The following is a 230686-nucleotide window of genomic DNA, read 5'->3' as shown; positions in this document are numbered from 1 at the left end:
TACAGGGTCTTCATTAATGCCCACCCACGGCCAGAAACAACGTGAGTTGAAGTCAAACTCTGGATCCTCTGAGGGGGAAGTCACTGCCAAGCCTTTTAAGAAGGGAGCATCATGCACCAGGGTTCTGTAATCGGGTTTTATTCCCAGCAAAGTTTTCTGGTTCTTAACCTGCACAATGAGCATGGCCAAAGGGTCTGCATAGAAAGTGCCTACGCAATCTTCTTCTGTGATTCCCAGAGCGGCATACACTTCTGGGATAGGCTCTTTGGCCACCGGCGCATACATTGGAAAGTGCATTAATATTCGGCCATCGTGCTCCTGGCTTACCTCAAGGCGTAAGTTATGCCCCGTCACAAAAGTGACATTGTTATAGTTTAGTTTCTCTAACACCAGCTTCGCCGAGGCCAGGGTGGCATGTCCACAAAATGCAATCTCTGTGGTAGGCGTAAAGTACCTGATTTTAAACTCGCCTTCCATCTCAGTAGAAGGCAACAGAAAGGCCGTCTCAGAGTGGTTCATCTCGGCGGCAATGGCCTGCATTTGCGCGGGTACCAATTCAGATTCCAATAGACAGACGCCTGCGGGATTTCCTTTAAAGGCCTCCTGCGTGAATGCGTCTATGATGTAGGTCTTGATGTTCATGCTGGGAAATTAGGGGTTTTCTATCAGAAATTCTGGAAAGGGATTGTTGGAGCTTCAATTACCTGAAAAAATAAAATGAAGGTTGTTGCCAAGTTAGCATTAGAGAAGAAATTTTCAGGATGAATAAAACCCGATTATTGTTATCCAAAATAGCCCAACCTCGTATTAAAGTACATCCTATCTGCATAAGCCTCAGGGCTCTACCTGTTTTATCCTACGCATCATTGTTCAGGAAGAAGTGAATCCATTTCTTTCTGAACTCCTATTTTGCCTCACCGTACAGTGATCCTTTCTAAGCTGTGTTTCTCTGCTTACCCCCAGGTAGTATTACAAATTTTATCAAAATTTTTATGGTTAAAACTTTAAATCTATGGCCGGCCAGATTGCTTTCTGGTAAACAAAAATTTATTGCACTTATGGGAGTGATGGGTTCGCTCATATTAGTGCTAAGCTCCACCTTGGCATTTGGCCAAATGAAAGAATGGGATAAGACGTACGGGGGTACAGAAGATGACCAACTGGAAATTGTTAGGCATACCAGTGACGGTGGCTATATCTTGGGCGGAAGCTCCTTTTCTGGCATAAGCGGGGATAAAACCAAGCCCAGCCGCGGCAGCTTAGACTTTTGGGTGGTAAAAGTAGATGCCAGCGGTGCCGTGGAATGGAACCGTGTTTTTGGAGGTGATGGCTATGACCAGCTTTCTGCCTTAGAACAAACCAGTGATGGTGGTTATATTTTGGGCGGTACCTCAGATTCTGGAAAGAATGGAAACAAATCTGACCCAGTTATGGGAAGCAGTGATTACTGGGTGGTTAAGATAAATGCCAACGGCAAAGTGCAATGGGACCAAACAGTAGGAGGAGATGCGGGCGAGAACTTACGAGACGTCATTCAAACCAGTGACGGCGGCTACCTGTTAGGTGGTAGTTCTTCCTCCATGAAAAGTGGTGACAAGTCTCAAGACTCAAGAGGAATGTCCGACTTTTGGATTGTAAAGCTCTCATCTAAAGGGAAACAGAAATGGGATAGAACCTATGGCGGTAATTCTTATGATGGCTTAAACTCTTTGTTACAAACCAATGATGGCGGCTATCTATTAGGGGGTAGTTCTGTGTCTATCGTCAGTGGGGACAAAACAGATCCACAAAAAAGATATTGTGAAGAAGAGTGCGAAAATGACTTCTGGCTGGTAAAAGTAGACGCTGAGGGCATGAAGGAATGGGATAGGACAATAGGTGGAGTAGGCGGAGAGAGCGGAGAAGGTATTCTAGACATGGTACCCACCCAAGACGGCGGCTTTTTGCTAGGTGGGTCTTCTGATTCTGGAGCCGGTGCAGATAAGACAGAACCTAACAAAAGCTTCTACTCAGATGGCAGAGATTTATGGGTGGTGAAAATTAACGCTTTAGGGGTGATCCAATGGGACAGAACCATAGGCGCTGACGGAGATGAACGCTTTGGCGGCTTGTTGGCTACCAGTGACGGTGGCTTTCTTTTGGGCAGCAGGTCTAATTCTGATATCAGTGATGATAAAACAGAACCGCGTAGAGAAGAAGCTATCAACTCTGGTGACTACTGGGTGGTGAAACTAGATGGCATGGGCGTAAAACTATGGGATAAGACTTTTGGCGGAACTGGTGATGATGTGATGGAGTCAATAGATCAAACCATGGATGGAGGATTTATCTTAGGAGGCTATTCTGATTCACCTATGAGTGCTGACAAATCTGATGGAAATGTAGGCGGGTATGACTACTGGATAGTAAAGATGACAGGCGAGACCTGCGTGACGCCGACCCCGGCCATTGCCTTAACCCGTATGGCCAACACCTACACCGGAGACGTTCCCTCTACGCTATACCTGGGCTATGGACCCGAGTCCATCAAGATGACCGCAAGCGGGGGAATGACGTACACTTGGAGCCCAGCCATGGGTTTGAGTAGTACTAACACCGCAGAAACCGTCTTTGCGCCAACTGAGGCCGGCGTCTACACCTTTACGGTAACGGCTAGGAACGGAGAATGCGCTGCTACTGCCTCCGTGACTATTACGGTGATGGATGTGCGCTGCGGCTCTAAACTCACCAAGGTCATGATGTGCCATAAAGGCAAGATGATCTGCCTAGCAGATGACGCCGTCAAAGCGCACTTGAAAAACCATCCTGAAGACCGTCTGGGCCAGTGCTCTGGAGATGAATTACTAGCCTCCAAAGCAGAAAACGCCAGCGTGCAGGTATATCCCAATCCGTTTACCAGTTCTACCGCTATTGCAGTTACCTTATCTAAGGCCCAGTCATATACCGTGGAAGTGTATGACGGCAAGGGCAAGCTGATGGAACGTTGGACCGGTTCTACCGTCCAGGCTAATGAACAAGTCAAATTGGACTGGGCTCCTAAACGCGGAGAGCGCGGGCTCTACGTGGTAAAGGTCATTACCATGGACGGCGTGCAGAACCGACAGATTCTGAGGCAGTAAACGGATTTAGTATGGTTCATAGAAAAGCCGCCAGGGTTATACTTGGCGGCTTTTCTTAAGTCTTTCAACGGCAGGAATAGAAAGAAGATTATTGGTCAAATCCGTTTTTGGCTTATTTTCTGGAAAACAGGCCAAAAACGTTACTTCTTCATTTTCTCGTTGGTGATATCCTTCAGAACCTTGGTCAACGTTTCCATTACCTGCTCATTAAAACCGTGCGCGGTATTGCCTAGCAGGTAATACAACTTGTTGGGCGCTTCTATCTTATTGAAGTATTCTTTGGTAGACTCTTTAGACGTGATGATGTCTTCTTCGCCTTGGATAAAGTAGACGGGCATTTTAAATGTAAGCGCCTCCTTTAGGTAGTTCACCGAAGCCGCCATCGGCTCAATTCCCATTGCTTTGTCGCCCGCAAAATGGAGGAAAGAATAATCATCCCCGTCCTCGCGGTGCTGGCCGTCTAATTCTGAGGCATAGGCAGGGGACACCTGAAACCAGTGCTCAGGCGCTGGTTTAGAGTTTTCACGCTCATATTTTTTAATCACTCGCATAAACTGGCCTGTTTTTCGGGCCGCGGCATACGGTGGTTCTCCCAAGGTTTGTAAAGTTTTGAGGGAGGTGGTATCTTTCGCCTTTTGAGCCAGTGATAAAACCCGTTGGTAGGCCTTCTTGTCATTACCCGCAAAGTCTACAATTTGCGAGTGCCCAATGTACGCTTTGTACAAATCTGGCCGTGTGGTGGCTATTTTCACGCCCAACATAGAACCCCAGGAGGTCCCGAAGAGGATTGCCTTATTTTGGCCAACCCGCCACAAAGCATACTCGGTCACTGCAATGCCATCTGAGGCTAGTTGATTTATGGTGAGTGGATTGGCTTTGTAATAGTCCAGGCCTGCGCCTTCGGGGGCGTTTTTACCATAGGTTTTGCCCGCGCCGCGCTGGTCCCAGTGCACCATTACGTAGTCTTTTTCCCAGCCTTTGAACAGTGCATCACTATAGGGGCTGAACGTGCTTCCGGGGCCGCCGTGCAAGAAAAGAACAACTGGTTTGCTTCTGTCTCCCTTGATGGTGACCCATTGATCAATGCCGTTGATGGTGACAAAGCCTTTCTCGTCAATTAAGTTGCTGACAACCGTGTCTGTACTAACAGGAGCGGCAGCCAAATGGAAAGAAGATTCTGCCTGTGAGATAGGAGATAGCAAGCAGAAACTCAGGGCACTGGCGGCAACTTTCAATGAAAGCGGGAGGGAGAAGTTCATACAAGGGCTTTAGGGTTAGCGGATTAACCATGAAAACAGATGTGTTTTCTTTAGTCAGAATGTAGCCTTAAACCTACGCTATTCTTTTAAAGAAAACATTTTTCCTTGTTTAAATTTCATTCCCAGACAAAAGCTTTTTCCTTATTTTATAAAGAGACGCTCGTCAAAAGGGAAGGGCTCCAGGTCAAGAATCTTCACTTGCCTAAACTCTGGGTGTCTAGGATTCAATAGGAAGTTATGGTCACCATACACCACCGCCGAAGGCACTTTCATGGCCAGAAATTGGCCTTCGCGCGCAAAGGTATCTCCTAAAAGTTGGGTAGCGTTGGGGTGCGGAAAGGCTTTCCAATCACTGGGCAATTGGTCTGGCGGCAAGGTAAAGAAGGGAAGATGGTCTGGTACCTCAATGGTAATGAGCCAGTAATCAAAGGGCAGGATGCCCAGCGGCGTGTGTACGGCAATCTCTGTGGTGCACAAGGCCCTTGACTCACAGGTGTAAACCATGGCCACACCTTTGCTGTTCCAGCGACCGCCTACCAATTCGGCGCCGCGTCCAGACAAATCTTGCTTGTATAGGCCTTTGCTTAACCTGAATACTATCATGCCAGCACGCCGTGTTCAATGCGCGTCAACTCATCCTTCAAAAGACTTATCCCAAAGGTAGTGTCTAGCAGGCTTTTAGGCGTGATGCCGCCCAAGGTTACGTTCTTGGCCTCTAACCAGGCATTGAAATTCTCTGGGCTGCCAAACACCTCACTACCACGCTTGTACAACAGGGTCACTTCCAGAATCTTCTCAGAATGGATGGGGTCAAAGGTCTTCTTCTCCTTTTTGTACCGCTGAATGGTGCGCTCAGACAAATGCAGAAACACCGACCACTCACTCAGGTTGAACGGACTCTGGCTGGCTATCTTCACAAAAAGGGGATACTTAATGCCCGCCCGTACGGTCTGCACCAACAACAGAATGTCTCTGTCGTCCACAGTACTGTTGGAGAGGGTAGCGTCTAAGGTGAGTGCTTTGGCCATGGTTTCTATTCTTGATATTAAAGATATGAAAACTGTCTTAAAATAAACGACACTTGTCGTGAATAAGTTTTTCACCGCTGCTCCACAGTCACTAAATTTGTACAATTAGTTTACATAAAAAATAGAAGCAGGACAATTAAGCATCCCAATCGTTTTTGCCCTATTTTCTAGGAAAGAGACTGAAAATAGAATTGCACTGATACGAATAGTGATGTACAAAAGAAGAGACTTGTAGGAGAGATTTGCCACTATGGAGCAAACTGTGTAATCTTAGTCTGGCAAAGTAATGCCTGTTTGACAATGCTCTCCAAGAAGCCCCTTTACCAAAGCTTATATGTACAAGTCATCACCGCCATTTTGCTGGGTATTGCGCTGGGGCATTTTGTGCCAGACGTGGCTATACAGCTAAAACCGCTAGGCGATGCCTTCATCCGGTTAGTAAAAATGATGATCGGGCCGGTGGTCTTCTGCACCATTGTCACGGGCATTGCCGGCATGCAAGACATGAAGCAGGTGGGCAGGGTAGGAGTGAAAGCCATCCTGTATTTTGAGGTACTTACCACGGTGGCCTTGCTCTTGGGATTGCTGGTGGTAAACCTGGTCCAGCCGGGCGTTGGCATGCACATTGATCCCGCTACTCTGGATGCCTCGGCGTTGGACACGTTCACCCAGAAAAAGCAAGAGCAGGAGGGCGTCATTGGCTTCTTGCTCCACATCATCCCCGAGAACATCATTGACGCGCTGGCCAAAGGTGAACTGCTACAGATTCTGTTTTTCTCCGTCTTGTTCGGCTTTGGGCTTTCCAAAATCGGGCCCAAGGCTACTCCCATCTTGTCCGTCATCCAGTCGTTTGCCAACGGCTTGTTCGCCGTGATCCACATTATCATGAAACTGGCTCCCTTGGGCGCGCTGGGGGCCATGGGCTACACCATTGGCAAATACGGGTTGGAGTCTCTGGGGGCGTTGGGCCAGTTGATGGGCGCCTTCTACCTGACCTGCATCTTGTTTGTGGTGCTGGTCTTGGGCGGCATCATGAAGGTGATGGGCTTTTCCATCTTCGCCTTACTCAAATATCTACGCGAAGAACTCCTAATCGTGCTGGGAACTTCTTCCTCTGAGGCGGCCTTGCCTAGCCTCGTGGAGAAACTAGAGCAAGTGGGATGTGCCAAGCCCGTGGTGGGGCTGGTGGTACCCACCGGTTATTCCTTCAATTTGGACGGGACATCTATTTACCTGACCATGGCCGCGGTTTTTGTGGCCCAGGCCACAGACACGCCCATGGGACTGCAACAGCAGATAACCTTGATCTTGGTGCTCATGCTCACCTCAAAAGGCGCGGCCTGCGTGACCGGAAGCGGTTTTATCACTCTAGCGGCCACCTTGCCCGCGGTAGGCGGAATTCCGGTAGCGGGCCTAGCCTTAATCCTGGGCATTGACCGGTTTATGAGCGAAGCCCGCGCCCTTACCAATTTGGTGGGCAATGCCGTAGCCACCATCTTTGTAGCCAAATGGGAAAAGGAACTAGACGTTCTGCAAGCCAGAAAATTCCTGAAATAAAAAATCCGTTTTCGGCCTGAATTCTGAAAAACAGGCCAAAAACGGATTATATATAAGATGAGAGGCTTAAGCTTCTTCTGGATGGTAAATGATCTTGTCACGGTGCTTTAGGCCCCAATCACGCAGCTCTCTGATGACGGGTGCCAGGCTGTGGCCATACTCCGTGATGGAATATTCAACGGTGACCGGAGAGGTTTCATGTACCGTGCGCTTCACCAGCTTGTTCACTTCCAACTCCTTCAATTCCTTAGACAGCATCTTGGCCGTGATGCCCGTCACGTCGCGGTGCAGCTCTTTGAACCGGCGCTTGTGCACGCACAGGGCCACAATGATAGGAATCTTCCATTTGCCGCTCAAGATGTCCAATGCATCTCTGATAGGAAGAATGTGGGTAATGCACATACCCGTGTCTGGTACTGTGATGGTTTCCATGGCTATCTGACTTTCATGTAGGATACCGGTATACTTGAGTATATAGGTATCTATTTGAAACCAAAGTTACGTAAATTTGTTTATACAACAGTCGTAGATACACACAAAAATTTCGAAATGAAACTGATTGAAGACTTGAACTGGCGCTACGCCACCAAACGCATGACCGGAGAAGCCATTCCGGAAGAGAAACTGAACAACATCCTGGAGGCCATTCGTTTATCGGCTTCGTCTATGGGGTTTCAGCCGTATAGCGTGCTGGTGGTACAAGACCCAGCAGTAAGAAAGAAAATACAAGCCGTGGCCTATAACCAGCCGCAGATAGTAGAAGCCTCGCATTTATTGATCTTCGCGGCTTGGGCTAATTTGACAGATGCGCAGGTAGATGCATACATGAATCAGATTGCGCTGGAGCGAGGCATTGATGTCTCTTCTCTAGACGGTTTTGCCGGCAGCTTGAAAGGCACTATCAACAGCCGTACGGCAGAGCAGAACTTCCAATGGGCCGCTAAGCAAAGCTATATAGCCTTGGGCACGGGCTTGGTAGCAGCAGCTGCCGAGCGCGTAGACGCCACGCCTATGGAGGGTTTTGACCCAGCCGCTTTGGATGAAATCCTTGGTTTATCAGAGAAAGGCCTGCGTAGCGTGACCATTATGGCCTTAGGATACCGTGATGCTGAGAAAGATGTGCTGGCGGCTGCTAAAAAGGTACGCCGGAGTAAGAAAGACCTTTTCCTGGAGTTAGCGTAAACTCCTTAGAACGGATATTGAGTGAAACACCCGCCCCATACCCGAGGCGGGTGTTTCTGTTTTTGCGTGTATAGCCAACAGTACAGGATATGATTATGAAAAAGAAATCCTTAGGTAATTCAGGAATTGAGGTGGGGCCGCTGGCCTTCGGCGGAAACGTGTTTGGGTGGACCGTAGATGAGAAAACCTCCTTCCAGTTGCTGGATGCGTTCACGGAGGCAGGCCTGAACCTCATTGACACCGCAGACTCTTACTCTAGCTGGGTGCCCGGCAACCAGGGCGGCGAGTCTGAAACCATCATTGGCAACTGGGTAAAATCTAGAGGCAACCGGGACAAAGTAATTATTGCCACTAAAGTAGGCTGGGAAATCACGCCAGAGCGCAAAGGCCTCAGAAAAGAATACATCCTCAAATCAGTGGAAGGGTCTTTGAAGCGGCTCCAAACCGACTACATTGACCTGTACCAGTCCCATGTGGACGACGCCAGCACCCCGTTCCAGGAAACCCTGGAAGCCTACCAGTTACTGTTGGAACAAGGAAAGATACGCGCTATAGGGGCCTCCAACATCAAGGCCAACCGCTTAAAAGAAGCCTTAGCCATTAGCAAGGACCACGGCTTGCCCAGTTACCAGACCCTGCAACCAGAATACAACCTCTACAACCGCGAAGGCTTTGAGCACGAGCTGGAGCAGGTGGTAAAGGAGCACAACATAGGAGTAATATCTTATTATGCTTTAGCCAGTGGCTTTTTGACGGGAAAGTACCGCAGCCCCGCAGATTTCAAAAAAAGCCCCCGCGGTGGTGGCATGCAGAAGTTTTTTACTGATCGCGGCGTCAGGATTCTGGCGGCCTTGGACTTGATCTCGGCGCACCATCAGGCTACACCGGCGCAGGTGTCTCTGGCCTGGCTCATAGCTAGACCCTCTATCACCGCGCCCATTGCCAGTGCCACCAGTTTGGAACAGGTACAGGACTTAATCAAAGCCACGCAGCTTATCTTAACTGAGCACGATATAATGCGGCTAGATACCGCTAGTTCATATTCCTATGATATAGCGGCTTCGCTTCAATAGTTAAAAGTGCTTGCCATCTATTCCCATCAACTAAAAATCCGTTTTTAGCCTGATTTCACCAAAATAGACTAAAAACGGATTTTCTTCTTTTTAGAAATCTACGGAGTAGACTTTCTCCAACTGCCGGTTATTGATGGCATTAGGCATATTGCGCAGCGCGAAGTTCCTGGCCTTTATAAAAAGTGGGTTGGTGGATTGGGCTACGTTTCCAAGCAGTCTAGATTGGTTGGTGATCCAGTGCGTACGGGCCAGGCGACGTTTCTCAAAGCACTTGGCCACCACATTAAGATCACGTTCCCGAGTCAGTTCATCTGCTAGTACCGCAGCATCTTCCACGGCCTGGCATGCGCCTTGTCCCATGTTGGGCGTGGTGGCGTGGGCCGCATCTCCTAAAAGCAACAGGTTCTTGAACGCATATGACTGCAATGGCGCCAAATCATACAAGTCATGCCACAACAGTTGCTCAGCGTGCGTGGCGGCAAAAAGCTCGGGAATGGGAGTGTGGTAATTTTTGAAATGTGCCCGTAGTCCCTCAATAGTCATGGCCTTCATGGCGGGGTCATTCTGAGTGGCATTGATGCAGGCAAACCAGTAGATCTTATTGTCCTGCAAAGGCGTCCATCCTACACGACCGGCCGGTCCCCAAGTTTCTGAGGCGTAGTGCGCCGACAAACCCGGGTTCTCACTCACGGCACGCCAGCAAGTGTATCCGGCGTATCTGGGGGTAGAGGCAGGAAGCAGTTGCTGTCTTACAGCTGAGTTAATTCCATCGGCTACCATCACAAAATCTAGCTGCCGGGTGGCGCCATCCTGAAATGTAAGTAAAACGCCCTCGCCTGAAGTATCTGCTTTGACAACTCGTTTGTTTACATGCAAAGGAACATTGTTCAAATGGCCCAACAAGGCCTCATGTAAACTGGCTCTATGGATGACAAAGTTGTCCAAGCCGTATTTGGCGCTCATGGCCCGGCTGTCGGTGCGGTTGATGAGGGTACCCTTTTCGTCAAAAATGTGAAAGCCGTCCAAACACTGTCCTTTGGCAATGATGTCTTCGGCAATGCCCAGCTTCTGGAATCCTTTGATGGCATTGGCGGCCAAGGCTAAACCAGCACCTACCGGCGCAAAGGCGGGCGCTGCCTCAAATACCTCTACATTATAGTTAAGCTGGTGCAGGGCAATGGCCGTGGTCAAGCCACCTATGCCGCCCCCAATTATCCCGATGGTCATGGTTCACTGTGGTAAGGTTTCTGCCAATCTCAACAGAAAAGCAGCGTACTACATTGTCTTGGAATAGAAAAACTTGTTAGGGAGCTTCTATTGCAAGCAAGTATTTTCAGAAGAAGTATGGCTAAGGCATTTGATAAACCACCGCGTTGGCGTTCATGCCCGCGCCCACCGAGGCGAAAACCACCGGTTTACCCGCTTCAAAATGGTGAGAATCCAATTCCTTTCTATTCACCAAATCAAATAAGATGGGTAAGGTGGCCACCGAATTATTCCCCAGCGTGTTCACCGTCATCGGCATGATGCCCTCCGGAATCTCAGAATGCCCATACAATTTGAACAAACGCTCTAGCATGGCCTCGTCCATTTTCTCATTGGCCTGGTGGATGAGTACTTTCTGGATGTCCAATAACTCTACACCAGCTTTCTGCAAGCACTTTTGTATCACCTGCGGTACCGCCGTTAAGGCATATTCATAAATCTTGCGACCGTCCATTTTAATGTAGAGCTGGTCTTTGGGGACGCTTGGGTTATAGGAGTGCGTATTGCGTAGCCAATGGGCTTGCGAGTAAGTGTCTGAAACGGTTAAATGTCCCAGAATACCCACCTTAGACTCAGTTTCCTTTGCTTCCAGGATGACCGCCCCGGCGCCGTCAGAGTAAATCATGCTGTCCCGGTCATGCGGGTCAGAGACTCTGGAAAGGGTTTCGGCGCCAATGACCAGAATGCGCTTGGCGTCCCCAGACTGCAAGAAATAATGCGCCTGAATAATAGCCTGCAACCAACCCGGGCACCCAAAAGGCAGGTCATAGGCCACGGTATAGGGATTCTTAATCTGTAATAAATGTTTCACCCTTGCCGCCAAGGTAGGCACCATGTCCACGCAGCCACAACCGGCTTTCACGTCTCCGTAATTATGCGCGACAATGATATAATCCAAAGTCTCTGGGTCAATTTGGGCGTGCGCAATGGCTTCTTGAGCCGCTCTAAACCCCAAGTCAGAAGAAACCATACCCTCCTCTGCGAAGCGCCTTTCCCTAATGCCCGTAATCTGCTGAAACTTGCGGATGATGGTTTCATTGGAGCCTTCCAAAGAATGACCTTGGGCATCAAAGAAAGAGCTGTTCAGGAAATGGGAGTTGTCAATGACGTTGCCAGGAATATACCGGCCAGAGCCTGTTATGACAGAAGAAAGAAAACGGGAAGCCATAGGGTACGCGGAAGCTAAAAGGGTTTGAACGCTAAGTTTGGCTAAGTCCAGCGCCGCATTGGAGGAAACTGCGGTAGTGGGTGAATCAATCCTTCATCATAATCTAATAGGATGAATGAATTTGGAAGAGATGATTCTGGCAGAAAAGGTAGGAAGTAAAATGGAAATCTCTAACTGATTCTCAGTATTTATACTATTAACCAGCTGATGCGTAGATAGGGGACCTCCACTGGGAAAGCAAAAGAAGCAGAAATATAGGAGCGTGCCTGTTGAGTGGAGCTTACTAGGATGTAATAGATGGCAGGTTGTTAGTCAAAGATAAGCTTGGCGCCACCCAAAAAGATAAAGATCCAAATGAGGCCTTTGATAAAGAAAAACAGAAAGCCAGCTATGCCCATGCGCTTGAGGGCTTTTTTCCAGTCTGCCATAGTAGGGGTAATTAAGGTGCTATAAATTTAGTTGGGGGAACGGCTAAAACCAAAATCGTTTTTAGCCTACTTTTTAGAAAACAACCCAAAAACGGCTTTTAGTTTCACATCAAGTTTTGCGTCATACTCACTAAAAAGAGAATCCGGCGCTCTGTAGGCAGAACACCGGATTCATTTTTCAATTAAAGCTTGTAGGCAATTGTAGTTACAAACTGTCTTGGAGCGATTGGATTGATGCTGTTGTCATCATGGGCGTTATAGCTCAGTTTGTTCAGGAGGTTGGTCATTTTTAGGCGAAGGGACACCCGCTGATAAGCATAGCCTACGTGGGCATCAAACATCATGTAATTAGGCAGGGCTATCAGTTTGTACGTGGGGTTGGCATCTGTTCGGTTTCGGCCGGCCAACCGGTCACCTACATAAAAGGCCGTTGCACCTAAGTTCAAACCACTTAACTCAGCCTTCTGGAAGGCATAGAACACGCTGGCGTTGGCCGTATGAGATGGGTTGTAGCGCAGGCGCTCGTTTTTGGCGTAGGTGTTGCTTTTGGTGTAGCGGGTGTCATTGTAGCTGTAGCCTCCAATTAATGACCAACCTTGTATTGGTTTGCTCATTAGATCCAACTCAATGCCTTGACTAGTTACCTCGCCGGCCAATTCTTTGATGTTGTTGTTGGTATTGGCGGTTACACCATCTGCTAAGAACAAGGCTCGTTGCGCAAAGTTGCTGTTCTTGATTTGGTAGGCCGTTAGGTTGGCAGAAAGTAAACCGTTCAGCAATTCGTTCTTCAACCCAACTTCATACTGGTCTGTGATGGAAGGGTCAAGGGGCTTTAGGTTAACGTCTGTCCCGGTGTTAGGCGTAAACGAGTTGGCATAGCTGACAAACAAAGACATATTCTGCGTAGGCTGAAAAACCACTCCCGCTCTTGGGCTGAAGGCGTAGTCATTGCTGTTGCTGGTGCCCAGCACTTCTTTCTTGGTAGATGGGTCGGTGACCGTAGATTCTCCTTCGGTGTCAATGGCGCTGTAACGTAAGCCCGCCAACACTTTCAGCTTCTCAGATACACTGATCAAATCCTGCGCATACAACCCGAAGCGGTTAGAAACGGTTTTTGTGTTGTAGGGCTTGGTGGTAAAGTCTGGTATGTCTTTGCGCTGGTTGTCTGCGTTCAGGTTGTAGATGTTGATGACATCATAGGCGGCTATGGCGTTAAACACGGGAGCCTCTGTGTCATACTTATCAGCGTCGCCACCAACCAATAAGGTGTGTTTTACAGAACCGGTCGTTAATTTGCCGATAAAGTCCAGTTGGGTTAGGTAGTATTTTTCATCTGAGGCAGAGCGTTGCAAACCTCTTTTCAGGTCGCCGTTTGACCTTCCTTCGGCGTCAATCACAAAATTGGTAGGGCGGGAAGTGGTCAGCAAAGCCACATTGTAATTCTGGAAAGAGTTGGTGCTTCGTATCTCAAAGTTGTCGTTTAGGCGGTGCGTAATGGTAGCCATGGCACTGCGCTGTTCTACCTCGTTTTTGGCGAAGGAAACGCCCAAATACGTGCTGCGCGGCAAGTTGGTGATGGCATAGTTGATGGCACCCACCCCGTAGTCTGGCGTGCGCGTGTCATGCATATAATCGCCTTCCAGCAAGATTTCTGTTTTAGCGCTGGCCTTGAATAAGACCGAAGGGTTGATGTAGAAGCGTTCTGCTTTTACTTGGTCTCTAAAACTACCAGCGTTTAAATACGTGGTGTTAAGGCGATAAGCGAACTGGTCGCTGTTATTGATGGAGCCATACACGTCCACAGTTGGCTTATAGTAGTCGTAGCTTCCGGCCCGCATGGATATTTCACCGCCGTGCTCAAACTTCGGTTTTTTGGTCACCAGGTTCAAGACACCGCCGGCGGCCACGTTGCCGAACAAGATGGCATTGCTTCCTTTCAAGACTTCTACGCGCTCCAGGCTGGACATCTCGGGCATGATGCCGTTGTTGAACCGCGATCCGTTTTTGAAGGTGTTGCTGCTCCCAAACGCGAAGCCGCGGCCGGCAATCTCTTCCTGGGTGCCTCCGGTATTGCCCATCTGGTAGACACCATTCACCTGTTGTAAGACTTCACCCAGGGTCTGAACCTGCTGTTTTTCCAATACTTCGGCTCCAATGATGGTGGTACTTTGCGGCAGATCAAGAGGATTGATGGCAATTTTACCAATGGCAACCGGCTTCTCGTTAATAGACTGTCTGCCGGTTACCGTCACCTCTTGCAATTGGGTTGAGGTTTTGTTTACAAGAAAATCTTGTATGGTGGTTTGACCCGCGTTCACATTCACCAGCTTTTCTTGGGCCTCATAGCCAATGCAAGTGGCAATAAGGGTATAGGTGCCCGCAGGAATATTCTTGAAAGTGAAAGCCCCTTCTTCATTGGTGATAGCTGACTTGTTCGCTTCTTTTAATAACACCGACACATAGGCGGCAGGCTCACCATCTGCTGAGGTAACCCGCCCACGCAATGCATTGTTCTGCGCAATCAAGGAGAGGGAACATAGGAAAAAGAGGATGGTAACAAAGAAGGCTTTTGGGGAGATAGGGGAGGTATAGTTTGGGCTCATGTTCTAATATTTATTTAGATTAGTTCTAAACTGACACAAACTAACAGCCTATTTAGACACAGTCCAAATAATATTTAGATTATTTTTAAATAAGGATAAAATTATAGCAGGATAACTCTAAAACGAGAAAGGTACACTAATCTCAACCGAGCACGAGGGTACCATACTTTCAAATATTAACTTATTGAAAGACAATTAAATAGGAGAGTAGTAATTCCTTTGGTTGATAAGGAAATAGACAATACGAGAAATCCCTCACCGTACTTTTGACGATGTGAGCAGGTAGAAAAGGAAAGTTGGAAGCTTAAGAGTAGACCTTAAGGAAGGACTACCTTGTAGAGGTGGTTGGTCTATAAAAGGCCCGCGTCTTTCAAAGCCTTCTTAGGGAGCTTAGACTTTATCATTTCATAAGAGTCTTTAATCCGTCGCTCCACTTCGGCTTGGGAGAGGGTGTTTCCGTCAGAGGCTAAAATCCAGTGGTAACGTGCCAGGTACGGGGCAGGGGTAAGACCCGGCAGAACCGACAATTCATGGAAGTCTTCTGGGTTCACCTTAAACGAAAAGGAAAGCGGAGACTCCAAGCTGGCCACGCAGAACATCTTGCCACCAATGGAAAAGCATAGGTCATGCTCCCATTTGACATCTTCGGTGACGGCGGGCAAGGAAAGGCAGAAGGCACGAAGCGTTTCAAGATGCATAAGAGTAATCGTTTTTGACCTGTTTCCATAAAAGTAAGCCAAAAACGACTGCCATAAAAAAGCTACTCCCGTTTTTGGCCTGTTTTCTAAAAATCAGGCTAAAAACGGGAGTAGCTAAAAAAAATGACTAGCGCAGATTAATGCATGCCTCCGTCGCCGCGGCGCTGGAAGTTACCTGGCATTTGCTGCTGGTTTGGCTTGGCATTGTTCATTCCAAACATGCGTAGGTTGTAAACAAAGCTCACCATGAAGTACCGCTGCAACACGTTGGTTTGAACTTCTTCTACGTAAGAGCTGCTTAGGTTTTGTTGTATGCTCGTGTTTTCACCTAAAATATCAAATGCTGAAAGTCTAATCTCTGCCTGCCGGTCTTTCATGAACTTGTAGCCCACACTCCCATTCCATAACAAAAAGGTTGGATCTATTTCGTCGGCTAGTCCACCATTATATTGATGATTTAGTTCAGTAGTCAAATTCAAGCCTTTCCAAACCAGCCAATTGAGTCTAAATTGACTGCTCTGGTTGTAGTAGCTATTGTTTTGGTCTTTGTTCAATGAATAAGTACCTTCATTGTAAGTTGCATTGGTAGAAAACAGAAAGTCCAGGTTCTCACTGATGTTAGAGCTTAAAGTAAGTCCACCACCTACATTAGATGTCGCTAAGTTGTTTTCAAGGCCATCTTCTAAACCAGGATTTTTAGTGTAAGAAGCGTTGGCATTCACGTTAACGTTAGATTTAATAAAAGGCACCGGAAGTCCATATACCAAGAAGGTTCTCATGGTGTATTGACCACCCAGATTCACTGGTCTTATTAATCTTAGGTTAGGGCTTTCTTCCCAAGTTTTGTCAGTTGGGTCTGGGTTAGGATTGTTTTCTGCATTAAGCGTTTCTCTACCAATGTAGTCTTGCGCTGTAGAACCCCCTACCACAATAAAGAAGGATGAAGATTTCCCTGGATTGGCTGCTGAATAGCGAACGTTAAAATTGTGATTGAAGCTTTGTTGTAATGCCGGGTTTCCTTGCGTCCAAATCAATGAGTTAGATTTGTCAATGGCGCTTTGCAACTGATCTACAGAAGGCGTCTGTGGACGACCATTGTAGAAGATCCGCACGTTGCGGTCTGAATTGAAATTATAGCGCAACATACCAAACGGCAACACATTATGGTACTTGTAAGATGGATTCATTACAGACGGTAGAATCTGGTCTGTCTCCAAAGTTAGGTACTGGTAACGGGCGTTCAGCATCACCTGGAAATCTTTGTTGTTATACCTCCAACCAGTTCCAAACTCTTGTGTCTTAGTAGTGCTTTCCAATAAACTAGACTGGCTTTCCACTAGAGTCGTGTATTCTTCACTATTCTCAGCCCGTTCATAGGTTCGGTAGTCTCCGTCAGATTTATTATAGTTTGTAGCATAAGTAAGCTGCAATTGGGTTTTATCTGTAAGAGGTTCAGTATAGTTTACATTAGCTCCTAAAACTAAACCACTATTATCCAAGATGGATATTTGGTCTTGCAGGTTGGTACGGTCACCATTGATTGTGTTAGAGAATATATCTTTATCTGCGTCATTGCTGTTGTAGCCGGTAGATACATCAAAACTGATGGTTCTACCTCTCTTGGCAAAGCTGTGGCGGTACAAAATGTTGTTATTTACATTAAGTCCAGAAAGGTTAGAATCTATGAGACGGGTTAAGGAAGTAATGGGCGAACCACTTATGGTGGATCCACTTACATTTTCATTGCCTTCGTTCTGCTGGAAACTAATTCTGGGTCTTACAATAATAGAATTAGCTGAATCAATAGCATACGTCAACCTAAAGTTTAAACGGTGATTTTGGTTAACAGCCCCTGTTATTCCGTTTTCATTATAAATACTGTAAGAAATACCCTGACGTAAGTTGTCTCTATAAAGTGAATAGTTAGAGTTGGTGTTGGAGTGGTTGAAGAAGTAACTGCCTTGCACATCTACTTTCTTGCCCCATTTGTCCAGGTAATTGATACCCACAGCATTGGTGCGCGCAATACCGTTGTTGGTGTTCACTAGGAAGTCGCCGGTGTTGTTGCCGCCGCCGCCAAAACCTCCGCCACCTGGGCCGCGCTGTCCGCCGCCGCCACGGTTTCCGCCGCCGCCACGGCTAGAGGCACTGGCAACGCCCACTAAATCCTCTGAGGAGAAGTTCTGCTCGTTGACGTTGTTGCTCAGGCCCACAATAGAAATGCGTCTGTCGCCTTCAAACTGGTTGATGTTGCCACTCACTCTGTATCGGTCATCGGTGCCTGCGCCTACGCTCACCCGGCCAAAACGACCGGTTCTAAACTCTGGCTTGGTGATGATGTTGATGGTCTTTTGCTCATTACCGTCGCTGAAACCAGTAAACTGCGACTGGTCACTTTGGCGGTCAAACACTTGTATTTTGGAGATCACCTCGGCGGGCAGGTTCTTTAAAACCGCGCTGGGGTCTTCCCCGAAGAACTCTTTCCCGTCCACCAAAACACGCTGCACACGCTCGCCTTGGGCCTGTACCTGTCCGTTTTGGATGGTCACGCCGGGCATTTTCTGGATGAGGTTTTCGGCGTTGGCGTCTTTATTTACTTTGTAAGCGGCAGCGTTCATCTCGGCGGTGTCTGCCTTGGTGATGACCGTGGCCGCTCTGCCTACCACTTCCACTTCGCGCAAACGCTGACTAGCCGAAGACAAGGTAAGGGTGCCCAAAGCCACTGATGAACCGCTTACTGTGACACCTCTATAGAAATCTGTGAAACCCAGGTAAGAAGCTTTGACAATGTAGCGCCCGGCTGGTACGCTGGCAATCTGGAAACCCCCGTCCACGTCTGTGGCTGCGCCTCTAAATACAGAGGAGTCAGCTTTCAGTAAGGCCACTGTGGCGCCAATGAGAGGAGAGCCGCCGCCTACCACGGTTCCGCTCACGGACGTGGACTGGCTGAAGGCTGTAAAGGAGAGCGTGAAAAGGAGAAGGAGGAGTAAACTTTGTTTTTTCATTACAAAATGGTTTGGACTTTGACCAGCCCCAAACCCAAAGGTTTAATGTACCTACAAAAAATAAATCCGTTTTCGGCCTGATTTCTAAGAAACAGGCAAAAAACGGATTTTAAAAATTAGTGAGGAAAATACCGGTTTACTTCGTTTTTAAAAATTGAAGCAAGGGCGTGATAAACTTGCTGTAGGCTTCTATGTGCGGCAGGTGCCCTACGTTGGCCAGTTCCACCAATTTACTATTGGGTATTTTCTTGGCGGTTTCTTTGCCTAGTGCAGGGTAGTTGCCCAGCTTGGCGCGTGCCTCAGGGCTGGCATTGGCTTTGCCCAAGGCAGTTTTATCGCGCTGGCCAATAATGAGGAGCGTCGGCATTTTGAGCTGGTTGAATTCATACAACACGGGCTGGGTGTAGACCATGTCATAGGTGAGCGCGGCATTCCAGGCTATCTTTGGGTAGTCTGGGTGCATGGTCCAGCCGGCCAACACGTTCACCCACTCGTCATAGGCAGGATCCCATTTGCCACCGTAGTAGTTGTCTAGCTGGTACTTCTTGATGCCTTCATAATTCTGCTTGAGTTCACTGGCATACCATTGGTCAATGGATTGGTAGGGCACCCAGCGTTTCCAGTCTTCCAAGCCAATGGGATTTTCAAGAATGAGTTTATGCGCAGTTTCTGGGTACATCAAGGCAAAGCGCGTGGCCAGCATGCCGCCCATGGAATGGCCCAGGACTGATACCTTTTTTATACCCAAGCTATCTAGCAAGCTTTTGGTGTTCTGGGCTAAAAGCTGGAAGCTGTACTGGATGTTCTGTGGTTTGCTGGATTTCCCGAACCCAATCTGATCTGGGATAATAACTCTATAACCGTTCTTGCTTAAATCTTTAGCCGTTTGCGCCCAATAGGCGCCGTTAAAGTTCTTGCCATGCAGGAGCAGCACCGTCTGTCCATTGGCTTGCTGGGGTTTCACGTCCATGAACGCCATTTTCATGGGTTGTTTTTGCACCGTCAGGTGATGAAAATGAACCGGAAACGGGTACTCATAATAGGTAAGTTCTGGGTCCAAAGGCTTGGGTTGGGCCAAAGCCACCTGAAACGTGAAGAGTATCAGAAAGAAGGGGAGAAGGTGTTTAGGCCACATGTTGTTTAAAAAGAATTGTGCTTCCTTTTTAACGCAGTCCAATCATCCCTGTTGCCTACCTTCCCTAAATGTAAGTACAAGTAAGTGAATCTTCGTTTTTAGCTTGATTTCCAGAAATCAAGCTAAAAACGAATAAGTGCAAGAAATCCTTAGTCCGTCCCAGTAAAGGAATCTTTACTCAGATGGAGTTATTCTCCCAATCAGCTTTGACCATTTCAAATTTCACTTCGCCGTCTGGAGTCATGCCGGTTTTACGCCAACCGGTTCTGGTATAGAACTCCTCTGCTCTGGTGCCAGGGCTGGTGGAAAGCCAGAGATGATCAATCTTTAGAAAAGCGTAGGTAAGCATCTGTTGTTGCAAAGCTTTGCCAATGCCCTGTTTGTCATACCCAGGAGCTACAAACAGCGCCCAGATGTTCTGGGTTAGGATATCTGCAAAGGCAAAACCCACTATGCGTCCTTCCGCTTCGGCTACCCAACCTTTGTTGGGAGCTTGCAGCATAGGCTCATAGTCCTGGTCTTTTATTCTGTCTGGGTGGCTAAGCTTGTTTTCTTGCACGGCCCGGCGTACTACCTGCATGGCGGGTATGTCTATTAGGGAAGCCTCACGGATTTGCATGGCGGCAAGTTAGGTAATTTTCGTTTTTGGCCTGTTATCTGGAAACAAAGCCAAAAACGAACGCTGCTTCAGGTTTTGTTATTGGACCGATGATAAAAACAGCATCATGGAGACGGCGCTAAAGGTAACCACTCCTATTCCTGCCCCCATAGCCACCTTGCCCAACTTCCGCTTATGGGCTTGCTTTTTGTATGCTGCCTTGTAGTAGGGGTCTGAGAGGTATTTAAAATCTGAGACCTCCCGCGCATTGATTTTAGGCGGAACCGCTGCTACCACCACCAAGGCCGGGAAAAATGCCCAGGTGGCCAAGGCGCTTCCCCAGAGAGCCCCGTTCCCTTTGTAATAGATTTTGGCGTCTTTCTTACCTAACAATGCCATTTGGGTAGGAGTGAGCTGAGTAGGTTCACTTTGGAGCGTTTCCTGGTTTAGAACTTCCTTTGTGCCATTGGCAAACGTGACCATGAATACTTCCTTGCGGTCCAGTACATGCAGGCTGTCCTGGGTTTTCTCTGGCAGTTTGAAGACAACGTGCGCTAAGGTGATTTCAATTACTTTGGCTTTGATCTCGTCACCGGTCACTTTCAAGATAGTGTCTTGCGCTTGCGTGGTAATAGATAGACAAAGCAAAAAGAAGAGCGTAAACAGTAAATGTTTTTTCATGACGTGATAGGCTTAGTCTTTCCTAGAATTGAATCCAAACAACAAGCTGGCTCTAAGTCCGTCCTTGCTAGGCACCACCGCCAAGTTCACTGGGAAATTGATGCCCTCAGACTGGAAATTGGTACCCACGGCAATGACCAAGCCCGTCCCAGCCACCGACACATTGGGGCCTACGCCCAATTCAAATCCTTTGGGGCCGCGCAATCCTACCAGCGCGCTCAAGCTGGGGATAAACGTGCCCTGCTCCAATCCACCTACCAATGGAATGAATTCGGCAAGGCCGGTCAAGCCTTTGGAGGTAGTGAAGATGCGGGTTTCAAACTGCCACCCAAACTGCGTAAGAAAGGGGTAGATGTCATGGTCTTCTTTGAGCTTATCTGCCAGGCCACCCGCTACTACCGTAAAGCCCAGCCTGGGTCCGCCTAATTTGATGCTTTGCTGCACAGCAGGATCTTCTTGCAAGGTTGGCGGAGTACTCGTTTGCGCCGATGGCGCAGCCGTGATGACTTCTTTGGTACCATTGGCATACCTGATCATGAACACGTCTCTCTTCAAGATAGAGATAATGGGCCCGTCTTGGTAGTCAAAGCGCTTGTATTTGATGACGTCTGGGGCAATTTCCAAGATTTTAGCACTTATCTCATCACCGTTTCTTTTTACAAGGATGTCTTGGGCAATAGCTCCGGCAGTAGTCAAAAAGCAGAGCAAAGAAAGTAAGAGTGTTTTCATACAATAGGGTTAGAAGTAGGTTTGCTGTAATTGAATGATGAAAGGTATCTCTCCTTAAAAATATTAAACAGGTATGTTTCTAAAAGTTAGACTTTAATAAAATTTGTAGAAAGGGGTAAAAAACTGAATATCAGTATCTTAAAAGCTTGAAAACTTACTTTTAAAATAGCTATAATTGCATAGTAATTAACCTATATACAACCGATTGCCGCATGGACGATTTGAAAATCACGATAGATACCTTCTCACCAGATGACGTGCGGGACTTCGGGTATTTTATACAGCGGCAGAAAAAGAAAAAGGGAAGAAAAGACTACGAGCTATTTAAGTTGCTCTTGCTTAAGAAACCCCTCAAAAGTCAGGAGCTTGTAGAAAGGCTCTACCCAGAAGACAGCAACACGGTGGCTTATTATGCCTTGCGCAAGCGCCTGATGCAGCAGCTCACAGATTTCATTGTCTTAAAGCAAATGGCAGAGGACCCAACGGCAGGCTCCACGGTAATGGGATTGCTTTCGCTGGCCAGGTACTTGTTTGACAGCCAAGCCGAGCGGTTGGCCTGGAACATCCTGCGCAAAGCCGAGAAGATAGCCAGCCAGAATGAGCAGTTTGGGTTGCTGAATACCGTCTATAACCTGCAGATTGAAAAAGCAGACAGCCTGCACGCAGACGAGCTGGAGGACATCATCCAGAAGCGCAATGCCAACAAGCTCATCTCTGAGGAGGACGAACGCGCCAACATTGCCAGCAGCCTCATTGCCAAACGCTTAGGACACGCCCGGCACCAAGGCAGGTACCTTAAGTTTGAAGACACCATTCAAGAGGTTCTGGACACCTACGGACTTACCCAGGCGGTAAGCCAACGGCCTTCTTTGCTCTACAAGTTGATGCAGATTGCCCGGAGCGCCGTCCTTATCCGGAAGGACTTTTACACGTTTGAGCCCTACATCATTCACCAGTACCAGACGGCCATGCACACGCATGGTTTCTCCAAAGCCCATCAGTATTATAGAATGAGTCTGCTGTACATGATTGCCCACGTGCTATACCGTAACCGCAAGTTTACGCAGTCTAACCAGTATTTAGCAGAATTGAATGAGGCATTACAGAAAGAAGCGGCTACCCAGTTTACTACTTTTTTTCCTAAATATGTCTTGTTGAAAGCCGCCAATGATGCCTTCCTGCGGCAGCTACCCGAAGCCGTGCAGGCCATGGAACATCTGTTATCTCACAAAAAAATCACACTGCAACCCAAAGACTATCTGGCCGCAAAATTGGGGCTGAGTTTCCTGTATTTCGCGCAGGGTGCCTTCCAAAAAGCCAACCACGTGCTGCTTTACCTGGACAAGACCGACAAGTGGTGCGAAAAGATTATGGGGCTGGAGTGGGTGCTCAAGAAGAAAATGGGGGAAGTGATTATTCAATATGAGTTCGGGAATCTGGATTTGGCCCTGGACCAGATTCAAGCCTTTGAACGGAAGTTTAAAGAGGTGTTGAGCCAACCCATTTACCAGAATGCCACAGCCTTTCTGCAGTTGCTGCAACACTTCTTCTTACAACCAGATATAGCCTCCAGAAAAGCATTTTTACAACAGGTAGAATCCAGTTTGGCGTTTGGCCCGTCAGAGCAGGAGGACTTACCATCTATGAGCTATTACGCTTGGCTCAAATCCAAAATGCAAAACCGAAATTACTATGATGTGCTGGTGGAGTTGGCAGCGGGGTAGATGCGGTGGTAAAAATGGTGTTTTATTAGGCTCTCAAATGTTTGTAATTGCTGAAATTTTAGTACTAAACTATATGCAGAGAGTTGAGCTTATCTCTTGTAAAATTGTGTCTGCGCAGAGCGATCTCTGTTACCCTAGACTCCATGACATTCGTTCGCTATTCTTGTGTTAGAGGTCAAAAGTTATTGTCAATGGAGTATGGTCGCTGTGAGTTATCCAATTCTCATATGTCCCAATTTCTAAATGTTTTACTTTTTCAAAAATTTCGGCCGATGTAAAACAATAATCAATGTGGTAAGGTTTGTTCTTGTTGCGTTGTAGGTAAAAAGTTGGATGAATTTCTTTGCCTTGTTCTTGATTTAAATGTCTGTGATAAACACTATAAATATTTTTTTCTGCTAACCGTTCAACAACAGCCGAATGATTTGCAGCTCTATGTTGTTTGTCCCAAATTTTGTTACTGTTGAAGTCGCCAGTTAAGATTGTCAGTCCATTGTTAAGGAGTTGGTCATAATGATTAACTGCTTTCCAAACCTGCTCAATATATTGTCCGTCTGGGTCATTGCGATTGTTTGCCCAAATAGCAAAAAGTGTAAAGTCAATTTGTCCGCCAGTAACTGCAACAGGCGAAATGATTTTAATGTCTGCGTTGTATTCATCTAGCAATTCAAACTTGTAGTCGCTGTATGAAAAAATACCAAGTCCTTTGTGATGGTTGTCGCCAAACCACAGAAAGTTGGTAGGACGTTGAGTTGTCGAATTGAAAACTAATTTGTCAGGGTGCTCACATTCTTGAACTACCAATATATCTGGTTGTAGCAATAAAATTGTGTCTACTTTTTTTCTAAAAGCTCCTTGGCAATTCCAGGTTATTAATTTCATTATTTCATTTAACCAGATTGGTAAAAATTTGGCAAGGTTGACGCACAACTAATGGATAAGCGTTATACTATTTGCTTATCTGCCTTAATTGGGCAAGTAAGACATCAATTAAAACTTCAATCTAGAAAAAGTTGGTTAGTTGAAAAGCTGGAATCAGCTAGAAAGGAAAATTAAAAAATCAGCAGACCTGTAAGCCGGGTTTTGTCCTTCGCCCTACGGGCAAATGGCTTATCATTTATCTAGGCCAGTCCTCACGGAAAGGCTCCATCAACCTACCCACTGACATCGGACGAGCCGCCCTTAGTCCCACCCTAGGGTGAGACGCTGCCAGCCTATTTGGTCTTTCAACTCCTGAGGTTTACCCAGCCGGACTAGTCACCTAGCCGCTGGTGCGCTCTTACCGCACCTTTTCGCCCTTACCGGCCGAAGCCGGCGGTTATTTTCTGTGGCACTGGCTGTCACCTGGCCGTCTCCCGCCAAGTGCCTTCCCGTTAGGAAGCAGGATGCTCTGCGTTGCCCGGACTTTCCTCTCCGTCTAGTAAAAGACGCAGCGATAAGCCGGCCTGCCGATTTTTTACAAAGGTAGCGCTTTCTGCCCAAACAAGCGGCAGCAGATAAGAATCGTTTTTGAGCTGTTTTCCGGGAATTAGGTCAAAAACGGCCTGACTTACAATTGAGGTGAATTATAGGTAAGAATACTTAATTGCTTAAAAATGAATGTATTTCTCTAGGCATTTCACATCCTGGGTACGTACTAGGGAGAATGACAGATACGAGCGCAAGTACCAGTATGGAGAAAAAAGTAATAGACACTAAAAATGGGCAGCAGCGCAGAAGTAAAGGAAAAACCGTTGGCAAAGAGATTGAGTGGAACGGGGTTTCTTTGGAGACCATCCAGCAGGTTTTAGCCCAAATTGAAATGCTGCTGCAAGAAGGAGAGGCTATTGAAGAGGCCCATGGCGCGCATATCCAAAAAGTACATCCGGCGTTTAAATCCAGCGGTAAAAACCTGCTTCACTACCTGGCCTTCCGGAAACATGACAACCGCACGTTGCAGAGCCAATTGGCCAGGTTGGGGCTTTCCTCATTAGGCCGCGCCGAAGGGCATGTAGAAACCACCTTGCTGGCTGTTAAAAACCAATTGAACCTGTTGCTAGGGCACCTTACGCACAAAACACCTAGCCTGTCTACGCCTAATCCGTTTACGGCCTCATTACAGCCCAACATCTCAGCGCTGTTAGGGGAACCGGCACCAGGTAGGGAAGGCCGCATCATGATCACCTTTTCTACAGATTTGGCTGATGATTACAAGAGTGTGAAGGCGCTCATGAAAAGCGGCATGAACTGCGCGCGCATCAATTGCGCGCATGATGACAGTACCGTTTGGCAGAAAATGGTGGATAACATCAAACTCGCCGAAAAAGAGTTGGGCCAGTCCTGCAAAATTCTGTTTGACTTGATGGGACCCAAATTAAGGACCGGTCCCATGAAAGAAGGCCCCAAAGTGGTGGCCATTCACCCCAAGATCAACGAGGTAGGCGAAATCCTATCAGTAGCCAAAGTCTGGTTAGGACCAAAAGGAGTTCCGGCCCCAGAACCTGTAGACGCTTCTTTGCGCGTTTCTAAAAAATGGGCCAAAAATGCCCAGATTGGGGACACCATTTCGTTTAGAGACACACGCAAAAGAAAGAGAATCTTCACCGTTTCTCAGAAAGTAGACGGAGGCCTGTTGGTAGTCTCCTCAAAATCTGCGTACGTGACGGTGGGCACGCAACTCCATTTGTCAGGCAAGAAGGAAGATCCTTTCACCTATACTTTAGGTGAACTACCCGCCATGGTCATTCCGCTACAGTTAAAGACCGGGCAGGAGGTGGTACTGCATAGAAAGCGTATTCTAGGTGAACCCGCCCGCTATGACATTGACGGAAATCAGGTTGCACCTGCCCATATTTCCTGCACCCTGCCAGAGGTCTTCACCCGCGTAAAAGTAGGCGAGTCCATCTGGTTTGACGATGGCGAAATTGAAGGAGTGATTGAAGAGGTAGACAAAGACTTTCTGCGGGTCAAAATTACCTCTGCAGATGAGGTGGGCAGCAAACTACGGCCAGACAAAGGCATTAACCTGCCAGACAGTGACCTGCACCTTCATAAACTAACCGCCAAAGACCGCGAAGACCTGGCCTCCATTATTCCTTTCGCCGATATCATCAACCTATCCTTTGTGAGCCATCCCGAAATGGTGGAGGAACTGCAACAGGTCCTACATGAAAACCTAGCTACGCATGTGGCTATTATGCTTAAGATTGAAACCAAGGCCGCCTTTGACAATCTTCCGCATTTGTTGCTCACCCTCATGCGCCAACATCCGGCCGGCATCATGATTGCCCGCGGCGATTTAGCGGTAGAACTTGGCTGGCAGCGATTGGCCGAGGTGCAGGAAGAAATCCTCTGGATAGCCGAGGCTGCGCATTTGCCCGTGGTGTGGGCTACGCAAGTGTTGGAGAAACTCACCAAGAAAGGCCGTCCGTCGCGCGCCGAAATCACAGATGCCGCCATGGCCCAGCGCGCCGACTGCGTCATGCTCAACAAGGGGCCTTACATTTTAAAATCCATTGCCATGCTGGATGACATCATGAAACGAATGCAAGAGCACCAGTACAAGAAAACCTCGCTCTTGCGCATGCTCCACGTCTCAGCTATGAATGGCGTTTAGTGAGTCAAGAGTGAAGAGCCACGAGTCGCGAGTCAGGTATTAAAAAGGGAGGGTTTAGTAAAATTGGAAGTCAAAAGACATTCTTGAACAACTAAACTTCCCACTTGAATCATTTTGAAAAGACTGTGTGGATGAACTAATAAAGCTTTAGTTTGAATTGGTTGATCTATATATCAATTCCAGACTTTCTTAAAACAAAAGGATCCGTTTTTGGTCTGATTTCTAGAAATCAGGCCAAAAACGGATCCTTTATGAATGGTAAAGCTTATTTTAAAGATACTCTGGTAGCTCCGTAGCCAAATTTTTCTTTACGGGCTTCCTCGTAGAATTTAATGTGCGGGTTGCGGCTCAAGAGTTTTTGGATTTCCTTTTTCAGGACGCCGTTGCCGGTACCGTGTATGAAAATGATTTCGTGCATGTTGGTAGCCACCGCGCGTTCCAGAGCATCCTCAAAGGCGGCCAATTGTTGACGCAGAATCTCTGAATTGCTCATAGTCTTAGGATCAGAGTCAGGCAACAGCTTTTCAATATGCAAGTCTACCTCATGGCTGGGCGCGGCCACTTTTGCCACCTCGCCCAACGTATTAGATTCAATCATTTGTAACAGTATCTCGTCTGGATTGACAGCCACCGGCTTGGAGTCCAGTTGGAACAGGTATCCTTCTTTCTGTAAGACCGGCACCATTTTCTTGGCTTTGTAAAACGAAGAGGCTTTAAACTTCAGGCGTCTGGTTACTGGTTCAATTAAGTTGGTTGCGTTGAGTTTATGCTGTAGATACTGCACCACTAGATCAGGCCACTTGTCAAAGTCGTTCATGTGCAAATGCGCCACCGGTTTGGTCTTTTTGGAGGGTAGTTTGTCATTGCTGAGGGCGCGGTAACCTTTAGCAGATTCTTCGCCGTAGGTGAACAGCAAATCATACTCAGAATTGTTGACAATGTGTACCGCCAATAGTTCTGCCGTGGTATGAACCAAGCCAATATAGACGCCGGCCGCCGAGGCCACCTGCGCAGGCGCCAGATTGGCAATGCTGGGCCGTTGGGACACCACCGGTTCTGGCGTAGGGTTGTTCCCGAAGTGCTTCTCCTCCTCGGCGGCAATGACTACTACCTCACGGCGCATGACCGGTATGGTGAAGTCGTTGTCAATAGCAACCTCCACTAAGTTATTATCTAAAAAGCGGGTGATGACACCTTGCTCTTTGCCGTGCATCAGGCGCACGCGGTCTCCTATGTTCATGTCGTTTTTGGGCTAATTCTGGGAAAAGAGGCGAAAAATAGACAACCTCCTTTCCTCAAAGATACGCAAAAGGAAATGGCAGGGCCGAAGGAAGATAATACACTTGGCTTACATTTTAACCAAAGAAAAGGCAATTAGTATTCTAGAGGGTAAAGTGCCTAAAAGTAAAGGCCGTGCATCTTCCAACCCTGGCGGCGGTTGTACTCCAGCGCCGGGGCCGGAAACTTAAAAACAGACAATACTGCAAAAGTGCCTTTCAAAAACCGGCTTTTGGTAGGAATGGCCTGCCAGTTTAAATCTACGCTTAAGTAATATTGCCGGTAAGAGGAGAGGTTAGCCAGGCGGTTGGCGTCTGGGTCATGGTAGACAATCTCTTCGGCGCCGTAGCCAAGGACTAAGTTTAACCATTTAGGATACGCAGAGGCCTTAGGCAGGAATTTGGCCACATCCACGCTTAGCCAGTAGGTCTGTCCGTTGTAATCCTTCAAGAGTTGCTCCTGCCAGTTTTTGCCTAGTATATTGGGCCTAATAGCGGCGTAGCGGGTAGAATGAAAAGAGAACTTAGGCATGATTCTGGTCTCCTGCCAAGCCAGCTGTTGTCCAATCACTGCAAATGATCCGGCAGCGTTAGCCACCAAATCAGTAGCGGAGGCCCCGTAGTCAGGAGATCTACCATCCAAGTATTCAATGGGGCTTTGCAGGACTATGCCTAACAAACCGCCGTACCAAATGGCTTTCTTTTCAGGCAAACCTGCTTTTTTAAGCGCTTCAATGCCTAGTCTGCTTTCGTGGAAGGCACCCCAGAAGTGACCGGCCTTGTCCACCTGCTTCCATTCACGGGCGTCATTGAACCAATGAAATGAGGAGCGGGGCTGATCTTGATACCAGGTTTCGCCTAAAGCAATCAAACTACCGGTATACGCAGCCGCACCGCTTACCAACCACCAAGGGGAGAGTGGTTTGGTATGCAATAATGTGTCTGTAGATGTTAAAGGCGGGGTGAGTTGCGCGTAAGATGCACTAGAAGCTAGGCACGACAGAAGCAGGAACCAGAAAGGAACCCATGTTTTGCTGTATAAAGAGAGCTTATGTGCCACCTACCAAAAGTACACAAAGCTGGGCAAAACCCAGAAAAACTTACTTATCTAAAAAGAAGTGAAATAAAACTTGCACGGGAAATCTCAACCCTTACATTTGCAACATGAACCCTCAATTAGTACACGGCGCTTGGTGGCACATCCTTCATATTTGATGGGTGAACCGTTTGCTTTGTAATATTTGATTACGCCAAAGGCTCGGATTCACTCCGGGCCTTTGGCGTTTAATAGACTTTTTGAATTGCATTTAATACATAACAACATGGTACTAGGGGCTAACATGAAACAGCATTATTGGTGGCACCAATCTCAGGATTTGTGAACAGCACTTTAATGCCCATGCATTACCCATCCTTTTACCTAAAAGGCTTGCTGTTCTAAACAAACGGCAAGCCTTTTTTATTTAACACCCATGAGCACCTTCAAACTAAAAACGCAATACCGCCAACTGTTGGCAGACACAGTCACCCCGGTGGGCATCTACCTACAGCTGCGCGACAAGTACCGCAACTGTCTGCTGCTGGAAAGCTCTGACTACCACGGCCAGGAAAACTCCTTCAGCTACATCTGTTGTGAGCCCATTGGTGAGTTTGTGCTAAAGAACAACGTGCTGCGCCAGAGTTATCCAGACGGTACGTTTGAAGAGCAAGTGCTGGAAGACAAACGCGACGCGGTTCAACTGCTGCAGGCCTACACTCAGAAATTCAAGGCGCCTGACAATGAGTTCGGGTTTATCCAGAATGGGTTGTTTGGCTACATTTCGTTTGAGGCGGTGCAGTATTTTGAGAATGTTCGCTTCCAGGAAAAAGACACGGCGCATGCCGCCTTGCCTGAGATTCTGTACCATGCCTTCCGGTTTGTGATTGCCATCAACCACTTCAAAAACGAGCTTTATATTTTTGAGCACTTTCTGGGAAAAGAGCCTAAAAATGACGGTCTGGATGTGTTGGAATCGCAGATTAGGAACACCAACATCCCTTCTTTCAATTTTCAAGCTGATGGGCAGGAAATCTCCAACATGACGGATGAGGAATTCTTGAAAGTCTTGGAGCAAGGGCAGAAGCACTGTCACTTAGGCAACGTGTTTCAGATTGTCTTGTCCCGTCAGTTCAAGCAGGCATTTAGGGGCGATGAGTTCAATGTGTACCGGGCGCTTAGGTCCATCAACCCGTCGCCTTACCTGTTTTACTTTGACTATGGCACCTTCAAGATTTTCGGGTCCTCGCCAGAGGCACAGTTGCAGATAAAAGGCGACCAGGCCAGCATCTTTCCCATTGCCGGTACCTTCCAACGCACGGGTAACGACCAGTCAGACGCTGAGCTTACGCAGAAGCTGTATGATGACCCCAAAGAAAACGCAGAGCACGTGATGCTGGTAGATCTTGCCCGAAACGATTTAAGCCGCCACGGAAACAATGTGAAGGTTGAGGTCTTTAAAGAGGTGCAGTACTATTCCCATGTCATTCACCTGGTTTCTAAGGTGACGGCCACCTTGCCAGAAGCCCATGGGTCGGTGCAGATTGTGGCAGACACGTTTCCGGCAGGTACCTTGTCTGGGGCGCCCAAACACCGCGCTTTGACCATCATAGATGAACTAGAGCCTACCACCCGGGGTTATTACGGGGGCTGTCTGGGCTACCTAGGCTTTAACGGCGACTTTAACCATGCCATTATGATTAGGTCCTTTTTGAGCGTGAAAAACCAGTTGTACTACCAGGCGGGAGCAGGCGTGGTGGCCAAGTCAGACATCAACAGTGAGTTGCAGGAGGTGCACCACAAGCTGGCCGCCCTTCGCAAAGCACTGGAGAAAGCCACCAGCATTTAAAAATATTTAATCCACCGTTTTTGGCCTGATTTCTGGAAAACAAGCTAAAAACGAAACTAAACCCAATCCATCTAGCAGAACCCTTTTTACGCTTACCATGAAAATTTTAGTGTTAGATAACTATGACTCCTTTACCTATAACCTGGTGCAGATGCTTCGGGAGCTGGGGTATGGAGAAGAGTTGCAGGTACACCGCAACGACCAGATAGATTTAGACGCCATAGAGGCCTTTGACGTGATTGTGCTTTCGCCGGGTCCGGGCATTCCAGAAGATGCGGGCATCATGCCAGCCCTTATTCAGCGGTACGCGCCCACCAAGCGCATCTTGGGTGTCTGCCTGGGGCACCAAGCCATTGCCGAGGCTTTTGGCGGCACACTTTCTAACATGGAGGAAGTCTACCACGGCGTGTCGTCTACCGTGCGCGTTGTCAACCAATACGAAGTCCTTTTCAGAAATCTGCCACAAACGTTCCAGGTGGGCCGTTACCATTCCTGGACGGTGGTGCCAGATACCATACCCTCCGTTTTACAAGTGACGGCGGTAGACAACAACGGTGAGATCCTGGCGCTGCGTCATAAGCAGTATGACGTGTGCGGCGTGCAGTTTCATCCAGAGTCCATCCTCACAGATTACGGCAAAGACATGCTAGAGAACTGGTTGCGCAACCCGTCTCAGCGTGTGACCAAATGGACTTCTTTTGCCGCCTCAATATCTTTATGAAAAACATACTCCAACAGCTCACCGAGCATAAGACGCTTACCAAAGAAACCGCTCGCGAAGTCTTGATAGGCATAGGCAAAGGCGAAGCCAACGCCAGCCAGTTGGCCGCTTTCATGACCGTGTTTCTCATGCGCAACATCACCGTGCAGGAATTAGACGGCTTTAGAGAAGCCATGCTGGAGCTTTGCCTTTTACCTGACCTGGGCACCGATAAGGTGATTGACCTATGCGGCACTGGCGGCGATGGCAAAGATACCTTTAACATCTCTACGCTGGCTTCTTTTGTAGTGGCGGGAGCAGGGTACAAGGTAGCCAAGCACGGAAACTTTGGAGTTTCTTCTATCTGCGGGTCTTCTAACGTGATGGCGCACCTAGGCTACACGTTCACCAACGACAGCACTGAATTAAAAGCCAAACTGGAGCGCGCTAACATCTGCTTTATGCACGCGCCCTCATTCCATCCGGCCATGCGTGAGGTGGCGCCTATTCGGAAAGACCTAGGCGTGAAAACCTTTTTCAACATGCTGGGTCCCATGATAAATCCGGCCAAGCCGCATTATCAGTTGGTGGGCGTCTTCAGCCTGGAGTTGTTGCGCCTTTACACGTATCTCTACCAGCAGACCGGAAAACGTTTTGCCTTGGTGCATTCGTTGGACGGTTATGATGAAGTTTCTTTAACTGGAGCCTTTAAACTGGTTATGCCTAAAGGCGAGGAGATTTTACAACCTTCAGACTTAGGATTGCCTACCTATACCCCTGAACAATTGGAAGGCGGAACTACCGTGGCAGATTCAGCGGCCATCTTTATGGATGTCTTGAACGGCAATGCTACCCAAGCCCAGCAAGATGCGGTCGTTGCCAACGCTGGATTGGGCATCTACTGCGCAGATGGCGTTTTGACTTTACAGGAATCCATTGCCAAGGCCAGTCAATCCCTACAAACCAAACAAGCGCTTCATTCTTTCAATCAGCTTTTAGCCAACTAGCCATATGTCTAACATCTTAGATCAGATTGTCCAGCACAAACGCCAGGAAGTAGCAGACCGCAAAAGCCTGGTACCTGTGAAGTTGCTGGAGAACAGCATTTACTTTCCTTCCCAGCCTATCTCTTTGCGCAAGTACCTGCAACGCCCTGACCTGAGCGGCATCATTGCCGAATACAAACGCAAGTCGCCTTCTTTGGGTACCATCAATGCCTATGCGCCGGTAGAAAGAACGTCAATTGGGTACATGCAGGCAGGAGCCAGCGCGCTTTCTGTCTTGACGGACCAGCAGTTCTTTGGAGGCAAAAATGAGGACTTGACCACCGCGCGCAAATTCAACCTGTGCCCCATTTTGCGGAAGGACTTTGTAATAGACGAATACCAGATTCTGGAGGCCAAATCCATTGGTGCCGATGCTATCTTATTGATTGCCGCTATTCTCACTAAGGAAGAAATAGCACGCCTGGGCCAGTTTGCGCATTCCTTGGGCTTAGAGGTACTCCTGGAAGTGCATGACCGCCAGGAACTGGAAAACAGTTTGACGCCGCATGTGGATTTGATTGGCGTCAACAACCGCAACCTGAAAGACTTCTCCGTGTCCATTGAGACCTCTAAAGAACTAGCGGCGCTTATCCCGAATGATTTTGTGAAGGTGACAGAAAGCGGTCTCTCTAAGGCTGAGAATCTGGTGGAATTGCGGCAATACGGCTATGAAGGCTTTCTAATAGGAGAGGCGTTCATGCGCACCAGTCGGCCTGAGAAAGCATGCTTGGCCTTGGTAGAGGAAGTTAAAAAACTAAGTGCTCAGCAATTGGTTTCAGCCTAAGACAAAGGCTTTGAGATTCAGACAGACTTGACAGACAGACAACAAAACAATGCCTTACAGAAAACTTAAAATCAAAGTCTGCGGCATGAAGTACACCGAAAACATTGACGAGTTGTTGGTGCTTCAGCCAGATTACGTGGGCTTCATCTTCTATGATAAATCGCCGCGCTTTTTGACTACCCCTTGGGCCGTTTTCTCTTCTACTTTTCTAAAAGGCACGCGCAAAGTGGGTGTCTTTGTAGATGAGCAGGTGGTGAACATCCTTCAAAAATCCACCGACTTGGGCTTGGAAGTGGTGCAGTTGCACGGCCACGAAAGCCCTCAGATGTGCCGCGAGTTACGGGATACAGGCCTAGAGGTAATGAAGGCCTTTAGAGTAGGCAGCGATTTTGATTTTGAGCAATTACGCGACTATACCGTGGGCTGTGATTATTTCTTGTTTGACGCCAGCGGTCCAAATCCGGGAGGCAACGGGGTGCGGTTTGACTGGCAGATACTCCAGAAGTACAGCTTTGACATACCTTTTTTCTTGAGCGGCGGCATTGACATTGACCACGTGGAGGAAATCAAGGCAATTCGGCACCCTCAGTTTTTTGGAGTAGACCTTAACAGTAAGTTTGAAACCCAACCCGGCCTAAAAGACGTGGCCCGCGTGAGGCAGTTTGTAGAAGCTTTGCGCGCAGAGCCCATCCACCCATCTTATAAATAAAACTATGTACGGAGTAAACGAGCGTGGCTATTACGGACAGTTTGGGGGAGCTTTCATCCCCGAAATGCTGTACCCTAATGTAGAAGAGCTTAGACAGAAATACCTGCAAATCATCCAGGAGCCTGCTTTTAAGGCTGAGATGGATGATTTGTTACGAGACTACGTGGGTCGTCCAACGCCTTTGTACCATGCCAAGCGCCTGTCTGAGCGCTACAACACCAAAATCTACCTGAAGCGCGAAGACTTAAACCACACCGGCGCGCATAAGATCAACAACACCGTCGGGCAGATTCTATTGGCTAAACGCTTGGGTAAAACCCGTATCATTGCCGAGACAGGCGCCGGTCAGCATGGTGTTGCCACGGCTACAGTCTGTGCTTTAGCGGGACTAGAGTGCATTGTCTACATGGGCAAGATTGACACCGAACGCCAACGGCCTAACGTGGAGAAAATGCGCCTGATGGGAGCTACCGTGGTACCGGTTACGTCTGGCAGTCAGACCCTGAAAGACGCCACCAATGAAGCCATCCGGGACTGGATAAACAACCCTGTAGACACGCATTACATCATCGGGTCAGTAGTAGGCCCGCATCCGTATCCTGACATGGTGGCCCGATTTCAGTCGGTCATCAGCGAGGAAATTCGCAAACAACTATTGGAGAAGGAAGGCTGCGAGTTGCCGGATTATGTGGTGGCCTGCGTAGGTGGCGGAAGTAATGCCGCGGGTGCCTTTTACCATTTCCTAGATGAACCCAGCGTGCAATTGGTGGCGGTGGAAGCCGCAGGCTTGGGGGTAGACTCAGGGCATTCGGCAGCCACGTCTGTGCTGGGTAAAACCGGCATCATCCATGGCAGTAAAACCCTGCTCATGCAAACTGAAGACGGACAAATCACCGAGCCGTATTCCATTTCTGCAGGACTGGACTACCCGGGCGTTGGTCCACAGCACGCGCATTTGGCAGACACTGGCCGGGCTCGTTTCATTGCCATCACCGATGATGAGGCCATGGAAGCCCTTCGCGAACTGAGCCGTCTGGAAGGCATCATCCCCGCCATTGAAACCTCTCACGCCTTGGCGGCCTTGGGGCAATTAGGCGCCGGTCCTGAAGACATTGTGGTGCTGAACCTGTCTGGCCGCGGCGATAAAGACTTGAATACCATTCTCACCTATTTTGAAGCCCACGATGTCCAAAAATAGACTCACCCGCCTGTTCCATGAGAACCATGGCAACCTGCTCAATGTATACTTCACAGCCGGTTTCCCTAATTTGAATGACACCGTCACCATCTTAGAAGAACTACAAGCCGCCGGCGCCGACTTGGTGGAGATAGGCATGCCCTTCTCAGACCCCCTCGCCGATGGCCCTACCATCCAGGCCAGCAACCAAGTGGCTTTGGAGAACGGCATGAGCGTGAAGACCCTGTTCCAGCAGCTGGACGGTATTCGGGAGAAAGTAACGCTGCCCATCATCCTGATGGGCTATCTGAATCCGGTGCTGCAGTTCGGGTTTGAGGCCTTCTGTGAAGCCGCCGCCAGGGTAGGAGTGGACGGATTCATTTTGCCCGACATGCCTTTGGTGGAATACGAAGAAGAGTACAAGTCCATTCTGGATAAATACGGCTTAAGCCTCATCTTCCTGATTACCCCACAGACCACCGAGGACCGCATCCGGAAAATTGACACCCTCACGGACGCCTTCATTTACATGGTGTCCAGTGCCAGCACCACCGGCAGCCAGGTACAGACCAACGAGGCCCAGCAAGCCTATTTCTCCAGAGTGAAAGCCTTAGGATTGCATAGTCCCTTGTTAATAGGCTTCGGGATTTCGGATAAGGTATCTTTTGAGATGGCCTGCCAGACTGCGCACGGTGCCATTATTGGCAGCGCCTTTATCAAAGCCTTGCAACAGCCGTCAGAGGTGAAAGAGAATGTGCGCACTTTCTTAAAAAGCATTAAACAGACACAAGACGCAGAACTCAAGACATAAGACTTTTAGCCGTCATTGTTTTTGGTCTCTTTTCCTGAAAACAAGCCAAAAATGACTATAAAGTTAAATTATTGATATATCTGATTTGAGCCAAACCATTTTCAAATCTGCACATTTTCAAATTTCCAAATCACCATCATGTTAATACAACTCCAAGCAGATATAAACCCAGCGCAGAAAGAGGCTATCATCCAAAAGGCCAATGAGCTGAAATACAAAATCACCGAGGTCATTACCCAGCAGGGGCATTACCTGGTGGGTACCGGCAAAGCCGATTTTGACGTGCGCGCCGTGGGAAACCTGCCCGGCATCAAAGACCTGCACATTGTGTCAGATGACTACAAGCTGGTCTCCCGGAAATGGAAAGTGAATCCAACGGTCATTGACTTCGGGGATGGGTTGCGTGTGAAGGAAGGGGAGTTCACCATCATGGCCGGACCTTGCTCCGTTGAGAACGAGGCGCAGGTGGAGAAAACCATCAACCATCTGGTGGAACAAGGCGTGCGCTTCATGCGCGGCGGTGTGTTCAAGCCGCGTAGCTCCCCGTATTCTTTCAGAGGACTGGGGCTGGAAGGCCTGAAAATGTTCTATGACATGTGCCGCGCCAAAGGAATAAAGGTAGTCACTGAGGTGATGCAGGTGTCCCAGATTGCGCCCATGGAACCGTACACCGATGTTTTTCAGGTGGGAGCCCGCAATACGCAAAACTTCAACCTGCTAGACGAACTGGGCAAGGTAGACAAACCGGTTCTCTTGAAACGAGGCATCTCAGGTACTATTGACGAACTGCTGTACTCCGCGGAATACATCTTCTCCGGCGGAAACGAGAAACTGATGCTCTGCGAGCGCGGTATCCGGACCTATGAGACTGCCAGTCGCAATACATTGGACTTGAACGCCATTCCCATCTTGAAGGAGAAGACGCACCTGCCTGTAATTGTGGACCCGTCACACGGCATTGGCATACGCGAGTACGTGGAGCCCATGGCCCTGGCCGCCATCATGGCCGGCGCCGACGGCATCATCTACGAGACCCATGAGAAGCCCGAAGAAGCCGCCTCTGACGGCGCCCAGACCCTTAGCTTCTCCGAGTCCGAGCGCATGATTAAGAAAATGCAAAAGACCTTCGCGCTTAGAAAAGAGCTGGGAAATTAAATCCGTTTTTGGCTTATTTCCTGAAAAACAGGCTAAAAACGGAAGAACCTTCAAAGAATTCTGCCGTTTAATTTGGAGATGCAATTCACGGCCTCTACTTTTAGACCCATGCAAGCACAACACTTGAACATTTGCAATTATTATTACTACCGCCCTGAGTCCCTCGGTCGGAAGGAAATTGCGTGCGTTCAAGGATAACAAAGAAGATATATCCTACACCATACAAAGCCTGGTTCCGACAACGGAGCCAGGCTTTTTTTTATGTCCTTTTATTCGCTCAGAACTTAAACCATCTACTATGTCAACCATCATCTTAACCCAGGATTACGCCGCCTACACGCCAGAACACCAACAGGTATGGAACCTGCTATATAACCGCCAACTGAACATACTGCCGGCGGCCGCCACCAAGGCATTTTTGCTGGGGCTAGAGGACGTAGGGTTTGAGCCCAACCGCATTCCAGATTTTAACGAGGTGAACGAGCGGTTGCTGGCCAAAACGGGCTGGCAATTAGTGGGCGTGCCGGGCATTGTAGACAACCGCACATTTTTTGAGTTGCTTTCCCAGCGCAAGTTTCCGGCCACTACCTGGTTGCGCACCATGAGCCAGCTGGATTACCTGGAAGAGCCAGACATGTTCCATGACGTGTTCGCGCACGTGCCGCTTCTGGCCAACCAGGAGTTCGTGAATTTCCTGGAGGCCATGAGCCAGGTAGCCTTGAATTTCTTGGACAATGAGTGGGCCGTAGAACTTATCTCCAGGCTGTACTGGTACACCGTAGAGTTTGGCTTGATTGAAGAGGAGGGCGAGCTGCGCATCTATGGGGCCGGTATTCTGTCCTCGGCGGGGGAGACGGCCTACTCTCTTTCTGAGGAGCCCAAGCGGCATGCCTTCAACGTGCGCCAGATTCTGCAGACGCCGTACATCAAGGAGAAATTCCAGGAAGAATACTTTGTGTTGGAGGACTACAGTCAGCTGATGGATTCACTAACTGCCTTTGAAGATGAGTTACAACTTGCTCTAGCTCAGGAAGAAATAAAATAATATGCCGTTTTTGGGCTGTTTTTTAGGAATCAGCGTAAAAACGATTTGAAGTGTCACAAAAAGTTTATACATTAGTCTTGAAATGAAACTATTTGCCCTCTATTTTACGATTGTCAAGTGTAATCCGATGCAGCTATCGCTCGGAACCGAGACACCGTATGGGCAAAGTTGAGTCAACCGACTATCAATTTTTCACCTATAAAAGGCCTGGTTCCGAGTTTGGAGCCAGGCCTTTTTTTATGCTTACCGCTATGTATCAACAACCGTATCACCAGTACACCATTCAGCACCAACAGATTTGGAACATCCTGTTTACCAAACGGGTAGAGGCCTTGTCGCATGTGGTAGCTGTCAATTTCTGGCAGGGCGTGAAAGCCCTAGACCTGAAGGCGTATTTCATTCCTGAGTTTCAGGAGTTGAATTTCTGGCTGCAAAAAAATACGGGTTGGCAGGTAGTGGCCGTGGAGCAGGCTCCGCGTCCGGCGCAGGTGCTGGCCAAATGGAGCAAACGCAAATTCCCAGCCCAAACCCAGCTACGTCTGCACCCAGACGCCGACTTGCGCTTACAGGGAAACTCTGATTTGTTCCTGGACATCTTCAGCCAGTTGCCTTGGCTGGCGCAGCCAGAGGTGCGCGACTTCTTGTTCCGCTTGGGTACCTTGGCGCAGAAAAGCCAGGACCCGGCCACGGTAGAAGCGCTGTGGCAGATTTCCCAGCACGTGCTGGGCAACGGCCTGCTGCGGGACCACAAAGGCCAGATGACCTTGTTCGGGTCACGCTTGATTTCCAACGCCCCAGAAGGGGAGGCGGCCCTGCGCCACGAGACCAAATGGCAGCCCTTGGCTTTAGAGGAGTTGGTGGCCACGCCGTTTGAAGAAGGCAAGCAACCGCAGGCCTACTTCGTGCTGGAAAGCCTTTCTGATTTGACCACGCTGATGGAGCGCTTAGAAATAGAAGGCATCCCTGCCAAAGAGGAACCCGCCGTCTTGCAAATGGTGGCTGGGTAAGTCTGTCGTTTTTGGCCTGTTTTCTAGGAAACAGGCCAAAAACGGAAAGGCGGTTGCTAAGGAAATGCATCCTTGGCAACCGCCTTTTTTTAGGGCAGACTTTCTCTACCCTTACTTAATCAGTTTATTCTCTTTTTCCAAGTAGTCCTGCAAACCGGTGCCAATGATGAAGTTCCAGCCGGCCTCAAAGTTTTTGCGGGCTAGGTCTGGGTTTTCTTTGGGGAAGGTCTCTGTGCCGGCGTGGATGAGCTTGACGCGGGTGCCTTTGTTTTCTGGCGTCAGTTCAAAGGTGACCAGGGTGTCGCCGGGCTGGCCTTCATAGCGCCAGGTGTGCGCTAGTTTCTGCTGGGGAATGGCAACCTGAACTTCGCAGAGGTGTAGGAAGGTACGGCCCTCGTTCTCGCCAATAAACTGAAACTTGTGGCCCACCTTCGGCTCAAAACCCGGAATGTCAAAGTACCACTTCTTCATTTCTTCTGGGTTGGTAAGCGCCTGCCAAATGGTTTCTGGACTTGCTTCAAAGGTGCGCTCTACAATGATGGGTTCTATGGCCATATTGGTTGTGGTTGGGACGTGGATGGAAGCCAAGTTAGCCAATTCCCATTCTGCAATGCAAGCCTCAAAACGAAATCTTGTAGAATGAACCCTACTGGGCAGATTGGTTGTTGGTGCGGTCAGGCCGGCATTTTCTTTTCAATCCAAATTTCAGGCTCTTGTAAATGCCGTTTTGGGTCAGGAAAAAAGGCGATTAAAATAGTATCTTTGCGCTCTCATTATAAGACATCATGATTTCAGTTGACGCGGTTGCGGTAGAATTCAACGGTTCAGCGCTTTTCAGCAATGTAACCTTTAACATCAATGAAAATGACAGGATTGCCCTCATGGGGAAAAACGGGGCCGGTAAATCTACTTTATTGAAGATTATTGCCGGGGCAAACAAGCCTACCAAAGGCAAGGTGTCGGCGCCCAAAGATGCGGTGATTGCCTACTTGCCACAGCACCTGCTCACCAAAGACGAGAGCACCGTTTTTGAGGAAGCGTCCAAGGCGTTCGGCTCCATTCTGGAAATGAAAAACCAGATGGACTACCTTAACTCCCAGCTGGAAACCCGCACCGACTATGAGTCTGACGCCTACATGAAACTCATTGAGGACGTCTCTGAACTGAGTGAGAAATATTACTCCATTGAAGAGGTCAACTTTGACGCCGAGGTAGAAAAGACCTTGCTGGGTCTGGGCTTTTTGCGTTCAGATTTCAACCGTAATACGAGCGAGTTCTCAGGGGGCTGGCGCATGCGCATTGAGCTGGCCAAAATCCTGTTGCAGAAACCTGACTTGATTCTGCTGGATGAGCCTACCAACCACATGGACATTGAATCGATCCAGTGGCTGGAGGACTTCCTGATTAACAATGCCAAGGCCGTGATTGTGATTTCCCACGACAAGGCCTTTGTAGACAACATCACCAACCGCACCATTGAGGTGACTATGGGTCGTATCTACGACTACAAGGTGCCATATTCACAATATTTGCAGTTGCGCAAAGAGCGCCGCGAACAGCAACAGCGTCAGTTTGAAGACCAGCAGAAAGAGATTGCCGATATTCAAGGCTTTATAGACCGCTTTAAAGGCACCTACTCCAAGACCTTGCAGGTGCAGTCCCGTGTGAAGATGCTGGAGAAGATAGAGATTATTGAGGTGGATGAAGTAGATACATCGGCACTGAGCTTGAAATTCCCGCCGGCCCCGCGTTCTGGCAACTACCCGGTGATTGTAGACCATTTGACCAAGAAGTACGGTGACCATACCGTCTTCCAGGATGCGTCCATGACCATTGAGCGCGGTCAGAAAGTGGCGTTTGTGGGAAAGAACGGTGAGGGTAAATCTACGCTCATCAAAGCCATTATGGGGGAGATTGACTATGACGGCTCCTTGACGCTGGGGCATAACTCCATGATTGGCTATTTCGCGCAGAACCAGGCGTCTTTGATGGACGAGGATTTGACCATCTTCCAAACCATTGACCAGATTGCCGTGGGTGAGGTGCGCACCAAAATTAAAGACATTTTGGGCGCCTTCATGTTCAGTGGAGATGCGGTGGAGAAGAAAGTGAAGATGTTGTCTGGCGGCGAGAAAACCCGTCTGGCCATGATTAAGCTTTTGCTACAGCCGGTGAATTTGTTGATTCTGGATGAGCCTACCAACCACCTGGACATCAAGACCAAAGACATCTTGAAAGACGCGTTGCGCGCTTTTGATGGTACTTTGATTTTGGTTTCGCACGACCGTGATTTCCTGGATGGCTTAGCGACTAAAGTGTTCGAGTTTGGCAACAAGCGCATTCGCGAGCACTTTGAGGACATCAACGGATTCCTTCGTAACAAGAAGATGGAAAACCTGCGCGACATCGAGCGCAAAGTAGCCGTTTCTTAATCTCGCAAAAGGATATAAGGAAGCCCTTCGTTTTTGGCCTGTTTTGATAGAAACAGGCCAAAAACGAAGGGCTTTTGCTTTTAACTTAATTGGTCTTCTTAAGCGGATGTTGTCAACGTAGAAGGCGCGGATGATACTACCGTGCTTTTTCCTGAGAAGCAAAATTTCACTAGCCAGTAGGAAAGCAATGGCACCAATAAAATGGGCATAAGGAAGTCCACTAATGAGAGCCATCCGTCAATTTGGGTACCTCCTTGGGCCTTTAGCCAAACATCTCCCAGCGGGCCTTTAGACAGCAGGTTGTAGACGAAATTCCAGCCTAAATGTAAGCCAATTGCCAACGCCATAGACGCTGTCTTATAGAAAGAGTAAGCCCACACCCAACCCATAAGCCCTGTGCTTACAAAGACTATGAGCATAGCAAAGGGATTCCCGAAGAGCCCATAAGAAAACCAATGATACACGCCAAAAGCAATGGCAGATAAGGCCAAGGCCTTGCGAGAGCCAATTGTTTGCAACAACACATACAACAGAGCACCCCTGAATATTAGCTCCTCTGTCAGGACCGACCTGAAAGCCCAATAAAAAGAGTAAAGTATTGATTTGAGAGTGGAGGTGGGCACCACAATCCAATGGGCTTTTTCCCAAGCCTCATGGCATACTTGTATAAGCAGGCAGAGTGCTCCCGAAAACAAGAAACCAATCAGGAATTGTAAGAGCCTTTTAGCTATAGGAGTATAACCCAATACGGCCAATCCACTGCGCCGGAAGAAGTAAAGCAATAGCCAGGATAGGGCCAAAAGAACAAAGATTCCTGCCATAGTGAAGGATTAGGTAGTTTGAATCTACTAAAAACTTCCTTTTTATGCAGGTATTCTGCTTCTGAATTTTACTTCACCAGTTGGGTAAATAGTTTCTCTAGAGTTTCCTGTGGGTCAAGGCATAAGCCCGGATGAATCGGAGAAGACTGCACTACGGTACTTCTAGTAGACGCCAGCCACCTGAACCTTGAGGCTACCGCCATCTGTCCTATGGTGCCGCCTTCTTTACGGCCCGCGCAAATTCGTTGGAAAGCGTGTAGGCGTTCTTGCAGTTCTTCCAAGTCCAGCTCTGGGGCCAAGGCCTTGAGGCGGCACTCGTTCAACTCATAGACCGCCTGCAAAAATCCTTTGGAGGCGCAATACAGAATCACGCCCACGTTCACAAATTCTTCGCGCTCCACGCAAGGCACTACCCGGAGCACGGCGTACTCAAATAAGTGCTTTTCTAGCATGGTTGGCTTCGGTAACAAAGATGTGGGAATGTTGTAAGCGTGTTTCTAGGAACTGTATGTAAGCGTCTCTATGGGCCTGAGCAGTCTCAAAAGGAGAGTCCACGGCTAAAAGCCAATCCTCTGGAATCAGTTCCACAATAGTTCTGATGATATTTGGCGTGAGCAAGGCTTTGAAAGCGGCATCTACCGCCTCCAGTTCTGAGGCAAGTGGCAGAAGCACGTGGTCTTTTATTTGCACAAACGGGCGTTTGGCTTGTTCCTCTATGTTGGGCCAGTTATGGTGGAAGTAGAAGGCAGCGCCGTGGTCAATAAGCCAGAGTTCCTTGTGCCACATGAGCATGTTGGTGTTGCGGGCAGTGCGGTCCACGTTGGTGATGAGGCAGTCCAGCCACACAATCTGCGAGGCCAGCAAAGGCTCCACGGTATTCACCAGCGCATCAAAGGTGATGGCGCCTTTCAGGTAATGCAGGCCCAAGTTCCAACCTTCTGAAAAGCGTAACAAGTCCTGGATTTCCTCATCTGGTTCTGTGCGCCCGAAGGCCTCGTCTAAGTGCGCGAAAACCAATTCAGGCATGCGAAGGCCCAGCACGCGGGCCAACTCGCCGGCAATTAGCTCAGCCATGAGCGCTTTGATGCCTTGGCCGGCGCCTCTGAATTTTAAGACATATAGAAACTCATCATCGGCCTCCACAATGGCGGGCAAAGAACCGCCTTCGCGCAAAGGGGTGACATACCGCGTCACGTCTACCTTTCTGAGTTCTGGGGAGTAGTGCTTCATACAGGTTGTAAATTGCGTACCTCTGCTGCCATACGCAAATTGGGCAGGTACATCCTGAGTAAAGCTACTCCTTTTCTGAAAGTAGGCCAAACGGACTACTAATAACAGGATTATGTCATCCTCCTTTTTTTGCTTCTTTTCCGTGAAATAGGCCAAAAATGGAAGTTGCAGTCATTTCACTTGGCTTTCTATTACCATGTAGGAATTAACTTACAGGTAGATACCAGCAAAACAATAGTAGCCTTGAAAGAAGCTTACTTTTTAGCAAGAGTATGGGTAGGTTCTGGCGGGGAAGGTTTGAGCATGAAGGCGCGGGCAAATTTACCCAGTATGGTAAACTCATGCTCGGGTACTTTATTCTCCACGGGCTTCAAGGAACGAAGGTACGAGATAACTGCGGTCAGGTCTTGGTCGCTCATGTTTTGTCCCTGCATGAAGGGCAGCACGGCCTCTCCATTTGGTTTTACACTATACCTGAGTACCCTGGCTATCTCACCGTCAGTCATACTTCCAATTCCGGACTTGGCAGGGGTAAGGTTGGTGGTGAAGATCGTCCCGAAGGGCGTCTCCACCTTTTTGCCGCCAGCTAATGAAGGAGTTTGGCCTTGTTTGAGGAGTCTGACTGGGTCAGGCGCAGGGCTGTGGCACTGGACGCAATTGTTAGAGACCAGCACAATGTGTTTCCCACGTTCTATCACTGCCGGGTTTTTGGATGCTGTGATGTTGGGATAGGGTGCCTCATAAGTAAGGTGCTGACGGGCCATGGTGACCACGGCTACTCCGGCAAGTAGCAAAAAAAGGACTACCGCCGTCCTTTTCAGGATTTTTTTGAACATAGGAAAAGAATGGATTTTGGCTAAAAACTAGGTTTTAATTGGAAAGGTGCTAGGACCGGGCAGTCTTATAATTCTTCAATAAAATAATTCCCAGCGTCAGGAAGAAGATAACCGCTAATCCAATAGGGGCTTCCTGCTGGGCGTACCATATATTGCTGTCCTGCAAAAACGGGTCTACCACCAAGGGCGTGACTACCTTAGCAAACAAAAGGAACAGACCAAATGCTAATAATGGCGAAAGGAGCATGGACAGTACCCGTACCCACACCGGTCGGTGCTCGCTCAACCGGAAACCGATGCCTGTGGAGCCTAATGCCAGCAAGAGGATGCCCAGTTTCATTAACAAGGCGGCTGCTCCGGTGTCAATGATTCGCCCATTGGTAGAGATAATGACTGCCAATTTAATAGTCCAGGCAAGGGCGCCCGCCATTAGCAATACCGCCGCCACTTTGGTCCATTGTGTAGAAAGTGATTTCAACTGCATAGCATGAATTGGTTTAATGGTTCAAATATTATGATTGTTTAGAGCAAACAGGAGTGACAAAAGCGTATGGACTGCTGAAAGGTATATAAAACCAAAAAATGGTAAATACAGATTACTCCAAATGCAAGGAGATACATCCGGGTGGCGGAAGGCGTGAAAGGTTAAGCGGCAGTAGGTAATCTCTTGGTGGGCTGGTTTGGGTAATATAAAGCTATAGTACTCTACAATTTGGCTTGGATTGGCGGGGAGATAGTCAAACAAACCTTGTGTTCTTCTCTACGGTCAAATATTCTGTAGGTTTAAGTACTAAAAACTGGTAGGATTTGGATGGACAAGGGGGATTAAGGTTGCTACAAAAAAGCTTTTATAAACAAGGGCAACACCACCGAATAAAGACCCTCTGACAAATCCAGGACAGGGCAATTATTTCCTTATGCTGTCTAAAGATCTTAAAGGCTTGGACAGTCCTTTTAATAAGGTTGCGCCTGCTATTTTTTGAAAATAAATAGGCAGTGTGTAATTGCTTCCAATAATAAGGCTGGGTTGTAGTAGCTTTGTTTTTATATTCAGTTAATTAGATTCTTAAACTATAGGACTGGGTGTTAATTCCTATTTAACAAAGGATCACAGTCTGTTTTATTGAGAAGTTCTGGCTACCTCATCTTCTACATGATATTTCCCTCTGCTTTAACAACATTAAATAAGTGAAAAGACTTTTTAACCCTTTGCTGTCAGTTGTCCTTTTATTGCTCCTGCCTTGTACTTCTGCTTCTTCCCAAGACTTATCCCTATCTTGGGAATGGGCCAAACAAGTTAACGGCAACTCTGGTAGCAATGACCTGGTGGTTGACCATGCTGGGAACAGCTATGTCACTGGTTATTTTAAAGGGACGGCAGATTTTGGCGGAAATGCCTTGACGGCCAACACTGCCTGGGAGGGTTTTGTGGCCAAATACAACAAGGAAGGGCAGGAGCAGTGGGCTGTAAATATTGGAGGACAAGGAAAAAAGATCGCGGTAGATGCTTTTGGTAACACCTATATAACTGGGAGTTTCAAAGGTCAAAGCTCTTTTGGTGAATTTCAGCTAGAGAGTACAGGTTCCTTTGGATTCTTTATCGTGAAGGTAGATCCGCTGGGTAAAATTGCATGGGCCAAAGGTGCTTCTACCATGACCTATGATTATAGTTCAGATGTAGGGGTGGATGGGCAAGGCAATAGCTATGTTACGGGGCAATTTGAGGGCACTGTGGATTTTGGGGGCTTCTCCTTGACAAGTCAGTACATAGATATCTTCTTAATAAAGTATGACCCCCAGGGAAACGTGGTCTGGGCGAGAAAGGCAGGTGGAGCCGAATTTGAAAGGGCCGGCAACCTGGCAGTAGAGGCAAATGGCAACGTATATGTTACCGGCAACTTTTCGGGCACGGCTCATTTCGGGTCGTTTTCTTTTTACAATCTGATTGGAGGAATAAGCCTTTTCTTGGCTAAGTTTGACCCAGATGGAAACGTGATCTGGGCAAAGGCCGCAGAAGGTTCAGCCAGTAGCCGTGCTGTGGTTCTTGATAAAATGGGCAATGTCATTATAGCGGGATCCAAAGGGACAACCCACATGTTTGACCAGTATGCCCTGGAAGCCGGTTTTGATGATATCTTTTTTGTCAAGTATACTTCTGCTGGTAGTGTGCAATGGGCCAAAGCCGTGGGAGGGGCAAGTGATTACACCGTTGAAGCATGGGACCTGGCCGTTGATTACAAAAACAATATTTACATGGTGGGTGAGTTCGGGGTGTATAGTACCAGAGACTATAGCGTCTCTGTCCGCTTTGACCATTTAACTATGGCAAACTATTCGGGCAGTTCTTCTTACGTCACTAAATTCACCTCAGAAGGGAGCGCCATTTGGGTCAAGCAGATTGGCGGAAAAGGATATGCTTCTAAGAAGGGCGTAGGCACGGATGGACAGGGCAATTGTTACCTTACAGGCATATTCAATTACTCTCCTAATTTTGGAACCACACAGCTTAATTTTACCAACTGGGGGATAGATGCCACAGACACTTTCGTTGCCAAGTTGGGTGCCAGTGCAGATGTTGTCCTGCTTCCCATCAGTTTGTCCAATTATATGCTGTGTGCAGGCGCCTCCCTGCCGGTAGCCTTTACAGCCTATGGATCTATTGCGGCAGATGCTACCTACTCTATCCAGTTATCTGACGAAAACGGAAGTTTTAACAACCCTGTAACCATTGGTGAAAGCAAAAACAGCCCTGTTGCTTCCATTATTCCCAGTGGTTCTAAGCCTGGGGACAAATACAAAATCAGGGTGGTGTTGAATGCCCCAACTCCTGTCATAAGGGAGGTTAGCAGCCACCTTCAGATTAATGCCTTGCCAGGCATCCCTCAGGTTACCCCTAGTGCCGTCTGTGGGGCTGGTACCGTAACCTTACAGGCAACCGGCGCTAGCGGGGACCAATCATATGCTTGGTACAATGTCCCTGATGGAGGGGCTCCGTTGCTAGTGTCAAAATCCTCTTCATTTACCACGCCGGCACTTACCTCCACAACCAAATTCTTTGTTGCGCTCAGGTCTGGCGCTGGATGTGAAAATGCCAGAGTTGCTGCCGCCGCAGTCATTGATTCCGGGATTTCCGCCAATTCAGGACCCTATCAAGAGGTTTGTATTTCAGCTGGAAGTATAATGTTGCAAGATTTTAGCCCAGTCGGTGGACGGTGGTTTGGGCGAGGCGTGAGTATTGAGGGCATCTTCAATCCTGAGAAGGCAGGAGTGGGGGAGCATGTTCTCACCTACGCGCTTGAAACCAGCCCTTGTTATAGTACAAGCAGTAAAAAAATTAAGGTAAATCCTTCTCCAGTTCTTGATGCTGGTTTTGAACCATCTTTGTGTGGTTCCGCTACACAGCCTGTCGGGTATGCTCCTTTTACCATCCAGTTTAAAAACCTGACAAAGGAAGGTACTACCTATCTATGGGATTTTGGTGACGGTACGTTTTCTAAAGAGGCTGTTCCTCTTCACACGTATACAGCCAAAGGTACCTATGCTGTTTACCTGACAGTATCTTCAAGTGGTGGGTGTACGGTAAAAGAGAAGGTAGCTACTGCTCAGGTTAATGAGCAAAAGCAAATCAGCAACATTTTCACTCCTAATGAGGACGGGATCAATGATTACTTTGTGCTTGATTTTTCTTGCTTACCCGTTGCCCTGAAAGTCTTTAATAGATGGGGAAAGATGGTCTTTGAAGAAAAAAGTTACCAGAACAATTGGCGTGCACACGGCTTAGCTGAAGGCGTCTACTTTTACAACGTAGAGGCCACCGACGGCCAGAAGTGGAAAGGATGGGTGGAGATAGTGCGCTAAAAAGAAGTAATTGAAAAATCTAATAATGGTCTTTCCTTTGAAAGTTAATAGCATTCCTTAATCTAATGTTGTTTAAGATAGTTGGACGATAGGGGGCTGCTCCCATATACACTGAGTGGCAGGGAGGAAATTTTCACAGCTCTTTCACCATCCAGATGTTACAAGCAAAATGACCCGAGTTTCCCATGACCTGCGCGATGGAAACAAACCCTGCTTTTTCATACATGCTCACTGCCTTGGCCAGTTCTGGAAAGGACTCTAGGTAAAGGTGCGTGTAGCCAAGACTTTTGGCCAATTCAATGTTCTGCTGCAAAAGTTCATAGCCAATGCCTTTTCCTCTGGCAGGGGCGGCAAGGTAAAACTTCACCAGCTCAGCGTAGCCTGGGGGCAAACCCGCTGTGGGGTAGACGCCACAACCCCCTAGTAAGGCGCCTTCTTCCTCAGCCACCAGATACGCGCTTCCTGGTATTTGGAACAAGCCATATAGGTTATCGGTGGTGGGGTCTGTGTAGACGGTGCCGGGTCGGTCAATCTTAAACTCCCTGAACACCTGGCGGATGAGATGGGCGAGGGGCTGATTGTCTTTTTCTTCAAGGTTTCTGAACTGGATGGCCATACACAAGGAGCTGTCTTACAACAGGAAAGGTGGGTGTTATTGGGTGGTGAGAGTATCTGAGAAGATAGTATTCGTAGAATCTGCGGCAGAATTTAGGGAATCCAAACTTCCATCGGCGCCCTCTACTATGTCCTCGGTGGTAGTGTTTCCGGTTTTCTCAATGCTTCCTTTCTGCTCACAAGCTGTAGCAGTGAGGGTGGCAGCCAGTAAAAGACTCATAAGAATGTGAGTGTTTCTTTTCATGCTAGTCTGTATAGGTGTGTGAATTAGAGTACTATTGGACTGCTATTTTTAAGACAATCTTTCTGACTAATTCGGTGGTGGCCATGGGCGCGTGTGCGTCTGTGGGGAAGAAAATGGTGAAGGAACCCGCAGGAACATCTAGCCAGGTGTTGGTCTTGTCCGGATAAAAGGCAATGTCTTTTTCGGCTACATACGGTTCTGAGGCTGCGCTGCATTCTGTCAGGTATTTCCAACCCATGCGGTCAGCGCCTTTTACCACGTACTGGATGTCAATGTATTTTAGGTGCGCCTCTAATCTAGCTTGATTTTGAGGAACGCCAATGTCCTCAGAGATAAGGGCAAACAACTCCTGGCCTTTTAGCTCCAGATTTCCGGTAGGAAGATTCAACACATCTGCCTCTCGCAAGAACTGAAAAGCTTGCTCAAACAAAGGGTGAAGGGCAGTATACCGGTCAGCATTGTGGAGGTGATCTAAAACCATAGGAATATCAAAGTTAAGGAGCAGAGATAAGAGAAAAAGCCTGTAATCTTGCGCAGAGAAACCAAAACTGGGTAAACAAAATGAGAAAGTAAGTTGCAGGTAATTTTGCGAAGCTCAAAACCAAGAAGCGTTTTTGGTCTGTATTTCTGGAAACAGGCCAAAAACGCTTTCATATTGCCTTTAAAGTCAATGGTCCTAGTTGGTTTTATTGTCATACCCGGCAAAGCCGATTTAGGCATCTATTTTAAACTACCATTCCCACAAGTTTTCATGAAATATTATATAGCTTGAAAGGATTCAATTCCTACAACATTCCTTTCAACTCTTGCCAGACGTTTTCTGCCAGAATCTTTTGCCCAGCGGCGGTTGGATGGATACCGTCTCCTTGGTTTAATGACCTTATACCCGCAACGCCTTCTAATAGAAAAGGCACCAAGGTCATGTTGTTTTTAGTGGCCACCTCTCTAAAAATGACCCTGAATTGACTGGCGTAGGCATCGCCCATGTTAGGTGGTACCTCCATGCCCAGCATCATGAGTTTGGCCTCTGGGTATTTGGTTTTCACCTTGTCCACAATGGCTTGCAGGTTCTTGGAGCTTTCTTCTGGATGGATTCCACGCAAGCCGTCGTTGGCGCCCAATTCCAATACGAAAATGTCCACCTGCTGGCGCAGTAACCAGTCTATGCGGCTCTTGCCCCCGGCCGTAGTTTCGCCGCTGAGCCCCGCGTTGATGGCTTTGTAGGGTAAGCCCAGGGAATCAATTTTCTGCTGAATGAGTGCCGGGAAGGCCTCTGCTGGAGAAAGCCCATACCCCGCCGTTAAACTGTTCCCAAAGAAAAGGATGTTTTTGGTTCTGGTGGGCGCGGGGGTAGTCTCTTTCATGGCAGTGTTTTTTTGGGTGGCTTGTTCTTCATTTTTCTGTGAGCAACCCGTCAAGGCCAGGAGGAGCATGCCCAGAAAGAACACGTTTTTATGTAACATAGCGTTTAATTAGAATCTCTGCCCTAAGGTAACAGAAAACATACCGCTTGGGTTTGAGGTTTTAGTACTTAGGATTGGAACATTAAGTTTGCCTGCCAGACCTAATTTCAGATCCCGACTGTTTCCCATCCTGTTAATCCATTACCAGTGAAGACCATACTAAAAATTGAAAACCTAAGCAAGACCTACCAAAGCGCCGGCAAGACCCTCACGGTGCTGGACGACGTCAACTTTCAGGTAGAGGGCGGCTCCACGGTGGCCATTGTAGGCCCATCGGGGAGCGGGAAGACCACCTTGCTGGGCCTCTGCGCCGGTTTGGACCGGTCCAGCACCGGGTTAGTGGAGCTCAACGGCATCGCCTTGGACGGCCTTTCTGAGGACCAGCGCGCACAGGTAAGAAACCAGAACGTGGGGTTCATCTTCCAGAACTTTCAATTGCTGCCCACGCTCACGGCCTTGGAGAATGTGATGGTGCCGCTGGAATTGCGCGGCGAAAAAAACATAAAGGCCCGGGCGCTGGACTTACTGGAGAAAGTGGGCCTCAGCGACCGGCACCACCATTACCCCGCCCAACTGTCTGGGGGAGAGCAGCAGCGGGTGTCATTGGCGAGGGCCTTTTCCAACCAGCCCAAGATCTTGTTCGCCGATGAGCCCACCGGCAACCTGGACGCCGAGACCAGCGAGAAAGTTGTCAAGCTCATCTTTGACCTGAACCGCGAGGCCGGCACCACGCTCATCTTAGTCACCCATGATCTTGACCTAGCTGCCAAAACCCAGCGCATCATCAAAGTGAAAGGCGGCCATCTGGTCTCTGATGAGATGGTGGGCCAATTTGGCGGCTGAGCCCCTATTGCTGCAAAAGTAATTAAAAACGATAAACCCGTTTTTAGTCTGGATTCTGGAAAACAAGCCAAAAACGATCAACCGAAAACCTGCACAATGACTGTTTTCAGCCTTGTGCTTCTGTTTAACAAAAGCCTCTAATGTCTGGCATCCAAAAATCGAAACTCAACCTACCTTGGCTTATGAAGATGGCTTGGAGAGACAGCCGTCGGAACCGGTCTAGGCTCTTCCTGTTCATCTCTTCCATCATATTGGGCATTGCGGCGCTGGTGGCCATCTTCTCCTTCGGGGATAACCTCAAGTATGACATTGACCAGCAGGCCAAGGAACTCATCGGAGCTGATCTAGTCATCTCCAGCAACCGCGCCGTGAGCCCCAAGATTCAACCATTGCTGGATTCCTTGGGCGAGGAGCAGGCCCGGGAGCAGAATTTTGTCTCCATGGTGCTGTTCCAGAAAAGCCAGGGGACCAGGCTGGTGCAGATTAGGGCGCTGGAAGGTGATTTTCCTTATTATGGCAAAATAGAAACCACGCCTGCGGCGGCCGGTAGAACCTTTAAGGAGGGAAAACAAGCACTGGTAGACAAAACTTTGATGCTGCAGTTCAACGCCCGGGTAGGAGATTCCATCAAGGTGGGCGAAGTGACTTTTGCCATCGCCGGAATTTTGGAGAAGGCGCCGGGGCAGACGGGCATCTCGGCATCGGTTGCGCCGGTGGTCTACATTCCCTTGCGTTACCTGGAGCAGACCAAATTAGCCAAGCGTGGCAGCCGAATCAATTATGAGTTCTATTACAAATACGGCCCCACCACCGACATGGCCAAACTGTTCAAACAGTTGGAACCGCGCCTGGAAGAGGAGGGACTGGAGGTGGAGACCATTGACACCCAGCGCGAGGAGACTGGCCGCTCCTTTGAAGACCTCACCGATTTTCTGGCCCTAGTTGGGTTCATTGCCTTGCTACTGGGCAGCATTGGGGTGGCCAGCGCCATTCATGTGTACATCCGGGAGAAGCTCTCCACCATTGCCGTGCTGCGTTGCCTGGGGGTGAGTTCTGCGCAGGCGTTCCTCATTTATGTGTTCCAGATATTGGGCATCGGGTTGTTGGGTTCTGTGATTGGCGCGGCCTTGGGGACGCTGGTGCAACAAACCTTGCCCGCCGTGCTGCAGGACTTTCTGCCCATTGATATTTCGGTGCGCATTTCCTGGTTAGCCATTGGGCAGGGCGTGCTACTTGGCTTGCTCATTTCGTTGTTGTTCGCCTTGCTGCCTCTGGTGTCGGTGAGGAACATTTCGCCGCTAAACACTTTACGCTTGTCTTATGAGGAAACCAGCCTGTTCAAAGACCCGCTCAAGTGGGCTGTGTACGGTCTGATTATGTTGTTCATCTTCGGGTTTGCCTATCTGCAAATGAACACGCTATTGGAGACGGTTTACTTTACAGGCGGTGTGTTGTTGGCGTTTTTGATTTTGACGGGCATGGCTTGGGTCCTCATGTGGCTGGTGCGCCGGTTCTTCCCCAGTTCCTGGAGCTACCTCTGGCGCCAGGGCCTGGCCAATTTGTACAGGCCCAACAACCAGACCCTCATCCTCATTGTCTCCATCGGCTTGGGTACTGCGTTTATCTGCACGCTTTATTTTGTGCAGAGCATCTTGCTCAACAGAATCACCTTGTCGGCGAGCGAGAACCAGCCCAACATGGTGCTCTTTGACATCCAGACCAACCAGCGTGAGGCAGTGAACCAAATGGCCAGACAACACCAACTGCCCCTCCTACAGCAAGTGCCCATCGTGACCATGCGCATAGAGGAAATTAATGGACAGACGGCGGCAGACGTGCAGAAGGACTCCACGCTGGGGATTTCGCCGAGGGCTTTCCAGCGCGAGTTGCGAGCCACGTTCAGGGATTCGCTCACCTCCTCAGAAAAGCTGATGCTAGGCGCTTGGAAAGGCACCGTGGCCGCGGCCAATGACTCGGTGTTTGTGTCTTTGGAGGAAGGCTACGCAGAGCGCATCAAAGTTAATGTAGGCGATAAAATGGTGTTCAACGTGCAAGGCGCCTTGATACCGGCGTGGGTGGGCAGTCTGCGCAAGGTGGACTGGAACCGGGTGCAGACCAACTTCAGGGTAGTGTTCCCCGCGGGGGTGCTGGAGGCCGCGCCGCAGTTTCATGTCCTCATGACAAGGGTGCCTAACAACCAGGCCTCGGCCATGTTCCAGCGCGAGGTGGTGCAGCAGTTTCCTAACTTGTCCATCATTGACCTGGGCTTGATACTGAGCGTGATGGACGAGCTGTTTGACAAGATCGGGTTTGTGATCAGGTTCATGGGAGCGTTCAGTATCATTACAGGGCTGGTGGTGTTGATTGCCTCGGTGCTCATTAGTAAGTACCAACGCATGCAAGAGAGCGTCCTGTTGCGTACGCTGGGCGCCAGCCGGAAACAGATCCTGCTCATCACGGCCTTAGAGTATTTCTTCTTAGGGGCTTTGGCGGCAGGCACGGGCGTGGTACTGTCCCTGCTGGGAAGCTGGGCCCTGGCCAAATTCCAATTTGAGACGGTGTTCACACCGCCGGTGCTTCCCATCCTGGTCATCTTCGGGTCCATCTCTTTGCTCACGGTGCTCATTGGCTTGTTCAACAGCAAAGCCGTGGTAAGCAAGCCGCCGCTGGAAGTGCTGAGGTCAGACGTTTAGTAGTAAGTTCGTTTTTGGCCCGTTTTCCAGAAATCAGGCTAAAAACGGTAAAAGAGAAAGGCCCCATTACTGCGGCCTTTCTCTTTTATGACAAAATAAGGTGAGAAAATCAGGAACGAGAAATTAGAACTTAATGCCCAGTTTCTGATAGATAAAACTCAAAAGCCACACCGGGCCAATTAATAAGAACTGGAGGTCTTTTAAGAAGGAGGGCTTCTTGCCTTCAATCTTGTGGCCTATGAACTGGCCTATCCAGGCAAGCACAAATATCGCCAAACTAATGCCCCACAATGGCAAGGAACTTTGTTTCTCTAATTGATAAACCACCCACAGAAAGAAGAAGCTCACCAGCACCATTCCCAAGGCCAGACTGGGTGAGAGTGCTATATAATACATCATGGCGGCCAGCACAAAAAGCACTCCCCAGTTCATGGGAAAAGGCAATTCATAAAACACCGTGGGCACCGGAATAGACCAGAGCAAACCTATTAAACTAATCATGATGGCCGGCACGCAGATCCAATGAATGGTTTTGTTGGTGTGGTGGCGGTGGCTTTCGGCGTACTCGTCTAAAAGATGGTGGATGGAGTCCATGGGTTAGGATGGTGGTTTGCCTTCTAAGGTACTCATTCAGGAGCTAAAAAGTCAAGCAGACAATCCCGGTTTGGTTTTTGATGCTGTAGTGTGAATTAAGTATCTTTAACCAACCATTCATATCATACTCTATGAAAAAGAATACCTCCCATGTGTCAGCGTTCTTGATGGCATCCTTGCTGTTAGGAAGCTGCGCGAAAAATACAAGCACTTCTCCTGCCGCCGCCAATGTAGCCACCGCAGAGAGCAGCCCGCAGAAGGAAGTGGTGTCTGTGACGCAAACGTCGCCGCCGCAGGTGCTGGAAGACGATTTCCAGTACGTGATGGACCAGTTCGCCGATTTGCGCATTCTGCGCTACCGCGTTCCTGGTTTTGAGCAGTTGAGCACGCAGCAAAAAGAGCTACTGTATTACCTATATGAAGCAGCGCTGTCGGGACGTGACATCATTTATGATCAGAATTTCAAGCACAACCTGCGCATCCGTCGCACGCTTGACGCCATAGTAGAAAACAAGCGCGACAAGTCTACTTCGCCAGACTGGGAGAAGTTCATGGAATACACCAAGCGCGTGTGGTTCTCTAACGGTATCCATCACCATTACTCTACCAACAAATTCTTGCCGGAGTTCAGCAAGGCTTACTTAGCCGAATCCATCAAGAAATTACCAGCCAGCGAACTTCCTTTGCAAAAAGGGGAGTCGGTAGATGCGTTCATTGCCTGGATCACGCCAGTGATGTTTGACCCTACCATTGCCGCGAAGCGGGTAAACCAAGTGGCAGGGCAGGACTTGGTGAAGACCTCGGCGGGTAATTATTATGAAGGCGTTACTACCAAAGAGGTGGAAGACTACTACGCCAAGATTACAGACAAGAAAGATCCTCGTCCCATTTCCTACGGCCTTAACTCCAAACTCATGAAAGAGAATGGCAAGGTAGTGGAGAAAGTCTGGAAAGTGGGCGGCATGTATGACGGCGCCATCAAGCGGATTGTATTCTGGTTAGAGAAAGCCATTCCAGTGGCCGAAAACGACCAGCAACGGCTGGCTCTTCAAAAATTGGTGGAGTATTACAAGACGGGTGACTTACGCATTTTTGATGAGTACAACATTGCCTGGGTGAAAGACGTGAACTCCAACACTGACGTGGTGAACGGTTTTATTGAGGTGTACGGTGACCCATTGGGCATTAAAGCCGCCTATGAGTCTGTAGTGTCTTTCAAGGACCTGGAGGCTACTAAGCGCATCAAGGCCATCGGTGACCAGGCTCAGTGGTTTGAGGACAACTCGCCATTGCTGCCACAGCATAAGAAGAAAAACGTAGTAGGTATTACCGCTAAAGTAATTACTACGGTAGTTGAAGGCGGAGATGCCGCGCCAGCCACGCCTATCGGGATCAACCTGCCCAATGCCAACTGGATCAGAAAAGAACACGGCTCAAAATCTGTGAACCTAGGCAACATTGTGAAGGCCTACAACGAGGCCGCCAACACCGGCGGAAGCGTTTTGACGGAGTTCGCCTACAGCCCTGAGGAAATTGAGCGCTCTAAAAAGTACTCGTCCCTGGCCAGTGACTTGCACACCGACATGCACGAAGTGATTGGGCACGCCTCTGGGCAGATCAACGCCGGGGTGGGCACACCAAAAGAGACTTTGAAAAGCTACGCTAGCACCCTTGAAGAAGGCCGCGCCGACTTAGTGGCTTTGTATTACGTGATGGACCCTAAGCTGGTGGAGATAGGCGTAATGCCTTCCCTGGAAGTGGGCAAGGCCGAATACGATGGCTACATTAGAAGCGGTTTGATGACGCAGCTGTCCCGTTTGGCTTTAGGTGAGACTGTGGAAGAGGCGCACATGCGCAATCGCCAGATGGTGGCTGCCTGGGCATATGAGAAAGGCAAGAAAGACAACGTGATTGAGCGTGTGACCAAAGACGGGAAAACGTATTTCAAGATCAACGACTACCAGAAGCTGAGAGGCTTGTTTGGTCAGTTGTTGAGAGAGACGCAGCGCATCACCTCTGAGGGAGACTTCAACGCCGCTAAGAACCTCATAGAAACCTACGGCGTGAAAGTGGACCAGACTCTGCACAAGGAAGTGTTGCAACGCTACGCCAAGCTGAACATTGCACCGTATGCTGGTTTCATCCAGCCTAAGCTGACGCCTGTGGTGAAGGACGGTAAGATTGTAGACGTGATCCTTACCTACCCAACCAACTTTACGCAGCAGATGCTGGAATATGGCAATACCTACAATCTGTTGCCGCATTACAACTAAGCCGTTTTTGGCCTGATTTTCAGGAAACAGCTTAAAAACAGGAAAGCGCTTGAGAGATTTCTCAAGCGCTTTTTCTTTTCCTACAAATTCGTTTTTGGGCTATTTTCCAAGAATTAGGCTAAAAACGGATACTGCTTAATCTACGGAATTAGCGCTAGAGACGCTCTTCAAGATTCTGGCCGTGACGAGCAATTGACCAACATGGCGCATGGTATGTTCTGCCGCGTGTACATATAAGCCAATGACGGTGGTGGGAATTTGGGCGCGCCCAATTCCACGAGCTTCTAAGAGGGTAGCTTCCTCCGTAGCCTTCAATTGAGCGATCGACTTTTCTACCTGTTTGTGAAAGGTCTCTATCAGTATTGTTACGGTTATGTCAGGATTCTCTTTTCCTTCCAGGCTCAAGTTATGTAATTGCGCCTCAGATAAGGGATGTGCTTGGGCATAGGTGAAGAGCCTGTCCAAGACGCCCGTGAGGTGCTGTAAATGAAAACCAACAGAGGCCACCCCACCCAGCCGTTCCCACAGTAGGTTCTCCGGGAAGGTTCTCATCTCTTTGTTGATCTCCTCCTCGGCTTGCAGCAGGGCATGGGCTACCGGTTGCAGGAGCGAGGGTACGCCGGGCAGGGCGCCGCGCTGCCAAACTTCTCTTTCGGGTGGTGCTGTCATGGGAACATATGGTAAAAAGGTAGCCCTTAAAATGGAGCAACCTATTTCCTTAAACGCAAAAAAGCCCCACCAATGGCGGGGCTTTTCTGTTTTTTATGATGGATTCAGTTATTGAATAAACAATCTGAATTCAGCACGTCTGTTTTGTGATCTTCCAGAGCTGGTAGTGTTAGGAGCAATTGGACGCTCTTCACCAAAACCTTCTGTCAAGATACGGTCAGAGCTGATGCCTTTCTTGTCAATCAAGTAAGACTTGGCAGCGTCTGCTCTTCTTAGTGACAACTCTTGGTTGTACTCGTTAGAACCAACGTGGTCAGCGTGGCCAGAGATACGCAAGTTGTAGTGCGGATACTTACCTAGCATAGTCGCCATTCTGTCAAGCGTGTTGAAAGATACTGGTTTCAATACGGCTCTGTTGAATTCAAACTGGATCTTAGGAGTAGTAGCCATGTACGTGCTGTCAGCAGCGTCTAAGCCTGGGCAACCCAAGTTAGCGGCAGTACCAGCTACATCTGGACACTTGTCTACGTCATCGTTAACACCGTCACCGTCACGGTCAACTACTACTGGGCAACCAGAAGCATCAACTCTTGTACCAGCTGGAGTGCCTGGGCACTTGTCATCTTTGTCAGCTACGCCGTCAGCGTCAGAATCTGGACAACCACGAGTGGCAGCAGGACCAGCCTGATCTGGACACTCATCTTCTGAGTCACGAACACCGTCATTGTCGCGGTCTGGGCAACCTTCTAGGGCAGCAGTACCCGCTTCAGTAGGACACTTGTCTAGGTAGTCAGCTACGCCATCACCGTCACCATCCAAAGGACAGCCTTTTTTGTCAACCTGAACACCAGCTGGGGTGTCTGGGCATTCGTCTCTTCTATCAGAAACACCGTCACCGTCTGTGTCTTTGGCTTTACCTAAACCGAAAGATAGACCGAACTGGTGCTGCAAATAGCGGTCATTCAACTCATCAGACTGCTCGTTAGAGATACCGTCTAATAGGTCAGTAGTTGGGTAGTTTAAAGTTGTTTGGGCAAATAAGCTGATACCGTCAGTGATTCTGAAACCAAGACCGGCACCACCCATGTAGTTCATGCGTAGAAGGCCTTCATCCCATTTCTCCTGACGAGTACCTCCAGGGATACCAACTGGCAGATACGCCTCAACGCTGGCGTACTGTAGACCAACACCGGCTACCAGGTACGGCTTCAAGAAAGACTCTTCTTTCAAGATTTTACCGTTGTTCATTTTTAATTTGAACGCAAGGTTGGCAGTACCAATCTCATCTTCAAATCTACCTGGTCCTAAACCAGTGGTTCTCCAAGTTACAGAAGGAGAGTCCTGCTCTAAGTTGAAATAGTTTAGTTGCAAGGCCACGTCAAACGACGGAGACAAGTAACGGTTAATGGCCAAACCACCTCCCCAAGAGGAGTTACTCATGTCCCAGATATCATTACGCATGTTGGTTCTAGCCTGATTGGCGCTTGCATAAAGCGATAGTCCCCAAGGCCGGTCGGCAGACTGTGCTATTGAATTGTTGGTAGCACCCATGGACAGCAAAAGCGCGCCTGCCAATGTTGCTTTAAGTAAGGTTCTTTTCATAGTTTTAAAAGTTGGAATATAGTAATATGAGCATGTTTACCCCAAAAGAAAGAAAATGTTTCCATTTCTTTGAAATAATAAATATTCCTAGTACGTAAGTAGCAGAGGGGCAGGTTATTAATTTCACTATTTATGTTCGTTGTCCAACTCAATCTATCACCGTCTTTCACTAGAAAAAGCCGAAAATAAAAACGGAGAGCCTTTTTGGCTCTCCGTTTTTGAATGGTCATCTTCAAATATGAATACTTAGACGTTGAATCTAAAATGCATGATATCACCGTCTTGTACCACGTATTCTTTGCCTTCTACAGACATTTTGCCGGCTTCTTTTATTTTTGCCTCAGACTTATACTCCACGTAATCTGGTAATTTGATCACTTCTGCTCTAATAAAACCCTTCTCAAAGTCTGTATGGATGACACCGGCAGCCTGTGGTGCTTTCCAGCCTCTTTGTATGGTCCAGGCTCGCACTTCCTTCACGCCAGCGGTAAAGTAGGTGATCAAATTCAACAAGGAGTAAGAGGCCCTGATGAGGCGGTTCAAGCCAGACTCAGTCAAGCCGTACTCGCCTAAGAACATTTCTTTTTCCTCGGCGTCTGTAAAGTCAGCAATCTGTTCTTCAATGGCTGCAGAAATCACCACCACCTCAGCATTCTCATCGGCTACGTGCTCTTTTAATGCGTCCAGAAATTTGTTGCCAGTCAAAATAGAAGCCTCGTCAACGTTGGCTACATAGATCACAGGCTTAATGGTCAAAAGCTTCAAGTCTTCTACAGCATCCAAGTCCTCTTCTGATACATCCAGGGAGCGGGCATTCTTGCCGCTTTCTAAATGTTGCTTGAACCGTTGCAACGACGCAAACTCCTTTTTGGCGGCAGCGTCACCAGACTTGGCGGTGCGCTCTACCTTGGCAATCTTCTTGTCAATAGACTCCAAGTCTTTCAACTGAAGTTCTGTGTCAATCACGTCTTTGTCAAACACGGGGTCTACGCCACCGGCTACGTGCACAATGTTGGGGTCATCAAAGCAGCGCACCACGTGAATGACCGCGTCTACCTCTCTAATGTTGGCTAAGAATTTGTTACCCAAGCCTTCGCCTTTGCTGGCACCTTTCACCAGACCGGCAATGTCCACAAACTCCATCACGGTTGGCAACACGCGCTCTGGGTGAACCAAACCCTCAAGAATCTGAAGGCGCTCATCTGGGACGGTAATCACGCCCACGTTGGGCTCAATGGTACAGAAAGGGTAATTGGCAGATTCTGCTTTGGCGTTTGACAAGGCATTGAACAGCGTAGATTTGCCTACGTTTGGTAAACCCACTATTCCGCAACGAAGTCCCATATTATAAGTGTTGGTAGATTATCTAAAGATTGAAAATTTGATCAGGCCCTGTTACCTTATTAGAAGGAGCAGGAATTCGCCTAAACGGCCGCAAATATACGGATTCTAGCGGTAATCTTTCTGGCGATAATAGGAGAGGGCGTTTTTGGCTTATTTTCTGGAAAACAGCTCAAATATGGAAACTGACGGGCATAAAAAAAGCTCACGCGAGGCATGAGCTTGAGGAGAAAGAAGGAGAGGTTATTCCCACTTCAGTTCTTCGTCTACGGTGGCGGTCTCTGGGGCCTCTTGTTCCAGGCGTTCCATGTCCGCTAATGCCTCTTCAGACAACAACTCACCTTTCACGTGGTCAATGGTGTCTTGTAGCGCCTCTACAAATTTGGCAAAGTCTTCTTTGTACAAGAAAATCTTATGCTTCTCATAAGAGTAGTTCTCATCTTTGAACTTACGCTTGCTCTCCGTGATAGTAAGGTAATAATCATTGGAGCGGGTTGACTTCACATCAAAGAAATAGGTGCGCTTTCCTGCTCTTACTCGTTGTGAGTAGATTTCCGCTTTGTCGTTGTTCTCTTCCACCATAACTTGAAGGGTTCCTTGTTAGTATTTGTTGGAGCCAATTTAAAGGAAGAGTTCCATTTTAAAAAATTTTAAAGATTAATTTTAATAGTTAAATTCGAATGTACTAATGTTCCAGTGGGACAGACAGACATGCTTAGAAAACTACTCTTTTTTTTGTTGGTCTTGACGCCATTTTTGGGCCTAGGCTACCAGCCGTACAAGCAATTGGGCAAGGCTACGTATTATGCCAGCCACTATGAAGGACGCAAAACCAGCAGTGGGGAGCGCTACAACCCAGACCTTCCTACCGCCGCCCATGCCTATCTGCCGCTTAACACTTATGTGAAAGTGGAGCACTTGAGCACCGGCCAGGTGGTGGTGGTTAAAATCAATGACCGCATGAGCCGCAAGTCTCCTTTTGCCATAGATCTCTCCAAATCTGCCGCCAAAGAGCTGGGAATCCTGGGGCCCGGTAGCATGCAGGTACGCATCACGGGCATAAGCAAAGAGGCCGCACTGGCGTACTGGGAAGGGGAGAAAGCCAAACATGAGCAGGATAGAAGTTGACCTGGAGGCCGTACGGCAAGTGCAGAACCTAGAGTTTTTGGCCAAGAAAATGGTGGAGGGCTTTATTACGGGACTGCACAAATCTCCGTACCACGGCTTTTCGGTTGAGTTTTCTGAGCACCGGCTATATAATCCCGGCGAAAGTACCCGTCACATAGACTGGAAGGTGTTTGCCCGCACCGAAAAACTGTTTGTGAAGCGGTACGAGGAGGAGACCAACCTGCGGTGCCAACTGCTGCTAGACGTGTCTGGCTCCATGTTCTATCCCATAGAAAACTACGGCAAGTTGTCTTACGCCGTCATGGCCGCGGCGGCTTTGGCCACGCTCTTACAAAAGCAACGCGATGCCGTGGGCCTCACTACCTTCTCAGACCATATTGAGTATCAATCGGCAATTAAGTCAACGGGCGCGCACCTGCACACGCTAATGCTCACATTGCAGCAGCAACTTAAAAAGGAGGCACCGCCGCAGAAACAAACAAGGGTAGCCGGTATGCTGCATCAGATTGCCCAAACCCTGCCTAAACGGTCTCTGGTAATTCTGTTCACGGACATGATGAGCCAGTTTGAGCAGCTGGACGAAATTTTCACGGCCCTGCAGCACCTTCGGCACCAGCAGCATGAGATTCTCATCTTTCACATCACCCACGCAGAAACCGAAGAAGAATTTCTTTTCCCAGACCGTCCCTTCACCTTTGAAGGACTAGAGGGAGGAGATAAAATAAAAGTGCAGCCCGCTGAGATCAGGGAAGCTTATGTGAAAGCCATGCAGCATTTCAAAAACGAGCTGAAACTGCGTTGTGGCCAGCACCGGATAGATTTGGTATCCGTGGACCTGCGGGAGCCTTTGGACAAAGTCCTTTACGCGTATTTAGTAAAACGTCAGAAAGTCAGGTAAGTCGTTTTTGGCCTAATTTTCAGAAATCAGCCCCAAAACGGTATTGCGTTCAATTAATAGTAGCTGCCAACTTCTTCCTAGTATTTTAAGGCTAAGAAACCGTGGGTTTGTCTGGGGTGTTGTTCAAGGATTGCCACAAGTACTGGCAGGCTAAGGTTCTATTAGGTTGCCAGTTTTGAGAAAGCGCTAGCATCTTCTTTTTGGCTTCTTTATGGGATTCCTTAAACTGGTACAGGCGTTTCATGGCATTATAAATACCCAGGTCGTCTACCGGCATCACGTCTGGGCGCTGCAAGGCAAACATCAGAATCATCTCTGCTGACCATTTTCCAATCCCTTTGATGGCGACCAGTCGTTCAATCAGTTCCTCGTCAGGTAGGTGCGCAATGTCTGCGTCTTCCAGAAGGCCATCCAGCTTGTGCTGCGCCACGCTTTTCACGTAGCCAACTTTCTGACCCGAAAGACCCACCGCGCGCAAGTCTTCTGTGGAGGCAGCTAAGACCAATTCTGGTTTTGGGTTGTTTTCTGGAAACAAGGCCAAAAACCGACTTTTGATGGTAGCTGCCGCTTTTACAGACAATTGCTGAGAGATAATTGAACTCAGCAGCGAATCATAGATGGGTTTGCGGTCCTTGGATAAGGTAATCTCCTCGCTTTTGTTCACAAGCTCCTGCAGCACAGGGTCTTTGCTGAAAAGTTGATTGGACGCCATGATTAAGTTAGATTAAACCTCTTTTCTTATCTCTTCTATAGGCCAAGGCAGTTCCCACTAATCCACCCAGTAAAGCGCCAATGATTAGAAACGGCCATTTCTTGGGACCATGCGGTTTAGCCTGGGGCGTGAACGGAACAACCACCTGCACATGGTGTAAATCTTCTAACTGTCGCTGCAGGGCTTCCTTTTTTCTGTACAAGCCCAAGCCTTCGCTAAACAAACCCTCGGGCTGGATGGCGTCTGTGGATCTTCCTGAACGGATGACCGCCAATTTAACACTGTCCAATTGCGCAATATCCCTGTCTATTCTAGAAATAAAGGAGGTGATGCGTTGCTCATGGGATTGCTTATACTGCTTAAAAAACTGGTTCTCTTCTACGTAACGCACAAGAGCCGTCTGCACGGTGTCAAAGTAAATCGGGTTGCGCACCGTCACGCTAAAGACAATGGGTTGCGCCCTTATGCCCAGTGAGTCATAATAATTGGTGAGATTTGTTGGTGGCAGTTCTATGGCCCCGATGCTAGAAATTTGTCCGGCAGCGGAAGGGGAGATGTGCAGTTTTCGGGCTAGGAATTCGGGACTTTGGTCCTCAATATCAGCTGAAAGTCGTTCCAAGAGCACAGATGAAATCATAGGATCCAGCGCGCCTGTGGTGACCACCATCTCAGAGATATAATAAGGAGTTCTGGATTTGTACTCATAAAAGGCAATTCCCACGGCAACAATCAAACAGGCCAGCACCAGCAGGATATTCCGGAAGACTACCTGAATTAAAACCCCAATGAACCGGAAGAAGCTTCTTAATAAGGAGAAGATATCAATGTATTCCCCAGATTCTGAAGGTGTAGGAGGCATAGAAGTTGGGTGGGTGCTCATGTGGGCATTGAATTAAGACCGGCTAAAATAGTCATTTTATATTATTCCCGCTTAAAGGCCTTTTAGTAGTTTTGTGTTTCGGTTAAAACAGTCTCCACCTCTTTTCCAGTCCTTTTGAAGCGTTTTCTGCCAGTACGTGTGCAAGGGTTGCTGATGAACCAGACCAGAAATCGTCTTTTTCAGAACTTTCTGTCCTTGTCAGTTTTGCAAGGGCTTAACTACCTATTGCCACTAGTGGTTATGCCGGTGCTCATGCAAGCGCTGGGCGTAGCTACGTTTGGGTTGCTCAGCTTCGCGCAGGCGTTCATTCAATACTTTATCATTGTTATTGACTACGGATTTGATTTGTCAGGCACGCAGCAAATTGCCCGTCACCATGACGACCCGCAAAAGCTGAGGGAAATCGTCACGCATATTCTGTCACTCAAGCTGCTTTTTTTTATTGTCTGCTTTCTGGTCTTGCTGGCCTTGGTGACCTGGGTTCCTATATTCCAGGAGAACAGATTGCTTTTTTTGGTGGCGTATGGCGTGGCTTTAGGCCAGTTGCTCATGCCCATTTGGTTTTTCCAGGGCATGGAGCGCATGAAATATGTGACCATTGTGCATTTGGTCGCAAAAGTTATTTATGCCACCGCCATTATGGTGGTAGTGCGCCAGCCCGAAGACATTTTGTGGGTGCCCCTTTTCCAGTCTTTAGGGATTATAGTAGCTGGTGGCGTGAGCTTGACCTTGATTTGGAAAGAATTTCACCTCAGACCCACGGCTGTCACTTTTTCGGGAATAAAGCACCAATTGGAGCAGGGGTGGTTTGTATTTATCTCCAATGTGTCTATCAGCGCCTATACCATTTCCAACACGTTCTTCTTGGGCCTATTGGCAGGTCCGGAGGCAGCAGGCTATTACTCGGGCGCCGAAAAAATTGTTAGGGCCGTTCAAGGTCTGTTCATTCCTGTGTCGCAGACATTGTTTCCTTACTTAAGCAAATTGATGCATGAATCTCAGGAAAGAATGGTAGCCTTGTTACGGAAGCTGGCTAGGTGGACCTTTGTGGGATCTGCGTTGGTGTCTGTTCTGATTGCCATTGCGGCGCCATGGCTGGTGAAGATCATCATGGGAGAGGAGTTCCTGCCTGTGGTGCCCGTACTTCGGATTTTAGCTGGTTTGCCATTGCTGGTCTGCCTGAGCAATGTGTTTGGCATTCAAGCCATGTTAAACCTGGGCTACCGAAGACAATTCTTTTACATCTTGTTTACTGGGAGCCTTTTAAATATTTGTGCAGCGCCATTTGTTGCCGAGCGCTTTGAATACACCGGAGTAGCCATTCTTTTAATGATTACCGAAGGCTTGGTGACAGCACTTATGTTTCTTTTCTTGTATAAAAAGAGGATTAAATTGTTGTAATTTATTATATTGGTAGTATGATCCTCCTTGGCCCTCATTAGGAGAGTAGCTCTAAAGTTTCTATAGTATCTAATTTTTGGCTTAATTTCCCCAAAACAGGTCAAAAACGGCCGTACAATATTTTTGTCGTTATCACGCGTTAATAAAGGCATTAAGAACTACCTGAATAGTTTGAGTTAGAAAGGCTGCTGTACTTATACAGATTGACCATGCAAGTCTATCAAAATCAGCGCAATTATTGTGGAGCCAGGATCCTAGGAGAGGAAGAAAAGCAGAGAACTTGTAGTGTTTATAGGTTTTAATAACCAATTTTGCCGCCTTATTATAGTAGTGTGGTAAATACTGTAGGCTGTTTTTTAGAGCTCAAAAAGTAGATCAGCCTAATTTTTTGATTTGAGGGAGAGCAGGTTAGCGTTTAAATAATTCATTACTCCAACTTAATTAACAGAGCCAAGTATATCGCCTTAAAATTTCTGGATGAAGACCATTGCCATAGTTGTCACTTATAACCGTCTTGAGCTGCTCAAGCAATGCGTCCGGTCTTTGCAAGACCAGACAAAGGCCGTGGACGCTATTCTGGTGGTAAACAACGGGTCTACAGATGGCACGGCAGAATGGCTGAAGTCGCAAAGTGATTTACTGGTACATACTCAGGAAAACCTTGGTGGGGCCGGCGGTTTTTATCACGGCATGCAGAAAAGCCTTGAGTTAGGGTATGACTGGAGCTGGTGCATGGACGATGACTGCGTCGTGGCTTCTACGGCCTTTGAAGAGCTGGACAAACACTTGCACCAGACCGGAAACATCTATGGCAGTGTTGCCATCAGTGAGACAGACAATCAAAAGTTAGCCTGGTATACCAAAGTGAAACTCAGAGGACAGTGGGTGACTACTAATGAAGCCAGCTGTCTGCAAGAAGAGGTAGTGGAGACCACGAGCATTCCCTTCTTAGGCTTCTGTATTCATAAATCCACCCTCCAAAAGATTGGCCTTCCCTTAAAAGAGATATTCATCTGGGGTGATGACGCCGAAATGTGCCTGAGAGCCCGTGTTAAGTATAATCTGCACTTGTTTTATGTAACCGGTAGCAGAATTTACCACCCGCAGACCCATTATGTGTCCATTAAGGTAATGGGGCAATGTGTAAAAGCGGTGCAGGCTTCTCCCGTGAAAAGGCTGTATGAGTACCGTAATAATGTGTTTCTGCTGAAGAAGCATTCTTCTATAAGTGAATTCTATTTTAAGTCTCTGCCAAAGATCTTGTTTAGACTGGTGCTGCAAAACGTCTTAATTGACAAAGACACTAGCTGGGCAGGCTGGAAAAAGCAAATAGGGGCCATACGCCAGGGCCTTGGCGCCAAGCTGGGTCAGATTAAAATGGAATAGCCCATGGAGCAAACCTTTAAAATGGGCTTTTATCTTTCCCAGCGGTTGGTTTTGCAAATTACTTTAGGAATCTTCTTCCTGTTACTCAACCTGCAAATGCTAAGCATTACCGGTTGGATGACCTTGGAGGACGAGTTTCAGCAGAAATCCATTGATACTATAAAAGGGTACCACGTAGGCTCTCTGCTATTTGTATTGTTCTTTCTTGCCAGAAGCGGAATCTGGCTACCCAAACTTCCTAGGTACGTGTACCATTTCTGCATCTGGGTGATACTCTCCTCATTAGCCTTATATGTGGTGTATGGCTTTAACAGCATGATTATTAATTACCTGTTTGCTTTCTATTGCCTAATCATTGGAGGTTTAATAGGTAGCCAGTTGACTAAAGAGGAAGTTGTCTCAGTTTTCAGGAAAGTGTCTTTATTGGTGTTTGCCATCATTGCGGTAAAGCTGTTTTATTACCAGGAAGAGGTAGTCCGGTTTTTAAAGGCACCTATTGGCCATCCTAACATTGAAACCCTGTTTGGCGGAGGTGTGAACCTGGAGGCCACTTGGGTGGCCTTTCACCTGGGATTCTTTGTGAAAAACCGCAAACTCCTTTTTTACTTACTGGTTCTATTCTCTTTAGGCCTAAGCATCTTGTATGCCTCTAGGGTTGGGGTGATTCTGAGTTTGCTGGTCTTTTTACTACGTTTTATGTCTGCAATTCCTAGCAAGGTGGAGCGGAGATACCTGGTGACTGGCATTGGCATTCTATTCTTGTTGGTGCTGGTGAGTGTAGATTTGGGGAAGGTTTCTCAGCAAATTTATGGCCTGAAGCGGTTCGCAGATTTTGGCTCCTCGCAAGACGCGGGCATGTCAGGTAGAAAGGCCATGTGGGAACATTTTCCGGCTGCCATGGCCCAAAGCCATTACCTGGGTTATGGCGCAGGTAATGCCATGCTGGGATTAGAAAACGTGAGCGGCATTGATTTCTCAGAGCAGAATGTCCATAATTATTACTTACAAGTACTTTTAGAGTTTGGACTGCTAGGGTTGCCGTTGTATCTGGTGATCGTGTTTCAATTGCTTAGACGAATACACTGGGCTAAACTAGCCGACCCGTTGGCCATCATCCTGCTTTGTTATTTTATTAGTTCGCTCATTCAGTTTAGAGGCGCTGAAAGTATGATTTGGCTGTACATGGGAATTTTCTTTATGCAATACCACTACAAGCCAGATACTTTTTCAGTTAATTCTTCAGTTTCCATAGCATGAAAGTAGAGATTGCGGTTGTCATCCCGTGCTATGACAATCTGGAAGGTCTGCAGAAATCTGTTGGTAGTGTCCAATCGCAGCGTCCAACGGCCGTGGTGGTGATAGATGACGGAAGCCAGCCGCCCATCCAAGCGTCCCAGTTATCGCCTTATCTTAAAGAACAGGTGGCGTTGCATGTTTTGACGAACACCGCAAATGCAGGGATTGAGGTATCATTAAACAAGGGTTTACAATTTGCCAAGGATGAACTTGGTTGCCAATTCATAGCTAGACTGGATGCGGGAGATACCTGTCATCCAGATAGGTTAGATCTTCAGGCAAAATTCTTGAAGGAAAAAGAAGAGGTTTATTTGGTTGGTTCCTGGGTAGACATGGTAGATCCTCAGCAAAAGCATCTATTCACGTTTACGGCACCTACGCGGCATGAGAAAATCGCTTCTCAAATGTACATAGCCAATTGCTTTTTGCATCCTTCGGTAATGTTCAAGGCGGCCGCCATTGATACACTTGGGTATTATTCTTTAGAGTATAAAGCCGCCGAGGATTATGAATACTTCTTTCGGTTTGTAAAAAAGTTTAAGGTAGCCATGATGGACCAGGTGCTCCTAACCTGTGAGCACCATCCCAACGGTATTTCCATGACCAAGCGCAACATCCAGATTAAAAGCCGGAACAAGGTAATTCTCCATTATTTCAACTTCAGCCTACCCGCGTTTATAGGGCTTGTGAAAAATTGCGTATTTTTAATGCTGCCTTATAGTTGGATCTCCTGGGCGAAGAAAAAGTTATACTAAATGCGCATTGTACACATTGCTGAGACGCTGGGAAGCGGTTTACTAGAGTACGTCATTCAAATTACCCGGCATTTACCACAAGATGAGCATATAGTTGTTTTTGGCAACACCTTAGACGGGAGGCCAGCAGATGCCGTTGTGCTTCAAGATTTCAAGGATAAATTTCCTCTACCAAATGTGCAGCTGTTTCAATGGAAAGAGGTGCAACGCGAGGTAAAGCCTTTCCAAGACTTAAAAAGCATTCTTAGCCTACGCCGACTTTTAAAAGACATAAGACCATTTGATGTCGTGCACCTACACTCCTCAAAAGCAGGATTTATAGGGCGGCTGTTGTTTTTTCTGGACAGAAGAAAAGAGAAGCTCTACTATACACCCAATGGCGCCCCATTTCTGCGCCTGGATGTGACCTTGGGTAAACGGAAATTCTTTGCGCAATTAGAGCGTTTTGCCCATTCCATGTCAGGGCAGATTCTCTGCTGCTCCAAATCAGAATTTGATGCCTATGTGGAGCAGGGCATGAAACCGTTGGGGTTCCTGAACAACGGTACAGAAATCACCAATCATGAGCCTAAGCTAAATGATGTGGCCCATCCTAAAATCACGGTCTGTACCACCGGTCGCTTGTCCAACCAAAAGAACCCGGCATTATTCAACCAGATTGCACATGCTTTTGTAGGGAATCCCAAAGTAGAGTTTGTCTGGATTGGCGAAGGAGAATTAAGGTCAGATATTACAAGTTCTAACATTAGAGTGACTGGATGGTTAACCAAAGAACAGGTGCGCGAAGAGCTTGTAAAAAGCCAGGTTTACCTTTCTTCGGCGCTATGGGAAGGATTGCCATTTGCGGTTTTGGAAGCCATGAGTTGTGGCAAGGCCTTGCTTTTAAATCGGGCTGTGGGCAACGTTGATTTAGTGCAGGATGGTAAGAACGGCCACTTATATGACAATGCCACCCAAGCCATCAGTTTCTTAAAGGAATGGCTAGATAATCCTGAAAAAATTACCCAAATGGGAGAGGCCTCTTTGCACCTGTGTGCCAGTCAGTTTAATGCGCAAGCTAACTTCTCCAAGATGAGAGCCCTTTACCAAGGTAACTTGGAGGTTGTTGAAAGGTAAAAGAGTAAAAAGACGAAGGTTAAATCCTCTTTAGGGTATTACATAAATAGATTGAGTACACAGAGCATGTTGGTTCAGGAAGGGGCGGAGAAAATGGCGCGGGTGAGAGGTCTCCTCTTAATAGGCTATACCAGCACTTTGTTGCTTCCATTAGCCTCCATTAATCACCTTTTTGCAATACTACTACTAATCCCCTGGATGGCCAGTTCTGCTAATGCGACCATCCATGTCAAGGAGTTTTTGTTTGGCGCCAGGTATAGGGTGTATCAAGGATTCTTTCTGTTATTCCTATTAAGTGCCCTCAGTTATTTCTATTCTTCTAACAAAGTAGACGCAGCGTCTGCCTTAGCCGTGCGGCTGCCGTTTCTATTGTTCCCGTTGGTGTTTTCCAATTTTAAGGTTTCAGAGAAACAACTCCACCATTTGTTAAAACTGTTTGTCTACCTCTGTGCGGCGGTCAGTATGGCTTGTTTGTTCTACCGTGTGTACACCTTCCTTTACATAAACCATGACGCGAACTATTTTTACAACGAAGGCTTAATCAGCATCACCAAAAAACGAGTTGTCTTCTTTGGGAGCTATGTCAGTTTCTCCATCTTCATCTGTGGCTATTTTATTTTAAGTAATGCCGTTAAGAAAACAGAGAAATGGGTTTTAGGGGCTGTGGCGGTGTTCCTTTTTCTAATTTTATTCTTGTTGGCCGTCCGGATGGTGCTGTTAATCACATTGGCCGTGGGCATGGCAACCCTGTTTGTAAAATTGATGCAACAGCGGAAATATGTGATGGCCGGGGCAGGCGTCTTCTTGATTTTGGCTGGTTTTGTTGGCTTGTTACAATTGTTTCCGCAGACAAAATCAAGGTTTGAAAGCATCGGCAACGTAGAATACTCTTTCTCTAACCAAAACAAACTGGACCATTTTAACGCCGCCAACCAAGCCCAGAACTGGAACGGGTTAACCCTACGGCTGGCTAAATGGCGATGCGCTTTAGATGTGATTGAGCAAAATCCTTTGCTGGGAGTGGGTGTTGGGGATGTGAAAGATGAGATTGTACAAGCCTACCAAGCCAGAGGGTTTATCTACGCCGTCCAGAATAGGTTTGACCCGCACAATCAGTTTCTGGAAATTACCATGGCCATTGGGTTTATAGGACTCATGGTGTTTCTGTGGTTGCTGGTAAAATCTCTGCAGCTATTCTGGCAGACCCAGAACTGGATGGCAATGGTGTTTATGGTGTTGCTGCTTTTCAGTTCCATGACAGAGTCACTGCTTAGAACCCAAGAGGGGGTGGCTTTTTATATTTTTTTCTGGTGTTTATTTGTGGCATATTCCCTCTCTACACCAATGCCGCCCGTCAAAGAAAAGATTGTATGAAAATAATAGAATGCCCTAGAGATGCCATGCAAGGTCTACACGACTTTGTACCTACGCCCTTAAAGGCCCAATACCTGCAAGCTTTACTGGATGTTGGTTTTGACACCCTTGACTTTGGCTCCTTTGTGTCTCCCAAAGCTATTCCGCAGATGCGGGATACCGAGGAAGTTTTGGGCATGTTGGACCTTTCTACTACCAAAACCAAACTGCTGGCCATTATTGCCAACGTGCGGGGCGCACAGCAAGCGGTGCAGCACAAACAAATCCAATACCTAGGCTTTCCTTTGTCTTTGTCAGAGGAGTTTCAGCAACGCAATACCAATAAAAGCATTGCAGAGGCTTTGGAGGAAGTGGAACAGCTACAGAATCTGTGTGTGCAGCATGGAAAGGAATTGGTGACGTATTTGTCAATGGGCTTCGGGAATCCTTACGGAGAGCCTTGGGGACCAGAGCAGGTGAGCACCATGACCGAAACGCTGGATAAACTGGGCGTAAAGATCATTTCTTTGTCAGATACCATTGGGGTGTCTTCGCCTGAAAACATCCAATACTTGTTTAGCTCTTTGATTCCGGCATTTCCGCATATTGAATTTGGAGCCCACCTTCACACTAATCCCACCACTTGGCGCGAAAAAATTGAAGCAGCCTATACTAGCGGTTGCCGCCGGATTGATGGCGCTTTATTAGGGTATGGTGGTTGTCCCATGGCCAAGGATGAGCTGGTAGGCAACATGCCCACAGAAAAGGTGCTGTCTTATTTACAAGAGAAAGAGGTACCTTTGGGTTTAAACCAGCAGGCGCTGCAAAGAGCGCTCACGCTGGCTACTTCTGTTTTTCAAGTACATTAAGGTAAGATGGCAAAGCCTGTTGTAGATATATTCATTCCCTGCTTCATAGACCAATTGTTTCCAGAAACTGCCTGGAACATGGTGAAACTATTAGAAGCACTGGGCTGTATGGTCAAGTACAATACCAACCAGACCTGCTGTGGCCAACCGGCGTTCAACGCGGGTTTTCAGAAGGAATGCCGCCAGGTGGCTGACAAGTTCCTGGAAGATTTCTCTAGCGAGCAAAGTGATTACATCGTGGCACCCTCGGCGTCTTGCGTAGGCATGATCCGGAACGCCTACGCCGACATCTTTGTGACTTCCTCAAACTTTGTGAAATACCGCACCATGGAACGCAAAGTGTTTGAACTCACCGAGTTCCTCACTGACATCCTGCAAGTCACTCATATTCCTGGCGCAAAACTTCCGGCCAAGGTAACCTACCACGATGCCTGTAGCGCACTGAGGGAATGCGGCATTAAAGAAGGTCCTCGCCAACTGTTAGGAATGGTAGAAGGATTGACGTTAGCAGAGATGCGCGAAACCGAGACTTGTTGCGGGTTTGGAGGCACTTTTGCCGTGAAATTTGATGCCATCTCCGTAGCCATGGCCGAACAGAAGGTAGAAAATGCCTTAGCCACCGGAGCAGAATACATAGTTTCTACAGACACCAGTTGCCTCATGCACCTGGAAGCTTACATCAAGCACAACAACAAGCCTATCAAAGTCATGCACATTGCAGATGTCTTGACGCAAGGCTGGTAATTTCCTTACATAAATGAGAGCGCCGTTTTTTGCCTGTTTCACTGGAAGCAAGCAAAAAACGGCGCTTTTAATTTACTTATTGTCTGTCAGTTGATTATTAGTGTCACATCAGCATTCTAAGTAAAATTGGCCTGTTGAAATAAGACCTTAATCTTGCTTGAAATGAAAAAGCCTCTGGTTCTGTTTTTAGCCTAATTCCTAGAAAAGAGGCTAAAAACAGAACCAGAGGCTTTTGATTTAATCCTCTCTTACCGAATTACTTATCCAAACCCACAGAGCTTGCTTTGATGCGCTGCTTAAGACTGTCTGACGCGGGTGCCAAAGGCAAGCGAACATGGGCACTGCAAATGCCTACTTGCTCTAAGGCAAACTTCACCCCAACCGGGTTTCCTTCTTCATACATCAAAGGGTTCACTGCCAGGAAAGAACGCTGCAAAGCGCCGGCCTCTTGGTAATTACCTTCCAACGCCAGTTTGGTCATCCGGCTGAATCTTGCCGGGAAGGCATTGGCCAGCACCGAGATAATGCCGTCCATGCCAATAGAAATCATAGGTACGGTTAACATGTCTTCGCCACTGATGACCAGAAAACCTTCGGGCTTGTCTTCTACAATGGCCATGCACTGCTCCATGTTGCCAGAGGCCTCTTTAATACCTATGATGTTGGGATGTTGGGCCAAGCGCAGAGTGGTAGCCGCTGTGACATTGCTCCCGGTTCTGCCAGGCACGTTGTACAAGATCACAGGTACAGGACTAGCATCCGCCACGGCAGTGTAGTGCAAGTAAATCCCTTCCTGGGACGGTTTGTTGTAATATGGGCTCACCGACAGTAAGGCGTCTACTCCAGACAGATCAGCGTTCTTGATAAGTTCTACAACGGCTTGGGTATTGTTCCCTCCAATGCCATATACCAAAGGCACGCGGCCAGCAATCTGCTTCTTGGCGAAAGCTAACAACTGCTTTTTCTCCTCAGGCGTGGTGGTGACAGATTCGCCTGTGGTGCCGTTCACTACCAAGTAATCTACGCCGTTGCTTAGGTTGTATTCTATTAATCGCGCGAAGGCGTCTAAATCTATGGAATGGTCAGCTTGAAAGGGAGTGACCAAAGCCACACCTGTTCCTCTTAAAGATTGCATGCGTTTGTGACGTTAAGTAATGATTGTGCTGCCCAAAGGTACAAATTTGACTTCAGAGAAAGTGACAAAGCCTTTCCATATTTCACTTGGGGCAGAGGGGCTTACAGGTTCTTGCTTTCCACCCAACGCATAAACTCCTCCCGGTAACTGTCCCCAATCGGGATTTCCTGGTCTTTGATCTTGATGCGGCTTTTCTCAATGGATTCAATATGAGGCAAAGAGACAATATAGGAACGGTGCACGCGGGCAAAGGTATGCTCTGGCAGTTTCTCCATGATTTTGCCCATGGACAGCAGTGTGATGATCTTCTTGGCGGGCGTATGGATAATCACGTAATCTTTGAGGCCTTCTATCAATAGGATGTCTTTAAAGTTTATCCGCAGGGTTTTGTAATCTGCCTTTACAAAAATGAAATCCTCGCTTTCTTTACCGTTAGCACCGTGCTGTCCTGGTTGTAAAGTAACCTGAGGTGCAAGTAGCTGTGCCCAGTCATGTACCTTGTTCACGGCTTTTAGAAAACGCTCAAAGGGGATAGGTTTGAGAAGGTAGTCTACGGCATCAAGCGTAAAACCATCTAGCGCATATTGCGGGTAGGCCGTCGTGAAAATCACGGCGGGTTTCTGTGGTCCCATGGCCTGCAATAGCTGGATGCCGGTCAAATCTGGCATTTCAATGTCAAGAAACAACACATCAACCTGTTGATTCCGCAAAACGCTCATGGCCTCTAAGGCGCTGGAGCAGGTTTGGAGCAAGCGCAGATAGGGTACCTTGCTGATGTAGGATCGCATCAGGTCCAGGGCCAGGGGTTCATCATCTACGGCAAGGCAAGTCAGTTCCATACAGAAAGATAAAGATTCTTACGTAAGGTTGGAAAGGGTAAGCGTAGCCGTAAATTCTTGGCCTACGGTCTTAGTCTCAAACGTGTGTGCATGCGGGTACAAAAGAGCTAACCTTCTGCGTAGATTGCCTAAACCTAAGCCGCCATAAACTTCTGAAGGCGAGTTAGCTTTGAGCGAGTTACTTGTGGTAAAAGTTAACGTATTTCCATTTACCTCCAGCCACAAATGCATAGGTGCTGAGGCCAGTCCATGCTTGAACATATTCTCCACCAACGGCATCAACAACATAGGTGGAATGGAGAAGGAAGTACAGATGTCTCCTTTGATTTCCAAAGACAACAAGGATGGATCTGTGAGCCGAAGCCGATGCAAGTCCAGGAGATTCTGCAAGTGTTCTATTTCTTTTTCAAGGGGCACCAATGTGGTGTTGGTCTCATAGAGTTGGTAGCGCAGCAGCAAGGATAGCTTCATGATGGCGTCTGGGGTGTTGGGGGCCTGCTGGTACGCCAAAGAATAGATGTTGTTGAGCGTATTGAACAGAAAATGCGGGTTTACCTGGGCCTTTAGCAATTCCAGTTCAGTAGCCATGTGCTGATGCTCCAATTCTTTGCGTAGTCGCTCATTCTTTAAATAATCTCCCGTCACCTTTAAAGCCGAACTCAAGAATATATTCATCAGTCCCATAATGCTTAATTGCAGCATTATCCTGAAAAACGTGAACCTGTCCGGGAATTTGGCCAGTTGCTTGGCTAACTCTGCATCAAAGGCAGCGAGTTGCTTGAATTCAAATAGTTCTAAAGGCGCCCTAACAGCCCCAAAAACGGCCAAAGAAACGAGCACCGCTACCGCATATAAAACCACCTTGTCTTTGGCCAGAATCTTAGGCACCAACAGAAACCAGTTGAAGTAGAAAAGGCCAATGTGGAAGAGAAACGTCTGCGCTTTGTCAAAGGCCCACCATTGCCACGGCATTTCTGAGTATTGCAGGTTGGAATAAACGATATTGAAAACAATGAGTCCAAGCCATAACAAGACGTGGAGCATAAGAGGCAGACGATTCTTCATTGTTTTTTGGGAATTAGGCAAAAACTACGCAAACATAAGAACTCGTGCGTGATTACTATCCTAATCTAGACCAAAGCCCCAAACACCTAGACAAACCCGAATCTGCCAGTAAAGGAGGTGTTCGTCTAGAGGAAATGGCTGTTGGTATAACTTAGTTGCAGAAGCTTATTGAAGGCATTTCATTTATATCCAGTTAAAGGCCGATGAAAGATTCGCCTTTATGAAAGCAGATATAACGCAAAGGCTATGAAAATTTTATTTGTGGTGGTGATAGGAATCTTTCTTGGTTGGTTGAATGCCAAATGGGATGTGCAAGGGCAAAAGATCTTAGCCCTGCATCAAGAAAGAATAAACCCAGCCGTTGTCCAGAAGGGTAATCAAGTCTTTTGCCAAATAGGAAAGGCATGGTTTTCCTCCCCGTTGATTTGGCCGTTTTAAAAGGTAAAAATTTATTAGTGAGCTCAATAAACTTTTCAGTTAGACGTTGGTTGTATATAGTGACAGTAAATAAGGTTTAGTTTTTGTTTAGTAGCGGAAGAGCGAGGGATGGATCCCTCGCTCTTCCGTTTTTAGCCTGTTTTGCCGAAACCAGCCTAAAAACGGAAGGCTTGGAGATGTTTTGATATGGAATAGATTAGGCAATCATCAGGTTAAATTCTTCCTCCGTAATAATTTTCACGCCAAAGGATGTGGCTTTTTCCAATTTGCTAGGGCCCATCTTGTCGCCAGCTACTAAGAAGGATAGTTTTTTAGAAATGCTGGAGACGATTTTTCCACCGTGGGCGATGATGGTGTCCTGCAGTTCATCTCTGGAATAGCCGGTAAACACCCCTGACACGACAAAGGTCTGTCCTGCCAACTTATCTGAGGCGGGCTCCACTACGGCCAGTTCCCCTAAATCCAGTTGCAGGCCGTGGTGTTTCAGGCGCTCAATCACATGCAGGTGTGCCACATCCTGGAAATATTCCCGCACCGAGGCCGCAATTCGCCAGCCAATCTCTGGGACGGCAATCAGTTCTTCTTCTGTAGCGGCGTGCAAAGCGTCAATGTTCCTGAAGTGCTGAGCCAACTTCTGGGCCACCGTGTTGCCCACAAACCGGATGCCCAGAGCAAAAAGCACGCGGTCAAATGGAGCCTCTTTGGACTTCTCCAACGCTTTTAAGATGTTGTCTACCGTTGTCTTCTGGAAAGTGACTACGCGGCTCTTGCCGGTTTCTTCATTGACAAAGGTCTTCTTAAGCCCGAAGAGTGTGTCATACGTGAGGTCATACAGATGGTCGGGGCTGGTCACCAGGCCTTGTTCCACCAACAATTCAATCTTGCCCTCGCCCAGGCTCATGATGTTCATGGCCTTTCGACTAATGAAATGCTCCAGCTTGCCCTTTACCTGCGGCGGGCAGCCTTTCTCATTGGGACAATAATGGTTGGCTTCGCCTTCTGAGCGCACCAGGGGGGTGTTACAAGCCGGGCAGACCGTAGGGTAAACGATGGGCGTGGCAATTTCCGGTCGAAGTTCGATTTTCACGGCCGTCACCTTCGGGATGATTTCGCCGCCTTTCTCTACCATCACGTGGTCATGCAGCATCAATCCCAGGCGCTCAATCTCATTGGCGTTGTGCAAAGAGGCGCGCTTGACGGTAGTGCCTGCTAGCAATACTGGTTTCATCAAGGCCACGGGCGTCACTGCCCCGGTACGTCCCACGTTGTATTCTATGCCCAGTAGCTCCGTGACGGCTTCCATGGCTTTGTATTTATATGCCATGGCCCACCGCGGACTTTTAGCGGTGTACCCCAATTCCTCTTGCTGGGCATAAGAGTTTACTTTGACCACGATCCCGTCTGTGGCAATAGGCAGTTCAAAGCGCTTGGTTTCCCATTCTTGTATGAAGGCCATTACTTCTTCAATGGTGCTGCATTTCTTCCAGGTAGGGGACACGTTCAATCCCCAGCGCTGCAGGGCCTCCAGGCTTTCAGAATGGCTCTCAAACAAAGTAGGCGTACTCAACAAACCATAAGCGAACATGCTCAGGCGCCGGCGGGCTACTTCTTTAGAGTCCTGTAATTTTAAAGTGCCAGAGGTAGCGTTTCTAGGGTTGGCCATCAGGGCCTCGCCAATTTCCTCGCGCTCCTTGTTCAGTTCCTCAAACACATGAAAGGGCATAAACACCTCGCCACGTATTTCAACTTCTGGGGGTACATCCTGGCCCTGAAGGTGCAAAGGCACAGTCCGGATGGTGCGCACGTTGGGCGTGATGTCATCGCCACGGGTGCCATCGCCGCGGGTGACGCCAGCCGTTAAGGCACCGTTGGCATAGGTGAGGCTCATGGCCACGCCATCAAACTTGAGTTCGCAGACATATTCTACCGTGCCGCCAATGACTTTTTGCACCCGAGCGTCAAACTCCCGCACCTCTTCCTCAGAGTAGGTGTTGCTCAAGGACAACATAGGGTATTTGTGCTTGACCGTAGGGAAATTCTTGGTGATGGTCCCACCCACACGCTGGGTAGGAGAATTGTCTGATTTATATTCTGGATGCGCCTCCTCTAACTGCTGCAGTTCGGCGAGCATCTGGTCAAACTCATAGTCAGAGACTTCAGAGACGCTGTTCTGGTAGTACTGGTAGTTGAGGTAGTTCAGGCGGCTGGTCAACTCTAGAATGCGGGCTTGTATGTTCTGCTCAGGCATGGCGCGGTGGTGGTTTTATCTGGGGTAAAGATATGGAAAACGGCCAAGTGGTAGGATAATTTGCCCTGTACATTTAACCCAATTCTCAAAACCCAGCTTATGGCAGATTAACCGTACCTTTGTAGGTATACAAGCATCTCATATATGTCATTTGCCAACCTGGGCCTATCGCCTGCCTTACAGAAAGCCGCCGCAGCGCAGAACTATTCACAAGCCACTCCGGTGCAGGAACAGGCCATTCCGGCGGTGTTAAAAGGAAAGGATTTGCTGGGCATTGCCAAGACGGGCTCGGGTAAGACGGCGGCCTACGCCTTGCCCATGCTGGACCTGCTGCAAACCAACCGCGCTTTCAAAAATAGGTTTGTCAAAGGACTGGTCTTAGTGCCTACGCGTGAACTGGCCCTGCAGGTAGGAGAGGTGTTTCTGGGATTCAGTGCGCACATTGCCATAAAAGTGAAGACCCTGGCGGTTTTCGGGGGCGTGTCCATCAACCCGCAGATGATGAAGCTGCAAGGCACTGACATTCTGGTGGCCACGCCGGGCCGACTGTTGGATTTGGTAGAGTCTGGCGCGGTGCATTTAAGTGACGTTGAAATGCTGGTCTTGGACGAGGCAGACAAAATGCTAAACCAGGGCTTTGAGGAAGAGATGCGTCAAATCCTGAAACTGCTGCCCAAAAAGCGCCAGAACCTATTGTTCTCTGCTACGCTGGACAACAAAGTGAACGCCATCCAGGAGACCCTACTGGTGAACCCGGTGGTGGTGGAAGTAAAGGAAGAAGAGAAGCCCGAAGAAGAGTTGCAGATCAAAGAGTTAGCGTATATGATTGCTTCAGAAAAGAAAGGGCCGTTTTTGCGTTACTTAATCAAGCAGCAGAATATGCAGCAAGTGCTGGTCTTTGTGTCTGCCACCCAGCGCGCCGACCATCTGGTGACCAAACTTGCCAACAACGGCGTTAAAGCGGTAGCTTTGCACAGCGGGAAAAGCCAGGGCGCCAGGACCGAGGCGCTGGCCTTGTTCAAGAAAGGCAAGGTACCGGTTCTGGTAGCCACAGACTTGGCCGCCCGTGGGATAGATGTTCCTGTTCTACCGCACGTGATCAATTATGATTTACCGCGCTCCTCCAAAGATTACATCCATCGCATTGGCCGTACGGGCAGGGCAGGTGAGACCGGCGAAGCCATCACTTTGGTCACGCCCGAAGACGCGCACCATTTCAAAATCATCCAGAAGCAGACTAAGCGCGTAATCCCCACCCAGGAGACCGAAGGAATTAACTTAAAAGGTTTTTAACCCAGACATATTATTTTAAAGTAAGAAGCCCGTTTTTGGCCTGTTTTGATGAAAACAGGCCAAAAACGGGCTTCTTACTTTAATTATGAAATGGCTTATGGATTAGTAGACCAAATACCCGCATCCTTGATGAACACCCTGCGGTTCAGTTTCAGTTGGCATACCAAAAACTCCGCGAAGTCCTCGGGCTGCATTACTTTCTCTGGGTTACCATCCGTGAGTTTAAGTTCTACGGCCAGGTCGGTGGCCACGGTGCTGGGGGTGAGGCTGGTCACCCGAATGTTGTGCTTGCGCACTTCCTGCATCAAGGACTCCGTTAAGCCAATCAACCCGAACTTAGAGGCGCTATAAGCACTGGTCATGGCGGCGCCGCGCTGCCCGGCAGTTGAGGAGATGTTCACAATGTCACCGGTCTTCTTGGAGATCATGGCCGGCAAAACTGCTCGGGTCACGTAATAAGGCCCCATCAAGTTCACCTTGATGATGTTTTCCCATTGGTCGGGTTCCAGGTCCAGGAACTTCCCGAAGGTGGCTGTACCCGCGTTGTTGATGAGAATATCTATAAACCCCAGGTCCTGCGTCACCTGCTCCACGGCCTCATTCACGCTGTTGATGTTGGTGACGTCTGCTGTAACCACGGTAGTGTCTACACCCAAGTCTTCAATCTCTTGCGCCACTTTCATGAGGTCACTTTTGGTACGCGCCAGCAGGGCCACGTGCACGCCTTCTTGTGCCAAGGCTATGGCGACGGCTCTTCCTATTCCTTTTCCGGCACCCGTGACCAGGGCCGTCTTTCCTTTCAATGATTCCATAGTAGTAAGCGTTACTTGTCTTGTCTGTTGGCAATCCTTCTGCCTAATAGGTGACAGCAGATTGCTCTAAGATTAACGGGCATTTTTGGGTGAGGTTGGAGCTCCAACCTGCGGAGGGGCAAGACCTAGTCAAGATAAAAGAGAAAAAAAGGGTGATAGATTGTTTTCAAAGGAGGAGCTTGTGTCTGTTTTTAAGCTGATTTCTTAAAAACAGCCTGAAAATGAATTTGGGTTTTATTCCCCAGATAGAAATGCAGAACCTGAACTGGAATGAGGCGTAGATGGAGGCAAAGTATTTCTCAGGCAAATAGGGTAACGCATTGCTTAACTGTTTTCAGGAAAAAGGAGAGAGAAGTCAATGCCTAATTGGTTAAAATTTAAATGCGTACCTTACGTCAGGCAGGGGAAACCTGTCTTTCAGTTTTTGTAAGTTAAATCCCCCACTTCATGAATGCTCTCCTAAGAAACAACGTCACCGTAAAAGGCAATGGCCAGCAGGCAATTTTGTTTGCCCACGGGTACGGCTGTGACCAAAATATGTGGCGCTATATCACGCCGGCCTTTGAGCAAGAATACAAAGTCGTCTTGTTTGACCATGTAGGTTTCGGGTCAGCGGACACAAGCAAATATACCGTTGACCGGTATTCCTCCTTGCAGTCTTACGCCGTAGACGTGCTGGAAATCTGCGAAGAGCTAGAGCTCACCAAGGTCATCTTTGTAGGCCATTCGGTGAGTGCCATGATTGGGGTATTGGCTTCCATTCTAGACCCTGAACGATTTTCCAAACTGGTGTTGATCGGCCCATCGCCTAGGTATATCAATGACGAGGATTATGTGGGCGGCTTTTCACAAGAAGACATCAATGGCTTGCTTGACACATTAGAAAGCGATTATCTGAGCTGGTCGCAGGCATTGGCACCCGTGATTATGGGCAACGCAGACCGTCCAGAACTTGGCCAGGAGTTGACGGCGTCTTTCTGCAAAAGCAATGAAACCGTGGCCAAGGATTTTGCGCGCATCACGTTCCTTTCAGATAACAGAGACGATTTAAAGAATCTGGCGGTAGAGGCGTTGATTCTTCAGTGCTCTGAAGATGTGATTGCTCCCTTGCCGGTGGGTACTTATATGCACCAGCAAATGCCTAAGAGCCAGTTAAAGATCTTAAAAGCTACCGGCCACTGCCCCAACCTGAGCGCCCCAGAAGAAACCATTGAGGCTATCAAGGAATTTATTTAGGTTGTAAGTACCAGACCCAAATAAGGTAAGCAGCAGCAAGGAGTATACACACATTTTAATGCAGAAGAAGGAATTGAAGAAGGCCAACGGGGACGTTTATTTTGAAGCCGAGAGGTTGCCAGATAATTCTTACATCTTAATTAATTGGATTGGTACCCAAACCCTGGAAAGCGTGGTGATGGGCGGAAACCATGTGCTGGCCATGCTGCGCGAAAAACCTTGTATAGCCGTCATCAACAGTAACCAAGAATTGGTAGGCCCCTGGGATGTGGCGGTGAATTACCTGGCCAACAAATGGGCGCCGGCCGCCCATGCGCTAGGGCTTAAATATTTCGCGCATATCATATCACCGGGTATTTTTGGCCAGCGGTCTTTTGAGCAGTTTGAGAAATCTGTCTTAGTCCCCCTGACCGTTAAACAATTTGAAGGCAAACCAGAGGCCGAAAGGTGGCTCTCAGAGCAAGAATCTATAAATACCCTTTAAAAATAAAAAAGCCGTTTTTGGCCTGATTTCTAGGAATCAGGCCAAAAACGGCTTTTTTTTGTAAGACCAATTAGTAATGTTTAACTGGTTCTTTCTCTTTTAGAGATGAGCTCTAAGCCTTTCGCTTTTTTGCCTTTCTTGGTGTAAAACTGAATCTTTACCAAGCCGTGCTCTGGAGAGAAATATTCCTCTACCGTGAACACATCCTTCAGCGGTAATCCCAGCGCATCAAACGTTACTGAATATTGGTAGGTGATCTTGTAACAGTCAAAGCTGCCCGCCGGCGTTTTGATGGCCTCCTTGGCAATGACCTGTCGGTTGCTGGCAATCATGACAATGCGCGTGATGTTTACCTGTGATGATTTTACCCGCACATCCAAACCTGCGTTTGGCAGGCTTTGGCCCACGGCAAGATTTAAGGGGTAGGCTATGTCTTTCATGATGAAATCAAACTCTTTGCCGTCAAAAGTCCTCAGGGCTTGTTCGCGTAACAGGAGCTTCGCATCCAAATAGACGGAGTCTCCGGTGCATTTAATCCTAAACTCCTCCGCGGTGGCGGGTCGTTTTTTGTGATTGATGCGCGCACTTTTAAAATCTATTTGGGTTACACCGGCCTCTGGTGATGTCTGCTGCATGACCATGTTATGCAAAGTGCCTTTGGCTCTGCCTTTGTCTGTTACCTGGTATACAAATTCAGAATTTTTAGAATATCCGAAGGGCTGGCTGCAGTTCACGGTCTGGGCGGTGGCAGCAGGAGAAATAGCATAAACGGCCAGGCTGAAGCAGTAAATAGCTATGCGTTTAAAGAGTCGTGTCATGGTAGTCTGGTCACCAAGGCGTACTTGGTTTGATTTGTGGCTAATACGTAGGTTAGACGGTCTAGGATATGGACGCACCTATATAGAACCCTTCTTTTGTAACCGCGTGTCTTACAGGCCGTATTTTTAAGACCATTTCAACTTACTTGTATGCCTGATTCTACCCAATCCATTCAAAAGTTCTCTGAGCTAGCCGCTGTCATTCTGGACAAACTAACAGCTGCAGACATGGAAGCCTCTTTTCAGTTTGAAGACATCTCTGTCCAAGGCCCCGGTGCCCAGGGAACCCCAAGCACGTGGCGTCTCAACGGCCGCCTAACCATTAAGACCAGCTCTTCGCGCGCCGAGCACTCATGAAGGTAGGAGAAAGAACCGTTGAATTGTCGGCTCAGCTGTTAGTAGGCATAGGGGCTGATAATGTGATGGTAGTAGCTGAGGAGAACTTTGTCCTGATCAACTTCATGGATCATGCCGCCCTGGAGCGCGTAGCCGACAGCTTCAAGTCTGGTCCCTCTAAAAGCCCTTCTGGGGGATTGAACGCACTATTTGACAAAGCCCGCGAAATAAACCAAGTCATCTTGGAGTTAGGTTTAGTAGTGGATGTGCGCGTCAATAACAAGACGTATGTGGCGTTTGGCGAAGGCCCGGCTCCCCGGTACGCGGTAGGCAATGCGCTGTTTGGCAAGCTGGGTTCCTTCTTTAAATAGGGGAAGTACTGCTAGCGTTAATGGCACGCTAATAGAAGTTTTGCCTATTTAGGACAGGCCATGCAACCCACCAGAAAGAATTTGCATCTATTTAGCGTAAACCGTTAAACATTTGCCTCATCCTCAGGGTATTAAAGAGTACACAGTCCCTAGTACGGGAGGGGATGGGTGTGACCCAGTAGATAAGACCAGATGAGATCTGAGAACCAAAATAAGATAGGAGCAGGCAAGTCTTCCAGGTTTGAGAAGATTGAACGAATACCGCCACTCAAGATGCTTTTGTACATGAGCATGGCCGGCATGGGCATTCTGTTCCTAGTGGTCATCTTCCTGTTTTTGCACAGAGTCTGGTCCATGCCTTTCTCCTATAGCTACCACCTCCCCAAACTCTTCTCGCTTAGCACTGTCTTACTCCTTTGTAGTGGCTTTTTCATCCATTACGTGCCCATGTTTTACAAGCAGGACAACCTGCATCAGTTAAAACGCAACATGCGCTGGGGATTAGTGCTGGGAATTCTGTTTACCCTGTCACAGGTGGTGGCTTGGTACGAGATGACCAAAAGCGGTATTTATTTCTCTGGTCAGGCAATTGGCACCTACTTGTACCTGTTATCTGCCATGCACTTGCTGCATTTGGGCGGTGGTTTGACCTTTCTCTCAGTACTATACCTAAAAGTGAACAGAGCCGCCATAGACCCCATCCGGCATTTGGTGTTCATCCGGGACCCTTTCCGGCGCATGCAACTAGAGATTTTGCGCACTTACTGGCATTTTCTGGATCTGCTATGGCTAGTGTTATACTTTGTGTTCGTTTTTGCCCTATAATCCAGAAAACAGGTCAAAAACGGAGGCTTTGATTTAAATTGTTCCCTGCGTCACAGGAGCCAGTAGCCTGAAACCGTTGCCGTGCACATTCACAATTTCTACTGAGGCGTCTCCTTTAAAGTATTTTCTGAGTTTGGTAATGAACACGTCCATGCTGCGGGCAGTGAAGTAATTATCCTCTCCCCATATTTTGCTCAACGCCACCTCACGAGGCAACACGTCATTCATGTGCTGGCACAGCAATAGCAAGAGTTCTGCCTCTTTGGGGGATAATTTCTGGGTTTGCGCACCATCTATGATGAGCCTGGTTTTGGCGTTGAACTGGTAGCGGCCAATTTGGTACTCAGTAAGGGTTTGCTTGCCAGAATTGGTGCCAGAGGCCTGCTTGCGCTGCAAAATGGCTTTTATCTTGCACAGCAGGATTTCTGAGTCAAAGGGTTTGGTGATGTAATCATCTGCGCCAATCTTAAAGCCTTCTAGCATGTCTGCCTTCATGGCTTTGGCCGTTAAAAAGATGACAGGCATCTGGGCGTTTTCTTTTTTAATGTCGGTGGCCAGAGAGAAGCCGTCTTTTACCGGCATCATTACATCCAGAATACAGGCATCAAAAGATTCTTTTTGGAACGCATGGTACCCTTGCAAGCCATCTGTGCACAAGGTCACGTCATAGTCATGCAATTCTAGATAGTCTTTTAAAACCATCCCGAAATTGGGATCATCTTCTACCAATAAAAGGCGGGTGGCAACCGATGGATTCATAAGCAATTAATTAGAAGATGTTGACTCTGTTTGGCTGGGAATGGACACGTCTGGGTAGCCATAGGGTAAACTTACTCCCCGCGCCAAGCTCGCTGCGCACATGGATGTTACCGGCGTGGGCCTCTACCATGGTTTTTACATAGCTTAAGCCCAAACCAAACCCTTTCATATTGTGCACGTTTCCGGTAGGCACGCGGTAAAACTTATCAAAAACCCGCTGTTGGGCCTCCCGAGACATGCCTAATCCCTTGTCCTCTATCATGATATGGACGCCATTGGCCACAGAGGCCGTCTGGATTACAATCTTTGGAGCCTCAGGAGAATACTTATTGGCATTGTCCAGCAGATTAGCAATCATGTTGCATAAATGCTCTGGGTCAGCCTGAATAATGGGCTGATCTGCCTCCAGCTTTAAATCCAGTTGGCCTTGGCGCTGGGCTATGTGCAACTGGAACGGCTCAATGGCTTTTTGGATAAGGGCATGCACATCGGTTTCCTCTAAGGCCAATTGTAGGTCATTGCGCTCCATTTGCGCGGTCTGTAGTACTTTCTCTACCTGGTGGTGCATGCGTTTGTTCTCATCTTTGATGATGCGCGCATAGTAATCAATCTTGGATTCGTCTTTGCGCACTTTAGGGTTCACCAGCGCGTCCAAGGCCAAGGAGATGGTGGCAATGGGGGTCTTGAACTCATGAGTCATGTTGTTGATGAAGTCGTTCTTGATTTCTGAGAGTTTCTTCTGCCTCAGGATTGTATACAGCGTGAAGGCAAACGTGAGCACCATGACCAACGTGAACAGCACCGAGATGGAGGTAGGCAACAACATGCTTTGCCACACATAGGCGTATCTGTTGGGGAACTCAAGAGTAAGAAAGCTGGGCGCAGATAAAACATCGTTCGGGAAAAGGCGCACTTTGTACTGTTGACCCTCTGCCAATCTAGTGTTTGCCGGTAGGGTGGATGAGGTTAACAATACACCGGGCACCGAGGTGTTGTTGTCGGTTTGTATCAGTTTAAGATGGTAAGGCGTTAAAATATGACGGGCCTTTAGTTCACTGGCTAACAGCTCTTTCAGCTGTAACTGTTGCAAGCGTTCTTGTAAGGGCTTCTCTTTGCGCACATACTCTACCGCCATCTGCTGTATCACTTTTTCTAGTCCCTTTTCTGCTTTGACAGTGGCAGCCTGCTGTTTGGCCTTTTGGGTTAATTGAGCAGTGACTATTCGTTGTTGCTCCTGCTTTGGCGCAGCCTGGCTTTCATCTTTCCACTTAATATAAACTGGAGTTGGAGGCGCACTTTCATATACATTTGTCCTATAAGCCTTCTTCTTGACAGAATCATAGGGCATACCAAATGCTATTTTGGTGCCTTGCGGCAAAATACGGAGGGTGTCTGTGTATATGTTTATGACTTTGTCTTTTACATGGACCGCCCTGATGTCTTTGGTCGGGATACCGCGGTAAATGTCAAAGTCCCTCCGCCGGATAGTAGAGTCATTGGCCAATCTCAGCAGCGCGACTGAATCTGTCCTTAATTTAAAGAAAGACCGATTATGGCTTTTGGCTAAAAGTGAGTCGGCTTTTCTGGCTTGGGCGCCTAAGACTTTCCAGACAATGACAGAATCTGCCTTGGTGTTGCCAAAGATATGGGCAAAATTCAGGTTAGCGCTGTCTATCTTGCTGGGCCTTAAAATCAAATGGTTTCTTCCTCCACCTCGGGGACCCGTGTGGGTAAAATTCTGAGCTGTTGATTTGCCATTAGTGGCTGAGGCCCTTACTATTGGATGGTCTATGGACGTGATGTAGGTGCCGGCAGAAACGTTTACAGACTGAGTAAAAGGGACAGGGGTTTGAATACTATTATTGACTTCACTGACCACGTAAGTAGTCGCGTTCTGGGAAAAAGGGGAAGTGGAAATTGGTTTAGGTACCTGATGTTTCTGGGAAGTCCTTTTTTCAGTTGTAGGGACTAGGGGTTTCTCTGTTTGGCTAGGCTCTAAAACTGCTTTTCTAATCTGAGGCGCCTCTTCCTTTAAGAACTGGATCTTTTCCTGGGTCTCTAGTTTATTGGCCACCTGTAACAAGGCATCCTGTACGTTTCGGTCAAAAACCTCAGCCTCCAGGCGCAGGCCATGGTGGATCCAATACACTTGAAACGCAATCAAACCCAGCAGGGAGACGCTCATCAAGGCAATGACCAAAACCAGTGTTTTCTTTCTCATCTCTACAAAGATACGAGCTATCTCAGGCTCAAATAAGACTTTAACTTTTCCTTAACAGACATTAACAGAGCCTTAACCCATTTCTAAGAACAGAGGCAGTAATATTGTGCAGGTCAATCCATTATACACCTCTAATATACCTAGATATGAAACTGAAACCAACCTTCACCTCTGTCTTCCTGGGCCTACTGGCCTTAGGAGGGCTTTCAAGCTCCTTGGCCATGGCTCAAAAGAAAAAGAAGGCCACAGCCCAGGAAAAAACCAGTGTGCACATGTTCAAAGAGCATAATGGCAAATTGGTAGAAGTAGACACGCTGGAAACCTTAACCCCAGAACAACTGGCCAAGCACAAACGCTTTTCTGAGGTATATACCAAGAATCCAGAAGCCTTTAAGCACATGATGATAAGGCCGTCAACACTAGAAGCCGGAAAGGCATTGCGGGGACAAATGTGGCTTTCAGAAGACTCAACCAAGGAGCGAACCGTTAAGCTTAAGATCGTCAAGAAGGAAGGGGAGCAGTACTTTGCCTTGGACACTACCTTGGTAATTCCGGCAGGAGTCTCTCAAAGAACAGCAGTGAAGAATTTGAACCTAGACAGCCGGTCCATGAAATCCTTGGGGGCTAAACCGATTGCATCTACAGGCATGGAAGGAGCAGGAATATTTGATAAAGTACGAGTGCTTCCGCTGCATGGGAATGACTCCTTGCGCACGCTTCTATTTAAATCAATTTCCTCAGATTCTGTCTTAAAATTAGCAGATGGGCAGGTGCTAGTAAGAGGTAAATCTATTGAAAAATGGGTGACCAGTCTAGATGAAAAGGGAGTTCCTCAAAAAGGACACACTTTTTATTTAAGAAAGTCGCTATCCGGCGATTCTTTACTACATGGTAGAATAATGCTGCACGCCGATAGCCTTCTTCAGATGCATGGAGACTCCGCTTTTAGGCTTAGGGACTTCTCCGTTTTTAAGGATTCAACTGGTGGTGTCAGGGTTTTCAGGATAAAAACCAATGGCGCAGAAAAGGAGGGAGCCAGATTCCAAGGATTTAGTCCTGGGGATGGGGAAAGGCATCAAATCATTATCCTGAGGTCCACCAAGGAAGAAGGCAGCAAAAAAAGATTGAAAGCAAAAAGCTCTAAAGAGTCAAAGACTGGGAATGACCTCAAAGTTACCTTGTATCCCAACCCCTCTAGTGGCCGGTTCACCGTTTCCTTTCAAATAGACAAGAAATCTGAGACCAAACTACGCGTGGTGGACAGCACTGGTAGAACAGTTTTGGAAGAAGATGCAGGCATGCAAAAAGGAATGTTTACCCGAGAGCTGGATCTGAGTAGGTTTGGCAGAGGCGTCTACATTCTTCAGATTCTAAGCGGCAAGAACGTTCGCTCAGAAAGAGTAGTGGTACAATAGTTTAATTAGTCTTTAAACAAACAAAGCCTGGCATTAGCTGGGCTTTGTTTGTTTAAATATGATCCAAGATTGCTAACTTGGTGTACCACTTTTCACCTACCAGCTGTTCTGCTATGCATCCTTCTTTTAAAACCATTGAGTTGGTCCTTTTCATGTTTTGTTGGACTAGTGCCCAGGTCATTGGCCAGACAAAGCCATTGGAAGAACATTCTTGTGCCGCAGCTCGCATTAAAACAACCACTGTGCTGTTGGCAGATGGTATTACGTCTGCAAACCACAATTTTTTGATGAGCCAATATGACGTGCACTGGTATAAACTGGATTTGGGATTGGAGCGCAATGCCCTAGATGTAAGCGGGCAGGTAACCATCACTGCTACGGCCTTGGTGCCGCTGTCTAAGTTTGCGTTTGAGTTGCATCCAAATTTATTGGTTTCAAGTCTAAAAGTGAATGGAGTAGAAACATCTGTGCAACGGCAAGCAGGCGAGGCCGTGGCCGAACTGGGAACCGCCTTGCCGAAAGACGCAAAATTCACCGTCCTAATCACATACGGTGGGAGAGCCCCCTCAGGAGCCAGCGCCGCCATTGGCAACGGTTTGAACACTGGCATAGCCCAACCTTGGGGAAGTCAGGTGACCTGGTCCTTGAGTGAGCCTTTTGCCGCATATGAGTGGTTCCCGGTAAAGCAGCTTTTGGCAGACAAAGCAGATTCTGTGACTGTTTGGGTGACCACAGACGTGACTAACAAAGTAGGTTCAAACGGTTTATTGCAAAAGGTATCGCCAATGCCCAATCAAAAACACCGCTATGAGTGGAAATCTAACTACCCAATTGCCTACTACTTGATTTCGGTGGCGGTGTCTGACTATCAGGAGTATTCATTCTCTGTCAATTTGCCTGGGGTGCCTCAACCACTCTTGGTACAAAATTACCTATACAACCCACCTACTGTTTTAAACAGTTTTAAATTCCAGATTGACCAGACAGGGCCATTGTTACAGACGTTTTCTGACCTGTTTGGCACCTATCCATTTGCCAAAGAAAAGTATGGACACAGCATGGCGCCCATTGGCGGTGGTATGGAGCATCAAACCATGACCACGCAGTCCACTTTCACTTTCACCTTGACGGCTCATGAATTGGCGCACCAATGGTGGGGAGATGAGGTGACATGTCAAGACTGGAGCCACATCTGGCTCAACGAAGGCTTTGCCTCTTACTCTGAATACTTAGCCTTACAGAAACTAATCCCCTCAGATGCGAAAGGATGGCTCAACAATGCCCACCAAAGTGCTGTGAATGCACCACAAGGGTCTGTGTTTGTGAAAGACAGTACCAACGTGAATCGTATTTTCAACTCGGCGCTGTCTTACAAAAAAGGCGCCTTTGTCTTGCACATGCTACGGAAGGCAGTCAAGCAAGACGCCGTATTTTTTCAAATACTAAAAGAATACAGACAAGAATATAAATATAAAGTAGCTGACACCAGAGACTTCCAGCGGGTAGCGGAAAGGGTAAGCGGGCAGAATCTGCAAACCTTTTTTGACCAATGGGTATACGGCGAAGGGGTTCCCATTTTTGATATCTCTTGGGCGCAGGAAGGCAAAGACGTGGTATATAAAGTAGCGCAATCTGGTTCCAGCCCCGCCACAGCCTTCTTTAAAACAGATGTAGAGTATCTGATTTCTACAGATGTCACAGATACCTTGGTTACTTTTTCCCAAAATAAGCCAACGGAGATTTTTAAATTCAAAGTGCGGGGAGCCATTCAAACTATCCAGGTAGATCCAAATCAGTGGCTGTTGGACGTGTTTCGATCCAATCAAAAGGACGTAAACCTGTTGTCTGAATTGGCTTCTAACTTAGTGGTATACCCAAATCCTACCACTGGAAGGCTTTTCTTAACAGAGGCAGATGGTAGTTGGGAGGAGGCGGTTATTATAGATGTGCTGGGAAGGAATTTGCGGAAAGTAGAAATTAGTCAAGGAGTTATTGAGGTGGCAGGACTGCGCGCAGGCTCCTATTTACTTAGGTTAAAAAAGGGAGATTCGTATAGCTTTGTCAGGTTCGTAAAAATTTAGGGCCAAATTAATCCAATGAATTTTCAAGAATTATTCAACAAAATTCAATATTTTCAGTTTAAAGCTTTGCAATGATTCTCTAATAAGCTAGGACGTTTTTGGGTTATCTTCCAGAAAACAGGCCAAAAGCGACACTTTCACTGGTTCATTGCATCTGTTATTACCTTCTTTCTCTGGGTGTTAAGTCTGGAGTTTCCCTTAACTTTTAAAAATTGAAGTATGACTACTGAAACTGCTTTTGAATTAGAGATAAAACACCGCTTGGTGGACGAGTGCATACGCTTGCAAACTGATTTTGTGGACAACGCTCGGTACGCCATGCAAGAGGCCCAGGAAAGCGCCAATGACAGTCAGGGTGCCATTGAAGATAAGTTTGAATCCTTTAGAGAAGCCTGCCACATTCAGCGGGACATGTTTGCGAAGCAGTTAGACGAAGCCATTGGGAAGTTGAGCATTCTCAAGCGCATTGTGCGCAATAAAGTCAATGATGACATCTCACTGGGATCTGTGGTGCATACAGACTCTCAGAACTATTTCATTTCTGTAAGCTTAGGTGAAGTGAACATTGACGGAGAGAAGTTCTTTGCAATTTCTCCGGCTTCTCCGGTATTCCAGGCCATGGCCGGCAAGGTAAAAGGAGACACCTTTACGTTTAGAGACAAGCAGATTAAAATTATTGATCTTTACTAGGAGCGTCTACATACCCCTATAACAGAAAAGGCTCCCAAATTGGGAGCCTTTTCTGTTATAGGGTAAGGACTTTTTATTGAACGCGGGTCCAGGTTTGGGATCTGCCAATCAAAGAGATGCCAATATAGCCTTTCACTTCTAGCTTGTCTTTGCCAAGAATCTTCATGTAAGAAGAATAGGTTTTCCCTGACTTAGGATCATAGATGGTGCCATCATCCCATTTGCCGTCTTCATCATACTCAAAGCCTTTCAAGAACACAAGACCCATCACGGGGCGCTTCTGCAATTTAGGATCTGGGTTGAACTGGTCCACCTTTGGCTTGCCATCTCTGTTAGGTTCTTTCAACCAAATAATTTTACCGCAAAGTCTGTCTCCGCATTGGTAGATTTCAAAGCGAGCCTCTTTCTCTTCATTGGTCCAAATGCCAATTGGCGAATTTTTCTGGCCGGTGCTTTTTTGTGACCATCCTAGCGTTGCAAGACAAAGGAAGAGCCCAAGTAAAAAGAACTTTTTCATATTGGTTTGTTTAGTTTGTTGTTTTATAGGGGAATATATGCAATAAATGGTCCAATTCCATATGTGATGCTAGCATACTTTATATTTTGTATAAAAATAACCGCTTCTTGCCCAAAAATAATTGGCTGAAAGTAATGGAAATGGCGTAACGCTCCTACTACAATCGAATAGGTTTTAATCAGAACTTATACTACTTAAATCTTTACTGCAGCCGCTTTATCTTTTGTTGCTACAAAAGTTGAAGAATCACAGGCAGTAAAATTGTCTGAGTTTTCGTGGTCACGCACCGTAGGAAAATTACCTTTTTGTAGAGGGATTAATTTTTTTATTCTCAGTTATAGGCACTTAGAAAGTTGATCGATTTTTTAGCATTTCTTTTGAACTATCACGCCTTCTTTTAACTTTATACAACGGAAGCGAGTGCTCCGGGCCCAGATGGAAACCATAAGTTATTTGGATGTACAGACGGGTTTATGTTGTACTTAAAGAAAGGAGGTAAAAGTGTCTAATCCCAGTAAGAATGTATCAAGCCTAGCTCATGTATCAACCGTTAATCGTGTTGAAGCTTGCTAAAGACTTTGGTCTAACTGGCGAATCCGACATGAGGTAGCCAAGCACTTGCGGGAGGCAGTTCCTTCCTGTGTCGCTTGATACCATTTCAAAGGATTCCGTACCCGGCTACTGCAGTGGCCGGGTATTTTTTTGCCTAAACTTTTGAGACGCTAGCAGTAAGAAAGATTTCTATTAGGTTAAATCCTGGCTGCCACTAAATAGCAAGTACCTCGTTTTTGGCCTGTTTTCTGGAAAAAAGGCCAAAAACGGGGCTCGATTATTCATTAGAACCCGAGGTCTTCTATTAAGGATTGGTTTAATTATAACAGCCTCCTCACGTCTAAGAAGCGTTTCTCATAAAGTGTACCTTTTACCTCGCTTACCTTCACGCCGCCGTTAGAAGAGGAGTGGACAAACTGAATCTTTTTTTCGGGGCCAGACATAACTATGCCCACATGGCCTGGCGTCCGGTCTTCTACGTTGGTACCGGTAAAAATAAGCAAGTCTCCTTTGCGGGCCTGGTCTAAAGGTACTGAGACGCCTTCTTTGGCTTGCAAACTAGATCCATGCGGAATGTCTACCCCAAATTTCTTGTATACATAGGTGGTGAATCCAGAGCAGTCAAATCCTTCCTCCGTGGCACCGCCATAATTGTATTCTACCCCATAGCGCTGCAGGGCAAAGGCTACAATGCTGTCGGCTTTGTTAGCGTAGTTTCCCTCCAACACGTCCAATGACGCCCGGCTGTCTGAGGGTGCATGCGCCGCCGAGTCCTTATGAAATGCCTTGTCTCGTCCATCTTTGCTGGTACGCGTAATGAGTGCGGTTTTATCTCCAGATTCGCCGGTAAATACTTTCACTAGAAGTATTACTAAGAGGGCTATTCCAAACCCAATCCATATTTTTTTCATGACAATGTCTTTGGCCTGCATACGTTGATGGAGAGGGGTAGTTGGCGCAGGTCACGTTTACCTTGGAAAACCCCACTTTTAGCCGTATTATTCGGTTTCAACCCAAACTAAAACCTTCCTTTTACATGATAAGAAAATCATTGAGCTGGTGTTTCTGCCTACTAGTACTGGTAGCGTTGGCGTTCACCTCTTCCCAGGCTTTTGCCGCACCCACTATCTCGTACCAGGTCTCAATGCCAGAGCCCCACACGCACTACTTTGAAGTAGAAATGCGCCTCTCTGGCTTTAAGAACAAAAACCTGGATTTAAAAATGCCCACTTGGGCACCGGGTTCTTACCTCATCAGGGAATTCTCTAAGAACGTAGAGGCATTTGAGGCTCTTTCTGGAGGCTCAAAAATACCTGCCACCAAGATCAACAAGAACACCTGGCGCATTGCCAATAAAGGCAAGGACCTAACCGTGCGCTACAAAGTGTACGCCTTTGAGGTAAGCGTGCGCACCAGTTTTGTGGATGCCAGCCATGGTTACATCAATGGTACCAGTGTCTTTATGTACCCAGAAGGCCATAAAGATCTGGGCTCAACCGTGACCATTGTCCCCTTCAAGGGGTGGACCAAAGTGTCTACCGGTTTATCCTCAGTGGCAGGGAAGGAGTTTACCTATCAGGCCCCAGATTATGACGTGCTGGCTGACTCCCCGTTTGAGATTGGCAACCATGAAATTTTTACGTTTGAGACCAACGGCGTGCCGCATGAAGTAGCCATGTACGGGGACGCCAACTATGACCCCAAGCGCCTGATGGCTGACATGAAAAAGGTCACAGAGGAAGCGGTGAAAGTCTTCGGGGAATTGCCCGTGAAGCGCTACGTCTTCATCGTCCAGAATTTGCACAATGGCGGCGGTGGATTGGAGCACTTGAACTCCACCACCTTGCAGGCAACCCGCACCACATACGGCACCGAGCGGGGATACAAAGGTTTCCTGAACCTAGTTGCGCATGAGTATTTCCACTTATGGAATGTGAAGCGTTTGCGCCCAATTGCTTTGGGGCCGTTTAACTATGACGCTGAAAACTATACCAACATGCTGTGGGTATCTGAAGGGTTTACCAGCTATTACGCTGACCTTTTGGTGAAGCGCAGCGGTTTTACAGCAGATGAAGAGTTTTTGGATGACATGGCCTCTGGTATCACCAGCGCAGAGAACTCCCCAGGCAACAAAGCCATGTCGGCAGCAGAGTCCAGCTTTAACGCCTGGATTAAGCAATACCGCCCAGATGAGAACTCTTACAACACCTTCTTGTCTTACTACAGCAAAGGAGCCATTTTAGGCATGCTGTTGGACCTTGAAATAAGAAAGGCTACCAATGGGTCCAAAGGATTGGATGAGGCCATGGACGCCTTGTATGATGAGTATTACAAGAAAAAGAAGAGAGGCTACACAGACAAAGAATTCCAGGAAGGCATGGAAAAATTTGCCGGCCATTCCCTAGACAGCTTCTTCCAGAAATACGCCTACGGGGTGGAGACTCCTGACTACAATGCCTACTTTGCAACGGTTGGGGTAGAACTGGTGGACGTGAACAAGGGAACCAATAACCCGTTGTTAGGCGCCGGCATCTCAATGGCCAGTGGCAAACCGGTGGTGACCAGTGTTACCCGTAACGGAAGCGCCTGGCAAGGGGGCTTGAACGTTCAAGATGAGATCATAGGGATGAACGGCTACCGCGTGACAGATGACCTCAACAAATCCATTCCGGCATATGAGGTAGGTGACGTGATTGAGTTGGTGATCAGCCGCTCAGGTCAGTTAATGATTCTCCCTATTAAACTCCTGAAAAACGAGACGGTGAAATACGAAGCCAAAATTCTTCCTTACGCCACTGATTCTCAGAAAAAACAGCTGAGAGCCTGGTTGGACGCCAAGAAATAAGGCTAACCTTCTCACATTTAGGATTAGTATAAAAAAGAGAGCGGCTCCCTGGATTAGGGAGCCGCTCTCTTTTTTAGTTTTTGGCCTATTTTACAGGAAATAGCCTAAAAATAGACATTAATTAACGCGGTGTAGTTCTACCTCGCGGGCTGGGTTGATGATCAATGGCACCTTCTCCACCTTTACAGAGCTGGTATCCAAACCAAACCATTTTCCTTCTGAGGTGGTGAACTGCTTGACGTTAAAGTAAGATTGCATGATGGTGTTTTCCCAGAAAGGAAGGTCGTTCTCATAGCTCAGGAATTTCTCCAGCACTACAAACCTAAAGTCACCAATCATGTTCTGCTCTCTCAACGAGCTGTAACGGCTGGTAATGTCTACCTCTCCGTTCTTCACCAAGTCTTGCACCACTTTCCTGAAGAACAAATTGATGCGCTGCTCCACCCTAAACCCCAGCCTGAAATCAATGCGAACCACATCCTGCGCCGCCAGAACATTCACCTTGTATTCCATGGTGTAGGGCTCATCCATGGTTTCTACGTGTATAAACCAATAGATATCCGCGCGCTTGGGCCTCTTCTGGAAGATAGAGTAGATGATCTTTGACTCAATTTCTGAGGTACGCTCGGCACTGGTCATAAACACCAAATGCGTTGTGTATTTAGGGATGGATTCGTCCTCGCTCAGTTCGCGCAGCATAGGCACGTAGTCTTTCAGCTTCACGTATTCTGTCAGCCTGCGCTTAATGTAAAACGCCTTCAGCCAGATATACATGATGGTGATGAGCAGTAAGCCTATGGCCAAGGACACCCAGCCACCATGTGGGAATTTGATAAGGTTGGCCACCAAGAAGGAACCTTCAATGCACAAATACACCACCAAGAATAGAAACACCCACAGTCTGGCTACCCGCTTGGTTAAAAGGTAGTAGCAAAGCAGGGTTGTGGTCATTAACATGGTCATGGTGATGGCAAGCCCGTAGGCCGCCTCCATGTTTTCTGATTTCTTGAAGTACAACACCACCGCCACGCAGCCCAACAATAGAAGCCAGTTAATGCTTGGCACATACAATTGGCCTTTCACGTTGGTAGGATAAATGAGGCGCACCTTTGGCCACATGTTCAACCGGATAGCTTCGCCGATCAAGGTAAAGGAGCCAGTGATAAGGGCTTGACTGGCAATTACGGCGGCAATGGTAGCAATGGCAATCCCTATGATCAGAAACCAGTCTGGCATGATGCCATAGAACGGATTAATGGTAGAAAGCTGCGTGAGTTTTTTGCCCTCATACTGCATTAACCAGGCGCCCTGGCCCAAATAGTTTAAGAGCAGACAGGTTTTTACAAACACCCAGCTAATCCTGATGTTTCCTTTTCCGCAGTGACCTAAGTCTGAATACAAAGCCTCAGCCCCCGTGGTGCATAAGAATACCGCTCCAAGAAGCCAGAATCCGCCGGGGTAGTTAACTAATAGGTCATAAGCGTAATACGGATTGAATGCTTTTAATACCTCTGGGTGCGCAATAACAGAGCCAATGCCTAAGATGGCCAACATGCTAAACCAAAGGAACATGACAGGCCCAAATGCCTTTCCTACTATTTGCGTTCCAAAACTCTGCATCAAGAAGAGTACTGCCAATATGCAGATGACAATAGGAACGGTTGGGATATGAGGGTAAAGGATTTCCAAGCCTTCCACCGCCGAGGAAACAGAAATGGGAGGCGTAATAATCCCATCGGCCAAGAGGGCACTACCACCTATAATGGCCGGAACAACCAGCCATTTAGCATGCCGGTGCACCAACGCATATAAAGAGAAGATGCCGCCCTCGCCTTTGTTATCAGCTTGTAGGGTAATGGTGACATACTTGATGGTGGTTTGGAGTGTCAAGGTCCAGATAACACAAGAAATGCCTCCATAGACCAACGTGGCATTGATAGGGGTGGAACCTATAATAGCCTTCATTACATAGAGGGGAGAGGTTCCAATATCGCCGTAGATGATACCCAAAGCGATCAATAAACCTCCGCCGGTTATGCGGTTGGCAGAATGGCTGTTACTACTCATAAGTTTCTTTCTAGTGAACCGCTTCTATAAGCACCTTAACCAAATTGATTGAAGCTATGATATGCCAATTGGCCAGCAGCTAAAAATACGGTTTGAGGCTCTTCTGAACGCGGCGCCAAAATTAGCAGGACATGGCCAATATCAACTAGATTGCTCCATATATTTTTAAGACTTTCATCTAGTTAGGTTTAATTAAGATGCAAGGAATGTTGTTTAACCAATTTTAAACTTTACTTAAGTAGGATATTTGTATGATGGATAGTTTTATAGAAAGACAAACTTGCAAAATAGGATTGTAAATCAGTACATTAGAATACAGATGTGTCTAGTCCCCGTAAGGCACAATGGTATAATTTAAAGTATATTCTATAGAGAAAATTTTATTCAACAATGTTAAAGTTTGAAACGGACTTCTATCAGGTTGCCCTGGATGAGTCTCAGCAAGTGGCCCTTCTTCATTGGAAGAGAGAGGTGGCGTTGCCTGAGTTTCAGGAAGGAAGCCTAGCCTTGCGGGAGGTGATTCGGGAACATCAATTATCGCGCTGGCTCATTAATTCTACTTACAAAAGTTTCTTAAGTCCAGAAGCCGAAGAATGGTTAAACGCGACCATGTTTACTGCCAATGAGGCAAAGTTGCAGCAGCACCAGATAGCGTTTGTCATGACCGAGGAGAAATACCAGGACATGGTGCATGATTACTCCTTGCTGCGGGCCAGCCATAAGAACCTGCCTATTGAAATAAATTACTTCACTAGCATTGAGGAAGCCCTGCACTGGTTGGTACACGAACAGCCCATGTTGTCTTAGCGTAAAGGATTTTATCTTATAAAAGAAGAGGCCACCTAATCATGGGTGGCCTCTTCTTTTATAAGATAATTGTAGTGCTTAGTGCACCTGCAACAACTCTACATCAAAAATCAAGGTGGTGTTAGGTCCAATGTCTCCACCGGCGCCTCTTGGCCCATACGCCAAATCACCAGGAATGTACAGTCTCCACTTGTCACCTTCTTTCATTAACTGTAAGGCTTCTGTCCAACCAGAAATCACTCCGTTCACTGGGAAGGTAGCAGGCTCGCCGCGCTCATAAGATGAGTCAAACACAGTGCCGTTGATCAAGGTACCATGGTAGTGCGTGGTCACATTAGAACTCTTGGTTGGCGTCTTGCCAGATCCGCTTTTTATCACTTCGTACTGCAAGCCGCTGGGCAAGGTGGTCACGCCAGACTTGCTCTTGTTTTCCTGCAAGAAGGCCTCGCCTTCCTTTTTGTTCTGCTCTCCGGAGGCGCCAGCCGTTGATTGCTGCTTTTCTTGCATCTGCATTTGTAACTGCATCATGCAAGACTGGATTTCTTCTTGTGACAACTGTGAAGGCGTGCCTTTCAAGGCCTCTTGCAAACCTAAGGACAAAGCGTCTGCCTCAATGGTGATGCCTTGTTTGGTGAAATTGGCGGCCATATCGCGGCCAATGATGTAACTGATTTTTTGGTTAAGGTCTTTTAATTCCATAGTATATCTTTTGTACGGGTAAAGGTACGGTTTCTGTGTAATTATGATTAGGCAAAACAGAAAACCCCGCTTTGGCGGGGCTCACTATTTTTTAGGATATACTTACAAATAAAGATGATAGTCTTCATCTGATAGGTCTAGAATGATGTTGTCCGTTGAAAGCCATGACGTAGCCAATACTCCTATAACACCAAGTACTAGAATGGAAGAGATTGTAGAGAATGTTTTCATGGCTCGTGTCATTTTGTAGTTATATGTTTAACGCAAATTTCTACAACCAAGTTCACCCCTCCATTACCCCTAAGTTACCTTTCTATTAAGCTCTTACCTGCAAAAGTTTATTGGCTAACCATACCAGAAACTACTAGTCATTTTTGGCCTGTTTTCTATAGAATACCTTAAAAACGACGAACGTTTCTTACTGTATACACCATCCTTACGTCACAAAAAAAGGAGCCAGTAGACACTGGCTCCTTTTTTAAATTATCCCATGAGTCACAGAAAATGCGACTCAGGATTATGGTTTACATGTTGCGTCTGTACTGGCCACCTACCTCAAACAAGGCATTGGTGATCTGCCCCAGAGAGCAGTATTTAGAGACTTCCATGAGTGCTTCAAAAATGTTGCCGTTCTGCACCGCTACTTCTTGCAATTGCTTCAACAAGGCTGGCGCTTTTTCTGCGTGGCGTGCTTGTAACTCCTGCAACATGGTAATCTGGTACTGCTTCTCCTCCTCAGTGGCTCTGATGACCTCAGAAGGAATCACCGTGGGAGAGCCGGTGCTGCTCAGGAAGGTGTTCACACCAATAATTGGATACTCACCGGTGTGCTTGAGCGTCTCATAGTACAAGCTCTCTTCCTGAATCTTGCCGCGTTGGTACATGGTCTCCATGGCACCCAACACACCACCACGCTCCGTGATGCGGTCAAACTCCAGAAGTACAGCTTCCTCTACCAAATCCGTCAACTCTTCAATGATGAAAGAGCCTTGCAACGGGTTCTCATTCTTGGCCAAGCCCAACTCACGGTTGATGATCAACTGAATAGCCATGGCGCGACGCACGCTTGCTTCTGTAGGCGTTGTGATGGCCTCGTCATAGGCGTTTGTGTGGAGCGAGTTACAGTTATCATAAATGGCATACAGCGCCTGCAGCGTGGTTCTGATATCATTGAAGTCGATCTCCTGCGCGTGAAGAGAACGGCCTGAGGTCTGGATGTGGTACTTCAACATCTGTGAGCGGGCGTTTGCGCCGTACTTCAGCTTCATGGCCTTCGCCCAGATTCTTCTGGCCACGCGACCAATCACCGCATATTCTGGGTCAATGCCGTTGGAGAAGAAGAAGCTCAAGTTAGGCGCGAAGTCGTTGATGTTCATGCCACGGCTCACGTAGTATTCTACAAACGTAAAGCCGTTGGCCAGCGTGAAGGCCAGCTGTGAGATAGGGTTGGCGCCTGCCTCTGCAATATGATACCCAGAAATAGACACCGAGTAGAAGTTGCGGACGTTGTGGTCAATGAAATATTGCTGCACGTCACCCATCAAGCGCAAGGCAAACTCCGTGGAGAAGATACACGTGTTCTGTGCCTGGTCTTCTTTTAAGATATCTGCCTGTACTGTGCCGCGTACTGAGGCTAGCGTGCGCTCTTTGATTTGGGCATACACTTCGATTGGCAAAACCTGGTCACCGGTAACGCCTAAAAGCATCAAGCCTAAGCCGTCGTTGCCATCTGGAAGCGGTCCCTGGTAGGTGGGGCGTTTTTGGCCTGTTTTCTGGAAAATAGCCTCAATCCGTTGGTTTATCTCAGACTCCAGTCCGTTCTCTTTGATATAAAGTTCGCATTGCTGGTCTATGGCGGCGTTCATAAAGAAGCCCGTTAACATAGCGGCCGGACCATTGATGGTCATGGACACCGACGTCATGGCATGGGCCAGGTTGAATCCTGAATACAGCTTCTTGGCATCATCCAGACAGGCAATACTTACCCCCGAGTTACCAATTTTCCCATAGATATCAGGACGCAAATCTGGGTCCTCGCCATATAAAGTAACAGAGTCAAAGGCGGTAGATAAACGCTTAGCAGGCAGTCCTTTACTTACGTAGTGGAAACGACGATTGGTGCGCTCAGGTCCGCCTTCACCGGCGAACATACGAGTAGGGTCTTCGCCTTCGCGTTTGAACGGGAACACGCCTGCCGTGTAAGGGAATTCACCTGGCACGTTCTCCTGAAGGTTCCACTTGAGCAAATCGCCCCAGGCCTCATACCGCGGCGTGGCAATCTTAGGAATCTGTAGCTGCGAGAGGCTGGTGGTATGGGTTGCGATTTTTAACACCTTGTCCCGCACCTTGAACTCATAGAACTCATTTTTATAGGCTTGGCGCTTCTCTGGCCATTGCTCCAACAGCTTCTTGTTCTGGCCGTCTAGCTTTAAAGCGGTTTCTTCAAAGGCGTATTCTAAGCCCTTAATCAGGCGGTCTTTATCTTCCACCTCAATGGCCTGAATAGCCTCAATGGACTGCCGGATGCCGTACAGTTTCTGAGCTACAGAGGCTTGTTCCTGCACCCACTTGTCATAGGCGCGGTTGTTCTCAGAAATCTCAGACAGGTAGCGCGTGCGGGCAGGAGGGATGATGTAGACTTTCTCTGACATCTCACCAGTCGCCTTCAAATTAGAGGCGAAGGCTACGCCGGTTTTCTCCGTGATTTTAGCAATGACCGCTTTGTATAGACGGTTCATGCCCGGGTCGTTGAACTGCGAGGCGATGGTCCCGAATACTGGAATGTCGTCATCGTTCACGTCCCAGAGCTGGTGGTTGCGCTTGTACTGTTTCTTTACGTCGCGGATGGCGTCCAGAGCTCCGCGCTTGTCAAACTTGTTCAAGGCAATGATGTCCGCGAAGTCAAGCATGTCAATCTTCTCCAGCTGGGTGGCCGCGCCGTACTCCGGCGTCATCACGTACAAGCTGGCGTCAGAATGCTCAATAATCTCAGTATCTGACTGTCCAATACCTGAGGTCTCCAAGATAATCAGGTCAAACTGGGCGGCTTTCACCACATCCACGGCGTCTTGCACGTACCGGCTCAAGGCCAGGTTGCTCTGGCGCGTAGCCAGGGAGCGCATGTACACGCGGCTGTTGCTGATGGCGTTCATGCGTATTCTATCACCTAGCAAGGCGCCGCCAGTTTTCCGTTTAGAAGGGTCTACGGAGATGATGGCAATGTTTTTCTCCGGGAAATCTGCCAAGAACCGGCGCACCAGCTCGTCTACCAGGGATGATTTACCGGCACCGCCGGTACCAGTAATTCCCAGCACAGGAGTGGCTAATTCTTTATTGGCGGTTAGTTGCTCTACACCGGCCAGCAATTGCTCCTTCACCTTGGCAAATTCCTCTGGGTAGTTCTCAGCGGCAGAAATTAATCTGGCAATGGATTTAGCGTCTTTGTCTTTGAGGTGTTTTACTTCGCCGTTCAGGTTTTGGCCCGTCGGGAAGTCACACTTCTCTAGCATGTCATTGATCATGCCTTGTAAGCCCATGGCGCGTCCGTCGTCTGGGGAATAGATGCGGGCAATGCCGTAGCCATGCAGTTCCTCAATCTCAGTAGGCAAGATTACTCCGCCGCCGCCGCCGAAGATGCGTATATGGCCGCTGCCGCGCTCGTTGAGCAGGTCATACATGTACTTGAAGTACTCCAGGTGACCGCCTTGGTAAGACGTGATGGCAATGGCCTGGGCGTCTTCCTGAATGGCGCAGTCCACAATCTCCTGCACGGAGCGGTTGTGACCCAGGTGAATCACCTCGGCGCCCGAAGACTGGATGATGCGGCGCATGATGTTGATGGCGGCGTCATGGCCGTCAAAAAGGGCCGCAGCGGTGACAATTCTAATATGGTTGACCGGTTTATACGGCTGAACAGCAGAAACTGACATTTGTTAGGTTGCTAGTGTACGTTACGGCGAAAGTACGAATTTTCAGATAGATTGCAGGGGAGGGCGCAAACTCTCTATAGCCGTTTTTGGCTTCGTTTCTGGAAAACAGGCCAAAAACGGCTTTCGTTCAGGGGATGAGTGTTTCCTTTTACGCGGTTTTGCGTAGTTTACCTACAAATCATGTTGCCCATGCCTCAGCTGCCCATTACAGATCTTCCTATCTCAGAAATACCGGTTTCGGCCCTCATTCCGGCCATTGACATTCTGGGCACCTTTGTGTTTGCCATCAGTGGCACGCTCACGGCGGCCTCCAAGAAACTGGATCCGTTTGGCGCCTCAGTGATAGCCTTTGTGACCGCTTTGGGCGGCGGTACCCTGCGGGATCTGCTGTTGGATGTGCGCCCGGTTTGGGTGCAGGACGAGAAATTGCTTATCACGGTTTTTGTCTCTGTGATGGTGACCTTGCTGTTTAGGAAGCAGGTGGAGAAATACCGAAAGACCATGTTCATCTTTGACACCATCGGCATTGCCATGTTTACCATTCTGGGCATGGACAAAGCACTGCGCATGGGCGTGTCACCGGTGATTGCCTTAGTGATGGGGGTGGTATCTGCGGTGTTCGGCGGCGTGGTGCGCGACATTCTCTGCAATGACATTCCGCTCATCTTCAGAAGAGAAATCTACGCGACGGCCTGTCTAGCCGGTGGGGTGGCGTATCTGGTAATGCGCAAAGCACCTTTGTCTGGTGATATCCCCATTTTAGTAGCCGTAGCCATCATTATTTTAATCCGTGTGCTGGCAGTAAAACTCAAGTGGGCCTTCCCAAATTTGAGCTAGTCTCCGGTTTTGGCTTGTTTTCTGGAAATTAGGCCAAAAACCAAATTTTAAGTCTCATAAGATTTTTTGAGTCAATAGGGCGAACACGCCAAAAGCTCACCCGAGAACTAAAATTTGATTCTTTAAGTGTAAGCAAATAGAAAAAAGCCCATCGTGTTAATAGTAGACGATGGGCCTTTTTGATTGTTGCTTAATATGGCAAAGGGTAAAATTAACTAATTGCTTTCCTATTTCTTCGCCATGTTCACATGGAAGTTGAAGAACGGTGTCTGCAGTTTACCATACAAACGTACCCAAAGGGGCAGAATCATTTCGGTGCCGCGGGCGGTGGTGATGTCGCCTAAGTCAATGATGTTTCGGTCTTCCCACCCGAATAATTTTAGCAAATTAGTTACTTGAGCCTTGGCGTCCTGGTCATTGCCGCTTACAAAAACGGTATGGTCGCCTTCTAATATAGTTGGGTTGACCATAATGGGGTTGCTCATAGTATTTAAGCTTTTCACCACTTTCAAGGCAGGGTACTTGGCCTGAATCTGCTCCCCAAGGCTTTCAGTGTTTGAGACAAACAAGGAAGGAGGGAATCCTTGAGAGAAGTCAAGCGGATTGGAGATGTCTAGCATTGTTTTACCTGCCAGCGTATCCTCACCAATGGACTCCAGGCATGGCAGGGCGGCTTGCCCGTTCATGGCAAACACCAACAGGTCGGTTCCTTTTTCTACTGCTTCTTTAAAGGGCAACAATTCTACGGATGGGTTTTGCTGGATCCAGGTACCTATGGCCGGGTTGCCCCAATTGTCGGGTTGAGTTTTGTTGAGGCTGTCTTCTACGTTACGTGTTCCCATAAACACAGAGTGTCCCAAACCTACTAATCTACTGGCAAGCGCCTGACCTACAGAGCCTGTGCCTATTACTGAAATATTCATTTTAAGCTATTTGGTTAAACTATATAATTTACAGTTGCAAACCTATGTATAGTGAAGTAGCTTTGCAATAACTGTCAATTTTGACAGCTCAAACTTTTTTTAGCCATGATTATTGATAATTCTGAAATGGTGTTTCAGATTGAGGAGCAGCAGTTCCATTGCGCCATGGATGTGACCATGCACTTTATTGGCGGCAAATGGAAGACGGTGGTTCTGTGGTATTTACGAAACGACAAGAAGAGGTTTAGTGAGTTAAAAGCGCACATGCCGCAGATCACAGAGAAAATGCTGAGCATCCAGTTAAAGCAACTGGAGGAAGACGGCTTGGTGAATAGAGTCGTGTACACTTCAAAACCACCTTTACGGGTAGAATACTCCTTAACGGAGTTCGGGAAAACGCTGCTTCCTCTTTTAAATGAAATTGCTGGTTGGGGGCGCAAAACCGGCACTGAGAAGGGGAAGATTATTAAAGCAAGAGAATAAATAGTTTACCTAAACTAATGGAATTAACAAGCTAGCAGCGTCACCTCGTTTTTGACTTCTTTTCCAGAAAACAGGCCAAAAACGGAATCTTCCTCTAAAAACTGGCATTGCTACTAATATACCCATTCCGGCGGCGCGCATTATTTTGTATCTTTGCCTCTTGTATTACCGATTTCTATGAAGAACATCCGCAATTTTTGCATCATTGCCCACATTGACCACGGCAAAAGTACCTTGGCAGACCGTCTGTTGGAGTTTACTTCTTCTGTGACGGAGCGCGAAATGCAAAACCAGCTATTAGATAACATGGACCTGGAGCGCGAGCGCGGCATCACCATCAAGAGCCACGCCATCCAGATGAACTATGTCTACAAAGGCGAACCGTTTGTGTTGAACCTGATTGACACCCCGGGCCACGTAGACTTTAGCTATGAGGTTTCTAGATCCATTGCCGCCTGTGAAGGGGCTTTGCTGATTGTAGACGCCTCGCAAGGCATTGAAGCACAGACCATCTCTAACTTGTACCTGGCCATTGGCAATGACCTGGAAATTATTCCGGTCTTGAACAAGATTGACTTGCCACATGCCATGCCAGATGAGGTAAGCGACCAAATCATAGATTTGATTGGCTGCGAAAAAGAAGACATCATCCATGCCTCTGGTAAAGCAGGTATTGGGATTGAGAACATTCTGGCCGCCATCTGTGATCGCATTCCAGCGCCCAAAGGCGACGTGCACGCACCGTTGCAGGCCTTGATTTTTGACTCGGTGTTCAACTCGTACCGCGGTATTGAGGTGTACTTCCGGATTATGAATGGTACCCTGCGCAAAGGCGACAAGGTAAAGTTCATTGCCACCGGTAAGCAATATGAAGCTGATGAGATTGGGGTGTTGAAACTGAACCAGGAACCGCGCCAGATTATGGCCGCTGGGGATGTGGGGTATCTTATCTCAGGTATTAAAAATGCGAAAGAAGTTAAAGTAGGGGATACCATCACCCATGCTTCTAACCCAGACACCATCCAGATCCAGGGATTTGAAGAAGTGAAGCCCATGGTATTTGCCGGTATCTATCCGGTAGAAACCACTGAGTACGAAGAACTGCGCTCCTCTATGGAGAAACTGCAGTTGAATGATGCCTCCCTGGTGTGGGAACCTGAGACCTCTGCCGCTCTTGGCTTTGGTTTCCGTTGTGGGTTCTTGGGCATGCTCCACATGGAGATTGTGCAGGAACGTTTGGAGCGCGAGTTTGACATGACCGTGATTACCACGGTGCCAAGTGTGCAATTTAAGGCCTTCACCACCAAAGACGGCGAGATTAAAGTGAACGCCCCGTCAGAGATGCCGGAGCCAAACTACATTGACCATATTGAAGAACCGTTCATCAAAGCACAGATCATCTCCAAAGCTGAGTTCATTGGCCCCATTATCACGCTCTGCATGGACAAGCGTGGTATTCTATTAGCTCAGAACTTCCTGACCTCTGATCGGGTGGAGCTGGTGTTTGAGATGCCGCTCGCTGAGATTGTATTTGACTTCTTTGACAAACTGAAGACCATTAGCCGCGGCTACGCTTCTCTGGATTATGAACTGATTGGGTTCAGAGAATCTCATATGGTGAAGCTGGACATCATGCTTAACGGCGAGAAGGTAGATGCTCTTTCTGCCATCGTGCACCGTGACAAGGCTTATGACTGGGGCAAGCGCCTCTGCGAGAAACTACGTGAGTTGCTCCCACGTCAGATGTTTGAAATTGCTATTCAGGCCGCTATTGGGCAGAAGATTATTGCCCGTGAGACTGTGAAGGCGCTTAGAAAGAACGTATTAGCCAAATGCTACGGTGGTGATATTTCGCGTAAGCGTAAGCTCCTTGAAAAGCAGAAGAAAGGTAAGAAACGCATGCGCCAAGTAGGCAACGTAGAGATTCCGCAGGAAGCTTTCTTAGCCGTATTGAAATTGGATTGATATAGCCTTATGACAGTACAAGCAAAAAGCCCCGACAGAAATGCCGGGGCTTTTTGTTGTAATTGCCTTTCCGTTTTTGCCCTGGTTTCCAGGAAATAGCCCAAAAACGGAAAACCAGAATAATTACTGCCTGACTGGTTGATCTGGAAATGCGGTTCTTAGCTTTTGGTCAAATCATAGATGTCTTTGATTTCTTCAAGAATAGCTTTGAAATCAATATTCAGGTCAATGATTTTACCAGAATGGATGTCGAAGACCCAGCCGTGCACCACGGGATAGCCGGTGTTCTGGTAGCTGAGTTGTAGGGCGGCGGTTTTGATGATGTTGGTGCACTGCTCTACCACGTTTAATTCCACCAATCGGTCATAGCGCTGGCCTTGGTCTGAGATGGCGTCTAGTTCTGCCTTGTGGTGGCGGTAGACATCTCTAATATTTCTAAGCCAAGGGTTTAAGATACCCATGTCTTTTGGCATCATGGCGGCTTTCACACCTCCGCAGTTGTAATGCCCGCAGACAATGATGTGCTTCACGTTCAAGTGCTTGATGGCGTAGTTCAAAACAGACATCACGTTCAGGTCAACGTTGTTTACTAAGTTGGCTACGTTGCGGTGAACAAACACTTCGCCGGGACCCAAGCCCATCACTTCTTCTGCGGTCACGCGGCTGTCACTGCACCCAATATAGAGATAGTCTGGGTTGTGATCGGCGGCTAGTTCTTTAAAGAAGTCTTTGTTGTTGCTGGTTTTTTGGGCTATCCAAGCCTGGTTGTTTTGGAAGATTTCTTCGTAGGTGGTCATAGGTTGGTCATTATGCTGGCAAAACAAGTGTTCAAATGTACGCAACCAATGTCATGCGTCAAACGGTTTTCAAGGGGAGGCTAAAGCCAAAGTGATTTAGCGCCATGGTAAATAAATAAGATTAAAGAAGGCATTTTACAAGAAGGGGTGTACTTTTGGTCTTCGTTTCACCTCTTCCTTTTCTTATCTCCATGATTCTCTTAGACGGAAAGAAAACCTCAGAAGCCATTCAAAGTGAAATTGCCGCTGAAGTGGCGGAAATCAAAAAACACGGCGGCAAAGCTCCCCATCTGGCGGCCATTCTAGTAGGGCATGACGGTGGCTCCATGACCTACGTCAACAACAAGGTGCTGGCCTGCGAGCGCGTGGGATTTGACTCTACGTTGCTGCACTATGAAGACACCATCACAGAGGAAGAGCTGCTAACCAAAATCAAAGAAATCAACCAGGACCCCAACATTGACGGGCTTATTGTTCAGTTGCCGCTGCCCAAGCACATCAGCAGCAACAAGGTATTGGAGGTAATGGACTACAAGAAGGACGTAGACGGTTTCCATCCCGTGAACGTGGGCCGCATGGTGACAGGGCTGCCTTCTTACTTGCCCGCCACGCCCTACGGCATCATGCAACTACTGGAGCGCTATAACATTGACACCAAAGGAAAGCACTGCGTGGTCATTGGCCGCAGCAACATTGTGGGCACGCCCATCAGCATTCTCATGAGCAAGTGCACCATCCCCGGCGAGAGTACCGTGACCATTTGCCACCGCAACACGGTAGACCTACCTATGCACACCCGCATGGCGGATATCTTGATCGTGGCCGTGGGTAAACCGGGCATGGTGACGGCAGACATGGTTAAAGAAGGCGCTGTGGTCATTGACGTGGGCACCACCCGCGTGACAGACGCTTCCAGAGAAAGAGGTTGGCGACTGCGCGGCGATGTGGACTTTGAAAACGTAGCCCCCAAGTGCAGCTACATCACCCCGGTGCCGGGCGGCGTGGGTCCTTTGACCATTTCCATGCTCCTGAAAAACACCCTGAAAGCCGCCAAGAAAGAAGTTTATGGCTAGAAGCTTGGGGTAAAATAGCCCAAACCGGAATTATTCTATTTTGTACCTTTGCAGCAGCCTTTTCTCTTTAAGAGAAGGCTGCTGTTTGTTTTATTGAATTTACCATAACAGGTTGGGCAACTAACTATCCGTTCAATTTGTTATCCATTTACAACCGATTCCGTTTTTGGCCCGTTTTCTAGAAATAAGGCTAAAATTGAAATCTATTTGAATACCGCTTTGGAAGAGATCTTAGAAATAAAAACCGCCTCTGTACATACCGTTCCTAAAGATGGCACCAAACTGCCGCTCATGGAGCACTTCTACACTATTCAGGGCGAAGGCTACCATACAGGCAAGGCTGCCTACTTTATCAGATTGGGCGGCTGCGACATTGGGTGCCACTGGTGCGACGTAAAGGAGTCTTGGGACGCCAACCTGCACCCGCTCACCGATACGGACTGGATAGTGCAACAAGCCATCCAGTACCCGGGCAAAGCCGTGGTGGTGACCGGTGGCGAGCCCTTGCTGTATAATTTGGACTACCTGACCAATGAATTACAGAAGCGCGGCGTACAAACCTTTATTGAGACGTCTGGGGCCTACCCATTGAGCGGTACCTGGGACTGGATCTGTCTTTCTCCTAAGAAATTTAAAGGACCGCACCCCAACGTTTTGCCGCACGCCGGTGAGTTGAAGGTGATTGTGTTCAACAAAACAGACTTTGCTTGGGCAGAAGAGCATGCGGCGTATGTGGGCCCAGAGACCCGTCTCTATTTACAACCCGAGTGGAGCAAGGCAGAACAAATTATGCCTTTGATAGTTGAGTACGTGAAGGAAAACCCCAAATGGCAGGTGTCTTTGCAGACTCATAAATTTTTGAATATTCCGTAAGTACATGCGTAACCTAAAGCTTCTTATTCTTCTTGTAGGTGTATTAATTGGGAATGGTAGTGGGGCCTGGGCGCAGAAAGCGCAAGGCGGTTCCACTAATTCAAAAGCCCAGAAGTCCTACCAGGAGGGAATGAAGTTGATTGGGGACCGGGAGTTTGAGAAAGCCATTGCCGCTTTTGACGAAGCCATTGAACGCGACTCCCTCTTCGGGGAGGCGTACCTACGGGCGGCAGGCTTGACGCGCATTATGCAAAAGCCCGATGCCGCCTATGCCTATTATAAAAGAGGACTGCCCAAATTGCCGCCTTCCCCAGGCTTAGCCCCAGAATACCTCACCTTCGCAGACCTTTCCTTTGACCGGGGGTTGTATAGCCAATCAGCGGAGTACTACCAAAAGTTCCTAGACCTATACAAAGGTAAGCCGTCTAAGCAGAGCCTGCACGCCGGGCAGCAACTCAAAAACGTGGACTTCGCCTTGAAGGCTATTGCCAATCCGGTGGCGTATTCGCCTGTTTCCTTAAGCCAGGTGGTGAACGCCATGGGCATGCAGTATTCGCCGGTGCTCACCGCCGATCAACAATCCTTGCTGTTTACCGCCCGCACCGGCAAAGGCGGCCTAAACGATGAGAACCTTTATCTATCTTTAAAACAAGACGGGGAGTGGCAAGCACCGGTTTCCGTATCAGATAAAATCAACACAGAGCTTAATGAAGGCGCGGCCACCTTCTCCGCTGACGGTCGGGTGCTGGTGTTTACCTCTTGTAACCGCAAGGACTCCTTCGGCAGCTGTGACCTGTATATCTCTTACAAGGAGGGTTCCAATTGGTCCAAGCCGGTGAACATGGGATCCAAGGTCAACACTGCCGCTTGGGATTCTCAGCCAAGTTTATCTGCGGATGGTAGAACCATTTATTTTGCCTCTAACCGGCAAGGGGGATTGGGCAGCGAAGACATTTGGATTACCCACCAGCAGGAAGATGGTTCCTGGGTTGTCCCGGTGAATGCCGGTAAAGCCATTAATTCGCCGGGGCGCGAGGCGGCTCCTTTCTTGCACGCCAGCAGTGCCACGCTATATTTTGCCACAGACGGCAGGCAGGGCATGGGCAAGCTGGATTTGTTCAAAGCCACCAAGTCAGAGAAGGGATGGAATGAGCCTGAGAACATGGGCTATCCGTTGAACACGCACCGTGACGAGACCTCCATCTTTATCACCGCTGACAACCATCTAGGTTACTATTCTGGGCAACCCAGCAAAACCGGCAATGTATTGATAGGGCTGTCACAGTTTGAGGTCCCGGAGGTATGGAAAGGCAAAGTAAAGAGTAGTTACGCGCAAGGGAAAGTGTATGATGCTGTCACCAAAAAGCCGATGGCCGCGCAGGTCCAAGTCTATTATTTAGATTCTGCCAGCGTCTTGACCCAACAGGTTCCCTCAGACAAAACCTCGGGCGCGTACACCATTGTGCTGAACCAAGGGGAAGAGTACGCCTTGTATGTTACTGCGCCGGGGTACGTTCTGGAAAGCCGCCATATTTCAGAGAAGTCCACTACCCAACCGCTGGCTTTGGACTTCTATTTGCAGCCCATCAGCAAAGGGTCCAAAGCCGTTTTGAGCAACCTGTTCTTTGACACCGGCAAAGCCACCTTAAGAGCAGAGTCCCGCACCGAGTTGGACAAGTTGTACCAGTTCATGAAAAGCAACCCCAGCGTGAAGGTGGAGATTGCCGGGCACACCGACAATGTGGGCCAGCCGACTAACAACCTAAAGCTGTCCCAAGCCAGAGCACAGGCCGTGGTCAAATACTTGGTGTCCAAAGGTATTCCAATAGAAGTTTTCATGGCCAAAGGCTATGGTGAAACGCAACCCAAAGCAAACAATAACACAGAGGAAAACCGCCAACTCAATAGAAGGATAGAATTAAGAATCCTTTAATGTTTGATGTCCTTAGTATGAAATATTCGTTTTTGGCCTGATTTCCAGAAAATAGCCTAAAAACAAAAAGGCCCTGAAAACTCAGGGCCTTTTCTATGATGTTCTGCTAAATTCTTAGCGTTTGTTAATATCAGTATAGTTGCGCTCAGTAGCACCTGTGTACACCTGACGTGGACGACCAATTGGCTCTTTGGCCTCACGCATCTCTTTCCATTGGGCAATCCAACCTGGTAGACGGCCTAAGGCGAACATCACAGTGAACATCTCCGTTGGGATGCCCATGGCGCGGTAGATGATACCAGAGTAGAAGTCTACGTTCGGGTACAGCTTGCGCTCTACAAAGTAAGGATCGTTCAAGGCAGCTTCTTCCAATTCTTTGGCAATGTTCAAGATTGGGTCGTTCACGCCAAGAGCGGTCAATACGTCATCTGCGGCCTTTTTGATAATAGTCGCGCGTGGGTCAAAGTTCTTGTACACGCGGTGCCCGAAGCCCATCAAACGGAAAGGATCATCCTTGTCCTTGGCTTTGGCAATGAATTTCTTAGAATCTCCGCCATCGGCTTTGATAGCCTCCAACATCTCAATAACGGCTTGGTTGGCACCACCGTGCAACGGTCCCCAAAGGGCCGAGATGCCAGCAGACACAGAAGAGTAAAGCGAAGCATTGGCAGAACCTACCAGACGCACCGTAGAGGTAGAGCAGTTCTGCTCATGGTCTGCGTGCAAAATCAATAGTTTGTTCAAGGCACTCACTACCACAGGATTCAGTTCATACTCCTCAGTTGGGTACGCGAACATCATGTGCAAGAAGTTAGAGCAATAGTCCAGCTTGTTTTTAGGATAGTTTACTGGGTGCCCAACAGAGTTTTTATAAGACCAGGCGGCAATGGTAGACAATTTGGCCATTAAACGGATAATGTCCAGGTCACGGGCCTCTTTGGTTTGGTTAGGGTTTAACGACTCTGGGTAGAATGCTGTCAAGGAGCTTACCAAGGCAGACAGGATACCCATAGGGTGCGCCGTAGACGGGAAGCCGTCCAAGATTTTGCGCATGTCCTCGTTTACCAGTGTGTGTACTTTAATCTGATTGCTGAAATCCTCAAGCTCTGTCTGGGTAGGAAGCGTGCCGTAAATCAATAGGTAGGCTACTTCAATGAAGCTAGACTTTTCTGCCAATTGCTCAATTGGATAACCGCGGTAGCGTAGAATGCCTTCTTCACCGTCCAGAAAGGTGATGGCGCTTTCTGTGGCACCGGTGTTCTTGTAACCAGAATCTAGGGTGATATAACCTGTTTGCGCGCGCAGAGCATTGATATCAATGGCCTTTTCATTCTCGGTTCCCTCTACAACCGGGAACTTGTATGACTTGCCATCTAAGATAAGTTCAGCAAATTCTGACATATTACTTTTTTGAGTTTAAGAGTTTGTGTTGCCTTCGCCGGCGAAGTTAGCCAAAAGCGCCTAAAAATGAAAAATGTTATGCATTACTCCCTTTTTAAAGGCAAAATTTTATTCTAGCTATTGGCCTATACGCCTTTTTTATGGATTTGATTAAAACCTTTCCTCTTGGTGCTTTACCAAAGGATACTAGTAAAGAGCGTTAAATATTGTAATGACAATGCCTTGACCTCTCATTGGATGACAAGTTCCTTCTCCTGAAGCACCCTTCACGGCGTTTATGCGTAGAGCCTTGGAATTAATTGCATTTGCAGTAGCTATTCCCTGACTGACACTACCTATGAGCATTATACATTATCCAGGCCAGCCCTTCCCGTTGGGTGCCACCTGGGACGGCGAAGGAGTTAATTTTGCCCTATTCGCCCACTATGCCACGGGCGTAGAACTTTGCCTTTATGACTCGCCAGAATCTACTACAGAATCAGAAAGGATTAAAATTAGTGAGCGTTCACACCAAGTATGGCATATCTACATCCCTGAATTAAAACCAGGTCAGTTGTATGGCTTTCGGGTACAAGGGCATTATGAGCCTGAGAATGGGCATCGGTTTAACTCCAATAAAGTTTTAATAGATCCTTATGCCAAAGCCATAGCCGGCACCATCAATTGGCATGAATCCTTGTTTGGCTACCAGTTTGGGAGTGAGCAGGAAGATTTGAGCTTCAGTGAGTTGGACAGTGCGCCGTACATCCCTAAATCAGTAGTGGTAGATTCCGCTTTTGACTGGGGCAATGACAAGCCACCCAAGATTCCCTATTACAAATCCATCATCTATGAGGCGCACGTCAAAGGCTTCACCCAGTTGCATCCAGAGATTCCGGAGAATATTAGGGGCAGCTATGCCGCCATTGGCCACCCCGTAACTATCAATTACCTCAAAGAATTGGGTATTACCGCCATAGAGCTATTGCCGGTACACCACTTTGTCACAGACTGGTACCTGCAGGAGAAAGGCCTCACCAATTACTGGGGATACAACACAATAGGGTTCTTTGCGCCAGACGTGCGGTACTCTAGCAGCGGCGTTTTGGGCGAACAGGTGGTGGAGTTTAAGACCATGGTTAAAAACCTTCACCAGGCAGGCATTGAGGTCATTCTGGACGTAGTTTACAACCACACCGGTGAAGGCAATGAGAAAGGTCCCACCTTGTCGTTCAAAGGCGTAGACAATGCTTCTTATTATAGACTCACGGAGGAGGACAAGCGCTACTACATGGATTATACGGGTACGGGCAACACGCTAAATGCCAACCTTCCCAGCGTCCTACGCCTAATCATGGACAGCCTACGTTACTGGATTCTGGAGATGCACGTAGACGGCTTCCGGTTTGATTTGGCGGCGGCATTGGCTAGGGAGTTGCATGACGTGGACCGCCTTTCAGCCTTCTTTGATATCATTCACCAAGACCCTATCATTTCCCAGGTTAAACTCATCGCGGAGCCCTGGGACATTGGAGAGGGCGGTTACCAGGTAGGTAACTTTCCGCCGGGCTGGACCGAATGGAATGGCAAGTACCGCGATTGTATGCGGGATTTCTGGCGAGGGGAGGAGAGCATGCTGGCTGAGTTTGCCAACCGGTTCACGGGTTCTTCAGACTTGTACTCAGATGACTTTAGGAGGCCCACCGCCAGCATTAACTTCATCACGGCCCATGACGGCTTTACGCTTCATGATTTGGTGTCTTACAATGAAAAGCACAACGAGGCCAACGGCGAGGACAGCAAAGATGGGGAAGACCATAACCGCTCTTGGAACTGCGGCGCCGAAGGCCCTACCGAAGACCAATGGATCATTGACCTGCGCAACCGCCAGAAACGCAATTTCCTGACTACGCTCTTCCTTTCGCAAGGCGTACCTATGCTGGTGGCCGGCGACGAGTTGAGCCGCACTCAACAAGGAAACAACAATGCTTATTGCCAGGACAATGAAATCTCCTGGATTAATTGGGACAAGGCAGACAAAGACTTGTTGGACTTTTCTAAAAACCTGATTAAGCTTCGGAGGCAGCACCCAGTCTTTAGGAGAAGGCGTTGGTTTCAGGGCAGGCCCATTAAAGGTTTGGGAGTAGAGGACATTGCCTGGTTTTTGCCAGACGCCTCAGAAATGAGCGATGAGCACTGGGACCAGGACCATGCTAAATCACTGGCCGTGTATTTAAACGGAAGAGGCGTGCATACCCGTGGCCCTAAGGGCGAGGTGGTGATTGATGATTCCTTCTATGTCATTTTCAACGCTTACCATGACTCCCTGGTGTTTCATTTGCCACCAGAAAAATATGGCAGCCTGTGGGCGGTGGCCGTAGACACCTTTAGAGGATTGGTTGAACCAGCGCAGCCAGAAATCTACAGCGCCGGAGACTCCTTCCATGTAGAGGGACGATCCGTGTTGGTCTTGAAAAACCATGTCCATGAGGTAGAGCCAGAACAAAATGTATAAACCGCTTATTCAAAAAAGATCATTGGGAGTGAGTTTTTCTCCTACCGGCCAGGCCCAGGTGCTCGTATGGGCCCCTGAGGCTGAGCAAGTAGAGCTGATCCTGAACGAAGGCAACACCAGCGTGCCCTTAAAAAAGGAGGAGTTTGGGTACTGGTCCGTGACCACAGATTTGGTTTCGCCAGGAGACGCCTACAAGTTCAGGCTTAATGATGACCAGGAATTCCCAGACCCGGTTTCATTGTTCCAGCCAAACGGCGTGCACGGCGCTTCGCAAGCCTATGATGAAACTTCATTTAATTGGGAAGATGACAACTGGCAGTGCCCGCTTTTGGAGGACTTTGTCCTGTATGAACTCCATACCGGTACGTTTACGCCAGAGGGCACCTTTGCAGGCATAGAGCAAAAGCTAGACCATCTGCTGGAACTGGGAGTGACCGCTATTGAGATCATGCCCGTGGCGCAATTCCCCGGTGACAGAAACTGGGGCTATGATGGCGTCTTTCCGTTTGCCGTGCAAGATTCCTATGGCGGGCCAGAAGGCTTGCAGCGCATGGTGAGTGCCTGTCACCAGAAAGGAATGGCGGTGGTTCTGGACATAGTGTACAACCACCTAGGGCCCGAAGGTAATTACCTGGGGGCCTATGGGCCTTATTTCACCAACAAGTACAACACTCCCTGGGGACCGGCCATCAATTTTGACGATGCCTGGTGTGACGGGGTGCGCCGCTATTTCAGTGAAAACCTACTCATGTGGTTTAGGGACTTCCATGTAGACGCCGTGCGTCTGGATGCGGTCCATGCCATCAAGGATTTCAGCCCTGTGCACATCCTCAGGGAGATGAAGCAGCAAGTGAACCAACTCATGGAAACCACCGGCCGCACGCATTACATGATAGTTGAGCTGGATTTGAATGATACGTGTTTCATCAATCCCCTGGAGGAGCAAGGATACGGCATGGACGCGCAATGGGTTGATGAATTCCATCATGCCCTTAGGGTAACCATGACCGGCGATCAGACCGGGTATTATTCTGATTTCACAGGGATTAGTGACCTAGGCAAAGCCTACAAAGACGCCTATGTCTATGACGGCCAATTCTCGCCGCACCGTCAAAAATCATTTGGGGTCAAGGCCGAGGGAAATCCAGGAAAGCAGTTCATTGTTTTCACCCAGAATCATGACCAGGTAGGTAACCGCATGCTGGGGGAACGCCTCACTGAGCTAGTCAGTTATGAGATGCAAAAGCTGGCGGCGGGCGCCGTGATCTTAAGCCCGTTCCTGCCCATGCTGTGGATGGGCGAAGAATACGCAGAGCCAAACCGGTTTCAGTACTTCGTCAGCCACACAGACCCAGAATTGGCCGAAGCCGTCCGCCAAGGGCGCAAAGCAGAGTTTGGCATGTTCCATGCCCAAGGCGAAGCACCAGACCCCATGGCCGAGGAAACGTTCCTTCAATCCAAACTACAATGGGACCTGCTACCTCTGGAGCCCCACCAAACCCTCTTCCGGTATTACCAAACTCTACTAAAGCTTAGAAAGGAGCTGCCCGCCTTGAAACACTTGGACCGCCAAAACCTGGAAGTGGTAGAGAACGATGCGCACAAAACCCTGCAGTTGCGCAGGTGGCATGACGAGGAACAGGTACTCTGTCTGATGAATTTCTCCAATGCCCCGCAGACGGTAGCCCTGCCACTGAATGCTAAAACCTGGAACCTGGTGCTAGACTCCGCTGCTCCGGAATGGAAAGGGCCTCAACCATCGGCACCCACCGCCAACGCTGGAACCGAAGTACTGATGCAACCAGAAAGCCTTCTGGTGTTTCGGGGTCAGTCTTAAGGGCAATTTAAACCTATGGCTTATTCCGTTTTTGGCCTTATTCCCAAGAATCAGGCCAAAAACGGAAATATTTACCAACCACCGCTTTACCATTATTTAAGAGTCTGCTTTAGGGCCTTAAATTTCAAACCATTACAAGTACCATGCACAATCCCGTTGCCACCTACAGACTGCAGTTCCACAAAGAGTTTACCTTCCAGGATTTTGAGCGAACCTTATCGTACCTGCAAAAATTAGGCGTGAGCACCATCTACGCCTCGCCGATCTTTGAGGCCACGCCTGGCAGCACGCACGGCTATGACGGGGTGAATCCGCACCACATCAACCCAGAGATTGGCACGGAGGAAGAGTTGAGGACCCTGGCCAACGGCTTAAAAGAGCAAGGCATCAGTTGGTTGCAGGACATAGTGCCCAACCACATGGCCTTCCATCCCAACAACCCTTGGCTTATGGATGTGCTGGAGAAAGGACCTATGAGCCAATACCATGCATTCTTTGACATCAACTGGTCCTGCCCCTTATACAATGGCCGCGTGATGGTACCTTTTCTGGGCGCTCCTTTGGCAGAGGCAATACAAAACGGTGAATTAAAAGTGGGGTATGACGAGGCCCAGAAGCGTTTGGTCTTTAACTACTATGGCAGCGCCTACCCTTTGAACATTCGGTCATACGATGCCTTGCTAAAGGACCAGGGGGCATCCAACCAAGCCGTGAAACAATTGCTAGACCGGCTGCAAGAAATACATCAAGAGGAGGATGCCAAAGCGCTGTTTCTCAAATGGGAAGAGTTTAAGCAGCAGCTAGCCGCCTTGATGAAGAACCCGGAGACCAGCCCGGCAATTGTCAGCCAGTTGGAAGCGATCAATACCAATCAGGAGTGGATTCAAGAACTGACCAGCCAGCAAGTGTACCAGTTGTGCCACTGGCAGGAAACCGACGCACATATCAATTTCAGAAGGTTCTTCACGGTGAACGGATTGATCTGCCTGAACGTCCAAGATCCGCACGTCTTTGACACTTACCACCAGTACATCAAGGAACTGCTTGACCAGGGCATTTTCCAAGGACTCAGGATTGACCACGTGGACGGCCTCTATGATCCTACCGGCTATCTGAATCAACTACGAGAGTTGGCTGGCCCCGAGACCTATATTTCCGTGGAGAAAATCCTGGAGCCCGGCGAAACCATGCCTGACCAGTGGCCCATTCAAGGGAACACCGGGTATGACTTCCTTTCTTATGTAAACAACCTTTTCACTTATAGCCCAGGCCAGGAAACCTTTAACAAATTGTACCAGGAACTGGTAGGAGAGGAAGCCCGCGTGCATGATCAGATCCATGAGAAAAAAGCCTTCATCTTGCAAGAGCACATGGGCGGAGAATTGGAGAACTTGTTCCAATTGTTTCTTTCCCAACGGCTGGTGCAGGAAGACGTGCTCAGCACGGTTAGCCCCGAGGAGCTGAAGGCCGCCATCGGGGAGTTTTTGGTGCAGTGCCCAGTGTACCGGTATTACGGTAACCAGATGCCCTTAGAAAAGGACGAGGCGGAGGCGGTGCAAGTCATTTTCAATGGCATCCGGAACAGCAAGCCAGACCTTTCTGGGGCTGTGGAAATTCTGGAAAGAGCTCTTTTAGGGGCGTCGCCTGAAGGCGAAGATGACACCTACTTAGAGCGGTCGCAGCGGTTTTACCAGCGCCTGATGCAGTTCACTGGTCCGCTCATGGCCAAAGGCGTGGAGGACACCATCATGTATACCTACAACCGCTTCATTGGCCACAACGAGGTGGGGGACGCGCCGGAGTCCTTCGGGATGAGCTCGAAGCAGTTCCACCAACTCATGGACAACCGGCAAAAACACTGGCCCCTGTCCCTCAATGGCACCTCCACCCATGACACCAAGCGCGGCGAAGACGTACGCGCCCGACTGAACGTCCTCACGGAGCTGTCCGAAGAATGGGCTTCGGCGGTGCAAGAGTGGCGCAAATTGAACGCTGATCTTAAGCAGAATAACGCCCCAGACGCCAATGATGAATACCTGATTTACCAGACCTTGTACAGTGCCTACCCCATGGCCGGAGAGGAGGAGAACGGATTCGCTGAACGTCTGCAGGAGTATCTGCAGAAAGCCCTGCGCGAAGCCAAAACCCATTCCAACTGGACCACGCCCTACGAAGCTTATGAGGCAGCCACCAAAGAGTTCGCGGTTAAGCTCCTGGACCAGGGCCGGCCGTTTTGGAACCATTTTCAGGATTTCAGGCTAAAAACGATGGACTACGGCATTGCCAATTCCCTGAGCCAGGTTTTGCTCAAGTTCACCGCGCCGGGCATCCCAGACGTGTACCAGGGCACCGAACTCTGGGACTTTAGCCTGGTGGACCCCGACAACCGCCGGCCCGTAGACTATAAAAAGCGGCAGGCCTGGCTGGAGGAACTGGACAGTTATGACCTCAACAAGCAGGAGGCGCTCTGGGAGGACCTGTGGACCAACAGAACGGACGCCCACATCAAGCTATGGCTCACCAGATCACTTTTCACTGAACGTAAAAACAACGCAGACCTATTTGCCAAAGGCGTTTACCTGCCCCTGGAAGTAGAAGGCGAGCATAAGGATCACGTCCTGGCGTTTGCTCGGAAGCACCTGCGTACCTGGTACGTGGTAGCGGTGCCTTTGCATTTGGCGGCGCTGGCAAAAAAGCAGGGCGTAGAAACGCTACAGGAGATTGACTGGCAAGACACCAAAGTCCTGCTGCCCAAAGATGCGCCCAAAGATTGGCAGGACCCCTTGTTGCGGGGCAGCGGCCAGTATGCGCATGAGCTAAAGGTGAGCGACCTTTTTAGGATCTTTCCTTTGGCTTTGCTGAAACTAGAAACCAAGAATGAGCGCGGCGCGGGCATTCTACTGCACATCACAACGCTGGCTTCCTCTTTCGGGATTGGGGATCTGGGGCCAGAGGCCCGCAGGTTCGCGGATTTTCTACAGGCTAGCAACCAGAAATACTGGCAGTTACTCCCGCTTAACCCGGTAGAGGCGGGCCAGGGCTATTCGCCGTACAGTTCCATTTCTAGCCGCGCCGGCAATCCTTTGCTTATCTCTCCGGAACTATTGGCCAAAGAATGTTTGCTCCAGGAAGATGAGTTATCAGCTTACCATTTGCCCCAAACCGGCAGCGTAGATTATGAGCTGGCCAAGCGTGTGAAAGAGGAATTGCTGGAAAAGGCCTGGCAACAGTTTAACGCAGGTGATTATGCCCCAATGCAACAGCAGTTCACGGAATACTGCCTCTCTGAGGCCGGTTGGCTACATGACTTCTCATTGTATGTGCTGCTAAAGGAGCAGAACAAGGGGCAGGCCTGGTTCCAGTGGGAGGAGCCCTTTCGTCAGAGAGACGCCTCCGCCTTAGAGGCGGTAAGCCAGCAGCATGTAGAGGCTCTGACTAAAATCAAATGGGTGCAGTTTTTATTTGACCAGCAATGGAAGCGCCTGCGCACCTACTGCAACAACCGCGGCATCCAGATGTTCGGGGACATGCCGTTTTACATCAGTTATGACAGCGTGGACGTGTGGAGCAACCGAGACATCTTTGCCGTGGATGACGCGGGGCAGATGACGGGAGTGGCGGGCGTACCTCCAGATTCCTTCTCAGAAGATGGCCAGTTGTGGGGCATGCCGGTCTTTAAATGGGATGTGCTCAAGGCACAGAACTACGACTGGTGGATAGGGCGCCTGCGCAAAAACATGGAGCTGTATGACTTGGTGCGACTGGACCATTTCAGGGCCTTTGCAGATTACTGGGAAGTGCCCGCCGGCGAGCAGACCGCCAAAAACGGGGTATGGCAACCAGGACCGGGCGCTGACTTCTTCACGGTGGTAGAGAAGGAATTGGGTAGCCTGCCGTTCATCGCAGAAGACTTGGGCGAAATCAATGACTCGGTCTTAAAATTGCGGGATGATTTTAACCTGCCGGGTATGAAGATCCTACAGTTTGCCTGGGGAGAAGACATGCCCCAGAATGACTACATGCCGCACAACTACGCCCGCAATTTTATAGCCTATACCGGAACCCATGACAACAACACCACGCTGGGCTGGTACCGGCAGGAGGGCAGCGAATTCCACCAGCAGATAGAGCACTACGTGGGGCGTGAGCTGAGCGAGGAGGATATTTACTGGGTCATGGCCCGCCTAGCCTACGCCTCGGTGGCCAAAACTGCCATCCTCCCCATGCAAGACGTGTTAGGCATTGACGAGCAGGGGCGTATGAACACGCCTGGTCAAGCCCATGGCAACTGGGGGTGGCGGTTAATGCCCGGCCAAATAAACAAACAAACCCAAAATCAGTTGAAAGAGTGGACGTGGTTGTATAATAGAGGGTAACCTATACTAAGTAGCCAAGTAAATAAGTTATCTTAGTATCCTTCCATTCTACATTGAAAAATTAATCATCCACTCATTAACTTTCGTCACTATGAAAACATTGAAATCATCCTTTTTGCTGTTAACAGCCTTGTTCTTTTTAACCACATCGGCTTCTGTATTCGCGCAGGATGCAGTTAAACCAAAAGCTAGCCCAGCGGCGGCGGTAACAGGTAAAGTGGGCAATGCCACCATTACCATCAACTACAGCAGCCCTTCGGTGAAGGGCCGTACCATCTGGGGCGAACTGGTGCCCTACAACAAAGCCTGGAGAGCTGGCGCTAACGAGGCCACTACGTTCACCACTGACAAGGACATTGTAATAGAGGGCAAAACCTTGAAAGCAGGCAAGTACAGCCTTTTTGCCATCCCTAGTGAAAAAGACTGGCAGATCATCTTTAACTCGCAGACCGGCCAGTGGGGCACCACCCGCCAAGGTGCCAACTTTGACCCGGCCAATACCGTGCTGACGGTGACCGTTACGCCAAAAAAATCAGCTAAGATGAATGAGAGCCTGCAGTATGTGGTGAATGCCAAAGGAGTCTCTTTGCTTTGGGAGAACCTTGAAGTGCCAATTGCTATTAAGTAATCGTTTTAAAGAAACGCTTTGTAGAGGACTCCGTTTTTGGCTTGTTTTCAAGAAAACAAGCCAAAAACGGAGTCCTCTTTTTTATCTAAAATTTATATAGCAAAAACAGTTGGTGACTTAAAGGTTGGATTAGCAAGCTAAAGTAAGTGAATATAGAACCTGGAAAACATAGGTGGTTGGTTTTAGCGTATAGCAAGGGCTCTACCATTTGAAGTCAAACGTATACCATGGACTTTTCTTTTTGGCATTCTACCGAAGTGAACCTTGCCACTACGGCCTTTCGGTTGGTTCTCAGCTTGGTTTTAGGCGGTATGCTGGGTTACGAACGCGAAACCCGAAAACAGCATGTGGGCTTCAGGACGCTAATGGTCATTTCGGTTGGGTCCTGCTTGTTGATGCTTATCTCCATTTACGTACCCCAGACCTTCACCCAATACAGAAACGTGGACCCCGGCCGAATAGCCGCGCAAGTAGTATCTGGCATCGGGTTCTTGGGGGCCGGCGCCATATTTAGGTTGGGCGCCAACACGCACGGACTCACCACGGCTGCCGCCATTTGGGCAGTGGCCGCAGTGGGCTTGGCCGTGGGCATTGGAATGTATGACGCCGCTATCATTGGCACGTTACTGTTGCTCTTTGTATTGTCTGTGTTGGACAAGGTGAGCAAAAAAATCTTTATGGGAGGTTCCCTTAAGAACTTGCGCATCAGTTTTCAGTCGGCTAAAATAGAAACCACCAAGGTGTTTGTGGTGTTGGAGAAATTTAAGATCACCGTGAAGAATGTGAACGTGGAGCAGTCCAGCCAAGATCAAAAATCCCAGATCCAGCTGTACGTCTTCGTGCCCGATGACTTACATCTTAAAGAGTTCTACAAGGAATTAAATGAGCTCAAAAACGTAGGCCAAATCTCCCTGAGTCAAGATTTTTAACAGTCCTTTTTAGAGTAGTAGTAAACTGAAGGAAGCCCATGGAAGACACCCTCCGCCTTTTTGTTGCCGTTCCCTTGCCCCAAACGCTGAAGGACTATTTAGTGCAGGCACGAGGTGTGTACGATGTCCCGGGCGTACGTGCAGTGCCTGAGGAAAACCTGCACCTGACGCTATTTTTTATTGGAAACGTGCCTGCCTCTCAGCAAACTTTTATTCTAGAGGAATTAAAGAGGATCTCAGAAGTCAATGATCCTTTTACCTTGATATTAGAGCAGTTGGAGCCCGGCCCTAAACCCAAATCCCCGAGGCTGGTTTGGGTTCGGTTTCAAGAAAATGAGGCGTTCACAAATATTAGCAGGGCTTTGACCCAAGCTTTGGCAGCAACTCCGCCTAAGCAAGAGAAATTCATTCCGCATATTACTGTGTGTAGGTTAAAAAAAGACGCCCGGCCCGCCAAAAACCTACCCATTTATAAACCTGAGAGAGAAATAGCGTTTCCGGTTCAGTCCTTTGCCCTTTGGAAGTCTACCTTAGGCTCGCCGCATCCGATATACACGGTAGTACAAGAATTCGCGCTGCGCAAGAAATAATCACTGTTACTTCTTTGCGTCCTGGCTTCCGTTTTTGCCTTGTTTTCCGGAAATTAGCACAAAAACACCCTTTCCCTTTGTCTGAGTTTCAGCTGTCGCACCGCCATTTCATTTTACACAAGCCCTTCGGGTACCTGAGCCAGTTCATAGGTAACCCTAAGAACAAGAAACTGTTAGGCCATCTGTATGAGTTTCCCGGGGGCACCATGGCCATTGGGCGGCTGGACCAGGACAGTGAAGGCTTGCTCTTGCTCACCACCGACGGCAAGACGAGCGAGCATGTACGGGGCCGGAAGGTAGAAAAGGAATACTACGCCCAGGTAGACGGGCTTATCACGCCAGAAGCCATTGCCCAACTGCAGGCCGGCGGCATTGAAATTGCCCATGAAAAACAACCCTACTTCACCTTGCCCTGCCAAGCCCGTCATCTAAACCCGGCGCCAGAATTCCCAGAGCGGAGCCGCCGGGTGCGGGATGACCGGCACGGACCTACAAGCTGGGTGTCCATTATCCTCACCGAAGGCAAGAACCGCCAGGTACGCAAGATGACGGCGGCCGTAGGTTTTCCTACGCTAAGATTGATCCGTATAAGGATAGGGGAGATTACCTTAGGAACCATGGCTTCCGGCGAGGTTCTTGAAGTCCCTTCCTTTTTTTAGAAAGAAATAATTTTGCAGCAGGGACCATGGTCCAGGAAACAGGAACTTAAACCTACCACGCGCACTTCTACTAAAACAGGCAACTGCCACTTTGAAAATTTTCTGATGAGATTCTCTAGCAGAGAAGTTTTATTTCAAGTATCTTGAAGATACCTGCAAATACGCGTTTTTAATGGAGGATGCTTAGCGTCAAAAGGTAAAACAGGCATAGCGTTTGCAATGCTTGTAACAAGCTTATCTTAATACTTTAATTCTTTTAAACTGTATGTGGCACGTTCCTAAAAGCCGGTTGTTTCAAATAGGTTTCCTTTTGTGCTTGACGGGCATTGGCTTTGCGGGTGCGTCAAAGGAAGAAAGCCCTATGAAAAAGAACTTGGCTTTTTGGCAGCAACAGAAAGAAGCCAGCCTTACCACCGTCCTATTAAACAATGGCAGCAAAGCCGTTCCTATCCAGAACCTAGAGCAGAACATTGCCAGCCTATCATTGGGAGTAACCCACGCTAATGTGTTTGACAGCCTACTCAACAAATACACCGTCGTTACTTCTTTAAAGGGTGAGTCTTTGGCCACAGACACCTTGGCCCAAGGGTTTGCCCAGTACATAGCGCCTTACCAAACGGTGATTGTCCAAATTCCTGCGGAAGAGTTGCAATATGTGCCTACGCTCACCTTGTTAAAGCGCCTACAAGCCAATAAGAAGTTGTTGCTGGCTGTCTATGGCAAAAAGGAATTGTTAACGTTAGCGGACGGCCTTTCGGCGCCAATGGTGTGGGCAGATGAAGAGACACCCGCCACGGCACATTATGTAGCCCAACTGCTATTTGGCGGGGTGGCTGCTACGGCCAAACTACCTGAGACATTTTCTGACAAATACCAGCAAGGCCAGGGCTTTACCACCCAAACCAGCCGATTAAAATACGGCGTACCAGAAGAAATAGGCATTAACAGTGCAGATTTGCAACATCCCATAGACGCTATTGTGGCTGAAGCCATCAGCCAGAAAGCAACGCCTGGCGCAGTGGTCATGGTGGTGAAGAACGGCACCGTCATCTTTAACAAGGCCTATGGATCACATACGTATGACAACACACGGCCTACGCAGATAGATGACATCTATGATCTGGCCTCGCTTACCAAGACTTCTGCCTCTACGGTAGCCTTGATGCAGTTGTATGACCAGAAACGGGTAGATCTTAGCGCGCCGTTGGGAACATACATCCCATCGGTTAGGGAAACCAACAAGGCCCCTTTGCGGATGAAGCAGGTTCTATTGCACGAATCTGGTTTACCGGCCGGTGTGCCCTTGCCTGTGCCAGCCAAAGATATGCAGAAGCGCCCTTCTGACCAATTCACCGTGCAGGCAGCAGACAGCCTCTTCTTGAGCAAAGACTATTATAATGAAGTGCTGTGGCCGCGTATGGTCTTCTCTAAGTTGAACGCCCCGGGCAAATATGTGTACTCAGATTTGACCATGTATTTCATGAAGGAAATCATTGAGCGGCAGGCCCAGACGCCCATCCAGGAGTTTGTGCAAAGCCAGTTTTACGCTCCCTTGGGCATGCAAACCGCTGGGTACTTGCCATTGCAGCGCTTTGACAAAAGCCGCATAGTCCCCACAGAGAGAGACGTTTACTTTAGAAAGGCCTTATTGCAGGGCTATGTGCATGATGGCGGCGCAGCCAAAGTAGGCGGAATTGCCGGCCATGCGGGCTTGTTTTCTACGGCCAATGACATGGCCATCCTGCACCAGATGCTGTTGAACAAAGGCGCGTACGGCGGTCACCAATACGTGAAGCCAGAAACGGTGGAGTTGTTTACCTCCCGCCAGTCAAAAGTTAGTAGGAGAGGATTGGGCTTTGACCGCTGGGATCCAGACACCAGCAAACATTATCCGTCGCAGCTGGCCTCATCGGCAACTTATGGGCATACTGGCTATACAGGAACCTGTGTTTGGGTAGACCCTAAACATGATTTGGTGTATATCTTTCTATCCAACCGGGTGCATCCATCTGCTTCTAACAAACTGAATACCCTCAAGATCAGACCTAGGATCCAGGATGCCATCTACAAGGCCATTGAAAAGTCTGAGGTTGCTTCGGTGAAGTCATAGCTTTCAATTCTTATAGTATATGTTTAAGGCCGGCCAAGGGGATTATTCCTGAAAGCTGGCCTTAAGGTTTTGATGGCTATTGTCTTAGGAAAAGGTTACAGAGATTCCCCACAACTTCCCCACTTCCGTTGATAACTAGGTTTAAGGTGCAGCCTTGAGTTTATAGCCTTGACTCCAAGTTTCTTTCTGCTGCTGGTGTTGGTTTTTCTCCGCTGGCTTGGGCCTGCAAGGTTATTTCTTGTTCGCTTTGCTTTTGCTCCTGTTTCATCTCTAAGGTTAAAAAGTAGTTGAGGGCCGTCCTGATAATGGCAATGGCTCCCAGTTTCCCAATCTGGTCCCAAGTAGGGGCTATGGCGGTAGAAAGGATGTCAGCGCCTAGTTGGAATTCCAGGGCTAGTGCCAGGTACCGGGCCAGCACCAACCGGATTTTGTTGTAGCTATGAACCCTGGGCGGAATAAAGGATTTGACAAAGTAGAACAAGGCAATCAACACCCCTATGCCAATGATCAGTGCGCCCACGGTTTCAATGAGGAGTTTCAAGATTTGAACGCCCTGAATGATTTTGTCTTCTACGGAGCCTAAGCCAGTGCCTTCAGCGGTTTTAGAAACTGTTTCTTGTAAAAGGAAAAGCATAGGCCAAGGAGTATGAAGTTTACATTAGCGTTAAACGCAAATTCCCATAATTCGCTACCTGTCCGCTACCATGCACAGACTCGTTTTTTGGCTCTTTTCCAGAAATTAGCCCAAAAGCAGATTTTTATAGACCAAGTGTCTCACTTCTTGAAAGGAGCTTTTTAATATTGGAGTAGATGTATTATTAGAAGAAATCCTTGGCAGTAGTGAAGTTCTTGTGAATGAAGAACTCAGGAGGTAACAAAACCGCGTATTTTGGGTTTAAACTACAGCAGAAATCCTATTAATACTTTATGGAAAATTTATCTCCTCAGTCAGAGGCTACTATAGAAAAAGCCACGTTTGCGGGTGGTTGTTTTTGGTGCATGGTCAAGCCGTTTCACAAATATGAAGGTGTGCTGGAGGTAGTCTCTGGCTATACCGGCGGGCATGTGCCTAACCCCACCTATGAACAAGTCTGCTCAGAAACCACCGGGCATTATGAAGCCGTGCAAGTAACCTTTGACTCTGCCATCATCTCGTATCCAGAAATCCTTGACATTTTCTGGCAATCCGTTGACCCTACTGACGCTGGCGGGCAGTTTGGCGACCGCGGTTCTTCTTACAAAACCGCCATCTTCTACCATTCTGAAAAACAGAAAGAACAGGCGCAGCAATCCAAAGAGAAGACTCAGAATTCTGGGCCGTTTCAATTGCCAATAGTGACGCCTATCTTGCCGGCCCAAGAATTTTATCCCGCCGAGGACTACCACCAAGACTATTACAAAAAGAACCCCAGCCACTACGGCCGCTACTTTGTAGGCTCGGGCCGCGCCGGATTCTTAGAAAGACACTGGAAGAAAGAAGCTGAGTAATAAGAGCCATAGAACCGTTTTTGGCCTGGTTTCTAGAAAACAAGCCAGAAACGATTCTCTTGCTTTTCTTTTGCAGGCAAAGGACGCAATTGGTATAAAAATGGAACAGCGGCAGGCTATTTTTACCTTCTATGGAAACTTGAAGGATTTTCTGCCAAGCGCTAAAAAAGGGAAGCCATGGCCGTATAACTTTACCGGTAAGCCTTCTGTGAAAGATGCCATTGAGGCAATTGGTATTCCGCATTCGGAGGTAGGACAGATAAAGGTGAATGGCACCCCTATATCCTTCCAAGAGCCATTAACTCATGGAGCGTTGGTAGAGGTTTTTGCGGCAGCAGATTTTCCTTTAAAGGGCTATCCTTTGGCATTGCATCCTCCGTTGCCAGTTCCAATTGGGTTTGTGGTAGATATGCATTTGGGCAAGCTGGCCAGGTGGCTAAGGTTGTTGGGTTTTGATACATTGTATAACACGCATTTCACTGACAAGCAAATTGCCCAGCTCAGCCTATCAGAACAGCGGGTGGTATTGACAAGGGATGTGGGTTTACTCAAACACAAAACCATTCAATGGGGGTATTGGCTAAGGTTACAAATTCCAGTGAAACAACTGCAGGAAGTATGGCAGCGCTATCAGTTGGCCACTCATGAGCAACCGTTTACCAGGTGCATGGCGTGCAACCATTTTCTGATGGCAGTCTCTAAAGAATCTGTCATGGACCACCTTCCGCCTAAGACCAAACTATATTTTGAGGAATTCTACCAATGCACTGGCTGCCAAAAAGTGTATTGGAAAGGTTCTCATTATGAGAAAATGCTAGCCTTTGTTCAGAAGATTTGCTTGCCTTAAAATTATCTATACCTTTTCTTGAACCAGCTTCGTTTTTGGCGTATTTCCTTTAAAAGAGGCCAAAAACGGTGTAGCAAGGGGAATGTAGCTTTCCTTTCATCAGAATTTTAACTTGCTGCATAACTAAGAACATCGTTTGAGGGTTATCTGACTATGCTAGAAAATCCTGCCCACTTAGATACTGGTTTGTCGCACTTTCTCATGATTGGGAGTGGCGTTTTCTGGACTATTACCTATCTGCTTATTCTGCGGCGCGGTTATCTGGACAAAACCTATGGCATGCCCATGGCCGCGTTGTGTGCTAACTTGGCTTGGGAGTTTATCTTCGCGTTTGTTCACCCGCACCCTTTGCCGCAGTTGTACATAGACTATTTGTGGTTTCTGTTTGACGTAGGTATTCTGGTGCAGTACCTGCGGTATGGCAGCAAGGAGTTTCCAGCGCATTTGCCCAAAGGCTTGTTCTATCCTACCTTCAGCTTTTCATTGGTGTTTGCCGCGCTCCTAATTGCCGCCATTTCCCATGAATTTGACGAGTACATTGGCATCTATGCAGCGTTTGGGCAGAACCTGATGATGTCAGTGCTGTTTGTGCGCATGTACTTAAAGCGGTATAGTGTGCAGGGTCAGTCTATCTATATTGCGCTGGCCAAGCTGGTGGGCACGGTATTCCCGTCGGTGCTGTTTTACTTGTATTTCCCTGACTCCTATTTGCTCATTTTACTTTACCTAGGCATCTTGATTTTTGACGCGGTGTACGTTGGGCTGTTGTACCGGCACCAAGTCAAAGAAGGGATTTCGCCATGGCGAAGGCTTTAAATGGTTGAAGTTTGAAGGCACGGAATGGAGAGCTGCCTACAGACGGGATGGGTATAAAAAGTAAAAAGGAGACCACCCCCGAGGTCCCCTTTTTAACAGACAAAACAAAAAACCGTGGTAGAACCTTTCAAAATCTACCAGGCATTGCAAATAACAAAGTTTCCCCTGACTTATGGAATACCTATTATTAGGTATTTAGCTTAAAATAACAAGCTGACAAATAGTAAGCTATTGGTATTGAATAGCTTATAAATAGAAGTTCATCCGGTAGATAGTTTAATGTCCTTCATGACAGGATATTGTCAGAATTCAAGCAAAGACTTAGTGGTAAAAATTCAAGGGAATAAGGGCTGAACAAAGGGAATGTGCCGTACAAAACAGTTTGTAGTGGTAACTTGCTTCCCGTTTTTGAATTATAGGACAAATGTACACAAGAGAACAGGCCTCGCAACTTAGACAAGCTTTCTGGACCACGTTTGGGCAATACATAGCGCCACACTTGTCGGCGGAAGGGTTGCGCACCAACTGGGTGAACTATAAGACGGGGTTGCCGGGCGTGGCCTTTAAAATGGACGCCGATAAAAAATCAGCCTCCATCGCCATTGAGATGTCACAGGCAGACCCAGAGATACAAGAGCTTTACTTTGAGCAGTTTTTGGCCCTTAAAACCCTTTTGCATGAAACCCTTGAGGAAGAATGGGAGTGGGCCTTGCACACTGAAGACGAGTATGGCCGAACGGTAAGCCGCATCTACAAAGAAATCAAGCCCGTTAGCGTCTTCAATAAGGACGACTGGCCTGCGCTCATCTCGTTTTTCAAACCCCGCATCATTGCTTTAGACGCCTTTTGGTCAGATGCCCAATACAGCTTTGACGCGCTCAGGTGAGTAATGATCAGTGACCAATGATAAATGATTAATAATTTGATGTGAAGAATTTAGAAGCATTGGATGGTATCTAAATCTATTCATTTCTCATTAATCATCAATTACTACCACGTTTCTGGGTTCTCCGTGAGGTCCGCAAATGGATTGCCCATTCGGTGGTGGGGGTTAAAGGGTTCACCTTTCCCTTCCAGATGGTTCATGATGTCTTGGTTGAGCTTGAGTTGGTCTAGTTGCAGGAAGCGCTGCCAGCGGTTCTGGTCTTCAACGTGCATACAAACCACCAAGTCAGAGAGCTGCAGTTTATTTTCTTGTTTAAGCCGAAGCAAATCTGGGTGCTCTTCTAATAGTTCGCGTATTCTGCTCCTAAAATACAGGTTCAGTTCTTTGTAGACAGCCTCGTCAAAGGGTTGGCCTTGCTCTTCCATGGCGTGCAATGATAGGTGTTTCTATTTCTACGAGAAAGCACGTGCCAGGGGATGAACCATGATTAAAACAACTAGGTTTAAACTGTTCAAACTCGATTTTCACTTATTTTATTAGAAACAGGTCAAAAACGGACTTTGAGAAAAGGGCAAAAAAAAAGCCCTCCGGTAAGGGAAGGCTTTTTTGAGAATGTATAGGGCTAGACTACGCTAGTTTTACATTGGTAGCGTTAAGTCCTTTTCTTCCTTCTTGAAGATCATAAACTACTTCGTCGTTCTCTCTGATCTCGTCAACAAGACCTGATACGTGAACGAAATACTCTTGATTGTCACTGTTGTCTTTAATAAAACCGAAACCTTTTTCGTCATTAAAGAATTTTACTGTTCCTTGATTCATCGTGTTGTTATTTTTTATACCCCTAATACGCTGGCTAGCCAGGAATCGTTCCTTATATTTTTAGATATCTATATTTGAATCTAGAGAGATGACGGTTTAGTATCATTCGCTATGACAGGAAATAGATGTTTAAAAGAATTAAACCCCTAAACGTAATTAAGACGAATGGTAATAGTGCAATAAAAAATATTTTAAATTATTTCTGATTTGCCCGGAAAAGGAGACAAATAGGTAACAGATAACTATAAAATGACGCTAATTGATAAACTGGCTTGGATTGAGGTAAGGGATGGAAAGGTTCTGAGTACGCGCAGCCGCGGCCGAACCAAGTATTACCTGCCAGGCGGCAAGCGGGAGACAGGGGAGACTGATGCTCAAGCCTTGCTCAGAGAAATACAGGAAGAGTTAAGTGTTGGGTTATTGCCAGACTCCTTGGTTTACCTGGGCACGTTTCAGGCACAGGCAGACAGTCATGCCGCGGGCATACAGGTGCAGATGACGTGTTACGCGGGCCACTATGCAGGAATCTTACAGGCAGCGCAGGAGATTGAGGAGATAGTATGGCTCACCTATAAAGACAGGGACAAGGTCTCAGCGGTGGACCAGATTATCTTTGACTGGTTGTTGGCGCAAGGACTACTGTCTTAAAAGGTGATAACTTGTCAACATATACGTATCTTGCTTAAACCTTGCTTTTCCTTTATAGGTTGAAATGAGGCAAGCCGAGACAACCCTAAAACGCTTGTATGATTAGAGGCCATTTGCAAGAAAGCCCAGAGCAACAATTGATAAGCGCCTTAAAGCAAGGTGACCAATCGGCGCTGGGGCAGCTTTATACAACCCATGCTCCTGTATTGTTGGGCGTTATCACTAAGATTGTCCAGCATGCCTCCATCGCCGAAGTGGTTTTGCAAGAAACGTTTGTGGCTATTTGGTCCAGGATATCTTTGTATGACGCCAGCAAAACCAGATTTTTAACCTGGGGTTTGGCCATTGCAAGGGGCATTGCCATTGAAGCCCTCAACACTGGTAAACACGGGCACCTTGTGCAACCTGCAGAAAGCACTACTTTTGTACTGAACAAGCAAAACAAGAAGTTGCAGGAGGCTTTCTGCCTGCTAGAACCACAGGAAAAAGCGGCACTGGAGTTGATTTACTTAAAAGGGTATTCCTGCCAACAAGCCGCCGACGCGTTGGGAATAGCACAGGAGGCGCTTACGTCTTGTCTTAAAATGGCCTTTAAACACATAGGAGCGCAAAAAGCAGCATGAACCAACCAACTGAACTGATACAGTCTGGCCTTCTGGAGCTGTATGTCATGGGCGCCGCCTCTCCTCAAGAAATAACCTTGGTAGAGCAAATGGCCGAGCAACACCCAGCGGTGCGCGAAGAATTAGATGCCATCAGCCTGACTATGGAAGCCTATGCGGAGACCCATGCCGTGGAGCCTTGCCCCAACGTAAAACCATTGCTGTTGGCTACCATTGCCTACATGGAACGCCTGAAAGAAGGTGAAGCTCCCATAGAAGCCCCTATGCTCAGCCCGTCCTCCACCGTAGAAGACTACCGTCAGTGGCTAAACCGGCCGGACCTTGCCCTGTCCGGAGAGTTGGAGGATATTCATGCGCATCTCATTTCTGCCACGCCAGAAGTCATCACCGCTATTGCCTGGTTAAAGGAAAAATCCAGTGAAGAGGTGCACCATGATCAACTGGAGCGTTTCTTAATTGTAGAAGGTTCCTGCATTATCACCGCCGGTGGGCAGCAATTTTCGTTGACCGTAGGTGATTATTATCAGGTTCCTTTGCACGTGCCGCACGTCATTCAAGTGACTTCAGACATTCCTTGCAAAGTGATCATCCAGCGGGTGGCCGCTTAACAAATTCAGTTTCGTTTTCGGCCTGTTTTCTCAGAAACAGGCCGAAAACGAAAAACCTTTCTCTTCTTTATTGTCTAGGTCTCACAACTCTTAATTACATGCTTCTCCTTTAACTGGCACTAAGATTCCTTGCCGGTTCGTTTAACTGTTGAGGCCTTAATTTTCGTAATAAGGATTTAGGAACGCCTTTTGTTAGGTATTCAGGAAAAGGAGGAAATCATGAATCAGCAAATCTGGAGAACACTGGCCCTAATTTTTGTCATCTCCATCACCCTGCATTTGTGCAGCCAGCAATCATTGATAAAAGACGAGGAAAGCGGATCCTTTAGAGAAGGCAAAATCTTTAAAGCGCCTACTTTGCCAACCGCCATGACCTTTGCCGGCGAACCCGTGCCGCTGGAGGTGCCGGACGTAGCTGAGCGCTTGGACCGCGAACTGCTGGTGAATTCCTATTTACACGCCACTTCCTTGCTGGGCCTGAAACGCATGCAACGTTACCTGCCAGAGATTGAGCGCATCCTCCAAGAAAATGACATTCCACAGGACTTTGTTTATCTGGCCCTCGCCGAGAGTCTTTTCAGCCCGGTGACCTCCCCAGCGGGCGCCTCTGGGTTCTGGCAGTTGATGCCCGACACGGCGCGCGGGTATGGCCTGTTGGTGAACACCGAAGTAGACGAACGCTTCCATGTGCAGAAAGCCACCGTGGCCGCCACGCGTTATTTGAAAACGGCCTATAAGAAATTCGGGTCCTGGACCAATGCCGCCGCTTCTTACAACAGAGGAATGAGTGGCATTGATGCGGCCCTCAAGCGCCAAGGCGTGAGCTCTTACTATGACCTGTACCTCAACGACGAGACCTCACGGTATATGTTCAGAATTCTGGCCTTGAAAGAGGTGTTGGGCAATCCTTCCAAATACGGCTTTGAACTTCCTAAGGAGCAAGGCTATAAGCCTCTGCCTACCAAAACCTATACCGTAAGAAACACTATCACAGATTTACCAGCCTTTGCCTTGGAGCAAGGCACCAACTATAAAACGCTTCGCATGTACAACCCTTGGATCAAGGGCTATAAACTAACTGTAGCCCCAGACAAAGAGTTTGTACTGGCCATGCCTGAGTAATTCTTATTGTATGAATGAGAGATTGAGTGAATGAGAGGATGAAAAAAAGCAAACAGCAGTTTTAACAAGACTGTTTATTTAAGGCTGTTTTTCGGCTCTTTTTATCAAAACAGGCTATAAACGAATTCGTTCAAAAATTAATGCATCATCCAATCCCTCATTCATTCAATCACTCAATTTTTCATTCTATCACTAAAAACAAGGCATAAAAAAAGCCTCTCCGTAGGGGAGAGGCTTTTCAGCATTATGTCTTTATAGCGAAAGACTAAGCAAGTTTAACGTTAACCGCGTTTAGTCCTTTTCTTCCTTCTTGAAGATCATAAACTACTTCGTCGTTTTCTCTGATTTCATCAACCAAACCAGATACGTGTACGAAGTACTCTTGATTGGTGTTGTTGTCTTTAATAAAGCCGAAACCTTTTTCGCCATTAAAGAATTTTACTGTTCCTTGATTCATATTATTGTTCATTATACACTACAGACAGCAATGTGCTGCCTTAGGTTCAATATTATACAAAATAAATCTAAATTCTTACAAAAGGCTTTAATATATTTTCGAAACCGCCTTTATCAAGCTGTTAAACCAGTGTTTACCAGATTAAGCACCAACCTGATAGGCTATTTAAGGCTCTGTAACTGACGGGTAAGGTCGTCAATCACTTCCTCGGTCCATTGTACGGCCAAGTCTTCCAGCTCTTGGTTAGACCATTGATAGTAGTAGGGTTTTTCTAGCCAGGTAATAGTTCTGTCTGGCCCAACAGTGTAGGAAGAATACTCTAGTTTAAAGACCAGGTCCTTGTACAAGTCAAACGCGTTTGCGCCCGGCCTTTGAAAGCCCAGCAGTTGCAGTTGAAGTCCAATCTGCGAGACGTTGCCATTCTCCAGGCTAATCTCATTCTCTGAAGCGGCGTTTTTATCTTTGGTCCAGGTGTCTACTACTTTCTCTAGCCTGAAGTCATCAAACAAAGCCACCACGTCTGTAAGGTGCTTGTAGGCGCGCTCTGCCAAACTAGGCAGGACTTTGTTGTAGAGCTGTTGGATTGCTTCTTTGTCTTTGGTCTCAGCCATGAGGTAAATTATGGGAATCTGTCACTGAAGGCAGCTAGTGAAATTAGCGTCTAACAAAGATACTATGAAATGGCGATTGGGTTGTGGACTATAAGGATTTCCTTTTTTAGCCTGTTTACAGGAAAACACCCCAAAAACGACAGCAAAAAAAGAGCCCTGCCCATAAGGGACAAGGCTTTTTTACATTTACACGATAATATTCTTATCTAGCCAACACCATTTTGTGACTGGTAGACTTAGCTCCAGTGGACACTTTATATAGGTAGGTTCCGGTTGGCAAGTTGCTTCCGTTGAAGGGTACGGCGTAGGTACCTTTTTCTTTGGCTTCAGAAACCAGCGTGCTCACCTTTTTACCTCTCAGGTCAAACACTTCTATGGTTACAAATCCGGCGTCCTCCACGGCGTAAGAAATAGTGGTGTTTCCGCTGAAGGGGTTAGGGTAGGAGTAGTTGGGTTTCTGGCTCGGGTTCAAAGCTAAACGCTCCGTGCTGTTAGACGCAGAGGCAACCGGTTGAGTGGCGGCACTCCAGCTGGCATGCGTGCGGGTAACTATTACGGCAAACTCGGCTCGGGTCACTTCTTGCGCTGGTTTAAACGTGGCATGGATGGTGGGGAATAAATCCAAAGGTCCTTGCGTCACAGTGTAGAAGGCATTGATTAGGTTCAGCTCCAGTGCTATACTCACATAGCCTTCCAATCCAGCTGGAATAGAAGAAGCATCCTCAATGGTGTAGGTTTTACCGTCTACAGATACCGTCACTGCCTTGCTGTTGCGTTGCACTGCAAACTCTTGTAAGCCCAAAGCCTGTACCAGAGAATACGCTAACTGGGCGCGGGTCACTGAGCCGCTAGGGTTGAATTTACCTGTGGCGGCAGGCACCATCACACCTTTGAATGCATGCGTGCGATCTCTCAAAGCAGCTCCTTTAGAAAGGACAGATTCAGCCAACAGAGACTGGAATCCGGTCACATCTGTCACCGTCAAAGAACCATTGGTAGGCATGAATTGACGGATGGCCTGGCCCATTACTAAGTAATCTGCCAGCTGAATGCGCTTTAACAACTCATTCGGTTTGAAGCCGGTGGTGAGTCCGTCCATTAAACGAGCGCCTACGGCCATCTTGATAGAAGCCTCTGCTGGGTGCCCGACAATGTCTGCTAGCCCGGTGGTGCCTGTGATGGTGGATTTGCTCAAGGTGCCTTGAATGGTTTCAGGAAGGGCAAGTCCATTCAATCCTTCGGCTTTTAGCGTCCAGGTTCCTGGTTCAGGAGCAGCCACGGCCATGCCTCTGTCTGGGGTAATGGCAAACGCCACCGGAATCCCAGATCTGTACTCTTGCCCTGACGGCGATAGCAGAATGAGGTTCACCGGGTTTCCAGTTTGGCCTAACAAACCAGTGGTGGAGAATTTGGCCTCTAAGCTGTTGGTACCAGCCGCCACATTGAACGTGATCTGATTGCCAGTTGTCACCACTGGATTGAAATCCAACGCAAACGCGCTGGTTTCAGTGGCCGTGTTCACGCTGCTGTTGAATCTTCTAGTGTAGTTCAAGGTGGCTCCAAAAGCGGTGTTGCGGTAGATGTGGTCAATGGCAGCATACGCATTAACGTAACCAGCACCTACTTCCCAAGATTCATGGCTGGGCATGTTGGTAGCCGTTTTCTGGAGAATTTCCTTTACCTGTCCAGGCGTTAAGGTTGGTTTGGCTTCTAACATCAACGCCACCACGCCAGCTACATGCGGAGTAGCCATAGAAGTACCGCTCATGTGCGTGTAGAAAGGAACGTGCGCAGGATCTAGTTGTTCTACATCCATCTGGGCTGAAAGGGAGGCCACCGGACCTATTACTCTGGTGGAGATCACATCTACGCCTGGCGCCACCACAGAAGGACGATTCTCATAGGTCCAGGTCTCGCCGTCTACCGTGATTGTGCCGCCTTCGTTCTTAACGCCTCTAGAGGAAAAGTCAGCGAGCTTGCCATATTTGTCACCAGCACCCACAGAGATCACCCACGGCGCAATGGCATAAGGGTTATGCGTATCTGAGCTTGGTCCTTCATTTCCGGCCGCAAAGACGGAGACAATGCCGTGGTCATAGGCTTTCTTAGAGGCAATGTTCACTGGGTCTGCCGGGTCAAAATCTCCGCTGGTACCCCAGGAGTTGCTGATGACTCTTATGCCGTACTGGAACTGATGCGTAAGTGCGTAATCATACCCGCCAATGGCATCCAAGACCAACAAAGCTGCGCCAGAACCATACCCCACCAAGGTGGCGCCGGGGGCTGCGCCCGCATAGAGTCCATTGGATTTTGAGCCGTTTCCGCCAACGGTTCCCGCGCAGTGCGTGCCATGGCCAGAGTTGGTGTCTGTATTAGGGATGTTCTCTAAATACGTCACCGGCAGTAAGGACGAAAGAGAGCTAAGATTGGTAGAGCCCAAGACGTTCTGCACCAGGTGAGAGCCTAGTTTGATGTCCTCATGTGTACCGTCCACGCCGCTGTCATTGATCATTACCGTTACGCCCTTGCCAGAAACGGGCATGCCGTTGTTGCGGGCAATAATGTCTTTGTCCGTGCGCATGCGTTGCACACCCGTGATGTGCGTTTCATTGTTGTTGAAGTAGCTTAGGCGCTTGTTTAAAAAGACGGAACGGACATACGGGCTTTTAGACAAGGCTTCTACCTGCGTCGCAGTGGCCAGGACACCTGCCATAGGAAGGTTCTTGAGGGTTATTCCCTGAGTGAGGCCTAAAGACTGGAGCAGTTGCAGGTGCGTGCTGTTGGGAGCACCATCGCCATGAAAGGTCACCACCACTTGCACCGGGGCAGTGGCTGTTTGTAGTACTTGTTGTAGCGTGCGGTCCAGGGTGGCCTGTGCGTTGGCAACTTTTCCGGAGAGCAACAATAGCACGAAGAGGCCGAACAGCTTCTTCTTTTGCGTTTGGTAAACTTTTAACATAGAGTGTTGTTTGGTGAAAGATGGATTAGGTAAAACTTTGGGCAGTGGGGGCTACCCAAAGTCTTCTCCCGTTACCGCCAAACAAATTCCAAGGTTATGGAAACAATAGGCCAGAAATAACTTGCATTAATTCTAAGATTCTTTTCAATTTTTAATTCCTTCCCCTGGGTTTACCACGGTCCACTACTATGCCTTTTTGGGATAGTTCCGGGTAGAAAAGTGGGAAAATGAATACTTACTAGTAGGTAGTAATGTCTAGGTAAAAGCAGAAATAGTAGGGAAGAAGTGGCTGCCAGGGTAACATTGAACCACCCCAGACGCAGGGCGAAGATTACTGCTCAAGTGATTATAGCTGTCGTTTTTGGCCTGTTTTCCAGATAATAAGCCAAAAACGGAAAACAATAGACACAAAAAAAGCCTCTCCGTAAGGGAGAGGCTTTTCAGCATTATGTCTTTATAGCGAAAGACTAAGCGCGCTTAACGTTGATGGCGTTTAGTCCTTTTCTTCCTTCTTGAAGATCATACACTACTTCGTCATTCTCTCTGATTTCGTCAACAAGACCAGATACGTGTACAAAGTACTCCTGATTGTCACTGTTGTCTTTGATAAAACCGAACCCTTTAGAGTCGTTGAAAAATTTTACTGTACCTTGATTCATCTGATAGTTGTTATAATTACTGTGAGTAAAGGTAGACAAACGGTTTAAGTTTCCTAGAAATATTTAAAATAAAAGGTACACTTGCCAGCAGTGAAAGCCAAAAGCAATTTTAGGAAGATATAAGTCATTGAAAATTAATTCTTAGCCTGATGAAAGGTAGTGGAGCAAGCCCGTGGTTAAATTGTATTTAAGCTAGCCAGAATTTAGAATATTAATGTTTGCCCATATAGGGATTTGCTAGGGTATCTCAATATAAATGCGTATTTTTGTAGCGGAAAGCAATCGTTATCTCCTCTCTTATTTCCCCTTCTGGCAGAAGCTGGAGTAAGTTTTGATAATCCTTGGAAAGCCTTTATTGGCGGCGCGGTTTAATTAATCTTCTTCTCTCTTTATCTGGTTCCGGTTTCTTGGGGGCTTTTAGAGAAACAACCTGATTTGTAACAGCTAAACTACCCACGTAGCGGACTCCCTGCTTTCCCAGACTATTTTTTCATAACCGGTAGGTTTACCTCATTTGTGGCTTTTCTTAACAAATACCCTGTTTTTGAGTATAAGAAAGCATACACACAGGAATTAGCCGCCTGTTTCACCTTACAATGACCATATGGCAAGATCACAGAACAGTTTCATGAAGAAACAACTGGAGCAAAAAAAATTAAAGAAGAAGAAAGAGAAAGAAGAGCGCAAGCAAGAGCGTCAGGAAAACTCTTCTGGTGGTTCATTAGAAGCCATGATGGTGTACGTAGACGAGAATGGTAACTTCTCTTCCACACCGCCAGAGAAAAAGAAAGAAGACCCTGCAGACGCCAAGAAACAGCGCCCAAGTCAATAGTACAACTTTTTATCTGTCACTTCTTCTCCGTTTGGGTAAAGCCCGCCGCCTTACCCCAGGAAAAAGAATGCCAGACCAACCCATATAAATTGAGGTGCCCAGAAGCGATTTTCTCTTCTACACCTCAATTTCTGTTTTTAGGCTACTTTCCGCAAAACAGGCCAAAAAAGAAGAGGCAGAAACCCAACCTGTGGTTTACTGCCTCTTCTCCGTTAAAGCCCAGGCTTACTACCTAAGACGCTTTTTCAATCTTCACTTTTTTGCCCTTCAGTTTTTCCTGCTTTAGTAATTGTACCGTTTTATCCAGCTTGTTTCTGTTGACGGCGGCAAAAGCAGCAGATTCCTGTATTTCAATAAAACCCAGGTCCTCCTTCTCCAAGCCTCCTTTTTGCAGGAGCAATCCTACCACGTCACCTTTGCTTACCTTGTCTTTCTTGCCAGCGCTTATGTACAGCGTATCCCAGAAAGACGGGGCAGGTACCGTTGGTTTGGCTGGTAAAGTTTCAAACGGCGGCAGTTTAGGCAAGAAAGCAGGTTTCTCTCCGGGATGAAGTAATAGATAAGCCGTTCCCTTGGCTTGCATTCTGGCTGTGCGGCCGTTGCGGTGCAAAAAGGTTTCGGCGTCTGACAATTGAAAATGGATCACGTTCTCTATCTCTGGAATGTCCAGGCCGCGTGCGGCCAGATCTGTGCTTATGAGGAGGGGATACGTCCCGTTCCTGAACTTAAGCAAGACGCGTTCTCTATCTGGTTGCTCCAGGCCGCCATGAAAAATGCCGTGGGCAATCCCTTTCTTGTTTAAATAGGCGCTTACGTTCTCCACCGCGTCCCGCTGGTTACAAAAGACCAAGGCTGGTTTGTTGCCCAATTTGCATAACAGAGAGAATAAGGTGAGTAGCTTGTCGTCTTTTATTACCTCTACGGCCCGTACGTCAATGTCTGGAGCAGAAGCAGTGTCTTTTAAGAAATTGACTGTGGTGGGGTTATTGAGTCCGGTGAAGGCGGGAATCTCCTGCATGTTGGTGGCAGAGGTGAGCAAGCGTTTGTTGATGTTGGGCAGCAGGTCAATGATAAACTTCATTTCCTCTTGAAAACCCATCTCCAGGGACTTGTCAAATTCATCCAGCACCAAGGTCTTAATGGTAGACCCATCCACGTTCTGCGACCGAAGGTGATGGCCCACTCGCCCGGGCGTTCCCACCCACACCGCCGGCGGATTAGCCAGACTGCGTTTTTCTGTATTGGTAGAGTTGCCGCCGTAGCTGCAGACAATCTTAAAACCAGCGCCCATCTGCCTGAACACCTGCTCAATTTGCAAGGCCAATTCTCTGGTGGGTACTAATATCAACGCCTGAACCCCGTTATAATTTGGTTGCAGTTGCTCTAGCAAAGGCAGCAAAAATCCCAGCGTCTTGCCTGAACCCGTAGGGGATAAGAGCACCATGTCATTGGCGCGCGCCGCGGTTAGGGCAGCCTCCTGCATTTCATTAAGGGCGGCAATTTTTAGGCTGTTCAGGATTTTCGGCAACATAAGGCAAGAAGTAATAGGGGTTGGAAGGGGAAAGAAACGGCAAGTACCAAAATTTTAACTACAATGAAGCTTTTTATCTATTGTCATCATAAGAAACAAGCAGACCCGCTAAGCCATTTGCATGAAAAGTCGTTTAACTTAGAAGCGGTTAATACTAACATTATTTAGCAAATTCATTTTAAGTATACGCGTATGTGCGGACGATATTCCTTCTCAAGAAAGAAAGTGCCTTTGGCTCACCGGTATGCCGCCAAGCTGGAAGGACTTTCCTTTGAACCCAATTTTGACGCGAGGCCCTCTCAGCAACTACCGGTCATTACTTCCACGGCAGAGAAAGCAGTAATGGCGGTTTGGGCAGATCCTACCAAACAAGAGGATGGCAAGCCCATCTTGCCCTTCAACGTACGGGAAGAAAATCTGCTCTTCATTCAAAGGTTCAGGGAGCTGTTGCCTAAGAACCGATGCATCATTCCCATTGACGGTTTTTTTGAGTGGAAGGAATTGGAAGAGGAGTTTGAAGAAGAGACCAAAGCCGAAGAACCCGGAACCTTGGGAGTGGACTTGTTCGGGAACCCGATCAGGAGCGAAGCTGATAAGAAGCGCATGAAAAAAGCGAAGCCCTTAAAACAGAAGTATCGCTTTACTTTGCAACAAGAAGAGCCCTTCGGGTTGGCTGGCCTTTGGCTCGAAAGCCTGCACCAAGACACCGGTGAGCTTTACCCGCACTTTACCATCATCACCACCAAAGCCAATGCCGCAGTAGAGCCTTATCATGACCGCATGCCCGTCATTCTCACCCCGCACAGCGAGGAGATTTGGCTAGACAACCGGTTGCAGGAAAGAGATTGGCTAAAAGTATTGCAGCCTTATGATGCCCGGCAAATGACCGTAATGGCTATTGACGACTATGAGAGTATGCTAGGCAATTACGTGCCGCCTAAGTTGAACTCTAAATAACAAACCAACACTTGGCTAAGACGAAGCAAAAGCCCTAAAAACGATGAAGCCCTCCCAGATTTCTCTGAGAGGGCTTCTTGCGGTCCGGACGGGACTCGAACCCGCGACCTCCGCCGTGACAGGGCGGCATTCTAACCAACTGAACTACCGGACCAACATCCTCACAAGGACCAGACGTCCCCGTTTTGATGATGCAAATGTATATAGTTGTTTATTGATATCCAAGCACGCAATAGAAAGAAGTGCAAAATAATTTACTACAAACGACTCACTAGGCCCTTCTTGAAAACAATCCCATCCATTTTTCCTGCTAAAGCGCTGGGCTGGCGGATCTTCCTATTGTAAAGATTCACCACCTTCCTTGTCTATATTCTTGGTCTTTATGAGGGACAACACAATGCTAATCGTTATGATGAACCCAATCACAATCAATGAAATGAACGTTGGGACCTTAAAGATGTCTACCGTCACCATTTTCAGACCTACAAAAATCAAGATGAAAGCCAGCCCGGTAGATAGGAACACAAAGCGATGAATCACGTGAGCCAGCGCGAAATAAAGCGACCGAAGCCCCAGAATGGCAAAAACGTTGGACGTGTAGACAATAAACTGGTCCTGGGTGATGGCCAAAATGGCTGGGATGCTGTCTACCGCAAAAATCAAATCAGAGATTTCAATCAGAAGAAGCACCAGAAATAGGGGAGTGGCGAAAACTTTACCGGATTGTTTTACAAAAAACTTATCGCCTTCCAACTGATTGGTGACAGGCATTAGCTTCCGGAAGAATTTAATGACGGGGTTTTTCTCGGGCTGCATCTCCTTGTCTTTCTCCGTAAACATCTTGTAACCGGTGTAGATAAGGAAAGCGCCAAACAAATAAATGGACCAATGGAATTTCTCTATTAAGGCCACTCCGGCAAAAATAAAGATGACGCGCATTAGCAAGGCCCCCAGAATGCCCCAGAATAAAATCTTGTGCTGGTAAATGGAAGGGATTTGGAAATACTTGAAGATCAGGACAAAGACAAAGATATTATCAATGCTCAAGGTCTTCTCCAGAACATACCCCGTCAAAAATTCAATTGCCTTATGCTCCCCAAACCAATAGTAGACAAGGGAGTTGAATACCAAGGCCAGTGAAATCCAGACGCCAGACCATATGAGTGCCTCTTTCACAGACACAACGTGCGCCTTGCGGTTAAACACCCCCAAATCCAAAGCCAACATAATGAGGACGAAGGCATTGAAACCAATCCAAAAAGTACTATTCACTTCCATTCGTTTTCTGTTAGGTTGCCATTGAGGATATAACGTAAAACAATCAAAGAAATGATGAGAAATCCCTTAGATAACAGTAGGAAAAGGGGGTAAACATCTCTGCTTTTGAATTGAGATACCAGCTAGAAAAGAAGGGGCTTCAAAAGGAAAATGTTTTGGAATGGCCTAAAAACGAAGAAGCCCTCCCAGATTTCTCTGAGAGGGCTTCTTGCGGTCCGGACGGGACTCGAACCCGCGACCTCCGCCGTGACAGGGCGGCATTCTAACCAACTGAACTACCGGACCAACATCCTCACAAGGACCATACGTCCCCGTTTTGATGATGCAAATGTAGGGGGAGAGATTAAGATACACAAGCCTGCGCCCTAAAAAACCTGTAAAAAGGAAGCAGGAAAGAGGTAACCGGCTCAGATTCAAAAGGAAAAAATTCGTTTAAAACTGTCAAAAACAGATATTACTAAACTTCGCATATTCAATTACCTTTGCATGTATACATAAGTATAAGATATAGACCTATTGATTATGCTGTTAGATTTTGAACAACCCATAGCCGCACTAGAAGGCAAACTTTCTGAAATGAAGAAACTGGCCTCTGAGAGCCAGGTAGACGTGACAGATGCCGTGCTGGCGCTTGAGGAGAAAATCAAGTCCTTGAAAAAGGAGACCTATGCCAACCTTACGCGCTGGCAGCGGGTTCAATTATCGCGTCATACAGAAAGACCTTACACCCTTGATTATATAAAAGGGCTGTCGCCCACGTTTGTGGAGTTGCACGGTGACCGCAACGTGAAAGATGACAAAGCCATGGTAGGTGGTTTTGGCGAATTGGATGGTGAAACGGTCATGTTCATTGGTCAGCAGAAAGGCCGCAACACCAAGGAGCGTCAGTTCCGCAACTTCGGGATGGCCAACCCAGAAGGATACCGCAAGGCCTTGCGCTTGATGAAGCTGGCTGAGAAATTCAACAAGCCCATCATTACCTTAATAGATACTCCAGGTGCCTTTCCGGGCCTTGAAGCAGAGGAGCGTGGCCAGGGTGAAGCCATTGCGCGTAACCTCAAAGAAATGTTCATGCTCAAAGTACCGGTAATCTGCGTGATTATTGGCGAAGGAGCTTCTGGCGGTGCCTTAGGCATTGGCATTGGCGATAGAGTCTTCATGCTGGAGAACTCTTGGTACTCGGTTATCTCACCAGAAAACTGCTCAACTATTCTATGGCGCAGCTGGGATTACAAAGAACAGTCTGCTGAAGCTTTGAAACTGACCGCCAAAGACATGCTAGGCAATAAACTGGTGGACGGCATCATCAAGGAGCCTCTGGGTGGCGCGCACGTAGATCCAGAGAAAATGATGAAGACGCTCAAGAAAAAGCTTCAGGAAACCCTGGAAGAATTGAACGCGCTAAGCAGCGAGGAGCGCATCATGCAGCGTATTGAGAAGTTCAGCGCCATGGGCGTGGTAGAGGAATAGAAACCGTTTTTAGGCTCTTTTCCAGAAAACAGGCAAAAAACGCATTTTCTCTCTATGAAACTATACCCTATTCCTACCGGAAATTTTAAGCTGGACGGTGGCGCTATGTTTGGCGTGGTACCCAAAACGCTTTGGCAGAAGACCAACCCAGCAGATGAGAACAATCTCTGCAGTTGGGCCATGCGCTGCCTGCTGGTAGAATCAGGAGACAGGCTTGTTTTAATTGACAACGGCATAGGAGACAAGCAGGACGCCAAGTTCTTCAGCCACTATTACCTGTACGGAGACGATTCACTGGAAAAGTCCTTGCACAAAGCCGGGTTTGATTTCTCAGATATCACTGATGTCTTTTTGACGCACCTGCACTTTGACCACTGTGGTGGCTCTGTGAAATACAGCAGCAATGGCACTAGCTTCGAGATGGTCTTCCCGAAGGCGCAGTACTGGAGCAACCAGGACCATTGGACTTGGGCCACGGTGCCTAACCCCAGAGAGAAAGCCTCTTTCCTGAAGGAGAACATAATGCCTTTAAAGGATAGCGGGCACCTGTCATTTCTAGAAGTAGGGCAGCAACAGTTCCTACCTGGTTTTGACGTTACCTATGTGGACGGCCACACCGATAAGATGATGGTGCCGCGTATTCAATACAAAGGCCGCACCGTTTGTTTTATGGCTGATCTGTTACCCTCTGTTGGGCATTTACCTTTGCCTTACGTGATGGGCTATGACACCAGGCCATTACTCACCCTGCAAGAGAAGGAAGCATTCTTGAACCAGGCCGCTGCCGAAAATTGGGTTCTTTTCTTAGAGCATGACTCAGTGAATGAGTGCTGCACCGTAAAGCAAACGGAAAAAGGCGTCCGGGTAGACCAAGTCTTCCCGCTGTCAGCGCTTTAAATCATGGTGCGCATAGGAGTCTGCTTGTCTGGCGGCGCAGCCCGCGGCATTGCGCATTTGGGCGTCATTAAGGCGCTGAATGAGTTGCAGATTCCCATCGATGTAATATCAGGGACCAGTTCAGGTGCGATTGCAGGGGCGTTTATTGCTGCAGGTTTTGCCCCAGAGGAGGTTCTTGAACTGGTGCGTGATGTTTCTGTGACGCAATTTTTGCGGCCAGCCCTCAACAAGGGGATTCTCCATTCCAACGCGCTGCTTAAAATATTTGAACAGCACTTGGAGGGCATCACCTTCGCGGACCTTCCCACCCAGTTGATTATTTCGGCTACAGATCTAAACCAGGGCAGCACCGTCTACCTGACGGAAGGGTTGGTGGCCAACGCCCTTAGGGCCTCTTCTGCCTTGCCCATCATGTTTCAGCCGGTGGCCCACCAAGAAATGCTGCTGGTGGACGGGGGGCTGCTCAACAACCTACCCGTGGAGTGCCTGACCGGCACCTGTGATAAAATCATTGGCGTGCACGTTAACCCCGTCAACCACCAGGCAGATATCAAAAGCATTAGGCAGGTGACCGAACGCGTTTTCCATCTGGCCATCAATGCCAATGTGCAGCAGCGCATTGCCATATGTTCTATCTTCCTGGAGCCGCCTGCCCTAAAAAACTATCACATCTATGCCATCAACAAAGCCCAGGAGATTTTTGAGGTAGGCTATCAGTATGCTAAGTCCTTAGAGAAGGAACTGATGAAACTGTTGGTGGAGTAGCAGTTCATTTTCTTGGCTAGGTGCTATCATCATATTCAAATAACCAAGACTGCAGCTTGTTTGGGAGCGTATAAGGCTCATCACCAGATTAGTATGCATGAAGATATTGGTTTACACTTTATTGCTCTTATTGGGAGTTTCAAGGGCACACGCACAAGAAAATAGGGGAAATCTTCTAGCCGCTAAGGTTATTCAGCGCTCCATTATGGTGGGCGGTGGCATCAATGGTGCCTATCGATCTATTGAAAATCACACTAGTAGCAACTCAACCCAGTCAGGCTCCAAGAAGCAGATAGACGTGCAGGGAAGGTTCGGGTATTTTGTAATCAATGATTTGGCCGTAGGCGTTTTGGGTACGGTATCGCATACCAGCGTCAAAATGGACGGGGCGGACAATGATCCGTCCACTCATATTTTGGCGGGGCCTTTTGCCAGGTACTTTTTGAACAACGGGATCTTCGGCGAGGCCAGCTATGGATTTGGGATCTATAACCTATCCAATAGCCTGAAACGGGACATCTCTGAGATAAGGGGCGGCGTGGGGTATTCGCTTTTCATTAACCCGAAGATAGCCGTAGAGCCTGCCATCATGTTTACCTACTACAAAGAGAAGAACCCTGCCAACCAGGACAATTACTACACAGAGGTGGGACCGTCCATCAATGTTGGCTTGCAAGTTTACTTGTTCAGAGAACGGAGTATGAAGAGATAAACCATTTCACATCGTTTAAATACCAGCTTAAAAGGCTGGTATTTTTTGTATCATTGTAGTCTCAATCCTCAAAACGCCTCTTTATGTTTGGAAATTTACTCGCGAAATCCATTTTTAAACTTTCCGGTTGGACGCTGAAAGGCGGTATGCCTCCCGGGGTGAAGAAGGCGATTATGGTGGCGGCACCGCATACCAGCAACTGGGACTTTATCTATGCGCGCGCGGCCTTTTACTTGATGGGCGTACCCGTTAAAATCACCATCAAGAAGGAGGCGTTTTTCTTCCCGATGGGCCCCATCCTAAAAGCTTTAGGTGCCATACCGGTGGACCGCAAGAAGAACAACAACCTAGTGGCCGCCATGGTAGACTTGTTTAAGCAGCGCGACGAATTGGTTATGTTGGTAACGCCAGAAGGAACCCGTAAGTACCAACCCCGCTGGAAGAAAGGATTTTACTACACGGCCTTGGGCGCGGGCGTTCCCATTGTGATGGGCTACCTGGACTACGCCAAAAAGGAGGCCGGCATTGGGCCCATGATTCAGCCTACCGGCGACTTTGACGCGGACATGGAAAAGATCCTTAATTTCTACAGAACCGTTACAGCCAAATACCCTAGCCAGGGCGTTCGGTAGTTCTTACCATACTGAAATGCAAATCGGTCCGTTTTTGGCCTCTTTCCCGGGAAAGAGGCCAAAAACGGACCGATTCATTTATGCTGTTTTGAGATTAGGCTGTCAGAGCGGCCGCTTCTTCAGGTTCTGGAGCCAATTCCCTTAAGTCTACAGGTATCACCCTGGACACGCCGGCCTCCAGCATGGTGATGCCGTAGATCACGTCTGTGGAGATCATGGTGCGCTTGTTGTGCGTCACCACAATGAACTGCGAGTCTCCTGAGAACTTCTTCACAATGTTGTTGAACTTGTCAATGTTAGCATCATCCAAAGGAGCGTCCACTTCGTCAAAGATACAGAACGGGGCAGGCTTCAAGAGGTATATGGCAAACAGCAGAGAGATGGCCGTTAATGTCTTCTCACCACCAGACAGCTGGTTGATGGTCAACGGACGCTTGCCTTTAGGCCGGGCCATGATCTCAATCTTAGACTCCAGCGGATTGCTTGGGTCCTGGATGTACAGATCACAAGTATCCTCCTCAGAGAATAAGGACCGAAACACGCGCATGAAGTTGTCCTTGATCTGGTCAAAGGCCTCTAAGTACTTTTCTTTGGCCACGGTGTCAATCTCCGAGATGGTATCTAAAAGTTGCTGCTTGGCGCCTACCAAGTCATTCTTCTGCGTCTGGATGAACTGGTGACGGGTTTCAATCTCCTGGTAGGCCTCGGCGGCCATGGGATTCACCGGTCCTACGTTCTCCAGTTTGTGCTTGATAGTGTTTACCTGCTGGCTTAGTTCCTCATTAGAGATGTCCAGCTTCTCGGTAGGGGCCTCCGCCAAATCTTCCTGGCTCATGTTGAACTCCGCTGACAGACGCTCTAACACGGCCACCAATTTAATGCGGGTGTCGGTGATGGCCTGCTGCATGGATTGGAACACTTCATCGGTGTTCTCTTTTTTACGTTGCAACTCCCGGATGGCTTTCTCCTTCTCGTCCACTTCGCCGCGAAGATGGAAGTAGGCTTTCTCCACCTCGTCCAGTTGCTGGGCAAGGTCTTTTTTCTGCACCAGGCCTTCCTCCAATTGATAGGACTGGTCTTCTACAAACTGCTCCAAGGTGGCGGTCTCATCCTCGGCGCGGGCCAGCTCATCCTGCAACTGCACCAGGCGCTCCTGGTGGTTCATCACGGTCTTCTGCTTGTAGGCCAGTTCCTGCTGAATGCTTTGCAGGCGGTTCTTGAGCTGATGGAATTTGATGTTCTCCTGGTTAAAGATACCGCTTACCTCGGCGATGATTTCGTTCTGTTTGTCAAGGACTTGTGCTAAGCCCGCCAGCTCCTGCTCATAGCTTTTGAGGGCCAGATTTTTGCTTTCGGAATCGGGGAGGAGGTCGGCTAAGGTTTCGCCTAGTTCCTGGATTTTCTCAAACAGCTCATCCTTCTTGCTGGCCTGGTTTTGTAGGTTCAACTGGAACTGCTCATAGCGCACCTTATGGCTGATGAGCTCTTGTTGCAGGGTATTAATGGAACGTTCCTGCAGTCTGATGGCCTCGGCCTGGGTGCCGTTCTTCTGGTTTTGAAGAACGTGCTGGAGCGTGCTGATTTTGTTTTTCATCAGCTCAGACTGCTCTTTCAAGGCTTCCAGTTCCTCTGCCAGTTTCTCAAGGTTTTGTTTGCGACCCAAACGGTTGCCGTCAAATAACCCAACAGACCCTCCTGAAACGCTCAATGGCTTTTTAATGACGGAGCCGTCTTTTAAGATGTAGGTGCGGCCGTCACTCAGGTACAACTCCGTGTCTGACGTGGCACTGATGTACACCTCATTGAGCATGTAGCGCAACAAAGGATGGTATTTCTCCTCAGAGGCGACGGTCTCCAGAGCCGCCTTGTACTTAGGGGTGCTGATGGTGGCGGTCACGTCCAAATCTTCCACCTCAGAAAGGATGATGAAGTTGGCGCGGCCTTTGTTTTGGTTGTTAAGGAGATGAATGGCTTCTACGGCGTCCTCGGCGGTTTCTACCACGAAGAAGTTCATGTACGGCTCCAGGTAGCTTTCAATCAGGGCCTTGTACTCCTGGTCACAGGAGATGATGTCTGACAGGAGCGGGGCCGGCTTCTGCCAGGTCTTGGACTTGTATAGAAACTTGATGGCATCTGGGAAGCCTTCCAAATTGTCCACCAAGGACTTGGTCAAGGTGTACTGGTTTTTCTTGGAGTCCAGCTGGCGGTTGATGTCTATTAATTGCTGGCGGTATTCATGCAAGGTGGCCTCCGTATTGGTCATTTCTTCTTGCAAGAGACGCTCCGCCTCCTGTAACGCTACCAGTTGGGCCTGGGCTTCCTCCAGTTGTTGCTGGGTTTCAGCGAGCGCATCTTCATACTGCATCTGGAGGCTGTTCTCTGAGCCTTCCATCTGCTGCATCCGCTCCAGTTCGGCGCGGTGCGTCTGAATCTGCATCTGGGTGATTTCAATGCTCTTGTTGAGCGTGAACACCTCATTCTGCACCTGGCGCTGGGCCAGGGTTTTCTCCTGCACCTCTCTCTGTAAATCAGACTTCTGCTGATTTACATGCTCCATTTCTTTTTTGGTAAGACCCAGTTGCTCCTCAGACACGAGTAGCTCTTCCTGAATCTCCTCTAGGTCATTCTGCAACTGTCCCAGGCTGGCCTCGGTCTGCCCAATGTTGGTAGTATCCTGGCTTATTTGGCTCTGAAGAGTCTTGGCGCGTTCCTGCAAATAGAACTTGCGCTCGCTTTTCAACTTAATCTCGTTTTCCAGTTGGCGCAATTGGCTGGTATGCTCGTGCACCTCTTTCTGGGTGTTCTGCAACTGCAGCTGGGTACGGTCAACCAGGGTCTTCTGCTCCTGCAACGCATCTTCCAGCGCTACCAACTCCTCAGAATAACCACCTTTGCGTTCAGTTTCCTTCTTAAGGTCGCTTTCCAGACGCTCCAAAGCCTCTTGGTGGTGGCCAATGTTGCGGCGGGCGTATTCCAGGCTTAGCTTCTTATATTCGTCTTTAAGGGAGTAATACTTTTCAGTGGTTTTGGCCTGGCGCTCTAGGCTCTTCAAGTTCTTGCCTATTTCAAACAAGACGTCCTCTACACGCTCCAAATCGGCGTCAGTTTCTTCCAACTTGCGCATGGTCTGTTTCTTGCGCACCTTGAACTTGGAGATGCCGGCCGCTTCCTCAAACAGGGTACGGCGCGAGTTGTCTTTGTCGTTGAGGATGTCATCCACCATCTTCAACTCAATGATGGCATAGGAGTCTGAGCCAATCCCGGTGTCCAGGAATAGGTCGTTGATGTCCTTGAGGCGGCAAGTAACGTTGTTGAGCAGGTATTCGCTCTCGCCGGTACGGTAGTACTTGCGCGTAATGGTGACCTGCGAGTATTCGGTAGGCAGAATGCCCTTGTTGTTGTTGAAGGTAAGAGAGACCTCGGCCAGTTGCTGGGGCTTTCGGTTCTTGGTACCGTTAAAAATCACGCTCTCCATTTTGTCTGAGCGCAGGTTACGGGTTTTCTGCTCGCCCAATACCCACCTAATGGCGTCCACGATGTTGGACTTGCCGCAACCGTTGGGTCCTACAATACCAGTAATGCCGCTATCAAAGTTAATGGTGACCTTATCCCCGAAACTCTTAAAGCCCTTAATCTCTAATCTTGCTAATTCCATGCGCTTCTTCCAGTTACTCTGGCTACAATCTCAAAAATACGAAAAAGTGTTCTGAGTACCGCAAGGATGTAGGCTTGGAAGAGACTTAAAAGAGAATCCGTTTTTGGCCTGTTTCTATGGAATTATGCCAAAAGCGGATTCTTTCAATGTTTTGATAAAGTACTTAAAAGTTGGTCAAGGCGTAGGAAACCAAATTGGCACCCATGCGCAAAGCGGCCAAATGCTTCTCAATGGGGTCATTGTGCACGGACTGGTCCTCCCAACCATTGCCTAGATCGCTTTCATAGGAGAAGTAGCAGACCAACCGGCCTTGGTAAATTAAGCCAAAACCCTGGGGAGGCTTGTTGTCGTGCTCATGAATCTTGGGCAGGCCACGTGGAAAGTCAAACTTTTGATGGTAGACCGGGTGGTTGAACGGAATCTCTACAAACTGAAGCTCAGGAAACACTTTCTTCATCTCGCGCCGCGCGAATTTCTCCAGGCCGTAGTTGTCATCAATGTGCAAGAAGCCGCCACCCACCAAATATTTGCGTAGGTTCTGAGCCTCGCCCTCAGTGAAGACCACGTTGCCGTGGCCCGTCATGTGCACGAAAGGGTAGTCCATGATCTCGGGGCTGCCGGGCTCCACGGTCTCTTCCTGCGGGGCGATGTTGGCCTTCAATTCCCGGTTACAGAAGTTGATGAGGTTAGGCAAGGACGTTTTATTAGCGTACCAGTCGCCGCCGCCGCCGTATTTCAAGCGCGCAATCCTGAAGCTGGGCCGCTGGCCGCTCACCATGCTAACGCACTGGATAAATAGAAGGAATAAAAGGAAAATTCGTTTTTGCATTGTTTTCCAGAAAAGAGGCCAAAAACGTTAAACGTCTAATAGCACGTGGAAGGTATGACAAGCCGCTAGGGCCGCGGTCTCGGTGCGAAGCCTGCTGGAACCTAGGGTCACCGGCCTGATTCCTTTGGCCAAGGCCAGCTGTACTTCCTCAGGTGAGAAATCGCCTTCTGGGCCTATCAGGACGGTATAATGATTATTCCCTGAGATGCTCTTAACCAGAGAGTGCCGTTCGCTGCCTTCCACCAAATGCGCAATGAAGGTGTTCTCCACGGGGACGGTCTTGAGGAAGTCTGTGTACTTGGTCAACGGGTGCAGACGAGGAAGATGCGTCTTAAGGGACTGCTTCATAGCACTCACGGCAATCTTCTCGAGTCGTTCCAAGTTGAGGGCCTTCCGTTCGGAGCGGGCGCACTGCAGAAACGTGATCTCGTCTATGCCTACTTCCACGGCCTTCTCCACGAACCATTCCATGCGGTCCAGGTTTTTAGTAGGCGCTACCGCGATATGGACTTTAAAGGCCCATTGGTCTTCTGAAGAATGATATTCCAGAATCTGGAGGGTGGTTTTTTTAGGAGTGGCCTCGGCAATCTGCCCCAGGAATTGTCCTCCCTTGCCGTCTATCAGCTGCACTAAATCTCCCACGCCCAATCGCAAAACCCGCGCGCAATGCTTGGATTCTTCTTCAGACAGGACATAGGTTGTGGAAGAAGAGAAGATGTCTGGGGTGAAGAAAACATGCATAAGGTTATGGATTTTGGCCTGTTTTCTCAAAAATAAGCTAAAAACGATTGAACTGCCAGAAAAAGAAAAGCCTTCCGTTTGAGGGAAGGCTTTTACTCATTTCAAGAAAATTAATTGCTAAAGGATTAAGCTTCTACCGCCACTTCTGGGGCACCGGCCAGTATTTCCTCGTTGGCGTAGTCAGCGTATTTAGTAAAGTTCTTAACGAACGCCTTGGCCAGTTCGCTCGCTTTTTGGTCATAAGCGTCTTTGTCGGTCCAAGTATTGCGTGGGTTCAAGATTTCTGCCGGTACGTTAGGGCAGGCATCTGGCATCTCCACCCCGAAGATTGGGTGCTTGGTAAAGGAAACGTCGTTCAGCTCTCCATTCAAGGCGGCCGTAATCATGGCGCGGGTGAAAGGCAGCTTCATGCGTGATCCAGTTCCATAAGAACCACCAGTCCAGCCAGTGTTGATCAGCCAAACGTTCACGTTGTTCTCGGTCATTTTCTTACCCAGCATCTCAGCGTACTTGGTGGGGTGCAAAGGCAAGAAAGCCGCGCCAAAGCAAGCAGAAAAAGTGGTCTGCGGCTCCGTTACGCCTACTTCAGTACCAGCCACTTTAGCGGTGTATCCAGAGATGAAGTGGTACATGGCCTGGCTCTTGTTCAGCTTAGAGATTGGAGGCAATACTCCAAATGCATCTGCCGTCAAGAAAAAGATGTTCTGCGGAATAGAAGCCACAGAAGGCTCAATGGCGTTGTCAATGTGGTTGATTGGGTAAGCGGTACGCGTGTTCTCTGTTACAGAGTTGTTTGTGTAGTCTACGGTGCGGGAGCCCTCAATGAAGCGGGTATTTTCTACGATGGCGCCAAACTTGATGGCATCCCAGATTTGTGGTTCTTTCTCTTTAGAAAGGTCAATTACTTTGGCGTAGCAGCCCCCTTCAAAGTTGAAGACGCTGTCTTTAGTCCAGCCGTGCTCATCATCACCAATCAACCCTCGGTTAGGATCTGCAGACAAAGTAGTCTTACCAGTACCGGACAATCCAAAGAAGATGGCTGTATCACCGTCTTTGCCCACGTTGGCAGAGCAGTGCATAGACAAAGTCTCGCGCTCATGTGGCAAAATGTAGTTCAAGACAGAGAAGATGCCTTTCTTCATTTCGCCGGCATAGCCCGTACCACCAATCAAAATCATTTTCTTAGAAAAGTTGATGATGGCAAAGTTAGGCTGACGCGTGCCGTCTACCGCTGGGTCTGCCTCAAATCCTGGGGCGCAGATGATAGTGAAGTCTGGCGTATGGTTTTCAAGCTCTTCTTCGTTCAGGCGCAAGAACATGTTGTTGCAGAAGAGGTTATGCCACGCCATGGTATTGACAATGCGGAGGTTTAAACGGTATTCTGGATCAGCACCAGCATACGCATCCCGTACGTACAAATTCTTATCGGCTAGATAGGCAATCATCTTTTGGTGAAGGGCCTCAAACTTGGCAGGCTCAAAGGCAATGTTCACATCACCCCACCAAACAGAGTTCTCTGTCTTCTCATCTCTCACCACAAATCTGTCTTTGGGAGAGCGGCCGGTGAATTTGCCTGTGTCACACATCAAGGCGCCGGTATCAGTCAAGAAACCTTCCCCGTTTTTCAGTGCCTCTTCTACTAACTCTGCGGGAGTCATGTTATAGTACACGTCTTTTGCCTGTGAAATACCTAAGCTGGTCAATTCCATTGCTGATGATTTCTTGCCAAATTCTTTCATAAGGAGGTTTGAAAATTGATTTTTGATAATAGGGAAAGGCGTCAATTGCCTTGGTTTAACAAAATTACAAAAAAGGGTGGAGATAATAGCAAACCCTAACGGATGTTTGTTTTATAAGTTGGCTTGAAAGTGGCTGTAGTTATTAATAAAGAGGCATATTTGAATAAATGCGTCTAAGGTGATACATTTACTTTTATGAATTTCTCAAAAAACACTCACAAACTAACAATTACTTACTAAAAACTCTCCAGGACACATGCAAGAAACAACCGTTAAGAAAGGGCACCCACCAGGGTTATACCTATTGTTTTTCACCGAGATGTGGGAGCGATTTAGCTACTACGGAATGCGGGGACTTCTTATCCTGTATCTCACGAAAGCTGCTGTAGCAGGCGGCCTTGGCATAGCAGAATCTACCGGTAACCTCATCTACGGCTACTTTACTGGCTTTGTTTATTTTACTCCCATCATTGGGGGGTGGTTAGCCGAAAAATATATTGGACAGCGCCGCTCTATCTTAATTGGTGGTGTTTTGATGGCTTTGGGCCAGTTCTCATTGTTTGCCACGCCAGGCATTGAAAACCAGGGTAACATCATGGGCATTCCAATGATGACCGCGGTGGGCTTGCTGTTGATCATCATCGGTAATGGTTTCTTTAAACCCAATATCTCTGCCATTGTAGGAAAACTGTATGAGCAAGGCGATCACCGCCGTGACGCTGCTTTTACCATCTTCTACATGGGTATCAACGTGGGAGCCTTTGCTGCGCCTCTGGTGTGCGGTATCTTAGCTGAGGACATCTTTGCTACTAAAACAGTAGTTGATGGAGTGACCACGGTAAGCGAATATGGTTTCCGTTATGGATTCCTGGCCGCCGGTATTGGTATGGTGATTGGTCAATTGGCCTTCAACCTGTTAGCGCCTAAGTATCTGGGTAACGTGGGTGTTGCCCCAGATGGGAAGGTAGACAAGAACAACCCAGTGGTAAAAGCCCCATTGACCAAGGAAGAAACGGATAGAATGGCCGTGATTTTCATCATTACGCTGTTTGTAGTATTCTTCTGGGCAGGGTTTGAGCAGGCTGGTTCTTCACTTTCTTTGTACACTGACAAATACATTGACCGTGAGGTATTCGGCTTCTTAATCCCTACAGCTTGGTTCCAGTCTGTGAACCCCTTGTTCATTGTAGCCTTCGCGCCATTGACCGCTAACTTGTGGTTATCTTTGAGCCAGCGTGGCAAGGACTTGAGCATTCCTGTGAAGATGGGCTTGGGTATGATTCTGTTAGGTGTTGGTTTCTTGTTCATGGTAGGTGCTGTGATGCAAAGAGGCGGCAACGTAGAAGATGAGACCATAAAAGCCAGCATTTTCTGGCTGATTGCCACTTACTTCTTCCATACCATTGGCGAGCTTTGTCTGTCACCAATCGGTTTGTCTATGGTGTCACGCCTTTCGCCGCTTGCTTATACGTCAATGCTGATGGGTGTTTGGTTCCTGGCGCCGTTTGTGGCCCAGATTGCAGGTGGGTATATCGCTTCGTATGTAGAAATCCTGGGTCCGTTGCAAGTGTTCGGATTAATCTCGGGCTTTGTGATTGCCGCTGGTTTGCTGCTGGTAGCCATTGCTAAAAAATTATTGCACATGATGCACGGAAGAGGCGCTTAGTCTTTTCACTTTCATATTTGGGAAGCCCCGCTGAGAGAATCAGTGGGGCTTTCTTTTTTGGTGCAGTCGCTACTTCGTATCTTTGAGGCACTCCAACCTATATGGCCACCAAACGACCTTACAAGCGCCCTTCTAAGAATGCCCCATCCTCAAAGGATTCTAATTCCTTGTGGAAGCCGTTGCTATTGGGCATAGGAGCCTTTCTTGTGTTGCGCCTGGGGATGGAGTATTACAAGGAGGGTGGAAGGTTAGAGTTCCTTAAACACAAAGTTGAGGAAGCCACCCATTCCAATACGCTCACCACCTTCCGCCCGAACGACTATGAAGTCTTAGGCCTGGATATTTCGCATCACCAGCGTAAAGTGGATTGGAAGCAGGTGAAGAAAGAGAAGATAGTGTTCACCTTTATTAAAGCTACTGAAGGCATTTCTCACCAGGACAAGTATTTCTCCAGACACTGGCGGGAATCTAAGAAGCATGGTGTATTAAGGGGAGCCTACCATTTCTTTTTGCCATCACGCAACGCGACCGACCAAGCCAAGAATTTTTTGGATAGGGTGCATCTGGAGGCAGGGGATTTGCCCCCGGTTATTGATGTAGAAGTAACCAACCACCAATCAGACGAAGAAATTATAGCAGGAGTGCAGGAATGGTTAGACGCCGTAGAAGATGAGTATGACATCAAACCCATTATCTACACCAATTATGCTTTTTATGAAAAGCACTTGGTTGGGCATTTTGATGGCTACCCGTTATGGCTGGCGCATTATACACCAGAGAATGGTCACAAAATCAATGATCATAAATGGTCTTTTTGGCAACACACAGATACAGGTAGGTTAAAGGGCATTAAAGGAAACGCAGACCTAAATGTTTTTAATGGCACTTTAGAAGATTTGTACAATATGTGCTATGAGCCAAATAATTGATCGGTGTTACGAAGCCTAAAAAAAATATAATTATACAATAACAACAACTTGCTATTAACCTTCTAAGGAAAAGGAAGTTGCTGTAGGTCATATGCAAAGTTGGGATTAATTTTATACCATATTAATTATGCGTATGAAAATAACTCTACTCACAAGACCTTTCATTCTTCTTTCTATCATCTTCCTTTCTTCCTGTTCTGTGGAAGAGCTACTCACTCCTGAGGTAACAAATCTGCCTCAAACGGAAGAAGGAATCAATTATGTGATTTCCGCTGGAAAGCATGAGACCACCAACCCGTTGAAGACCTTTACAAAGAGCAAAATCAAGTTTGAGGTGAAGTTTGACTCCACGGCCATTTACACCACCAAAGATCCTAACAATCAAGCGGACATCAACAAGCTGTATGGCATGTCTGATTGTGGCGCGTTTCATCACGTGTCTAGCGCACGTTTTGGCTGGAGATGGTACAAAGGCAAATTAGAGTTACATGCCTATTCCTATAAAAACGGCAAGAACACCTCAACTTATATCACAGACATTGACCTGAACAAAAGCTATGTCTGCGAACTGACCCTAACCGATGGCAAATACACTTATCAGGTTAGAAACAAAAAGGTAGAGCATGAGCGGAGCTGTTCCGGAGAAGGGCAGGGCTATCAATTGTATCCGTACTTCGGCGGCGATGAAAAGGCCCCGCACACCATCAATATCAAGATCAAAGAAATCCAGTAATCACTGTTTTTGCCCTGTTTTCTTAGAAATAGGCCAAAAATGAAATGCCCTTAAAAATGAAGAAGCCCCGACCATTTGGCCGGGGCTTCTTTTATATGCAACGTGTGCTGCTGGGGAGATGATTACATCATGCCACCCATGCCGCCCATACCGCCTGGCATTCCACCACCGGCAGCTGCGCCACCTTCTTCAGGCTCATCAGCAATCACACATTCAGTGGTCAGCAACAAGGCCGCCACAGAAGCAGCGTTCTCAAGAGCAAGACGCGTTACTTTGGTTGGGTCAATGATACCAGCGGCAAACATGTTCTCAAACTTGTCGTCGCGGGCGTTGTAACCGTAGTCAGCCTGACCGGCACGTACTTCGTTTACAATCACAGAACCTTCACCACCAGCATTGGCTACGATCGTTCTCAATGGAGACTCAAGCGCCGTGCGAATGATCTGCACACCAGTCTTCTCATCTTCGTTGCGGGTGTCTACGTCGTTCAAGGCCTCAATGGCTCTGATCAAGGCAACACCACCACCAGCTACAATACCTTCTTCTACGGCAGCTCTGGTAGCGTGTAAGGCATCATCCACACGGTCTTTCTTCTCTTTCATCTCTACTTCAGTAGAAGCACCAATGTAAAGGATAGCCACACCACCAGACAATTTAGCCAGACGCTCTTGCAACTTCTCTCTGTCATAGTCAGAGGTAGTCTTCTCAATCTGCGACTTGATCTCGTTCACACGACCAGAGATAGCATCTTTCTCGCCACGACCATTCACGATGGTAGTGTTGTCTTTGTCAATGATGATACGCTCCGCCTGACCAAGGTAGTCCAAAGTGGCGTTGTCCAGTTTGTAACCACGCTCCTCAGAGATAACAGTACCACCCGTCAAGATTGCGATGTCCTCTAACATGGCTTTTCTGCGGTCACCAAAGCCTGGCGCCTTCACAGCAGCAATTTTCAAAGAACCACGCAGTTTGTTTACTACCAATGTAGCAAGGGCTTCGCCGTCTACGTCTTCAGAGATGATTACTAAAGCTTTACCAGTCTGAACCACTTGCTCCAATACTGGAAGCAATTCTTTCATGGTAGAAACCTTCTTGTCATAAATCAAAATGTAAGCGTTCTCAAACTCGGCTTCCATTTTCTCTGGGTTGGTCACGAAGTAAGGAGACAGGTAACCGCGGTCAAACTGCATACCTTCTACAGTCTTCACCTCGGTCTCAGTACCTTTGGCTTCCTCAACCGTGATCACACCGTCTTTACCCACTTTGTCCATGGCATCGGCAATCATCTGCCCGATTTCCACGTCATTATTGGCAGAGATAGTACCTACTTGGGCAATTTCAGAAGAGTTTTCAATCTTCTTAGACTGCTCCTTCAGGTTAGCTACCACTTTGGTAACGGCCTTGTCAATACCGCGCTTCAGGTCCATTGGGTTGGCACCGGCCGCCACGTTCTTAGAACCGGCCGTGTAGATAGCCTGGGCCAAAACAGTGGCAGTAGTAGTACCATCACCAGCCATGTCGGCGGTTTTAGAGGCTACTTCTTTCACCAATTGAGCACCCATGTTCTCAACGGCGTCTTTCAATTCAATCTCTTTGGCAACCGTCACACCGTCTTTGGTGATGCTAGGCGCGCCAAATTTCTTGTCAATGATCACGTTGCGGCCTTTAGGGCCCAAGGTTACTTTCACAGCGTTGGCTAAAGTGTCAACGCCTTTTTTGATTTTGTTACGGGCTTCGATGTCGAAGGTAATGTTCTTAGATGCCATACTATTCTTTCAATGGTTATGGTTGATGATTTAGATACAATAGGGGTGATTAAAGAACCGCCAGGATGTCAGACTCTTTCATGATTAGGTAATCTGATCCGTCCAAAGAAATCTCAGTGCCGGCGTACTTACCATACAAAACCTGGTCACCAGTTTTTACAGATGGCTTTTTGCCTTCGCCATCTTCTTCTGAAATAGCTACTACCGTTCCTTTCTGTGGTTTTTCTTTGGCAGTGTCTGGGATGTAAAGCCCTGAAGCAGTTTTCTCTTCTGCCGGAGCTGGCTCTACAATCACTCTGTTCGCGGTTCCAGCAATTGGTTTGATGTTTAATGCCATAGTTTTCTTATGATATAAGGTTAAGTTAATTCTATGTCCGCCAACGGAGTGGCCAGGACGCATTGCCTTATTGCCATTCCTGTGCCAAACGTCCTTTCCTGACATTCTTGCCCGATTTGTCAGGGTTTGTCTGCCAAGTTTTCAAGTTTTGCCTGCCACCGCATTTCTCTTACGGATCACTTTGGCAGTTAAGGCACGAGGCTCACCGTTTTTGGCCTGTTTTCCTAAAAGTAAGCCAAAAACGGTAAAGACAAAAAAAGGCCCCGAACGGTGAAGTCCGGGGCCTTATAAAGGGCTGTATTAGTATCGGTTTTAAAATTATTCAGCCGAGTCTGTGCCTGCTCCTGGTGTTGCCACCGCTGGGGCAGGGGCTGTGTTCTGTTGTGGAAGGGCTGGTGCGGCAGCTGGGGCGGCCTGGCCGGCACGTTGCTCGTTCACGCTGCGGCTTTCCACTTCATTAGAACCATTCAAGATAAAGTGTGAGCTTAGGCTCAACACAATGATTCCAATGGCGAAGCCCCAAGTCAATTTCTCTAAAAGGTCTCCCGTGCGTTTCACACCCATTAACTGGCTGGTGCCGCCGCCACCAAACTGGCTAGAAAGTCCGCCTCCTTTGGAGTTTTGGGATAAAACCACCAAGATTAACAATACGCAAAGGAAAAGGATGACGCTGATCAGAGCAATATACATGTTACAATTCGTTTCTTAATTTTTCAATCTGTTCGGCAAAGTAACTCTTTTTTTCGGGGAATTTCATAATAAGCTGCTCATAAATTTTGAGCGCTTTTTTGAATTTGCCTTGTTTAATGAAGATGAGGGCCAGATTCTCTGATGCCAGGTTCTTCTTAATCTTAGAGCTTTTAGCTGAAAGGTCCTCCTGAGGCTCATTCTTCTGCTGGGAATGCGCCATGCTTTTCAGCTTGGGGTTGGACTTCAGGAACTGGTCTATGATGCTGAGTTGAACATCTAACTTGGCCACCGGTTTCACTACTTGTTCCATGGCCCCGTTGCCTTTCACGTGCTCCAGGATCAAGTCTGGCTGGAAGTAGTAGGGCTTGGAGGTGGTCAGGTCATCCCGTAACTGAATGGTCTCGCCCATGCGGCTGGAATCCATCCTATACGCCAGGCTATTATGGTAGAAAATGCTCAGGTAGGGGTCTTTCTCCGTTTCCACCTCTGACGTTGCAGCAGCCACTGGCGCCATCTGCAACATAGGGTAGGAAGTTTGTTCTCCTTCTAAAGCATGATTGTCAACTACTGGCCGGCCTTGCAATTCCGCTACAAACTCTGCCAACTCTGTGTTCACCACCAAAGGGGCCTCTTCAATGATAGCAGCTGTTACTGCCTCTTCTTGAAGGACAGCTTCTTCTGGCATGAACTCAATAGGCTCTGGGCGGGAGGTAAGCTCAGAGATGATTTCGGCGTGCGAAAGGTTTACGCTAGGAATAGGAGCCGAAAGCGTGGCTAAACCATCAATCTGCATCAAGCTGAACAGCTCATCCTCTTCTGAGCTAGGCAATGCATCTACTTCAGGCTCTTCTTTAGATACGTCAATTGCCTGAGTGTCAGCATTAATAAGGCCTTCTATTTCAACTTCATTAGGAAGTAGCTCCAAAGAGTCCTCTGCAATGGTTTCCTGCTCAGATACTGGCTCGCTTAGCAGCTCGGCAGCAATAATGGATTCAAGTGCTGGCTCCTCTGTTAAAAGGATTTCCTCAACAGGTTGTTCATTCGCTGTCTTGTGGGAGGTTAATCCTTGGACGGCGTTGGTAATAAAATCAGCCTCTATTTCTGCATCTACAGGTTGGTCTTCAATAGATGATAGAGAAGTTAAATGAGTTGGCTCTTCTTCATCCAAGCTAATGGCAGCGAGTTCAGCCTCTTCAGTTGTATCTTCAGCAAAATCTAAAGAAGGTGCTTCATTATCCTCTTCAAAAGTGGAATAGTTTAGCTCGTCATTCAAGGAAGACTCACCTTCTATCGTTGCATCTTCTACATCTAAGGCCTCTGTTGCGAATTTCTCTATATCTATAGGAACAGACACAGATTCCTCTTCCTTGAGTTCGGGCTGGATTTCTTCTGATTCTTCTTCTGATGCTTGATCTTCTTCTAAAATGAAATTCTCTATAAAAGCAGAATCCTGCTCATCAAGCAGATCATATGAAGCTTCCTGCTCTAATTCAGATTCAGCAATAAATTCTTCCTCAGGTGCAGAATCCTCTAATGGATTCTCTACCACTTGAAGTTGAGGCTCTGAAATGGTTTCTCCCAGGATTTGAGTAGCATCAACTGGTTGGGAAGGCTCTTCAATCTCCGCTTCATCCTCAGTTGCAGGCTCTTCAATAGGCTGCTCTTCAATGGATTCTTCTTCTGGTTCCTCTATCTCATCTGGGACATCGGTTTCAACGTCCAGCAGGTCCTCTTCTGAAATATTTTCTAAGGCCTGTAAGATGCTTTCTTCGGGGGCAACTTCTGGGAAGGCGTTTTTGGCCTCGTTTCCAGGAATTGGGGCAAAAACAGCCGGTGCCTCTTCTTCTAAGACCTCTTGATCCACCGCATTGTGCAGGATAGGAGGCGCGTAGACAATGCGTTTGAGGAGTTGGCGGTTAGAGGCGTGGGCGGCGGCCCTGCGCATTTTCTGCGTAGAGAGCATACTGCCCCGGTCATACGCGGCCTTAGCCAGCAGAATGTGAGCGGTCTGGCAATACGGGAACGACGCCACCAACTCTTCCAGGTCTTCAACCTCCTGGTCCTGGATGGGCGCTACTTGCCGTATAATGTTTAAAAAGGCCGCTTTATTCATGCGTATGGGTTGGTTCTGGTGTGCGAAGTTACCAGTTAGCGACGGTTTTTGTAAACACATTATAGATTAATCTATCCATGATCTGATTGATCTGACCTCTGTTAATCTGATTAATGTCTTGGTTAGCTGGGAAATCAAAGAAGCTGTTAAAGCTTTGGTCAAAGCTGTTAGCCGGGTTCTTTGTATCTGTGTACCTAACTTGCACGGTAATGGTCAATCTGTTGGCACCCGCCTGGTCCAGTCCACCTCTATTGGCAGGGGAGTCTGTGCGCTGAATGGCAGCCGGACTAAATGAATAGCCCATGATCTGACCCTCAATCTGTAAGTCGCCGCCTTGCGGAAGAACGCGCAGGTTGGTATTTCGCTGGAAGTAGTCTCTAAAGTCTTCGGTCACCCACTGCTGCAAACTAGCCGGACCCTGACCAGATGCATTGTTAAAGTTAGTAATAGAAATGGTTTTTACCTCCGGCGAAATATTGGTCCCCGAAAAAGAATAGCATCCTCCCAGGAACACGGTCAGGCAAAGCACCAATGCCCACGCCGAGGCCAGCTTACATATCTTCAATATCATACTGTTTCAGTTTTCTGTATAAGGTCCTTTCAGAGATACCCAAATCACGGGCGGCGTACTTGCGCTTGTTGTTGTGTTTTTTGAGCGCCTTCAAGATCATCTCCTTTTCTTTATGCTCTAAAGAAAGGCTTTCCTCTTCGGTTTCATGCGAGATGTCCTCTACTTTTTCTTCGTAGTCGTCTTCCTCCTCGTTCATGGCAATCACAAAACCGTCACGGCGCTCTTGGGTGCCACGGTAGACAGGCGCATGGCTTGGTCTGTCTACAGCTTTCACTTCTTCAAACAGGTGACTGTTGGCCTTTAGCAGCTCGGCATCCTCTTGTTGATGCGAAAGAATGTCAAACACCAATTGCTTGAGGTCGTTCATGTCTTTTCGCATGTCAAAGAGCACCTTGTACAGCAAGTCACGCTCAGAGAAATTGTTGGCGCCGTCAGTAGGCCGATCATGCGGCATCAAGGCCGGCAATTGATTTACCTGCTCTTTTGGCAAGTACTTGCGCAACGTGTCTGCCGTAATCTCACGCTCATACTCCAGAACGGAAATCTGCTCCACAATATTCTTTAATTGCCTGATGTTCCCTGGAAAACGATACCGCAACAACTCATGTACCGCCTCAGGTAATAGCGAAATGGGCTTTACATGATAGCGCTCCGCGAAGTCACTCGCAAATTTCCTGAACAGCAAATGCGTGTCCTCGCCGCGCTCACGCAATGGCGGCACGGAGATGGGAACCGTGTTTAGACGGTAGTATAAGTCCTCTCTGAACTGTCCGCGCTCCACGGCCTGCATCAAGTTGACGTTGGTAGCAGCCACCACGCGCACATCTGTTTTCTGAACCTTTGACGAACCTACTTTGATAAATTCGCCATTCTCCAGCACGCGCAACAGACGTGCTTGGGTGCCCAGCGGCATCTCTCCAATCTCATCCAGGAAAATGGTACCTCCGTTGGTCACTTCAAAATAACCTTTTCTGGCTTCTTGTGCACCGGTAAAGGATCCTTTTTCATGGCCAAACAACTCTGAGTCAATGGTGCCCTCTGGTATGGCACCGCAGTTAATGGCAATGAACTGGCCGTGTTTACGCGGGCTCAGGTGATGGATGATCTTAGAGAAGGACTCTTTGCCGCTACCACTTTCGCCGTTTATGAGCACGGTCATGTCTGTGGGCGCCACTTGTACCGCCACCTGAATGGCGTGGTTGAGTAAAGGCGAGTTGCCAATAATCCCAAACCGTTGCTTTACAGACTGAATATCTAGTTCGCGCATGCGTTAAATTTGAAGATTTGAAAATGTGAAGATTTGGAAAGGTTCTGTTGGAACGCCTGAGGAAAACCATCTTCTAATTTCCTCATCTCCAAATTTTCAAATTATAGGATAGGTTCGCCAAACAAGGTGCCCACTGAACAGCCCGTGATGAGCACATTCACATAGTCGCCTTTCTGGAAATCCATTTTAGGGATGATGACCATGCGGTTTTTATCATCGCGGCCACTCAGCATGTCTTGGGAGCGCTTGGAGAATCCTTCCAGTAACACTTTCTGTACGGTGCCCACCGTCTTCTCATTCCGGATCAAGGAATAGCTGCGTTGTAAGTCAATCACCTCTTGCAGGCGACGCTTTTTCACTTCCAAAGGGATGTCATCTTCCAACTTACGCGCAGCCAGCGTACCAGGGCGCTCAGAATAGAAGAACATGTACGCGTAGTCGTACTGCACGTAGTCAATGAGGGTTAGCGTGTCCTGGTGCTCCTCTTCCGTCTCAGAGCAGAAGCCCGAGATCATGTCCGTGGAAATGGCGCACTCCTCGCCCAGAATATTCCGGATGGCATCCACGCGGGCAATGTACCAAGCACGGTCGTAGGTGCGATTCATCAAGTCCAGGATTCTGGAGTTTCCGCTTTGGGCAGGTAGGTGGATGTACTTGCAGATGTTGTCGTACTTTTTCATGGTGTACAACACCTCATCTGTAATGTCTTTGGGGTGCGAAGTGGAGAAGCGAACGCGCAAATCTGGGCTGATTAAGGCTACGCGTTCTAAGAGTTGAGCGAAGTTCACATGCTCAGCGCCATCCTCAGAGGTCCACTTATAAGAGTCCACGTTCTGACCCAGCAGGGTTACTTCTTTATAACCATTTTTTACAAGCTCTTCAGCCTCACGCACTACTGAATGTGCGTCACGGCTGCGTTCACGGCCACGGGTAAATGGCACTACGCAGAAGGAGCACATGTTATCACAGCCCCGCATAATGGACACAAAAGCGCTCACGCCGTTGCTGTTTAACCGGATGGGGTTGATGTCGGCGTACGTCTCTTCACGTGAAAGCAATACGTTCACCGCCTTTTGGCCGCTGTCTACTTCATTGATGAGGGAAGGAAGGTCGCGGTAGGCGTCTGGGCCTACTACTAGGTCCACCATTTTCTCTTCTTCCAGTAGGTTCTTTTTTAAGCGTTCTGCCATACAGCCCAAAACGCCCACCATCATGCCAGGGCGCTTCTTCTTCATGTGCTGCAATTGCAGCAAGCGGTGGCGTACGGTGGTCTCAGCCTTCTCTCTGATAGAACAGGTGTTTAGCAAGACTAAATCTGCCTGCTTTAAGTCTGAGGTAGTGTCAAAGCCGGCCTCGAAGAGAATGGAAGAGACAATCTCGCTGTCAGAGAAGTTCATCTGGCAGCCGTAGCTTTCTATGTAGAGTTTCCTTTGACGGCCAGTGAAGGTATCTACGCTCACTTTGGTGTCACAGGAAGCGGCCGCTGCTTCATCAGGCGTGCGGCTATCTATAAAATCTAAGTCCAGAATGGGTGCGTGCATAACGTACTTGTAAAAAGACAAAGATACTGAAAACTGCGCGTTGATGACAGAATGTCAGAGTTATTTTAACGCAAAAGCACCTGCTAATTAAATAACAGGTGCTTTTTCATTGAATCAGGTAAAAACTAGTTTGCTCTGATTATATCGAATTTTAATTTTCCTGTAACTGATTCTGTAAGGCAAACAATGCCATAAACTGTTTCGCCGGGACCAACAGTTTTATTCAAAATGTTATGGCCTGTAAGTTCAGCCCGCATAATTTTATTAGCGGTACCAGCTACCATCATATTGCCGGCCGCTATTGGTAAACCAATGGGGATAGAGGTAGTAGACGTTTTAGAAGCATAGCCATCACCAGATTGTTTGGTGATATTTAAGAATAGCAATGAGTATAAAAGGTAAATAGGTACTCCTTGATTTAGTTTTTTACTGGCAATGGCAGGATCTAGTGGAATGATTTCTCTTTCACCCATTAACAATCTGCAGTCTTTCCCTAAATGGATTGGAGCGTTGGTATTATTAACAACCTTTACAGAAACTACTCTCAAGTTGCTTTTAACTTCTTTTTTTGCATATTTTTTATTGTCTCTTAAGGTTAAGACATCATAGGCAAAGGAAGTAGTCAAGTTGGGATCTACAGTAGTGCTGTTGTAATCATAACTAATGGTTTCTGGCCTAATAGGCTTATAAGAAGAGGCACAGCTTGAGATTAAAAAATTTCCGGCAAGAAGGATGCTTAGGATAGTAGAGGTTTTTTTCACTATGTAAAGGATTTAGTAATAGGTAAGATTGGATTGATAAGATAATTTGCCCTTTAATAGTAAAGAAGAAGCCAGAAGTAAATGGCACGGCAAACATTTGAAGCACATTTTTTTACTTCTGCTCCAGAACCCGAGTAATTGCGGCGGCCTTTAAAAGACACTCTTGGTATTCCTGCTCTGGGTCAGAGTCATAGGTGATGGCGCTGCCCACCTCAAAAGACAAGTATAAGTTCTGGGCATTGTACTGTAGGCTTCTGATCACCACATTAAAATCAAAGTCGCCGTTGGGTAAAAAGTACCCAAAGCTCCCCGAATACAAGCCGCGCTTGGTCTGCTCATATTCTTCTATCAACTCCAAGGCTTTAATCTTAGGAGCGCCCGTCATGCTGCCCATCGGGAAGGTGGCTTTAAGGATCTCCATTGCAGAAACAGAAGCCCCAACTTTGCCCACTATGGTAGAGATCATCTGCCAAACATATTGGAAAGGGTAAAGACCAAAGAATTCTTCCACCTTAACCGTGCCGGTTTGGGCTATGCGGTTGAGGTCATTCCGGACTAGGTCTACAATCATCATATTCTCGGCCTGTTCTTTTTCGCTGGAGGCTAAGGCTTGTTTGTTGGCCTGGTCTTGCTCTGACGTAGCGCCGCGCTTGATGGTACCCTTGATGGGCTGGGAGATGAGCAAGTCGCCTTCTTTTTTAAGGAATCGCTCTGGACTGGCGCACAGTAGATAGCGCTGCTCTAGTTTCAGAAAGCCCGCGAAAGGCGTAGGAGAGGCCGCATTCAATTGCCAGAAGACGGCCAAAGGATCAATGTTGGCCTTCTCTGTGAAGAACTCCTGGCAGTAGTTTACTTCGTATACATCACCTTCCAGAATATGAGTTCTAAGCTTCTCAACTGTTTGAAGGTAGTCTTCTTTAAGGATTCTAGGCTTCGTTTTTAGGCTGTTTTCTGGAAAAGAGGCCAAAAACGGAGTGTTATGGATTGAAGCGGCAATTTGAGTTGGGTCTTCTGTAAAAGAACATATTTGAACTTCTCCCTCGGTCCATTCAAGCCAAGTATCCGGCTGAAAGAAGTACAGCTCTGGAAAACCTATATGATCTGGATGCTGGCTTTGTAACTCCTCTATCTGGTTTTTTAGGTCATAAGTGAGGTAGCCAAAAATTGGAGTTTGGAGCGACTGGTCAATCAACTGCTGAAGCTCGTTAAAAGAACGGGCAATGCCCTCCTGGATCAATCCCGCAGCATTTTTCCTTAATCCAAGCAGATTCTGGAAAGCGCCTTGACGGAAAGGTATTTGATTCGGCTCATAATACGCCACTACCTCATGTCCATGATGTGCCCAGGCCAAGGCTTGCTGTTTCCATTGCGCTATAGGAACAGGTAAGTCTTGATAAGAGAGAGTGAGTTGACGCATGGATTAATAGGTTCTACTTAATAGAAACAAAAAGAGGATGGCCTGGGCCATCCTCTTTTTGTTGTAAAGCAAGGTAAGAGTTATGCTACCACTGCTTTTTGTTCTACGTCTGCCAACACGCGTCCGCAGTGCTCGCAAACAATGATTTTCTTCTTAGAGGCAATGTCTGACTGACGTTGCGGCGGAACCGTGTTAAAGCAACCACCACAGGCGTCACGCTTCACAGCCACTACAGCAAGACCGTTACGCACGTTCTTTCTGATTCTGTTGTAGGCCATCAATAGACGCTCTTCAATGTGCTGCTTGGCTTCTTCTTTGGCGGCGTTCAATTTGCGCTCGTCTTCTTCGCTCTCTTGTACCATCACCTGTAGTTCACCGTTTTTGGTGTCAAGATCTTTCTGGCGCTCAGACAGTTTAGACTTGGTTTCCTGAATGTCAGTGTTCTTCTGCTCAATTTGGAAGTTAGCCTCTCTTATTTTCTTCTCCTGAATCTGGATTTCCAGCTTCTGAAGTTCTACTTCTTTGGTGATGGCGTCAAACTCGCGGTTGTTGCGAACGTTCTCCTGCTGCTCCTCATATTTTTTGATGAGTTTCTCTGCATCCTTGATAGCCTGCTTGCGGTTGGCTATGTTCTGGTGCAAATCAGCTATTTCTTCATCAAACTTGCTTACGCGTACCTGGTAGCCGGCAATTTCATCCTCCAGGTCTCTCACTTCCTCAGGAAGGTCACCGCGTACACGCAGAATTTCGTCCAATTGAGAATCTAAGCTCTGAAGTCTTAGGAGTGCATCTAATTTACTTGCTACAGTACTTTCCATGTATATTATTAGCTGTGTCTGACTGGATTTGTGTTGATATAGGACAAATTGACTGCAAAATTAGAAAAAGTTTTTATTAATATATCATAGAACAACTCTTTCGTATAAACTTCGCTCTCATAATGTCCTACATCTAGAAGGGCCATTTGAGTTCCCGCCTCAAAAAACTCGTGGTACTTTAAGTCAGCGGTCAAGAAGACCTGGGCACCCGCTTGTTTGGCGTTTTTAATGAGAAAACTACCGGCCCCGCCGCAGACCGCCACGCGTTTGATAGGTTCCTTGGGCCAGGCCGTATGCTTAAAGGTAGTGATTTCCAGTGACTCTTTCACATGTTGGACAAAGGCCTCTGGAGATAGGGCTTCCTTTAGTTCACCCACCATGCCAGCGCCCACCTCTTGGTTTTCATTTTGCAAGGCTACTAGGTAATGAGCTACCTCTTCATAAGGATGGGCTTGCAGTAGCGCGCGCATGATTTGGTTTTGCTTAAAGCTGGGGAATACCACTTCAATCTTATTTTCAATGGTTTCCTCAGTTTTGCAGGGCTCTCCAATATGAGGGTTAGCTTGGGCAGATGGGGTGAACCGTCCCGTACCCGTTATCCGGAAGCTGCAGTCTGAGTACTCGCCAATCTGGCCGGCGCCAGCGGCATGCAGCGCGTCCAATACTTTTTGAGTGTCCTCCAAGGGGACGTAGGTCTCCAGTTTGGTGAGGAGCTGTGGCTTGGGAGCCAATATTCTAGTATTCTCAATCCCTAATTTAGCGCAGAGTTTGGCATTTACGCCATTGTGCACATGGTCCAGGTTAGTGTGGCAGGCATAAATGGCAATGTTGTGCTGGAATGCCTTCAAAATAATGCGCTCTACCACTGTCTTGCCCGTCAAACTTTTCAAGGCTTTGAATATGACCGGGTGGTGGGCCACAATCAGGTTGCAGTTCTGGTCCAGCGCTTCTTGGACTACTTCTTCGGTGCAATCCAAGGTCACCAATACGCCGGTTACTTCCGCGTCTGGATTGCCAACTTGCAGAGAGGAGTTGTCATAGGACTCTTGGTAGGCTGGAGGCGCGTAGTGCTCCAATACCTGAATGACTTCTTTGATTTGGGTCATAAAATGGACGTTAGACCTTTGTCTGCAAAGAAAGGTAAATTTCAGTTACTTTTGTCCTCTATGGTAGCTATGCCGCGTATTCTCCAGTATCTGCTCTTGCCTTTCTCCTGGCTATACGGTCTAGTGGTGACGGTGCGCAACTACTTATACGATACGCAGGTATTTGCTACTTACCAGGCACCCATACCGGTGATTTGTGTGGGCAACCTCTCTGTGGGCGGCACCGGCAAAACGCCCCAGGTGGAGTACCTGGCCCGCTTGTACAAAGGAAAAAACATAGCCATCCTAAGTAGGGGTTATAAGCGCCAGACCAAAGGCTTTGTTTTAGGCAATGAACAAGCCACCGCGCTTTCCTTGGGCGACGAGCCGTTTCAATACCTGCAAAGTCTACCCTACGTGAAAGTGGCTGTCTGTGAAAAGCGGGCCGAAGGAATACAAAAGCTATTAGCTCTGTATCATGATTTAGACCTTATTCTACTAGATGACGCCTTTCAGCATAGGGCGGTGAAAGCTTCTTTTTATTTGTTGCTGACAGATTTTGGAAGACTTTTCACCCAAGATTTTTTACTTCCGGCGGGCAGGTTGAGAGAGCCTAGAAATGGAGCCAAGCGCGCCGATGCCATAGTGGTGACCAAGTGCCCTGAGTCTTTATCTCTTCAAGAGCAGCAAGCAATAACTCAGGAGATACAGGAGTTCAGTAGGGCAGAGATTCCAGTGTTTTTCAGTAGGGTTCGCTATGGGCAGGCAGTTGGGTTTGGAAGCGGGTTAACCTTATCAAAAAAGTTGGTTTTGGTGACCGGCATTGTCAATGCAACTCCCTTGGTTGAATACCTGCGTGAGCAGCACTATGAGATTCTACAACATTTTGAAGAGGCTGACCACGCTGAATATTCTCCTGCCCGTATAGAAGAAATTTACACGTATTGGACTAGAGTGGTAGACAAAGATTATGTCTCCATTGTAATGACACAGAAGGATGCTGTTAAATGGCAGCAACCAGCTAATGCTCAGCTAATGTCTGAAGTGCCTTTGTTTTATGTGCCTATTGTAAACGAGTTCTGGCCTCATGTTCCCTCTTTTGATGAATATCTACAGGTGGCCATTACAGGAGAGGGGTTCCATATAAATTCTTAATTTTGACCGTGACTTTTAGAAAAATATTTATTGCGGCCACCCTCCTTTGGGGAAGTTCTGTTTTGAGCGCGCAGGCGCAAATTATTGACGACTCCACCAAAGCCATCTATGGCTCCAAAACCACCCGCGTGTTGTATGAGGCCCAAATCTTTAAGGGAAATTTTGCCTCTGCACCTATAGACACTTCTTTAAGTAACCTTCATAGCGTGCGGCATTGGTACTATGACTCCAGCCTGCAGCAAAACCTAGGCAATGTGGGTACTGCCTCCCAGTCTTTGTTCTGGCGCATGCCGGGAACCTTAGGCACCAGACCCGGCCGTAACGCGTTTGACCTCTATGCCGTCAAGCCTGACCAAATAGAATACTATGATACCAAATCGCCTTTCACATTCTTAAACTATCTGCAAGGGTCTTTAGGGGAGCAGATTTTTAGGGCCAAGCATACGCGTAATGTTAATCCGCGCTGGAACGTTGGATTAGGATTAGAGCGCATTGGGACTAAACGGCAGATTGGTAATCCAAGAGATTATGATTTAGTGGACCATTACGGACTGCAGGCCTTTACTCATTATTACAGTGAGAATGACCGCTACCGCATCATGGCCAACTACGCCATGACCACGCATGAGCAGATTGAGTCAGGAGGTATTAGGCCAATTTTAGAAGATGAAGATGACAATCTGTTTGATTACAAAAACGAACCGGTTTGGCTAAACAACGCTTTCTCTAAAGAAAACCGGCACACGTTGCATGCCACCCAATGGTATAAACTATTGGGTTCAGGTTTACAGCTCTACCATACCCTGAATGGGTTATCCCAAGAGACGCGGTTTGCAGATGAAAACATTCCTTATGGGACGTCTACCAGCACCAATGAGCTTCTTTTTTACCCCAGAACAATCTTAGACCCTAATGAAACCCTGGACAACACCTTGTACCGACAGTTGGAAAACACGTTTGGGGTGATGGGGAGCACCAAATATTTTGTCTACCGGGCGTATGTAAAACGCCGGGACGGTCAGTATGAAATTTCTTCGCGTAACGCCTTGCCAACAGACCCCATCTCATACAATGAAGTTGGGTCAACCTTAGACATAGCTGATAATTTTGTGGGCGGCGAGGCCCAATTCAGGCTTAAGAACGATATCTATGTCACCACTGACGGCGAGTTGCAGATTGGCGGAAATGATTACCGACTCACGGCCCAGGCCCGGTTCAAATGGTTGTCTCTGAGCCAAACCCGCACCTCGTATTCACCCACCTTGTTGCAACGGGTTCACTACAGCAACCATTTTGACTGGTTTAACAGGTTTGAGAATACCACCGCAGACCAAACCACGGCACAGTTAGAGGCTTCGGCGTTTAATAATTACCTAAGAGCCCAGGTGCAGTACACCATCCTCAACAACCACGTGTATTTCCAGGATTCTTTGAGTGGACGCCAGGCAGAGCCAGCCCAAACGACCGGCACTAATTTCTTGGTGCAGGGAAACCTCCAGCACCGCTTTACTTGGAAGGCTTTGGTCTTGGACAACACACTTTACTATAATAGCATAACCGGTCCTAAGGTGATTAGAATGCCTGAATGGTATTGGACCGGAAAACTGTATGCGCAGGGACCCATGTTCAAAAACGCCATCACTGTACAGGCAGGAGTAGAGGCTAACTGGCATTCTGGGTATTATGCAGATGCCTACATGCCCGTTACCCAACAGTTTTACCTGCAGAACGAATTCAAGGTAACCCAGTACCCCGTGCTGGACCTGTTCCTAAACGCCGACATCAAGACCATTAATCTGTTCCTGAAGCTAAGCAACATAAACACGGTGACCTCTGCCTGGGAGCAAGGCTATTTCACAACGCCAGTGTACACGGCCAATCCGTTCAGTTTCATCTTCGGGTTGCGCTGGAATTTCTATGACTAAAGGAAATTTGTAAGGATTCTTGGCCATCGTTTTTGGTCTGTTTTCGAGAAAACATACCAAAAACGATGGCATGAATAGCAGCTGGTTTCACCTAAAACCCAAGTTCCATTTCATCCTTCCGTTTCCGAATCTCTACATTTCTAAATCTTCAAATCTATCTAGTGGCCAAGAGTATATTAAAACTTCAGCTTCCTACAGATCCGCGATGGGTGAACATAGCCGAAATGAACATTGAGGAGATTCTGGTGGACCATGCCTATTGTGAGCAGAAAGCAGCCAGCTCGGCAATTTCTTTGATTGTCAAGTACCCAGACAAAACCAAGCTGGTGGAGGAACTGACAGCCCTAGTAGCCGAGGAGTGGAGCCATTTTGAGCGGGTGCTGGAAGAATTAAAAAAGCGCGGCTATTCCCTGGGCAGGAACCGAAATGATGAGTACGTAGCCGAATTAAGCAAGCACATTAGAAAAGGTGACAAGCGCGAACGACAGCTCATGGACCACCTACTGGTGAATGCTTTGGTAGAAGCTCGTTCCTGCGAACGCTTTAAGTTGCTTTGGAAGAACATTCAAGACGAGGGCTTGCAGAAGTTCTACTATGAACTGATGGTGTCAGAAGCGGCCCATTACGTGAGTTTTGTGAAGCTTGCCAAAGAATACATGCCAAAGGAAATAGTTGACGCCCGCTTTCAGGAACTGCTCCAGATTGAGGCTGACATCATCTCTAAACTAGAGTACAGACCAGACAGAATGCATTGATTGTTGATTGTCAATTGCTGATTGTTGAATTTCTTTCTGAAGTATAAAACCAAAAAGCGTTTTTGGCCTGTTTCCCGGAAATCAGGCCAAAAACGCTTTTTGGTTTTAAGCAATCTGCAAATGACAAGCAGCCATTAACAATCACGTTTTCTGTTTCTTCTTTTTAGCCGCCGGGAAGAGGATGTTGTTCAGGATTAATCGGTAGCCCGGAGAATTGGGATGGAGGGACAAATCAGTGGGTTCTTCCTCTACCAAGTGCTGGTAATCCTCGGGGTCATGGCCGCCATAAAAGGTCCAGGTGCCTTTGCCGAAGGTGCCGTGCATGTAGCGGGCCTCGTCAATGGATTTGGTTTCGCCCATTACTACCACATCAGATTTTATCAAACGCTTCTTAAAACCGGTAGTCAGGCCCATGAATCCTTTGATGGTCTTGGCGTGGTTCTGCGTGAGCATAGTAGGAATGGGATCCCATTTAGCCGAGTAGGTGAACAACTGAAAGTAGTCGTTGTCTTCGCGCAGCTGGCGCTCCAATTGGCTGTTGTCAATGTTAGAAAACTCAGATTGAAAAGGGTCGCGCACCAAGGTAAAGTCCTTGAAGGCAAAGGTGTTGTCAAAGTTGAGCTTCTGCTGGGCTTGAGGATCTGAAGGGTCGCCGTCAAACATGGACTCGGTGATGTCTACGCCAAATGCGGCCAGCGAAATGTCATACGTATCTGTTGCTGAGCACATGGCAAACATGAACCCGCCGCCCGCCGTGAAGTCCCGTATTTTCTGCACCACGGCGCCTTTCAATTCAGGCACTTTCTTAAACCCGAAGCGCTTGGCAATGGCCTCGGCTTCACGTTTTTGGTCCTGGTACCAGGGCGCGTTTCTAAAGGCGGCGTAGAACTTTCCTTGCTGGCCCGTGAAGTCCTCATGGTGCAAATGCAACCAATCATAGGTGGGTAGCTTGCCTTCCAGTACCTCGGGGTCAAAGACAATGTCATAGGGAATCTCAGCGTATGTTAGGACTAATGTCACGGCATCGTCCCAAGGCTGTTTGGACTTAGGCGAGTAGACGGCAATCTTGGGGGCTTTCTCCAGCTTCATGACGTCCATGTTAGACTCCTGCGCGGCAATCTCATTTAAGACCTGGCCGTATTGCGCATCTGAGATGGTCTGGTAGCTGATGCCCCGCACCACCAACTCATTCTCTAGTTGCTGAGCCTGTTTAAAGGCAAACGCGCCGCCTTTGTAGTTCAAAAGCCAGTCCACTTCTACTTGACGCTGCAAGGCCCAATAGGCAATGCCATAGGCTTTTAAGTGGTTATTCTGCGTCTCGTCCATGGGTAAGAGCAGGTAGGAGGCAAAACCAGCCTGAGCCGACAAGCACCATCCCAGAAAAAGTAAAAGAATGCGGCGCAACATCTTGATCAAGAATTAGTTTTAAACAAATTTAGGAAAAACAGGCTGTAATCGGGAAAACTAGTACTTTTATAACAGTAAGAAAGTAACAGGTTATACGACTAATAACCAAAGAGCAACAACCTCACCAAACTATGAATCTGTTAGAAAACGCAAAGGAGGGTTTCAGGTCTATTCAGGGCAACATGCTCAGGACCGTATTAACCGCTTTGATTGTCTCCATTGGTATTATGTCTTTGGTTGGTATTCTAACGGCTATTGAAGGGATCAAGTATTCGGTGAGTAATACGTTTGCCAACCTGGGCGCCAACTCTTTTGACATTGAGCAAAAGTATGACAACAACCGGCAGGGTGGCCGGCAAAGCAAGGTCTATCCGCCCATCACAGAATTTGAAGCCAAGCAATACAAAGAACTTATGCTGGATAAAGCCCGCGTGAGCTTGTCTACCTACGTAACTTGGAACGCCGCGGTAAAAGCCGGTAATATCAAAACCAACCCCAACATCACCATTGTGGGAGGCGATGAGAACTTCATGGTAAATGAAAACTATGACTTGGAGCGCGGTCGGCCGTTTTCTTCTATAGAATTGGAAGGAGGTGCACCAGTGGCCATCATAGGCAAGGAAGTAGCCGAGAAACTTTTCCCTAAACAAAATCCAGAAGGGAAGAGCCTTCTAACGTTGGGTCGCAGGTTTAAAGTAGTGGGCATGATTAAAAGCGAAGGCAGCGGCATGGGCGGCGGCGGAAGCAACCGTCTCATCATCATTCCTATGGAAGCAGCTACCCAGATACCCACGCCAGAGCCTTTAACCTTCGGCATCAAATCAGCTATTCTTGGTAGTACCAGCTTGGCTTACGCCATGGAAGAAGCAACCGGTATCATGCGCAAAGTACGCCAGGACAAGTTAGGCCAGGAAGATTCCTTTGAGATTACCAGAAGCGACTCTGCCGCCCAGACATTGGATAAAATAACGGGATATTTGCGTACAGGAGGCTTCCTGATTGGGTTCATTACCTTGTTAGGCGCCTCTATTGGCCTCATGAACATCATGATGGTAAGCGTAACAGAACGTACCCGAGAAATTGGTATAAGAAAAGCCTTAGGTGCCACCATCAAGCAGATTAGAACTCAGTTTTTGATTGAAGCCATTGTCATTTGTCTTTTAGGCGGCGTGGCCGGTATTATTCTAGGCGTTTTGATGGGCAACGGCATCTCCATGCTTATTGGCCAAGGCGAGTTCTTTGTGCCTTGGCTTTGGATGATGGTAGGTTTAGCCATCTGTATCTCGGTGGGCTTGGTGTCTGGGTATTATCCTGCCTACAAAGCCTCTAAGCTAGACCCTATTGAATCCTTGCGTTACGAATAAGCACGCAAATCTTCTCACATCTTTAAATTTAAAAATCGATGTTCCTTTTCATTGGTGAATTAGCAGGGTTAGGCATAATGGCACTTTCCTTGATTTTCTTGGTTCCCACTATCCTCTGGATTTGGGCGTTGGTGGATATTCTAAAGAGCGATTTCAAAAGCGATGTAGAGAAAATCATTTGGCTGCTGCTGGTCATTTTTGTGCCGGTGCTGGGCTGGATCCTTTACTTCGCGATAGGGCGCAGCCAGCGGATTAATAGGTTCTATTAGTCATATCTGTTTTTAGCCTGGTTTCTAGAAAACAGGCTAAAAACAGAAGGCTTTTAAGCAGGATATTTTCAGGCCAGCATGGCTATCATCAATATTCATTCAAAAGGATAAAAAGCTTACAGTACATCTGCCTTTTCAAGATTTTGAGACATAAAAAAGCCCTACCAGTGATGGTAGGGCTTTTCTTTTGGAGATACTCTTGGTTATTTTTTGTTGGCTGACTTGTACTCTTCGTTTAGGCCTTTTAAGACGTCTTGCGTGATGTCCAAAGACTCGTCACTGTACAAGATGGCGCTGTTGCCACGGGTATAAGAAAGAACCATTTTGTAGCCTTTTTCAGCGCTAAGTTTCTTAAGATACGCTTCTACCTTGTCGTAGATTTTTTTCATCTCTTCGTTTTCTTCCTTGGCCAACTGGTTGCTGGCATTCTGGTTCTGAGCCTGTAATTGCTGCTCTTTCTGCGCCAAACGCTGCTCAGTAGCTGCACGCTGTTCATTGGTCATGCCTTGACCAGCCTGCTGGTACTGGCCCACTTCCTTCTGGAAAGAAGTAGCCTTGCCACGCAATTCCTGCTCCAAGCGCTGAGACTTAGACTTTAGACGGGCCTGTGCATCTTTAAAGTGCTGGTAATTCTTAAGCAAGGAGTCTGCATTGATGTACACAATCTCTGGAGCGGCCACTGTGGCAGTAGTGGTGCCGGTAGTCTCTGCTTTGTCTTCTGTAGTGGTTTTAGAAGCAGTGGTAGTGGTAGCAGGAGCAGAATCATTTTTGCAGGACGCCAACAACAAAGCGGCGGCGGCAACGGTCAATAGGTTTTTTGTAACGTTCACTTGAAAGAATTAATAAAGGTGGTAGTGTAAAGGTAAAAACCACAGATGCATTTGCCTCAACTTAGAACGGAGACAGATTCATCTGTGGTTTTCCTAAGTCCGTTTTTGTGGTTTTGTCGTGAAAATAGGCAAAAAACGGACGATGCGCAGAAAAAGAAGAAAATTAATTACCGCCGGCTCGGTTCAGCTCCTCCAGATTGGTGTTGCGGCGTTTCATTTCAAACTTTTCACCTTTGTTAAAGCGGTACCGTAGGTTTAAGCGTACGCTCTGGTTGTAGTGGTACATGTCAATGGTGTTGGTATTGCCCTGCACGTCTGAGTAGCCTTGCATTTTGCGGGTTCTAAAGATGTCCGTCACGTTCAAGGTCACATCCAGTTGGTCTTTCAAGAAAGAGCGTTTTATGCCTAAGTCCATGAACCAGCTTGGGTTGGTTCTATAGACGTTGAAGACGCCCGCGCCTTGGTAGCCGGCTGTGGCTTCTAATTTGAAGTTTTTCGGCAACAAGATATTAGAGTTGCTTTGGGCCATGAACATCATGCGGCTGTTGTTGATGTTCTGCTCCTTGATGATAGTGTTATATTCTTGGTAAGCCAAGGTGGCGTTGTTGTTGATGGACCATTTTTGATTGACCGTGATGGGAAGAATCAGGGTGGCGTTCATGTTTTTGCTTTCTACGTTGCGTTGCATAAAGATCAACTTGTTCTCAGCGGGGAACGGCTCAGGAACTTCGGTGATGTCATCTTTGGTATGCGCGTAGCCTAACACCAGGTTATAGGTTTTCTTAAACGTCTGGGTCACTTGAAAAGAGTTGGTATACTCTGGCTTCAAAAGCGGGTTTCCCTTGGCGAAGGTGTTGTTGTCAATATAGAACACAAATGGATTCAGGTTCTCATACCGTGGGCGGTTGATGCGGCGGCTATAGGTATAGCTGATTTGGTAATTGTCAGAAACCCGCTGCTGCAAGAAGATGCTAGGGAAGAAGTCCAGATACGTTCTTGGGGTCACTTTGGCGTAAGGCAAGGAATTACCTTTAGAATCAGTGTACTCGGCGCGCAAACCGCTTTGCAAGGTCCACTTGGTGCCTAAGTTTCTGCTAAAGTTTACATACCCGGCGTAGATGTTCTCATCATATATGAAGTGGTCTGAGCGTCCAAAATCCAGCGTGCGGCTATTGCCTTCCACTTGATAGAAATCAATTTGGTTGTCTGACTGCACATAGCTGGCTTTAGCTCCAATTTCCAATTTGCCTTTCACTTTCGGGAACAAGCGGGTATAGTCTGCCTTGGCTGAGTATATCTGATAGGAGGTAGGATTGCTGTTCTCTAGCAGTTCTTGGTCAGAAGGGGTGGTGCTACCCGCTAGGAATTGCTTGTTCAAGAAATCCCCCGTGCTTCTGTCAGTGATCCTTACCACATCTATATCTGCTGAAAGCGTGGTGCCCACTGTGTCTAGTTTACCTAGGTAATGCGCATTGCCACTCACGTTGGTGAACTTGCTGTTATCATGAGTAAGGGTGGTGCTCAGGTCCTGGTTAAATCTGGTATTGGTGTTGACCCCAGTATTTGCCTTGTTTTGCGAAAGGTTAAGCGTACCCCCAATGCTGTGGCTATTTGAGAAGTCATAGTCAGTTCCCACGCGCAGAGATTTAGAAAACTGAGACCCAAATTCGCCGCCTGCCATGATGAGACGGGTGTCTTCCCCTTCCTGCTTGAAAACACGGTCCATGGTGAAGGTTCTTTTCTTAGGACGTTCGGCCAGATCTGCAGTGGCAAAAGAGCTCCATTTGCCTTGCTTCAGGTTTACATTGGCACCGCCGTTGGCGCCATGCTTGGTGTTGTATTGATACCCGCCGTACACATTCCCGTTTAAGCCGGTCATGGTGTTTTTCTTCAGGTTCAAATTGATGATGCCCGAGGTACCTTCGGCGTCAAACTTGGCAGAGGGGTTGGCAATGATCTCCAGGTTTTTGAGGTTTTCGGCGGGCATGCCCTGCAACATGGTCTGTAACTGCTTCCCGTTTAAATAGGTGAGCTTGCCGTCAATCATGACTTGTACGCCCGCCTTACCGTTTAGCTGGATGTTACCGTCCTGGTCAATCCAAACGCCAGGGCTTTTGGATAAAACGTCATATGCGGTATTGCCCGCCGCCATGGCCGTATTCTCAACGCTTACCACCATTTTGTCTGCTTGAACATCTACGGTAGGCCGAAGGCTCTGTACCACCACTTCTTTCAAAGCCTTGGCATCTTGCTGCAAGGCTACCTTCCCGAAGTCCTTAGAAAAAGTAGGACCAGTTACCTCAAAAGCTGGCAGGTCTGTATTGGCAAAGCCAATGGCGCTTACCCTCAAGAAATATTTGCCTGGGGCCGGTGTTTTCATTTTAAAGTCACCCGTCACCTCAACGGCAGCACCCGTCACCAAAGAAGCGTCTGAGGCCTTTAGAAGGGTGATGGTGCCATAGCTCATGGCCTCACCTTTGTGGTCTACAATTTGGCCAGACAACTGGCCGGCTGTTTGTGCTTGGGTTTGATGGGCCGTTGCCATCATGGACATGAGAGAGAAGAAGAGGAGTAATAGCTTTTTCATGGATTATGCAATATGATGTGAAATGTGTAAGGTACTTGGTTATGCAAGGTACATGGGCAAAAAAAAAGCCTAGGGGCACAGAAGTTCAACCGCGGCAATAGAGCCCCAGCACAACGCGGCTGAGGAAGCCAACAGCAAAGAGGAGAGCATAATTGTCTTAGACACCGAAAGGACTTCATACACGCTTTCGGTGGCTTGTTTTCTGAAGTTGGATTTCTTTTTCATAGATGGCGCAGTGGGTATTTTGAGTTCTTGTCGAGACAAAGATATTATAAGGTACTATGTAACGCAAGGTACTGTTTCATTTTATTTCAATTATTTTTCACAAATGCACTTTAAAGTGGGTAGAGGGTGGTTTTTAAATTAAAAACCGGCCTGAAAATATTCTTAATCAATAAGTTAAATAAGAACAAGAAGCTGCTAACTCTATAAAATTAAGATAGGACTATGGACGGTTTCTTTAAAGAATAATTTCCCTCACCAGGGGTAAAAAGGTCCTTGGTGAGGGAAATTTCATCAGCCACCAGCTCTGTTTAATTCGTCTAGGTTGGTGTTGCGGCGTTTCATTTCAAATTTTTCGCCTTTGTTAAATCGGTATCTTAGATTCAGTTTTACGCTCTGGGCCCCGAAGTACTGGTCAAAACTATTGACATTCTCTCCCAGGTTGGCTGAACCAATCACTCTTCTGGTTTTAAAAATGTCAGTTACCGATAGGGAAGCCTCTAATTTGTCCTCAAAGAAAGATCGCTTCACGCCGGCGTCTATCCACCATGTCTGATCTATTTTATATAACCCATAGGCATTAGGACCTTGGTACCCGGCGTTGAGTTCCAGACGGGTTTTGTAAGGCAGTTGAATGTTGTGGTTGGAGTTAACCATGTAATAAAACTGTTTATTCTCTTGTCTTGCCTCCTCTAGGACTATGGAGAACTTCTGATACCCAGTCGTTAGCGTATTGTTCATGTCCCATTTGTTGGAAACCTTCATCGGAGCAATCACCGTCCCGAAGTAGGAGTCATGGTCATCCACGTTTCTTGGGCCAAACACCGTAGTATTAGACTCGTTTCTTTGTATTGGAATCTCGGCAATAAAATCTGTCGTTTTAGAGTAGCCCAACGTCAGGATGTAAGTGTTCTTCCAGGTTTGGGAGACCTGTACTGAGTTGGAGTATTGAGGCCGAAGTTGCGGGTTGCCTTGTGCCCATGTCAAGGGGTCCAGGTAAAAGACAAACGGATTCAGTCTGTCATAATTTGGTCGCTGAATGCGGCGGCTGTAGTTGTAAGTAATTTGGTAGTTGTCATTCACCTTCTGTTGCAGGAATACGCTAGGGAAGAGGTCCAGATACTCTCTTGGAGTGGTTTCCTGTAAGGTCACCGAGTACCCTTCAGAGACAGTCTGTTCAGCCCGCAAGCCCGCTTGTACGCTCCACTGCTTCCCTAAGCTCATGGTGTAGTTCAGGTACCCGGCAAAAATATTCTCCTTGTAGATGAAGTGGTTGCTGCGGTTGGGATTGTTGGCTTTCCAGGCGCCTAGTTGGGTATAGAACTTCAGCAAATTGTCAGACTCAACATAGCTGGCTTTTAGGCCTGCCTCCAGTTTGGTTTTGTTTAAGAACTTCTTGGTATAATCTGCCTTGGCAGAGTAGATGGAATACTGGGTAGGGTTGTCGCTGCCAAGGTGTTCCTGATGGTACGGGTGCGCGCCTCCAATTGCAGAATAGCTGTTAGAAAATCTTGAATTGTCTTGGTCCAGGATGGTTACATAGTCAATATCTGCGGAGAGGGTACTACCCAGGGTGTCTATTTTGTATAGATAATGACCGTTGAGGGTACCATTGTAGTACCGGCCGTCAATGGTGTTGCGTGCTTCAATGTACTGGCTGTTGGCCGCAGTTTCACTGATCAGGTAGGTATTGGTATTATAAAAATTGTCAAAGGTGAGGCTTGTCCAGTTATAGGTGACTCCTAAGCTGTGTTTTGGATTAATGTCCACCTCTGCCCCTAACCTAATGGAGGGAATGTCCCTGATGCCCTCTTCATCACCCTCCTGGTCAAAAATGGTTTTTGTATCCGAAAAATTAAATTCGCGGTACATGGTGTTCTTGCGCCAGTTTACCCGGCGGGCCATGTCTGCGCTGGCAAACGTGCTCCAGTTTTTCTCCTTGTAATTGACATTTCCTCCCGCATTGTAGCCGTGCATTCTGTTGTATTGGTAACCCGAGTACACACTTCCGTTAAACCCAGTCTGGGTATTCCGTTTGAGGTTGATATTGATGATGCCCGAGTTTCCTTCGGCGTCAAACTTGGACGAAGGGTTACTGATGATCTCCAGGTCTTTTACATTATCGGCGGGCATGCTTTGCAGCATGGTTTGTAATTGTTTTCCAGATAGGTAGGTTAACTTCCCGTCAATCATCACTTTCACGCCGGCTTTGCCATTCAACTGAATGTTACCATCCTGGTCCACCCACACGCCTGGGCTTTTTGCCAGCACTTCTAGGGCGGTGCTACCGGCGGCCATGGCCGTTCCCTCAACGCTCACTACCATTTTATCTGGGTGGTTAATAATTGTTGGGCGCATGGCCTCCACTGTCACCTCATTCAATTGCTTGGCATCTGATTTCACCACTAGGGTCCCGAAGTTCTTGGTAAAACCCACCTCCGACACAGTGAAGGGAGCTGTCTCCAAAGTTTGGAACCCCATCACACTTAGCCTAAGCACATAGGTACCAGCCGCTGGCGAGGGCAACTTAAACGAGCCATCCACTTCAATTCCCGCCCCATTTACGACCGTGGCACCTGGGTTTTTAAGCAAAGCGATGGTCCCGTAACTCAAGGGTTCGCCTTTTTCATCTTTCACCAGACCCGTTAAAGAGCCAGGTGTTTGGGCGTGTACAGCAAGGGACAGGGAGAAGAACAGAAATGAAAAGAGAAATGAGAAGATGTTTTTCATAGGATTGGGCAATAATGGAAAGGGTGACGAATTGTTAAATGGTGCTCCGCAGATAACCCATAGATGAAGACATAGACGCTTTGGTTGCTTGACCATGTTTTTTTAACCGAGCCATGCCATAAGAGGTCTACAACCTTCTTACAAGTTGGTCATGCCTTATCAAAACTGTTGCCAAAGGGATGCCGGATATCTAACTGGCTGATTTCCAGTAGAAATAGATTGTGACATAATTTTAATTTGTTCATTCTTGAACATCTGCTGCCCGATTTAGTACAGTACCTCACCTTGCAGATAGGCCTTAGCAGTAAGAGTCTAAAAGAAGAAGTGTTTTCGTTTTTGGGCTATTTTCCAGGAAATAGGCCAAAAACGAAGGAGACAAAGCGTGCCTTGCAAAACCATCTTGAAAACAAACACTAAACCATGCGCCTGCTGACCACTTGGATTTGTTAAATGCCGACTGTCCTGCATCTTTGCCGATAGGAGAGTCACTCATACACCTTTCACCATGCCTCAATCCGTACCAGAACAAGCGCCAATTATCAAGACTTCTTTTTTGAAGAAAATAGGATTGGACGGTTTTTTGATTGGGATACTCTTGGCCATTTTCCTGGCGTATCTACATCCAGATTTGGGAGCTGAAGAAGGGCCCTTGCCCATAGGAGAGATTACCACGTACGGCGTCTCCCTGATCTTCTTTTTTTACGGCCTAAGGTTGAGCCCTACTAAACTGAGGGCAGGTTTAAAGGACTGGCGCCTCCATCTGGTGGTGCAGGCCGGTACCTTCTTGTTGTTTCCGTTGATCGTCTACGCTGCTTATTTGCTATTCCCCGACATTGAGAATCCTATGCTATGGGTAGGCATATTTTACGTGGCGGCGTTGCCTTCCACGGTATCCTCCTCGGTGGTAATGGTGTCCATTGCCGGCGGAAACATTCCCAGCGCCATTTTCAACGCCAGTATCTCCAGCTTGATTGGGGTGTTTATGACACCGTTTTGGATGAGCCTGTTCATGAGCACCAGCGCTGCCGGCGAAATGGACCTCACCCAGATTATTCTGAAATTACTGCTTCAGGTGGTATTGCCCGTAACGGTAGGCATTTTGCTGCATCATCGATTTGGGGCCTTCGCTGAGAAGCACAAAGCCCGGCTCAAGCTGTTTGATCAAAGCATCATCCTCCTTATTGTCTATTCCAGCTTCTGCGATTCCTTTGCGCAAAACCTGTTTGAAAGCCTAAGTACCTGGCACTTGATCTTGCTGGGCTTGGCGATGGTCTCCTTGTTTTTTGTGGTGTTTGGCTTGTTGCAAGGGTTAAGCAGATTGCTGGGCTTTCACCGCGAGAATACCATCACCGCTGTATTCTGTGGATCTAAAAAATCACTGGTGCACGGCACCGTCATGTCTAAGGTGATTTTTCCTGGCGCGGCCTCCTTGGGGATCATCCTGCTTCCCTTAATGCTGTACCACGCGCTCCAACTAGTTATTGCCAGCATTTTAGCGCAACGGTTGGCTAGGCAAAATAACAATGTTCTGACCCCCAATAAAGCATAAGCCGATTTTGGCCTGTTTTGGTTGAAACAGGCCAAAATCGGCTTTTTCAATCTTAGCATAAATAAGGAACAAAAGCTTCCCAGAAACTTGGTTTAGTCGGTGTCCTCCAAGCTGAACAGCTCTTCCACTTTCTTGCTCAACACTTGAGCCACCTTTAAGGCCAACACGGTGGAGGGGATGTACCGGTTGGTCTCCATGGCATTGATGGTCTGCCTACTGACGCCAATCTTTTTGGCCAAATCCTCTTGGGTCAATTTAAGCGCCACCCGTTCAGTACGCACGTTATTCTTCATACGCGGGTAATTTAGAGGCCTTGTATAGCACCACTTGGAACCTCACCAAAAATAGAAGCATGAGCGTGAACAGGTTGTAGACCATGACTTGGTAAAAGCCCAGCCCATAGATAAAGAAGAGGCAGAAGATTAAAAAGGCGGCGTTCACATACGTGGCCCATAGCAAGGACTCCAACCTTAGTTTGCCTATGAATTCGTCTTCTTCTTTCACTTCTGAGCAAGCCACTAAGAGGGTACTGACAATGAGCAGGCAGGCTATGATCTCGTCTGCCAAGTTGTTCTCAATCATTTCAAACGCTTCTTTAGTGCCTGTTTTCTCACCCAGCATGGCCGGGTCATACAGCGCAAAAACTTTCATCTCTAACCAAGGGAAGGAAATAACCTCATTGGTAAGCAGCAGCCCAAGGAGCAACGAAGGAATCAACAAAACCCACCCAAGTTTCTTAAACCGGTGCGGAAAGAGATAACGTGTTTTCATGACATGTAAAGTTTGCTTGTCAAATGTAAAGAATAGTTTACAAATGACAAATAAACTTTACATTTTATTTTAAAGCATAAAAAAGCCCCGCCGTCTAATGTAGAAAGCGGGGCTTTTTATAGTCAAGGCTCTTTAATGCGCTAAAAATTCGGCAAAGGTTTCTTCGGCTTCCATGAGCCCGGCAGCGGTGATGTTGGTCAAACGCACGTGTTTTTCTTCATTCACCATGACTGGATCGTATTTGGCTACCACGCGCACGTAGTTTTCGGTGAAGCCTTCCATGTAGCCATCCGTGATGTCTGCCTCAAACAGAACCTTGCCCTCATAGCCAATCTGGCTTTCATAGAAGGCGCGTTTCTTTTTCTCTGACAAAATCCGGAGCATGTCGGCGCGCTGGTTCCTGGTTTTCTGCGGCACCACGCCCGGCAACTCTATGGCCGACGTGTTGGCGCGCTCTGAATAGGGGAACACATGCAGGTAAGAGATATTGAGGTCGTTCAGGAAGTTGTAGGTCTCCAGGAAATCTTCTTCGGTCTCCCCGGGGAAGCCCACAATCACATCCACTCCAATACAGGCATGGGGCATGGACGTCTTGATCCAGTCCACTCGCTGGGCATACAACTCGCGCAGGTAGCGGCGGCGCATCAACTTCAAAATCTTGTTGCTCCCCGACTGCAAGGGTACGTGGAAGTGCGGCATGAACCGGTTGGAGTTGGCTACAAAGTTGATGATGTCCTCACTTAACAAGTTAGGCTCAATGGACGAGATCCGGAAGCGGTTCACATTCTCCACTTGATCCAAGGCCTGTACCAACTGGAAGAAGTTCTCTACGCGCACGCCGTCCTGCAACCCGAAGTCGCCGGTGTTCACGCCCGTTAAGACAATTTCTTTCACGCCAGAAGCACCAATCTCTTTAGCCTCCTGGACTACTTTCTCAATGGTGTTGCTTCGGCTTTTGCCACGGGCCTGCGGAATGGTGCAGAACGTGCAGGAGTAATCGCAGCCGTCTTGTACTTTCAAAAAGGTGCGCGTCCGGTCCCCAAAGGAGTAGGCATTGACAAAGGTATTGGCCTCAGAGACGGCGCTGGCGTGCACCTGGGGCTTGCCGGTTTTCACAAAGCCCTCCAGGATGTCCACCAGCTGGAATTTTTCGGCGGCGCCCAAAACGGCATCCACGCCCGGTATTTCAGAAATCTCAGCAGGTTTTAACTGGGCGTAGCAACCCACAATAGTGACGAAGGCATTTGGCGAATGCTTGAGCGCTTCCTTGACCACCTTACGGCACTTCTTGTCTGCGTTGTCTGTGACAGAGCAGGTGTTGATGACATAGATATCTGGAGTGTCCGTGAACTCCACCTTCTCAAAACCACGCTCCTGAAAGATTCTGGACAGGGTAGAGGTCTCAGAAAAATTCAGTTTACAGCCCAGTGTATAAAATGCTACCTTTTTCATAATCAGGGGGCAAAGATACGGAGATTCAAGGCAAATGCCCAATGTCCGTTTTTAGCCTCTTTTCTTGAAATCAGGCCAAAAATGAGAAAAAGGTTCCGGGTTCTACTTTTTCAGGAAGTCGTTAAAGCTGGTTTGCATGTAGGCCTTGCCTTGCTCTACTTGTTTGTCTGTCACTGCGCTGTCCCGTTGAATGGGCTTTTTGGACACGTTGTCAAAAGTAAGCGCCCCGTCTGCCGTCACCATCCCGAAGCCGTCATTAAACACATAGAAGGCAAAAGGAGTGGCCTTGGCGTCCAGCAGGTTCTTGCTCCAGGCATAGTGGTGTGTAGGCAATCCCATTTGTTGCAAGAGCGTCGGTACCAAGTCTGTCTGGGACCCAATGGTAGAAATAACAGTGTCTTTTACCGCCAGGGCCCCACCCAGCAGCATTAACGGGATTTTGAATTTGCTGGGCGCGTCATTGGCATCCCGGCCCGGAAACAAGTGGCCGTGATCCGCTACAATGACTACCAAGGTGTTCTGCCACCAGGCCTGCTTTTTTGCCTCCGTAAAGAACCTGCCCAATGCCCAGTCTGTGTAATGGAAAGCGTTCTTGAACTGGGTCTCCTCATCCTGGCCTTTGAACTTTGCGGGCATGGGCACCTCGTAGGGTTCGTGGCTGCTCAAGGTGAAGACTGTCATCAGGAACGGTGATTTCATGGTTTTTAAATCCTTCTGCACTCGGTCTAAGAGGATATGGTCATGGGCGCCCCATTTAGAGTTGTAAGACTCTGCCGGAAAATCGCTTTTATCAATCAGCTTGTCATAGCCCCCGTTAACCAGAAAGGATTTGATATTAGCAAATGCCAATTCGCCTCCATAATAATAATTGGTAAAATAGCCTTCCTTCTTTAAGTCTGAGGCCAACTGCGGCAGGCGCTCCGTTTTCTTGGGGGTCTTGATGATGGAAGTGGTGGTTTGCACCGGGTAGCCGCTCAGCAGGGCCACCATGCCCTTTTCACTTCTATCTCCGGAGGCATATATATTAGAGAATAAGATTCCCTCTTTGGCCAAGGCGTTCAGGTTGGGCGTCACGTCGGGCGGGCCACCAAGGGCGCCAATCAGCTTAGCAGTGTAGCTCTCTACTATAATAAAGAGTACGTTGGGCTTTTTTGTTCTGAGAAGCGAAGGGATAGTATCGCTTTTAGGCGTATAAAGCTCCTGCACCAAGGCATCGGCCTTCTTGCCGTCTAGGTATTCATAAGGGTTTTTGGTGTCGTAGCTTTTGCGAAGCAAGGACTGCATCACGTTCCAGGGCACGTTCACGCCCGCATGGTTTGCGAACATGTTCTGAGAAAAGTAGACGTCACTCTGGTTTAAGGGGATCTGCTGCCAACCACCTCTAATAGGGAGTATAAGGACTGCCACTAGAAATACGCTAGCCCCCAACTCTAACAGCAGCTTTTGTTTATGATGTGGACTGCGTTCCCAGGTTTGGCTCAGTTTTTTAAAGGCCCAAATAGCAACAATGGCAAATAATATATATTGAACCACCAACAAACCCACCGGCGCAGACCCGGCAGAGGCTATCATTTCGGCGGGCGTATTAAGGTATTGCAACGGGGTTGCATCCAACCGAAAACCCCAGGCCGCATACAATTCCAGGTCCATGGTGGTCAAGAGCAGCACCAACGGGATGAGAACATACGTGTACACCCTAATTACTTTCAGCCAAACCGCTTTTCTAAAGGCCACTTCCATTAAAAAGACCAGGAATGGTAGAGCACTTAAGTAGGCGGCAAAGGAAATATCCATCCTAAAGCCATAACCAAACACCTTGAGTGCTTCTATAAAGTCAAGCGTTCCGGTTTTAGAAGAGTGATAGCCTAAAAAAATAGCCCTGGCTACTTGAAATAGAAGGGTCCAAAAGGCTAGGTAGGAAAGGGTTCTGTACAAGATTCGTTTCACAGCACAAATATACTGGTAATTGATACTCCTTTAAAGGAGGGATGGGTGTTGAAAATAAGGGGGTGTTTTAAAAATTTAAGTTCTAAAATAAAAAACCACCATAAGATATAGGGGGGGTATCATGTAATTTGTATGGTAATATCAGAAAACAACCCTAAAAAATATAGTCATTTGTTTGCGATGTCCGTATGGAGGTGTAATTTTACATCATTCCTTAACCAACAACATTAAGAGCACATGGCTATCCTTCGGTTTAAAGCTTTAGAGTTAGTGAATCAGCGGAAAGCGGTTGAAGTTCAACTGCCTGCCCACAAAATCTCTGATTATTATGGCAGTAACGTATTTGGCATTGATGCCATGCGCTCGTATCTGTCTGGTGACTATTTCAAAAGGCTGCAATACGCCATTAAATCTGGGAGCAAGGTTGACCGTAACCTGGCAGATGCCGTGGCAGCTGCCATGCGTACATGGGCCATGAGCAAAGGCGCGACTCACTATACCCACTGGTTCCAGCCCTTAACCGGAGAAACCGCTGAGAAGCATGACTCTTTCTTTGACATTAGCTCTGACGGACGCGCGTTAGAAACATTTAAAGGAAATGCCTTGGTGCAGCAGGAGCCTGACGCTTCTTCTTTCCCGAGCGGCGGCATTAGAAATACCTTTGAGGCCCGTGGCTATACCGCCTGGGATCCAACTTCACCAGCTTTCATCATTGAAAACGCCGGTGCCCGTACCCTTTGTATTCCCACCATCTTTGTTTCTTACACCGGTGAGGCTCTTGACTTTAAAGCGCCATTGTTAAAGAGCTTAGACCTGGTAGAGCGAGCCGCTTTAGATGTTTGCCAGTATTTTGACAAGGACGTTACCCGCGTGACTACCACCTTGGGTATTGAGCAGGAATACTTTTTGGTAGACCGTGCCTTGTATGACGCCCGCCCTGACTTAGTCATGACTGGCCGTACCGTATTTGGACATGCCCCGGCCAAAGGACAGCAGTTAGAAGACCATTACTTTGGTGCCATTCCATCTAGAGTGCATGCCTTTATGGTAGAGTTTGAAGCCGAAGCCCACAAACTAGGCATACCATTGCGCACCCGCCACAACGAGGTAGCTCCTAATCAGTTTGAGTGCGCGCCAACCTATGAGGAGGCGAACTTGGCCGTGGATCACAACCAACTGTTGATGGACATCATGGATCGCGTAGCCGAGAAGCACCACTTTAAAGTATTGTTGCATGAGAAGCCATTCAAAGGCGTAAACGGCAGCGGTAAGCACAACAACTGGGCTATGAGCACAGACACTGGCGTGAACCTTTTAGGCCCGGGCCGCCGACCAAAGGAGAACCTTCAATTCCTGACTTTCTTCATCACTACCATCAAAGCCGTGCACCGCTACGCAGACTTGTTGCGCGCCAGCATCGCCTCGGCCAGCAATGACCACCGCCTGGGCGCCAATGAGGCACCACCGGCCATCATGTCTGTGTTCATTGGTACTAAGCTTTCAGAAGTTTTAGACGAACTGGAGCGCACCGCCAAATTGCCTTTAGACAAAGGCGATAACGTGTACATGAAGCTGGGCATTGACAAAATCCCAGAAATCTTATTGGACAACACTGACCGTAACCGTACTTCGCCGTTTGCCTTTACCGGTAACAAGTTTGAGTTTAGAGCGGTTGGTTCTTCTGCTAACTGCGCCAACGCCATGACGGTGTTGAACGCCATTGTAGCGGATCAGTTGATTGACTTCAGAAACAGCGTGGATGCGTTGATGGAACAAGGCAAGAAGAAAGAAGTAGCCATCATTGACGTATTGCGTGAGTATGTAATTTCTTCTAAAGCCATACGGTTTGAAGGAAACGGTTACTCTAAAGAGTGGGAAGAGGAAGCAGAGCGCAGAGGCTTGAGCAACATCAGAACCACGCCGCAGGCCTTGGATAAATTGGTTGATGAGCAAGCCATCTCCTTGTTCACCAAGCATGGTATCTTCAATGAGCGAGAGTTGCATGCTCGTCATGACATCCTTCTAGAAGATTACTTGAAGCGTGTGCAGATTGAATCCAGAGTAATGGGCGATTTGGCCTTGAACCACGTGATTCCAACAGCGGTTGCCTATCAAACCAAGCTGGTGCAGAACATCAAAGGTTTGCGCGAAATTGGCTTGGAAGAAGAGCAGTACACTCAAACGACGGTAGACACCATCAAATCCATCTCTAAGCACTTGACCACCATTAAGTCTAACGTGGATCAGATGATTGAGCGCCGTAAGGAGTTGAACAAGGTAGAAGATACCCGTGAGCGGTCCATCAGATACTGTGAAGAAGTAACCACTTTCTTTGACACCATCCGCTACAGCGTAGACAAGCTAGAACTGATTGTAGACGATGAGCAATGGCCACTAGTGAAGTACAGAGAAATGATGTTCTCTCACTAAGAGACTTTATTTATACAAACAAGAAAGGCGCTCCAATTGGGGCGCCTTTCTTGTTTGTATTTTTTGAAATCAAGTTTAGGTCGTTTTTAGGCTAATTCTCAGGAAACAGGCCAAAAACGAGTCGCTATTGTGTTAGGGCTATATCCTCTTTGGAGCTTTTGTTAGTCAAAGCGTTTGTGACAGTTTCAATCTTAGCTTTGATTTCTTCAGTAGAAGGAAGGTGCTGCCGTAAATTGAGGTTGGCCCACCAAGCACTTACTTCTGGGTTTCTGGCTAAAATATCTAGCATGCGTTTCATGACAAACGGAAGAAGCAGCGTAGCAATGGAACTGGCCAAAACACTTTTCAGCCCTAAATGGATCATCAACCGCACTAGCACTAGCTCACGTAACTGCTCAAATAGGATTTTGTGCCCTTTCTCCTGTACCTGACCTTTTAAAATCTCAAAGGCTTGCGTGGCGTGCCCTTTGGCGACTTCACGGTTCACCCAAGTTTCAACAGTATCTTTGGCTACTTGAATGGCCTGCGGAATTTGACTTACGCTGAGGCCTGCTTCATGCAATAAACGGGCAGCATGGGCGTGGCTTTTTTTAAGGAAAGGCAGTGACATGGTACATAGAATTTAAAGAATCGCCTTTTTGTACGGCTAAAGCCTCCTTTTGTTTGTGCTTAAGGTTACTACCAATCCTTCCTTCCAGCGTAAATACAAGGAGAGAAGGAAGGAGGTAGTTGTACCATGGAACTAGAGCAAGAAGAATTTAAGGAACGTTTGGTGAATGAAATGACCAAAGGGACCAATCCAGCCTATTATATACAAGCAGAGATACGGCAGGCCGAAGATTTGAAGCAAGGCTTAGCTGAGGAGGTAGACCGGGGAAGCCAGTTTGTGTCTGAGGCCATCAATAAAATAGACACCTACATCTTTTTTCTGCATGAGATGGCTAAGAAATATCCTTTAGACATGTACCAGTTAGACCAGAAAACCGCCTTGGAGGACGACGAGGTGCAAAACAGGATAAAGAAGGAATTAGGGAAATTGGACGATGAGGCAGACCCTGAGGCTCCTGGTAAGGTGAACCCTCTGGACTTATCCTAAAAGCGTGCGCCGGTCTCAGAAAATGATGTTAATTTTACAAATTGTACGCTGAACAATGTATGGACAGCGTTGGTTATCTGAGTATGGACGCAAGCACCCCTATGAATTCAACAGCCTCTACGTTGGGCGGCATTTATTGCCCCAGCCTTACTGACTATACCCGTCGCCTGACTCGTGAAGTTCGCATAGGTGACTTGGCCATGGGTGGCACTAATCCAATTAGGGTGCAGTCCATGACCACCGTAGACACCATGGACACCCAGGGCTCTGTAGAACAGGTGATCAGGATGGTAGAAGCCGGCTGTGAATACGTGCGTATTACGGCACCCAGTGTCACAGAAGCTGAGAACCTTGGGGTCATCAAAAAGGAACTTCGGGCCCGTGGGTATTCTGTGCCTTTGATCGCTGACATCCATTTCACGCCCAACGCCGCAGAACTAGCCGCCAAACTGGTAGAGAAAGTCCGTGTGAACCCGGGCAACTACGCAGATAAGAAGAAGTTTCAAGTCATTGACTATACAGATGCCACGTACCAGGCAGAGTTGGATCGCATAAGGGCTAGGTTCTCGCCGCTAGTTACTATTTGCAAAGAGCACGGCACTGCTATGCGCATTGGTACCAACCACGGTTCTTTGTCTGATAGGATCTTGAGTCGTTACGGTGACACTCCGCTAGGAATGGTGGAGAGCGCCTTGGAATTTCTTCGCATTTGCGAGGATATGCAGTATTATGACGTGGTCTTGTCTATGAAAGCCAGCAACACGCAGGTCATGGTGCAGGCCTATAGGTTATTGGTGCAGAAACTGGAAGAAGAAGGCATGCAACCGTATCCCTTGCACTTGGGTGTAACCGAAGCCGGCGAGGGAGAAGATGGCCGTGTAAAATCTGCCGTGGGCATTGGTACTTTACTAGAAGATGGCCTAGGAGACACTGTGCGTGTTTCATTAACCGAAGCGCCCGAGTTGGAAGCCCCCGTGGCCAAGGCGCTTATTGACAGGTATACCCACCGCGCAGGTCATACGCCGATTAAGCCTATTCAGGAATTACCTTATACTCCGTTCCAGTACCATCGTCGCGAAACCCGCGAAGTACTTAATATTGGCGGACACAATGTACCCCGTGTAGTCGCAGATCTGAGCCGTCTGGAGGAGATTACCTTTGATGACCTTAGGTCCATTGGACATATCTATTCACCTTCTCTGGACAAATTCCATATGAGTGACCAGGGCGCTGATTATGTCTATACTGGCAGCACCCCCATAGGCTTTATGTTGCCCAACGGCTTGAAGGAGATCTTGGATTATACTGCTTGGCTAGAGGTAGAGCAGCGGGAGGATCTTTTTCCTTTATACACGGCTGCCCAGTTTGAGACTGCAGATTCCTGGCACCCACAGCTCAATTTTGTGCAGGCGTCCTTCGGTCAATTGACCCAAGACTTTGTAGAGTCTTTGCATAACCGCCCTGATGTAGTGCTAGTCCTTGAAACGGAGAATGAGCATGCTATGCCAGAGCAGCGCAGGGCCTTCATTCGGCTCATGAACCAAGGGCAACCGGTTCCGGTCATTATCAAGCGTTCTTATGAAGACTTGACAGATGAAGAGGTGCAGTTATATGCTGCCACTGACGTGGGAGGCCTTTTGGTTGATGGTCTGGGTGATGGCGTACTGTTGAGCACTCAAGATTTGAGCCACCGTGACAAAGAGGAGTGGGGCCATACCTTAGAAAATTTGAATAAACTGGCCTTTGGCATTTTGCAGGCTGCCCGCACCCGCATGAGTAAAACAGAGTACATCAGCTGCCCAAGCTGTGGCCGTACTTTGTTTGACCTACAAGAAACCACCGCTATGATCAGAAAACGCACCGACCATTTGAAAGGCGTCAAGATTGGCATCATGGGTTGCATAGTCAACGGTCCTGGTGAGATGGCCGATGCGGACTACGGCTATGTAGGTGTAGGAAAAGGCAAGATTGCCCTATACCGCGGCCAACAGGTAATCAAAAAATCAGTTCCAGAAGAACGCGCCGTGGATGAGCTAATAGAATTGATTAGGGAAGACGGCAATTGGATTGAGCCCTTAGGAAATCAGGCCTGAATTACTCAATTTCGGTAATCATTCTTGACACATAATTGTTAAAGGAATACCATTAAGTTTGCACTCTTAAGACAGCATATATGAAAGGCCTTTTTGATTTCACGGAAGTGGCAACTTATTTTTTCAGGAAGAAAGACCCTAACCGTAAAACCACTTTTAACCTGCGAACCATGCACAGGATCAATAAAGTGTCTATGGTTATGTTTTTAATGGGTCTGATTTATCTGGTGTTTAAGTGGATGACCAGATAAGTACAGATAATCTGCTTTTGATAAAGAGTCCTGCTGAAGTAGCGGGACTCTTTTTTATCTATGTATTAACCTAAAGGATTCCATTGGTATGAAGTAGGAAAGAAATCAATACAAGATTTAATCCTCCACTTACATCCCAAATTTAATCCAAACTCCCATGATAGGCTTTATTGTTAAGTTTACCATGGGAGCATTTTTTTATCAAAAGCTTTCCTCTTGCCTTACAACTAGGTTACTCTTGACACTATAGAAGCAGCTCTATTTGTTGCGTGATTGGTTGGTTTTGTATTACTTGAGCCATGAACATTGAAGAATTTAGAGAGTACTGCCTCCAGAAGCCACATGTAGAGGAAACGCTTCCTTTTGACCAAGATACCCTTGTCTTTAAAGTGGCCGGTAAAATGTTTGCCCTCTGTAGCCTATCTAATTTTGCTGGGGGTGTGTCCCTGAAATGCGACCCGGAGCGGGCAGCCGAGATTCGGGAACAATACCCAGCCATACAGCCGGGATATCACATGAACAAAAAGCACTGGAATACAGTCATGCCGGAAGCCTTCTTGCCAATGGGTTTGTTGGCTGAGCTCATAGACCATTCGTATGATTTGGTGGTAAAAGGCTTGCCTAGGAAAGTAAAAGAAGAGCTTGGGCTATAACCTCCTTAAGGTTCTATCATAAAAAAAGAAGCTCGGCATTACTGTCGAGCTTCTTTTTTTATTCGTTTTTGGCCTGTTTTCCAGAAAACAGGCCAAAAACGCTAGATCACAACGTTAACAATCTTGCCAGGCACCACAATCACCTTTTTCACTGGCTTTCCCTCCAGCAATTTCTGAACCTGTTCAGACGCCAAAACCTCTTTCTCTACGTCTTCTTTAGACAATTTCAGGTCGAAGGTGAGCTTTGATTTCACTTTCCCGTTCACGGAGATTGGGTAGTCAAAGGTGCTTTCTGTGAGGTACTCCTCTTCCCACTCTGGGAAGGTGGCGTAGGTGATGCTCTCCTTGTGTCCCAGACGGTTCCAAAGCTCTTCAGATATGTGCGGCGCGTAAGGAGCCAGGGCAATGGTCAAAGGCTCCAGAATGGCGCGTTTCTTCGTTTTCAAAGCCGTTAGTTCATTCACGCAAATCATGAACTGACTCACGCTGGTCCCGAAGGAGAAGCGCTCAATGTCTTCTTCTACTTTCTTGAGTGTTTTGTGCAGGGCTTTCAACTCGGCAGGAGTAGCTTCCTCCTCGGTCACAGCCCAGTTCCCTTGCTCATCCATGAAGAGTTTCCAGAAGCGACGCAGGAACTTGTACACGCCGTCCATTCCGTTGGTATTCCAGGGCTTGAACTGCTCTAACGGTCCTAAGAACATCTCATACATGCGCAAAGTGTCGGCACCGTATTCTTCTACCAGCACATCTGGGTTTACTACGTTGTGCTTCGACTTAGACATCTTCTCAATCTCCACACCCACCACATATTTGCCGTCCTCCAGAATGAATTCGGCTTCCGCGAAGTCAGGTCGCCAGGCTTTAAAGCGCTCCAAATCCAGAATGTCATTCTCCACGATGTTCACATCCACGTGCAGGGCGGTTACCTCATGCTGGTCTTTCAAACCATAAGAGACAAAGGTATTGGTGTCTTTGATGCGGTACACAAAGTTAGACCTACCCTGAATCATGCCCTGGTTGATGAGCTTTTTGAAGGGCTCTTCCTGGTTTACCATGCCCAGGTCAAATAAGAACTTGTTCCAGAAGCGGGAATAGAGGAGGTGGCCCGTAGCGTGCTCAGAACCACCAATATATAGGTCCACATTCTGCCAGTAGTCAATCGATTCTTTACTCGCAAACTCCTTGTCATTCTGGGCGTCCATGTAGCGGTACCAGTACCAGCTGGAACCCGCCCAACCGGGCATGGTACTCAATTCGTACTCAAACTCACCGCGGTATTTCCAGTCTTGTGCACGGCCCAAAGGAGGCTCACCGGTCTCTGTCGGCAAGTAGGCGTCTACCTCTGGCAAGACCAGCGGCAGTTCGCTTTCTTCTAACAAGGCAGGAATGCCGTCTTTGTAATACACTGGAACGGGTTCGCCCCAATAGCGCTGGCGGCCAAACACGGCGTCACGCATGCGGTAATTGATGCGGGCTTTGCCTACGCCTAGTTCCTCGGCTCGCTGAATACCGGCTTTAATGGCGTCTTTCACCTCCAGGCCGTTCAGGAAATCTGAGTTGATGATTTTTCCTTCCTTGGCGGCGAAGGCTTCTTTGCTTAAATCTCCACCTGCTACTACTTCAGGGATAGGCAGATTGAATTTCTTCGCGAAGGCATAGTCACGGGAATCATGCCCTGGAACAGCCATGACGGCGCCCGTTCCGTAACCCGCCAATACGTAGTCCGCAATCCATACCGGGATTTTCTCCCCAGAGATGGGGTTGATGGCAAAGGCTCCGGTAAAGGTACCCGTCACGGATTTCACGTCAGACATGCGGTCGCGTTCTGAGCGGTTCTTGGCCCAGGCTACGTATTCCTCAACTTCGGCGCGTTGTTCAGGAGCGGTAATCTCAGATACAAATTCATGCTCTGGGGCTAAGACTACAAAGCTAGCCCCGAAGATGGTGTCAATACGCGTGGTGAACACTGTGATGTGTTTGTGCTCATGGCCGTCTACCTGAAATCGTAGCTCGGCACCCACCGACTTGCCAATCCAGTTGCGTTGCATCTCCTTAACCGGCTCAGGCCAGTCAATGGTATCCAGACCTTGCAACAGGCGCTCAGCGTAGGCGGTGATGCGCATCATCCACTGCTTCATGAGCTTGCGCTCTACCGGGTAACCGCCGCGCTCAGAAACGCCATCTTTTACCTCGTCATTGGCCAATACGGTGCCCAACTGCGGACACCAATTGACCACGGCTTCAGACAAGAAGGTCAGTCTGTATTTCAACAGAAAATCTTGCTGTTCTTTCTCGTTTAACCTGGCCCAGGCATCAGCGGTCACGTGCGGCGTGTCCTCGTCACAGGCGGCATTCACGTGAATGTTTCCCTGCTTCTCTAAAATGGCTACCAACGTTTCAATCGGCTCCGCTTTGTCAGTGTCGTTGTTGTACCAGCTGTTGAAGAGCTGCATGAAAATCCACTGCGTCCACTTGTAGTAGCTGGGGTCTGAGGTGCGCACTTCGCGGTCCCAGTCAAAGGAGAAGCCCAGGTTGTTCAACTGTTCAATGTAGCGCTCAATGTTCTGCTTGGTGGTAACGGCAGGGTGCTGGCCCGTCTGGATGGCATACTGCTCCGCTGGCAAACCAAACGAGTCGAAGCCCATGGGGTGCAACACGTTGAAACCTTTCAAGCGCTTGTAGCGGCTTACAATGTCAGAGGCGATGTACCCTAGCGGGTGACCCACGTGCAAACCAGCCCCCGATGGATACGGGAACATGTCCAAGGAGTAAAACTTGGGTTTGCTGGTGTCAATCTCCGTCTTGAAGGTCTTGTTCTCGCTCCAGAAGCGTTGCCACTTCTGCTCTATGGATTTGTAGTCGTACTCTGCTGACATGGGCGTATGTGTTTTCTGCTGTAAGGCAGGTTTGTTCAATTGGGTAGCCCTGCATAGGCTAACCGCAAAAGTAAGGAATTTCCTGTTAGAGCGGCTAAACCTATTAAACATGAATCTAACTTATATCTTTATGCCTATATAGGCTCAATATGAATGTTAGAAACCTAAACAACATAAGCTGGAGAAAAGCAATCTTGTGGCTTGAGATGATTGGTATACTACTATGTATGGTTGACTTTTTTCTAATTGAAAAGGTAGTCAATGAGAAGGAAATTCACTTAGATGGAATTACTTATTCAAAGCCACGCTATAGTGATTATAATTCGAGCTTAATTACAGCAATTGTGGTGAAGGATAGGAAGATATTTCTTGACACCGAGGATATGTCTAAAATCTGGATTGATGGGCCGGTTAAACTCTTGCAAACACCAATGCTGAGAATTATAAAGGAAGTCCATTATATGGATAGAGACACTAAGCAAATGTTAAAGGCATTTCCATCCTTTAGCGTTTATAAACCATATTTTGCTTGGCTTATTCTCCTAAGCTTGTTAAGCCTGTACTCATTATTCACGAAAAACGAAAAGGGCCAAACTCATGGCTTTGGAATTAGCCTTTTAATTTTCTCAGCAATAATTGTATTCGAAATTCTTTAAACTACAGCAAACCACCCAAAGGGTCAACCCCGTTCCAGGTGCCATGACTGCTGATGGGAGTGAAGCGGGCGAACAGCTCTTCTGAATACCAACCCTGGGTTCTGGTTCTGGTGATGACGTCCCTGTGCGAGGCGGTTCTATAGGCGTAGGCTTTCATATCGGACTCATTCTGCCATAGGCTGAAAGTAGCCTGTCTGATTAAAGGCGCTTCGCCTAGGCCAATGGAGGCTAACAAGCCTTGGGCATCGTCTAGACTGGCGCTGGCCTGGGGCACGTGTTTCCAGAAGTCCATGGCTTTGGTGAGCCGGATGGTGGCGCGGGTGAGCACGGCAATGGGCGCGTTATCTGGGGAAGGATAGGTTTCTGTGGTGAAAGGATTCCTACCGCTCCAAAGGCCATGCGCCTGCAAGGGTTGTAAGCCCAGGTGGTATTGTTCAAAGGTGTGCTCCCGGTATTCCTGCAACAGTGGGTGGCCTTCCAGAAAGTCCTGTGCGGCGGCAGGGGAGTCCCAAGTGGCCATGAGGCCGTAGCGGTACCAGTTGGGCTTGAGGCTGAAACCGCGGCCCTGCCCACTGCCCAAGAGCTTGAAGAAGTTGAGGCCTTTGACTTTTCTCAAGGCAGGCTGCGAGGTGCCCATCTGCGCCAGGCCCCACCGCCAATGCCCGGGTTTAACGCCAAACAGGGATAGGGTAGTGTGCGCTGGGGAAAAAGGGGCAGAGGGTGACAAGGTGCTTCGTTTTTGGCCTGTTTTCTTAAAAGTAGCCGAAAAACGGGATTCGGCCAAAGCCCAGCAATAGGGCAAGAAAAAAGGGAGCCGAAACTCCCTTTCCTGTATCAACTACAAATTAATCTTTTTGTTTTCGCCGGGGTGGGCGGGCTCTCCGGTTATTATCGCTTTTGCCATGCCGTACAAATGCACCACGGCGCTGTTCGGTGAATCCCAGTACTCGGCCTGGTCAATGGTGATTTTCAGGACGCCAATGTTCGGGTCTTCCTTGCCTTCGGGGAACCAGGCTTTCATGGCAGGGTTCCAAAGCTCGTCAATCTTCTGCTGGTCGCGGTTCACGGTGGCGTGGCCCGAGATGGACACATACAGGTTGTTGCTTGGGTCGGCGTAGCTCAGGTTCACGTGGCTTTCGTTTTTAATCTCATGCGTCTTGCCAGAGGCGTAGCCGGTCAAAAACCAGATGGTAGCATTCTCATCTGCCTTCATGTGCCGCATGGGCCGCGACCGAATGGTGCCGTCGGGCTCCACAGTGCTGAGCATGGCCACGTCAATGGCCTTTATTTTGTCTAACAGGGTTTTAATGTCTTTCTGCTGATTATTTGATTGGTTTTCCATAGTAGGTAAGGTCTCTCGGTTTTGTACTAGAATACGGGCAGCCTGTTCTGAGGGTTCCTTAGAAAGAACTGCCTGAGTCTTTAACCGTAAAGTGTACCTTTGGTTTTACACTTTCTGTTTTGAACTACCTGGCCCACCTGTACCTGTCTGGCAATGACCCTGAACTGAAGTTCGGAAATTTTATAGCCGATGGCGTGCGCGGCGCCCAGATTCTACAGTTCCCGGAACGCATTCAACAGGGAATCAAGCTCCACCGCCTCATTGACCAGTTCACCGACAGCCACGCCGTGGTCAAGGAAACGATAGAGCGCCTTCGACCTTTGTACAAAAAATACGCAGGCGTAGTGGCAGATGTATACTATGACCATTTTCTGGCCGCCAACTTCCAGCAGTTCAGTGCCGTGCCTTTGGATGTTTTTGCCGAAGAGAGTTACGCCGCCATCCAAAGCAGACCGGAGTGGCTTCCACCAAAAGTGCAGACTTTTTTACCTTATATGGTTAACCAGAACTGGCTGGTTTCATATGCGCAGGTTTGGGGAATTTCTAAAGCCTTAAAGGGCTTGAGCCGGCGCACTACGTTTGAATCTAACATGGAAACTGCCGGCGAGGAGCTACAGCTTAACTATGACTTCTACCACCAAGAATTCAATCGCTTTTTTCCAGATTTGGAGAAGTATGTGGAAGAGGAAATAGAACGGATTAACACCTTGCACTTAAAATCATAGGTTATCGTTTTTAGCCTACTTCCACCAAAACAGCCCAAAAACAAAGAAGGCGGACCCAATCAAGTCCGCCTTTTTTCATAACTTTATATTACAGTAATTCTTAGTGGTGGTGTCCGCCTTCGCCGTGTACGTGGCCGTGGGCAATCTCCTCTGGAGACGCATCGCGCACACTCACTACTTTGCCTTCAAAGTGCATGTCCATGCCAGCCAGTGGGTGGTTGAAGTCCATTAAAACGTGGTCATCATGCACGCTTACAATGCGGCCTTGCATGTGGTTTCCTTCGTTATCTGACATAGGAATGTAGTTGCCTTCCTGCACCATTTCCTCGTCAATCTTGCCGTCTACCTCAAACACCGATTTTGGAACCGGCACCACCGCGCTCTCGTCCAGGTCACCGTAGCCTTCATCAGAAGAAAGAGTGAATTTGAAGTCCTGGCCAGACTCCTTGCCTGACAATTCCTGCTCAAATTTCTCTGGCAATCCGCTCACGCCATACAAGAACACCATAGGGTTCTCGTCGTCGGCAATTTCTACTAGCGTTGACTCGCCTTCTTCGTTGGTTACCTTAAGTTCGTAGGTGAGCGTCACCACTTTATTTTCTTCTATTTTCATAGCTGTTGGTTATAGGTGTATTGAAAGGGTAAAGGTACAAGTATTTGCCTCTAACGAAATCCCGAAGCCAAAAGATTTACTCCGCCTCGCCGGGCGATAACAGCTCCCAGGCACTGCGGTAGGCGCCAATGGTTTCGGCGTAGGTCAAAAATTCCTGGTAGAAAGGATGCTCGCCCAAGGTGGCACTGTCGCCCACAATCACCATCTTTTTCTTGGCCCGGGTCATGGCCACGTTCATGCGGCGAATGTCGGCCAGAAACCCAATCTCACCCTCTGGGTTACTGCGCACCATGGAGATGTAGATGATGTCCCGTTCCTGCCCCTGGAAGGAGTCTACCGTGCCCACCGACAGCTGCCTACGCTGTTGCAGTTGGTGCAGTTTGGGTTCATGCTCTACCTGGTCTTTCAAGTAATTGATTTGCGCGCGGTACGGCGAGATGATGCCTATCTTCAACGGACGTTCTTCGCCTTCCTCGTTCAGGCCGGCGGGCTCATAGGGCGTTAAGAGGTTAAGTAAATGCTTAATGAGCAAATCAGCCTCCTCTGGGTTGGCAGTACTGCTGCCTTCGGCGATGGTGGTTTCATTGTAGCCGCACCCGGCCGTGTCTATGAACTCCACAATCAAGCCCGGGTCAAACTGCGGATGCACCTCTTGCAAGGTGGCGGCTTCTACGCTCTCATGCGCCTGCAATTCGCCTTTGTAAAACTGGGTGTTGGAGAAGCCCATGATGTGCTGGTGCATGCGGTACTGCGTGGTGAGCATGACCGCCGTTTCGGGCTGACGCGCGATGCACTTCTCAAACAGGGTTTTGGCCAGGCCGTTGCGCTCGGCAATCATGGATTTGACCGTGGGCGGCAACTGGTGGTGGTCGCCGGCCAGTACTACGCGGTTGGCACGGGTGATGGGAATCCAGCAGGCAGGCTCCAGGGCTTGTGCGGCCTCGTCAATGAACACCGTGTCATATTTTAAATGCCGAATCACGCGGTTAGCCGAGCCTACCAGGGTACAAGTCACCACTTCCACGTGGTCCAGCAAATCCTCGGTGATGTAGCGCTCCACGTCCTCTGCCTCATTGAGCAGTTTCTTGCTTTCGTCTTTGTAGCGACGGCGCTGTTCTTTTTCTTCCCAGCCAAAGTTGCGCTTAAACTGACTGCCCATGGCCTTGTATTCCTCGGCGGACTTGCGCAGTTTCTTGAGCTGGCGGTAGTCACGATGGTGCATGACCTGCGCATCCAAGGTATGCTCCAGCAAGACTTCAGAGACCCTAGACGGATTGCCTATTCTAATCACGTTCACACCTTGCTCGGCCAATTTTTCAGTGAGCAAGTCCACGGCGGTGTTGCTAGGCGCAGTCACCAATAAGCGGCGCTCACCGGCTTTCAAGGTTTCCAGGATGGCCTGCACCAGGGTGGTGGTTTTGCCGGTGCCCGGAGGCCCATGGATGATGGCCACGTCTACGGCCTGCATAATGTTTTTGACCGCCGCGTTCTGCGACGGGTTTAACACCTCAATAGGCGCAAATTCTTTCTCTCTTCTGAACGTAGCTGGTTCACTGCCTAACAGAATGTCCCGCAGCTGGGCCAAGCGGCTTTTCTCTGCTTCCATCACCTTCATGAGGGCAATGTCCATCTCGCGGTAGCTGACCTCATCAAAGGTGAGTTCTATGCCTAGCCGGCCGCCTTCCTCCAGCCAGTCGGGGAGGTCTTCTTTGGAGGTGGCCAGGCGCAGTTTGTTGCGTTTTACTTCCAGCACCACACCATTCAAGGCCCCACCGTCCCCGTTGGTAAACAAAGACGCCGAGGAACCCGCCTGGAACATGTGCAACTGGTCGCGGCCCGAGGAGCGCTCCAGCTCCACTACCATCTTGTTCCCGAAGCCTACTTCCTGCTTGGTAATCTGCACGGGGTACCAGCAGATGCCTAGCCGCTTGCGCTCAGCAATGGTGGTGAGGGCGTTCTTTAGCTGGTACTGCTTGCGGTCTTCTTCCTGCTCCAGTTTGAGCAGGGCCTTTACGTCCAGTAATTCGTTGAGAATGTCGTTCATTAAATTATAGAGGCAAGACGCAAGATGTAAGACCTAAGACAAGACCTACCGTCTTGAATCTTGTGTCCAATGTCTTGTGTCTTATTTATTTAAAATACGTCCTGTGGCAGGTTTGGCATTTCCATACGGTGGTACCGGCGTAAATGATTTTGCGCCACCAGGATAAATTAGCTTTAAGTCCTACCTGGGTAGAGCTGCAACGTGGGCAAGCAAGAGCCAGGCTTTCGTTTTTGGCTTGTTTTTGTGAAAACTCAGCTAAAACAATTTGACTTGGGAGAAGGTCTTGTTGCTTGACCAATAACTGATAATAAGTACCCGCGCCGTAAGGGAGGGTGGGAGGGCCGCAGCTTTTTACCAAGGCTACTACCTCTATACCCATCAGGTCATTATAAAGGTCAACAGCTTGGGCGTAGGTGAGGTATTGGGCCAGCGGTACTAGCGTTTCGTTCACGCTTCTACTTCTTCCTCTTGGTGCTGTTGTAAGTTGCCAATCCGGTTTTTAAGCCGAATGACATAGAATACCAAGCCCAGGGACAAGATGAAAAAGCCTAAGGCAATGGCGTCATGCTCAAACTTAGCATCCTCAGCGGTTTCCAACTCCTCACGAAGGTCTGTGATTTGCTTGGACAAACGGCGGTTCAGGTTTTGGGCGTAGACCAAGGAGGTCTTCATTTCATAGATGTTGTCCGTCACTACACGCTTATCGCCTTGTACCTGGGTATTTAGTTTCTTGGTCTCTGCTTCTAATTGGGCAGTGCGCTGGGCGGCGTTTTTGCGGGCCTCTAGTTTCTCTTGCTCTACCGCTAGGATAATCTCTGAGTCTTTCTGAAGAATGGCTTTCAAGGCTTCTACCACGGCAATCAAGTCTTCTTTAGAGGCATTGCCCCAGAAGCTGTTTTCCTGTGTTTTGAGGTAGTCGTATTTTAACACCAATTGCTCCCGCTCAGTGATGAGGCGTTGCACTTTGGAAGGTGCTGGCGGCGGTGTTGGGGCTTTCTCCTTGTCCTTGGTTTCTTCGCTGGTTTTGGAAGAAGTAGTGGTCTGGGTAGTAGACTTTGTTGGGACCTTTGTAGTAGAGGTACTTGCTGTTGTTCCTTTGAATGACCCAGCGCTGGTGGTAGTGGTTTTGGTAGTTGTCGTTTTGGCGGTACCTGCGGGCGGCACCGGTGGTTTGGGCGCGGTAGAATTGGCAATGGACTTAGAAGCCTTCGGTTTGGTTTCTTGCGTGCTGGCAGGAGGCGCCGACAGGGTTTGGGCCGCCAATGACAATGGCAGGGATAAACCAAGGGCTAAACTAAAGGAAATAAGCTTTTTCATAGGATTCACGGTTCTTCTTGTCGCTTAATACAGACAACGCACAAAAGTAACTTTTCTGCCGGTCGTTTTTGGCTTGTTTTCAGAAATCAACTCAAAAATGATTTTCCTTTTGCATGGAGCTTTTTTGTCACCCTTTGAAGGGGGTTGGGGGATGACTTCTTTATCTGATTCTTTTATTTCCGCCAATACCACCTAACTCTGTCCTTCCTAATCTCTCTTCTGTTACTTTCTGCTCAGGTCTGTCACTTTTCTCCTTGATGAGAAAAGTAACCAAAAGAATCAAGAGCCCCCGAACTCGCTGACCGCTCGGACAGGGCGGGGGCTCACAGAGACGCACCGTGAGAAGTGATTCGTTTCATAGTGAGCTTAAACTTCTACCAATAGACACGTCATTACTTTCTCCCTCGGGAAAAGAGACTTAAATTAACCAGTCTCTTTTCCCGAGGTCAAGGGCCGGCGGACTGCTGGTTGAGAAGTTGCAATGCCTTTTCTCGCTGGCGCGGTGCCTATGTAGAGACAATGGTTAGCCTTGTCTCCCACGCCTTGCTTTCTTCTGCTTTTCTGGTCTGCTGATAGGAAAGCAATAGCCCGTTTTGGGGTATTTTCCAGAAAACAGGCTAAAAACAAAACTGCCGCTCTCCAACAGGAAAGCGGCAGTTTCTATATTTAAAAAAGACTCGCGACTCTAGACTCAGAACTCAGGACTCCAAAAGCTATCGTTTTTGGTTCTGTGCCCAATCGTCCATCTTCTTTTCTACAATCTTCAAGGGCATGGCGCCGTCTTTCAGGAACTCGTCATGGAAGGCGGCCAGGGAGAAGTTGGAGCCGAGCTGTTGCTGGTACTTGGCGCGGAGTTCTCTAATCTTCAATTGGCCAATCTTGTAAGAGAGGGCCTGGCCGGGGATGGCCATGTAGCGCTCCACTTCGGCAATGACGCCTTCTTCAGACATGGCCATGTTCTCCATAAAGTATTGGATGGCTTGCTCTCTTGTCATGCCTTTGGTGTGCATGCCCACGTCAACCACCAGCCTGATGGCGCGGTGCATCTCATCGCCCAGGGCGCCCATGTACTGGTAGGGGTCTTGGTACAGGCCTAGCTCTTTGCCCAGGGACTCGGTGTACAGGGCCCAGCCTTCGCCGTAGGCACCGTACCAGGCAAATCTCCTGAAGTCTGGCAGGTCTTGGTTTTCCTGCTGCAGGGAGATTTGGTAGTGGTGGCCGGGGATGGCTTCGTGCAGGAACAAAGACTCCATGCCCGAGGTGGTGGCAAACTTGGTAGCGTCCAGGATAGGCACATAGAAAATGCCCGGTCTGGTGCCGTCTGGGGAGCCTTGGTTGTACTCGGCAGAGGCAGAGGCGGCTCTAAAGGCTTCGGTTTGTCTAATTTCAAACGGCGTTTTAGGCGTACGGCCGAACATCTTGGACAGGTTGGGTTCTATCCTGGCTTGAATGGCCCGGAAGGCGTTCAGCACGTCTTCGGGTTTCTTGTACGGCATGAACTTGGGGTCAGACTTGAGATGCTGGAAGAAGGCGTTCATGTCGCCTTTAAAGCCAACCTGGTTTTTGACCTTCTCCATTTCGGCTCTAATGCGTGCTACTTCTTTCTTACCGGTCTCATAGATTTCGTCTGGGGTCTTGTCTGTGGTGGTCCAGTACTTGACGTAGTAGTTATAGATGTCCTTTCCGCCGGGCACGTCTGCTATGCCGGTAGTGGTTCGGGCTTTGGGCAGGTATTCTTTCTGCAGGAACGTGGCCAGCTTTTGGTAGGTAGGCACCAGTTGGGTAGTGATGGCTTTTTTGTAGGCCTCCGTCAGGCGCGCTCTGTCGGCGGCAGGCACTTCTTTCGGGAAGTTCTGGATAGGCGAGTAGAACAAGCTCTTAGTAGGGTCTGCCACCACCAGGGCCTCCAGCTGCGGAATCATCTTGGCCACCAAAGGCTTGGGCAAGACTACGCCCGCAGCCATACCAGACCGGAAATTACCGATGGCGCTGTCTGCCCAGGCGGTGAAGCCTTGCACGCGGCCCAGCCAGTTGTCATAGTCTTTGGTGGTTTTGAACGGCTGGTTGCCGGTGCCCGAACCCAATTGGCCCATGGTCAAGGGCAGGCCCCAGAACTGCTGGAACGGAATCATCCAGGTGTTGAGCTTCAGGCCCTCCAGGCGCGTCTGCATCTCATACTGGAAGATGTCATAACTAATGCGGTCGTTCTCAGCAAGCTTCTCGCGGTTGTACTGTTGCAGGCTGTCCAGGTAGGACTGGTAGAAGTTCTGCAGAGTGTCGCGGTAGGCCTGGGTGTTGTCATTGGGCAACAGGTGGTTGTAGCGGTTATCGCCTTGGGCGGTGGCGTCCAGGGGGAACAGTCGGTTGTTGGTGTCCCAGTAGGATTTGAGCAGGCCGTTGAGGTTGGTTCTGGTGCCCGAAGCAGAGGAGCCGCCCTCGGTGTCTTGGTTGGAGGACTTCTGGCACGCGAACAGGCCGCAAGCCAACAGTCCAGCCAGCATGGTTTTTTTCATGTTGGTTAGGGAAGGTTAGAATTCAGCTTTCAATATAGGTACTATTTGCGTTCCGTTTATGCCTGGTTACTTTTTTGAAATAAGTAGAAGTATGTTGAAAGCTGAATGTCTTGTTTTGCCTATCTTCAAGGCAACAATGGGTCCCACCCATTTCTAATTTCTAATTCATACTTTCTAATTATAAAAGATGCAGGCTTACCTAGACTTGATGCGCCATATTCTGGACAAGGGCGTGAAGAAAGAAGACCGTACCGGCACTGGTACTATTAGTGTGTTTGGCTACCAGATGCGGTTTAACCTGCAAGAGGGCTTCCCGCTGGTGACCACCAAGAAAGTGCACCTCAAGTCTATTATCTATGAACTGCTCTGGTTTTTGCGGGGCGAAACTAATGTAAAGTGGTTGCAGGAGCGGGGCGTGAGCATTTGGGACGAATGGGCCGATGCCAACGGCGACCTGGGCCCGGTGTACGGCTCGCAGTGGCGGTCCTGGCCTACGCCCGACGGCGGACACATTGACCAGATTGCGCAGGTCATCCAGCAAATCAAGAACAACCCAGACTCCAGACGCCTGATTGTGAGTGCCTGGAACGTGGCCGAGGTCAACAACATGAAGTTACCGCCGTGCCATGCGTTCTTCCAGTTCTACGTAGCCGAGGGCAAACTCTCTTGCCAGCTCTACCAACGCTCAGCCGACGTATTTCTGGGCGTGCCCTTCAACATTGCCTCCTATGCGCTCCTCACCAAGATGGTGGCCCAAGTCTGCGACCTGGAACCCGGCGAATTCATCTGGACCGGCGGCGACACGCACCTGTACACCAACCACCTGGAGCAAACCGAACTTCAGTTAAGCCGTGAGCCCCGCCCATTGCCCAAAATGAAACTGAACCCCGCCGTGAAAGACATCTTCGGGTTTGACTTCGAAGATTTCACGCTGGAGGATTACCAGCCGTGGCCAGGCATTAAAGCGCCTGTGGCGGTGTAAACATCTGTCTGACTGCAGTAATTAAAATGAGTTGAAAAATATTTAAGATAAATTTTAATGGAAATATATAGTAGAAAAACAGATGATTTCTTTCCTGTGCACGGGAAGATAATGGGAGCAGGGTTTGCGATAGGAGGGTTACTCGCTTTATTTCAATACCCTCTTCTAGGTCTTATTTTATTAGGTATTACTGCCTTCATTTTTGGAGGTCGAAAGGGATTTGAGTTAAACTTTGCAGATTCAACATACAGAGAATACTGGGGATTACTTGGATTGAGGTTTGGAGAATGGAAGAAACTACCAAACCTTCAACGGATATCTATAGTCAATATGAGGTCTGTTTATAGAAACCAGAATTACAGAACTGGCCTAAGCACATATTCTAGTGATGTTAAAACAGCATTAAATTTAAGAATCAATGATTTAGATTATTTATGTGCAGGAAAAGGCAAGTATAACCAAATCATGGATGACGTACTTTATTTATCTAATCAATTAGATTTAGAAATAATAGATGCTACTACTGATGAAAGAAAGGTAATAAATAGAAGAAGTGAACCTCAAGTTAATAGTGTAGTTTAAGAGTTCGTGGATTTCACACTGGAAGACTACCAGCCGTGGCCGGGGATTAAAGCGCCAGTGGCGGTGTAAGTATCAGTTCATAGGAAATGGAATTTCAAAAACACCTTTTCAATAATCGTTAAGTTGAATTAGCTAGTGTTTAGGTAAGTTTTAACTTTTTAAATAAATATGTTTGCAAATAGTAAAAAAATCTATTGTATTCTTTGCACAGTTGTTTCATTCTTTGGGTGTGGTAAAAATTCAAAAATTAATAATGAAGCAATAAAATCAATTACCCCTTATCAAATAGAATATAGCTTCTCACAATACTCAAATACAAAAAGTTTAACTAATCACAAAGATTCTTCAATAGCATTTATAAATTCTCTTTATAAAAAAGACTTCAAACAGGCTAAACTACTTAATCCTAAGATATCATCACTAGTTGTTACAGAAGGAATAATTAATATGAATGGTGAAAAGCCTTTTTTGAATGGATTGGGTGGATACATAGAAGACTATTGGAGGGATTCCTATGACATTTTATCCTTAACAGTTTACTTGAAAATCAATTATAATACTAGATTAGACCTTTACGATAAAATGCTAAGGGGAAGTTTGAGACTTGATTCCACTAATGTTCCTGCGCTCTATTTACTCTCAGAAGTAAGGTATAAATATGGGATCAAAGAAGATGCTTATTATTTAATTAATTTAATGAATACAATAGAAGGGGACAATCCTGAAGTTGCTAGATTATATAAAAATACTGAGCCATTTATTAAAAGGCTTAATCAACCATTACCTTCACTCTGTGATTTCTTACGGACTGATATTTTATTTTTAAAGGATGATAATTAATTCCTTGAATTAATTATACATAAATTATTAAAATTAGCCAATTTATATAATGCTAGATTTTATCTTCCTAAAATACCTAATTTTACTAGATCTTATTTTATTTGTAGTTTTTTCAATATTTGAAATTAATGAATTTGATAGAATATTTAGATTAACTTCTTTTTTATTATTAATTGGTGTTCTAAGAGAAAGTTTAATAGCAACTTTGGTAATTATAATTTCAATAATTTGCAAATATTTTAATTTAAAAAATTACTCAGCAACAATAATATCAATAATAGCAACATGCATTATTATGATAATTGTTTTTTCACAAGTTTCGTTTGATGGAAACTTAGTAAATAATATCCTTTCATTGTTTAAGGATAGTAATTTGTTTATAATAAATATTTTACCATTTATTTCCACATCCTCAATTATGGTATTAATAATTTTTTTTAAAAATATAAAAATCAAAATTAATTAATCATAAATATTATTGCGTAGTTCTTTTCTCCCCACCATCGTCCTTGCCCAATTTGCCTGCACCTCTCTTTGGTTTGCGGGCAATGCGGTGTTGCCTGAGCTGATTCCGCTGTTGCAGTTGGAGGCCAGTTCGTTGCCTCACCTCACGTCGGCGGTTCAGTTGGGGTTTATTCTGGGTACGTTGGTGTTTGCAGTGTTCACCATTTCAGATAGGTTCTCGCCGTCAAAGGTGTTTCTGGTGTGCGCGTTGGCAGGAGCGGGGTGTAATTTGAGTTTGTTGGGCGCCAGTGGGTTGAGTACGCTCTTGCTGTCAAGGTTTTTGACAGGCTTTTGCTTGGCGGGTATTTACCCGGTGGGCATGAAGATAGCCTCAGATTACCACCAACGCGGTTTGGGCAAGGCGCTGGGGTTTCTGGTAGGGGCTCTGGTGCTGGGTACGGCCTTTCCGCATCTACTCAAGAGCCTCACCCAAGGGCTGAATTGGCGCTACGTCATCTGGGGGACTTCGGGATTGGCGGTGTTGGGCGGGCTGAGCTTGTTTTGGTTGGTGCCTGACGGTCCGCACAGAACCAAAAACACGCAACCCAATTTCAAAGCCTTCTTCCAAATCTTCCGGCAGAAAGAATTCAGGGCCGCGGCGTTTGGGTACTTCGGGCACATGTGGGAACTGTACACCCTCTGGGCCTTCGTGCCGGTCCTGCTTGCCTTTTACGCCCAGGCGCATCCAGACGCTCAGCTCAACATTCCCTTACTTTCCTTTGCTATTATCGGCATTGGGGCCGTGGCCTGCGTGCTGGGCGGCTATCTTTCTGGCCGCATTGGCAGCGCGAAGACGGCTTTCGGGGCGTTGGCAGTTTCCATTGTCTGCTGTCTGCTGTCGCCGTGGTTGATGGGTTTGCCGTTGGTCGTTTTCCTGGGTGTGCTGTTGGTCTGGGGTTTCGCCGGGCCTATGGACTCTCCGCAGTTCTCCACGCTGGTAGCCCAGAACGCACCGGCCCAAGTTAAAGGCACCGCGCTCAACATTGTCAATTCCCTGGGCTTCGCGCTCACCATTGTCAGCATTCAATTCTTGAGAAGCATCCAAGGTATGGTAGACCCGCGCTATTGGTTTCTGTTCCTCGCCATAGGGCCGTTGCTGGGGTTGTGGGCAATGCGGAGGTTGGTTGTTAAGGAAGAATAGTTGGATTCGTTTTTAGGCTGTTTTCTGGAAAGTAGACCAAAAACGGAATGACTTTAATCAATGCGATTCTCACATTAATTCTTTCACGCATTTCGTCCCCCTTTGAAGGGGGTAGGGGGATGACAGAGGTGCTAGTAGAACAAAATCCAAGTGCAATAGAAGAATTAAAATTGATCCTCAGGATCTCATTATCAGGTTTAGTAATCATCCTCCAACCCCCTTCAAAGAGGGACGAAATGCGTGTCATTACCTTCACTTATTAATCATTAATCACTACTCCCGTTCTCCAATCTGTTGGCGCCACATGGCGTAGTAGAGGCCTTTCAGCGCTACCAGTTGTTCATGAGAGCCGGTTTCTACTATTTGGCCTTTTTCCAGCACGATGATGGTATTGGCATGGAGGATGGTGGAGAGGCGGTGGGCAATGAGGATGGTGATGCGCTCTCCAGAAAGGGAAACTTCTTTGACGGTGTCGGTGATCTCGTCTTCGGTGAGGGAGTCCAGCGCCGAGGTGGCTTCGTCAAAAATGAGCAGGCGCGGGCTGCGCAAGAGGGCGCGAGCGATGGAAATGCGTTGGCGTTCTCCGCCGCTTAGTTTCATGCCGCCTTCGCCTATGGTGGTATCCAGGCCTTTTTCTGAGCGGTGCATCAAGGTCATGGCAGAGGCTTTCTCCAGCGCGTCCAGCATCTCGGCCTCCGTGGCATCTGGTTTCACAAATAGCAGGTTCTGTCTTAGCGTGCCCGAAAACAACTGAGTCTCCTGCGTCACAAACCCGAACTGCCGGCGCACCGGGTTAAACCGAATGTCATTGGTAGAAATGCCGTTGTAGTAAATCTGGCCTTCTACGGGTTTGTACAGGCCCACCAACAGCTTCACCAACGTAGACTTACCCGATCCGCTGGGTCCCACGAAGGCAATGGTATCACCGGCTTTGGCTTCCAAAGAAATATTGTCAATGGCATTGGTGGCCGAGTCCTGGTGCCGGAACACCACGTTCTCAAACCGAAGGCTTTGAATGGGGCCGGTCTCAATGGGTTCCTCCGGGTTGGTCTCAATGGGCCGGTGCATGAGCGCATCATAGGTCTGGATGGAGGCGTCGGCTTCGCGGTAAAGCAGGATGATGTTACCCAAGTCTTGCAAGGGGGTGAAGATTTGCGCCGTGATGAACTGCATGGCAATCAGCTCGCCGGGTTCCAGAACCTTCCTAAAGATGAGCCATAGTAAAATGAAGAGGATGGATTGCTTAAGCAGGCTTAAGGCAGAACCTTGCAGAAAGCTGAGCGTCCTTACCTTGCGCACCTTTACCATTTCCAGCGCAAAGATCTCCTGTGTATGGTCCCGCAGGCGCCGGATTTCCTGAAAGGTGAGGCCCAGGCTTTTCACTAGTTCAATGTTGCGCAGAGACTCGGTGATGACGCCCGACATTTTGTTGGTTTCGCGGTTAATGCTGCGCTGCAGGGTTTTGATCTTGTTGCTGAGCAAGCCAGTGAGTCCGCCTAAGACCAGAATGCCTATCAAGAATACCGGCACCAGCGCCCAGTGCTTGGTCACGGCGTACCACACCAGAAACCCGATGCCCACCAAAGAGGAAAACAAGATATTGATAAAGGAATTGATGAACCGCTCAGTGTCGGTGCGCACCTTTTGTAAGATGGACAAGGTCTCACCGCTGCGTTGGTTCATGAACTCCTGGTAAGACAAGCGCAGCGTCTGCCGGATGCCGTCATTGAAAATCTGCATCCCAAACTTCTGCACCACCAATCGCACCACGTATTCCTGCATAGCCTTGGCCAATCTAGACAGCAAGGCCACCCCCACGGCAATGGCCAACAAGCGCAGGACACCTGAAACCAACTCATCCTCGGTTAAAGCTTTTTGCCGAAGGGCGTATTCGTCAATGATTTTCCCGAAGATGATGGGGTCCACCAGGTTTAACAGCTGGGCAGCACCCGCTAGCAGAAGAGACAGGAAGATAAGCCACTTGTAGGGCTTGAGGTAGGTCCAGAGTATTTTCATGCACAGATTGCCAAGTAATCAACCTAAACAGGCTGATGGCTATACGGCTGAACCAAGGATTAGCTGAAAGTTAAAACCTCAAAAGCAAATGGGCACCTGCATCGTTTTTGACCTAATTTCTGGAAATCAGGCGAAAAACGGCTCTTTATATCGAATGATAAAAGTTAACAGGTTAAAAAGGTAAAGGCGTTTCTAGCATCATTTTCTTTTCTGAACCTGAATAAAGATATTGCCACCTCAAGCAGTAATTCCCGCTATGGCCGTTTCTTTGTCAGACATTACCATCAGGACCTATTTACAACCCGGCGACATCGGCTACGTCACGTACTTGCACGGCTTGCTCTATAAGCGGGAATATAATTTTGGGGTAGCGTTTGAAGCCTACGTGGCCGCGGGCCTAGCCGAATTCTACCAACAGTATGATGATAAAAGGAACCGGGTGTGGGTGGCGGACCATAGCGGTAAAATAGTGGGCTTTCTATTGCTAATGGATAGAGGAGAGGCGGCCCAGTTGCGCTACTTCATCATCACGCCCGGTTACCGCGGGCTGGGACTGGGCAAAAAGTTGATGGACCAGTACATGGGCTTCCTGCATGAGTGCGGTTATCAAACGTCCTACCTCTGGACCACGCATGAACTCACCAAGGCCGCCAGCCTCTACAAAAGTTACGGGTTTCAGCTGAGCCAAGAGAAGGAGAGTACAGACTTCGGAAAGACGCTCACAGAACAGCGCTATGATTTAGTAGTATAAGAGAAGGTACCATCCGCTGTTTTTGGCCTCTTTTCCAGAAAACAGCCCAAAATCCGAACCTATGAAAGCCTTACTACTCATTGATATCCAAAATGATTTTCTGCCCGGCGGCTCTCTGGCCGTGCCCGAAGGGGACGCCATCCTGCCCATTGTGAACCACCTCCAGCACAAGTTTGAGTTGGTGGTGGCTACCCAGGACTGGCACCCGGCCAACCATAAAAGCTTTGCGGGGCAGCATGCCGGTAAAAAGGTGTTTGAAACCATCTCGCTCAACGGGTTGGAACAAGTGTTGTGGCCCCACCATTGCATTCAAACTACCCCCGGCGCCGACTTCCCTTCTTCGCTAGACATGCACCGGGTAGAAGCAATCTTCCGGAAAGGCACCAACCCCGAGATTGACTCTTACAGCGGCTTTTATGACAACGGCCATTTAAAATCCACAGCCCTGGCAGAATACCTGCGGGGCAAAGGCGTGACGGAAGTGTACCTGGCCGGCCTGGCTGCTGACTATTGCGTGTACTTCACGGCCAAAGACGCGTTGCAGGAAGGGTTTACCACCTACTACTTAGAAGATGCCACTCGGGCCATCAGCCCAGAAGGATTTGAGCGCGCCAAGGCAGACCTTTTGGCTCTTGGCGCACAGGTTATCCAAAGCACCAGCCTGTAGGCTTTAATCTGCCCGGCTTCTGAGTTCCACTATCACGTCCATCTTCTTCTGGTGCAGTTGCTGTTCCAGGCCCACCTTGTAGATGTGTGGGTTTAAGAGTCGGCGGTAGGTTTCATGGAGGCTTTCTACCTGTTGTCTGGTGCGGGCCTGAATGTCCTGCAAAGCAGGGGAGGTGTACACCAACTGGCCTTCCTGAAAGATGGGCACTAGGAGGTCTTCATGCGTGCAGGTGTCAGAGAAGCTCTTGTGCTGGGTAGGGTCATTGGGGTGCACCATGGTGATTGGTTTGGCAATGCCCGCATCCTCTGAATACAGCATATCGCCTACCAAGGTACCGGAGTCATAAAAACGGCGTACCTGCAAAATGCCCGGCGTAGACACCTTGATGAGTTGTTCAGAGAGTTTTACTTTGTAGTCCCACTGGCCCTGCTCGTTTTTAAGCGCCGCCAGTTTGAACACGCCGCCCAGCGCTGGTTGGTCATAGGCGGTAATGAGCTTGGTGCCAATGCCCCAGGTGTCAATTCGCGCGCCTTGCAGTTTCAGGCTTTCAATGAGGTATTCGTCCAGGTCATTGCTCGCAACTATAGACACCTTCTCAAAGCCAGCCTCATCCAGTAGTTTTCTGGCTTCAATGCTCAAATAGGCCAAGTCCCCTGAATCCAACCGAATGCCTTTCAACTCATGCCCCTTTTCCCGTAGTTTTTGGCCTACGGCAATGGCTTTTTTGACACCATCCATGGTATGGTAGGTATCTACTAGAAACACCGAGTCATCTGGGTAAACGCTGGCGTAGGTTTCAAAGCTTTCCTCTTCATCGTCAAAAGACATAACCCAGCTGTGCGCGTGTGTACCCTTTAAGGGAATGTTGTATAGCTGCCCCGCCAACACATTGGAAGTGGCGCCAATGCCGCCCACAAACGCCGCTCGGGTGCCAGACAGCGCGCCGTCCGGACCTTGCGCTCTTCGCATTCCAAACTCAATGATGGCATCGCCTTTGGCGGCGTCTACCATGCGGGCAGCCTTGGTGGCAATAAGCGTCTGAAAGTTGAGGATGGTCAACAAGGGTGTCTCTAGTAATTGGCATTGCAAGATGGGGCCTTGTATGCGTAGCAAGGGCTCATTGGGGAACACGGCCGTCCCTTCTGGAATGGCGTCTACCGTGCAAGTGAATTTTAGTTGGGTTAAATATTCTAGGAACTCCTTTTCAAACAGAGGTTGTTGCTGGTTCCCTTTCAGTTGGGCCAAAAAAGCGGTGTCCTGTTCTGTGAACTTAAAGTTCTGCAACAAGTCAATGGCATCTTCCAAACCAGCACTGATGGTGTAGCCACCATTGAAAGGGTTCTTCCGGAAATATAAATGAAAGACCGCTTCCTGCTCGGCGCGTTGTTGTTTCCAATAGCCCTGAGCCATGGTTAATTGGTACATGTCGGTTAAGAGGGCTAGGGACGGTTGGTAGCGTTGGGTGAGGTTCATAGTTGATCCAGATACTTCCTGAAGCGCTTACGCATAAGCGTCTAAATGGGTAGCGAAAAACAAAAGCAAACCATTGGGCCATCCCTTAAAAGAGTATGCCTATGTTAATGGTTATTGATGTTTTTCCATGTAAAACTAGCTGAAAATTAGGAGGTGCAACCTGTAAAATTGCTCTTAAACTTGTTGCTAAAAAGCTACAAATAATTGCATAGTTAAAAATGACTTTTTCTATATAGAAACGTATACTAATAAGGAGAGAATGTATTGGCTAGAGGCCAAGGAAGTTTGGACAAGATGTAGTCTTTTTTATCTTTAAATGTAAAGCTATGAATAGAACCTTACCCACTTTGCTTGCCCTCGGCTTTTTTGCCGGGATTTTCCTGTTGGCCTTTTCTACACCAGACAGTGTAGTTGCCACCTACAGGGTCATCGGGTTTGTAGCCTTTGCCTGTGCCTCTGGATTGGTGGCCATCTATTGGAACCGCATACGTGGTATCAATCCGTCAATGGGCAGCACCAGCATGGAAACCATGCGAAGAAACAAAGCCAACCTTTCCAGAGGTATTGGAAACATGAACGATCAGCTATCAGATAAACTGAAAGCCATGCGCCAAAAAAGGCATCGGCCGGTGCTGTTCCATCATTAAACTATATGAATTGCAAAATCAGATGAATACTCAACGCTGATTGTTTAGCACAGATTTAAATGCAGAAAAGCCTTCGGTCACGCCGGGGGCTTTTTTTATTACCTTAGGGCTCTGGTTAGGAAAGTCACAAGTCTGGACTTTCCATTTTAAAATTCCTTTGAATTATAGAAAATGGATAAAGTAAACCTAGTAGAAAAATTCTCTCAAATTAAGGATTATTGGAACCCCAGGATTGCTGGCGAGTTAAACGGACAGCAGGTGAAGTTGGCTAAGTTTCTGGGCGCTTTTGACTGGCACCACCATGACCATGAGGATGAGTTGTTTCTGGTAGTACACGGTGAGTTCACTATGGAGTTCAGAGACAGGAGCGTTTTGGTAAAAGAAGGCGAATTTCTAATTGTACCCAGAGGTATAGAGCATAGGCCCGTCGCCGAAAAAGAAGCTTCTGTGTTACTATTTGAACCAGCCGGCACGGTTAATACAGGTAATTTAACTGACAGTGAGCGCACTCGCCATACCTTAGACCGTATTTAGTTAATAAGCGTATTATATAAACCGTAAAAGCAGTGATCTCGCAAAAACACAGGGTCTTTTTTGAAGTGGCCAGGCAGTTGAGCTTTACCAAAGCCAGCCAGATACTATACATAAGCCAGAGTGCCATCAGTAAGCAGATTAAGGCCTTAGAAGAGTACTACAAGACCGGTCTGTTTGAGCGTCACGGCAATACCATCAGCCTGACGCCCGCTGGCAAACTCATCTTCGAGAAACTGGAGGCCGTGCAGGAAATCCAAAACGACCTGCACCAGCAACTGCCCCTGCTAAGCCAGGACTTTAAACCGCAAGTCACCCTGGTTCTGGGCGCCAGCACCACCATCTCTTTGTACATCCTGCCCCCCGTCTTGTCGGCGTACCTTACCCAGCATCCGCAGGTGCAGTTGAGCCTTAAAAATCGCAACAGCGAAAACATTCTCAAGGCGCTGCTGGACCATGACATTGATTTGGGCATTATTGAGGGCATTAACAAAGTGAGCCAGGTGACCTACACGCCTTTTCTGTCAGATGAGGTAATTGCCGTCTGTTCTCACCGAAACCCTATTAAAAAGCACAACCTGGAGGTAAAGGACCTTTACAACATACCACTGGCCATTAGAGAGGCGGGTTCTGGCACGCTGGCGGTGTTAGAAGAGGCCTTAGTACAGAAAGGAATAAAGCTGGCGCAGCTGCCCGTGCGGGTGCGTCTGGGTGGCACCGAAGCTTTGAAGAACTTTGTGCGTGTAGACACCTGCCTGGCGTTCTTGCCCCGGCAGGCGGTGGTGAAAGAACTAGCCTCAGGGGAATTGGTAGAAGTGCAGATCAAGGACCTGCACGTGCACCGCACCTTTAATTTTATTCAGCGCAAAGGCACCGAGAACAATGCGCCTTATAAGAACTTCATCCAGTTTATGAAGCGCCAATATTCCAAAACGGAATAGGCTATACCAAAACGCTGTTTGATTTGGTCATACCCTTTGCCCTACTTGCCAAGGCAAATGTGTTTGTTATGACCTCCAATTCCCTCACCACCATCAGCCAAATTACTACCTTAACCTGCTCTAAATGCGGCCAGGCATATTCCCATGATGTTTTGCAGCGCGTGTCTCCCTGCTGTGGCATGCCTTTGTTGGCGCAATATGACCTTGAGGATGGCTTGGCCAGAGAAATCCTTATGGGCCGAGAAGGCACCATGTGGCGGTACCAAGAAGTCTTGCCTTTGCTGGACGAGAAATACAAAGTCTCCCTGGGCGAAGGCTTTACGCCTTTGCTCAGCCTGAATACTTTGGGTAACCTATACGGCTTTGAAAATCTTATATTGAAAGATGAAGGCAAGAATCCCACCGGCTCCTTTAAGGCCAGGGGCCTGAGCATGGCCATCTCCAAAGCTTTGGAAATGGGTGCCGAGCAATGCATCATTCCCACCGCCGGAAATGCAGGGGTAGCCATGGCCGCCTATTGTGCCAAAGCCGGATTGCCCGCCGTGGTGGTTATGCCGCGTCATACTCCCAAGGCGTTTAAAGACGAATGCTACTGGTACGGCGCCGAGGTGCATTTGCTGGACGGCCTCATCCATGACTGCGCTGTCCACGTGCGCCACTTGAACCAGCATGGCGAATACTTGGACGTCTCTACGCTCAAGGAACCTTACCGCCTGGAAGGCAAAAAGACCATGGGCTATGAGATAGCGGAGCAACTGCAATGGTCGCTGCCAGACGTCATCCTGTACCCGGCAGGCGGCGGCACCGGCTTGATTGGCATCTGGAAGGCATTCCAGGAAATGAAAGCCCTGGGCTGGTTACCAGAAGACGTGAAACTGCCCCGTATGGTAGCCGTGCAGGCCCAAAATTGCAAGCCTCTGGTAGACACATATCTGGGACTACAAGACAATTCACAACAATACAACGGACTGCCTACATTAGCCAATGGCCTGGCGGTACCAAGACCTTTAGGCGAACCCTTGATGTTGGACGTGTTAGCGCAATCTGAAGGCACAGTTATGGCCATCACCGAAGATGAAATGGTAGAGGGCGTGCGCGAACTTGCTCAGAAAGAAGGGATTTTTGTTGCCCCCGAGGGTGCAGCCACGTGGATGGCAGCCCGCAAGCTTTTAGCCCAAGGCTGGCTTCATTCTCACGAACAGATACTCTTGCTCAACACCGGCAACGGTCAGAAATACATGGAGAACATGGAAGGCCGTTGGTCTATATAACTCATCCTACAAGTTTTAATTTAAATGCATTGGCGGTCAGTTCCCCTTTATTGGAGAAGCTGACCGTTGCGTTTTTGGCCTGTTTTCTGGGAAACAGGCCAAAAACGCTTTTAGTTATCTAGTGGTATTATAGTCGTACTTTCTATGACTGGAAGTTTTGGAAGAATGCTGGCATTTGTCTAAACTGAGCATTGTAAATCATTCTACCGCTACATGCTAATCCTTCCCAAACGCGCCTTGACCATCCTTTCCTTAGGCCTCTTATATTCGTGCGCACCATCTTACCAAAGCCTGCACCAGAAAGCCATTCTAGTAGACACGCACAATGATGTTTTGTCGCAGGTGGTGATGGAGGGAATGCCCATGGACCATAACCTAGCGGGCAAAGCGCACACAGATTTGGCGCGGCTTAAGGCTGGCGGAATGGACCTACAGGTCTTTGCCGTCTTCTGTGACGAAACCTATGGACCTGGACGCGCATTCGCGTTTGCCAATGCCCAGATAGACTCCCTGGAAGCCACCGCCCAACGCAACCCAGACAAATTGCAAGTAGTGCACAATCTGGAGCAAATGCGGGAGGCTGTGAAGGCGGGGAAGATAGCCGCGCTGACTGGCGTGGAAGGCGGCCACATGCTGGAGGAGAAGCTGGAGAACCTTGACCATTTCTACAAAAGAGGCGTGCGCTACTTGACCCTCACCTGGAATAATAGCACCACGTGGGCGTCTTCGGCGGCAGATGAGGTGAAAGGAAACGGCCGGAAAGGCCTAACCGAATTTGGTAGGCAGGTGGTACAGCGCATGAACCAGTTGGGCATGCTGGTGGACTTGTCGCACGTAGGAGAGAGGACTTTCTATGATGTACTGGAAACCACCACTAAACCAGTCATGGTCTCGCACAGCTGTACTGCCGCCCTTTGTCCGCATACCAGAAACCTGACGGATGACCAACTCATAGCCTTGGCCAAGAACGGCGGTGTAGTGCACCTCAATTTCTTTTCTGAGTTTCTGGACAGCACATACAACCAACGCGTGAAGGCTTTCATCAGTAAACACCAAGAGGACATAACAGCGCTGGAGCAAAAGGGAGTCTCCGGCTCAGCATTAAGGTCAGCCTTGTACAGCCAGTTCCCCCAAGAGACCGCTACCTTGAATCCGCCCATCTCAGTGTTACTAGATCATATTGACCATGTGGTGAAGGTGGCGGGCATAGACTATGTGGGCCTGGGCTCAGACTATGACGGCATCAGTTCGGCGCCCAAGGGTTTGGAGGACGTGTCTACCTATCCACTCATCACTAAAAGTTTGCTAGAGCGAGGCTATAAAAAGAAAGATATCGAGAAGATTCTGGGTGGCAATTTCTTAAGGGTCTGGAAAGCCAATGCAGCGGTTTCAAATTAAGGAACAACTTCGTCTTTGGCCTGAAACCTGGAATTCAGGCTAAAAACGTTTTACAATTACCTGAACGCTAACTGCCGAAGGTCTTCTAAAAGCTTAAGGTTCAGCGGGAGTGGTTTCCCTTCTAGGACTTGGATTGGCCGCAAGCCCATGACATTGGAACTGAACACTAATTCGGCTTGATGTAAAACCTCAGGCAAAAACTTCCCTTCTTCTAGATTCCAATGTGCGATGGCCGCCTTTTTTAAAAGGTTCCGGCGCATGACGCCATTGAGGCAACCGGTGTCTAGCGAAGGGGTGAAGAGCGTGTTCCCTTCGACCCAAAATATATTGGAATACGTGAGTTCAGAGATGTGTCCTTGCGTGTCCAGTAAGAGTAAATCCTCTAGCTGTCGTTCCTTCTTCTCCAGGCTGGCTAGGACGTACACCGGGGAATTAGGGCCTTTGAAACTTGAAAAGAGAGAGGCGTGGGTGTAGACAGAGGTACTAATGCCAATGCTCACCGGTTCCATAGTAGAAGGAGTCATGGCCTCAGCCGTCAAAAGCCACTCCACCGCGTTCGTTTGGGGAGTATACAATCCTTCGCCACCACGCCAGACCTTCAGCTTAACCCTCGCAAACTCAGCGCAATTATTCTTTAGGGCTAACTCCTGAATTGCTTTTCCCAATAAAACAGGTTGCAGGTCATCTGGCAGTTCCAACCGTAGCACTGCCGCCGCTTCCCGCATCCGTTCCCCGTGTTCCGCTAGAAACCGAACGTCGCCGCACACCAGCACCATGGTCTCAAAGAAGCCGTCGTTGTATTGGAAGGCCCGGTTGGTGAGGGGGAGAACTAGTTCGTTCTCTGGCAGATTGTGCCCGTTGTAGTTTAGATACACTTGAAATTTTGTTGTTTAAAGTAAGCCGTAGAGTTTGCCCGGCATGGCCTTGATCTGCCCGCTCATCTCTAAGGTAAAGAGCACCGAGGACAGTTGGCCCATGGAAAAATCAGTGTTCCTGCTCAGAACATCTATATGGGTAGGGCCGGCATGTTGTAATAGCTTCAATATTTTTTGCTCGTCCTCTGGGAAACCAGAAAAGTCGCGCTTGGGAAGAGCTTTGGGCACGGATGGACCGGCCAGGGCTTTGTCCCAGTTCAGCAGTTCTTCCAAATCCTTAAATTTGGTGTAGGGCACCGCCTTCAGGCTTTTGATGAGTTGGTTGGTGCCTTCCGAAGTCTCTGAGGTAATAGGGCCCGGGACGGCCATTACTTCGCGGTCATAGCTGTGCGCAATGTCTGCTGAGATAAGTGAACCACCAGATTCTGTAGATTCCACCACAATGGTACAGTCGGCCATGCCGGCAATAATCCGGTTGCGGGATGGGAAGCGCGGCGCGTCTGGCTTGGTCCCGAAGGGGAATTCAGAGAGCAGGCCGCCCTGTTCCAGCATTTTCTTGGCATCCTGGGTATGGGCAAATGGATAGATAGTCTCCAAACTGTTAGCCATAACACCCACAGTAGGTAATCCTTCTTTTAAAGCGGCGCGATGCGCAATGATGTCAATGCCATAGGCCAATCCACTCACCACCAAGGCCTCATGCTTCACCAAGTCACTCACCAGTTGCTCTGTCACTTTCTGACCATAGTCAGTACTTTTGCGGGTGCCTACTATGCTGATGACTTTCTGCGCATTCAGGTCTGCATTTCCCTTGTAATACAGCAGGAGCGGGGCATCCGGTACATCTCGAAGGCGGCCTGGATAAGCGGGATTGGTATAATACAATAGTTGAACATCTTCCTTTTCAGCGCGAAGGATAATCTGTTCTGCCTGTTTTAATGCTGCAGATTTGTGAGACAGAATGCTCTTGGCAAACACTTCGCCAATTCGATGGACCTTAGATAAACTTTCCAGAGACGCCCCAAACACCTTTTCCGGACTTCCTAAGGCCTGCACCAGCGTACGAGCATTGCCGCCACCAACCCTTGGTATCAAAGGCAGAGCTACCTGATACAGCAAATCGTAGGAGTTTAGAGTCTTGAGTCGCGAGTCTTGGGTCATGCAAGTGGGTACGACAAGCAATAAGCCTTAGTTAACAGTTTTCCATTTTGCCCTACTTTCCAGAAAACAAGCCAAAAATGAAGTCTTGGTGATGTGTTAAAGTTCGCTCATGTAAAATTACTAGCGACTCCACCATTTGCCATTAACTAGGGTAGTTGCGCTTTGATGCTGGTTAAGAATTCCTTGATTTTCTCAAGACTTTGCACCATTTCAAACTTTTCGCGGGCCTGTACGCCCCGGGTTTTGAGCATTTCTCGAGCGCCTTGAATAGTATACCCACGCTCTTTCACTAAGTGGTAGACAAAACGCAGATTCTCGATGTCCTTAGGCGAAAAGAGACGGTTTCCTTTCTTGTTCTTTTTGGGTTTTAGAATGTCAAATTCGGTTTCCCAGAACCTGATTAGGCTGGGAGCCACCTCAAACATGGCGGCTACTTCGCCAATGCTGTAGTATTGCTTTTCTATGTCGCGTTCTTTGTAAGGCACTGTTGGTTTAGTTCTGAGTCTTGAGTTCTGAGTTCTGAGTCTGGTTTACATCCTTGAATCGACTCTGGACTCAAGACTCAGAACTCAGGACTCTTTTCGTTTTTAGCTTGTTTTCTGAAAAACAGCCTGAAAACGCTATACTGGCCGCCAGATTTTGGTAAAAAAGCTTACTTTTGCAGGTGAGGCGGTGTGTACTGAAACGGCAAAAATTCGCTTTTTCTTTCGCATTTACAAGACTTTGCGCCTCGTATTACAAAGCTATTATTTAAATACATGACCTCGGCCCAGATACGTCAGCAGTTCCTAGATTTCTTCGCCTCCAAAGGCCACCAGATTGTGCCATCGGCGCCCATTGTGGTGAAAGACGACCCTACCTTGATGTTCATCAACTCAGGCATGGCGCCCTTTAAAGACTATTTCTTGGGCAACAAGCCGGCGCCGTATGTGCGTGTGGCAGATACGCAGAAGTGTTTGCGTGTGTCAGGAAAGCACAACGACCTGGAGGAAGTAGGTTATGACACCTACCATCACACCATGTTTGAAATGCTGGGGAACTGGTCATTTGGAGATTACTTCAAGCAAGACGCTTTGAAGTGGTCTTGGGAGTTGTTGACCGAGGTATACAAATTACCCAAAGACAGGCTGTACGTTTCCGTTTTCCAAGGCGATGCTTCTGAGAACCTGCCCATGGACCAGGAGGCGTTTGACATCTGGAAGACCATGATTGCCGAAGACCGCATCTTGATGGGCAACAAAAAAGACAACTTCTGGGAGATGGGCGATACCGGTCCCTGCGGTCCTTGCTCTGAGATTCACGTGGACCTGCGTACAGACGAAGAGCGGGCCCAGGTAGATGGAAAGTCGTTGGTGAACAATGACCACCCACAAGTAGTTGAAATCTGGAACAACGTATTCATGGAGTTTAACCGTCTGGCAGATAGCTCTCTGGTAAAACTCCCTGCGCAGCACGTAGATACGGGCATGGGCTTCGAGCGTTTGTGCATGGCCATCCAGGGCAAGCGTTCCAACTATGACACCGACGTTTTCCAGCCGATGATTCAGTTCATTGCCAAGGAAGCCGGCGTAGTCTATGGTGAAAACGAGAAAGTAGACATTGCCATCAGGGTCATCGCCGACCATATCCGGGCCATTTCCTTTACCATCGCCGACGGGCAGTTACCGAGCAACAATAAGGCAGGTTATGTAATCCGTCGAATCCTTCGTCGGGCTGTTCGTTACTCGTTTACCTACCTGAATTTCAAGAAGCCGTTCCTGAACACCATCGTTCCGGTGTTGGCCGACCAGCTGGCGAACGTATTTCCGGAACTGAAGGCCCAGCAGGCATTTGTGCAGCGCGTGATTGAAGAGGAGGAAAATGCCTTTTTGAGGACCTTAGAGAACGGCCTGAAGCGTCTGGATGCTTTGCAGGATTCCTTTAAAGCCAATGGCAACACCATTGACGGCAAGACCGCTTTTGAATTGTATGACACCTTCGGGTTCCCGCTGGATTTAACGGCCTTAATAGCCAAGGAAAGCGGCCTGACCATTGACGAGGCAGGCTTCACCATAGAAATGGAGCAGCAGAAGAACCGTTCCCGTAACGCCGCGCAAACTGAGCAAAGCGACTGGGTGATGTTGCAGCCAGACACCGAAACCGAATGGATAGCCTATGACGCAGAATCCACGGAGGCGAAGATTGTTCGCTACCGCGAGGTGACGGCTAAAAATAAAAAGGAATACCACCTGGTACTGGACCGCACCCCTTTCTATGCCGAAAGCGGCGGGCAGGTAGGTGATACTGGCGTGCTGGAATCTGAGTCGGGCAAAGTAAAAGTGATTAACACCGTCAAGGAAAACGACCTGATTGTGCACATCACCACGGAGCTCCCAAAGAACCTGGAAGAAACCCTAGTGGCCAAAGTAGACAGCCAGCGCCGCGCGTTAATCAAGAAAAACCACTCGGCTACGCACTTGTTGCATGCCGCCTTGAAGCAGGTGTTGGGCGACCACGTGAACCAGAAAGGCTCCCTAGTTAGCGACAAGCTTTTGCGTTTTGACTTTTCCCACTTCACCAAGGTAACTGAGGAGCAGTTGCGCGAGGTAGAGCGGATAGTTAACGAGCGTATCCGGGAGTCTATTGAGAAAGACGAGCGCCGCAACGTGCCCATTGAGGAAGCCAAGCAACTGGGCGCTACTGCCTTGTTCGGGGAAAAATACGGGGACTTTGTACGCGTCATCACGTTCAATAAAGACTACTCCATTGAACTGTGCGGCGGTATTCACGTGCGAAACACGGGGAACATCGGTTTCTTCAAAATTGTGAGCGAAAGCTCCGTAGCCGCGGGCGTGCGTCGTATTGAAGCCGTCACCGCCGATGTGGCCGAAGCTTTTGTAGACGAGCAAATCACGCAGTTTGAGGAAGTGAAGCAGGTACTGGGCGTGCAGAAGGAGTTCGGGAAGGCCATTGAGAAACTGCAGGACGAGAACGCCGCGTTGCGCAAGCAACTAGAAGCGTTTGAACTCAAGCAAGTGACGGCCCAGAAAGAAAAACTGGCCTCTGAGGTGCGCGAAGTGAACGGCGTAAACTTCCTGGCGGCTAAGGTAGACGTAAGCAACGCCGATTACCTGAAGAAACTGGCCTTTGACTTACGCTCTGTGGTGAACAACCTGGTGCTGGTGCTGGCCGCCAACGTAGACGGTAAACCGCAACTGGCCGTTATGCTGTCAGACGAAGTAGTATCGGGCAAAGGCCTGAACGCGGTGCAGATGGTGAAAGAACTGGCGAAGGAAATCAAAGGCGGCGGCGGCGGACAACCGTTCTACGCCACTGCCGGCGGCAAGGAAGTGTCAGGCCTAGACGCTGCCTTGGCTAAGGCTGAATCATTGCTAGCTTAGCAGAATCCGTTTTCAGCCTGTTTTCACCAAATCAGGCCAAAAACGAAAGTCCTTGGATTGCCATACTTCTATTTAAAGAAAATTTAAATTAAAGGAAATTTAAAATAGAAAACATAAGCCATTTTAAGGCTGTTTTCTAAAAAGTAGACCAAAAACAAAAAGCGTGTTGCGTGGTTTGCGTAATGCGTGTTACATAGAAAAAACATGAACGAAGACATCCGTTCCCAGTACCAGGCCATCATTGGTTTAGAGGTACACGCGCAGTTATTAACCGAGAGCAAGGCCTATTCGGCGGACTCTACGGAATACGGCATGCTACCCAATACCAACCTGAGCGTGATTACCTTGGGCCACCCAGGCACCTTGCCGCGCGTGAACAAGAAAGTAGTGGAGATGGCCATGAAAATGGGCGTAGCCACCAACTGCGAAATTGAGCGCCACAACGTGTACGCGCGCAAAAACTACTTCTACCCAGACCTTCCCAAAGGCTATCAGATTACCCAGGACAAAGGGCCTATCTGCACTAAGGGCTACATGGACATCAAGACCAAGGACGGCGGCGACAAGCGCATTGGTATCACCCGCATTCACATGGAAGAGGATGCCGGAAAATCCATGCACTTGGCCGGTGAGACCGAGACGCTGGTAGATTTGAACCGTGCCGGTACGCCCTTGATAGAGATTGTATCTGAGCCAGACATTAGGGATTCTGAGGAGGCCTACGCCTACCTTACCCAAATTAAGAAACTGGTGCAGTACCTGGACATTTGTGACGGTAACATGGAAGAAGGCTCGCTACGCTGTGATGCCAACATCTCTGTTATGAAAAAAGGCGCCGACAAGTGGGGCACCAAGGTAGAGGTGAAGAACATGAACTCCTTCAGGAACGTGCAGCGCGCCATTGAGCACGAGATTGAGCGTCAGATTGAGATTCTGGAGAACGGCGGCACCATTGACTCGCAGACCAGAAACTTTGACGCCAACACCGGCACTACCACCGGCATGCGCTCCAAGGAGACCTTGAACGATTACCGCTACTTCCCGGAGCCAGATTTACCGCCCGTAATCATCTCAGATGCGTGGTTGAACTCTGTGAAGGAAAGCATGCCGGCGCTTCCGCAGGAATTGCACACGCGGTTCACAGATCAGTACGGCCTTTCTGAGTATGACGCCAATGTGTTGGTGGACAGCAAAGACGTTGCGCTGTATTTTGAAGCTTTGTGCCAGCATACAAAAAACTACAAAGCAGCCGCCAACTGGGTGACTGGTCCTGTAAAGTCTTACCTAAATGAATTGGCTTTGGACATGCACGCTTTCCCGCTCAAGCCAGAGCAGATTGCTGGTCTTATTGAGCTGGTGGACAGCAACAAAGTAAGCCACAGTGTAGCCGCCAAGCAGATCTTCCCGTATCTGTTAGAAAATCCGGGGAAAACAGCCCAGGAAGTAGCCACAGAGCAAAACCTAGTGCAGGAATCTGATGAGGGCGCTTTGCAAGCTATTATTGACAATGTTCTAGCCGCCAACCCAGGAAAAGTAGCTGAATACAAAGCAGGGAAAGCCTCCTTGCTGGGCATGTTCATGGGAGATTTAATGAAGCAGACCAAAGGCAAGGCAGACCCAAAGATTGCGAATAAGTTATTGAAAGAGAGCTTAAATAAGTAATTCCACCTCAAGTAAACTATGAAGAAACAACTCATATTCGCCACCGCCTCTTTACTGGTGTTTGCAGGCTGTCAGAAAAAAGGCGTCACCACAGCAGATACAGACAAGAGCTACAAAATCTCTGGCAAGAT

General features: G+C 48.1%; 198 protein-coding genes, 2 tRNA genes, 1 other RNA gene and 1 pseudogene (2 of these 202 running past the window's edge). 102 read left to right on the top strand and 100 right to left on the bottom strand.

Annotated elements, in window-relative coordinates; genetic code table 11:
• Positions 1 to 642 carry the 5' portion of a PhzF family phenazine biosynthesis protein gene (locus tag TH61_RS16065; RefSeq protein ID WP_066511551.1) on the bottom strand. Its footprint begins 183 nt before the window's first position, so only the first 642 of its 825 coding nucleotides appear in the window; its start codon is at positions 640 to 642; its stop codon lies off the left edge, out of view.
• A 473-nt stretch (positions 643 to 1115) separates the two neighbouring features.
• Between TH61_RS16065 and TH61_RS16060 the strand changes: the two genes are divergently transcribed.
• Complete coding sequence (locus TH61_RS16060) at positions 1116 to 3119, top strand: T9SS type A sorting domain-containing protein (protein ID WP_197464055.1); 2004 nt, start codon at positions 1116 to 1118, stop codon at positions 3117 to 3119.
• A gap of 140 nt (positions 3120 to 3259) precedes the next feature.
• On the opposite strand, the gene TH61_RS16055 is transcribed toward TH61_RS16060, so the two are convergent.
• The 3 genes from TH61_RS16055 to TH61_RS16045 form a co-directional block, all read right to left on the bottom strand.
• Positions 3260 to 4378: an alpha/beta fold hydrolase gene (locus tag TH61_RS16055; RefSeq protein ID WP_066511548.1), complete on the bottom strand. Its 1119-nt coding sequence runs from the start codon at positions 4376 to 4378 to the stop codon at positions 3260 to 3262.
• A 141-nt stretch (positions 4379 to 4519) separates the two neighbouring features.
• Complete coding sequence (locus TH61_RS16050) at positions 4520 to 4981, bottom strand: RES family NAD+ phosphorylase (RefSeq protein WP_066511546.1); 462 nt, start codon at positions 4979 to 4981, stop codon at positions 4520 to 4522.
• The gene (locus tag TH61_RS16045) at positions 4978 to 5406 is read right to left on the bottom strand and encodes an antitoxin Xre/MbcA/ParS toxin-binding domain-containing protein (RefSeq protein ID WP_066511544.1); all 429 of its coding nucleotides are present in this window, start codon (positions 5404 to 5406) and stop codon (positions 4978 to 4980) included. Before TH61_RS16045 ends, TH61_RS16050 begins: the two co-directional genes overlap by 4 nt.
• A 300-nt stretch (positions 5407 to 5706) precedes the next feature.
• On the opposite strand from TH61_RS16045, the gene TH61_RS16040 reads away from it, so the two are divergent.
• Positions 5707 to 6963: a dicarboxylate/amino acid:cation symporter gene (locus tag TH61_RS16040; RefSeq protein ID WP_066511543.1), complete on the top strand. Its 1257-nt coding sequence runs from the start codon at positions 5707 to 5709 to the stop codon at positions 6961 to 6963.
• 66 nt (positions 6964 to 7029) lie between these two features.
• Here TH61_RS16040 and TH61_RS16035 read toward each other — a convergent pair whose 3' ends face one another.
• Entirely contained in the window at positions 7030 to 7395 is a 366-nt protein-coding gene (locus TH61_RS16035; protein WP_066511540.1) for a helix-turn-helix domain-containing protein, read from the bottom strand.
• Positions 7396 to 7512: 117 nt separating this feature from the next.
• Here TH61_RS16035 and TH61_RS16030 point away from each other — a divergent pair, with 117 nt between their 5' ends.
• Complete coding sequence (locus TH61_RS16030) at positions 7513 to 8145, top strand: NAD(P)H-dependent oxidoreductase (protein ID WP_066511537.1); 633 nt, start codon at positions 7513 to 7515, stop codon at positions 8143 to 8145.
• Between the two features lie 95 nt (positions 8146 to 8240).
• Positions 8241 to 9218: an aldo/keto reductase gene (locus TH61_RS16025; protein ID WP_066512963.1), complete on the top strand. Its 978-nt coding sequence runs from the start codon at positions 8241 to 8243 to the stop codon at positions 9216 to 9218.
• Positions 9219 to 9308: 90 nt separating this feature from the next.
• On the opposite strand, the gene TH61_RS16020 is transcribed toward TH61_RS16025, so the two are convergent.
• From TH61_RS16020 to TH61_RS15980, 9 genes are all read right to left on the bottom strand, one after another.
• Positions 9309 to 10445 (bottom strand): FAD-dependent monooxygenase, encoded by a 1137-nt coding sequence (locus TH61_RS16020; RefSeq protein ID WP_066511534.1) that lies wholly within the window; start codon positions 10443 to 10445, stop codon positions 9309 to 9311.
• A 121-nt stretch (positions 10446 to 10566) separates the two neighbouring features.
• Positions 10567 to 11652, bottom strand: a complete 1086-nt coding sequence (locus TH61_RS16015) for a 3-oxoacyl-ACP synthase III family protein (RefSeq protein ID WP_066511532.1) — start codon at positions 11650 to 11652, stop codon at positions 10567 to 10569.
• A gap of 610 nt (positions 11653 to 12262) precedes the next feature.
• Positions 12263 to 14683: a TonB-dependent receptor gene (locus TH61_RS16010; protein WP_066511529.1), complete on the bottom strand. Its 2421-nt coding sequence runs from the start codon at positions 14681 to 14683 to the stop codon at positions 12263 to 12265.
• Positions 14684 to 15033: 350 nt separating this feature from the next.
• Positions 15034 to 15381, bottom strand: coding sequence for an MmcQ/YjbR family DNA-binding protein (locus TH61_RS16005; RefSeq protein WP_066511526.1), 348 nt, complete (start codon positions 15379 to 15381; stop codon positions 15034 to 15036).
• Between the two features lie 137 nt (positions 15382 to 15518).
• Positions 15519 to 18386: an outer membrane beta-barrel protein gene (locus TH61_RS16000; protein ID WP_066511524.1), complete on the bottom strand. Its 2868-nt coding sequence runs from the start codon at positions 18384 to 18386 to the stop codon at positions 15519 to 15521.
• A gap of 136 nt (positions 18387 to 18522) precedes the next feature.
• Positions 18523 to 19521: an alpha/beta fold hydrolase gene (locus tag TH61_RS15995; RefSeq protein ID WP_066511522.1), complete on the bottom strand. Its 999-nt coding sequence runs from the start codon at positions 19519 to 19521 to the stop codon at positions 18523 to 18525.
• Positions 19522 to 19699: 178 nt separating this feature from the next.
• Entirely contained in the window at positions 19700 to 20140 is a 441-nt protein-coding gene (locus tag TH61_RS15990) for a GNAT family N-acetyltransferase (protein WP_066511520.1), read from the bottom strand.
• A gap of 78 nt (positions 20141 to 20218) precedes the next feature.
• Entirely contained in the window at positions 20219 to 20800 is a 582-nt protein-coding gene (locus tag TH61_RS15985; RefSeq protein ID WP_066511518.1) for a hypothetical protein, read from the bottom strand.
• 12 nt (positions 20801 to 20812) lie between these two features.
• Entirely contained in the window at positions 20813 to 21529 is a 717-nt protein-coding gene (locus TH61_RS15980) for a hypothetical protein (protein WP_066511514.1), read from the bottom strand.
• Positions 21530 to 21741: 212 nt separating this feature from the next.
• Between TH61_RS15980 and TH61_RS15975 the strand changes: the two genes are divergently transcribed.
• The gene (locus TH61_RS15975) at positions 21742 to 23253 is read left to right on the top strand and encodes a hypothetical protein (protein WP_066511511.1); all 1512 of its coding nucleotides are present in this window, start codon (positions 21742 to 21744) and stop codon (positions 23251 to 23253) included.
• A 168-nt stretch (positions 23254 to 23421) separates the two neighbouring features.
• Here TH61_RS15975 and TH61_RS15970 read toward each other — a convergent pair whose 3' ends face one another.
• Positions 23422 to 24135 (bottom strand): endonuclease/exonuclease/phosphatase family protein, encoded by a 714-nt coding sequence (locus TH61_RS15970; protein WP_066511509.1) that lies wholly within the window; start codon positions 24133 to 24135, stop codon positions 23422 to 23424.
• A gap of 174 nt (positions 24136 to 24309) precedes the next feature.
• An RNA gene (gene rnpB, locus TH61_RS15965) (RNase P RNA component class A) lies at positions 24310 to 24705 on the bottom strand.
• Between the two features lie 220 nt (positions 24706 to 24925).
• Between rnpB and TH61_RS15960 the strand changes: the two genes are divergently transcribed.
• A complete protein-coding gene (locus TH61_RS15960; RefSeq protein WP_066511507.1) occupies positions 24926 to 26848 on the top strand; it encodes a pyruvate kinase in 1923 nt (640 codons plus the stop codon).
• Between the two features lie 265 nt (positions 26849 to 27113).
• Here TH61_RS15960 and TH61_RS15955 read toward each other — a convergent pair whose 3' ends face one another.
• Positions 27114 to 28088, bottom strand: coding sequence for a Smr/MutS family protein (locus tag TH61_RS15955; RefSeq protein ID WP_066511503.1), 975 nt, complete (start codon positions 28086 to 28088; stop codon positions 27114 to 27116).
• Between the two features lie 158 nt (positions 28089 to 28246).
• Complete coding sequence (locus TH61_RS15950) at positions 28247 to 29059, bottom strand: DUF2279 domain-containing protein (protein WP_066511502.1); 813 nt, start codon at positions 29057 to 29059, stop codon at positions 28247 to 28249.
• Between the two features lie 538 nt (positions 29060 to 29597).
• Here TH61_RS15950 and TH61_RS15945 point away from each other — a divergent pair.
• The 10 genes from TH61_RS15945 to TH61_RS15900 all read left to right on the top strand — a co-directional run bounded on the left by TH61_RS15945 (position 29598) and on the right by TH61_RS15900 (position 39444).
• Positions 29598 to 31010: an anthranilate synthase component I family protein gene (locus tag TH61_RS15945; protein WP_066511501.1), complete on the top strand. Its 1413-nt coding sequence runs from the start codon at positions 29598 to 29600 to the stop codon at positions 31008 to 31010.
• A 97-nt stretch (positions 31011 to 31107) separates the two neighbouring features.
• The gene (locus TH61_RS15940; RefSeq protein ID WP_066511498.1) at positions 31108 to 31731 is read left to right on the top strand and encodes an aminodeoxychorismate/anthranilate synthase component II; all 624 of its coding nucleotides are present in this window, start codon (positions 31108 to 31110) and stop codon (positions 31729 to 31731) included.
• Positions 31728 to 32717, top strand: coding sequence for an anthranilate phosphoribosyltransferase (gene trpD, locus TH61_RS15935; protein WP_066511496.1), 990 nt, complete (start codon positions 31728 to 31730; stop codon positions 32715 to 32717). The genes TH61_RS15940 and trpD overlap by 4 nt, the downstream gene beginning before the upstream one ends.
• Positions 32718 to 32721: 4 nt before the next feature.
• Complete coding sequence (gene trpC / locus TH61_RS15930) at positions 32722 to 33540, top strand: indole-3-glycerol phosphate synthase TrpC (RefSeq protein WP_066511495.1); 819 nt, start codon at positions 32722 to 32724, stop codon at positions 33538 to 33540.
• A 49-nt stretch (positions 33541 to 33589) separates the two neighbouring features.
• On the top strand, positions 33590 to 34249 hold the full coding sequence (locus tag TH61_RS15925; RefSeq protein ID WP_066511494.1) for a phosphoribosylanthranilate isomerase: 660 nt from the start codon (positions 33590 to 33592) through the stop codon (positions 34247 to 34249).
• Positions 34250 to 34253: 4 nt separating this feature from the next.
• Positions 34254 to 35447: a tryptophan synthase subunit beta gene (gene trpB / locus TH61_RS15920; RefSeq protein ID WP_066511493.1), complete on the top strand. Its 1194-nt coding sequence runs from the start codon at positions 34254 to 34256 to the stop codon at positions 35445 to 35447.
• Positions 35434 to 36237 (top strand): tryptophan synthase subunit alpha, encoded by an 804-nt coding sequence (gene trpA, locus TH61_RS15915; RefSeq protein ID WP_066511487.1) that lies wholly within the window; start codon positions 35434 to 35436, stop codon positions 36235 to 36237. Before trpB ends, trpA begins: the two co-directional genes overlap by 14 nt.
• Before the next feature lie 138 nt (positions 36238 to 36375).
• Positions 36376 to 37392 (top strand): 3-deoxy-7-phosphoheptulonate synthase, encoded by a 1017-nt coding sequence (gene aroF, locus TH61_RS15910; RefSeq protein WP_066511485.1) that lies wholly within the window; start codon positions 36376 to 36378, stop codon positions 37390 to 37392.
• A 298-nt stretch (positions 37393 to 37690) separates the two neighbouring features.
• Complete coding sequence (locus TH61_RS15905; RefSeq protein WP_066511483.1) at positions 37691 to 38437, top strand: phenylalanine 4-monooxygenase; 747 nt, start codon at positions 37691 to 37693, stop codon at positions 38435 to 38437.
• Positions 38438 to 38688: 251 nt separating this feature from the next.
• On the top strand, positions 38689 to 39444 hold the full coding sequence (locus TH61_RS15900) for a hypothetical protein (RefSeq protein WP_197464054.1): 756 nt from the start codon (positions 38689 to 38691) through the stop codon (positions 39442 to 39444).
• 111 nt (positions 39445 to 39555) lie between these two features.
• Here the strand turns inward: TH61_RS15900 and TH61_RS15895 are convergent, their stop codons facing one another.
• Positions 39556 to 39999 (bottom strand): SRPBCC domain-containing protein, encoded by a 444-nt coding sequence (locus tag TH61_RS15895; protein ID WP_066511479.1) that lies wholly within the window; start codon positions 39997 to 39999, stop codon positions 39556 to 39558.
• Positions 40000 to 40229: 230 nt separating this feature from the next.
• Between TH61_RS15895 and TH61_RS15890 the strand changes: the two genes are divergently transcribed.
• A complete protein-coding gene (locus tag TH61_RS15890; protein WP_066511477.1) occupies positions 40230 to 41876 on the top strand; it encodes an ABC-F family ATP-binding cassette domain-containing protein in 1647 nt (548 codons plus the stop codon).
• Positions 41877 to 41974: 98 nt separating this feature from the next.
• Here the strand turns inward: TH61_RS15890 and TH61_RS15885 are convergent, their stop codons facing one another.
• From TH61_RS15885 to TH61_RS15865, 5 genes are all read right to left on the bottom strand, one after another.
• On the bottom strand, positions 41975 to 42697 hold the full coding sequence (locus tag TH61_RS15885; RefSeq protein WP_071887862.1) for a CPBP family intramembrane glutamic endopeptidase: 723 nt from the start codon (positions 42695 to 42697) through the stop codon (positions 41975 to 41977).
• Between the two features lie 68 nt (positions 42698 to 42765).
• Positions 42766 to 43149, bottom strand: a complete 384-nt coding sequence (locus TH61_RS15880; protein WP_066511476.1) for a DUF3037 domain-containing protein — start codon at positions 43147 to 43149, stop codon at positions 42766 to 42768.
• Complete coding sequence (locus TH61_RS15875; RefSeq protein ID WP_066512958.1) at positions 43127 to 43927, bottom strand: HipA family kinase; 801 nt, start codon at positions 43925 to 43927, stop codon at positions 43127 to 43129. The genes TH61_RS15880 and TH61_RS15875 overlap by 23 nt, the downstream gene beginning before the upstream one ends.
• Positions 43928 to 44181: 254 nt before the next feature.
• Positions 44182 to 44763: a cytochrome c gene (locus TH61_RS15870; protein WP_066511473.1), complete on the bottom strand. Its 582-nt coding sequence runs from the start codon at positions 44761 to 44763 to the stop codon at positions 44182 to 44184.
• Between the two features lie 49 nt (positions 44764 to 44812).
• A complete protein-coding gene (locus TH61_RS15865; RefSeq protein WP_066511471.1) occupies positions 44813 to 45247 on the bottom strand; it encodes a hypothetical protein in 435 nt (144 codons plus the stop codon).
• A gap of 704 nt (positions 45248 to 45951) precedes the next feature.
• On the opposite strand from TH61_RS15865, the gene TH61_RS18455 reads away from it, so the two are divergent.
• Positions 45952 to 48621 carry a gliding motility-associated C-terminal domain-containing protein gene (locus TH61_RS18455; RefSeq protein WP_157600742.1) on the top strand — a complete coding sequence of 890 codons (2670 nt, stop codon included), beginning with the start codon at positions 45952 to 45954 and terminating at the stop codon, positions 48619 to 48621.
• A 133-nt stretch (positions 48622 to 48754) separates the two neighbouring features.
• Here TH61_RS18455 and TH61_RS15855 read toward each other — a convergent pair whose 3' ends face one another.
• From TH61_RS15855 to TH61_RS15835, 4 genes are all read right to left on the bottom strand, one after another.
• On the bottom strand, positions 48755 to 49237 hold the full coding sequence (locus TH61_RS15855) for a GNAT family N-acetyltransferase (RefSeq protein WP_066511464.1): 483 nt from the start codon (positions 49235 to 49237) through the stop codon (positions 48755 to 48757).
• Between the two features lie 36 nt (positions 49238 to 49273).
• Positions 49274 to 49456: a hypothetical protein gene (locus TH61_RS15850; RefSeq protein WP_066511462.1), complete on the bottom strand. Its 183-nt coding sequence runs from the start codon at positions 49454 to 49456 to the stop codon at positions 49274 to 49276.
• A 55-nt stretch (positions 49457 to 49511) separates the two neighbouring features.
• Complete coding sequence (locus TH61_RS15845) at positions 49512 to 49961, bottom strand: YhcH/YjgK/YiaL family protein (RefSeq protein ID WP_066511461.1); 450 nt, start codon at positions 49959 to 49961, stop codon at positions 49512 to 49514.
• Positions 49962 to 50265: 304 nt separating this feature from the next.
• Positions 50266 to 50943, bottom strand: a complete 678-nt coding sequence (locus tag TH61_RS15835) for an arylesterase (protein WP_066511458.1) — start codon at positions 50941 to 50943, stop codon at positions 50266 to 50268.
• A 147-nt stretch (positions 50944 to 51090) separates the two neighbouring features.
• On the opposite strand from TH61_RS15835, the gene TH61_RS15830 reads away from it, so the two are divergent.
• Together TH61_RS15830 and TH61_RS15825 are read left to right on the top strand one after the other, a co-directional pair.
• The gene (locus TH61_RS15830) at positions 51091 to 51786 is read left to right on the top strand and encodes an ABC transporter ATP-binding protein (protein ID WP_066511453.1); all 696 of its coding nucleotides are present in this window, start codon (positions 51091 to 51093) and stop codon (positions 51784 to 51786) included.
• A gap of 182 nt (positions 51787 to 51968) precedes the next feature.
• Positions 51969 to 54479 (top strand): ABC transporter permease, encoded by a 2511-nt coding sequence (locus TH61_RS15825; protein WP_369796900.1) that lies wholly within the window; start codon positions 51969 to 51971, stop codon positions 54477 to 54479.
• Between the two features lie 123 nt (positions 54480 to 54602).
• Here TH61_RS15825 and TH61_RS15820 read toward each other — a convergent pair whose 3' ends face one another.
• Entirely contained in the window at positions 54603 to 55073 is a 471-nt protein-coding gene (locus TH61_RS15820) for a DUF962 domain-containing protein (protein ID WP_066511448.1), read from the bottom strand.
• A 131-nt stretch (positions 55074 to 55204) separates the two neighbouring features.
• On the opposite strand from TH61_RS15820, the gene TH61_RS15815 reads away from it, so the two are divergent.
• On the top strand, positions 55205 to 57346 hold the full coding sequence (locus TH61_RS15815; RefSeq protein ID WP_066511446.1) for a dihydrofolate reductase: 2142 nt from the start codon (positions 55205 to 55207) through the stop codon (positions 57344 to 57346).
• A 135-nt stretch (positions 57347 to 57481) separates the two neighbouring features.
• Here the strand turns inward: TH61_RS15815 and TH61_RS15810 are convergent, their stop codons facing one another.
• The 4 genes from TH61_RS15810 to TH61_RS15795 form a co-directional block, all read right to left on the bottom strand.
• Positions 57482 to 58015, bottom strand: coding sequence for a DinB family protein (locus TH61_RS15810; protein WP_066511444.1), 534 nt, complete (start codon positions 58013 to 58015; stop codon positions 57482 to 57484).
• Between the two features lie 108 nt (positions 58016 to 58123).
• Positions 58124 to 59617: an OmpA family protein gene (locus TH61_RS15805; RefSeq protein WP_066511442.1), complete on the bottom strand. Its 1494-nt coding sequence runs from the start codon at positions 59615 to 59617 to the stop codon at positions 58124 to 58126.
• Positions 59618 to 59863: 246 nt separating this feature from the next.
• Positions 59864 to 60961: a redox-regulated ATPase YchF gene (gene ychF / locus TH61_RS15800; protein WP_066511439.1), complete on the bottom strand. Its 1098-nt coding sequence runs from the start codon at positions 60959 to 60961 to the stop codon at positions 59864 to 59866.
• A 240-nt stretch (positions 60962 to 61201) separates the two neighbouring features.
• Positions 61202 to 61537 carry a DUF3276 family protein gene (locus tag TH61_RS15795; RefSeq protein ID WP_066512955.1) on the bottom strand — a complete coding sequence of 112 codons (336 nt, stop codon included), beginning with the start codon at positions 61535 to 61537 and terminating at the stop codon, positions 61202 to 61204.
• A 132-nt stretch (positions 61538 to 61669) separates the two neighbouring features.
• On the opposite strand from TH61_RS15795, the gene TH61_RS15790 reads away from it, so the two are divergent.
• Both TH61_RS15790 and TH61_RS15785 read left to right on the top strand, forming a co-directional pair.
• Entirely contained in the window at positions 61670 to 62086 is a 417-nt protein-coding gene (locus tag TH61_RS15790) for a septal ring lytic transglycosylase RlpA family protein (protein WP_066511436.1), read from the top strand.
• The gene (locus TH61_RS15785; RefSeq protein ID WP_066511433.1) at positions 62067 to 62984 is read left to right on the top strand and encodes a DUF58 domain-containing protein; all 918 of its coding nucleotides are present in this window, start codon (positions 62067 to 62069) and stop codon (positions 62982 to 62984) included. Before TH61_RS15790 ends, TH61_RS15785 begins: the two co-directional genes overlap by 20 nt.
• Before the next feature lie 91 nt (positions 62985 to 63075).
• Here TH61_RS15785 and TH61_RS15780 read toward each other — a convergent pair whose 3' ends face one another.
• Complete coding sequence (locus TH61_RS15780; protein WP_066511432.1) at positions 63076 to 63696, bottom strand: DNA-3-methyladenine glycosylase; 621 nt, start codon at positions 63694 to 63696, stop codon at positions 63076 to 63078.
• Positions 63697 to 63703: 7 nt separating this feature from the next.
• A complete protein-coding gene (locus tag TH61_RS15775) occupies positions 63704 to 64576 on the bottom strand; it encodes a hypothetical protein (protein WP_066511429.1) in 873 nt (290 codons plus the stop codon).
• Positions 64577 to 64729: 153 nt separating this feature from the next.
• Here TH61_RS15775 and TH61_RS15770 point away from each other — a divergent pair, with 153 nt between their 5' ends.
• From TH61_RS15770 to TH61_RS15735, 8 genes are all read left to right on the top strand, one after another.
• Positions 64730 to 65977 carry a flippase gene (locus TH61_RS15770; RefSeq protein ID WP_066512954.1) on the top strand — a complete coding sequence of 416 codons (1248 nt, stop codon included), beginning with the start codon at positions 64730 to 64732 and terminating at the stop codon, positions 65975 to 65977.
• Between the two features lie 477 nt (positions 65978 to 66454).
• The gene (locus tag TH61_RS15765) at positions 66455 to 67363 is read left to right on the top strand and encodes a glycosyltransferase (protein WP_066511427.1); all 909 of its coding nucleotides are present in this window, start codon (positions 66455 to 66457) and stop codon (positions 67361 to 67363) included.
• Positions 67364 to 67366: 3 nt separating this feature from the next.
• Positions 67367 to 68620, top strand: coding sequence for an O-antigen ligase (locus tag TH61_RS15760; RefSeq protein WP_066511425.1), 1254 nt, complete (start codon positions 67367 to 67369; stop codon positions 68618 to 68620).
• The gene (locus tag TH61_RS15755; RefSeq protein ID WP_066511424.1) at positions 68617 to 69414 is read left to right on the top strand and encodes a glycosyltransferase; all 798 of its coding nucleotides are present in this window, start codon (positions 68617 to 68619) and stop codon (positions 69412 to 69414) included. The genes TH61_RS15760 and TH61_RS15755 overlap by 4 nt, the downstream gene beginning before the upstream one ends.
• Positions 69415 to 70530, top strand: coding sequence for a glycosyltransferase (locus TH61_RS15750; protein WP_066511423.1), 1116 nt, complete (start codon positions 69415 to 69417; stop codon positions 70528 to 70530).
• Positions 70531 to 70728: 198 nt separating this feature from the next.
• Complete coding sequence (locus TH61_RS15745) at positions 70729 to 71904, top strand: O-antigen ligase (RefSeq protein ID WP_066511420.1); 1176 nt, start codon at positions 70729 to 70731, stop codon at positions 71902 to 71904.
• Positions 71901 to 72752: a hydroxymethylglutaryl-CoA lyase gene (locus TH61_RS15740; protein WP_066511419.1), complete on the top strand. Its 852-nt coding sequence runs from the start codon at positions 71901 to 71903 to the stop codon at positions 72750 to 72752. Before TH61_RS15745 ends, TH61_RS15740 begins: the two co-directional genes overlap by 4 nt.
• Before the next feature lie 6 nt (positions 72753 to 72758).
• On the top strand, positions 72759 to 73496 hold the full coding sequence (locus TH61_RS15735; RefSeq protein WP_066511417.1) for a (Fe-S)-binding protein: 738 nt from the start codon (positions 72759 to 72761) through the stop codon (positions 73494 to 73496).
• A 256-nt stretch (positions 73497 to 73752) separates the two neighbouring features.
• Here the strand turns inward: TH61_RS15735 and dapA are convergent, their stop codons facing one another.
• The 3 genes from dapA to TH61_RS15720 form a co-directional block, all read right to left on the bottom strand.
• Entirely contained in the window at positions 73753 to 74631 is an 879-nt protein-coding gene (dapA, locus tag TH61_RS15730) for a 4-hydroxy-tetrahydrodipicolinate synthase (RefSeq protein WP_066511415.1), read from the bottom strand.
• A gap of 101 nt (positions 74632 to 74732) precedes the next feature.
• Positions 74733 to 75470 (bottom strand): LytTR family DNA-binding domain-containing protein, encoded by a 738-nt coding sequence (locus TH61_RS15725; protein WP_066511413.1) that lies wholly within the window; start codon positions 75468 to 75470, stop codon positions 74733 to 74735.
• A gap of 18 nt (positions 75471 to 75488) precedes the next feature.
• Complete coding sequence (locus TH61_RS15720) at positions 75489 to 76535, bottom strand: sensor histidine kinase (RefSeq protein ID WP_082780402.1); 1047 nt, start codon at positions 76533 to 76535, stop codon at positions 75489 to 75491.
• Positions 76536 to 76781: 246 nt separating this feature from the next.
• On the opposite strand from TH61_RS15720, the gene TH61_RS15715 reads away from it, so the two are divergent.
• Positions 76782 to 76973, top strand: coding sequence for a hypothetical protein (locus TH61_RS15715; RefSeq protein ID WP_066511409.1), 192 nt, complete (start codon positions 76782 to 76784; stop codon positions 76971 to 76973).
• A 196-nt stretch (positions 76974 to 77169) separates the two neighbouring features.
• Here TH61_RS15715 and ligA read toward each other — a convergent pair whose 3' ends face one another.
• A complete protein-coding gene (gene ligA, locus TH61_RS15710; RefSeq protein WP_066511404.1) occupies positions 77170 to 79221 on the bottom strand; it encodes an NAD-dependent DNA ligase LigA in 2052 nt (683 codons plus the stop codon).
• 144 nt (positions 79222 to 79365) lie between these two features.
• On the opposite strand from ligA, the gene TH61_RS15705 reads away from it, so the two are divergent.
• A complete protein-coding gene (locus TH61_RS15705) occupies positions 79366 to 80514 on the top strand; it encodes a DEAD/DEAH box helicase (protein WP_066511403.1) in 1149 nt (382 codons plus the stop codon).
• 95 nt (positions 80515 to 80609) lie between these two features.
• On the opposite strand, the gene TH61_RS15700 is transcribed toward TH61_RS15705, so the two are convergent.
• Positions 80610 to 81326, bottom strand: a complete 717-nt coding sequence (locus tag TH61_RS15700) for a 3-ketoacyl-ACP reductase (protein WP_066511402.1) — start codon at positions 81324 to 81326, stop codon at positions 80610 to 80612.
• 447 nt (positions 81327 to 81773) lie between these two features.
• Between TH61_RS15700 and TH61_RS15695 the strand changes: the two genes are divergently transcribed.
• The gene (locus TH61_RS15695) at positions 81774 to 82562 is read left to right on the top strand and encodes an alpha/beta fold hydrolase (RefSeq protein WP_066511401.1); all 789 of its coding nucleotides are present in this window, start codon (positions 81774 to 81776) and stop codon (positions 82560 to 82562) included.
• 58 nt (positions 82563 to 82620) lie between these two features.
• Positions 82621 to 83046, top strand: a complete 426-nt coding sequence (locus TH61_RS15690) for a hypothetical protein (protein WP_066511399.1) — start codon at positions 82621 to 82623, stop codon at positions 83044 to 83046.
• A gap of 80 nt (positions 83047 to 83126) precedes the next feature.
• Here the strand turns inward: TH61_RS15690 and TH61_RS15685 are convergent, their stop codons facing one another.
• Positions 83127 to 83864, bottom strand: a complete 738-nt coding sequence (locus tag TH61_RS15685; RefSeq protein WP_066511398.1) for a hypothetical protein — start codon at positions 83862 to 83864, stop codon at positions 83127 to 83129.
• Between the two features lie 150 nt (positions 83865 to 84014).
• On the opposite strand from TH61_RS15685, the gene TH61_RS15680 reads away from it, so the two are divergent.
• From TH61_RS15680 to TH61_RS15670, 3 genes are all read left to right on the top strand, one after another.
• Positions 84015 to 84221: a hypothetical protein gene (locus TH61_RS15680; protein ID WP_066511394.1), complete on the top strand. Its 207-nt coding sequence runs from the start codon at positions 84015 to 84017 to the stop codon at positions 84219 to 84221.
• Positions 84218 to 84571, top strand: coding sequence for a hypothetical protein (locus TH61_RS15675; RefSeq protein WP_066511392.1), 354 nt, complete (start codon positions 84218 to 84220; stop codon positions 84569 to 84571). Before TH61_RS15680 ends, TH61_RS15675 begins: the two co-directional genes overlap by 4 nt.
• Positions 84572 to 84763: 192 nt before the next feature.
• Positions 84764 to 85396, top strand: a complete 633-nt coding sequence (locus TH61_RS15670) for a cytochrome c oxidase subunit 3 (RefSeq protein WP_066511390.1) — start codon at positions 84764 to 84766, stop codon at positions 85394 to 85396.
• Positions 85397 to 85429: 33 nt separating this feature from the next.
• Here the strand turns inward: TH61_RS15670 and TH61_RS15665 are convergent, their stop codons facing one another.
• Positions 85430 to 86155 carry a response regulator transcription factor gene (locus TH61_RS15665; protein ID WP_066511389.1) on the bottom strand — a complete coding sequence of 242 codons (726 nt, stop codon included), beginning with the start codon at positions 86153 to 86155 and terminating at the stop codon, positions 85430 to 85432.
• A 10-nt stretch (positions 86156 to 86165) separates the two neighbouring features.
• Entirely contained in the window at positions 86166 to 88376 is a 2211-nt protein-coding gene (locus TH61_RS15660; RefSeq protein WP_082780401.1) for a sensor histidine kinase KdpD, read from the bottom strand.
• 146 nt (positions 88377 to 88522) lie between these two features.
• Between TH61_RS15660 and TH61_RS15655 the strand changes: the two genes are divergently transcribed.
• The 3 genes from TH61_RS15655 (at position 88523) to TH61_RS15645 (ending at position 92562) form a co-directional block, all read left to right on the top strand.
• Positions 88523 to 89791, top strand: coding sequence for a T9SS type A sorting domain-containing protein (locus tag TH61_RS15655; RefSeq protein ID WP_066511379.1), 1269 nt, complete (start codon positions 88523 to 88525; stop codon positions 89789 to 89791).
• A 113-nt stretch (positions 89792 to 89904) separates the two neighbouring features.
• Complete coding sequence (locus TH61_RS15650) at positions 89905 to 91872, top strand: M1 family aminopeptidase (RefSeq protein ID WP_066511378.1); 1968 nt, start codon at positions 89905 to 89907, stop codon at positions 91870 to 91872.
• Positions 91873 to 92091: 219 nt separating this feature from the next.
• Positions 92092 to 92562 (top strand): hypothetical protein, encoded by a 471-nt coding sequence (locus TH61_RS15645; protein ID WP_066511376.1) that lies wholly within the window; start codon positions 92092 to 92094, stop codon positions 92560 to 92562.
• A gap of 73 nt (positions 92563 to 92635) precedes the next feature.
• Here TH61_RS15645 and TH61_RS15640 read toward each other — a convergent pair whose 3' ends face one another.
• On the bottom strand, positions 92636 to 93079 hold the full coding sequence (locus TH61_RS15640) for a DUF2147 domain-containing protein (protein ID WP_066511375.1): 444 nt from the start codon (positions 93077 to 93079) through the stop codon (positions 92636 to 92638).
• An 872-nt stretch (positions 93080 to 93951) separates the two neighbouring features.
• Positions 93952 to 94542: a C40 family peptidase gene (locus TH61_RS15635; RefSeq protein WP_071887988.1), complete on the bottom strand. Its 591-nt coding sequence runs from the start codon at positions 94540 to 94542 to the stop codon at positions 93952 to 93954.
• A 125-nt stretch (positions 94543 to 94667) separates the two neighbouring features.
• On the opposite strand from TH61_RS15635, the gene TH61_RS15630 reads away from it, so the two are divergent.
• Positions 94668 to 96476 (top strand): M61 family metallopeptidase, encoded by a 1809-nt coding sequence (locus TH61_RS15630; protein ID WP_082780400.1) that lies wholly within the window; start codon positions 94668 to 94670, stop codon positions 96474 to 96476.
• Positions 96477 to 96593: 117 nt separating this feature from the next.
• Here the strand turns inward: TH61_RS15630 and TH61_RS15625 are convergent, their stop codons facing one another.
• Positions 96594 to 98543 carry a KUP/HAK/KT family potassium transporter gene (locus TH61_RS15625; RefSeq protein ID WP_066511371.1) on the bottom strand — a complete coding sequence of 650 codons (1950 nt, stop codon included), beginning with the start codon at positions 98541 to 98543 and terminating at the stop codon, positions 96594 to 96596.
• A 390-nt stretch (positions 98544 to 98933) separates the two neighbouring features.
• On the opposite strand from TH61_RS15625, the gene TH61_RS15620 reads away from it, so the two are divergent.
• On the top strand, positions 98934 to 99350 hold the full coding sequence (locus TH61_RS15620) for a hypothetical protein (RefSeq protein ID WP_066511370.1): 417 nt from the start codon (positions 98934 to 98936) through the stop codon (positions 99348 to 99350).
• A 78-nt stretch (positions 99351 to 99428) separates the two neighbouring features.
• Here the strand turns inward: TH61_RS15620 and TH61_RS15615 are convergent, their stop codons facing one another.
• Both TH61_RS15615 and TH61_RS15610 read right to left on the bottom strand, forming a co-directional pair.
• Positions 99429 to 100049: an FKBP-type peptidyl-prolyl cis-trans isomerase gene (locus TH61_RS15615; RefSeq protein ID WP_066511369.1), complete on the bottom strand. Its 621-nt coding sequence runs from the start codon at positions 100047 to 100049 to the stop codon at positions 99429 to 99431.
• A 524-nt stretch (positions 100050 to 100573) separates the two neighbouring features.
• The gene (locus TH61_RS15610; RefSeq protein ID WP_066511363.1) at positions 100574 to 103978 is read right to left on the bottom strand and encodes a methylmalonyl-CoA mutase family protein; all 3405 of its coding nucleotides are present in this window, start codon (positions 103976 to 103978) and stop codon (positions 100574 to 100576) included.
• 180 nt (positions 103979 to 104158) lie between these two features.
• Between TH61_RS15610 and TH61_RS15605 the strand changes: the two genes are divergently transcribed.
• The gene (locus TH61_RS15605) at positions 104159 to 104815 is read left to right on the top strand and encodes a trimeric intracellular cation channel family protein (RefSeq protein WP_369796898.1); all 657 of its coding nucleotides are present in this window, start codon (positions 104159 to 104161) and stop codon (positions 104813 to 104815) included.
• A 227-nt stretch (positions 104816 to 105042) separates the two neighbouring features.
• On the opposite strand, the gene TH61_RS15600 is transcribed toward TH61_RS15605, so the two are convergent.
• Positions 105043 to 105738 (bottom strand): NADPH-dependent F420 reductase, encoded by a 696-nt coding sequence (locus TH61_RS15600; RefSeq protein WP_066511361.1) that lies wholly within the window; start codon positions 105736 to 105738, stop codon positions 105043 to 105045.
• Between the two features lie 105 nt (positions 105739 to 105843).
• Between TH61_RS15600 and TH61_RS15595 the strand changes: the two genes are divergently transcribed.
• Together TH61_RS15595 and lepA are read left to right on the top strand one after the other, a co-directional pair.
• A complete protein-coding gene (locus tag TH61_RS15595; RefSeq protein ID WP_066511359.1) occupies positions 105844 to 106221 on the top strand; it encodes a helix-turn-helix domain-containing protein in 378 nt (125 codons plus the stop codon).
• Between the two features lie 177 nt (positions 106222 to 106398).
• The gene (lepA, locus tag TH61_RS15590; protein ID WP_066511356.1) at positions 106399 to 108186 is read left to right on the top strand and encodes a translation elongation factor 4; all 1788 of its coding nucleotides are present in this window, start codon (positions 106399 to 106401) and stop codon (positions 108184 to 108186) included.
• A gap of 158 nt (positions 108187 to 108344) precedes the next feature.
• Here lepA and TH61_RS15585 read toward each other — a convergent pair whose 3' ends face one another.
• A complete protein-coding gene (locus TH61_RS15585) occupies positions 108345 to 108983 on the bottom strand; it encodes a carbonic anhydrase (protein ID WP_066511354.1) in 639 nt (212 codons plus the stop codon).
• 191 nt (positions 108984 to 109174) lie between these two features.
• Here TH61_RS15585 and TH61_RS15580 point away from each other — a divergent pair, with 191 nt between their 5' ends.
• From TH61_RS15580 to TH61_RS15570, 3 genes are all read left to right on the top strand, one after another.
• Positions 109175 to 110056: a bifunctional 5,10-methylenetetrahydrofolate dehydrogenase/5,10-methenyltetrahydrofolate cyclohydrolase gene (locus TH61_RS15580; RefSeq protein ID WP_066511353.1), complete on the top strand. Its 882-nt coding sequence runs from the start codon at positions 109175 to 109177 to the stop codon at positions 110054 to 110056.
• Between the two features lie 291 nt (positions 110057 to 110347).
• Positions 110348 to 110929 (top strand): 7-carboxy-7-deazaguanine synthase QueE, encoded by a 582-nt coding sequence (locus TH61_RS15575; RefSeq protein WP_082780468.1) that lies wholly within the window; start codon positions 110348 to 110350, stop codon positions 110927 to 110929.
• A 4-nt stretch (positions 110930 to 110933) separates the two neighbouring features.
• Positions 110934 to 112862, top strand: a complete 1929-nt coding sequence (locus tag TH61_RS15570; RefSeq protein WP_071887861.1) for an OmpA family protein — start codon at positions 110934 to 110936, stop codon at positions 112860 to 112862.
• Positions 112863 to 112976: 114 nt separating this feature from the next.
• Here the strand turns inward: TH61_RS15570 and TH61_RS15565 are convergent, their stop codons facing one another.
• A complete protein-coding gene (locus TH61_RS15565) occupies positions 112977 to 114263 on the bottom strand; it encodes a citrate synthase (protein ID WP_066511346.1) in 1287 nt (428 codons plus the stop codon).
• A 337-nt stretch (positions 114264 to 114600) separates the two neighbouring features.
• Here TH61_RS15565 and glgX point away from each other — a divergent pair, with 337 nt between their 5' ends.
• From glgX to TH61_RS15525, 8 genes are all read left to right on the top strand, one after another.
• On the top strand, positions 114601 to 116757 hold the full coding sequence (glgX, locus tag TH61_RS15560; RefSeq protein WP_066511344.1) for a glycogen debranching protein GlgX: 2157 nt from the start codon (positions 114601 to 114603) through the stop codon (positions 116755 to 116757).
• 28 nt (positions 116758 to 116785) lie between these two features.
• The gene (treZ, locus tag TH61_RS15555; RefSeq protein WP_369796897.1) at positions 116786 to 118594 is read left to right on the top strand and encodes a malto-oligosyltrehalose trehalohydrolase; all 1809 of its coding nucleotides are present in this window, start codon (positions 116786 to 116788) and stop codon (positions 118592 to 118594) included.
• Positions 118595 to 118737: 143 nt separating this feature from the next.
• Positions 118738 to 122970 carry a malto-oligosyltrehalose synthase gene (gene treY / locus TH61_RS15550; RefSeq protein WP_066511341.1) on the top strand — a complete coding sequence of 1411 codons (4233 nt, stop codon included), beginning with the start codon at positions 118738 to 118740 and terminating at the stop codon, positions 122968 to 122970.
• A 91-nt stretch (positions 122971 to 123061) separates the two neighbouring features.
• Positions 123062 to 123598: a DUF2911 domain-containing protein gene (locus tag TH61_RS15545; RefSeq protein ID WP_066511335.1), complete on the top strand. Its 537-nt coding sequence runs from the start codon at positions 123062 to 123064 to the stop codon at positions 123596 to 123598.
• 227 nt (positions 123599 to 123825) lie between these two features.
• A complete protein-coding gene (locus TH61_RS15540) occupies positions 123826 to 124527 on the top strand; it encodes an MgtC/SapB family protein (protein ID WP_066511331.1) in 702 nt (233 codons plus the stop codon).
• Between the two features lie 38 nt (positions 124528 to 124565).
• The gene (gene thpR, locus TH61_RS15535) at positions 124566 to 125117 is read left to right on the top strand and encodes an RNA 2',3'-cyclic phosphodiesterase (RefSeq protein ID WP_066511328.1); all 552 of its coding nucleotides are present in this window, start codon (positions 124566 to 124568) and stop codon (positions 125115 to 125117) included.
• Positions 125118 to 125194: 77 nt separating this feature from the next.
• Positions 125195 to 125776, top strand: coding sequence for a pseudouridine synthase (locus TH61_RS15530; protein ID WP_197464053.1), 582 nt, complete (start codon positions 125195 to 125197; stop codon positions 125774 to 125776).
• Positions 125777 to 126137: 361 nt separating this feature from the next.
• Positions 126138 to 127886, top strand: coding sequence for a serine hydrolase (locus TH61_RS15525; RefSeq protein ID WP_197464052.1), 1749 nt, complete (start codon positions 126138 to 126140; stop codon positions 127884 to 127886).
• 160 nt (positions 127887 to 128046) lie between these two features.
• Here TH61_RS15525 and TH61_RS15520 read toward each other — a convergent pair whose 3' ends face one another.
• Complete coding sequence (locus TH61_RS15520; RefSeq protein ID WP_066511322.1) at positions 128047 to 128520, bottom strand: DUF1622 domain-containing protein; 474 nt, start codon at positions 128518 to 128520, stop codon at positions 128047 to 128049.
• 293 nt (positions 128521 to 128813) lie between these two features.
• Between TH61_RS15520 and msrA the strand changes: the two are divergent.
• From msrA to TH61_RS15500, 4 genes and pseudogenes are all read left to right on the top strand, one after another.
• A pseudogene (msrA, locus tag TH61_RS15515) lies at positions 128814 to 129362 on the top strand (peptide-methionine (S)-S-oxide reductase MsrA); the annotation flags it as partial.
• Positions 129363 to 129474: 112 nt separating this feature from the next.
• Positions 129475 to 130221 (top strand): Mut7-C RNAse domain-containing protein, encoded by a 747-nt coding sequence (locus tag TH61_RS15510; RefSeq protein WP_066511318.1) that lies wholly within the window; start codon positions 129475 to 129477, stop codon positions 130219 to 130221.
• A 153-nt stretch (positions 130222 to 130374) separates the two neighbouring features.
• The gene (locus tag TH61_RS15505) at positions 130375 to 131037 is read left to right on the top strand and encodes a hypothetical protein (RefSeq protein ID WP_066511316.1); all 663 of its coding nucleotides are present in this window, start codon (positions 130375 to 130377) and stop codon (positions 131035 to 131037) included.
• 424 nt (positions 131038 to 131461) lie between these two features.
• On the top strand, positions 131462 to 131923 hold the full coding sequence (locus TH61_RS15500) for a DUF4268 domain-containing protein (RefSeq protein WP_066511314.1): 462 nt from the start codon (positions 131462 to 131464) through the stop codon (positions 131921 to 131923).
• Positions 131924 to 132027: 104 nt separating this feature from the next.
• Here the strand turns inward: TH61_RS15500 and TH61_RS15495 are convergent, their stop codons facing one another.
• Both TH61_RS15495 and TH61_RS15490 read right to left on the bottom strand, forming a co-directional pair.
• Complete coding sequence (locus TH61_RS15495; protein ID WP_066511312.1) at positions 132028 to 132348, bottom strand: hypothetical protein; 321 nt, start codon at positions 132346 to 132348, stop codon at positions 132028 to 132030.
• Between the two features lie 202 nt (positions 132349 to 132550).
• Positions 132551 to 132742 (bottom strand): cold-shock protein, encoded by a 192-nt coding sequence (locus TH61_RS15490; RefSeq protein WP_066511309.1) that lies wholly within the window; start codon positions 132740 to 132742, stop codon positions 132551 to 132553.
• Between the two features lie 249 nt (positions 132743 to 132991).
• Between TH61_RS15490 and TH61_RS15485 the strand changes: the two genes are divergently transcribed.
• The 4 genes from TH61_RS15485 (at position 132992) to TH61_RS15470 (ending at position 135743) form a co-directional block, all read left to right on the top strand.
• Positions 132992 to 133390, top strand: coding sequence for an NUDIX domain-containing protein (locus tag TH61_RS15485; protein ID WP_066511306.1), 399 nt, complete (start codon positions 132992 to 132994; stop codon positions 133388 to 133390).
• A 98-nt stretch (positions 133391 to 133488) separates the two neighbouring features.
• Positions 133489 to 134013: an RNA polymerase sigma factor gene (locus tag TH61_RS15480; RefSeq protein ID WP_066511304.1), complete on the top strand. Its 525-nt coding sequence runs from the start codon at positions 133489 to 133491 to the stop codon at positions 134011 to 134013.
• A complete protein-coding gene (locus TH61_RS15475; RefSeq protein WP_066511298.1) occupies positions 134010 to 134621 on the top strand; it encodes a cupin domain-containing protein in 612 nt (203 codons plus the stop codon). The genes TH61_RS15480 and TH61_RS15475 overlap by 4 nt, the downstream gene beginning before the upstream one ends.
• A gap of 219 nt (positions 134622 to 134840) precedes the next feature.
• Positions 134841 to 135743 (top strand): lytic transglycosylase domain-containing protein, encoded by a 903-nt coding sequence (locus TH61_RS15470; protein WP_066512946.1) that lies wholly within the window; start codon positions 134841 to 134843, stop codon positions 135741 to 135743.
• A 265-nt stretch (positions 135744 to 136008) separates the two neighbouring features.
• On the opposite strand, the gene TH61_RS15465 is transcribed toward TH61_RS15470, so the two are convergent.
• From TH61_RS15465 to TH61_RS15450, 4 genes are all read right to left on the bottom strand, one after another.
• Positions 136009 to 136200 carry a cold-shock protein gene (locus TH61_RS15465; RefSeq protein WP_066512944.1) on the bottom strand — a complete coding sequence of 64 codons (192 nt, stop codon included), beginning with the start codon at positions 136198 to 136200 and terminating at the stop codon, positions 136009 to 136011.
• A 161-nt stretch (positions 136201 to 136361) separates the two neighbouring features.
• On the bottom strand, positions 136362 to 136811 hold the full coding sequence (locus tag TH61_RS15460; protein WP_066511295.1) for a hypothetical protein: 450 nt from the start codon (positions 136809 to 136811) through the stop codon (positions 136362 to 136364).
• Between the two features lie 202 nt (positions 136812 to 137013).
• Positions 137014 to 139770, bottom strand: a complete 2757-nt coding sequence (locus TH61_RS15455; RefSeq protein ID WP_066511293.1) for a S8/S53 family peptidase — start codon at positions 139768 to 139770, stop codon at positions 137014 to 137016.
• 467 nt (positions 139771 to 140237) lie between these two features.
• The gene (locus TH61_RS15450) at positions 140238 to 140429 is read right to left on the bottom strand and encodes a cold-shock protein (RefSeq protein ID WP_066511290.1); all 192 of its coding nucleotides are present in this window, start codon (positions 140427 to 140429) and stop codon (positions 140238 to 140240) included.
• 604 nt (positions 140430 to 141033) lie between these two features.
• Between TH61_RS15450 and TH61_RS15445 the strand changes: the two genes are divergently transcribed.
• Positions 141034 to 141261 carry a cold-shock protein gene (locus TH61_RS15445; RefSeq protein WP_066511288.1) on the top strand — a complete coding sequence of 76 codons (228 nt, stop codon included), beginning with the start codon at positions 141034 to 141036 and terminating at the stop codon, positions 141259 to 141261.
• A gap of 232 nt (positions 141262 to 141493) precedes the next feature.
• Here TH61_RS15445 and TH61_RS15440 read toward each other — a convergent pair whose 3' ends face one another.
• Complete coding sequence (locus TH61_RS15440) at positions 141494 to 142792, bottom strand: DEAD/DEAH box helicase (RefSeq protein ID WP_066511286.1); 1299 nt, start codon at positions 142790 to 142792, stop codon at positions 141494 to 141496.
• 192 nt (positions 142793 to 142984) lie between these two features.
• On the opposite strand from TH61_RS15440, the gene TH61_RS15435 reads away from it, so the two are divergent.
• On the top strand, positions 142985 to 143749 hold the full coding sequence (locus tag TH61_RS15435) for an SOS response-associated peptidase (RefSeq protein WP_071887860.1): 765 nt from the start codon (positions 142985 to 142987) through the stop codon (positions 143747 to 143749).
• A gap of 80 nt (positions 143750 to 143829) precedes the next feature.
• Here TH61_RS15435 and TH61_RS15430 read toward each other — a convergent pair.
• The 3 genes from TH61_RS15430 to TH61_RS15420 form a co-directional block, all read right to left on the bottom strand.
• Positions 143830 to 143903: transfer RNA gene (locus tag TH61_RS15430), tRNA-Asp, on the bottom strand.
• A gap of 182 nt (positions 143904 to 144085) precedes the next feature.
• Entirely contained in the window at positions 144086 to 145027 is a 942-nt protein-coding gene (locus TH61_RS15425; RefSeq protein ID WP_066511281.1) for a TerC family protein, read from the bottom strand.
• A 211-nt stretch (positions 145028 to 145238) separates the two neighbouring features.
• A tRNA-Asp gene (locus TH61_RS15420) sits at positions 145239 to 145312 on the bottom strand.
• 237 nt (positions 145313 to 145549) lie between these two features.
• Between TH61_RS15420 and TH61_RS15415 the strand changes: the two genes are divergently transcribed.
• The 5 genes from TH61_RS15415 to TH61_RS15395 all read left to right on the top strand — a co-directional run bounded on the left by TH61_RS15415 (position 145550) and on the right by TH61_RS15395 (position 149503).
• Positions 145550 to 146497: an acetyl-CoA carboxylase carboxyltransferase subunit alpha gene (locus TH61_RS15415; protein ID WP_066511279.1), complete on the top strand. Its 948-nt coding sequence runs from the start codon at positions 145550 to 145552 to the stop codon at positions 146495 to 146497.
• Between the two features lie 54 nt (positions 146498 to 146551).
• Entirely contained in the window at positions 146552 to 147394 is an 843-nt protein-coding gene (locus tag TH61_RS15410; RefSeq protein ID WP_066511276.1) for an MBL fold metallo-hydrolase, read from the top strand.
• Between the two features lie 3 nt (positions 147395 to 147397).
• Positions 147398 to 148159: a patatin-like phospholipase family protein gene (locus TH61_RS15405; protein ID WP_231862238.1), complete on the top strand. Its 762-nt coding sequence runs from the start codon at positions 147398 to 147400 to the stop codon at positions 148157 to 148159.
• Positions 148160 to 148256: 97 nt separating this feature from the next.
• Entirely contained in the window at positions 148257 to 148871 is a 615-nt protein-coding gene (locus tag TH61_RS15400) for a hypothetical protein (RefSeq protein WP_157600740.1), read from the top strand.
• An 83-nt stretch (positions 148872 to 148954) separates the two neighbouring features.
• Entirely contained in the window at positions 148955 to 149503 is a 549-nt protein-coding gene (locus TH61_RS15395; RefSeq protein ID WP_066511273.1) for a lysophospholipid acyltransferase family protein, read from the top strand.
• 94 nt (positions 149504 to 149597) lie between these two features.
• Here TH61_RS15395 and smc read toward each other — a convergent pair whose 3' ends face one another.
• From smc to pckA, 4 genes are all read right to left on the bottom strand, one after another.
• Positions 149598 to 153158 carry a chromosome segregation protein SMC gene (gene smc, locus TH61_RS15390; protein ID WP_066511271.1) on the bottom strand — a complete coding sequence of 1187 codons (3561 nt, stop codon included), beginning with the start codon at positions 153156 to 153158 and terminating at the stop codon, positions 149598 to 149600.
• A 163-nt stretch (positions 153159 to 153321) separates the two neighbouring features.
• Positions 153322 to 153987, bottom strand: a complete 666-nt coding sequence (locus TH61_RS15385; protein ID WP_066511269.1) for a DUF4159 domain-containing protein — start codon at positions 153985 to 153987, stop codon at positions 153322 to 153324.
• A gap of 27 nt (positions 153988 to 154014) precedes the next feature.
• Entirely contained in the window at positions 154015 to 154728 is a 714-nt protein-coding gene (locus TH61_RS15380; protein WP_066511267.1) for a 16S rRNA (uracil(1498)-N(3))-methyltransferase, read from the bottom strand.
• Positions 154729 to 154853: 125 nt separating this feature from the next.
• Entirely contained in the window at positions 154854 to 156467 is a 1614-nt protein-coding gene (gene pckA, locus TH61_RS15375; protein WP_066511264.1) for a phosphoenolpyruvate carboxykinase (ATP), read from the bottom strand.
• Between the two features lie 256 nt (positions 156468 to 156723).
• Between pckA and TH61_RS15370 the strand changes: the two genes are divergently transcribed.
• The 3 genes from TH61_RS15370 (at position 156724) to TH61_RS15360 (ending at position 159795) form a co-directional block, all read left to right on the top strand.
• Entirely contained in the window at positions 156724 to 158133 is a 1410-nt protein-coding gene (locus TH61_RS15370; protein ID WP_066511261.1) for a peptide MFS transporter, read from the top strand.
• A gap of 101 nt (positions 158134 to 158234) precedes the next feature.
• The gene (locus TH61_RS15365) at positions 158235 to 159062 is read left to right on the top strand and encodes a glycoside hydrolase family 25 protein (RefSeq protein ID WP_066511259.1); all 828 of its coding nucleotides are present in this window, start codon (positions 158235 to 158237) and stop codon (positions 159060 to 159062) included.
• 133 nt (positions 159063 to 159195) lie between these two features.
• The gene (locus TH61_RS15360) at positions 159196 to 159795 is read left to right on the top strand and encodes a hypothetical protein (protein WP_157600739.1); all 600 of its coding nucleotides are present in this window, start codon (positions 159196 to 159198) and stop codon (positions 159793 to 159795) included.
• Between the two features lie 122 nt (positions 159796 to 159917).
• On the opposite strand, the gene groL is transcribed toward TH61_RS15360, so the two are convergent.
• From groL to TH61_RS15305, 11 genes are all read right to left on the bottom strand, one after another.
• Positions 159918 to 161561 (bottom strand): chaperonin GroEL, encoded by a 1644-nt coding sequence (groL, locus tag TH61_RS15355; RefSeq protein WP_066511256.1) that lies wholly within the window; start codon positions 161559 to 161561, stop codon positions 159918 to 159920.
• Between the two features lie 49 nt (positions 161562 to 161610).
• Positions 161611 to 161898, bottom strand: coding sequence for a co-chaperone GroES (locus TH61_RS15350; RefSeq protein ID WP_066511250.1), 288 nt, complete (start codon positions 161896 to 161898; stop codon positions 161611 to 161613).
• Between the two features lie 318 nt (positions 161899 to 162216).
• The gene (gene secG / locus TH61_RS15345; RefSeq protein ID WP_066511247.1) at positions 162217 to 162588 is read right to left on the bottom strand and encodes a preprotein translocase subunit SecG; all 372 of its coding nucleotides are present in this window, start codon (positions 162586 to 162588) and stop codon (positions 162217 to 162219) included.
• A 1-nt stretch (position 162589) separates the two neighbouring features.
• Complete coding sequence (locus TH61_RS15340) at positions 162590 to 164701, bottom strand: hypothetical protein (RefSeq protein WP_066511245.1); 2112 nt, start codon at positions 164699 to 164701, stop codon at positions 162590 to 162592.
• Between the two features lie 28 nt (positions 164702 to 164729).
• Positions 164730 to 165272: an LptE family protein gene (locus tag TH61_RS15335; RefSeq protein ID WP_066511239.1), complete on the bottom strand. Its 543-nt coding sequence runs from the start codon at positions 165270 to 165272 to the stop codon at positions 164730 to 164732.
• The gene (locus TH61_RS15330; protein ID WP_066511236.1) at positions 165253 to 166539 is read right to left on the bottom strand and encodes a sigma-54-dependent Fis family transcriptional regulator; all 1287 of its coding nucleotides are present in this window, start codon (positions 166537 to 166539) and stop codon (positions 165253 to 165255) included. The genes TH61_RS15335 and TH61_RS15330 overlap by 20 nt, the downstream gene beginning before the upstream one ends.
• 101 nt (positions 166540 to 166640) lie before the next feature.
• Positions 166641 to 168080 (bottom strand): tRNA (N6-isopentenyl adenosine(37)-C2)-methylthiotransferase MiaB, encoded by a 1440-nt coding sequence (gene miaB, locus TH61_RS15325; protein ID WP_066511234.1) that lies wholly within the window; start codon positions 168078 to 168080, stop codon positions 166641 to 166643.
• A gap of 125 nt (positions 168081 to 168205) precedes the next feature.
• A complete protein-coding gene (locus TH61_RS15320) occupies positions 168206 to 168841 on the bottom strand; it encodes a hypothetical protein (protein ID WP_157600738.1) in 636 nt (211 codons plus the stop codon).
• 112 nt (positions 168842 to 168953) lie between these two features.
• Positions 168954 to 170258, bottom strand: coding sequence for an anthranilate synthase component I family protein (locus tag TH61_RS15315; protein ID WP_066511230.1), 1305 nt, complete (start codon positions 170256 to 170258; stop codon positions 168954 to 168956).
• A gap of 80 nt (positions 170259 to 170338) precedes the next feature.
• Entirely contained in the window at positions 170339 to 171076 is a 738-nt protein-coding gene (locus TH61_RS15310) for a zinc ribbon domain-containing protein (protein ID WP_066511229.1), read from the bottom strand.
• 8 nt (positions 171077 to 171084) lie between these two features.
• Positions 171085 to 172182, bottom strand: coding sequence for a Nif3-like dinuclear metal center hexameric protein (locus TH61_RS15305; protein ID WP_066511228.1), 1098 nt, complete (start codon positions 172180 to 172182; stop codon positions 171085 to 171087).
• A 69-nt stretch (positions 172183 to 172251) separates the two neighbouring features.
• On the opposite strand from TH61_RS15305, the gene lpxK reads away from it, so the two are divergent.
• The 3 genes from lpxK to TH61_RS15290 all read left to right on the top strand — a co-directional run bounded on the left by lpxK (position 172252) and on the right by TH61_RS15290 (position 175996).
• Complete coding sequence (lpxK, locus tag TH61_RS15300; protein ID WP_066512939.1) at positions 172252 to 173316, top strand: tetraacyldisaccharide 4'-kinase; 1065 nt, start codon at positions 172252 to 172254, stop codon at positions 173314 to 173316.
• Between the two features lie 8 nt (positions 173317 to 173324).
• Positions 173325 to 175241, top strand: a complete 1917-nt coding sequence (locus tag TH61_RS15295; protein WP_197464050.1) for a putative porin — start codon at positions 173325 to 173327, stop codon at positions 175239 to 175241.
• Positions 175242 to 175414: 173 nt separating this feature from the next.
• Complete coding sequence (locus TH61_RS15290; protein WP_066512938.1) at positions 175415 to 175996, top strand: tRNA-(ms[2]io[6]A)-hydroxylase; 582 nt, start codon at positions 175415 to 175417, stop codon at positions 175994 to 175996.
• Between the two features lie 141 nt (positions 175997 to 176137).
• Here the strand turns inward: TH61_RS15290 and TH61_RS15285 are convergent, their stop codons facing one another.
• Positions 176138 to 177403, bottom strand: a complete 1266-nt coding sequence (locus TH61_RS15285; RefSeq protein WP_066511225.1) for an asparagine synthetase B — start codon at positions 177401 to 177403, stop codon at positions 176138 to 176140.
• Positions 177404 to 177534: 131 nt separating this feature from the next.
• Here TH61_RS15285 and TH61_RS15280 point away from each other — a divergent pair, with 131 nt between their 5' ends.
• Together TH61_RS15280 and TH61_RS15275 are read left to right on the top strand one after the other, a co-directional pair.
• Positions 177535 to 178767, top strand: a complete 1233-nt coding sequence (locus TH61_RS15280) for an ABC transporter permease (RefSeq protein ID WP_066511224.1) — start codon at positions 177535 to 177537, stop codon at positions 178765 to 178767.
• A 77-nt stretch (positions 178768 to 178844) separates the two neighbouring features.
• Complete coding sequence (locus TH61_RS15275; protein WP_197464049.1) at positions 178845 to 179036, top strand: PLDc N-terminal domain-containing protein; 192 nt, start codon at positions 178845 to 178847, stop codon at positions 179034 to 179036.
• Positions 179037 to 179239: 203 nt separating this feature from the next.
• Here the strand turns inward: TH61_RS15275 and TH61_RS15270 are convergent, their stop codons facing one another.
• From TH61_RS15270 to TH61_RS15260, 4 genes are all read right to left on the bottom strand, one after another.
• The gene (locus tag TH61_RS15270) at positions 179240 to 179866 is read right to left on the bottom strand and encodes an OmpH family outer membrane protein (RefSeq protein WP_231862237.1); all 627 of its coding nucleotides are present in this window, start codon (positions 179864 to 179866) and stop codon (positions 179240 to 179242) included.
• Positions 179867 to 180029: 163 nt separating this feature from the next.
• On the bottom strand, positions 180030 to 182453 hold the full coding sequence (locus tag TH61_RS15265) for an outer membrane beta-barrel protein (protein WP_066511221.1): 2424 nt from the start codon (positions 182451 to 182453) through the stop codon (positions 180030 to 180032).
• 69 nt (positions 182454 to 182522) lie between these two features.
• Positions 182523 to 182678 (bottom strand): hypothetical protein, encoded by a 156-nt coding sequence (locus TH61_RS18180; RefSeq protein ID WP_157600736.1) that lies wholly within the window; start codon positions 182676 to 182678, stop codon positions 182523 to 182525.
• 291 nt (positions 182679 to 182969) lie between these two features.
• A complete protein-coding gene (locus TH61_RS15260; protein ID WP_066511219.1) occupies positions 182970 to 185405 on the bottom strand; it encodes a TonB-dependent receptor domain-containing protein in 2436 nt (811 codons plus the stop codon).
• A 505-nt stretch (positions 185406 to 185910) separates the two neighbouring features.
• On the opposite strand from TH61_RS15260, the gene TH61_RS15250 reads away from it, so the two are divergent.
• A complete protein-coding gene (locus TH61_RS15250; RefSeq protein WP_157600735.1) occupies positions 185911 to 186954 on the top strand; it encodes a bile acid:sodium symporter family protein in 1044 nt (347 codons plus the stop codon).
• A gap of 92 nt (positions 186955 to 187046) precedes the next feature.
• On the opposite strand, the gene TH61_RS15245 is transcribed toward TH61_RS15250, so the two are convergent.
• The 4 genes from TH61_RS15245 to TH61_RS15230 form a co-directional block, all read right to left on the bottom strand.
• Positions 187047 to 187247, bottom strand: a complete 201-nt coding sequence (locus tag TH61_RS15245; RefSeq protein ID WP_066511216.1) for a helix-turn-helix transcriptional regulator — start codon at positions 187245 to 187247, stop codon at positions 187047 to 187049.
• Positions 187237 to 187725, bottom strand: a complete 489-nt coding sequence (locus TH61_RS15240; protein WP_071887859.1) for a hypothetical protein — start codon at positions 187723 to 187725, stop codon at positions 187237 to 187239. The genes TH61_RS15245 and TH61_RS15240 overlap by 11 nt, the downstream gene beginning before the upstream one ends.
• A gap of 132 nt (positions 187726 to 187857) precedes the next feature.
• Positions 187858 to 189177, bottom strand: coding sequence for a tRNA (N(6)-L-threonylcarbamoyladenosine(37)-C(2))-methylthiotransferase MtaB (gene mtaB / locus TH61_RS15235; protein WP_066511215.1), 1320 nt, complete (start codon positions 189175 to 189177; stop codon positions 187858 to 187860).
• 102 nt (positions 189178 to 189279) lie between these two features.
• The gene (locus TH61_RS15230) at positions 189280 to 191124 is read right to left on the bottom strand and encodes an LTA synthase family protein (RefSeq protein WP_157600734.1); all 1845 of its coding nucleotides are present in this window, start codon (positions 191122 to 191124) and stop codon (positions 189280 to 189282) included.
• Positions 191125 to 191361: 237 nt separating this feature from the next.
• On the opposite strand from TH61_RS15230, the gene TH61_RS15225 reads away from it, so the two are divergent.
• The gene (locus TH61_RS15225; protein ID WP_066511207.1) at positions 191362 to 193554 is read left to right on the top strand and encodes a glutamine synthetase III; all 2193 of its coding nucleotides are present in this window, start codon (positions 191362 to 191364) and stop codon (positions 193552 to 193554) included.
• Positions 193555 to 193678: 124 nt separating this feature from the next.
• On the opposite strand, the gene TH61_RS15220 is transcribed toward TH61_RS15225, so the two are convergent.
• Positions 193679 to 194164 carry a hypothetical protein gene (locus TH61_RS15220; RefSeq protein WP_066511201.1) on the bottom strand — a complete coding sequence of 162 codons (486 nt, stop codon included), beginning with the start codon at positions 194162 to 194164 and terminating at the stop codon, positions 193679 to 193681.
• A gap of 126 nt (positions 194165 to 194290) precedes the next feature.
• On the opposite strand from TH61_RS15220, the gene TH61_RS15215 reads away from it, so the two are divergent.
• The 4 genes from TH61_RS15215 (at position 194291) to TH61_RS15205 (ending at position 197647) form a co-directional block, all read left to right on the top strand.
• On the top strand, positions 194291 to 194650 hold the full coding sequence (locus tag TH61_RS15215) for a hypothetical protein (RefSeq protein ID WP_066511200.1): 360 nt from the start codon (positions 194291 to 194293) through the stop codon (positions 194648 to 194650).
• Positions 194651 to 194751: 101 nt separating this feature from the next.
• Complete coding sequence (ispG, locus tag TH61_RS15210; RefSeq protein ID WP_066512931.1) at positions 194752 to 196743, top strand: (E)-4-hydroxy-3-methylbut-2-enyl-diphosphate synthase; 1992 nt, start codon at positions 194752 to 194754, stop codon at positions 196741 to 196743.
• A gap of 80 nt (positions 196744 to 196823) precedes the next feature.
• A complete protein-coding gene (locus TH61_RS18505; RefSeq protein WP_369796896.1) occupies positions 196824 to 196994 on the top strand; it encodes a DUF6728 family protein in 171 nt (56 codons plus the stop codon).
• A 299-nt stretch (positions 196995 to 197293) separates the two neighbouring features.
• Positions 197294 to 197647 carry an MmcQ/YjbR family DNA-binding protein gene (locus TH61_RS15205; protein ID WP_066511199.1) on the top strand — a complete coding sequence of 118 codons (354 nt, stop codon included), beginning with the start codon at positions 197294 to 197296 and terminating at the stop codon, positions 197645 to 197647.
• Positions 197648 to 197748: 101 nt separating this feature from the next.
• On the opposite strand, the gene leuS is transcribed toward TH61_RS15205, so the two are convergent.
• Positions 197749 to 200523: a leucine--tRNA ligase gene (leuS, locus tag TH61_RS15200; RefSeq protein ID WP_066511197.1), complete on the bottom strand. Its 2775-nt coding sequence runs from the start codon at positions 200521 to 200523 to the stop codon at positions 197749 to 197751.
• 149 nt (positions 200524 to 200672) lie between these two features.
• Between leuS and TH61_RS15195 the strand changes: the two genes are divergently transcribed.
• On the top strand, positions 200673 to 201179 hold the full coding sequence (locus tag TH61_RS15195) for a hypothetical protein (protein WP_157600733.1): 507 nt from the start codon (positions 200673 to 200675) through the stop codon (positions 201177 to 201179).
• A gap of 1 nt (position 201180) precedes the next feature.
• Here TH61_RS15195 and TH61_RS15190 read toward each other — a convergent pair whose 3' ends face one another.
• Together TH61_RS15190 and TH61_RS15185 are read right to left on the bottom strand one after the other, a co-directional pair.
• The gene (locus TH61_RS15190; protein ID WP_066512929.1) at positions 201181 to 201906 is read right to left on the bottom strand and encodes a spheroidene monooxygenase; all 726 of its coding nucleotides are present in this window, start codon (positions 201904 to 201906) and stop codon (positions 201181 to 201183) included.
• 111 nt (positions 201907 to 202017) lie between these two features.
• Positions 202018 to 202521, bottom strand: a complete 504-nt coding sequence (locus TH61_RS15185) for a pyridoxamine 5'-phosphate oxidase family protein (protein ID WP_066511193.1) — start codon at positions 202519 to 202521, stop codon at positions 202018 to 202020.
• A gap of 119 nt (positions 202522 to 202640) precedes the next feature.
• On the opposite strand from TH61_RS15185, the gene TH61_RS15180 reads away from it, so the two are divergent.
• A complete protein-coding gene (locus TH61_RS15180) occupies positions 202641 to 203246 on the top strand; it encodes an ACP phosphodiesterase (protein WP_066511191.1) in 606 nt (201 codons plus the stop codon).
• Positions 203247 to 203346: 100 nt separating this feature from the next.
• Here the strand turns inward: TH61_RS15180 and TH61_RS15175 are convergent, their stop codons facing one another.
• From TH61_RS15175 to TH61_RS15155, 5 genes are all read right to left on the bottom strand, one after another.
• Positions 203347 to 203859: a peptidylprolyl isomerase gene (locus TH61_RS15175; protein ID WP_066511189.1), complete on the bottom strand. Its 513-nt coding sequence runs from the start codon at positions 203857 to 203859 to the stop codon at positions 203347 to 203349.
• A gap of 76 nt (positions 203860 to 203935) precedes the next feature.
• Positions 203936 to 205903: an AAA domain-containing protein gene (locus tag TH61_RS15170; RefSeq protein ID WP_066511186.1), complete on the bottom strand. Its 1968-nt coding sequence runs from the start codon at positions 205901 to 205903 to the stop codon at positions 203936 to 203938.
• An 85-nt stretch (positions 205904 to 205988) separates the two neighbouring features.
• Complete coding sequence (locus TH61_RS15165) at positions 205989 to 206354, bottom strand: hypothetical protein (protein ID WP_066511184.1); 366 nt, start codon at positions 206352 to 206354, stop codon at positions 205989 to 205991.
• Positions 206351 to 207220, bottom strand: coding sequence for a hypothetical protein (locus TH61_RS15160; protein ID WP_066511183.1), 870 nt, complete (start codon positions 207218 to 207220; stop codon positions 206351 to 206353). The genes TH61_RS15165 and TH61_RS15160 overlap by 4 nt, the downstream gene beginning before the upstream one ends.
• Before the next feature lie 713 nt (positions 207221 to 207933).
• Entirely contained in the window at positions 207934 to 209733 is a 1800-nt protein-coding gene (locus TH61_RS15155) for a DUF885 family protein (protein ID WP_066511182.1), read from the bottom strand.
• Positions 209734 to 209920: 187 nt separating this feature from the next.
• On the opposite strand from TH61_RS15155, the gene TH61_RS15150 reads away from it, so the two are divergent.
• From TH61_RS15150 to TH61_RS15130, 4 genes are all read left to right on the top strand, one after another.
• On the top strand, positions 209921 to 210715 hold the full coding sequence (locus tag TH61_RS15150) for a thymidylate synthase (protein ID WP_066511181.1): 795 nt from the start codon (positions 209921 to 209923) through the stop codon (positions 210713 to 210715).
• 57 nt (positions 210716 to 210772) lie between these two features.
• Positions 210773 to 211297: a hypothetical protein gene (locus TH61_RS15145; protein WP_066511178.1), complete on the top strand. Its 525-nt coding sequence runs from the start codon at positions 210773 to 210775 to the stop codon at positions 211295 to 211297.
• 168 nt (positions 211298 to 211465) lie between these two features.
• Positions 211466 to 212137, top strand: a complete 672-nt coding sequence (locus TH61_RS15140) for a hypothetical protein (protein ID WP_066511175.1) — start codon at positions 211466 to 211468, stop codon at positions 212135 to 212137.
• A 478-nt stretch (positions 212138 to 212615) separates the two neighbouring features.
• Positions 212616 to 213782, top strand: a complete 1167-nt coding sequence (locus TH61_RS15130) for a nitrate/nitrite transporter (protein ID WP_066511170.1) — start codon at positions 212616 to 212618, stop codon at positions 213780 to 213782.
• Between the two features lie 273 nt (positions 213783 to 214055).
• Here TH61_RS15130 and TH61_RS15120 read toward each other — a convergent pair whose 3' ends face one another.
• The gene (locus TH61_RS15120; protein WP_066511160.1) at positions 214056 to 215798 is read right to left on the bottom strand and encodes an ABC transporter ATP-binding protein; all 1743 of its coding nucleotides are present in this window, start codon (positions 215796 to 215798) and stop codon (positions 214056 to 214058) included.
• A gap of 256 nt (positions 215799 to 216054) precedes the next feature.
• Between TH61_RS15120 and TH61_RS15115 the strand changes: the two genes are divergently transcribed.
• Positions 216055 to 216549 carry a GNAT family N-acetyltransferase gene (locus TH61_RS15115; protein ID WP_066511158.1) on the top strand — a complete coding sequence of 165 codons (495 nt, stop codon included), beginning with the start codon at positions 216055 to 216057 and terminating at the stop codon, positions 216547 to 216549.
• A gap of 61 nt (positions 216550 to 216610) precedes the next feature.
• Complete coding sequence (gene pncA / locus TH61_RS15110; RefSeq protein ID WP_066511156.1) at positions 216611 to 217216, top strand: bifunctional nicotinamidase/pyrazinamidase; 606 nt, start codon at positions 216611 to 216613, stop codon at positions 217214 to 217216.
• Positions 217217 to 217219: 3 nt separating this feature from the next.
• Here pncA and TH61_RS15105 read toward each other — a convergent pair whose 3' ends face one another.
• A complete protein-coding gene (locus TH61_RS15105; RefSeq protein ID WP_066511149.1) occupies positions 217220 to 218689 on the bottom strand; it encodes a nicotinate phosphoribosyltransferase in 1470 nt (489 codons plus the stop codon).
• Positions 218690 to 219015: 326 nt separating this feature from the next.
• Here TH61_RS15105 and TH61_RS15100 point away from each other — a divergent pair, with 326 nt between their 5' ends.
• From TH61_RS15100 to TH61_RS15080, 5 genes are all read left to right on the top strand, one after another.
• On the top strand, positions 219016 to 219336 hold the full coding sequence (locus tag TH61_RS15100; RefSeq protein WP_066511147.1) for a hypothetical protein: 321 nt from the start codon (positions 219016 to 219018) through the stop codon (positions 219334 to 219336).
• Between the two features lie 171 nt (positions 219337 to 219507).
• Positions 219508 to 219870 (top strand): cupin domain-containing protein, encoded by a 363-nt coding sequence (locus TH61_RS15095; protein WP_066511145.1) that lies wholly within the window; start codon positions 219508 to 219510, stop codon positions 219868 to 219870.
• A gap of 32 nt (positions 219871 to 219902) precedes the next feature.
• Positions 219903 to 220808 (top strand): LysR substrate-binding domain-containing protein, encoded by a 906-nt coding sequence (locus TH61_RS15090; RefSeq protein ID WP_066511142.1) that lies wholly within the window; start codon positions 219903 to 219905, stop codon positions 220806 to 220808.
• Positions 220809 to 220876: 68 nt separating this feature from the next.
• Complete coding sequence (locus tag TH61_RS15085) at positions 220877 to 222079, top strand: threonine synthase (protein ID WP_066511139.1); 1203 nt, start codon at positions 220877 to 220879, stop codon at positions 222077 to 222079.
• 213 nt (positions 222080 to 222292) lie between these two features.
• Entirely contained in the window at positions 222293 to 223477 is a 1185-nt protein-coding gene (locus tag TH61_RS15080; RefSeq protein WP_066511136.1) for a dipeptidase, read from the top strand.
• 56 nt (positions 223478 to 223533) lie between these two features.
• On the opposite strand, the gene TH61_RS15075 is transcribed toward TH61_RS15080, so the two are convergent.
• The 3 genes from TH61_RS15075 to TH61_RS15065 all read right to left on the bottom strand — a co-directional run bounded on the left by TH61_RS15075 (position 223534) and on the right by TH61_RS15065 (position 225998).
• Complete coding sequence (locus tag TH61_RS15075; protein ID WP_066511134.1) at positions 223534 to 224352, bottom strand: aminotransferase class IV; 819 nt, start codon at positions 224350 to 224352, stop codon at positions 223534 to 223536.
• A gap of 15 nt (positions 224353 to 224367) precedes the next feature.
• A complete protein-coding gene (gene dprA, locus TH61_RS15070; protein WP_066511133.1) occupies positions 224368 to 225513 on the bottom strand; it encodes a DNA-processing protein DprA in 1146 nt (381 codons plus the stop codon).
• Positions 225514 to 225659: 146 nt separating this feature from the next.
• Positions 225660 to 225998, bottom strand: a complete 339-nt coding sequence (locus TH61_RS15065) for a MerR family transcriptional regulator (protein WP_066511130.1) — start codon at positions 225996 to 225998, stop codon at positions 225660 to 225662.
• 273 nt (positions 225999 to 226271) lie between these two features.
• On the opposite strand from TH61_RS15065, the gene alaS reads away from it, so the two are divergent.
• The 3 genes from alaS to TH61_RS15050 all read left to right on the top strand — a co-directional run.
• Positions 226272 to 228893 (top strand): alanine--tRNA ligase, encoded by a 2622-nt coding sequence (gene alaS, locus TH61_RS15060; protein ID WP_066511127.1) that lies wholly within the window; start codon positions 226272 to 226274, stop codon positions 228891 to 228893.
• A gap of 204 nt (positions 228894 to 229097) precedes the next feature.
• Positions 229098 to 230555 carry an Asp-tRNA(Asn)/Glu-tRNA(Gln) amidotransferase subunit GatB gene (gene gatB / locus TH61_RS15055; protein ID WP_066511124.1) on the top strand — a complete coding sequence of 486 codons (1458 nt, stop codon included), beginning with the start codon at positions 229098 to 229100 and terminating at the stop codon, positions 230553 to 230555.
• A gap of 18 nt (positions 230556 to 230573) precedes the next feature.
• Positions 230574 to 230686, top strand: the 5' end (the start) of a protein-coding gene (locus tag TH61_RS15050) for a TlpA disulfide reductase family protein (RefSeq protein WP_066511122.1). 1012 nt of this gene lie beyond the right edge of the window; 113 of the gene's 1125 nt are visible here — the first part of the coding sequence; it begins with the start codon at positions 230574 to 230576; the stop codon falls past the right edge of the window.

Source organism: Rufibacter sp. DG15C, from assembly GCF_001577755.1.
Classification (GTDB): Bacteria; Bacteroidota; Bacteroidia; order Cytophagales; family Hymenobacteraceae; genus Nibribacter.
This window is presented reverse-complemented; position numbering and strand designations above follow the sequence as displayed.

Coding starts and splice junctions, on each gene's coding strand:
- TH61_RS15705 (WP_066511403.1), top strand. CDS start 79,366: ATGTCATTTGCCAACCTGGGCCTATCGCCTGCCTTACAGAAAGCCGCC.
- TH61_RS15665 (WP_066511389.1), bottom strand. CDS start 86,155: ATGAATCCATCGGTTGCCACCCGCCTTTTATTGGTAGAAGATGATCCC.
- TH61_RS15995 (WP_066511522.1), bottom strand. CDS start 19,521: ATGTGGCCTAAACACCTTCTCCCCTTCTTTCTGATACTCTTCACGTTT.
- TH61_RS15815 (WP_066511446.1), top strand. CDS start 55,205: ATGAAAAAGAATACCTCCCATGTGTCAGCGTTCTTGATGGCATCCTTG.
- TH61_RS15850 (WP_066511462.1), bottom strand. CDS start 49,456: ATGAGTCTTTTACTGGCTGCCACCCTCACTGCTACAGCTTGTGAGCAG.
- TH61_RS15120 (WP_066511160.1), bottom strand. CDS start 215,798: ATGAAAATACTCTGGACCTACCTCAAGCCCTACAAGTGGCTTATCTTC.
- TH61_RS15435 (WP_071887860.1), top strand. CDS start 142,985: ATGTGCGGACGATATTCCTTCTCAAGAAAGAAAGTGCCTTTGGCTCAC.
- TH61_RS15105 (WP_066511149.1), bottom strand. CDS start 218,689: ATGAACCTCACCCAACGCTACCAACCGTCCCTAGCCCTCTTAACCGAC.
- groL (WP_066511256.1), bottom strand. CDS start 161,561: ATGGCATCTAAGAACATTACCTTCGACATCGAAGCCCGTAACAAAATC.
- TH61_RS15445 (WP_066511288.1), top strand. CDS start 141,034: ATGGCAAGATCACAGAACAGTTTCATGAAGAAACAACTGGAGCAAAAA.
- TH61_RS15885 (WP_071887862.1), bottom strand. CDS start 42,697: ATGGCAGGAATCTTTGTTCTTTTGGCCCTATCCTGGCTATTGCTTTAC.
- TH61_RS15460 (WP_066511295.1), bottom strand. CDS start 136,811: ATGGCTGAGACCAAAGACAAAGAAGCAATCCAACAGCTCTACAACAAA.
- TH61_RS15400 (WP_157600740.1), top strand. CDS start 148,257: ATGAAGATATTGGTTTACACTTTATTGCTCTTATTGGGAGTTTCAAGG.
- TH61_RS15245 (WP_066511216.1), bottom strand. CDS start 187,247: ATGAAGAATAACGTGCGTACTGAACGGGTGGCGCTTAAATTGACCCAA.
- TH61_RS16035 (WP_066511540.1), bottom strand. CDS start 7,395: ATGGAAACCATCACAGTACCAGACACGGGTATGTGCATTACCCACATT.
- TH61_RS15500 (WP_066511314.1), top strand. CDS start 131,462: ATGTACACAAGAGAACAGGCCTCGCAACTTAGACAAGCTTTCTGGACC.
- TH61_RS15790 (WP_066511436.1), top strand. CDS start 61,670: ATGCTTAGAAAACTACTCTTTTTTTTGTTGGTCTTGACGCCATTTTTG.
- TH61_RS15835 (WP_066511458.1), bottom strand. CDS start 50,943: ATGTTACATAAAAACGTGTTCTTTCTGGGCATGCTCCTCCTGGCCTTG.
- TH61_RS15660 (WP_082780401.1), bottom strand. CDS start 88,376: ATGAGAAAGAAAACACTGGTTTTGGTCATTGCCTTGATGAGCGTCTCC.
- TH61_RS15640 (WP_066511375.1), bottom strand. CDS start 93,079: ATGAAAAAGTTCTTTTTACTTGGGCTCTTCCTTTGTCTTGCAACGCTA.
- TH61_RS15760 (WP_066511425.1), top strand. CDS start 67,367: ATGGAGCAAACCTTTAAAATGGGCTTTTATCTTTCCCAGCGGTTGGTT.
- TH61_RS15895 (WP_066511479.1), bottom strand. CDS start 39,999: ATGGCCATAGAACCCATCATTGTAGAGCGCACCTTTGAAGCAAGTCCA.
- TH61_RS15215 (WP_066511200.1), top strand. CDS start 194,291: ATGGAACTAGAGCAAGAAGAATTTAAGGAACGTTTGGTGAATGAAATG.
- TH61_RS15545 (WP_066511335.1), top strand. CDS start 123,062: ATGAAAACATTGAAATCATCCTTTTTGCTGTTAACAGCCTTGTTCTTT.
- TH61_RS16015 (WP_066511532.1), bottom strand. CDS start 11,652: ATGGCTTCCCGTTTTCTTTCTTCTGTCATAACAGGCTCTGGCCGGTAT.
- TH61_RS15160 (WP_066511183.1), bottom strand. CDS start 207,220: ATGAAAAAGCTTATTTCCTTTAGTTTAGCCCTTGGTTTATCCCTGCCA.
- TH61_RS15570 (WP_071887861.1), top strand. CDS start 110,934: ATGCGTAACCTAAAGCTTCTTATTCTTCTTGTAGGTGTATTAATTGGG.
- TH61_RS15115 (WP_066511158.1), top strand. CDS start 216,055: ATGGCCGTTTCTTTGTCAGACATTACCATCAGGACCTATTTACAACCC.
- TH61_RS15900 (WP_197464054.1), top strand. CDS start 38,689: ATGTATCAACAACCGTATCACCAGTACACCATTCAGCACCAACAGATT.
- secG (WP_066511247.1), bottom strand. CDS start 162,588: ATGTATATTGCTCTGATCAGCGTCATCCTTTTCCTTTGCGTATTGTTA.
- TH61_RS15625 (WP_066511371.1), bottom strand. CDS start 98,543: ATGAGTAGTAACAGCCATTCTGCCAACCGCATAACCGGCGGAGGTTTA.
- TH61_RS15740 (WP_066511419.1), top strand. CDS start 71,901: ATGAAAATAATAGAATGCCCTAGAGATGCCATGCAAGGTCTACACGAC.
- TH61_RS15330 (WP_066511236.1), bottom strand. CDS start 166,539: ATGCGCGAACTAGATATTCAGTCTGTAAAGCAACGGTTTGGGATTATT.
- TH61_RS16040 (WP_066511543.1), top strand. CDS start 5,707: ATGCTCTCCAAGAAGCCCCTTTACCAAAGCTTATATGTACAAGTCATC.
- lpxK (WP_066512939.1), top strand. CDS start 172,252: ATGCCGCGTATTCTCCAGTATCTGCTCTTGCCTTTCTCCTGGCTATAC.
- pncA (WP_066511156.1), top strand. CDS start 216,611: ATGAAAGCCTTACTACTCATTGATATCCAAAATGATTTTCTGCCCGGC.
- TH61_RS15685 (WP_066511398.1), bottom strand. CDS start 83,864: ATGACACGACTCTTTAAACGCATAGCTATTTACTGCTTCAGCCTGGCC.
- trpB (WP_066511493.1), top strand. CDS start 34,254: ATGTACGGAGTAAACGAGCGTGGCTATTACGGACAGTTTGGGGGAGCT.
- leuS (WP_066511197.1), bottom strand. CDS start 200,523: ATGTCAGCAGAGTACGACTACAAATCCATAGAGCAGAAGTGGCAACGC.
- TH61_RS15480 (WP_066511304.1), top strand. CDS start 133,489: ATGATTAGAGGCCATTTGCAAGAAAGCCCAGAGCAACAATTGATAAGC.
- TH61_RS15450 (WP_066511290.1), bottom strand. CDS start 140,429: ATGAATCAAGGTACAGTAAAATTTTTCAACGACTCTAAAGGGTTCGGT.
- TH61_RS15750 (WP_066511423.1), top strand. CDS start 69,415: ATGCGCATTGTACACATTGCTGAGACGCTGGGAAGCGGTTTACTAGAG.
- TH61_RS15275 (WP_197464049.1), top strand. CDS start 178,845: ATGGCACTTTCCTTGATTTTCTTGGTTCCCACTATCCTCTGGATTTGG.
- TH61_RS15775 (WP_066511429.1), bottom strand. CDS start 64,576: ATGAGCACCCACCCAACTTCTATGCCTCCTACACCTTCAGAATCTGGG.
- TH61_RS16020 (WP_066511534.1), bottom strand. CDS start 10,445: ATGACCATCGGGATAATTGGGGGCGGCATAGGTGGCTTGACCACGGCC.
- TH61_RS15520 (WP_066511322.1), bottom strand. CDS start 128,520: ATGCTTTTCCTTTTACAAGAAACAGTTTCTAAAACCGCTGAAGGCACT.
- TH61_RS15925 (WP_066511494.1), top strand. CDS start 33,590: ATGCCTTACAGAAAACTTAAAATCAAAGTCTGCGGCATGAAGTACACC.
- TH61_RS15650 (WP_066511378.1), top strand. CDS start 89,905: ATGCATCCTTCTTTTAAAACCATTGAGTTGGTCCTTTTCATGTTTTGT.
- thpR (WP_066511328.1), top strand. CDS start 124,566: ATGGAAGACACCCTCCGCCTTTTTGTTGCCGTTCCCTTGCCCCAAACG.
- TH61_RS15405 (WP_231862238.1), top strand. CDS start 147,398: ATGGTGCGCATAGGAGTCTGCTTGTCTGGCGGCGCAGCCCGCGGCATT.
- TH61_RS16025 (WP_066512963.1), top strand. CDS start 8,241: ATGAAAAAGAAATCCTTAGGTAATTCAGGAATTGAGGTGGGGCCGCTG.
- TH61_RS15645 (WP_066511376.1), top strand. CDS start 92,092: ATGACTACTGAAACTGCTTTTGAATTAGAGATAAAACACCGCTTGGTG.
- TH61_RS15770 (WP_066512954.1), top strand. CDS start 64,730: ATGAACCAGACCAGAAATCGTCTTTTTCAGAACTTTCTGTCCTTGTCA.
- TH61_RS15985 (WP_066511518.1), bottom strand. CDS start 20,800: ATGAAAAAACATTTACTGTTTACGCTCTTCTTTTTGCTTTGTCTATCT.
- TH61_RS15150 (WP_066511181.1), top strand. CDS start 209,921: ATGCAGGCTTACCTAGACTTGATGCGCCATATTCTGGACAAGGGCGTG.
- TH61_RS15225 (WP_066511207.1), top strand. CDS start 191,362: ATGGCTATCCTTCGGTTTAAAGCTTTAGAGTTAGTGAATCAGCGGAAA.
- alaS (WP_066511127.1), top strand. CDS start 226,272: ATGACCTCGGCCCAGATACGTCAGCAGTTCCTAGATTTCTTCGCCTCC.
- TH61_RS15385 (WP_066511269.1), bottom strand. CDS start 153,987: ATGCAAAAACGAATTTTCCTTTTATTCCTTCTATTTATCCAGTGCGTT.
- ligA (WP_066511404.1), bottom strand. CDS start 79,221: ATGCCTGAGCAGAACATACAAGCCCGCATTCTAGAGTTGACCAGCCGC.
- TH61_RS15095 (WP_066511145.1), top strand. CDS start 219,508: ATGGATAAAGTAAACCTAGTAGAAAAATTCTCTCAAATTAAGGATTAT.
- TH61_RS15845 (WP_066511461.1), bottom strand. CDS start 49,961: ATGGTTTTAGATCACCTCCACAATGCTGACCGGTATACTGCCCTTCAC.
- TH61_RS15875 (WP_066512958.1), bottom strand. CDS start 43,927: ATGAAGCACTACTCCCCAGAACTCAGAAAGGTAGACGTGACGCGGTAT.
- TH61_RS15100 (WP_066511147.1), top strand. CDS start 219,016: ATGAATAGAACCTTACCCACTTTGCTTGCCCTCGGCTTTTTTGCCGGG.
- aroF (WP_066511485.1), top strand. CDS start 36,376: ATGTTAATACAACTCCAAGCAGATATAAACCCAGCGCAGAAAGAGGCT.
- TH61_RS15880 (WP_066511476.1), bottom strand. CDS start 43,149: ATGCTAGAAAAGCACTTATTTGAGTACGCCGTGCTCCGGGTAGTGCCT.
- TH61_RS15470 (WP_066512946.1), top strand. CDS start 134,841: ATGAATCAGCAAATCTGGAGAACACTGGCCCTAATTTTTGTCATCTCC.
- TH61_RS15865 (WP_066511471.1), bottom strand. CDS start 45,247: ATGCAGTTGAAATCACTTTCTACACAATGGACCAAAGTGGCGGCGGTA.
- TH61_RS15610 (WP_066511363.1), bottom strand. CDS start 103,978: ATGTCAGTTTCTGCTGTTCAGCCGTATAAACCGGTCAACCATATTAGA.
- TH61_RS15655 (WP_066511379.1), top strand. CDS start 88,523: ATGAAACTGAAACCAACCTTCACCTCTGTCTTCCTGGGCCTACTGGCC.
- TH61_RS15495 (WP_066511312.1), bottom strand. CDS start 132,348: ATGGAAGAGCAAGGCCAACCCTTTGACGAGGCTGTCTACAAAGAACTG.
- TH61_RS15955 (WP_066511503.1), bottom strand. CDS start 28,088: ATGAACATAGGAGACCGCGTGCGCCTGATGCACGGCAAAGAGCAAGGT.
- TH61_RS15990 (WP_066511520.1), bottom strand. CDS start 20,140: ATGCAAATCCGTGAGGCTTCCCTAATAGACATACCCGCCATGCAGGTA.
- TH61_RS15675 (WP_066511392.1), top strand. CDS start 84,218: ATGAAGGTAGGAGAAAGAACCGTTGAATTGTCGGCTCAGCTGTTAGTA.
- TH61_RS15575 (WP_082780468.1), top strand. CDS start 110,348: ATGGAGCACTTCTACACTATTCAGGGCGAAGGCTACCATACAGGCAAG.
- TH61_RS15620 (WP_066511370.1), top strand. CDS start 98,934: ATGTTAAAGTTTGAAACGGACTTCTATCAGGTTGCCCTGGATGAGTCT.
- TH61_RS15085 (WP_066511139.1), top strand. CDS start 220,877: ATGACCTCCAATTCCCTCACCACCATCAGCCAAATTACTACCTTAACC.
- dapA (WP_066511415.1), bottom strand. CDS start 74,631: ATGCAATCTTTAAGAGGAACAGGTGTGGCTTTGGTCACTCCCTTTCAA.
- pckA (WP_066511264.1), bottom strand. CDS start 156,467: ATGAAAGAATTTGGCAAGAAATCATCAGCAATGGAATTGACCAGCTTA.
- TH61_RS16030 (WP_066511537.1), top strand. CDS start 7,513: ATGAAACTGATTGAAGACTTGAACTGGCGCTACGCCACCAAACGCATG.
- TH61_RS15960 (WP_066511507.1), top strand. CDS start 24,926: ATGGAGAAAAAAGTAATAGACACTAAAAATGGGCAGCAGCGCAGAAGT.
- TH61_RS15305 (WP_066511228.1), bottom strand. CDS start 172,182: ATGACCCAAATCAAAGAAGTCATTCAGGTATTGGAGCACTACGCGCCT.
- TH61_RS15810 (WP_066511444.1), bottom strand. CDS start 58,015: ATGACAGCACCACCCGAAAGAGAAGTTTGGCAGCGCGGCGCCCTGCCC.
- TH61_RS16045 (WP_066511544.1), bottom strand. CDS start 5,406: ATGGCCAAAGCACTCACCTTAGACGCTACCCTCTCCAACAGTACTGTG.
- TH61_RS15615 (WP_066511369.1), bottom strand. CDS start 100,049: ATGGAATTAAAAGACCTTAACCAAAAAATCAGTTACATCATTGGCCGC.
- TH61_RS15335 (WP_066511239.1), bottom strand. CDS start 165,272: ATGATATTGAAGATATGTAAGCTGGCCTCGGCGTGGGCATTGGTGCTT.
- TH61_RS15905 (WP_066511483.1), top strand. CDS start 37,691: ATGTCAACCATCATCTTAACCCAGGATTACGCCGCCTACACGCCAGAA.
- gatB (WP_066511124.1), top strand. CDS start 229,098: ATGAACGAAGACATCCGTTCCCAGTACCAGGCCATCATTGGTTTAGAG.
- TH61_RS15440 (WP_066511286.1), bottom strand. CDS start 142,792: ATGTTGCCGAAAATCCTGAACAGCCTAAAAATTGCCGCCCTTAATGAA.
- TH61_RS15380 (WP_066511267.1), bottom strand. CDS start 154,728: ATGCATGTTTTCTTCACCCCAGACATCTTCTCTTCTTCCACAACCTAT.
- TH61_RS15745 (WP_066511420.1), top strand. CDS start 70,729: ATGGCCAGTTCTGCTAATGCGACCATCCATGTCAAGGAGTTTTTGTTT.
- TH61_RS15185 (WP_066511193.1), bottom strand. CDS start 202,521: ATGGAAAACCAATCAAATAATCAGCAGAAAGACATTAAAACCCTGTTA.
- TH61_RS15505 (WP_066511316.1), top strand. CDS start 130,375: ATGCTAGAAAATCCTGCCCACTTAGATACTGGTTTGTCGCACTTTCTC.
- TH61_RS15890 (WP_066511477.1), top strand. CDS start 40,230: ATGATTTCAGTTGACGCGGTTGCGGTAGAATTCAACGGTTCAGCGCTT.
- trpC (WP_066511495.1), top strand. CDS start 32,722: ATGTCTAACATCTTAGATCAGATTGTCCAGCACAAACGCCAGGAAGTA.
- TH61_RS15080 (WP_066511136.1), top strand. CDS start 222,293: ATGCTAATCCTTCCCAAACGCGCCTTGACCATCCTTTCCTTAGGCCTC.
- TH61_RS15260 (WP_066511219.1), bottom strand. CDS start 185,405: ATGAAAAACATCTTCTCATTTCTCTTTTCATTTCTGTTCTTCTCCCTG.
- TH61_RS15565 (WP_066511346.1), bottom strand. CDS start 114,263: ATGTCAGAATTTGCTGAACTTATCTTAGATGGCAAGTCATACAAGTTC.
- TH61_RS15350 (WP_066511250.1), bottom strand. CDS start 161,898: ATGGCATTAAACATCAAACCAATTGCTGGAACCGCGAACAGAGTGATT.
- TH61_RS15195 (WP_157600733.1), top strand. CDS start 200,673: ATGAATGTTAGAAACCTAAACAACATAAGCTGGAGAAAAGCAATCTTG.
- TH61_RS15820 (WP_066511448.1), bottom strand. CDS start 55,073: ATGGACTCCATCCACCATCTTTTAGACGAGTACGCCGAAAGCCACCGC.
- TH61_RS15780 (WP_066511432.1), bottom strand. CDS start 63,696: ATGGCGTCCAATCAACTTTTCAGCAAAGACCCTGTGCTGCAGGAGCTT.
- TH61_RS15670 (WP_066511390.1), top strand. CDS start 84,764: ATGAGATCTGAGAACCAAAATAAGATAGGAGCAGGCAAGTCTTCCAGG.
- TH61_RS15250 (WP_157600735.1), top strand. CDS start 185,911: ATGCCTCAATCCGTACCAGAACAAGCGCCAATTATCAAGACTTCTTTT.
- TH61_RS16000 (WP_066511524.1), bottom strand. CDS start 18,386: ATGAAAAAACAAAGTTTACTCCTCCTTCTCCTTTTCACGCTCTCCTTT.
- TH61_RS15315 (WP_066511230.1), bottom strand. CDS start 170,258: ATGCGTCAACTCACTCTCTCTTATCAAGACTTACCTGTTCCTATAGCG.
- TH61_RS15765 (WP_066511427.1), top strand. CDS start 66,455: ATGAAGACCATTGCCATAGTTGTCACTTATAACCGTCTTGAGCTGCTC.
- TH61_RS16055 (WP_066511548.1), bottom strand. CDS start 4,378: ATGAACTTCTCCCTCCCGCTTTCATTGAAAGTTGCCGCCAGTGCCCTG.
- TH61_RS15975 (WP_066511511.1), top strand. CDS start 21,742: ATGGACGATTTGAAAATCACGATAGATACCTTCTCACCAGATGACGTG.
- TH61_RS15365 (WP_066511259.1), top strand. CDS start 158,235: ATGGCCACCAAACGACCTTACAAGCGCCCTTCTAAGAATGCCCCATCC.
- TH61_RS15425 (WP_066511281.1), bottom strand. CDS start 145,027: ATGGAAGTGAATAGTACTTTTTGGATTGGTTTCAATGCCTTCGTCCTC.
- TH61_RS15140 (WP_066511175.1), top strand. CDS start 211,466: ATGTTTGCAAATAGTAAAAAAATCTATTGTATTCTTTGCACAGTTGTT.
- trpA (WP_066511487.1), top strand. CDS start 35,434: ATGTCCAAAAATAGACTCACCCGCCTGTTCCATGAGAACCATGGCAAC.
- TH61_RS15175 (WP_066511189.1), bottom strand. CDS start 203,859: ATGAAAATAGAAGAAAATAAAGTGGTGACGCTCACCTACGAACTTAAG.
- TH61_RS16005 (WP_066511526.1), bottom strand. CDS start 15,381: ATGCATCTTGAAACGCTTCGTGCCTTCTGCCTTTCCTTGCCCGCCGTC.
- TH61_RS15755 (WP_066511424.1), top strand. CDS start 68,617: ATGAAAGTAGAGATTGCGGTTGTCATCCCGTGCTATGACAATCTGGAA.
- TH61_RS15240 (WP_071887859.1), bottom strand. CDS start 187,725: ATGAAAACACGTTATCTCTTTCCGCACCGGTTTAAGAAACTTGGGTGG.
- TH61_RS16050 (WP_066511546.1), bottom strand. CDS start 4,981: ATGATAGTATTCAGGTTAAGCAAAGGCCTATACAAGCAAGATTTGTCT.
- trpD (WP_066511496.1), top strand. CDS start 31,728: ATGAAAAACATACTCCAACAGCTCACCGAGCATAAGACGCTTACCAAA.
- miaB (WP_066511234.1), bottom strand. CDS start 168,080: ATGCACGCACCCATTCTGGACTTAGATTTTATAGATAGCCGCACGCCT.
- TH61_RS15525 (WP_197464052.1), top strand. CDS start 126,138: ATGAAAAAGAACTTGGCTTTTTGGCAGCAACAGAAAGAAGCCAGCCTT.
- TH61_RS15600 (WP_066511361.1), bottom strand. CDS start 105,738: ATGAATATTTCAGTAATAGGCACAGGCTCTGTAGGTCAGGCGCTTGCC.
- TH61_RS15280 (WP_066511224.1), top strand. CDS start 177,535: ATGAATCTGTTAGAAAACGCAAAGGAGGGTTTCAGGTCTATTCAGGGC.
- TH61_RS15485 (WP_066511306.1), top strand. CDS start 132,992: ATGACGCTAATTGATAAACTGGCTTGGATTGAGGTAAGGGATGGAAAG.
- TH61_RS15410 (WP_066511276.1), top strand. CDS start 146,552: ATGAAACTATACCCTATTCCTACCGGAAATTTTAAGCTGGACGGTGGC.
- TH61_RS15415 (WP_066511279.1), top strand. CDS start 145,550: ATGCTGTTAGATTTTGAACAACCCATAGCCGCACTAGAAGGCAAACTT.
- TH61_RS15490 (WP_066511309.1), bottom strand. CDS start 132,742: ATGAATCAAGGAACAGTAAAATTCTTTAATGACGAAAAAGGTTTCGGT.
- TH61_RS15725 (WP_066511413.1), bottom strand. CDS start 75,470: ATGGAACTGACTTGCCTTGCCGTAGATGATGAACCCCTGGCCCTGGAC.
- TH61_RS15510 (WP_066511318.1), top strand. CDS start 129,475: ATGGAACAGCGGCAGGCTATTTTTACCTTCTATGGAAACTTGAAGGAT.
- TH61_RS18505 (WP_369796896.1), top strand. CDS start 196,824: ATGAAAGGCCTTTTTGATTTCACGGAAGTGGCAACTTATTTTTTCAGG.
- TH61_RS15340 (WP_066511245.1), bottom strand. CDS start 164,701: ATGAATAAAGCGGCCTTTTTAAACATTATACGGCAAGTAGCGCCCATC.
- TH61_RS15310 (WP_066511229.1), bottom strand. CDS start 171,076: ATGGAAAGTACTGTAGCAAGTAAATTAGATGCACTCCTAAGACTTCAG.
- mtaB (WP_066511215.1), bottom strand. CDS start 189,177: ATGAAAAAGGTAGCATTTTATACACTGGGCTGTAAACTGAATTTTTCT.
- TH61_RS15265 (WP_066511221.1), bottom strand. CDS start 182,453: ATGAAAAAGCTATTACTCCTCTTCTTCTCTCTCATGTCCATGATGGCA.
- TH61_RS15285 (WP_066511225.1), bottom strand. CDS start 177,403: ATGTTGCGCCGCATTCTTTTACTTTTTCTGGGATGGTGCTTGTCGGCT.
- TH61_RS16060 (WP_197464055.1), top strand. CDS start 1,116: ATGAAAGAATGGGATAAGACGTACGGGGGTACAGAAGATGACCAACTG.
- TH61_RS15805 (WP_066511442.1), bottom strand. CDS start 59,617: ATGAAAAGAACCTTACTTAAAGCAACATTGGCAGGCGCGCTTTTGCTG.
- TH61_RS15870 (WP_066511473.1), bottom strand. CDS start 44,763: ATGTTCAAAAAAATCCTGAAAAGGACGGCGGTAGTCCTTTTTTTGCTA.
- TH61_RS15945 (WP_066511501.1), top strand. CDS start 29,598: ATGAGCACCTTCAAACTAAAAACGCAATACCGCCAACTGTTGGCAGAC.
- smc (WP_066511271.1), bottom strand. CDS start 153,158: ATGGAATTAGCAAGATTAGAGATTAAGGGCTTTAAGAGTTTCGGGGAT.
- TH61_RS15785 (WP_066511433.1), top strand. CDS start 62,067: ATGAGCAGGATAGAAGTTGACCTGGAGGCCGTACGGCAAGTGCAGAAC.
- TH61_RS15595 (WP_066511359.1), top strand. CDS start 105,844: ATGATTATTGATAATTCTGAAATGGTGTTTCAGATTGAGGAGCAGCAG.
- TH61_RS15980 (WP_066511514.1), bottom strand. CDS start 21,529: ATGAAAACACTCTTACTTTCTTTGCTCTGCTTTTTGACTACTGCCGGA.
- TH61_RS15635 (WP_071887988.1), bottom strand. CDS start 94,542: ATGAAAAAAATATGGATTGGGTTTGGAATAGCCCTCTTAGTAATACTT.
- TH61_RS15690 (WP_066511399.1), top strand. CDS start 82,621: ATGCAGAAGAAGGAATTGAAGAAGGCCAACGGGGACGTTTATTTTGAA.
- TH61_RS15540 (WP_066511331.1), top strand. CDS start 123,826: ATGGACTTTTCTTTTTGGCATTCTACCGAAGTGAACCTTGCCACTACG.
- TH61_RS15825 (WP_369796900.1), top strand. CDS start 51,969: ATGAAGATGGCTTGGAGAGACAGCCGTCGGAACCGGTCTAGGCTCTTC.
- TH61_RS15720 (WP_082780402.1), bottom strand. CDS start 76,535: ATGAAGAATCGTCTGCCTCTTATGCTCCACGTCTTGTTATGGCTTGGA.
- TH61_RS18180 (WP_157600736.1), bottom strand. CDS start 182,678: ATGAAAAAGAAATCCAACTTCAGAAAACAAGCCACCGAAAGCGTGTAT.
- TH61_RS15170 (WP_066511186.1), bottom strand. CDS start 205,903: ATGAACGACATTCTCAACGAATTACTGGACGTAAAGGCCCTGCTCAAA.
- glgX (WP_066511344.1), top strand. CDS start 114,601: ATGAGCATTATACATTATCCAGGCCAGCCCTTCCCGTTGGGTGCCACC.
- TH61_RS15455 (WP_066511293.1), bottom strand. CDS start 139,770: ATGTTAAAAGTTTACCAAACGCAAAAGAAGAAGCTGTTCGGCCTCTTC.
- TH61_RS15220 (WP_066511201.1), bottom strand. CDS start 194,164: ATGTCACTGCCTTTCCTTAAAAAAAGCCACGCCCATGCTGCCCGTTTA.
- TH61_RS15630 (WP_082780400.1), top strand. CDS start 94,668: ATGATAAGAAAATCATTGAGCTGGTGTTTCTGCCTACTAGTACTGGTA.
- TH61_RS15360 (WP_157600739.1), top strand. CDS start 159,196: ATGAAAATAACTCTACTCACAAGACCTTTCATTCTTCTTTCTATCATC.
- treY (WP_066511341.1), top strand. CDS start 118,738: ATGCACAATCCCGTTGCCACCTACAGACTGCAGTTCCACAAAGAGTTT.
- ychF (WP_066511439.1), bottom strand. CDS start 60,961: ATGGGACTTCGTTGCGGAATAGTGGGTTTACCAAACGTAGGCAAATCT.
- TH61_RS15370 (WP_066511261.1), top strand. CDS start 156,724: ATGCAAGAAACAACCGTTAAGAAAGGGCACCCACCAGGGTTATACCTA.
- TH61_RS15205 (WP_066511199.1), top strand. CDS start 197,294: ATGAACATTGAAGAATTTAGAGAGTACTGCCTCCAGAAGCCACATGTA.
- TH61_RS15715 (WP_066511409.1), top strand. CDS start 76,782: ATGAAAATTTTATTTGTGGTGGTGATAGGAATCTTTCTTGGTTGGTTG.
- TH61_RS15395 (WP_066511273.1), top strand. CDS start 148,955: ATGTTTGGAAATTTACTCGCGAAATCCATTTTTAAACTTTCCGGTTGG.
- TH61_RS15700 (WP_066511402.1), bottom strand. CDS start 81,326: ATGGAATCATTGAAAGGAAAGACGGCCCTGGTCACGGGTGCCGGAAAA.
- TH61_RS15155 (WP_066511182.1), bottom strand. CDS start 209,733: ATGAAAAAAACCATGCTGGCTGGACTGTTGGCTTGCGGCCTGTTCGCG.
- TH61_RS15465 (WP_066512944.1), bottom strand. CDS start 136,200: ATGAATCAAGGAACAGTAAAATTCTTTAATGGCGAAAAAGGTTTCGGC.
- TH61_RS15735 (WP_066511417.1), top strand. CDS start 72,759: ATGGCAAAGCCTGTTGTAGATATATTCATTCCCTGCTTCATAGACCAA.
- TH61_RS15605 (WP_369796898.1), top strand. CDS start 104,159: ATGTTGCCCATGCCTCAGCTGCCCATTACAGATCTTCCTATCTCAGAA.
- lepA (WP_066511356.1), top strand. CDS start 106,399: ATGAAGAACATCCGCAATTTTTGCATCATTGCCCACATTGACCACGGC.
- TH61_RS16010 (WP_066511529.1), bottom strand. CDS start 14,683: ATGAGCCCAAACTATACCTCCCCTATCTCCCCAAAAGCCTTCTTTGTT.
- dprA (WP_066511133.1), bottom strand. CDS start 225,513: ATGACCCAAGACTCGCGACTCAAGACTCTAAACTCCTACGATTTGCTG.
- ispG (WP_066512931.1), top strand. CDS start 194,752: ATGAATTCAACAGCCTCTACGTTGGGCGGCATTTATTGCCCCAGCCTT.
- TH61_RS15145 (WP_066511178.1), top strand. CDS start 210,773: ATGGAAATATATAGTAGAAAAACAGATGATTTCTTTCCTGTGCACGGG.
- TH61_RS15585 (WP_066511354.1), bottom strand. CDS start 108,983: ATGACCACCTACGAAGAAATCTTCCAAAACAACCAGGCTTGGATAGCC.
- TH61_RS15970 (WP_066511509.1), bottom strand. CDS start 24,135: ATGAAATTAATAACCTGGAATTGCCAAGGAGCTTTTAGAAAAAAAGTA.
- TH61_RS15680 (WP_066511394.1), top strand. CDS start 84,015: ATGCCTGATTCTACCCAATCCATTCAAAAGTTCTCTGAGCTAGCCGCT.
- TH61_RS15475 (WP_066511298.1), top strand. CDS start 134,010: ATGAACCAACCAACTGAACTGATACAGTCTGGCCTTCTGGAGCTGTAT.
- TH61_RS15580 (WP_066511353.1), top strand. CDS start 109,175: ATGATTCTCTTAGACGGAAAGAAAACCTCAGAAGCCATTCAAAGTGAA.
- TH61_RS15940 (WP_066511498.1), top strand. CDS start 31,108: ATGAAAATTTTAGTGTTAGATAACTATGACTCCTTTACCTATAACCTG.
- TH61_RS15855 (WP_066511464.1), bottom strand. CDS start 49,237: ATGGCCATCCAGTTCAGAAACCTTGAAGAAAAAGACAATCAGCCCCTC.
- TH61_RS15695 (WP_066511401.1), top strand. CDS start 81,774: ATGAATGCTCTCCTAAGAAACAACGTCACCGTAAAAGGCAATGGCCAG.